At 62.3% G+C, this 230,686-nt stretch carries 181 protein-coding genes and 9 pseudogenes (2 of these 190 cut by a window edge); 117 read left to right on the top strand and 73 right to left on the bottom strand.

The annotated features are described in order from the left end of the window. The 6 genes in view from DMB86_RS18605 to DMB86_RS18585 are tightly spaced (at most 21 nt apart) and all read left to right on the top strand, a layout consistent with a single transcriptional unit that may run on beyond the window. Nucleotides 1-797 carry the 3' portion of a type IV secretion system protein gene (locus DMB86_RS18605; RefSeq protein ID WP_113719088.1) on the top strand. Its footprint begins 724 nt before the window's first position, so 797 of the gene's 1,521 nt are visible here — the last part of the coding sequence; its start codon lies off the left edge, out of view; it ends in the stop codon at nucleotides 795-797. Continuing rightward, a complete protein-coding gene (locus tag DMB86_RS18600; protein ID WP_129545595.1) occupies nucleotides 790-2,250 on the top strand; it encodes an SCO6880 family protein in 1,461 nt (486 codons plus the stop codon). The genes DMB86_RS18605 and DMB86_RS18600 overlap by 8 nt, the downstream gene beginning before the upstream one ends. Further along, nucleotides 2,247-3,707 carry an ATP-binding protein gene (locus DMB86_RS20675; protein ID WP_171814562.1) on the top strand — a complete coding sequence of 487 codons (1,461 nt, stop codon included), beginning with the start codon at nucleotides 2,247-2,249 and terminating at the stop codon, nucleotides 3,705-3,707. The genes DMB86_RS18600 and DMB86_RS20675 overlap by 4 nt, the downstream gene beginning before the upstream one ends. Beyond that, a complete protein-coding gene (locus DMB86_RS18595; RefSeq protein ID WP_171814561.1) occupies nucleotides 3,707-5,527 on the top strand; it encodes a type IV secretory system conjugative DNA transfer family protein in 1,821 nt (606 codons plus the stop codon). Before DMB86_RS20675 ends, DMB86_RS18595 begins: the two co-directional genes overlap by 1 nt. Then, the gene (locus DMB86_RS18590; protein WP_113719085.1) at nucleotides 5,524-6,084 is read left to right on the top strand and encodes a hypothetical protein; all 561 of its coding nucleotides are present in this window, start codon (nucleotides 5,524-5,526) and stop codon (nucleotides 6,082-6,084) included. Before DMB86_RS18595 ends, DMB86_RS18590 begins: the two co-directional genes overlap by 4 nt. A 21-nt stretch (nucleotides 6,085-6,105) precedes the next feature. Further along, nucleotides 6,106-7,287: an ArdC-like ssDNA-binding domain-containing protein gene (locus tag DMB86_RS18585; RefSeq protein ID WP_113719084.1), complete on the top strand. Its 1,182-nt coding sequence runs from the start codon at nucleotides 6,106-6,108 to the stop codon at nucleotides 7,285-7,287. A gap of 161 nt (nucleotides 7,288-7,448) precedes the next feature. On the opposite strand, the gene DMB86_RS18580 is transcribed toward DMB86_RS18585, so the two are convergent. The 3 genes from DMB86_RS18580 to DMB86_RS18570 form a co-directional block, all read right to left on the bottom strand. Beyond that, nucleotides 7,449-7,799: a hypothetical protein gene (locus DMB86_RS18580; RefSeq protein ID WP_113719083.1), complete on the bottom strand. Its 351-nt coding sequence runs from the start codon at nucleotides 7,797-7,799 to the stop codon at nucleotides 7,449-7,451. A 3-nt stretch (nucleotides 7,800-7,802) separates the two neighbouring features. Beyond that, on the bottom strand, nucleotides 7,803-8,009 hold the full coding sequence (locus DMB86_RS20670) for a ribbon-helix-helix protein, CopG family (protein WP_171814560.1): 207 nt from the start codon (nucleotides 8,007-8,009) through the stop codon (nucleotides 7,803-7,805). Between the two features lie 716 nt (nucleotides 8,010-8,725). Beyond that, the gene (locus DMB86_RS18570) at nucleotides 8,726-9,973 is read right to left on the bottom strand and encodes an AAA family ATPase (protein WP_113719081.1); all 1,248 of its coding nucleotides are present in this window, start codon (nucleotides 9,971-9,973) and stop codon (nucleotides 8,726-8,728) included. A gap of 84 nt (nucleotides 9,974-10,057) precedes the next feature. Between DMB86_RS18570 and DMB86_RS18565 the strand changes: the two genes are divergently transcribed. The 7 genes from DMB86_RS18565 to DMB86_RS18540 all read left to right on the top strand — a co-directional run bounded on the left by DMB86_RS18565 (nucleotide 10,058) and on the right by DMB86_RS18540 (nucleotide 20,575). Beyond that, the gene (locus tag DMB86_RS18565; protein ID WP_335645018.1) at nucleotides 10,058-11,380 is read left to right on the top strand and encodes an ISL3 family transposase; all 1,323 of its coding nucleotides are present in this window, start codon (nucleotides 10,058-10,060) and stop codon (nucleotides 11,378-11,380) included. Between the two features lie 597 nt (nucleotides 11,381-11,977). After that, on the top strand, nucleotides 11,978-13,243 hold the full coding sequence (locus DMB86_RS18560) for an IS256 family transposase (protein ID WP_113719080.1): 1,266 nt from the start codon (nucleotides 11,978-11,980) through the stop codon (nucleotides 13,241-13,243). Between the two features lie 14 nt (nucleotides 13,244-13,257). Next, nucleotides 13,258-13,470 carry a hypothetical protein gene (locus tag DMB86_RS18555; RefSeq protein ID WP_113719079.1) on the top strand — a complete coding sequence of 71 codons (213 nt, stop codon included), beginning with the start codon at nucleotides 13,258-13,260 and terminating at the stop codon, nucleotides 13,468-13,470. 516 nt (nucleotides 13,471-13,986) lie between these two features. Then, the gene (locus DMB86_RS21230) at nucleotides 13,987-16,842 is read left to right on the top strand and encodes a restriction endonuclease (protein WP_227878498.1); all 2,856 of its coding nucleotides are present in this window, start codon (nucleotides 13,987-13,989) and stop codon (nucleotides 16,840-16,842) included. Nucleotides 16,843-16,869: 27 nt separating this feature from the next. Beyond that, on the top strand, nucleotides 16,870-18,837 hold the full coding sequence (locus tag DMB86_RS21225; protein WP_227878497.1) for a type ISP restriction/modification enzyme: 1,968 nt from the start codon (nucleotides 16,870-16,872) through the stop codon (nucleotides 18,835-18,837). A 245-nt stretch (nucleotides 18,838-19,082) separates the two neighbouring features. Then, a complete protein-coding gene (locus DMB86_RS18545; RefSeq protein WP_113719078.1) occupies nucleotides 19,083-20,234 on the top strand; it encodes a TRAFAC clade GTPase domain-containing protein in 1,152 nt (383 codons plus the stop codon). Next, complete coding sequence (locus DMB86_RS18540; protein WP_113719077.1) at nucleotides 20,231-20,575, top strand: hypothetical protein; 345 nt, start codon at nucleotides 20,231-20,233, stop codon at nucleotides 20,573-20,575. Before DMB86_RS18545 ends, DMB86_RS18540 begins: the two co-directional genes overlap by 4 nt. A gap of 46 nt (nucleotides 20,576-20,621) precedes the next feature. On the opposite strand, the gene DMB86_RS18535 is transcribed toward DMB86_RS18540, so the two are convergent. The 4 genes from DMB86_RS18535 to DMB86_RS18520 form a co-directional block, all read right to left on the bottom strand. After that, a complete protein-coding gene (locus DMB86_RS18535; RefSeq protein WP_129545594.1) occupies nucleotides 20,622-21,446 on the bottom strand; it encodes a GIY-YIG nuclease family protein in 825 nt (274 codons plus the stop codon). 116 nt (nucleotides 21,447-21,562) lie between these two features. Then, on the bottom strand, nucleotides 21,563-22,090 hold the full coding sequence (locus tag DMB86_RS18530) for a hypothetical protein (protein WP_129545593.1): 528 nt from the start codon (nucleotides 22,088-22,090) through the stop codon (nucleotides 21,563-21,565). Nucleotides 22,091-22,113: 23 nt separating this feature from the next. Beyond that, on the bottom strand, nucleotides 22,114-25,665 hold the full coding sequence (gene mobF, locus DMB86_RS18525) for a MobF family relaxase (RefSeq protein ID WP_113719074.1): 3,552 nt from the start codon (nucleotides 25,663-25,665) through the stop codon (nucleotides 22,114-22,116). Next, the gene (locus DMB86_RS18520) at nucleotides 25,662-26,219 is read right to left on the bottom strand and encodes a hypothetical protein (RefSeq protein ID WP_129545592.1); all 558 of its coding nucleotides are present in this window, start codon (nucleotides 26,217-26,219) and stop codon (nucleotides 25,662-25,664) included. Before DMB86_RS18520 ends, mobF begins: the two co-directional genes overlap by 4 nt. A gap of 569 nt (nucleotides 26,220-26,788) precedes the next feature. On the opposite strand from DMB86_RS18520, the gene DMB86_RS18515 reads away from it, so the two are divergent. The 15 genes from DMB86_RS18515 to DMB86_RS18445 all read left to right on the top strand — a co-directional run bounded on the left by DMB86_RS18515 (nucleotide 26,789) and on the right by DMB86_RS18445 (nucleotide 42,152). Then, nucleotides 26,789-27,451 carry a GntR family transcriptional regulator gene (locus DMB86_RS18515; protein WP_236783388.1) on the top strand — a complete coding sequence of 221 codons (663 nt, stop codon included), beginning with the start codon at nucleotides 26,789-26,791 and terminating at the stop codon, nucleotides 27,449-27,451. A 133-nt stretch (nucleotides 27,452-27,584) separates the two neighbouring features. Then, on the top strand, nucleotides 27,585-28,931 hold the full coding sequence (locus DMB86_RS18510; RefSeq protein WP_113719071.1) for an enolase C-terminal domain-like protein: 1,347 nt from the start codon (nucleotides 27,585-27,587) through the stop codon (nucleotides 28,929-28,931). Next, the gene (locus DMB86_RS18505; protein WP_113719070.1) at nucleotides 28,928-30,412 is read left to right on the top strand and encodes an aldehyde dehydrogenase (NADP(+)); all 1,485 of its coding nucleotides are present in this window, start codon (nucleotides 28,928-28,930) and stop codon (nucleotides 30,410-30,412) included. The genes DMB86_RS18510 and DMB86_RS18505 overlap by 4 nt, the downstream gene beginning before the upstream one ends. Before the next feature lie 11 nt (nucleotides 30,413-30,423). Further along, entirely contained in the window at nucleotides 30,424-31,611 is a 1,188-nt protein-coding gene (locus DMB86_RS18500; RefSeq protein ID WP_113719696.1) for a fumarylacetoacetate hydrolase family protein, read from the top strand. Between the two features lie 154 nt (nucleotides 31,612-31,765). Then, a complete protein-coding gene (locus DMB86_RS18495) occupies nucleotides 31,766-32,992 on the top strand; it encodes an IS4 family transposase (RefSeq protein WP_113719069.1) in 1,227 nt (408 codons plus the stop codon). Between the two features lie 296 nt (nucleotides 32,993-33,288). Beyond that, complete coding sequence (locus tag DMB86_RS18490; RefSeq protein WP_171814559.1) at nucleotides 33,289-34,128, top strand: transporter substrate-binding domain-containing protein; 840 nt, start codon at nucleotides 33,289-33,291, stop codon at nucleotides 34,126-34,128. A gap of 174 nt (nucleotides 34,129-34,302) precedes the next feature. Next, the gene (locus DMB86_RS18485; RefSeq protein WP_236783347.1) at nucleotides 34,303-34,887 is read left to right on the top strand and encodes an amino acid ABC transporter permease; all 585 of its coding nucleotides are present in this window, start codon (nucleotides 34,303-34,305) and stop codon (nucleotides 34,885-34,887) included. Next, entirely contained in the window at nucleotides 34,880-35,569 is a 690-nt protein-coding gene (locus DMB86_RS18480) for an amino acid ABC transporter permease (RefSeq protein ID WP_113719066.1), read from the top strand. The genes DMB86_RS18485 and DMB86_RS18480 overlap by 8 nt, the downstream gene beginning before the upstream one ends. 14 nt (nucleotides 35,570-35,583) lie before the next feature. Next, the gene (locus tag DMB86_RS18475) at nucleotides 35,584-36,306 is read left to right on the top strand and encodes an amino acid ABC transporter ATP-binding protein (RefSeq protein WP_113719065.1); all 723 of its coding nucleotides are present in this window, start codon (nucleotides 35,584-35,586) and stop codon (nucleotides 36,304-36,306) included. A 49-nt stretch (nucleotides 36,307-36,355) separates the two neighbouring features. Continuing rightward, nucleotides 36,356-37,390, top strand: a complete 1,035-nt coding sequence (locus tag DMB86_RS18470; protein WP_113719064.1) for a zinc-dependent alcohol dehydrogenase — start codon at nucleotides 36,356-36,358, stop codon at nucleotides 37,388-37,390. Continuing rightward, nucleotides 37,387-38,154 carry an SDR family NAD(P)-dependent oxidoreductase gene (locus DMB86_RS18465; protein ID WP_113719063.1) on the top strand — a complete coding sequence of 256 codons (768 nt, stop codon included), beginning with the start codon at nucleotides 37,387-37,389 and terminating at the stop codon, nucleotides 38,152-38,154. Before DMB86_RS18470 ends, DMB86_RS18465 begins: the two co-directional genes overlap by 4 nt. A gap of 258 nt (nucleotides 38,155-38,412) precedes the next feature. Next, nucleotides 38,413-39,324, top strand: a complete 912-nt coding sequence (locus tag DMB86_RS18460) for a fumarylacetoacetate hydrolase family protein (protein ID WP_113719062.1) — start codon at nucleotides 38,413-38,415, stop codon at nucleotides 39,322-39,324. Beyond that, on the top strand, nucleotides 39,325-40,083 hold the full coding sequence (locus tag DMB86_RS18455; protein ID WP_113719061.1) for an SDR family NAD(P)-dependent oxidoreductase: 759 nt from the start codon (nucleotides 39,325-39,327) through the stop codon (nucleotides 40,081-40,083). 432 nt (nucleotides 40,084-40,515) lie between these two features. Beyond that, entirely contained in the window at nucleotides 40,516-41,190 is a 675-nt protein-coding gene (locus DMB86_RS18450) for a bifunctional 4-hydroxy-2-oxoglutarate aldolase/2-dehydro-3-deoxy-phosphogluconate aldolase (RefSeq protein ID WP_113719060.1), read from the top strand. A gap of 47 nt (nucleotides 41,191-41,237) precedes the next feature. Beyond that, complete coding sequence (locus DMB86_RS18445) at nucleotides 41,238-42,152, top strand: sugar kinase (RefSeq protein WP_236783346.1); 915 nt, start codon at nucleotides 41,238-41,240, stop codon at nucleotides 42,150-42,152. Nucleotides 42,153-42,397: 245 nt separating this feature from the next. Here the strand turns inward: DMB86_RS18445 and DMB86_RS18440 are convergent, their stop codons facing one another. The 9 genes and pseudogenes from DMB86_RS18440 to DMB86_RS18400 all read right to left on the bottom strand — a co-directional run bounded on the left by DMB86_RS18440 (nucleotide 42,398) and on the right by DMB86_RS18400 (nucleotide 51,343). Next, the gene (locus DMB86_RS18440; protein WP_171814558.1) at nucleotides 42,398-43,456 is read right to left on the bottom strand and encodes a DUF4192 domain-containing protein; all 1,059 of its coding nucleotides are present in this window, start codon (nucleotides 43,454-43,456) and stop codon (nucleotides 42,398-42,400) included. Nucleotides 43,457-43,555: 99 nt separating this feature from the next. Beyond that, complete coding sequence (locus DMB86_RS18435; RefSeq protein WP_129545591.1) at nucleotides 43,556-44,524, bottom strand: hypothetical protein; 969 nt, start codon at nucleotides 44,522-44,524, stop codon at nucleotides 43,556-43,558. Further along, nucleotides 44,524-45,000 carry a hypothetical protein gene (locus DMB86_RS18430; RefSeq protein WP_113719056.1) on the bottom strand — a complete coding sequence of 159 codons (477 nt, stop codon included), beginning with the start codon at nucleotides 44,998-45,000 and terminating at the stop codon, nucleotides 44,524-44,526. Before DMB86_RS18430 ends, DMB86_RS18435 begins: the two co-directional genes overlap by 1 nt. Nucleotides 45,001-45,265: 265 nt before the next feature. Then, nucleotides 45,266-45,775 (bottom strand): SRPBCC family protein, encoded by a 510-nt coding sequence (locus tag DMB86_RS18425; RefSeq protein ID WP_113719055.1) that lies wholly within the window; start codon nucleotides 45,773-45,775, stop codon nucleotides 45,266-45,268. A 347-nt stretch (nucleotides 45,776-46,122) separates the two neighbouring features. Then, nucleotides 46,123-46,658 (bottom strand): annotated as a pseudogene (locus DMB86_RS18420) (recombinase family protein). Nucleotides 46,659-47,185: 527 nt separating this feature from the next. After that, nucleotides 47,186-47,341, bottom strand: a pseudogene (locus DMB86_RS21690) (hypothetical protein); the annotation flags it as partial. 471 nt (nucleotides 47,342-47,812) lie between these two features. Continuing rightward, entirely contained in the window at nucleotides 47,813-48,610 is a 798-nt protein-coding gene (locus DMB86_RS18410) for a copper homeostasis protein CutC (protein ID WP_227878495.1), read from the bottom strand. Then, nucleotides 48,607-50,130 (bottom strand): M81 family metallopeptidase, encoded by a 1,524-nt coding sequence (locus DMB86_RS18405; RefSeq protein ID WP_113719054.1) that lies wholly within the window; start codon nucleotides 50,128-50,130, stop codon nucleotides 48,607-48,609. The genes DMB86_RS18410 and DMB86_RS18405 overlap by 4 nt, the downstream gene beginning before the upstream one ends. Then, nucleotides 50,111-51,343: an ROK family transcriptional regulator gene (locus DMB86_RS18400; protein WP_113719053.1), complete on the bottom strand. Its 1,233-nt coding sequence runs from the start codon at nucleotides 51,341-51,343 to the stop codon at nucleotides 50,111-50,113. Before DMB86_RS18400 ends, DMB86_RS18405 begins: the two co-directional genes overlap by 20 nt. Before the next feature lie 286 nt (nucleotides 51,344-51,629). Here DMB86_RS18400 and DMB86_RS18395 point away from each other — a divergent pair, with 286 nt between their 5' ends. From DMB86_RS18395 to DMB86_RS18375, 5 genes are read left to right on the top strand one after another with little or no spacing between them, the layout of a single operon-like run. Beyond that, nucleotides 51,630-53,438 carry a peptide ABC transporter substrate-binding protein gene (locus DMB86_RS18395; protein ID WP_113719052.1) on the top strand — a complete coding sequence of 603 codons (1,809 nt, stop codon included), beginning with the start codon at nucleotides 51,630-51,632 and terminating at the stop codon, nucleotides 53,436-53,438. 43 nt (nucleotides 53,439-53,481) lie between these two features. Further along, nucleotides 53,482-54,438 carry an ABC transporter permease gene (locus DMB86_RS18390; protein ID WP_171814557.1) on the top strand — a complete coding sequence of 319 codons (957 nt, stop codon included), beginning with the start codon at nucleotides 53,482-53,484 and terminating at the stop codon, nucleotides 54,436-54,438. After that, nucleotides 54,435-55,334, top strand: a complete 900-nt coding sequence (locus DMB86_RS18385; protein WP_113719050.1) for an ABC transporter permease — start codon at nucleotides 54,435-54,437, stop codon at nucleotides 55,332-55,334. The genes DMB86_RS18390 and DMB86_RS18385 overlap by 4 nt, the downstream gene beginning before the upstream one ends. Next, on the top strand, nucleotides 55,331-57,049 hold the full coding sequence (locus DMB86_RS18380) for a dipeptide ABC transporter ATP-binding protein (RefSeq protein ID WP_113719049.1): 1,719 nt from the start codon (nucleotides 55,331-55,333) through the stop codon (nucleotides 57,047-57,049). The genes DMB86_RS18385 and DMB86_RS18380 overlap by 4 nt, the downstream gene beginning before the upstream one ends. 11 nt (nucleotides 57,050-57,060) lie before the next feature. After that, nucleotides 57,061-57,984, top strand: coding sequence for an ROK family protein (locus DMB86_RS18375; RefSeq protein ID WP_113719048.1), 924 nt, complete (start codon nucleotides 57,061-57,063; stop codon nucleotides 57,982-57,984). A 1,217-nt stretch (nucleotides 57,985-59,201) separates the two neighbouring features. Here the strand turns inward: DMB86_RS18375 and manA are convergent. The 8 genes from manA to DMB86_RS18330 form a co-directional block, all read right to left on the bottom strand. Then, a complete protein-coding gene (gene manA, locus DMB86_RS18365; protein WP_113719046.1) occupies nucleotides 59,202-60,428 on the bottom strand; it encodes a mannose-6-phosphate isomerase, class I in 1,227 nt (408 codons plus the stop codon). Continuing rightward, nucleotides 60,429-61,403 carry a BadF/BadG/BcrA/BcrD ATPase family protein gene (locus DMB86_RS18360; protein WP_113719045.1) on the bottom strand — a complete coding sequence of 325 codons (975 nt, stop codon included), beginning with the start codon at nucleotides 61,401-61,403 and terminating at the stop codon, nucleotides 60,429-60,431. It lies immediately after the preceding gene. Further along, complete coding sequence (locus tag DMB86_RS18355) at nucleotides 61,400-64,528, bottom strand: GH92 family glycosyl hydrolase (RefSeq protein ID WP_227878494.1); 3,129 nt, start codon at nucleotides 64,526-64,528, stop codon at nucleotides 61,400-61,402. The genes DMB86_RS18360 and DMB86_RS18355 overlap by 4 nt, the downstream gene beginning before the upstream one ends. Before the next feature lie 131 nt (nucleotides 64,529-64,659). Then, nucleotides 64,660-67,686 carry an alpha-mannosidase gene (locus DMB86_RS18350; RefSeq protein WP_113719043.1) on the bottom strand — a complete coding sequence of 1,009 codons (3,027 nt, stop codon included), beginning with the start codon at nucleotides 67,684-67,686 and terminating at the stop codon, nucleotides 64,660-64,662. 60 nt (nucleotides 67,687-67,746) lie between these two features. Next, nucleotides 67,747-69,060: a glycoside hydrolase 5 family protein gene (locus DMB86_RS18345; RefSeq protein ID WP_113719042.1), complete on the bottom strand. Its 1,314-nt coding sequence runs from the start codon at nucleotides 69,058-69,060 to the stop codon at nucleotides 67,747-67,749. Beyond that, nucleotides 69,060-70,010, bottom strand: a complete 951-nt coding sequence (locus DMB86_RS18340) for a carbohydrate ABC transporter permease (RefSeq protein WP_113719041.1) — start codon at nucleotides 70,008-70,010, stop codon at nucleotides 69,060-69,062. The genes DMB86_RS18345 and DMB86_RS18340 overlap by 1 nt, the downstream gene beginning before the upstream one ends. Beyond that, nucleotides 70,007-70,885, bottom strand: coding sequence for a carbohydrate ABC transporter permease (locus DMB86_RS18335; RefSeq protein ID WP_113719040.1), 879 nt, complete (start codon nucleotides 70,883-70,885; stop codon nucleotides 70,007-70,009). The genes DMB86_RS18340 and DMB86_RS18335 overlap by 4 nt, the downstream gene beginning before the upstream one ends. A 63-nt stretch (nucleotides 70,886-70,948) precedes the next feature. After that, complete coding sequence (locus tag DMB86_RS18330; RefSeq protein WP_227878493.1) at nucleotides 70,949-72,199, bottom strand: ABC transporter substrate-binding protein; 1,251 nt, start codon at nucleotides 72,197-72,199, stop codon at nucleotides 70,949-70,951. 208 nt (nucleotides 72,200-72,407) lie between these two features. Here DMB86_RS18330 and DMB86_RS18325 point away from each other — a divergent pair, with 208 nt between their 5' ends. Next, nucleotides 72,408-73,439 carry a LacI family DNA-binding transcriptional regulator gene (locus DMB86_RS18325; protein WP_113719039.1) on the top strand — a complete coding sequence of 344 codons (1,032 nt, stop codon included), beginning with the start codon at nucleotides 72,408-72,410 and terminating at the stop codon, nucleotides 73,437-73,439. A gap of 23 nt (nucleotides 73,440-73,462) precedes the next feature. Here the strand turns inward: DMB86_RS18325 and DMB86_RS18320 are convergent, their stop codons facing one another. Both DMB86_RS18320 and DMB86_RS21460 read right to left on the bottom strand, forming a co-directional pair. Further along, entirely contained in the window at nucleotides 73,463-74,503 is a 1,041-nt protein-coding gene (locus tag DMB86_RS18320) for a glycosyl hydrolase family 18 protein (RefSeq protein ID WP_227878492.1), read from the bottom strand. 121 nt (nucleotides 74,504-74,624) lie between these two features. After that, on the bottom strand, nucleotides 74,625-74,780 hold the full coding sequence (locus DMB86_RS21460; RefSeq protein WP_269467408.1) for a fumarylacetoacetate hydrolase family protein: 156 nt from the start codon (nucleotides 74,778-74,780) through the stop codon (nucleotides 74,625-74,627). Between the two features lie 120 nt (nucleotides 74,781-74,900). Between DMB86_RS21460 and DMB86_RS18310 the strand changes: the two genes are divergently transcribed. The 3 genes from DMB86_RS18310 to DMB86_RS21210 all read left to right on the top strand — a co-directional run bounded on the left by DMB86_RS18310 (nucleotide 74,901) and on the right by DMB86_RS21210 (nucleotide 76,025). Then, on the top strand, nucleotides 74,901-75,272 hold the full coding sequence (locus DMB86_RS18310; RefSeq protein ID WP_113719037.1) for an SPW repeat protein: 372 nt from the start codon (nucleotides 74,901-74,903) through the stop codon (nucleotides 75,270-75,272). A gap of 113 nt (nucleotides 75,273-75,385) precedes the next feature. After that, the gene (locus DMB86_RS21685) at nucleotides 75,386-75,760 is read left to right on the top strand and encodes a helix-turn-helix domain-containing protein (protein WP_227878491.1); all 375 of its coding nucleotides are present in this window, start codon (nucleotides 75,386-75,388) and stop codon (nucleotides 75,758-75,760) included. Beyond that, nucleotides 75,690-76,025 carry a hypothetical protein gene (locus DMB86_RS21210; RefSeq protein WP_227878798.1) on the top strand — a complete coding sequence of 112 codons (336 nt, stop codon included), beginning with the start codon at nucleotides 75,690-75,692 and terminating at the stop codon, nucleotides 76,023-76,025. Before DMB86_RS21685 ends, DMB86_RS21210 begins: the two co-directional genes overlap by 71 nt. 665 nt (nucleotides 76,026-76,690) lie before the next feature. Here the strand turns inward: DMB86_RS21210 and DMB86_RS18300 are convergent. After that, the gene (locus DMB86_RS18300; RefSeq protein WP_113719036.1) at nucleotides 76,691-76,867 is read right to left on the bottom strand and encodes a CsbD family protein; all 177 of its coding nucleotides are present in this window, start codon (nucleotides 76,865-76,867) and stop codon (nucleotides 76,691-76,693) included. A gap of 895 nt (nucleotides 76,868-77,762) precedes the next feature. Between DMB86_RS18300 and DMB86_RS18290 the strand changes: the two genes are divergently transcribed. Together DMB86_RS18290 and DMB86_RS18285 are read left to right on the top strand one after the other, a co-directional pair. After that, a complete protein-coding gene (locus DMB86_RS18290) occupies nucleotides 77,763-78,092 on the top strand; it encodes a LapA family protein (RefSeq protein WP_113719034.1) in 330 nt (109 codons plus the stop codon). Between the two features lie 150 nt (nucleotides 78,093-78,242). Beyond that, entirely contained in the window at nucleotides 78,243-79,166 is a 924-nt protein-coding gene (locus DMB86_RS18285; RefSeq protein WP_113719033.1) for a DMT family transporter, read from the top strand. A 174-nt stretch (nucleotides 79,167-79,340) separates the two neighbouring features. Here DMB86_RS18285 and DMB86_RS18280 read toward each other — a convergent pair whose 3' ends face one another. Both DMB86_RS18280 and DMB86_RS18275 read right to left on the bottom strand, forming a co-directional pair. Then, on the bottom strand, nucleotides 79,341-79,544 hold the full coding sequence (locus tag DMB86_RS18280) for a cold-shock protein (RefSeq protein WP_113719032.1): 204 nt from the start codon (nucleotides 79,542-79,544) through the stop codon (nucleotides 79,341-79,343). 496 nt (nucleotides 79,545-80,040) lie between these two features. Then, complete coding sequence (locus DMB86_RS18275) at nucleotides 80,041-80,877, bottom strand: SDR family NAD(P)-dependent oxidoreductase (RefSeq protein ID WP_113719031.1); 837 nt, start codon at nucleotides 80,875-80,877, stop codon at nucleotides 80,041-80,043. A 90-nt stretch (nucleotides 80,878-80,967) separates the two neighbouring features. Here DMB86_RS18275 and DMB86_RS18270 point away from each other — a divergent pair, with 90 nt between their 5' ends. The 10 genes from DMB86_RS18270 to DMB86_RS18225 all read left to right on the top strand — a co-directional run bounded on the left by DMB86_RS18270 (nucleotide 80,968) and on the right by DMB86_RS18225 (nucleotide 94,183). Next, nucleotides 80,968-82,275, top strand: coding sequence for an ABC transporter substrate-binding protein (locus DMB86_RS18270; RefSeq protein ID WP_113719030.1), 1,308 nt, complete (start codon nucleotides 80,968-80,970; stop codon nucleotides 82,273-82,275). 2 nt (nucleotides 82,276-82,277) lie between these two features. Then, nucleotides 82,278-83,207, top strand: coding sequence for a carbohydrate ABC transporter permease (locus DMB86_RS18265; protein WP_113719029.1), 930 nt, complete (start codon nucleotides 82,278-82,280; stop codon nucleotides 83,205-83,207). Then, nucleotides 83,204-84,025, top strand: a complete 822-nt coding sequence (locus DMB86_RS18260) for a carbohydrate ABC transporter permease (protein WP_113719028.1) — start codon at nucleotides 83,204-83,206, stop codon at nucleotides 84,023-84,025. The genes DMB86_RS18265 and DMB86_RS18260 overlap by 4 nt, the downstream gene beginning before the upstream one ends. Further along, nucleotides 84,022-86,088, top strand: a complete 2,067-nt coding sequence (locus tag DMB86_RS18255; RefSeq protein WP_113719027.1) for a beta-galactosidase — start codon at nucleotides 84,022-84,024, stop codon at nucleotides 86,086-86,088. The genes DMB86_RS18260 and DMB86_RS18255 overlap by 4 nt, the downstream gene beginning before the upstream one ends. Nucleotides 86,089-86,276: 188 nt before the next feature. After that, on the top strand, nucleotides 86,277-87,647 hold the full coding sequence (gcvPA, locus tag DMB86_RS18250) for an aminomethyl-transferring glycine dehydrogenase subunit GcvPA (protein ID WP_113719026.1): 1,371 nt from the start codon (nucleotides 86,277-86,279) through the stop codon (nucleotides 87,645-87,647). Nucleotides 87,648-87,649: 2 nt separating this feature from the next. Beyond that, nucleotides 87,650-89,212 (top strand): aminomethyl-transferring glycine dehydrogenase subunit GcvPB, encoded by a 1,563-nt coding sequence (gene gcvPB / locus DMB86_RS18245; protein ID WP_113719025.1) that lies wholly within the window; start codon nucleotides 87,650-87,652, stop codon nucleotides 89,210-89,212. Nucleotides 89,213-89,298: 86 nt separating this feature from the next. Further along, nucleotides 89,299-90,588: an extracellular solute-binding protein gene (locus DMB86_RS18240; RefSeq protein ID WP_171814556.1), complete on the top strand. Its 1,290-nt coding sequence runs from the start codon at nucleotides 89,299-89,301 to the stop codon at nucleotides 90,586-90,588. A gap of 4 nt (nucleotides 90,589-90,592) precedes the next feature. Continuing rightward, complete coding sequence (locus DMB86_RS18235) at nucleotides 90,593-91,531, top strand: carbohydrate ABC transporter permease (protein WP_227878490.1); 939 nt, start codon at nucleotides 90,593-90,595, stop codon at nucleotides 91,529-91,531. Between the two features lie 4 nt (nucleotides 91,532-91,535). After that, nucleotides 91,536-92,435 (top strand): carbohydrate ABC transporter permease, encoded by a 900-nt coding sequence (locus tag DMB86_RS18230; protein ID WP_227878489.1) that lies wholly within the window; start codon nucleotides 91,536-91,538, stop codon nucleotides 92,433-92,435. Next, nucleotides 92,432-94,183 (top strand): amylo-alpha-1,6-glucosidase, encoded by a 1,752-nt coding sequence (locus tag DMB86_RS18225; RefSeq protein ID WP_113719023.1) that lies wholly within the window; start codon nucleotides 92,432-92,434, stop codon nucleotides 94,181-94,183. Before DMB86_RS18230 ends, DMB86_RS18225 begins: the two co-directional genes overlap by 4 nt. Before the next feature lie 79 nt (nucleotides 94,184-94,262). Here DMB86_RS18225 and DMB86_RS18220 read toward each other — a convergent pair whose 3' ends face one another. Both DMB86_RS18220 and DMB86_RS18215 read right to left on the bottom strand, forming a co-directional pair. Beyond that, on the bottom strand, nucleotides 94,263-95,021 hold the full coding sequence (locus tag DMB86_RS18220) for an SDR family NAD(P)-dependent oxidoreductase (RefSeq protein ID WP_113719022.1): 759 nt from the start codon (nucleotides 95,019-95,021) through the stop codon (nucleotides 94,263-94,265). Then, complete coding sequence (locus DMB86_RS18215) at nucleotides 95,022-96,212, bottom strand: ATP-NAD kinase family protein (RefSeq protein WP_113719021.1); 1,191 nt, start codon at nucleotides 96,210-96,212, stop codon at nucleotides 95,022-95,024. Between the two features lie 108 nt (nucleotides 96,213-96,320). Here DMB86_RS18215 and DMB86_RS18210 point away from each other — a divergent pair, with 108 nt between their 5' ends. After that, nucleotides 96,321-96,977, top strand: a complete 657-nt coding sequence (locus tag DMB86_RS18210; RefSeq protein ID WP_171814555.1) for a GntR family transcriptional regulator — start codon at nucleotides 96,321-96,323, stop codon at nucleotides 96,975-96,977. Between the two features lie 590 nt (nucleotides 96,978-97,567). Here DMB86_RS18210 and DMB86_RS18205 read toward each other — a convergent pair. Both DMB86_RS18205 and DMB86_RS18200 read right to left on the bottom strand, forming a co-directional pair. Further along, a complete protein-coding gene (locus DMB86_RS18205; protein WP_227878784.1) occupies nucleotides 97,568-98,557 on the bottom strand; it encodes a tyrosine-type recombinase/integrase in 990 nt (329 codons plus the stop codon). Between the two features lie 173 nt (nucleotides 98,558-98,730). Then, entirely contained in the window at nucleotides 98,731-99,702 is a 972-nt protein-coding gene (locus DMB86_RS18200) for an AAA family ATPase (protein WP_113719018.1), read from the bottom strand. A gap of 626 nt (nucleotides 99,703-100,328) precedes the next feature. Here DMB86_RS18200 and DMB86_RS18190 point away from each other — a divergent pair. Next, nucleotides 100,329-100,946: a hypothetical protein gene (locus DMB86_RS18190; RefSeq protein WP_113719016.1), complete on the top strand. Its 618-nt coding sequence runs from the start codon at nucleotides 100,329-100,331 to the stop codon at nucleotides 100,944-100,946. Nucleotides 100,947-101,107: 161 nt separating this feature from the next. Next, the gene (locus tag DMB86_RS18185; RefSeq protein ID WP_113719015.1) at nucleotides 101,108-101,818 is read left to right on the top strand and encodes a YcnI family copper-binding membrane protein; all 711 of its coding nucleotides are present in this window, start codon (nucleotides 101,108-101,110) and stop codon (nucleotides 101,816-101,818) included. Between the two features lie 562 nt (nucleotides 101,819-102,380). On the opposite strand, the gene DMB86_RS18180 is transcribed toward DMB86_RS18185, so the two are convergent. Beyond that, nucleotides 102,381-103,829 carry a GntR family transcriptional regulator gene (locus DMB86_RS18180; RefSeq protein ID WP_171814553.1) on the bottom strand — a complete coding sequence of 483 codons (1,449 nt, stop codon included), beginning with the start codon at nucleotides 103,827-103,829 and terminating at the stop codon, nucleotides 102,381-102,383. Nucleotides 103,830-104,498: 669 nt separating this feature from the next. On the opposite strand from DMB86_RS18180, the gene DMB86_RS18175 reads away from it, so the two are divergent. Continuing rightward, complete coding sequence (locus tag DMB86_RS18175) at nucleotides 104,499-104,714, top strand: hypothetical protein (RefSeq protein WP_227878488.1); 216 nt, start codon at nucleotides 104,499-104,501, stop codon at nucleotides 104,712-104,714. 1,064 nt (nucleotides 104,715-105,778) lie between these two features. Here DMB86_RS18175 and DMB86_RS18170 read toward each other — a convergent pair. The 8 genes from DMB86_RS18170 to DMB86_RS18135 form a co-directional block, all read right to left on the bottom strand. Continuing rightward, nucleotides 105,779-106,105, bottom strand: a complete 327-nt coding sequence (locus DMB86_RS18170; RefSeq protein WP_227878487.1) for a CBU_0592 family membrane protein — start codon at nucleotides 106,103-106,105, stop codon at nucleotides 105,779-105,781. A 65-nt stretch (nucleotides 106,106-106,170) separates the two neighbouring features. After that, nucleotides 106,171-106,929, bottom strand: coding sequence for an HAD family hydrolase (locus tag DMB86_RS18165; protein ID WP_113719013.1), 759 nt, complete (start codon nucleotides 106,927-106,929; stop codon nucleotides 106,171-106,173). 195 nt (nucleotides 106,930-107,124) lie between these two features. After that, complete coding sequence (locus DMB86_RS18160) at nucleotides 107,125-107,811, bottom strand: DUF5134 domain-containing protein (RefSeq protein ID WP_113719012.1); 687 nt, start codon at nucleotides 107,809-107,811, stop codon at nucleotides 107,125-107,127. A 219-nt stretch (nucleotides 107,812-108,030) separates the two neighbouring features. After that, nucleotides 108,031-109,962, bottom strand: a complete 1,932-nt coding sequence (locus DMB86_RS18155) for a primary-amine oxidase (protein ID WP_113719011.1) — start codon at nucleotides 109,960-109,962, stop codon at nucleotides 108,031-108,033. 104 nt (nucleotides 109,963-110,066) lie between these two features. Then, a complete protein-coding gene (locus DMB86_RS18150; protein ID WP_113719010.1) occupies nucleotides 110,067-111,068 on the bottom strand; it encodes a heme-dependent oxidative N-demethylase family protein in 1,002 nt (333 codons plus the stop codon). Beyond that, nucleotides 111,065-112,042 (bottom strand): PDR/VanB family oxidoreductase, encoded by a 978-nt coding sequence (locus DMB86_RS18145; protein WP_113719009.1) that lies wholly within the window; start codon nucleotides 112,040-112,042, stop codon nucleotides 111,065-111,067. Before DMB86_RS18145 ends, DMB86_RS18150 begins: the two co-directional genes overlap by 4 nt. Beyond that, nucleotides 112,039-112,512, bottom strand: a complete 474-nt coding sequence (locus DMB86_RS18140) for a dimethylamine monooxygenase subunit DmmA family protein (RefSeq protein WP_227878486.1) — start codon at nucleotides 112,510-112,512, stop codon at nucleotides 112,039-112,041. Before DMB86_RS18140 ends, DMB86_RS18145 begins: the two co-directional genes overlap by 4 nt. A gap of 23 nt (nucleotides 112,513-112,535) precedes the next feature. Next, the gene (locus DMB86_RS18135) at nucleotides 112,536-112,916 is read right to left on the bottom strand and encodes a cupin domain-containing protein (protein ID WP_113719007.1); all 381 of its coding nucleotides are present in this window, start codon (nucleotides 112,914-112,916) and stop codon (nucleotides 112,536-112,538) included. A 1,462-nt stretch (nucleotides 112,917-114,378) separates the two neighbouring features. Here DMB86_RS18135 and DMB86_RS18130 point away from each other — a divergent pair. The 7 genes and pseudogenes from DMB86_RS18130 to DMB86_RS18100 form a co-directional block, all read left to right on the top strand. Further along, nucleotides 114,379-116,316, top strand: a complete 1,938-nt coding sequence (locus tag DMB86_RS18130) for a primary-amine oxidase (RefSeq protein WP_113719006.1) — start codon at nucleotides 114,379-114,381, stop codon at nucleotides 116,314-116,316. A gap of 44 nt (nucleotides 116,317-116,360) precedes the next feature. Next, the gene (locus tag DMB86_RS18125) at nucleotides 116,361-117,938 is read left to right on the top strand and encodes an APC family permease (protein WP_113719005.1); all 1,578 of its coding nucleotides are present in this window, start codon (nucleotides 116,361-116,363) and stop codon (nucleotides 117,936-117,938) included. A 332-nt stretch (nucleotides 117,939-118,270) separates the two neighbouring features. Then, nucleotides 118,271-119,662, top strand: coding sequence for an NAD(P)-binding domain-containing protein (locus DMB86_RS18120; protein WP_113719004.1), 1,392 nt, complete (start codon nucleotides 118,271-118,273; stop codon nucleotides 119,660-119,662). A 246-nt stretch (nucleotides 119,663-119,908) separates the two neighbouring features. Then, entirely contained in the window at nucleotides 119,909-120,328 is a 420-nt protein-coding gene (locus DMB86_RS18115) for a cupin domain-containing protein (RefSeq protein WP_227878485.1), read from the top strand. Between the two features lie 417 nt (nucleotides 120,329-120,745). Further along, nucleotides 120,746-121,250 (top strand): annotated as a pseudogene (locus DMB86_RS18110) (integrase core domain-containing protein); the annotation flags it as partial. Between the two features lie 245 nt (nucleotides 121,251-121,495). Further along, a complete protein-coding gene (locus DMB86_RS18105; protein WP_171814552.1) occupies nucleotides 121,496-123,751 on the top strand; it encodes a putative transposase in 2,256 nt (751 codons plus the stop codon). 22 nt (nucleotides 123,752-123,773) lie between these two features. Then, nucleotides 123,774-124,134: pseudogene (locus DMB86_RS18100) on the top strand (hypothetical protein); the annotation flags it as partial. A gap of 1,279 nt (nucleotides 124,135-125,413) precedes the next feature. Here the strand turns inward: DMB86_RS18100 and DMB86_RS18095 are convergent. The 4 genes from DMB86_RS18095 to istA (DMB86_RS18075) all read right to left on the bottom strand — a co-directional run bounded on the left by DMB86_RS18095 (nucleotide 125,414) and on the right by istA (DMB86_RS18075) (nucleotide 130,565). After that, nucleotides 125,414-126,151, bottom strand: a complete 738-nt coding sequence (locus DMB86_RS18095) for a cache domain-containing protein (RefSeq protein WP_227878484.1) — start codon at nucleotides 126,149-126,151, stop codon at nucleotides 125,414-125,416. An 805-nt stretch (nucleotides 126,152-126,956) separates the two neighbouring features. After that, nucleotides 126,957-127,676, bottom strand: a complete 720-nt coding sequence (locus DMB86_RS18085) for a FadR/GntR family transcriptional regulator (protein ID WP_227878483.1) — start codon at nucleotides 127,674-127,676, stop codon at nucleotides 126,957-126,959. 520 nt (nucleotides 127,677-128,196) lie between these two features. Beyond that, complete coding sequence (locus tag DMB86_RS18080) at nucleotides 128,197-128,988, bottom strand: ATP-binding protein (protein ID WP_113716823.1); 792 nt, start codon at nucleotides 128,986-128,988, stop codon at nucleotides 128,197-128,199. Beyond that, nucleotides 128,985-130,565 carry an IS21 family transposase gene (istA, locus tag DMB86_RS18075; protein ID WP_335645009.1) on the bottom strand — a complete coding sequence of 527 codons (1,581 nt, stop codon included), beginning with the start codon at nucleotides 130,563-130,565 and terminating at the stop codon, nucleotides 128,985-128,987. Before istA (DMB86_RS18075) ends, DMB86_RS18080 begins: the two co-directional genes overlap by 4 nt. A 502-nt stretch (nucleotides 130,566-131,067) precedes the next feature. Here istA (DMB86_RS18075) and hxlB point away from each other — a divergent pair. The 7 genes and pseudogenes from hxlB to DMB86_RS18040 all read left to right on the top strand — a co-directional run bounded on the left by hxlB (nucleotide 131,068) and on the right by DMB86_RS18040 (nucleotide 137,217). Then, nucleotides 131,068-131,667 carry a 6-phospho-3-hexuloisomerase gene (gene hxlB / locus DMB86_RS18070; protein ID WP_113718998.1) on the top strand — a complete coding sequence of 200 codons (600 nt, stop codon included), beginning with the start codon at nucleotides 131,068-131,070 and terminating at the stop codon, nucleotides 131,665-131,667. 55 nt (nucleotides 131,668-131,722) lie between these two features. Further along, nucleotides 131,723-132,346 carry a 3-hexulose-6-phosphate synthase gene (gene hxlA / locus DMB86_RS18065; protein WP_113718997.1) on the top strand — a complete coding sequence of 208 codons (624 nt, stop codon included), beginning with the start codon at nucleotides 131,723-131,725 and terminating at the stop codon, nucleotides 132,344-132,346. A gap of 163 nt (nucleotides 132,347-132,509) precedes the next feature. Continuing rightward, a complete protein-coding gene (locus DMB86_RS18060; RefSeq protein WP_129545589.1) occupies nucleotides 132,510-132,755 on the top strand; it encodes a hypothetical protein in 246 nt (81 codons plus the stop codon). 71 nt (nucleotides 132,756-132,826) lie between these two features. Further along, entirely contained in the window at nucleotides 132,827-133,042 is a 216-nt protein-coding gene (locus DMB86_RS20665; RefSeq protein ID WP_171814551.1) for a hypothetical protein, read from the top strand. Nucleotides 133,043-133,099: 57 nt separating this feature from the next. Continuing rightward, complete coding sequence (gene zwf / locus DMB86_RS18050) at nucleotides 133,100-134,656, top strand: glucose-6-phosphate dehydrogenase (protein WP_113718994.1); 1,557 nt, start codon at nucleotides 133,100-133,102, stop codon at nucleotides 134,654-134,656. Beyond that, nucleotides 134,653-135,648: a glucose-6-phosphate dehydrogenase assembly protein OpcA gene (locus tag DMB86_RS18045; protein ID WP_113719688.1), complete on the top strand. Its 996-nt coding sequence runs from the start codon at nucleotides 134,653-134,655 to the stop codon at nucleotides 135,646-135,648. Before zwf ends, DMB86_RS18045 begins: the two co-directional genes overlap by 4 nt. 140 nt (nucleotides 135,649-135,788) lie before the next feature. Next, nucleotides 135,789-137,217: pseudogene (locus tag DMB86_RS18040) on the top strand (integrase core domain-containing protein). Between the two features lie 519 nt (nucleotides 137,218-137,736). On the opposite strand, the gene DMB86_RS18035 reads toward DMB86_RS18040, so the two are convergent. Next, complete coding sequence (locus tag DMB86_RS18035; RefSeq protein ID WP_113718993.1) at nucleotides 137,737-139,044, bottom strand: helix-turn-helix transcriptional regulator; 1,308 nt, start codon at nucleotides 139,042-139,044, stop codon at nucleotides 137,737-137,739. A gap of 196 nt (nucleotides 139,045-139,240) precedes the next feature. Here DMB86_RS18035 and tkt point away from each other — a divergent pair, with 196 nt between their 5' ends. From tkt to fbaA, 6 genes are all read left to right on the top strand, one after another. Next, complete coding sequence (gene tkt / locus DMB86_RS18030; RefSeq protein WP_227878482.1) at nucleotides 139,241-141,388, top strand: transketolase; 2,148 nt, start codon at nucleotides 139,241-139,243, stop codon at nucleotides 141,386-141,388. Between the two features lie 111 nt (nucleotides 141,389-141,499). After that, nucleotides 141,500-142,630: a transaldolase gene (gene tal, locus DMB86_RS18025; RefSeq protein ID WP_113718992.1), complete on the top strand. Its 1,131-nt coding sequence runs from the start codon at nucleotides 141,500-141,502 to the stop codon at nucleotides 142,628-142,630. Nucleotides 142,631-142,946: 316 nt separating this feature from the next. Beyond that, nucleotides 142,947-143,624 carry a ribulose-phosphate 3-epimerase gene (gene rpe, locus DMB86_RS18020; protein WP_113718991.1) on the top strand — a complete coding sequence of 226 codons (678 nt, stop codon included), beginning with the start codon at nucleotides 142,947-142,949 and terminating at the stop codon, nucleotides 143,622-143,624. A 51-nt stretch (nucleotides 143,625-143,675) separates the two neighbouring features. After that, complete coding sequence (locus tag DMB86_RS18015; RefSeq protein WP_113718990.1) at nucleotides 143,676-144,149, top strand: ribose-5-phosphate isomerase; 474 nt, start codon at nucleotides 143,676-143,678, stop codon at nucleotides 144,147-144,149. A 116-nt stretch (nucleotides 144,150-144,265) separates the two neighbouring features. Continuing rightward, nucleotides 144,266-145,294, top strand: coding sequence for a 6-phosphofructokinase (locus DMB86_RS18010; RefSeq protein ID WP_113718989.1), 1,029 nt, complete (start codon nucleotides 144,266-144,268; stop codon nucleotides 145,292-145,294). Nucleotides 145,295-145,370: 76 nt separating this feature from the next. Beyond that, nucleotides 145,371-146,393 carry a class II fructose-bisphosphate aldolase gene (fbaA, locus tag DMB86_RS18005; protein WP_113718988.1) on the top strand — a complete coding sequence of 341 codons (1,023 nt, stop codon included), beginning with the start codon at nucleotides 145,371-145,373 and terminating at the stop codon, nucleotides 146,391-146,393. Nucleotides 146,394-146,481: 88 nt separating this feature from the next. Here fbaA and DMB86_RS18000 read toward each other — a convergent pair whose 3' ends face one another. The 5 genes from DMB86_RS18000 to DMB86_RS17980 all read right to left on the bottom strand — a co-directional run bounded on the left by DMB86_RS18000 (nucleotide 146,482) and on the right by DMB86_RS17980 (nucleotide 151,279). After that, the gene (locus tag DMB86_RS18000) at nucleotides 146,482-147,069 is read right to left on the bottom strand and encodes a TetR/AcrR family transcriptional regulator (RefSeq protein WP_113719686.1); all 588 of its coding nucleotides are present in this window, start codon (nucleotides 147,067-147,069) and stop codon (nucleotides 146,482-146,484) included. A 435-nt stretch (nucleotides 147,070-147,504) separates the two neighbouring features. Continuing rightward, on the bottom strand, nucleotides 147,505-149,550 hold the full coding sequence (gene betT, locus DMB86_RS17995; protein WP_113718987.1) for a choline BCCT transporter BetT: 2,046 nt from the start codon (nucleotides 149,548-149,550) through the stop codon (nucleotides 147,505-147,507). A gap of 391 nt (nucleotides 149,551-149,941) precedes the next feature. Next, entirely contained in the window at nucleotides 149,942-150,322 is a 381-nt protein-coding gene (locus DMB86_RS17990; RefSeq protein WP_113718986.1) for a cupin domain-containing protein, read from the bottom strand. Between the two features lie 109 nt (nucleotides 150,323-150,431). Continuing rightward, entirely contained in the window at nucleotides 150,432-150,794 is a 363-nt protein-coding gene (locus DMB86_RS17985; RefSeq protein ID WP_113718985.1) for a cupin domain-containing protein, read from the bottom strand. Nucleotides 150,795-150,868: 74 nt separating this feature from the next. Beyond that, the gene (locus tag DMB86_RS17980; RefSeq protein WP_227878481.1) at nucleotides 150,869-151,279 is read right to left on the bottom strand and encodes a cupin domain-containing protein; all 411 of its coding nucleotides are present in this window, start codon (nucleotides 151,277-151,279) and stop codon (nucleotides 150,869-150,871) included. 739 nt (nucleotides 151,280-152,018) lie between these two features. Between DMB86_RS17980 and DMB86_RS17975 the strand changes: the two genes are divergently transcribed. Both DMB86_RS17975 and DMB86_RS17970 read left to right on the top strand, forming a co-directional pair. Then, nucleotides 152,019-153,473 (top strand): glyceraldehyde-3-phosphate dehydrogenase, encoded by a 1,455-nt coding sequence (locus DMB86_RS17975; RefSeq protein WP_236783387.1) that lies wholly within the window; start codon nucleotides 152,019-152,021, stop codon nucleotides 153,471-153,473. A gap of 219 nt (nucleotides 153,474-153,692) precedes the next feature. Further along, nucleotides 153,693-154,688 carry a Gfo/Idh/MocA family protein gene (locus tag DMB86_RS17970; RefSeq protein ID WP_113718983.1) on the top strand — a complete coding sequence of 332 codons (996 nt, stop codon included), beginning with the start codon at nucleotides 153,693-153,695 and terminating at the stop codon, nucleotides 154,686-154,688. A 426-nt stretch (nucleotides 154,689-155,114) separates the two neighbouring features. Here the strand turns inward: DMB86_RS17970 and DMB86_RS17965 are convergent, their stop codons facing one another. The 8 genes from DMB86_RS17965 to DMB86_RS17925 form a co-directional block, all read right to left on the bottom strand. Continuing rightward, nucleotides 155,115-156,290 carry an HAD-IIA family hydrolase gene (locus tag DMB86_RS17965; protein WP_227878480.1) on the bottom strand — a complete coding sequence of 392 codons (1,176 nt, stop codon included), beginning with the start codon at nucleotides 156,288-156,290 and terminating at the stop codon, nucleotides 155,115-155,117. A 587-nt stretch (nucleotides 156,291-156,877) separates the two neighbouring features. After that, the gene (locus tag DMB86_RS17955; protein ID WP_113718981.1) at nucleotides 156,878-157,240 is read right to left on the bottom strand and encodes a cupin domain-containing protein; all 363 of its coding nucleotides are present in this window, start codon (nucleotides 157,238-157,240) and stop codon (nucleotides 156,878-156,880) included. 1,311 nt (nucleotides 157,241-158,551) lie between these two features. Then, entirely contained in the window at nucleotides 158,552-159,229 is a 678-nt protein-coding gene (locus tag DMB86_RS17950; protein ID WP_171814550.1) for a DUF5134 domain-containing protein, read from the bottom strand. A 102-nt stretch (nucleotides 159,230-159,331) separates the two neighbouring features. Continuing rightward, nucleotides 159,332-160,819 carry an APC family permease gene (locus tag DMB86_RS17945; RefSeq protein WP_236783345.1) on the bottom strand — a complete coding sequence of 496 codons (1,488 nt, stop codon included), beginning with the start codon at nucleotides 160,817-160,819 and terminating at the stop codon, nucleotides 159,332-159,334. A gap of 134 nt (nucleotides 160,820-160,953) precedes the next feature. Further along, complete coding sequence (locus tag DMB86_RS17940) at nucleotides 160,954-162,510, bottom strand: primary-amine oxidase (RefSeq protein WP_236783386.1); 1,557 nt, start codon at nucleotides 162,508-162,510, stop codon at nucleotides 160,954-160,956. Between the two features lie 46 nt (nucleotides 162,511-162,556). Beyond that, nucleotides 162,557-164,812 (bottom strand): putative transposase, encoded by a 2,256-nt coding sequence (locus tag DMB86_RS17935; protein WP_171814549.1) that lies wholly within the window; start codon nucleotides 164,810-164,812, stop codon nucleotides 162,557-162,559. Nucleotides 164,813-164,916: 104 nt separating this feature from the next. Beyond that, nucleotides 164,917-165,309 (bottom strand): hypothetical protein, encoded by a 393-nt coding sequence (locus DMB86_RS17930; RefSeq protein ID WP_113718977.1) that lies wholly within the window; start codon nucleotides 165,307-165,309, stop codon nucleotides 164,917-164,919. 597 nt (nucleotides 165,310-165,906) lie between these two features. Then, nucleotides 165,907-167,337: an integrase core domain-containing protein gene (locus tag DMB86_RS17925; protein ID WP_113716836.1), complete on the bottom strand. Its 1,431-nt coding sequence runs from the start codon at nucleotides 167,335-167,337 to the stop codon at nucleotides 165,907-165,909. Nucleotides 167,338-167,563: 226 nt separating this feature from the next. Here DMB86_RS17925 and DMB86_RS17920 point away from each other — a divergent pair, with 226 nt between their 5' ends. Both DMB86_RS17920 and DMB86_RS17915 read left to right on the top strand, forming a co-directional pair. Then, nucleotides 167,564-167,968: a hypothetical protein gene (locus tag DMB86_RS17920; RefSeq protein WP_113718191.1), complete on the top strand. Its 405-nt coding sequence runs from the start codon at nucleotides 167,564-167,566 to the stop codon at nucleotides 167,966-167,968. A 203-nt stretch (nucleotides 167,969-168,171) separates the two neighbouring features. Continuing rightward, nucleotides 168,172-168,999, top strand: a complete 828-nt coding sequence (locus tag DMB86_RS17915; RefSeq protein WP_113718976.1) for a DDE-type integrase/transposase/recombinase — start codon at nucleotides 168,172-168,174, stop codon at nucleotides 168,997-168,999. Nucleotides 169,000-169,060: 61 nt separating this feature from the next. Here DMB86_RS17915 and DMB86_RS21680 read toward each other — a convergent pair whose 3' ends face one another. Then, nucleotides 169,061-169,477, bottom strand: a complete 417-nt coding sequence (locus tag DMB86_RS21680) for a tyrosine-type recombinase/integrase (protein WP_113718975.1) — start codon at nucleotides 169,475-169,477, stop codon at nucleotides 169,061-169,063. A 312-nt stretch (nucleotides 169,478-169,789) separates the two neighbouring features. Between DMB86_RS21680 and DMB86_RS17905 the strand changes: the two genes are divergently transcribed. Further along, nucleotides 169,790-171,043 carry an IS110 family RNA-guided transposase gene (locus DMB86_RS17905; protein WP_113718974.1) on the top strand — a complete coding sequence of 418 codons (1,254 nt, stop codon included), beginning with the start codon at nucleotides 169,790-169,792 and terminating at the stop codon, nucleotides 171,041-171,043. A 253-nt stretch (nucleotides 171,044-171,296) separates the two neighbouring features. Here the strand turns inward: DMB86_RS17905 and DMB86_RS17900 are convergent, their stop codons facing one another. After that, a complete protein-coding gene (locus tag DMB86_RS17900; protein WP_129545588.1) occupies nucleotides 171,297-173,120 on the bottom strand; it encodes a fibronectin type III domain-containing protein in 1,824 nt (607 codons plus the stop codon). Between the two features lie 535 nt (nucleotides 173,121-173,655). On the opposite strand from DMB86_RS17900, the gene DMB86_RS17895 reads away from it, so the two are divergent. The 4 genes from DMB86_RS17895 (at nucleotide 173,656) to DMB86_RS17880 (ending at nucleotide 177,844) form a co-directional block, all read left to right on the top strand. After that, nucleotides 173,656-174,477, top strand: coding sequence for a substrate-binding domain-containing protein (locus DMB86_RS17895; protein WP_227878479.1), 822 nt, complete (start codon nucleotides 173,656-173,658; stop codon nucleotides 174,475-174,477). Between the two features lie 669 nt (nucleotides 174,478-175,146). Continuing rightward, nucleotides 175,147-176,703 carry an IS21 family transposase gene (gene istA / locus DMB86_RS17890; RefSeq protein WP_113718971.1) on the top strand — a complete coding sequence of 519 codons (1,557 nt, stop codon included), beginning with the start codon at nucleotides 175,147-175,149 and terminating at the stop codon, nucleotides 176,701-176,703. Beyond that, a complete protein-coding gene (locus DMB86_RS17885; protein WP_113718970.1) occupies nucleotides 176,700-177,491 on the top strand; it encodes an ATP-binding protein in 792 nt (263 codons plus the stop codon). The genes istA (DMB86_RS17890) and DMB86_RS17885 overlap by 4 nt, the downstream gene beginning before the upstream one ends. Nucleotides 177,492-177,649: 158 nt before the next feature. Further along, nucleotides 177,650-177,844: a helix-turn-helix domain-containing protein gene (locus DMB86_RS17880; RefSeq protein ID WP_113718969.1), complete on the top strand. Its 195-nt coding sequence runs from the start codon at nucleotides 177,650-177,652 to the stop codon at nucleotides 177,842-177,844. 594 nt (nucleotides 177,845-178,438) lie between these two features. On the opposite strand, the gene DMB86_RS17875 is transcribed toward DMB86_RS17880, so the two are convergent. Genes DMB86_RS17875 through DMB86_RS17865 form a run of 3 tightly spaced genes read right to left on the bottom strand, consistent with a single transcriptional unit; the run spans nucleotide 178,439 to nucleotide 180,356 of the window. Further along, complete coding sequence (locus tag DMB86_RS17875) at nucleotides 178,439-178,915, bottom strand: gluconokinase (protein WP_236783344.1); 477 nt, start codon at nucleotides 178,913-178,915, stop codon at nucleotides 178,439-178,441. A 53-nt stretch (nucleotides 178,916-178,968) separates the two neighbouring features. Beyond that, nucleotides 178,969-179,280 carry a putative quinol monooxygenase gene (locus tag DMB86_RS17870; RefSeq protein ID WP_113718968.1) on the bottom strand — a complete coding sequence of 104 codons (312 nt, stop codon included), beginning with the start codon at nucleotides 179,278-179,280 and terminating at the stop codon, nucleotides 178,969-178,971. A 38-nt stretch (nucleotides 179,281-179,318) separates the two neighbouring features. Next, entirely contained in the window at nucleotides 179,319-180,356 is a 1,038-nt protein-coding gene (locus DMB86_RS17865) for a LacI family DNA-binding transcriptional regulator (protein WP_113718967.1), read from the bottom strand. A 208-nt stretch (nucleotides 180,357-180,564) separates the two neighbouring features. Here DMB86_RS17865 and DMB86_RS17860 point away from each other — a divergent pair, with 208 nt between their 5' ends. The 7 genes from DMB86_RS17860 to DMB86_RS17830 all read left to right on the top strand — a co-directional run bounded on the left by DMB86_RS17860 (nucleotide 180,565) and on the right by DMB86_RS17830 (nucleotide 188,338). Beyond that, nucleotides 180,565-181,905 (top strand): NAD(P)H-dependent oxidoreductase, encoded by a 1,341-nt coding sequence (locus tag DMB86_RS17860; protein WP_113718966.1) that lies wholly within the window; start codon nucleotides 180,565-180,567, stop codon nucleotides 181,903-181,905. A 119-nt stretch (nucleotides 181,906-182,024) separates the two neighbouring features. Further along, nucleotides 182,025-183,086, top strand: coding sequence for a substrate-binding domain-containing protein (locus DMB86_RS17855; RefSeq protein WP_113718965.1), 1,062 nt, complete (start codon nucleotides 182,025-182,027; stop codon nucleotides 183,084-183,086). Nucleotides 183,087-183,120: 34 nt separating this feature from the next. Further along, on the top strand, nucleotides 183,121-184,623 hold the full coding sequence (locus DMB86_RS17850; RefSeq protein ID WP_171814548.1) for a sugar ABC transporter ATP-binding protein: 1,503 nt from the start codon (nucleotides 183,121-183,123) through the stop codon (nucleotides 184,621-184,623). Continuing rightward, the gene (locus DMB86_RS17845; RefSeq protein ID WP_171814547.1) at nucleotides 184,620-185,669 is read left to right on the top strand and encodes an ABC transporter permease; all 1,050 of its coding nucleotides are present in this window, start codon (nucleotides 184,620-184,622) and stop codon (nucleotides 185,667-185,669) included. The genes DMB86_RS17850 and DMB86_RS17845 overlap by 4 nt, the downstream gene beginning before the upstream one ends. Beyond that, entirely contained in the window at nucleotides 185,662-186,549 is an 888-nt protein-coding gene (locus DMB86_RS17840) for an NAD-dependent epimerase/dehydratase family protein (RefSeq protein WP_113718962.1), read from the top strand. The genes DMB86_RS17845 and DMB86_RS17840 overlap by 8 nt, the downstream gene beginning before the upstream one ends. After that, nucleotides 186,546-187,433 (top strand): NAD(P)-dependent oxidoreductase, encoded by an 888-nt coding sequence (locus DMB86_RS17835; RefSeq protein ID WP_113718961.1) that lies wholly within the window; start codon nucleotides 186,546-186,548, stop codon nucleotides 187,431-187,433. Before DMB86_RS17840 ends, DMB86_RS17835 begins: the two co-directional genes overlap by 4 nt. Further along, a complete protein-coding gene (locus tag DMB86_RS17830; RefSeq protein ID WP_113718960.1) occupies nucleotides 187,430-188,338 on the top strand; it encodes an amidohydrolase family protein in 909 nt (302 codons plus the stop codon). Before DMB86_RS17835 ends, DMB86_RS17830 begins: the two co-directional genes overlap by 4 nt. Before the next feature lie 552 nt (nucleotides 188,339-188,890). Here DMB86_RS17830 and DMB86_RS17825 read toward each other — a convergent pair. Both DMB86_RS17825 and DMB86_RS17820 read right to left on the bottom strand, forming a co-directional pair. Next, nucleotides 188,891-189,115: pseudogene (locus DMB86_RS17825) on the bottom strand (sugar phosphate isomerase/epimerase); the annotation flags it as partial. Nucleotides 189,116-189,273: 158 nt separating this feature from the next. Next, the gene (locus DMB86_RS17820; protein WP_113718959.1) at nucleotides 189,274-189,708 is read right to left on the bottom strand and encodes a hypothetical protein; all 435 of its coding nucleotides are present in this window, start codon (nucleotides 189,706-189,708) and stop codon (nucleotides 189,274-189,276) included. A gap of 153 nt (nucleotides 189,709-189,861) precedes the next feature. Here DMB86_RS17820 and DMB86_RS17815 point away from each other — a divergent pair, with 153 nt between their 5' ends. The 10 genes and pseudogenes from DMB86_RS17815 (at nucleotide 189,862) to DMB86_RS17770 (ending at nucleotide 201,500) form a co-directional block, all read left to right on the top strand. Next, the gene (locus tag DMB86_RS17815; RefSeq protein ID WP_113718958.1) at nucleotides 189,862-190,254 is read left to right on the top strand and encodes a hypothetical protein; all 393 of its coding nucleotides are present in this window, start codon (nucleotides 189,862-189,864) and stop codon (nucleotides 190,252-190,254) included. 5 nt (nucleotides 190,255-190,259) lie between these two features. After that, nucleotides 190,260-190,964, top strand: a complete 705-nt coding sequence (locus DMB86_RS17810; RefSeq protein WP_171814546.1) for an RES domain-containing protein — start codon at nucleotides 190,260-190,262, stop codon at nucleotides 190,962-190,964. Between the two features lie 467 nt (nucleotides 190,965-191,431). Continuing rightward, a complete protein-coding gene (locus DMB86_RS21555; protein ID WP_113718956.1) occupies nucleotides 191,432-191,734 on the top strand; it encodes a cysteine hydrolase family protein in 303 nt (100 codons plus the stop codon). A 676-nt stretch (nucleotides 191,735-192,410) separates the two neighbouring features. After that, on the top strand, nucleotides 192,411-193,355 hold the full coding sequence (locus DMB86_RS17800) for a LysR family transcriptional regulator (protein WP_113718955.1): 945 nt from the start codon (nucleotides 192,411-192,413) through the stop codon (nucleotides 193,353-193,355). A gap of 154 nt (nucleotides 193,356-193,509) precedes the next feature. Further along, the gene (locus tag DMB86_RS17795; RefSeq protein ID WP_113718954.1) at nucleotides 193,510-194,964 is read left to right on the top strand and encodes an MFS transporter; all 1,455 of its coding nucleotides are present in this window, start codon (nucleotides 193,510-193,512) and stop codon (nucleotides 194,962-194,964) included. Nucleotides 194,965-195,123: 159 nt separating this feature from the next. Further along, on the top strand, nucleotides 195,124-196,038 hold the full coding sequence (gene kdgD, locus DMB86_RS17790; RefSeq protein ID WP_113718953.1) for a 5-dehydro-4-deoxyglucarate dehydratase: 915 nt from the start codon (nucleotides 195,124-195,126) through the stop codon (nucleotides 196,036-196,038). 8 nt (nucleotides 196,039-196,046) lie between these two features. Further along, nucleotides 196,047-197,645 carry an aldehyde dehydrogenase (NADP(+)) gene (locus DMB86_RS17785; RefSeq protein WP_113718952.1) on the top strand — a complete coding sequence of 533 codons (1,599 nt, stop codon included), beginning with the start codon at nucleotides 196,047-196,049 and terminating at the stop codon, nucleotides 197,643-197,645. Beyond that, nucleotides 197,642-198,970 carry an enolase C-terminal domain-like protein gene (locus DMB86_RS17780; protein ID WP_113718951.1) on the top strand — a complete coding sequence of 443 codons (1,329 nt, stop codon included), beginning with the start codon at nucleotides 197,642-197,644 and terminating at the stop codon, nucleotides 198,968-198,970. The genes DMB86_RS17785 and DMB86_RS17780 overlap by 4 nt, the downstream gene beginning before the upstream one ends. Nucleotides 198,971-199,021: 51 nt before the next feature. Further along, entirely contained in the window at nucleotides 199,022-200,149 is a 1,128-nt protein-coding gene (locus DMB86_RS17775) for an L-talarate/galactarate dehydratase (RefSeq protein WP_113718950.1), read from the top strand. A gap of 507 nt (nucleotides 200,150-200,656) precedes the next feature. Next, a pseudogene (locus tag DMB86_RS17770) lies at nucleotides 200,657-201,500 on the top strand (IS5 family transposase). A gap of 1,316 nt (nucleotides 201,501-202,816) precedes the next feature. Here the strand turns inward: DMB86_RS17770 and DMB86_RS17765 are convergent. Next, nucleotides 202,817-203,185, bottom strand: a complete 369-nt coding sequence (locus tag DMB86_RS17765; RefSeq protein WP_129545586.1) for a hypothetical protein — start codon at nucleotides 203,183-203,185, stop codon at nucleotides 202,817-202,819. A gap of 553 nt (nucleotides 203,186-203,738) precedes the next feature. Here DMB86_RS17765 and DMB86_RS17760 point away from each other — a divergent pair. The 8 genes from DMB86_RS17760 to DMB86_RS17725 all read left to right on the top strand — a co-directional run bounded on the left by DMB86_RS17760 (nucleotide 203,739) and on the right by DMB86_RS17725 (nucleotide 214,459). Then, nucleotides 203,739-204,434: a helix-turn-helix domain-containing protein gene (locus DMB86_RS17760; protein WP_113718948.1), complete on the top strand. Its 696-nt coding sequence runs from the start codon at nucleotides 203,739-203,741 to the stop codon at nucleotides 204,432-204,434. Next, a complete protein-coding gene (locus tag DMB86_RS17755; protein WP_129545585.1) occupies nucleotides 204,431-205,216 on the top strand; it encodes a hypothetical protein in 786 nt (261 codons plus the stop codon). The genes DMB86_RS17760 and DMB86_RS17755 overlap by 4 nt, the downstream gene beginning before the upstream one ends. 1,080 nt (nucleotides 205,217-206,296) lie before the next feature. Continuing rightward, nucleotides 206,297-207,463, top strand: coding sequence for an ROK family transcriptional regulator (locus DMB86_RS17750; protein WP_171814545.1), 1,167 nt, complete (start codon nucleotides 206,297-206,299; stop codon nucleotides 207,461-207,463). 262 nt (nucleotides 207,464-207,725) lie between these two features. Further along, nucleotides 207,726-208,460, top strand: coding sequence for an ABC transporter permease (locus tag DMB86_RS17745; protein ID WP_113718945.1), 735 nt, complete (start codon nucleotides 207,726-207,728; stop codon nucleotides 208,458-208,460). Between the two features lie 10 nt (nucleotides 208,461-208,470). Then, nucleotides 208,471-209,268, top strand: a complete 798-nt coding sequence (locus DMB86_RS17740; RefSeq protein ID WP_113718944.1) for an ABC transporter ATP-binding protein — start codon at nucleotides 208,471-208,473, stop codon at nucleotides 209,266-209,268. A gap of 83 nt (nucleotides 209,269-209,351) precedes the next feature. Continuing rightward, nucleotides 209,352-210,371 (top strand): aliphatic sulfonate ABC transporter substrate-binding protein, encoded by a 1,020-nt coding sequence (locus DMB86_RS17735; protein WP_113718943.1) that lies wholly within the window; start codon nucleotides 209,352-209,354, stop codon nucleotides 210,369-210,371. A 3-nt stretch (nucleotides 210,372-210,374) separates the two neighbouring features. Next, nucleotides 210,375-211,895 (top strand): sulfatase family protein, encoded by a 1,521-nt coding sequence (locus tag DMB86_RS17730; RefSeq protein WP_227878475.1) that lies wholly within the window; start codon nucleotides 210,375-210,377, stop codon nucleotides 211,893-211,895. A 62-nt stretch (nucleotides 211,896-211,957) separates the two neighbouring features. Beyond that, nucleotides 211,958-214,459 (top strand): family 20 glycosylhydrolase, encoded by a 2,502-nt coding sequence (locus DMB86_RS17725; protein ID WP_171814544.1) that lies wholly within the window; start codon nucleotides 211,958-211,960, stop codon nucleotides 214,457-214,459. 809 nt (nucleotides 214,460-215,268) lie between these two features. Here the strand turns inward: DMB86_RS17725 and DMB86_RS20410 are convergent. Next, the gene (locus DMB86_RS20410) at nucleotides 215,269-215,667 is read right to left on the bottom strand and encodes a hypothetical protein (protein WP_129545584.1); all 399 of its coding nucleotides are present in this window, start codon (nucleotides 215,665-215,667) and stop codon (nucleotides 215,269-215,271) included. A gap of 988 nt (nucleotides 215,668-216,655) precedes the next feature. Continuing rightward, nucleotides 216,656-217,588, bottom strand: coding sequence for a LysR family transcriptional regulator (locus tag DMB86_RS17715; protein WP_113718940.1), 933 nt, complete (start codon nucleotides 217,586-217,588; stop codon nucleotides 216,656-216,658). A 312-nt stretch (nucleotides 217,589-217,900) separates the two neighbouring features. On the opposite strand from DMB86_RS17715, the gene DMB86_RS17710 reads away from it, so the two are divergent. Further along, nucleotides 217,901-218,989: a YeiH family protein gene (locus DMB86_RS17710; protein ID WP_113718939.1), complete on the top strand. Its 1,089-nt coding sequence runs from the start codon at nucleotides 217,901-217,903 to the stop codon at nucleotides 218,987-218,989. Nucleotides 218,990-219,336: 347 nt separating this feature from the next. Here the strand turns inward: DMB86_RS17710 and DMB86_RS17705 are convergent, their stop codons facing one another. Then, the gene (locus DMB86_RS17705) at nucleotides 219,337-220,095 is read right to left on the bottom strand and encodes a hypothetical protein (protein WP_113718938.1); all 759 of its coding nucleotides are present in this window, start codon (nucleotides 220,093-220,095) and stop codon (nucleotides 219,337-219,339) included. Nucleotides 220,096-220,192: 97 nt separating this feature from the next. Here DMB86_RS17705 and DMB86_RS17700 point away from each other — a divergent pair. From DMB86_RS17700 to DMB86_RS17675, 6 genes and pseudogenes are all read left to right on the top strand, one after another. Further along, nucleotides 220,193-220,547, top strand: a pseudogene (locus DMB86_RS17700) (AarF/ABC1/UbiB kinase family protein); the annotation flags it as partial. Nucleotides 220,548-220,608: 61 nt separating this feature from the next. Further along, nucleotides 220,609-220,914, top strand: coding sequence for a phosphatase PAP2 family protein (locus DMB86_RS17695; protein WP_171814543.1), 306 nt, complete (start codon nucleotides 220,609-220,611; stop codon nucleotides 220,912-220,914). 223 nt (nucleotides 220,915-221,137) lie between these two features. Then, nucleotides 221,138-221,500, top strand: coding sequence for a DUF1206 domain-containing protein (locus DMB86_RS21200; protein WP_227878474.1), 363 nt, complete (start codon nucleotides 221,138-221,140; stop codon nucleotides 221,498-221,500). Nucleotides 221,501-221,597: 97 nt separating this feature from the next. After that, the gene (locus tag DMB86_RS17685) at nucleotides 221,598-221,783 is read left to right on the top strand and encodes a CsbD family protein (RefSeq protein WP_113718936.1); all 186 of its coding nucleotides are present in this window, start codon (nucleotides 221,598-221,600) and stop codon (nucleotides 221,781-221,783) included. Nucleotides 221,784-221,906: 123 nt separating this feature from the next. Continuing rightward, nucleotides 221,907-222,284 carry a VOC family protein gene (locus tag DMB86_RS17680; RefSeq protein WP_113718935.1) on the top strand — a complete coding sequence of 126 codons (378 nt, stop codon included), beginning with the start codon at nucleotides 221,907-221,909 and terminating at the stop codon, nucleotides 222,282-222,284. Between the two features lie 192 nt (nucleotides 222,285-222,476). Continuing rightward, nucleotides 222,477-224,063 carry an ABC-F family ATP-binding cassette domain-containing protein gene (locus tag DMB86_RS17675; protein ID WP_113718934.1) on the top strand — a complete coding sequence of 529 codons (1,587 nt, stop codon included), beginning with the start codon at nucleotides 222,477-222,479 and terminating at the stop codon, nucleotides 224,061-224,063. Nucleotides 224,064-224,129: 66 nt separating this feature from the next. On the opposite strand, the gene DMB86_RS17670 is transcribed toward DMB86_RS17675, so the two are convergent. Further along, a complete protein-coding gene (locus DMB86_RS17670; RefSeq protein ID WP_113718933.1) occupies nucleotides 224,130-224,990 on the bottom strand; it encodes an Fpg/Nei family DNA glycosylase in 861 nt (286 codons plus the stop codon). 154 nt (nucleotides 224,991-225,144) lie between these two features. Here DMB86_RS17670 and DMB86_RS21195 point away from each other — a divergent pair, with 154 nt between their 5' ends. After that, a complete protein-coding gene (locus DMB86_RS21195; protein ID WP_227878473.1) occupies nucleotides 225,145-227,280 on the top strand; it encodes a hypothetical protein in 2,136 nt (711 codons plus the stop codon). A 36-nt stretch (nucleotides 227,281-227,316) separates the two neighbouring features. On the opposite strand, the pseudogene DMB86_RS21190 reads toward DMB86_RS21195, so the two are convergent. Beyond that, nucleotides 227,317-228,195 (bottom strand): annotated as a pseudogene (locus DMB86_RS21190) (IS1380 family transposase); the annotation flags it as partial. Nucleotides 228,196-228,513: 318 nt separating this feature from the next. Between DMB86_RS21190 and DMB86_RS21350 the strand changes: the two are divergent. Continuing rightward, nucleotides 228,514-228,804: a DM13 domain-containing protein gene (locus tag DMB86_RS21350; RefSeq protein WP_171814542.1), complete on the top strand. Its 291-nt coding sequence runs from the start codon at nucleotides 228,514-228,516 to the stop codon at nucleotides 228,802-228,804. Between the two features lie 842 nt (nucleotides 228,805-229,646). After that, nucleotides 229,647-230,686: the 5' portion of an IS701 family transposase gene (locus tag DMB86_RS17650; protein ID WP_418202286.1), read on the top strand. It continues 103 nt past the right edge of the window; 1,040 of the gene's 1,143 nt are visible here — the first part of the coding sequence; it begins with the start codon at nucleotides 229,647-229,649; the stop codon falls past the right edge of the window.

Raw genomic sequence — 230,686 nt, 5'->3', positions numbered from 1 at the left:
TCGCCCTCCTGATCGCCAAACCACTGGCCGCGACTGTCTTGGCCGTGGCCGTGAAGCTGTTTGCCAATTCGACGTCGTTCAGTGGGCTGGCGTCAGGCGCGGTCGGAATGGTCCTCGCCTGCGGCGCCCCCCTGATGGCCTTGAAGCTGGTCAGCTTTGCTGGCGGAGAGATCGCCGGGGCGGCACAGATGGCAGGCGGTGGCCACATCGCGAGCCGAGCGGGCTCATTCACCGGCCGCCAGCTCGGCCGGCAGTTCGGCGGGAAGTTCCACATGTCCGGGGTGGGCACCCATGGGCCAACGCCGGTTGCATCCACACACCAGACCAGTCATCTAGAGCCCAAGGAGGGGTGGACGCGAATACCCAACCCGCCCGGGACAACTAACCCAACGGCACGGGGCGGGGCTTCCGCAGGGACTTCGCAGCCGCACCCGGCCAAGTCGACGGCATGGCCCATGCCAGGGGCGGCACCTAAGGGTGAAGCGGCTTCTGGGCAGGGAAACAAGGCAGCGGAAACCCCGACTCAGCGCGAAACAGGTCGTCCGGCGACGCAGACCGCGGGGACGTCGCATGGTCCGACGACGTCGCGCTACCCAAGCAGGCCAAGCACGACGGCTGCCAGCCCGCCACCGCAGTCACCGGCTCCAACACCGATCAAACCGCCAGACCTTCTTGGCGGGCAAGACCGGACACCGCACGCCGCAAGTATGCCTCCGGCCACCAACCCGCCGGCTGTAGTCCCGCCGAAACTCCCACCGAACAAGGAACCCAGAAGCGGAGATGGCAACCATGTCTGAAGACACCCGCACACTGCAACCGGTCCGCTTCCCGCGCTATGAACGGCACGGCCTGTTCATGGGCCTGCAGTGGTACCAGCTCACACTCATCGCGGCCGGGACGCTGGTCGCCGTCGTTACTTCCGCAACGGGCGGGCCGGAGGCGTTCATCCTCACGGCGCCACTCTGGCTGGGCATCATCTTCTTCGGCGTGCTGCACTACGCCCGCATTCCCTACCCGGTCTGGGCCTACACGGCCTCCCTCTTCTTCCTCCGCAGTGTCCTGAACGAAACCCGCTATCTCGCGCGGCCCGAGCAGGCACGAAAAACAGGAACCATGGAACTTCCCGGCGGCCTGGGAAGCCTCGAACTCCGCCGCACAAGCAAGGGAGAGGCCTTCATGGTTGACCACACGGGCCACGAGGCCATCGTCGCCCTTCGCTGCACCACCAACTCATTCGCCCTGATGGATGGTGATGACAAGGCCTACGTCGTTCAGGCGTGGTCGCGGGTGCAGGCGGCCATGGCACGCCGCCCAGCCGTTGCCCGGATCGCCATCCAGGACTACACGGTGCCTTACCCATCGAGCGCCCTGCGTGCCTACTACGAGCGGGCAGTCCCGCCGGAGCGGATTGCTGACGCGGAGTGGGGCGACCAGTCCTACCTCGACCTGATCGAGGCTGCGGGTGCCTCCATGAGCCATGAGATCATCATGGCGATCGTGCTGGATACCGCGAAGGGACGCCGTCGGATCAAGGACGCCGGGGGTGGGATGGCCGGCCTTGAGTCTGTGCTCCGTTCCGAGGTTGAATCGTTCACCACTGGGCTAAAGACTCATGGTGTGGTTGTGACGGAGTGGCTTTCCGATGCGGCCGTTACCGCCGTCGTTCGGGGGTCCTTTGACCCGGCAGCCGTGGCTAAGTGGGCCTCCGCCACCCGTAAGGTGCTGCCGAAAGTGTCGGCCGGACCCATGGCCGCGGAGGAGCACTGGTCGTACCTGCGCACGGATTCCGGCTTCCACCAAACCTTTTGGGTGGCGGAGTGGCCCCGCCAGCTGGTCTACCCGGGGTTCTTGCATCCGCTGATTTACGTGGGCGATTTCCGGCACACCATTTCCCAAGTCATCCGGGCCGTCCCTACCGACCAGGCGCTGCGCGACATCCGCTCCTCGCAGGAGGCCCATGACACCCGGCGGCGCATCAACGCCCGCCTGGACCGGCCCCTGACGCGCGAGCAGCGGGCCGAGGAGGAGGAAGTCGCCCGGCGCGAAGAGGAAATTGTCGCCGGTCATGGGGATGTGCGCCCCGCCGCCTATGTAACTATTACCGCGGACACCCTGGACGGGCTGGCCCGGTGCCGGCAGGAACTCGAGTCCGCGGCTGCCGGCGCGTTCGTCGAGCTGCGGCTGATGGTCGGCCAGCAGTGGCCGGCTTTCATCGCCGGGGCATTGCCGCTGGGAAGGGGATTGAAATGAGCAAGCACGTGGGAACCGTGAGCATCGCCCCTGCCGGGGAGACCCATGACCAGCGGCAGGCACGACGGCGGAACGAGCGTTCCCTGGCGGCCTCACCCAAGCTGTCCTTGCGTGAGCTGCGGGCCCAACGCGCAGCCGAAAAAGGGGAAGCAGGGACGGAAGGGGATTGGGGCATCCGGGCCGGCGCCACCATGTGGGGTCCGCACCGGGCACAGCCGGCACCGCACCGGGCCTCGACGCTGACGATGGCCGCAGCCTATCCGTTCCTCACCGAATCCGGGCTCGGCCCAGAAGGAACGTATATTGGCACCGACCTGTTTGGTTCCGGCGCGTTCTGTTACGACCCCTGGGTCATGTATGACAAGGGCTTCATCAGCGGCCCGTCCATCGTCGTCATCGGCACAGTGGGCACGGGCAAGTCCATGTGCGGCAAGTCCCTCGTCACCCGATCCATCACCCTCGGACGCAAGGCCGCCGTGGCATCCGACCCGAAGGGGGAGTGGGTGCCAGTCGCCAACGCCATCCGCGGCGGCAAAGTCATCTCCGTGGGACCAGGCCGTACAGCGAGGGTCAACCCGCTAGACGCCGGCCCCCGATCCAGCGCGCTGTCCGACGCCCAATGGCACGCAGTGGTCAGGCAGCGCAGACGCCACCTGCTTGTCGCACTCGTCTCCCTCATGCGCCCCGGCGTCCCGCTGACACCGGTCGAACATACTGCCCTAGACATGGCCCTCTCCGACGCCGTTGCCGTCAACACCACACCCACCCTGCCCATGGTGCTCGAATACCTCCTCAACCCAACCCCGGCCACAGCCGCGCTCGTCGGACCCAATGGGGGGACCGGCGTCGGGCATTCCCTGCGGCGCACCGTCTCGGGCGACCTGGAGGGCATGTTTGATGCACCGTCCACGGTCGCCTTCGACGCGGACGCCCCGATCATGGTCCTGGACACCTCGGCTCTGATCGGCGCCTCGGAACAGGCGCTGTCCCTGGCCACGGTGTGTGGCGCCACGTGGCTGGAGGCAGCCGTGACCAACCCCGGCGGCGCCAAGCGCCTCGTGGTGTACGACGAGGGCTGGCGCATGCTCGCGGACCCCTACATGCTCGCGAAAATGAGCGAGCAATGGCGCCTGGCCCGCAGCTACGGCATCGCGAACCTGCTCATCATGCACAAGATCGCGGACCTCAACGAGATCGGCGACAGCACCAGCGGCCTGCGGCAAAAAGCCCTTGGCCTGCTCACAGAGGCGGACACCAGGGTCATCTACCGGCAAAAACACGACGCCATGCGCCTGACCAAGGAAGCCCTCGGCCTCACCGAAGCCGAATGCGAACACGTGGAAAACCTGCCCAAGGGCGTGGGCCTGTGGAAGGTTGGCAACCGCTCCTTCATCGTCGCCAACCAGGTCACCACCGACGAACTCGCCATCTTCGGCACCGACGAAAGGATGCTCTGATGCCACGCCGCCTCGACGACGGCAACCCAATGGTCTCCATCGGGCTCGCCGCCACCGCCGGCTACGTGGTCCTCGACCTCCTCGTGGAGGCCGCCGCCCACCTCGCCTACGCTTCCCACTGCGGCACCAATGCCCCTTGGGACTTCAACCCCACTGCACCGCTACTACTCCTATCGGGGCGGATGCAGTGGGCCCAACCAGGCGGGGCCACCTGCAGCATTGGGCCCGGGCAGGTGTGGCTCATCATCGCCCCCGCCCTCGCATTCATGGCCCTGGCAGCGATTGCAGGCACCCTCGCCTGGCACTCCTGGCGCCAATCCGGCGCCTGGCTCCGGCAGGACATTCTCAAGCGCGACGGCGTCGCGCGCCGTGCGGAGATCGCCCGCGAGTTCGGTGCCCGGGCCGCGCTCAAACGGGGCCGCTACACCCGACCAGGCACGAAGGACCCCATGGTCGGGGAGGTGTCCTGGACCATCGGCAAGTCCCGCGGCGTCACGGTGCACGTATCCACGGAGGAATCCCTCGTCATCCAGGGCGCACCCCGCTCCGGCAAGGGCCTCTACGTCATCATCAACGCCATCCTTGACGCCCCCGGCGCCGTCGTCACCACCTCCACCCGCGCCGACAACCTCGTCGTCACCATGAAGGCCCGTGCCACCAACGGCCGCCCCGTCACCGTGTTCGACCCACAAGGCATGTCCGGCCTGCCCTCAACCCTGCGCTGGTCACCTGTCCGTGGTTGCCAGGACCCTGACGTCGCCACCCGCCGGGCCCTGGTCATCTCGGCCGATGCAGCACTCAAGGGAGAGAATGCGGCTTGGCAGAAGCGCTCTCAGATTGTCCTGCAGTGCCTGCTTCACGCTGCGGCCTTGGACGGGGAGGGGGTGGCAGCGTTTCGGCGCTGGGCGTCCAACCCGGTGCTGGCCCGAGAGGCCCTGGACATCCTTGGCCGGCCCGAGGCCGCCCTGGGCTGGCAGGCAGACCTGATGGGTATCCTCCACGACGATCCCCGCAACACCTCCAACTCCTGGATCGGGGTGACCGCCGCCGTCGCGCCTCTGTCGTCGCCCAAAGTCCTGGCCGCCTTGAATCCGTTGGGGTCCGGCGAGCAGTTCGACCCCAAGGCCTTCATAGAGCAACGGGGCACCCTGTACCTGATCGGCACCAAGAGCGGCGCGTCCGCCGCCGGGCCGTATTTGTCCGCGCTGATCGACGACATCGACAACGCCGCCCGTGAAATGGCCTTCGTCGCGCCTGGCGGCCGGCTCGACCCGCCCCTCTCACTGATCCTTGATGAGATCGCGAACCTCTCGCCCTGGCCGGGACTCCCGGTAGTGCTGTCAGATGGCGGCGGCATCGGCATCTCCACCATCGTGGTGCTGCAGTCCCTCTCCCAGGCCCGGTCCGGCTGGTCCATGGATGAGGCCGCCACCATCTGGGATGCCGCCATCATCAAGGTCATATTCGGCGGCGGCTCCGACGAACGCGACCTCCGCGCCCTCGCCGGGCTCATCGGGGAACGGACCCTGACCTTCAACACCCGCTCCTGGTCCGCCCAGGGCAGGCAGGACGGTGAACAAATCCGAGAATCACCCGTCATCCCGCTCCACGAAATCCGCCGGCTCCCTGCCGGGACGGCCATCATGCTCGGACGCCGCAGCCGGCCCATCCTGCTGGACCTCCGCGAATGGCACAAACGCAAGGACGCGGCACAGCTCGGCCGGTCCAAGGAACAAACCGAGCTCGAACTGCTCACCGGACACCTCAAACGGCAGCACGACCAACAAGCGGCCATCACCGCAGACAACCAGGAGGCATGACCATGGACGACGAGGACGAATCCTTTGAATACGACGTAGCAAACGGCGCCGAAGACAACTTTGCGGAGCTGCTCTTCGGCTCCACGAAGGGACTGCGCTCCGAACGGGTGCCCATGACGTACCGCTGGCGGGACATGGACCCCCGCACGGCCAGCCACGTCTGGGACCACCTGGGCAAGTGGGTCCAGTGGCTGGTGGCAACGTACCACCTGACAAGTTCCGTGGTTCCGGACTGCTGGTGGCGGCACTCGGAAATCGTTGCCGAGCTCTACGCGCTCCAGCGGGCCGAGCAGGCGTCCTACACCGAGGACGACGGCGGCTTCGGACCCCTGGGTTTCCACGAACGGCTCGAGCACTGCATCGCCCGGCTGCGGGAGGAAACCAGGACGGCCGGCTGCGTCAGCCTGCAACACCACCGGGAACCGCCACAGCGCAGGCTGCCCAGCGACGGACCCGGAGGAACAACGCCACTCTTTGGTGGATCCGGGAACGGGCTGCCGACCCCGAACGAACCGGAAAAGGAAGGGGGCCAGGAACCGGGTCGTTCCGATTCCTGACCCCAGCGGAGGAACGAAGTCATGGAACCCAACCAAGAGCCTCAACCGCGCCGACTCATCGCCGTTGATACCGCGGCGGCAGCGCCTCCGGCGTCGCACCCAGGACCCGAGCAACGCGTCGCCGAACTCACCGAAGGGCTCTACGCCCTCCTCGCCGAAGCCGTCGACGATCCGCGACAGTGGCACCGCCTTCTCGACGCCTCAGCAACCCTGTGGCGCTACTCCGGAGGCAACGTGGCACTGCTGATGATGCAAATGGCCCAGCGCGGCACAGTACAGCCAACGCTTGTTGCCGGCTACAAGGAATGGGAACGCCACGGCCGCTACGTCCTCAAGGGCGAACACGCCCTGTTTGTCATCGCGCCAAGGACGGCTCGGATAACGGAGTCGGAAGTGGGTGCCAGCGACGTTCGAGACAAACCGCTGACGGAGCCAGGCGACGGCAAGAACAGGTCGCGAATCGTCGGCTGGCGGGGCCAAGCGGTCTTCGATGTCTCCCAAACCGAAGGGGAACCACTGCTCGTTCCCACATCCCGACCTAACGAGCTGCCTCCGGATCCCCAAGCCCGAGAACAACTCTGGGAATCCCTGACTGCGGTGGCTCGGCAGGCACGCTACAACCTAGTCGTTTCCGACTCACAATCAGGGTTCGCGGATGGCTTCACCGACCATGCACGCCGGCTGATCAGTGTCGGGTCCTGGCTGGATTTGGACGACCGGGTCGCCACCTTGGCCCACGAGCTTGCCCACGCTTCCCTGCACGTCCCAGGTGACGGCATCGGTGCACTCTACGGCAGGAGCGCCGAACACCGTGGCCTCGCGGAAATCGAGGCAGAGTCCGTTGCCTACGTGGTCCTGCGGGCCCACGGCATCGACCGCGGCCCCCAGTCGGCAGCCTACCTCGCCAGCTGGGCCGATGCCGTGCTGGAAGCTGAAGCTGACTCGATTCTGCGCTGTTCCAAGGAACGCAAACCCATGTCCCGGATCGACATCGCCAAGTCCACGCTCGGCAGAGTGACGTCTGTCGCCAAGACGATCCTGGAAACCACAAGCCCGCCTGGGTTCGGTGGGAGATTGGGGCTGGTCAGCCCGACGCTGTGTCAAGGTCTAGCTAAGAATGCGCGGCAAGTTCCAAATAACCTCGAGGTTACCACCATGAACCCAAACCATCGGACCACGTTCGTCGAAGGATGGATAACTTGAAAACACAACCCGTCGACTTTCTACTACAGGGTTCGTACGTTCGGGTCTCAGTCAGACTTACTGCAAGACTGACAAGTGGCCGCCGCAAAAGCATGGGCACGTGTCAGTCCTGTGCTTTGTGAATTTGCCCCAACTCTCAGGCGGTCCGGATTGGGCGGCCTCTACTTTCCGGTGTGGTCTCCACCGCTCTTGTTTCCATGGGTGGCGTAGTAGAAACCTGTGACCGCGCCCAGAAGGGTTACGGTTGGCGTGAACAGCAGCTCAACAAGGGTTCGAATGTCGTCCGTCTTGATTCCCAAGAAGTTCTGAGTGCCCAACAAAACAAAGGCTCCAACTACGTCGAATGTCAGGATGACCAGAAGCCAGTACGCAATCTTCTTCCTCACATTATCGCGTTGGGGATCCGGATTGTACCTTTCAAGGCTTGGCTCCGATCGAGCCGAAGTCGGTTCAGGATCCGATGTCAGATCCAACTTCCCGTCTGACGCCAGGTCGGCAGTCTGGTCTTCCACGCGCTATCGGATGACTAAGCGTTGGACGTTGTCGTTCCTGTCTTTAACCAAAATTGCGTTGCCTTCGGCTTGCTGGTCTTCGACGAACTTTTGTAGGCTGATCGACCTCCGGAGTGCTTCAGTCATGCTGACGCCGTCCCGAGCTGCCATGTCACGAAGGGCTTGTACGGCATCCTCCGGTAGATTGACTGAGACCTTGATATTGGCCATTCTCTGTTCTCCATTTCTGACCCAACCACCGGTGCCTCGAGATCCCATGTGGGTATTTTGAGGACAACTGGAGGTTTTTGTATGGCAAGTATATGGCTCTTTGGGTCTATACCACAAGACCTCGCACGTTCCGATGGACCGGCTTCGGGGCTTCGGACAGGAGGGGCGTGCTTCAGGCTTGCGCATTCGCGCGTGAAGGCAACGCGCCGCCGTCACCCATGCCATGCGTGCCGCTGGGTCCCGCATGATCAGGTCTTCCCCCGGTCGTTCCCGTTCAAGAGTCCACATCTCAGCTGCTATCAGCCAATCCGGTCATCGCCAGATCGATGAAAATGGGCAATGTTCTGATATCTGAACTCAAAACTGGTTCCATTTCACGGGAGAAATACAAATGAAGCAATGAATCCGTCTACCCGAACGCGTACGACCAATCTGGGACATCCCCTGGACGCCTGTCATGGTGCGTCCCGGCGAAGGCTTTGCCAGGTGTTGCGGTCCTTTGACCTCAGTTTCCCCGATCCGACCATTATTTGCGAGTTGATTAATGGGATCCTCACACATTTGATGACAGTGTAGAATCTTGGATTTGCGCGGATCCGACTTCTAAAGTGGGAGCCAGGGCGGAGAATATAACATCAATATTATCGCCATGATAGGAAGCCTGATTCGAGAATTATGTCGCGGAAATTCACGCTTCCAAAAATTCTATGAAAAGACTACTCCGCCACCACTTCGACAGGAATGCCGCTAACTAGACCTTTCATCACAACGTAAGGTTGCATTAGTGGATTGGTAAACCGGTAGGCGTGCCGGCGGGCGGGTCCTGTTTCGCATAGGATGTGGCCGCGTGTGGCCGAACTAAGTTGATTTAGATATTTTGTCAAGGAGGGTCCCGGGTTTAGCGAAAGGGCGTCCAATTGGGCCCGTATGTCCGGGGGAGTAACCCAACCCTGTTCATCACTTTCCGCCAAAGCGCAGCCCAACAATACATCGCGGTAGGCGCCACTGCGTGAACTTATGGCTGCAGCATGCGCCGAAACGAGGCTATGTTGAGATTGTTGAACAGAGCTTTCCACTCCCTTTTCTACATCGGCAACTGTAATCTCGGAGCGACCTGCTTTTGCTGCTCTGACGGCGGAATGCTGCGCTACAAGATGGGTAAAGTGGGGCAGTCCCCGGCTGAGGACTGCTATGCGCCTCAATGCGAGGGGCTCAATGGTCATCGACAGTGACGTGAGGCCTTTGTTGACAATTTCTTCCAGCTCTCCAGTCGACATCCGAGGCATTCGAATCTGGTGCAGATTCCGTTCTGTGCTGCGGTGAGCCTCGATCAATTGTTCTACATTTTCAGCGACCCCGATGAAAACAATCGTAACGTTGACAGATTCATCCGACAGTAGTTTCACAAGTTCCGCGAAAGGCCGCCGTGCCCGAACTTTCGCGCGGTCAAATTCGTCGATAAAAATGACAACCGGATCGGTTCCGCTGGCCAGTTTCTCGAGGACGCCGGCGACGCGTTTATGAGATACTTCGCCCTCAGGAAGAAAATCGGACATGAGCGTATCGGCCGGTGACGAGTCGCGCTTACGAGTTTGGAATCCAGTTTTTTGAATTGGGTTAGCGATATGGACTTGCGCTAAGGCTGTCCGCCAGATTGATGAAAAATCGTCCGTAGTCCCGCAACTTGTGTATATGCTAACCATATTTGATTGTCTCAACAGCTGATCAATTTTCTTGTCTAAACTTGTTTTTCCTACTCCTGCTTCGCCGTAGATTACGGCGTGTTGCCCCTGATTTTGGATCGCATACAGAAGTCGCTCGATTTCACTGATCCGGCCAGCGAAGAGCTCATTCTGTTTAACGGGAGTGGATGGAGTGAAGATGCTTCGAATATGTCCAGTTTTTCGGCCCTTCGCATTTGAGCGTGGGTAGGGTGGCCTAAGTTGTTGTGGTTTTGATCGCAAACGGTGTGGCGTTGCGAGGGAAAGACGTCAGGGTCTCTTTGAATTGGTAGCGACCAAGCAACCAACTTCAAACGAAACCCTGACGTGTCTGATTCTACTTCTTGCGGCGGTGGTTCGTGGTGCGCGCGCGCCGACGCCATCCTCGGTGTCCCCGGCATCCACATCACCGCCGTCAACGAGACCGCCACCGGTCTAAGCCTCCATGTTGAAACCGACCAAACCGTTGCAGGCTGCCCCAAGTGTGGGGTGGTCGCGATCGGCCACGGGCGCCGGAAGGTGTGGCTGCATGACACCCCGATTTCCGGCCGGCCTGTCCGGCTGCTGTGGGCGAAGAGGCTTTGGCGGTGTGCGGATGCTCATTGTCCTGCGACCGTGTTCACGGAAGAGCACCCGTTGGCCGGGGTGAGGGCGAAACTCACCGCCAGGGCCGTCATCTGGGCGACCAACGCCCTGGAGCGTTACGACACCTCCGTCTCCGCCCTGGCCCACCAGCTGGGCGTTTCCTGGCGCACCGCATGGGCCGGCATCAAGGTCGAGGCGACCCGGCGGATCGGCAGGCCGGACCGGCTGTCGGGGGTGGATGCGCTCGGCGTGGATGAGCATGTCTGGACCCATACCGGATTCCCCGGTTCCGGCATGGTCACCGGCATCATCGACCAGAGCCGGGACAGGGACGGGAAGGTCCACGCGCGCCTGCTGGACCTGGTGCCGGGGCGCTCCGGGAAGGTTTACGCCGACTGGCTCAAGGAACAAGGGACGGAGTTCACCAACGGCATCAAGGTCGCCACCTTGGACCCTTTTCGCGGCTACGCCAACGCTGTCAGGGACGAACTGCCCGAAGCGATCCAGGTCGTGGACGCGTTCCACATCGTGAAGCTGGGAACGGCCATGGTTGACGACGTCCGCCGGCGCGTGCAGCGGGAGACCCTGGGACGCCGCGGCAGGAAGGCTGACCCGCTTTTCGGGATCAAAAGGACACTGCAGCAGGGCGTGGAATCCATGACCGAGAAACAGGTTGCCCGGTTTGAGAGGAAGCTCAACGAAGGAGATCCCAAGGGCGAGGTAACAGTCGCGTGGCAGTGCTACCAAAAGCTGCGCACCGTCTACCACGCCACACCTGCCAAGGGCCGGGAATTGATCACCGAGATCCTTCAAGCCTTCCCGTCCTGCCCGATCCCGGAGGTCGCCAAGCTCGGTCGCAGCCTGAGGATGTGGAAGGCCGCGATCCTGGCCTATTTCGACACCGGCGGGGCCTCCAACGGGCCCACCGAGGCGGTCAACGGCGTCATCGAAACCACCCGGCGGATCGCACGGGGATTCCGCAATTTCGACAACTACAGAATCAGGAACCTCCTCTCAGCCGGCGGCCACCGCCCGTACCGGAAAAAACCCGTCAACCACGCTTAAAGACGAAGGGCCAGTTTTTCGCAGACGCTTCTCTTCGCTCTTGTCCAATTTTGTCTCCTGATTCGTTTTTCTAGCCGCGCGATGCGGATTTACAACAGCCAATGCGTCCAGGGCTCCCCGAGCGAGAGTGCATCGCGAAATGCAGGCGGCCGGCCAGGGCATGCATGGTGGCCTAGCTGGCGCTTCTCTGCCGATCCACTGATCTTATATCGAATGCCCTGATGCTCACTGACACCGAAGCAGGGGTTGCAATTTGATACGTCCGTGGTTCCATCAACCTTATGCTGTCGACGGGTCGTTGGCGTTGTAAGAGCGCTGTCAACGGACTTGACCGTCGGGCAAATCAGGTTTTGTGTTTGCTCCACTAGGTTCCGACGGAACGGTGCACTTCGGCCTGGCAAGTGCGTCGGACGAAGCTCGATGGACCGAGACTGTCAACATACATCGGTATATCTTGCACGAGACCTGCCGACGTGGATGTGGTCGTCGGCTGCGTCCCTTAGTGTGGTGTCAATTCCTGCGGGGCTCTCGTACGTGAGAGGGCCACCGTGGGTGCCGATTTTGTTTCCGCCAAGAAACCTAGAAAGCGATCCCACGATGACCCATAATCATTCTGCCCTGACTTCCCTGATCTCGGAACTGCTCGCGGAGCCGGACCTCGCCCATGAGGACGTGTTCCGGCGGATGCTGCAGGCGGGCATGCAGGACCTGGTCGATGCGGAGGCGACCGCGAAGATCGGTGCCGGACGTTACGAGCGCACCCCGGAGCGGGCCACCCGGCGCAACGGCACGCGGGCCAAGCGGCTCGCCACCCCGGCCGGGGAGCTCGAGGTGGCGATCCCCAAGCTGCGGGAGGGCTCGTTCTTCCCCTCCCTGCTCTCCCCGCGCCGCCGGGTCGACAAGGCCTTGTACGCCGTGGTCTGCCAGGCCTGGATCGACGGGGTCTCCACCCGCAAGGTCGACCAGCTGGTGCGTGCACTGGGCAACGACACCGGCATCTCCCGGTCCACGGTCTCGCGGATCTGCTCGGAGATTGACGAGGCCGTGCATGAGTTCCTGGGCCGGCGCCTGGACCACACCTGGTTCCCGTACCTGTTCCTGGATGCGACGTACCTGGACGTGCGCGTGCGCGGCCGGGTCGTCTCCCAAGCCCTCGTGGTCGCCACCGGCGTCAGTGGAGAGGGGCGGCGGGAGATCCTCGGGATGGCCCTCGGAGATGCGGAGACGACCGACTTCTGGACCGAGTTCCTTCGATCCCTGCGTGAACGCGGTCTCAAGACCGCCACGGACGCCGACCCGCTGGGCGTGGCCGTGGTGACTTCCGACGCGCACGCCGGGATCAAGGCCGCCGTCAAAGCAATCCTGCCCGGCGCCGGATGGCAGCGCTGCCGCGTCCACTTCGCCCGCAACGTGACCCAGAAGCTCGGCTCCGCGCACTCCAAGCCGGTCAACGCGCTGATCTCCACGATCTTCGCCCAGACCAGCCAGGAAGCCGTCACCGCCCAGTACGGCCAGGTCACCGCGTCCTTGCGCGCGTCCTTCCCCGAGGTCGCCCAGATGCTCGAGAACGCCGAACCGGACCTGACCGCGTTCGCGGCCCTGCCCCGGGAACACTGGCAAAAGGTCTGGTCAAATAATCCCATCGAGCGACTCAACCGGGAGATCAAGCGCCGCGCCGACGTCGTGCAAATCTTCCCCGACCGGGACTCGGCCACCCGCCTGATCGGCGCGGTCCTGCAGGAACAACACGAGGAATGGCAGTACGGCGAACGCCGCTACCTTTCCGAGACCTCCATGCGTAAACTCATCCACATTCTTCACGACACCGAGCCGGCCCACCCCGGCCTGCTCCTGACCGCCTAAGGGACACCGAGACGATGAACACGACACCGAACTGGCACCCCTTTGGCCGCCCCCGCGCCGAAGACCTCGCCCTACTCGCCGCCGGCGAAGAAACCGGCTGGTGGGACGAAACCGGCCGCCCCGCGCCCTTCCCCGAGGACTTCCTCGACCCCAACGCCGGATGGACCACCGACCAGGACACCGGAATCAACCCCGCCACCAACGACCCCGAAAACCCATCCTTCTAACCACCAAAAGGAAACAAAAAATTACACCACGTAATGGGACTTGACCGTCGTCGTCAGGAATTTATGGTTGGGGCGAGGCCGGTCGTTGCCAAGGTTCTGCGTCAAGAGGGGCCGAACCAGAACCGGCGTCGATATATGACAGCGGACTGGGGTGCTTGATGGTGACGCAGACTGCGACTTCACTGGGATCCTCGACCAAATCTAGTGGCGGGATGCAGCAGTGATTTGGGCGCGCGGCGCTGTTCTGTTGGAATTCTGCATGTTTTGTGGGTACAGGGTCGATGGCGGTGGGCCGGGGAGAGGCGTTTAAGCGTTTTCGGGTGGTCGTGCCAGTGCCTGTGGCACTTGTGGGATGGGCTGTGGCCGCTGCTTTATTGGCTGCTTCCTCCTTTCTGTGGTTCTGGTGGGTGCGGTAGCTGGGGCGTTTTCATACGAGCGAACCTTAAAGACGAATTAGCTACTGACTCTGCTTAGATCATGGCCAAAGAACGGTCCAGGATGCGGCAAGATGATTGCATGGGATCTGCAACATTCGAAGACGTGCTTGACCGGCTGTACTTTACTGCCATTGACTCGAAGGACAAGGGCAGCAAGTTTGAACGGCTGATTAAACGCTATTTGGAGCTGGAGCCGAAGTATGCTGACCAGTTCTCGGATGTATGGATGTGGCAGGAATACCCTGGCCGGGACGGCAAAGTGGACACCGGGATCGACCTCGTCGCCAAGGACCGGTACACGGGCGAGCTGACGGCCATCCAGTGCAAGTTCTACGACCCGATGTCAACGCTGCAGAAGGCGCAGATCGATTCGTTCTTCACCGCGGCCGGTAAGACAGACTTTTCCTACGGCATGGTTGTCTCCACCACGGACAAATGGTCCAAGCATGCCGAGGAAGCGCTTGAGGGCCAGTCCAAGGAAATGACGAGGCTCCGCCTGAAGGACTTGGCGGAGTCGACGATTGACTGGTCCGAGTTCGACGTCGATGTTCCCGAGCAGATGCGCCAGCTGGACCGCAAGGAACCCCGCAAGTACCAGCGCCAGGCCATTGACGATGTCAAAGCCGGTTTCCAAACGGGGGACCGCGGCAAGCTGATCATGGCCTGCGGAACCGGCAAGACGTACACGTCCCTCAATATCGTGGAGGAACAGGTCCCCATTGGCGGAACCGTGCTCTTCCTCGTCCCCTCAATTGCGTTGCTCCAGCAGACACTGAACGAATGGACCGCCCAGGCCACGGTCCCGATCAGGGCATTGGCGGTCTGCTCCGACACCAAGGTCGGCCGCAAGGAGAACGAAGACGTCAGCGTCCATGACCTGGCATTTCCCGCCACCACGGACCCGGTGAAGTTGCTGAACCGTGCCCGCATCAGCACCGGGCAGGAGGCTGTGACCGTCGTATTCTCCACATACCAGTCCATCGATGTCATTGCCCAGGCCCAGCAGCAGGGCCTCGCCGATTTTGACATGATCCTCTGCGACGAAGCTCATCGAACCACGGGGATCACGGAAGCAGACCATGACGATTCAACCTTTGTCCGCGTCCACGATGAGACGTACCTGAAGGCGGCAAAGCGCCTGTACATGACAGCTACGCCCCGCATCTACGTCCAGGAGTCCAAGGCGAAGGCGGCCCAGGACAACGTGGCGGTCTATTCCATGGACGACGAGGCAGTGTTCGGCCCCGAGTTCCACCACTTGGGCTTCGGCAGGGCCGTCGAGATGGGCCACCTGGCTGACTACAAAGTCCTTGTCCTGGCAGTGGATGAAGAAGCCGTGTCACGCTCTTTCCAAGGCATGTTTGAGGAGAACGGTGATCTCAAGCTCGACGACGTTGCGCGCATCGTGGGCTGCTGGAATGGGCTCTCCAAACGCGGCGTCAACGGCCAGCGCCTGGACATTGCCGACGTCAGCCCGATGCGCCGGGCCGTGGCCTTCGCCCGCAACATCAAGGAATCGAAAAAGCTTGCCGAGGAATTCGAGCTCATCGGCAAGCAGCTCCTCGTCAATGCAGCCGAAGCGGAGGCAGAGGACGCATTGAAGCTTGAGGCCGGCCACGTGGATGGCACCTTCAACGTTCTGGAACGTTCCGCGAAACTTGACTGGCTCAAGGAACAGGCAGACGGTAACGTCTGTCGCATTCTCTCCAACGTCAAATGCCTTTCCGAAGGCGTGGACGTGCCGTCCCTGGACGCAGTGCTGTTCTTGAACCCGCGGAATTCGCAGGTCGACGTGGTCCAGTCCGTGGGCCGTGTGATGCGCAAGGCTGAGGGCAAAGAATACGGGTACATCATCCAGCCCATCGCCGTGCCCGCCTCGCAGGACCCCGAGACGGCACTGAACGACAACAAGAAGTACAAAGTGGTCTGGGACGTCCTGCAGGCCCTGCGCGCCCACGATGACCGCTTCGAGGCCATGATCAACAAGCTGGACTTGAACCGGAACGCCAACGATGTCATTGACGTCATCGCGGTCTCCGACCCGTTTAACGAGGACGACGGCGGTGCCCCGGCCGGGGAGAAGAACGGCGCCGACTCTGTGGGCACCCAGGAGACGTTGTTTGCGCTGGCCCGGGCTGATGAATGGCGCAATGCGATCTTCGCTCGCATGGTTCGCAAGGTCGGCGACCGACGGTACTGGGAATCGTGGGCCACGGATGTCAAGGAAATCGCGGACCGGCACGTGATCCGCATCCGCACCATCCTGGACGGCCCGGATCCCCGCGCCAGGGAAGAGTTCGCCGTGTTCTTGGAAGGGCTGCGGGGAAACCTCAACGACGGCATCAGCGAATCCGACGCCATTGACATGCTCTCCCAGCACTTGATCACCAAGCCCGTGTTCGAGGCGTTGTTCGTCGGGTACTCCTTTGCCGCCCACAATCCGGTCTCCCAGGTCATGGACTCCATGATCGCCGTGCTCGAGCAGTACAACCTCGACTCAGAGGTGCAGAACCTGGAGGACTTCTACCGCTCTGTGCGGGTCCGTGCCGAAGGCGTGACGAATGCCGAGGGCAAGCAGAAGATCGTCACGGAATTGTACGAACGATTCTTCAAGCTCGCGTTCCCCCGCACGGCCGAGTCACTCGGCATCGTCTACACCCCGGTGGAAGTGGTCGACTTCATCATCCGCGCCGTGGACGACGTTCTGGCCAAGGACTTCCACTCATCCCTTTCCGCACCCGGAGTTCACGTCCTTGACCCGTTCGCCGGCACTGGGACGTTCACCGTCCGGCTGCTGCAGTCTGGCCGGATCAAACCCGAGGACCTGTTGCGGAAGTACACCCAGGAACTCCATGCCAACGAGATCCTCCTCATGGCCTATTACATCGCTGCGATCAACATTGAGGCGACGCTCCACGGCATGCTCGAGGACTAAGCCGCCTCAGCCGTCGAGCCGAACCCGGTGGTTGAGCCTGTCGAAACCGGCTACATCCCATTCGACGGAATGGTGCTTACGGACACCTTCCAAATGTCGGAAGACGGCGACACCCTCGACGAGCGCGTCTTCACCTCCAACAATGACCGGCTGGTCGCCCAAAACAAGCTCGACATCCGCGTCATCATCGGCAACCCGCCCTACTCGGTGGGCCAGTCCAGCGGCAACGACAACAACGCCAACCTGAAATATCCCACGCTGGATGAGTCCATCCGCTCCACTTACGCAGAACGGTCGACGGCGACCAACAAAAACTCGCTGTACGACTCCTACATCCGGGCCATCCGCTGGGCGTCAAACCGGATCATTGCCTCGTCCGACGGCGGCGTGGTCGCCTACGTCTCCAACGGTGGCTACATCGACGGCAACACCGCCGACGGCCTGCGCAAGACCCTCGTGGGCGAGTTCCACGACATTTACGTCTACAACCTCCGTGGCAACCAGCGCACGGCAGGAGAGCAAAGCCGCAAGGAGGGCGGCAAGATTTTCGATTCGGGCAGCCGCAACACGGTGGCCGTCCTGATCCTTGTGAAGAAACCTGGGCCGACCCGCGGTGCCGCGCTGCACTACAAGGACATTGGCGACTATCTTGACCGCAACGAAAAACTCGCGCTCGTAGACGCCGCCAGCATTGGCACCCTCGACTGGACCACCATCACCCCCAACGCCGAAGGTGACTGGATCAACCAACGCAACGACGTGTTTGAATCCTTCACGCCGATCGGCGACAAGGGAAGCGGAACCGGCATTTTCGCCAACTATTGCCGAGGGTTGGCCACAGCCCGAGATGCGTGGATTTACAACTCCTCCGCCGTCAACCTCAGCCACAACGTGGAATCCATGGTCGCCTTCTACAACGGCGAAGTGGATCGCTACGCCGCCCACGGCCACGGTGCCGGTGTAGACGGGTTCATTAACACGGACGCCACCAGATTGAGCTGGAACCGTGCCGACAAGGTCCAACTCAAACGTGCCACGAAATACGCTGTCCAGGACGCCGGCTACCGCACCGCTGCGTACCGTCCCTTCAACAAACAGAAGGTTCACTTCAGCCGCCAACTCAACGACATGGTCTACCAACTGGAAACGATCTTCCCAACGGCCAAAAGCGAAAACTACGGCATCTACATAACGTCGCCTGCGTCCCATTATCCGACTTTTGAAGCGGTCATGGTCAACGCCCTACCTGACCTCCACATGCTGGACACTGGCCAGTTCTTCCCTCGTTACACTTACATGACCCCGACGTCCGGTGACGACTTGTTCTCTGCTGCGGGTGCGCCGGCGACCCCGGAGCGGGTGGACAACGTCACCGATGCGACACTGGCGAACTACCGCGCCGCTTACGGTGCCACGGTCAGCAAGGACGACGTCTTTTTCTACGTCTATGGTCTGCTCCACTCACCCGAGTACCGCAGCGAATTCGCGGCGGACTTAAAGAAGATGCTGCCGCGCATCCCTATGATGCCGGGTGCAGAGAAGTTCATGGCTTTCGCGCAGGCGGGCCTGGAGCTGTCCGCCCTGCACATTGGCTACGAACAGCAAGAACCATACGCGCTCACAGAGGTGGAAACCGCCGTCGTACCCGCGGCTGACGAGTATGCGAAGTACGCGGTGAAGAAGATGAAGTACGGCGGCAAGGCAGGAGCCTGGGACAAATCGAGAATTGTCTACAACGCGCACGTGACCCTGGAGGGTATCCCGGAGGACGCTCAGCGATACATGTTGGGCGCGCGCTCGGCGATTGATTGGATTGTGGAGCGCTATCAAGTCAAGACGGACAAGGCCTCCGGGATCGTCAACGACCCCAACGACTGGTCCCGCGAGCACGGCCAGCCGCGCTACATCATCGACCTGATCGGACGGATCGTCACGGTGAGCCTTGAGACGAACCGGATCGTGGATAGTTTGCCATCGTTAGACTTGAGGGAGTGATAGTCGGTGGCACGTGAAACTCTTCTCAGATCCATAATTGGGAATTATCTGCGCGGCTTCGCTTCTGATTAGTGCTGTCTTGGCTGCCGGCAAATTTTACGAGAGTCTTCATGAGGCCCAAGGCAGCACTCCGATGGGAGAGTCTCGAACATGGCCGAACTTGGGATCGTATTTGACGTACACGAGCAGAAGCCCCCTATGGTGGTTCGGCCTATGGGGAGCATTCCGTTGTGTAGGCTTCCCATATGCAGGTTAACAGGGCACTCGAGCAGCATATTGCAGTTTTTGGCGAGAGCGGCAGCGGCAAAACTGTCATGATCTCTTCGTTCTATGGGGCAACGCAGGAACCTCAGTATCTCCAGAAAAGTCTGTTCCATGTGGTGGCAGATGAGATTGGTCAAGGTAATAGGCTCCACCGAAACTATCTTGGAATGAGGGATTCAGCTCGTCTTCCTTCGCCCACCCGTTTTTCCGCGACTTCCTACTCTTTCTCCGTCAGGCTGAAGGATGGGGTAGAAGGGAAGGCGATTAAGGCTAGGCCCTTCGATGCCTTGCGCCTCGTTTGGCACGATTACCCGGGGGAGTGGTTCGAGGAGGACGTGAGTGGTCTAGGCGAGGCCACGCGAAAGATTGACACGTTTAAGTCATTGTTGGCTTCTGATGTCGCTCTTTTGCTCGTGGATGGTCAGCGGTTGCTGGACAACGCTGGTAAGGAGGAGCGGTATCTGAAGTCGCTGATGGCCAATTTTCGCAATGGATTCCTGTCACTCAAGGATGAACTATTGGATGACGGCAAGCCGCTTATTGAGTTCCCGCGAATATGGATCATGGCTCTTTCAAAGTCCGATCTGCTGCCTAACCTGGACGTATTCAATTTCAGGGACCTCCTCATTGAAAAGTCCGGTGATGACATTAACGAATTGCGCGAAGTGCTCGCCGGGCTGGTAGAAGCGAACGACGCTTTGTCCGTTGGTGAAGACTTTGTTCTCCTTTCGTCAGCGAAGTTCGGGACCGACAAGATCGAGGTGGCCAAGAGGGTTGGTCTGGAATTGATTCTGCCTATCACCGCCATGTTGCCATTCGAACGACACGTACGGTGGGCGCAGGCGAAGCAACTCCCTGGGAAGGTGGCACAAAATCTTCTAGGCGGTGCCGTGGCTCTTGCCGCAATACTTATTGGGCGTAAGGTCAAGCTGCCTGGCCCAATTGCTGCCATCATGGCTGCTGTAGGCCCCAATCTCTTAGACGAAGCAGTCAAGATGGCCGGGGACAAGCTTCGGGAGGTAAACTCCGCGGCCATATCCAAACACGACTACATGACGGCCACGTTGACCAGGTTCCGAATGGACTTGGACAAGGGAGAGGAGGAGCATGTCCTCCTCAGGAGTCGCAGATGACTTTCATCTGGGCCACGCGTGGCCTGATCTGGGGCTTCCGCTTTCTCCGTGATGGAGGGTGCGAGGAGCCGCTCCGGGCTTACGATGACTCCTTCTCGGAACTGTGGGATGAAAGTGAGGTCTGCCGCCGCTTAAGTGGAAAGGTCGCCCTACGATTCCCAGACCCATTGGGTCGGCGCGATAGAGCTGGACGAATCATTCCCCATGATTTCGTTGTCTTTGAACCTTTGGCTCATGAAGTCGAGTCGGTGGAGGATGGCATCCGGCTGGTCTGGCCCCTCGTCGCCGATGAGTTCGTGCGTGTCTGGCAGTTGTCGATGCCACCTTCACCCAGTGAATGACTGCGTAGACCACCAGTACCAAATAGTGCTATCCGCAACTGAGTGTTTAGACGAAGGCCAATACTCGGCTCGAGCACATTAGACGTTTATGTGGTCGGTGATCGACGACCGCGTCGATGCCATGGCGTTGCAGCCAGCGGTCAATGCCGGTTGCGCCCTTGTCAATGTTGAGAAATCCTGCGACTTCGCACCCGGAATCGGTGGTGGTCTCTCCTATGACCGAAACCTCTGCATTTTGGGCGCTGATGGTGATGAGGCGGCGCCAGTTCGGTCTCCGTCCGGACGTCGAGATGGCCGTCGCCGTCCAGAATCGGCCCTCCGTCTGGCTGGGCCACGGGATGGCTAAGCCGATGTAAGTTGCGGCCGCAGTGACCAGGCCTTCAGCGTCCGGTCGGGCCATGAGTTCATGGAACTTCTGGAGGCCCGTCATTCGCCGCGTCGCGCCAAGGTACCTCGGCGCGTCCGTGGGTTCCGGCGTTAAGGAATCCAGCCATTCGGCTTGGGCTTCCTCCTCCATGACAACGTCAAGGAGGCTGTCGCCGCCAGGGTGGCCGGCCAGATCGAGATTGCGCACGTTGTGGCCTTGGCGTTCAATGGCGGCAAGTGCCTCCCGCTCTCGGGCATTGAGCTCGTCCGGCATGAATGCGCGAAATGCGATGTGGGTAATGTCGTCCCATCGCCGGCGATGGGACGCAAATCGATTGACAACGTTCAGGCTTTGGCCGACATAGCGGTACCCGTCGGAGAAGGTCAGCACATAGATGCCCGTGCGGCTTTCTTCTGGCGCGAATCGATACGCAAGGGATTGCACACCTGACGTTGGCCAGTTTCGGAAACCTAAAGGAGGGATTGTCGCATTTTGGTGTTCCATGATCCTCCGCCGGGCCGACTCGACTGGTCTGCTCAGGCTACGTCATTTGTGCGGCGAAGCCACCTGTCTGCCCTGAAACGCCCTCCGGGCTTCGGCTCCCGTAGCTTTGGCCCTGATCATGAGGCGGAGAGCGCAGGGGCGACGGCCAGACAATCAATCGACCGTAGGTGGTACGTCGCAGGCCATGGTGCTCCGACCTGAATTTGATTTGGATCGGGCCGGATGAGCAGGACCGTTTCTGGCCAGATTGAAAACAGGCAGGGCTCGATCCAGGCAGTCTGAACATATCCGAACTTTTCCCATCGGATGGTTGCCCATGAGCCGGTTGGTTGGACTTCTTGAAATCCGAGGACCGTTATGACCGCCGTCGTGCTGTGCTCATTTTGCGTTCGGGTCAGGAACTCCCACTGCCTGTCGGCGAACTGTTGCCATCCAGTTTTCTTGTGGATGAGCGCGGACCATCGCCACGTAAGGAACGCGCCTCCAACAATGACGATTGCCAGGGAGACCCAGGCGCCGACTTTCGGAGGCCATGCCAAAACGATGATGGATACGACGCAAACGAGGATGACGGCAAGGATGGTGGTCGTCACCACCATCGGGGTGGTGGCGATGTGCGGCTTGACCATTGGGTTGTTATCCATGGGCTTTCCCTCCCGCCTTCATTCTAAATTTCCCATCCGACATTGGTAAGGCCGGTTTCAACTGAAACTGCCGGGGCTGTCGGACCGTCCCCATCGCGGTTGCCGTTCTCGATCGCGGTGATTTCGGCTTCGAGGCGCCGGCGGTCCCGGCCACGGTCCCATTCGTAGTCGGCCGGGGGAGGGCCCAATGGATCCTGAGCGTCGCCGACCAGCCAGCGGTCACGGTACACGGCGATGCCTTCCACCAAACGTATGCGATCCGCGACGGGGGTGGATTCCGGGAGTGCCTCCGTCACTTGCCGGACCCAAGACTCTGTGCCGGAAAGCGCCTTCAACCTCAGCTGTTGAATCCTGCCGTTTGCAAGCTCACGTACTTGGTCGACCATGGCCGACAGGTCGGCGCGCTCGATGGGGACAGTCTCATAAAGCCATCCGTCAATACCGTCTGAATTGCGGTCACCGATTGCTCGGAGACGAGCGTGGATGACGGCCATCAGATCCTTCGCGTCACCGCGGCGCCGGATGGCTTGTGCCAGGGTTGTAGCCGCCACGCGCGGCTCGGCGACCGTGGCGCGCCGCCAGGCGGCGACTCCTGCACCCCATGAAGGCGAGTGTTCCAGAATTCCGGCGATGCCCGGCAAAACACGTTCGAGAGAATTCTCCAGGTCCTCGGCTGCGGCGATTTGGGCGAGGTAGTCGTATTCGGCGGCAAGCTGATGGAGGGTATTGGCGCTTTCCCTTTCCTCATCGCCCACTTCGTGCGCTGTCCGCTCGACACCCTGCGCGGCAAGGACTTCGCCGATGATTTCAAGCCATGTCGACTTGTCGGCGTCGTGCAGTTCCTCGTCGGGGGCGGGATTCGTTTCGCAGATGTAGGCGGTGTTGGCTTCCCTGCCACGGGTCATGCCCACATAGAACAGCTCACGCGTCAGGCAGCCTTGCGTGAGGAGGGTGTGGCTGGTGTCCACGGTGACGCCCTGGGAGCGGTGCGCCGTCGTCGCATATCCCAGCTCCACCGACTCGGCCAGGTATTCGCTGGTGAGCTTGATGCCCACGCCGGTATCGAGGCGCCGGCCCACAATCGACCCGTCACGTCCCGGCTTCGCGCTGAGTTTGATAAGCGTGCCGTTGCGGATGAAATCCCCGGATTGGTCTGTGAGTCGCCGGTCGTTCTTGCGGGCGATCACCGTGTCCCCGCAGCCGGCGCTGAGCCCGTCACTCAGACGCACCACCCGCCGCGCGTCAACAAGTCCCTGGTCCACCAGCTCCGCGTGGGCGCGCTCGTTGAGGTCTGTGACGGTGTCGTTGTCCGGTGCGATCAGAATGGAGGCCCGGCCGGCATGAGCGTCCTCGATCCACCGCCCGTACGCCTGGTCGATCATCTCCATGTAGTCGCCGTGATGAAGGCGTCCATGCGCCTCGTACGGCTGCACCCCCTTGAAGTTGCCCGCCCGCAACAGGAGCGACGCCGGCCCCTCCCACTCGTGGCGGAACCGCCGCACGCTGGTCAACTGGATCGCTTGGCCTTGCCGGTCCAGCCACCCCAGAATCCCTCCGGCGTCGATCGCATCTAGCTGGGCAGGATCACCAACCATGACAATCTTGGCCCCGGCATCACGTGCCTGATGCACCAGCCCCGCCAGCTGCACCGTGGAAACCATCGACGCCTCATCCACAATCACCAGCTGGTTGCGCCGAAAACTCCACTGCTCCTGCCGCATCGCCAAGTCCGCCATCCGCTGTGACCTTCGCAGCCGCTGCCACGATGTACCGGAACGGGACGCTTCCAGGTCCCGGAACCGCTCCGCCCGCCCTGCCGCACCCTGCCCGACAGACTCGTACAGCCACTTGGACACATTCTCCGCTGTCAGCCCCAGCATCCGGCCCAGCACATCTGCGCTTGCTGCTGCTGGGGCGAGTCCGACGACGCTTCCCGCACCGTAAGCCTGTTCCCAGCCGTCGCGGATGGCCGCCATGGTGGTGGTCTTGCCTGACCCTGCGGGACCGACGACGGCGTCGAGGAACCTGCCACTGGACAGCACCTCGTGTACCGCGGCAAGTTGGTCCGGCGCCAGTTCTGTCCGGTCCACCGCCAGCCCCGCGTTGGTGAGGAACGTGTCGGCGAGGTGGGGCGCGATGGCGGGGGCGCCGTCGTCGTTCCTGGTGTTCATGACCAGCTGCTCGTTGGCGAGGATGCCGGCGTCCGTGTAGAGGCGGGCGCCGGGGAACTCGAAGACGGCGTGGCCGGCGAAGGCGACGTCGCTGCCGGCGTCCACGGGGACCGTGTAGCGGTAGGGGTTGAGCGCGACGCACTGGGATTCGGCGGCGGTGGCGACGGCGTCGATCATGTGGCGGCGATCGGCGGGTGAGGCGCAGCGGATTTCGGCGCAGACGCGCTCCGCCTCGGCGAGCAGGTTCCACCGGTTCCAGGTGGCGCGGCGCCCGGCCACTTCCTCGCGGGCGGCTGCGGCTGCGGCGGCGACCCATGGCTCGGTGAGGTCGGCCGAGGTGACGGGGCGTTCGTGGGAGCGGTTGATGGTGTGGCGGATGACCGTGGCCGGTTCGAATCCTAACTTTTGGGCGCGGACCCGCCAGTCGGCGGCGAGCTCGCTGAGGGGAGTGGGGTCCTTGTCCTTGGCCTGGCGGGTGGACAGCGTGGCCTGCTGGCGGAACTTGGTCACGGTGGTTCTGGTCGGTGGGCTGTCGTGGGTCTTCTCCCAGGCCTGGACGAGCCTGTTCGTTTCTTCATTGATGAGGTGGGAGCGGCTGGAGAATTCCTGTATCAGCTTGTCGTCGACGCCGACCAGCTCGTGGCGCGGGTTTCGCTCGCGGCTGGCGGGCGGGCGAAAGCCGGGGATCGCGCCGAGGCGTTCCTGGAGGCGGTCGAAGAGGAGGCCGTTGTAGTGAACGCTGGCGGAGATGGTGGCCTTGTAGAGTGTGCGTGAATCCAGGCTGGACCAGGCGCCGTCTGTGGCCCGCTGGACCCGGTTGGCGATGACCACGTGCGTGTGGAGCTGGGGGTCGCGGGCGCGGGATTCCCAATGGTCAAAGGCCGCGGCCACGGCGCCCTTGGCCCCGACGTGGGCGACGCCGCCGCGGCCGGTCCTGGTGTGGATGGCTTGGGCTTCGAGCCATTCGAGGACTTCATTGACGGCGTCGTGATGGGCTTCGAGGATTAGCTTCTGGATGTCCTTGGGGGCGAGCGCCCAGATAACGGACACGGACTTGGGGACGCTGAAAGTCAGGTCAAAGCCGGCAACGGCGGCGCGCTTGATTTCCTCGCCGTTGCGGTGCGCGACGGTGGTTTGGCCATGGGGGCGGCCGAGCGGCTGGTGGGTGTCCGGGTGTTCGGCGTTGCTGAAGATGGAAGTGGCGTCGGCGTTGGTCACCTGGTCCATGGGTTGGCGGTTGATGCCTTCGAGTCCTTTGCCGATCCAGCGGCCCGGGGGAGTGCCTGCCTTCATGTAGTAGCCTGTGGCGTCGCCCGGGGTGAGCGGGACGTCGTCGCGCATGGTGGTTTTCAGCAGGTACTTCACGCCTGCGTGGGCGGTGAGGCGGGCGATGGAGACGGTCATCGCGCGCGGGCTGGCATGGTGGTGGGCCAGCCGCGGCGGCGGTAGATGTCCGCGGTGGGCCGGTCGAGCGGGATGCCGAGGTGGTCCGTGAGCTGCAGGAGGCGTGCCGCCAGCCGCATGAGGTCCTGGGCGTCGGCGTTTTGGGCGTGAAGGATGCGGGCGACTTCCAGGCGCAGCTCGGTGGTTTGTGCCTTCGCCTCGGCGAGTTCGCCGCAGAGGTCCACGTTGACGGCGGCCAGATGGTGCAGCTGGGTGAGCTGCTGGTCGATGGTCTTGTCGCGTTCGAGGACGGCGTGGTGGAACTTGTCCTCCGCCGAGGAGGATTCCCTTTTGAGCTGCCGCTGGTAGTCGGTTTCTGCTTGGAGCAGCCTTTCCTGGGCGTTGGCGCGTTCGACGGCGACCAGGGTTTGCCGTGTTGCCCGACTGGTGGCGCGACGCTTCTCGGCCCGCCTCCGGTCGCGGCTGGCCCGGGAGCACGACGGTGAACAGTACAACTGGGTTGGCCGGCCCGGTTCAAAGGCGCCCAGGCATTCCCGACACTTTTGCGTAGACATGCATCTTCATGGGAATCTCGGCCGGAAACTCCATGACTGCCCGCGACAGTTCCCGCCGCGGGCAGGACCTTGGATGCCAGACGTGTGAAGCTGCGGACATACATGCGGCGTGAAGCTGCGGACATACATGCGGCGTGAAGCTGCGGACATACATGCGGCGTCAACAATTTGAGCCATGACTGGATGGTGGAAACGTGACTGACGCAAAAAGAGAGAGAGCCGGAGTCGACGTTGGTGTACGGGCGTGGCCGCGGCACTGGGCATGGAGTGCTTCTTGGTTATGGATCAGTTCGGCATTGGCATGCACTCTTAATACCGTACGGCGCTCCCTTGCTACTTCCGCTAAGTAGCCTTCGCGTTTTGGACTTTAGGACGGCCCGATGACAAAAATGCCAGCAGGTACACCAAAGAGTTTGTGATCGTATCCCCATCCTGCCACCTCGACGCAGGTAGCCTATGATTCCCACATCAATCTAGACCGCCCGATTCAAAGAGGTAAACGCGTGCCCCTACATCAATCGTCCGATACTTCCAAAGGCAAGGCAGCTGTGAGCGATGTCTACGCTGCCATGCGCGCCACGATCATTAGAGGTGAAATTGAACCCGGCACGCGAATCAACATCGATGCGGTTGCGCGCAACTTGGGCGTCTCCCAGACACCGGTCAGGGAAGTCCTCCAGAGGCTGGAAGGTGACAATCTGGTGGTCTACACTTCTGGACGTGGGTACAGCACTACGCCCCTCCTGGACCTAGCTGGATTGCGCTCCCTCTTTGAATTCCGGCTTCTGGTGGAGCCTTGGGCGGCACGGTCCGCGGCCGTTGAACGCCTTGCGAACCCGGCCGCAGCGCTGAAAGAGGATCTGGCGGCTTTCCAGCGCACCATGGAGGTCAGCGACGACGTTCGGCAGGACCTGGTTGCCCATGACACCCGTTTCCACGATGTCATCCTCGAGGCGGCTGGGAACCTCGTGGTGCGGCAAGCTCTCGCGCAAACTCATTCCCACCTGCATACCTTTCGCCTCTACCCGGCAGACATTGCCGGTTCCACCACCGTGTCCGAGCACCTGAAGGTGGTGGAAGCGATTGGCGCCTGCGAGCCTGACAAGGCCGAGGAGGCAATGGCTGAGCACATCAGGAACTCCTTCATGCGATTTGCCCAGGCCTTCGAAGGCAATAGACCCGCCTTGCCACTGGAAGGCGGCAAGCATCCGGGGAAGCACATCGTCCCTTAGCGCGAGGCGCTGCCGGATGGCGGGGCACCACGATTCTCCTGAATACTTGATCCGAGTCACATCTCCTATATGATTATGAAGATTCATATAGGAATTGCGATTCCGCATCGCAACGCTCAGAGAGAAGACAACCGTGGCAACCATCACCAATATCCACACACAGGACATACGCTTCCCCACATCCCTGGACCTCGATGGCTCAGATGCGGTCAACGTTGACCCCGACTATTCCGCTGCGTACGTCGTCATTCGCACCGATGCAGGCGACGAAGGCCACGGCTTTGTGTTCAGCTGCGGGCGAGGGAATGAAATCCTTCTTAACGCCATTGACAGCTACGCGAAGTTGCTGGTCGGGCGCGACATTGAAGAACTCATTTACGACCTCGGGGGCGCCTCCAGACGGCTGATCCACGATTCGCAGCTGCGATGGCTCGGTCCAGAAAAGGGCGTTACCCAGATGGCCTGCGGAGCGCTGGTCAGTGCTCTTTGGGACATCCGCGCCCGTCGTGAAAACAAGCCGCTGTGGCTACTGCTCAGCGAGATGCCCGCAGAGGAGATTGTCGATGTCGTCGACTTCACCCACATTCGCAACGCACTCACGCCGGAGCAGGCACTGGACATCCTGCGGGCCGGAGACGATGGAAAGGCCGCGCGCATTGCCTCGCTCAAAGCCCACGGGTACCCCGCCTACACCACATCGCCCGGGTGGCTTGGCTACAGCGACGAAAAGCTGGTCCGCTTGAGCAAGCAAGCTGCTGCTGATGGCTTCTCCATGATTAAGTTGAAGGTGGGCGGTGACATCAATGATGACCGCCGCCGGATGGCTCTGGCCCGCCAGGCTGTGGGCGATCTGCCGATCGCCATTGACGCCAATCAGCGGTGGGAAGTTGCGGAGGCCATTGAATGGGTGAACCAGCTCGCCGAGTTTAACCCCTACTGGATTGAGGAGCCCACCAGCACCGACGACATTTTGGGTCACGCAGATATCCGCAGGGGCGTTGCACCCGTGCGGGTGGCCACAGGGGAGGCCGTTGCGAGCCGGATCGTGTTCAAGCAGTTGTTGCAGGCGGGTTCCATCGACGTACTCCAGCTGGATTCCACCCGGGTGGGCGGCGTGAACGAGAACATCGCCAACCTCCTTCTCGCCGCACGCTTCGATGTCCCCGTATGCCCGCATGCCGGTGGCGTGGGCCTGTGTGAACTGGTCCAGCATTATTCGTTCTTCGATTACGCTGCCATCACGGGGACCCAAGACGGCCGAATGATCGAGTATGTGGACCACCTCCACGAGCACTTCGCTGAACCGGCACTAATCGTCAAGGGCCGCTACGCCGCACCGAAGCTGCCAGGCACGGGCGCCGAAATGATCGCTGCTTCACGCTCGAAGTGGGAGTTTCCAGCCGGGGCAGGGTGGCTCGAAGTCGGCAGCCGGGCCGCGGTGACGGGCGCAAACGTGGCCGCCGCCGGAGCGCACCAATGACAACCACAATTGACAAGCTCAACACGGTTGTCGAGGCGGCCCACGCAGCCTTCGAAAAGGGCCGTAATGCACAGCCCGAAACCAGGGCGTCATGGCTGGAAGCTGTGGCTGTTGGGCTAGAAGGCAATGCTGATGCATTGGTGGAAATCGCCGATCAAGAGACCCACCTTGGTGAGCCGCGGCTTCGCGGCGAGTTGAAGCGCACCGTCTTCCAGCTGCGGCTCATGGCTGCGGAGGTCACCGGAGGCGGGCACTTCGACGCCACCATTGACCACGAGGAACCAGACTGGGGCATGGGCGCCCGGCCGGACCTGCGCCGGCTGAACATACCGATTGGCGTCGTCGCGGTCTTTGGGGCCTCCAACTTTCCATTCGCGTTCAGCGTCATGGGTGGTGACAGCGCCTCGGCCCTTGCGGCCGGCTGCGCCGTGGTGCACAAGGCCCATGACGGACACCCGAATCTCGCTGTGCGTGTGGCTGGGATTGTTACTGCCGCACTGGACCACGCCGGGGCGCCGTCGGGCCTGTTCTCACTCGTCACGGGCCGGCCGGCAGCGGAGGCCCTGGTGGACCACTCTCTGGTCAGGGCCATCGGATTTACAGGCTCGACGGCAGGCGGTCGGACACTATTCAACCGAGCCGCCGCTAGGGCCGAGCCCATTCCCTTCTTTGGTGAACTGGGCGGCATCAATGCTGTTTTCGTCACCCCGCAGGCTTGGAATGCCCGGCGGGACGAAATCCTCCTAGGATACGCGTCGTCGTTCACCATGGGCATGGGCCAGTTCTGCACCAAACCCGGACTTCTATTTATTCCGGGGGGCCAGTTGGATACTGTCCGAGAGGTGCTCAGGAATGCGCTCGCAGACTTTGCACCTGCTCCGATGCTAAGCCCGCGGCTCCATGACGGCTACCGGGAGTCTGTGTCGGATTTGGGCAACACGGGAGGGGTGGAGGTCCTGGTCGCAGGCGACTTTGCCGAGGCACCGATGCCGACGGTGCTCCAAACAACTGCCGGGGCCGTGCGCAACGACCCCTCCATCCTGCGCCAGGAAATGTTCGGCCCCGCCAGCATGGTGGTGGAGTACAACGACGAATCGGAGCTGCCGGAAATGGCGCAGCTTCTTGAGGGGCAGCTGACCACCACCCTCCAGGCTGAGCCGGGCGACGACGTCGCCGAGCTGTCCGCCAGGCTGACGGACATCAGCGGCCGGGTGCTTTGGAACGGATGGCCAACGGGAGTCACCGTCAGTTATGCCCAGCACCATGGCGGCCCGTACCCCGCGACGACGTCGGCCACCACGTCCGTGGGAACGGCTGCAATCGGCCGTTTCCTCCGACCAGTGGCATACCAGTCCTTTCCGGCGGAGCGGCTGCCCGAACCGCTACAAGACTCCAATCCATGGAACGTTCCGCAACGGGTGGACGGGGTATGGCGAATGCCAAAGGTTAGTGTTCGAGCCGCAACGGGTGGGGGCCTGTGATGATCGCGCAAATGAATGCCGAAGGAGGGTCAGTGCTGCCCGATGATGCAGCCCAGGCATTACTCATCGGACGTGTCTGGGACGTGGAAACTGCCGGTCCGCGGGTGGTTGCCGTACAGGAAGAAGGAGTCTTTGACCTTCAACACCTGGCTGTCACAGTGTCTGAGCTGCTGGATCATCCGGATCTGACTGCCTACGTGCGTTCCGGCATGGACGCGCCGCGGTGGAAAACGTCTGAGATCGTGGAGGCATCATTGGCCCAGGACATGGCCCGTTCCCATTTTCTGGCGCCGGTAGACCTGCAAGTCATCAAAGCATGTGGTGTTACGTTTGTCGACAGCATGATCGAGCGCGTCATCGAAGAGCGCTGTGGCGGAGACGCAAGCCGGGCCATGGAGATTCGCGAGTTGGTGGGACAGGCTCTCGGCAGCAGTATCTCTGCCATACGGCCAGGCTCTCCCGAGGCTGCAGAGGCCAAGAAAGTGCTGATCGCCGAAGGGCTCTGGTCGCAGTACCTGGAAGTGGGCATCGGTCCAGACCCGGAGGTGTTCACCAAGGCCCCGGTTCTTTCCTCAGTCGGCGTCGGTTCAGGGATCGGCATCCCCTCGTTTTCGGTGTGGAACAATTCGGAACCCGAGCTGGTGCTCGTGGCCACCTCCGGGGGCGCCGTGGTGGGTGCAACGCTGGGAAATGATGTCAACCTGCGAGATGTGGAGGGGCGGAGCGCCCTCCTGCTCGGAAAGGCGAAGGACAACAATGCGTCTAGCGCCCTAGGTCCGTTCATCCGCTTGTTCGATGACTACTTCACCCTGGAAACTTTGCGTCAGGAGGAAATTCTTTTGCGAGTGGAGGGCCCGGACGGCTATCTGCTTGAGGGGCACAGTTCAGTGTCAAGGATCAGCCGGCCGTTTGAAGAACTCGTTGAGGCAACGTACGGTTTGCATCACCAGTACCCGGACGGATTCGCGCTGTTCACCGGAACCCTTTTCGCCCCGACGCAGGACCGGGACGAACCAGGACAGGGGTTCACACACCACATTGGCGACGTTGTAACCATCCGCAGCTGCCACCTTGGTACGCTAGTTAATCGCGTGGGTGCAGCCGAAGAGCTGCCAGCATGGTCGTATGGACTGCGACAACTTTTCCGCTATTTGCAGGACCATGACCGCGTTCACGGAGTCGCACCCAGCCAGCCGTAGCCCCCCGGAGCGGCGCGGTCAGCGCCAACTGGGATCGACAAGGATGACGGTGGACGGCGAACCGCCGTCATCCTTCAGTCTTGCGACAATAACCCGGCAAGTGACATTTAGAGTCAATGCCGTTTACTTAGCACGTGTGTGTTAATCTTTCGGCATGGCGCGTAGTGGATGGGTGACCCCGGAGGGTCCCGAACGGTTGACTGACCACGTTTCTATTGGCGTGCTGACGCGGGTCTTCCCGGCTGACGTCGTGGATGCCGTGATCGAGCACACGGGGGCCTTGGAGCGGCGGACCCGGTTGCTGCCCTCACGGCTGATGGTCTATTACGTCATGTCCCTGGCCCTGTTCGCCGACAGCCCCTATGAGGAGGTCATGCGGTCGCTGCTGGCCGGGATGGAATGGCTGAGCGGCCGGTTCCGTGAATGGACGATGCCAACGAAGGCGGCGATCTACAAGGCCCGCACCCGGCTCGGGTCCGCGGTGATGGTGGAGCTGTTCGCCGAGGTCGCCCAGCCGTTCGCGGCCCCGGGAGGGGCCGGGTTCTACAAGGGCTGGCGGCTGGTGTCCGTGGACGGGACCACCCTGGACCTGGCCGACACCCCCGCGAACGAGAAAGCCTATGGGCGGCCCGGGACGAAGACGGACTTCAAGTCCGCCTTCCCGCAGGCAAGGGTGCTGGGCCTGGTGGAGTGCGGCACCCACGCCTCCTTCTCCGCGGTGGTCGCCAGCTACAACACATCCGAACACGACATGTACCCGGCACTGATCGCGGATGTGGCCAAGGACATGCTGCTGACCTCCGACCGGGGCTTCTTCTCCTATACGGCGTGGAAGGACAGCCTCGACACGGGTGCGGCACTGTTGTGGCGCATGAAGGCCAACTGCGTGTTGCCGGAGTACGAAGACTACCGGGACGGCTCCTATCGTTCGGCCGTGTATCCCTCAGCCAAGGACCGGGGCAAGGACACGAACGGGATCCCGGTCCGGGTCATCGAGTACGAGGTCACCACCGCGAAGGAGGACGGCACGGAGGAGGTCAGCGGATTCCAGCTGATCACCTCCATCCTGGACCCGGCCACCGCCCCCGCTGGGGACCTGGCGGACTTGTACGCCAAACGCTGGGAAATCGAGTCCAGTTTCGGCGAGCTCAAAACCCACCAACGCGGCCCCGGTGTGGTGCTGCGGTCCAAGACACCCGACGGGGTGCTGCAGGAAATCTACGGCCACCTCTGCACGCACTACGCCATCCGGTCCCTCATCGGCGAAGTCGCCGCAGAATTTGACGAAGACCCTCTGAAGTTCTCCTTCACACGCACGATCCGGGCAGCACGGCGATCCCTCGCCGGGCGTCCGGCCTTTTCCCCCTCACAAACTCGCTGAAGCCTTCGTCGTTTTCTGCCGGGAAATTCTCCACGAATTCCTGCCGCCCCGGCGGGACCGCACCGTCCCACGCGCAGTCAAACGCAAAATGTCCAAATGGCCTGTCAAAAAAGTGCCGAAAGCTAAGTAAACGGCATTGCATTTAGAGTGAAACTTGACGCAGATCACAGGTCCTATATGATGCTAGTAGTTCCTATATGATTCTTAGCCCTTGTGACGTGAGCGGATGGGGATCGTTGGGATTGGATCCCAACTCATTTTCTTTATTGCAGCAATTGATAATCAGGAGATTACCCATGTTCAGAGCAACACCGAAGTTGTTACTTGTTCCGGCCGTTGCGTTGGCCCTCGCTTTGTCCGGCTGCACATCCAGCGGTGCGTCGAATGGCACCGGTTCCGCTGCCTCGTCGGTCGCTGACAGCCACCTGACGAAGATTCTCAAGTCCAAGACGATCAAGATTGCCGTCAGCTCCGACTCGCCAGGTTATGGAGTGATGAATGCGTCCGGGGACCATGAAGGCTTCGACATTGACGTCGCCAATGCCCTCGGTGCCTCCCTCGGTGCGAAGGTTGAGTTTGTTGCCGCCACGAATGAGAGCCGCATTCCCTTGCTTCAGACTGACAAGGCGGACGCCGTGATTGCTACATTCACTGCATCGGATGTGCGCGCTCAAGTCGTGGACATGTCTGAGCCCTATGCGGCAAGTTCCACGGTCTTCATGGTGCCGGCCAACAGTCCAATCCACAGCTACGCGGACCTCGACGGCAAGTCGGTGGCAACCTCTAGGGGCAGCGTCGGCGAGCAGATCCTGAAGGCTAGCTTTCCCAAGGCGCAAATAACGGGTTTCAACACCACGGCTGATTCCATCCAGGCGCTCAAGAGCGGCAAGGTTGACGCCCTCATTGAAAACAACGCCATCGTTGGCGGTCTCGTCAAGGATGATCCCACCTTGTTTAAGGTTCTCGAGGGCGCCCCGATCAAGCCTGCACTCTTCTCGATTGGCGTCAAGCAGGGCGACCAGACGTGGCTCAACTACCTCAACAACTTCATCCGGAACTACACAGTGTCCGGACAGAACGAGGCTTCCCTGCAGAAATGGTTTGGGCTGAAGCTTCCCGCCTTCCTGGCCTACTAACAACTTTCGGCAAGTGCATGGCGGCAGGGGTGAACGCCCTGAGGGGCTTCACCCCTGCTGCCATTCACAGGATAGGACCCTTTGCGCATGGCTCTATATTATGGAGACCTTCTCCCGTACAGTTCACTACTTCTCCAAGGGCTCTGGACCGCTCTGTACATCACGCTCATTGCCATGGCTGCCGGGAGTGCACTGGGCGTATTGCTGTACCTTGGGAAATCCGGCCCGGTAAAACTCGTCAGCATACTCTGCACCTGCTACATCGAGGCGATCCGCAACACGCCCCTGCTGGTACAGCTTTACCTGATTTACTTCGCGCTGCCTTCGATGGGCATTAACCTCAACCCCATCTGGGCGGCCCTCATCGGCTTGACGCTAAACAACGCGGCATATACGGCCGAGATTTACCGTGCCGGCTTCGAATCGGTTCCCAAGGGACTGCGTGAAGCTGGAAAGGCTCTTGGCATGAAACCCGTACAGATCGTCCGCTACATCATTTTGACCCCGGCCACGCGGAACGTGTTTCCCGCATTGACCAACCAGTTGATTCTGCTGTTCCTGGCTTCATCGATTGGATCCATCATCTCGCTCCCTGAATTGACGAACGCGATCATGACTGTCAGCAACACAACCTACCGGACCATTGAGGTGCTCACTGTGGGCGGCCTACTTTACCTCGGCGTATCCGCCCTGATGTCCGTCGCCTCCAAGCGCGCTGAAACAACGCTCTTCCGATGGGCGGTGGGCACCCATGTTTAGGGCCTTTGACTGGCAAGACGTCATTCCCCTGCTCAAGGGGGCCTGGCTGACCATTCAGCTGTGCGCCGTCTCCGGAGTGCTGGGAATCATTTTCGGAGTAATCCTTGGCGTGGCCAGGACCTCGCCAAGCAAGATCGCACGCTGGATCAGCACCATTTACGTCACCTGTGTTCGCGGCATTCCCATCCTGGTCATTATATTCTTCATCTTCTTCGGAGTTCCCCTGCTGTTTCCCGGCCTGGAGTTGGACAAGTTTGTCTCCGCCGTTATAGCGCTGACCTGCTTTGCGGCAGCCTACGTGGCTGAAATTGTGCGCGGCAGCATCGAATCCGTCCCCAAAGGGCAGAGTGAGGCAGCAGAAGCGCTGGGCCTCAATTACTGGCTGAAGCTGAGGTACGTGATTCTCCCTCAAGCCACGAAAATCATGGTCCCACCCGGCGTCGGCTTCATCATCGGGCTTGTCAAGGATTCTTCCCTGGTGACCGTTACCGGGCTGATTGAACTCACTCATGCCGGAAATATCGTCACCAACCTGACAGGTGACCCGATCAAGACCTTCCTTGTGGTTGCTGTAATGTACTTCGTTATTTGCTACGGAATCTCCTTGTTGGGGCGCCTTTACGAAAAACGGACCGGTATTCACGTGGAACCACTCAAACTTCCAGAGACCGCAGGCGTTTAGAACGGAATGAATCAGTGATTTTTGTTGAGAACCTAAACAAAAAGTATGGGCCTATCCATGTGCTCAAGGGAATTGATTGCCATATTAGCGAACGGGAGGTGGTCTGCGTCATTGGCCCCTCAGGCTCGGGAAAGAGCACCTTTCTTAGGTGCATGAACGGGCTGGAAACGATTACCTCCGGCAGCATCGTCATCAACAAGCACCGGCTTGATGATTCAAAGTCTGACATTAACCTGATCCGGCAGGAGGCCGGAATGGTCTTTCAGCATTTCAACCTCTTCCCCCACCTCAGCGTCATCGACAACGTCATGTTGGCCCCGCTCAAAGTAGCCAAGACAAGCAAGGCCGAGGCACGCGCCAAAGCGGAGACGCTGTTGGCAAAGGTGGGTCTTGAAAAGAAGATGAACGCCTTCCCCGGGAACCTTTCGGGTGGCCAAATGCAGCGGGTTGCCATTGCCCGGGCTCTGGCCATGAACCCCAAGATCATGCTCTTTGACGAGCCAACATCTGCACTCGACCCGGAAATTGTTGGCGAAGTGCTGGCTGTCATGAAGGACCTGGCCAATGAGGGCATGACCATGGTCGTTGTCACCCACGAAATGGGGTTTGCCAGGGAAGTTGCCGACAGGGTGCTTTTCATGGACGAGGGATTGATCGTCGAGGAAGGAACGCCGGAGCAGATTTTTTCGGCCCCCCAAAACGCCAGAACGCAGGGATTCCTTAGCAAAGTCCTTTAGGGCCGGCACCACACACATCTTCCAGACCAATGCAAGGAGCTTCTTTCCCATGACCGCTGCCACCTACAACGGATCACGAACATTCGGAACAGTTGAGCCCGTGTCGGTGCCGCCACGGGCCGGCGAAGTACAGATTGCCGTGTCCTACACCGGATTGTGCGGAACGGATCTGCACATCTTTCACGGAGATATGGACGCACGCGTCAACATGCCCGCGATCATTGGACACGAGATGTCTGGTGTCATCGCTGCGGTGGGTGAGGGCGTGACCAAGTGGGCGGTTGGCCAGCCGGTTACCGTCATGCCAACGCTGTCATGCGGCGAATGCGCAGCATGCCGGCGAGGGCACTCGCACATTTGCCACAAGCTGGATTTTGTTGGCATCGACTCGGCAGGCTCCCTGCAGAACTACTGGAATGTGCCCGCGAAAATTGTCGTTGCCCTTCCCGGGGACCTCGCCTTAGACGAAGCGGCGCTCATTGAGCCTACCGCCGTGGCCGTCCACGACGTCCGCCGCTCAAGGCTGGCCGCGGGCGAATTTGTTGTGGTCATTGGGGGAGGACCGGTGGGGCAACTTATCGCATCGGTAGCCCTCCAGCGGGGGGCCCGCGTAGTGCTCGTCGAGCTCGATCCTGCGCGGCGGGCCATCGCCCAGGAATGGGGCATCAATGCCATTGACCCGCGTGAGCAGGACCTGGTGGACCTTGTCGTGGAGGAGACTGACGGCGCGGGAGCCGACGTCGCATTCGAGGTCTCCGGATCCGCCGCGGGCGTCAATTCCGCGGTGGAAGTGCTGACCACCAGGGGACGGCTGGTGATGGTTGCGATTCATCCGAAACCTAAGGAGATTGACCTGCACCGGTTCTTTTGGCGTGAACTGGAGATGTTCGGGGCCCGCCTCTACCAGCGGGAGGACTTTGAAGAGGCCGTTCGCCTGGTCGCCGATGGATCCATCCCGGCTCGTCGTCTGATCTCGAGGGTCGTTCAGCTGGACAACGTGCAGGAGGGCTTCCTGGCTTTGGAGTCGGGCGGCAACATGAAGGTCCTCGTCGACTGCCGCGCCCATGCGGAGGTATCCGCATGAGCGCCGGGGGCCTCTTTGACCTCACGGGTCAAACAGCTGTTGTTACCGGTGCACGCCGGGGCATTGGCCTTGCCATGGCCGTCGCCCTGGCCGATGCGGGAGCCGACATTATTGGTGTCTCTGCCAACCTCGAACCCGAAGGCAGTGTTGTCGAGAAGCGAGTTAATGAGCTTGGCCGCCGGTTCACGGGGATCCGGGCCGATTTTGCGGATCGTGCGGCTGTCCGCAAGCTAGCCGGTGAGCTAACCGATTCAGGTCCCATCGACATCCTTGTCAATAATGGTGGCACGATTGCCCGAACACCCGCGGCGGAGCATCCTGACGACATGTGGGACCAGGTCATTGAAGTGAACCTTTCCAGCCAGTTCGTGCTGAGCAGGGAAATCGGCAGGGCCATGATTGAGCGGGGCAGCGGCAAGATCATTTTCACGGCGTCCCTGCTTAGCTTTCAGGGCGGTATCAACGTGCCTGGTTACACTGCGTCGAAATCCGGCATTGCCGGGTTGACCAAGGCTCTCGCCAATGAGTGGGCACCCCTCGGAGTCAACGTAAACGCAATTGCACCCGGTTACATTGCCACTGATAACACGCAGGCACTCCAAGATGACGCGGTCCGTGAGAAGAGCATTCTGGATCGTATTCCGGCTGCGCGGTGGGGGCAGGCCGAAGACCTTGCCGGCTCAGCTGTTTTCCTCGCATCGCGCGCATCGGACTACGTCAACGGCGTCGTCCTTCCAGTTGACGGCGGATGGCTGGGTCGCTGAAATCAATTTTTGGGATCGAACGGGGTACGAGCGCAAAGAACACCTGCTGGTGGGGACGTTTTACCGGAGTTCGCCGGTGTCACAGGGGGATGCCTCTGTCTACTTCAGGTGCAGTTTGAGTACGTATCCGGTCAGCATTCCCTGTCTGACCCCACCGCAGAGCGGCGTTGGTGCTACCACGGCCTCCGCATCCAAAGCCGCAATGGGTTCGCTCGTCGCTTGGCTACCAATTTTTTTACAAGATATGGAGAAGAGATTTTGAAGATTTCACGTCTTGGCGCCCCAGGCCAGGAAATTCCCGTAGTCATCGCCCCTGGGGCCGACGGCGTGGAGCGCTGCTATGACGCCCGTCCCGTAACGAACGACATTGATGGCGAGTTCCTGGCGGGCGGCGGGATAGCGAAACTGCGGGGCGCTGTCGTACGAGGCGAACTCTCTGTCCTGGCCGCTGCCGATTCCCTGCGTATCGGGCCGCCAATTGCACGGCCGAACAACGTCATCTGCATCGGCATGAATTATGCCGCGCACGCTGTCGAATCCGGCGCCGAACCACCTACGATCCCCGTCGTGTTCCTGAAGCCGAACAACACTGTCACTGGGCCTTTTGATGCCGCCCCGATCCCTCCGCTGTCCGCCAAATATGACTGGGAGGTGGAGCTGGGCGTGGTCATTGGGCGCGAAGCAAGCTACCTGGCCAGCGTCGAGGAAGCCGGGGATGCAGTGGCCGGCTACTTGGTGGCCAACGACCTCTCCGAGCGTGAATACCAGATCCCGGGCGCTGCCGGGCAGTGGACCAAGGGCAAGTCCCTGCCGAAGTCCACGCCGTTAGGCCCGTGGCTGGTGCCCGCCTCCGACGTCGATGCCAATAGCCTCCAGCTCAAGAGCTGGGTGAACGGCGAACCCCGCCAGGACTCCAACACAGCCGATCTGATCTTCGATATTCCCACGATCATCCACCACCTGAGCCAATACATGGTGCTCGAACCAGGCGACGTCATCCTCACCGGTACTCCTGAGGGCGTCGCGCTCTCGGGCCGCTTCCCCTACCTCCAGGATGGTGACGTCGTGGAAATGGAAATTGCCGGACTGGGTCTCCAGCGCCAGGAATTCTTTCGGGCCGGACCTGCAAACACAACCGATTCGATTACGGCTGCCACCAAGGGAGAATGAATGGACCAGGAACTGACAGACCTTAGCGCCGTCGTTACCGGCGGGGCCTCCGGCATCGGCGCTGCGATCGCCGCGAAGTTGCAGTCCATGGGCGCACAGATTGCGGTCCTTGACCTCAACCCGGCCGACCTGCCCGAAGGCCAAATCGGCTTCGCCTGCGACGTCTCAGACGACACCTCGGTCAAAACGGCCATTGAGGGAGTCGTTGCAGCGTTTGGCGGCGTCGACATTGTGATCAACAACGCCGGAATCGGTGCACAGGGCACCATCGAGGCCAATAACGACGACGAATGGCACCACGTGTGGGACATCAACGTCGTCGGCATGGTCCGCGTATCTCGCGCTGCCCTGCCGCACCTGCGCAAGTCCGCCGCCGCCGCGATCGTGAACACCTGCTCCATCGGGGCCACCGCCGGGCTGCCGCAGCGCGCACTGTACTCTGCCACGAAGGGTGCAGTGCTGTCCTTAACACGGGCCATGGCCGCGGACCACCTGCGCGAAGGCGTGCGGGTCAACTGCGTGAACCCTGGCACCGCGGACACCCCCTGGATTGGAAGGCTCATGGACGCTGCCTCGGACCCCGTTGCCGAGCGCGCCGCCCTGAACGCCAGACAGCCGCACGGACGCCTGGTTAGAGCAGACGAGGTCGCAGGTGCCGTTGCCTACCTGGCCAGCCCGCTGTCCGGGTCCACCACCGGAACCTCCATCGCCGTCGACGGCGGCATGCAGGCACTCCGCCTGCGGCCAGCAGAGCAGTAGAGGGGGGACAACAACAGACCCACCTTGACAACCGCGCGAGGGCAACAGGAAGTGCGAGTCTGATCAGGGGGAGGGGTTTGCCGGGTCGATCAGGCAGTGATCTCACACTGGGATCGTTTTGTCTGTAGCGCTCTCGCCGGACAACAGTCCTTTTGGAGTGGATCGATCTGCCGGTTGGAGGTGTCGTGGTTTCAAAACAGGTGTGAACAAGCATTCCAGGGCGTTCGATCCAGATTTGGTAAAAATGGTCCCACTTTTGTAGAAGGCGCGGCTTCGGCAGATCGTTCACCACAGCGCTGGCGCTCGACGGCCATCTCCGCCAAACATGTTTCCTTTGCCGGATATCGTCGATGCCCTCGACATACCGGTTAGTGAATTGGAGAATCACGAGGTTCTTTACACCAATCCAATAGTTACTGAAAGGTATTGCTCATGTCCCCCAACTCAGTTGAGACCCACTTTCCCCGGCCCGCGCCGTCGAACATCCTGCTTCAGACCCGCGTCGTTGCCGTTCTTCGTGCCCAACATGCGCGCGAGTACAACCCCGTCATTCAGGCCCTGGTCGACGGCGGAGTGCTGAGCATTGAACTCACCCTCAGCACCGACGGCGTCATCAACGAGCTTCCCCGATTACGTGCGGAGTTTGGACCGGTAGTGGAAATCGGCGTGGGGACGGTGACGACAGTTGATCAAGCCCACGCAGCCATGGAGGCCGGTGCCGATTACCTCGTAACGCCCATTACCGATCCCGAAATCGTCAAGGCAGCCGTCAAGCGCGGCATACCCATCTTTCCGGGCGGGCTGACACCGACCGAATTGCACAAAGGGTGGACCCTGGGCGGCACGGCCGTGAAGCTGTTCCCAGCCTCCACAGTTGGACCGGCATACATTGCGCAGCTCCGCGGGCCCTTCCCGGATATTGCGGTAGTTCCGTCAGGAGGCATTGCCATCGACGACGCCCCGGCGTGGATCCGGGCCGGCGCACTGGCTGTGAGCCTTGGCGGTCCTTTGATTGGCGACGCATTCAAGGGAGGATCCCTCGCCCGGTTGACCGAACGGGCAAGGCTCGTTCGCCGGCTAGTCGATGAGACGGGTTCTGCGAAATGAGGTGCCCCATCTCAGCTGCCCCGTATGTTCTGACGTTTGGGGAGACAATGGCCCTCATCAAGTCCGACCAGCCAGGTCCGTTGGCCCACGCCACCAGTTTCAGCCCGAGTATCGGCGGTTCCGAGTCCAACGTCGCCATCGGCCTGCAGCGCCTGGGGGTCGACGCCCACTGGTGTGGAAGGGTCGGCGACGATGCGCTGGGCCAGTTGGTGGTCCGCGAAATCCGTGCCGAAGGCGTCAATGTTCACGCCACAGTCGACGCTGCGGCTGCCACCGGCTTGATGATCAAGGAACGCCGCACCTCGTCCCTGCAAAACGTGATCTACTACCGAAGTGGAAGCGCCGGATCACGGATCCAGGCCGACGACATTCAGACCGACCTTATTGCCGGTGCTGCGCTCCTGCACATTAGCGGCATCACCCCAGCTCTTTCAGTTCAGGCCGCGGCGACAGTGCAATATGCCATCGACACCGCCCGGGTGACCGGCGTACCAATTTCGCTGGACCTGAACTACCGCCGTGCGTTGTGGTCCATGGACGACGCTGCAGCAGCATATCGACAATTGATCCCCCAGGTGGATATCGTCTTTGCGGGGGACGACGAGGCCATCATTGCGGTGGGTGACTCCGACGGGCCAGTCGATTTAGCTAAGAAGCTGGCTGCGATGGGACCGGCCCAAGCCATCATCAAACTCGGCGCCGACGGAGCCCTCGCCATCATCGACGGGGTCGAATATAACCAACCGGCCATCCGCGTCGATGCCCTGGATACCGTCGGTGCCGGTGACGCTTTTGTGGCTGGATACCTGGCAGAGTTCGTCACGGGCCAGATACCAGAGGTACGGTTGACGACGGCCGCGAAAACCGGAGCCTTTGCCTGTCTGGTCCCCGGCGACTGGGAAAGCGCCCCTCGTCGGAACGAACTGGACCTATTGGGCACGAAAGAGCCGGTCACACGGTAGCTCGTCTCCCGGGCGACCTCAGCTGGTTGCGAACCTAATATTTGAAACATGGGGGCAGGCTGTATCAAGTATCAGTTTCACATCGTTTACAAAACGCATGACCAGGGGACCCGCCGCACACTGCTGTTGGGTAGTGGCCAACAACCTCGGCACCCACTAATCGCAGAAGGGGTGGGTGAGCGTTCGCGCCATCTTGGGATACGGGTCCTAAGTAGTTGACGGATTCTTGTCCAACGGCATCAGTTCTACGCCATCCCCATGCCACCGATTTCTGGTCCGCGGGTGTGTGGCGGCTGGTAGGCGGTTTGTTTGTCGGTGGCCCAGTCTGAGAGGATGCCGTCGCGGACGAGGTGGTCGGTGAGTTGGGCGAGGCGGTATCCGGGGTCGGCTTCGAGGGCGCGTTGGAAGCATTGGTGGGCTTTGCTGCCGTGGCCTTCCCACCATTGGATGACGCCGAGGCTCGTCAGCACGGGTGCAGCATCGGTACCGTCTGTGCGCATGTAGAGCTGGAATAACACTTCGGAGGCGCGCTCGACGCGCTTCCAGTGAGGGCTTTGTTTGGTTTGGCCCAGGAGTAGGTCGCGCATGCTGTCCTCGATGCCGGGGATGTCGGCGAGGAGCCGGTCCCTCACGCTAATGAACTTGAGGTTGGCGATGAGCTCCGCCGCCTCGTCGTCGGTAGGCTCGCCACCGCCGTCGAGCATTTTGTTCCAGAGTGTCCTAGCCCGTTCAGTGGCAGTCCGCGGGGTCATCGCCTCGATTCGGAAGCAGTGCCGCATCACTTCGGTGCTGAGGGCCGGGCGCGCCATGACAGGGATGTGGAATCCGGGGGACGTTTCAATGCTGGATCCTCGGAAGACGAGTTCGGCGTTGAGTTCACTGGACAGGATCCGCTCCAACGGATGGCTGGGCGCGGAGTCGTCGCCCATGCGCAAGTAGTTGGTGAACGTCGTTTCCCCAACCAGCCAACCGTCACGGACGATGACGCCTTGTTGGCTGAGCCTGCCCGTCAGCTCTTCCATGACGTCTTCGTGCGGACGAATTTCCCCAGGCTCCAAGGGTGCGTGGGTAAAGATGCCGAACACGACTGCAGTTGCCTCCCTGTCAGTGGCGACGTAGCGCAGGATCTGCTCGACGAAATGGGCAGTGTCAGCGCCTGGCGACGGGAGGTCGACCCTGAGGGTGGAGCCGATGCGGCGCCGGTCCAAGATGACGCAGACGAGGCTTTCCTGCGGCCAAAAGCCCAGGCTATGGCCCATGAGGGCGATGAAGTCGTCAGGGGTTTTGATGCTGAGCTTTTCCATGATGCCTCCACATGGCGGTGCGGCTGGCTGATACCGGCAACACATGTTCATGGTGGGGAGGCGTGCTAACTACATGACCGTGTCCTGGCGAGTGTCGCTTCAGTGCCCTTGGAGGAGCTGCTCGGCTTGGTTGACGAGGACGCGGTCTCGGGGGAGTAGCGTCATGCCGCGCAGCTGGCAGTCGCGGATCTCGATGACGCGGCGGTGCAGGTGCGCCGTTGTGTGCCCTGTGACCGGGTCGAGAAGGGGTGTCCAACGGTTGCGGAGCAGGTATTTTCGCTCCGTGCTGCTGTGGCGCCACACCGGGGTCAGCAGAACCAAGAGCCAGCGCGAGCGGATATTGCGCCGCAGGAGTTCCGGCGATTCGCGGAAACGCGGCAGCATCAGTCCGATGCTGACCAGGAGCACGGCCAGGGTTTCAAAGATGGTGAAGGACCAGTTCAGCACACCGAGTAAGGCGCCACTATGTCCCGGGGATTCCTCGAGCATGCCGAGTGTCAGCCGGTTTCCCAGCGCCAGGGCCATGAAGGCGCAGCCGGCGCCGAAGCAGCCGAATCCCGACTTGAACGTTCCGCTCTTCATCCGGGGGAGGAAGCGCAGGCACGTCAGCGCCGCGTCGGCGCAGACCCAGATGATGAATGCCGAACCCATCCAGAGGAACAATTGCATCCCTGGTTGGTTGCCGTAGGCCAGCGGCAGGTTCTGGTTAGTTACGTCCACGTGGCTGGCGGAGAAGCCGGCGACGACGCACGTGCCGGCCACGGCGATGGCCACGCGTCCGCGCACGAGGTGGCGCCGCCGTCGTACGTTGTCGGTGATGGCGGCCAGCACGGTGGCGGTGTGGAATTGCCAGAAGCTGGTCATGATGGCGATGACCAGGACCAGACCGATGTGGTTGCGGCCGCCGAGGAGCGGATCTGCCGCGTTGTAGACGGCGGGGATGAACAGTGTGCAGGCGAGCGCGGCGAAGAACGTGGCGCGCAGGACGGAGGCGCGTTCCTTGTCCCGGGCGGTGGGGATCCGGACGAGGGTGAGCAGCCACAGCATCGCGGCCGGCACGTACTCCATTAGCCAAAGACCTGGTCGAAGCCGGCGGGGTCGCCGGTGGCATCCGGCGTGTGGTGTGCGATGCGGGCTGTCAGGAGGTCTGCCAGGTATTCCGCGGTGGCTTCGGCGTCGTCGACAAAGCTGCTGCGGCCCAGCGTCATGAGCGGCGGTTCCGGGAAGCCGGGCAGGTGCATAAGTTCAAGCGATGTCGCGGTGAACTGGTGGCCCAGAATCAGGTGGGCGAATTCGTGGAGGACGATTTGCTGCAGGTGCCATGTTGAGCGGACAGGGGCATGGACGACGACGTTGATTCCTTCGTAGAGAACCCACCATCCGCAGAGGTCGTCTCCGCGCAGGGTGGCGAGTTCCATGACAATGATGGGGTGGCCACATTTGGCTTCGATCCAGGACTGGATGGCGTGCAGGCTTGGGTTGGGTCCAAGGTCCAGCTGGCGAATGGCTTTCCGGGCCTCGTGGCGGATCTTCCAGCTACTCACTGCAGGGCCTTGGTTCGACGCTGCGCACGGCCGCCATCTTGCCCATAAGAGCGCTTGGCCCGTGGGGCGCCGGGAATGGGCCATACGCCGATGAGTTGTGCTTGGCGGCCGCCGGAGTGCTTGTTTTGGCGACGGACTTCACTGGGTGGTGCTGGCAGAGATTCATGCGTGAGACCCATCGACTTGCCGTCAGCGGTTATCGAGCATCGCTGTGTAATTCATGCTAAGTCTGCTCGATGCGGCTGGCCAGAGTTTTTGGGCAACTCTACTGGTTGTTGTTTGCGTTCCGCCGGGCCAAATAGGCTTTGAGGCCCGCCTCGCCGCGGCGCATCAGGGCCGCGTGGGCGTAGGTGAATGCGGGCGCAGCGACGGGGCTGAGGATTGTCATCCAGCGGCTGGTGGGACGTACTCGCCATTCGATGTCCATCCGGGTGTGGCCGTTGTCGATGGTTGAGAGGACCACGCGGCCTTCGCCTGTAAGGTCGCCGCCGGCGTCAAAGACGACTTCGCGAGGGCTTTCAACGCGGGTCGGGTGGTAGGAAACAGTCAGCGTGTAGCCCAGCGAGGCCTTGAATTTCAGGGTGGCGGTCGTTGCCAGAAGCAGTTCGGCATTTGACGTCCCGGCATGTGGCGATCGCTCCAGCGGCTTGGCGTAGGTGCACCCCGGCCACCAATCCGGCCAGGCCATGTCCGGATCGGCGATGACATCCCAGACCTCCTGTTGGCTGTTCGGGAACATCCATGAAGATGAGAGGTCATACAGGCGCGCTGTCATGGGGAAATTGTTGCACGGGGTTCCGCAGATTGGGCATCTTTGCTCATCAATCTGCCCTGGTTAGAGTCCGAGCCGCCAATGCCGGCGAACCGGGCCGCGCCAAAACGCGGCAAGTCTAGAATTCCATGGAGATTTCCGATGGCAACTTCGTGGAGGGAAGCTACTGTCCTCGTCTCGCTCCGGAATGGAACAACAAAGGTGTGAATCGCAGCGGTATCGGGCGGGTCCAGCTCAGTGCTTGACTCTTCCATAGGTGCGGCCATGGCCATCGCAGGTCCGGCAAGAGTGCGCCGCAGAAACGTTGCGTGCCACATCCCAGCGCTCCGTGGCGTCGAATACGGTCCTCATCAAACCAGTTCGTCGCTTGCCAGGCTGAGGTACCGGTAGTCGGTGGCGCGGCTGGCCCGATGATCTTTCCAAATATCGGCCGGCGTGAGACTTTGGGCCTTTAGAGCGACGGCGCGCCTGACCTTCGCATGAGCGGCGGTGACTTCGCGCCGCCTGGCCTTCCTCCTGTGTTCAGCGGCCGCGGCCGTGCTGGCACTGGTCCGTTCGGCCACCTGGTCGCGCTCGAGCTGGGCGAACGCAGACATGGTGGTGAGCGTAGCCCGGCCCATCGGCCCCGTTGTGTTGATGCCGTCCGCGACGCTGCGAAAGTGCACGCCTCTGCGTTCCAGGTCAGCAACGAGCGCCAGCAGGTTCCGAGTGCGCCGCAGTCGGTCCAACTTCCAGACCATGACTTCGTCACCGTCCCGCAGGTGCTCGAGCATCCATCCAGTTCAGGTCGGCTGTCCCTCGTTCCGCTCGCGCTGTGGTCGGTGGAGATTCGGTAGCAGCCCGCGGCTTGCAACGCTGAATGCTGCAGATCCGTGTTCTGGTCCACGGTGCTGACCCTGGTCGTAACCGATACTCCCAATGCCGATACTCCGTGCGCTCATCAAAGCCCAGGTTCTCTTTTGTTGAGAATGGCGCATGTGTAACAAATTGACAGGATGGGACGGGTGCTCGGAAGGCTTCGAGAATTCCGGGTATCGACCAGATCGAGAAGGTTCGGCCCTCCCGTCTTGATAATGGTTCCATTAACGCGACAGCTAGGTGGGTGGTGTCGAACGGCTGTTTGTGTGGCGCCGCTGCCGTTGAGGGCAAATTTTTCGGCGCTGTGAGGGAGTTCCGCGCCGCCGCGGTCCTTCCGGATTTTGCTGCCGACGGCCATTTTCGGGCCCGCAGGGGGCTCCCCGCCGCCGGCGGCGCGGTGAACGGGGCCGCCGGGGCCCGGACGGACCCTTCCCGGCCCTCATGCCGGGACCATCGCCGGTGAGGAGGGGTGATCTTGCTGATTTTCAGCACGCCGAGCCGGGCGATGTTCGCCGCGGCGGCCAGCAGGGAGAAATCGGCCTTCACCTTGGCCAAGCCCCGGACCCTGGCCCGCCGTCCGCCGTGCTTGCGGCGCATCAGGTGCCCGAGTCTGCGTTCGACCTTCGGGCGGGTGGCCCGGTACGCGGCCCGCCACGCCGGATCCTGTTGTGCCTGGCGGGCCCTGGCCAGTTCGGCTTCATACGGGCCGATGCTGATCGTGCGCCCGGACTGGGAGGCCCAATACTGGTGGCACCGTGGGCACTGGCAAACTCACCAAACTCGAAGACGAGCAGGACCCGCCTCCAGATACACCGGTCCGAATAAGGGTGCCCGGCCAGCCAAACAACATAGGCCTCGATCTCCGCGCTGATCCAAGAGCGGCGGTACCGATCGACGGTGGACGGCTGAATGAAATACTCCTCCAACATGGCGGCTTCCTTTCTCAGTTAAAGAAAATGAAGTAGCCAACATCGCCCCAGCCAACCGTTGTGTGCCATGGAACACCGGCCCAAAGCCAGAAACTTGCGCAAAATCTGCCTCACCCGCGGCTCGGGCCACATAACCGGACCGGGCACAGAGGTCGGGTCATGTAGCGCCAACCTTCCGGCGGGTTGTGATGCGTCAAACACCCAAAGGCATGGTTGGCGCCGTGGGATTGACAGGGCGGCCCAGAAGCCCTGTTTATCGTCTGGTGCCCAGTGTCCGCTGGGTGCGCACCACGTTGACCGCCTCACGGACGATTCCCTCGTCAGTGACACAGTAGGCATCCGGATCCAATGTGGCCGCCGAGCCAAGCGACACGGACGCCGAAGCAGCCCGCCGTCCCGGCACCTTGGCGGAGAGGTGTGCCGCGGCAACGCCGGTGGTGCACAGCAATGCCTTCAGGCCCGCGATCGTGACGCCGCCGCCGGCCATGACCTCCAGCCTGCCCCGGGCCGTGGCCACCATGGCCGAGAGCATTTCCACGCCGTCTCCGGCCGCCGCCGCCTGCCCCGAGGTCAAGACCCGGTCAATCTCCAGGGCGGCAAGCACCTCAATTGCCCCGAGTGGGTCAAGGGTGTGGTCAAGGGCTCGGTGGAAGGTGATGCCCATCTGCGGGTTGATTGACCTCGCAGCGTTGATCAGTCGTTGTGTGGTGGGAATGTCAATGCCGCGCGCCTCATCCAGGGCGCCCAGGACAATCCCGTGAACCCCTTGGAGGGCCAGCGCCGCCGCCTCCGCCTCCGCTGTGGCGACGTCGTCGGCGTCGTACACAAAGTTTCCGGGACGGGGCCGGACCAGCACATGGATGCCAAACCCGCCGCCAGTGGCCGCCAGGACGCGCTCGACCGTGCCTTGTGACGGGGTGACCCCGCCCAGCTCCAGGGCGCTGCACAATTCGACCCGATCGGCTCCGGCGTTTTGGGCAATCCGCGCCCCCGCGGCTCCCGTGACAGCGATCTCCAGCTGCGGCCAGCCGGCGTTGCCCGGCACAGTCACTGTTCTCTCCCTGGCGCGTCGGCGGCGGCCGGCACCAGGCGTGCGCGCAGGTCCGGGGCGTTGAAATCGGTGTCAAAGGGAAACATGGGACGGCTGATGCGGTGGTGGCCCAGCCGGAGCAGGTCCTGGTCGACACCGCCGGGGGTCAGCGCCAGCATCCAGTCCGCCGACATGTTGAACAGCTCCGGCTCAAGGTAACCGATCTTGACGATGACGATGTCCGTGCCGCGGGCGTCTATGCCATTGCGGGTGAAGTCATGTTCGTGGTGGTAGGGCTTGCGGACCTGGGTCAGGAGTACCGACAGGCCGCCGGCACGGACCACCACCTCAACCAGCGCATCCGCGTCTCCTTCAAGGATGTGCTCGACGACGCCGCGCAGGCGTACCGGTCCCGACGGGCCGGCGTCGACGGTGGCGCCGACCATCACGTCGACTTCCGACCCGACTCCGGCCGCCTGGCAGGCCGTGACCGCGGCAGGGTCGGGAATGGATGCGTAGACGGCGGTGACGGAGCCGTCGGCAAGCTCGGGCCGGGCCAGCAGCTCGCCCAGTGTCCAGGAAACGTCGCCCGCGCCGCCCGCCGTCGGGTTGTCCCCCGAATCGCTGATGAAGTACGGACGGGCCGGGCTGGCCAGCGCCGTGTCCAGGCATTCCGCCAGGGTTCCCGTGGGTGCAACGAACGCGAAGCCGTCGCGGTTCTCCCAAAATGCTGCGGCGATTCTTTCGGCCGCTGCAGCTATGCCGTCTGCGTCGTCGCCGGTGACCATGACGACAGCGCGGTTGCGGGGTTCGTCGGCCCAGGCGTAGCCGATCCAAATCCCGGCGTCGAGAACGCCGTCGAGCTTCTCCACCTCGGGAACCATGGCGTAGAGGCTCTTGGCCGGCTCGATCCGGGTGCTGGTTTTCTCTCCCGGCAGCAGGACCGGGATGGGAATCCAGGCTTTGAAGGGACGCGGGCGTCCCGGCAGGGCCAGGCGGGCCAGCAGATTGCGCACTGCCCGCTCCTTGGTGTCGAGGGCGTCCTCGTGCGGGGCCATCCGGTAACAGGTCAGCAGGTCCAGGGCATGGGCCAGCCGCCAGGACACGTTGCCGTGCAGGTCCATTCCCGTGCTGATCAGGACTTCTGGCCCGACGACGTTGCGCACGGCGGTGGCCAGGTCGCCTTCGGCGTCGTCCATGCCAATGACGCTCATGGCCCCGTGCAGGTCCAGGATCATGCCGTCCAAGGGCCCGGACTGCTCCAATCCTGCCAGGATCTCGGCCTTGAGCATCTGGTAGTCGGCCAGCGGCACCGGGCCTCCGGGGATTCCGCGTCCCTGGAGCAGCGGGATCCATTCGGCGGCCTCGCGCAGCGGCTGCCCGGGTGTCAGGAAGTCATAGCGATCGAGGACGGCCGTGCCGCGCCTCGGGTGCAGGTCCGCGGCCGTGGTGACGGCCGGGGAATAGGTGCTTGCCTCAAGGCTCAAACCGGCCATGGCAATGCGTGGGAGGTCGGGATTGCTAGTTGGCTGCGTTGACATGGGTCCTCCAGGGAGTGGCGGTCGGGGTGGGTTCATGCGGACGTTCAAAGGCTTGTTCCAGGGCCAGCCGGCCGATGCCGACCAGCCCGGCATTCTCACCCAGCACCGAGGCGGCAATGATGAGTTCCTTGGTGACGAGCGGGTGGCACCCCTCGTAAAGCTGGCTGCGGAACGCCGCGACGAAGGGTTCGAGCGTCGACAGCACGCCGTTGAGATAGACGGCGGAGGGGTTGAAGAAATTCACGATCGCGGAGACGACCTCGCCCAGGTGCCTTCCGGCGCCGCGGACCAGGCCCGTGGCCATGGGGTCGGCATCGCCGACGAGCCGGACCATGTCCGCCGTGGAGTGGACCTCCGCGCCCGCCTCCTGCAGGAGCCGGACCACGGCCGCACCCGAGGCGATGGTCTCCAAACAGCCGCGGTTGCCACACGAACACAAGGTGTCTCCAGCGGCCGCAGTCCGCACATGCGTGATGTCGCCGGCCACGCCCGTGGCGCCGTGGTAGACGGATCCGTTGATGATGAATCCCGAGCCAATGGCCGTGCCGGCCTTGATGACTATCATCTGGTCGGGCCGGGGCGTCCGTACGGCGTATTCGCCCAGGGCCATGGCGTTGGCGTCGTTTTCGACGGTGACCGGGACCGCGTAGTGCCCGGACAGCTCCGCCCGTACCGGGTACCTGTGCCAACCTGGCATCCGGGATGGCGAGTCCACGTGCCCGTTCGCCACATCCACGGGGCCGGGGAGGGAAATGCCGATGGACAGCAGCCGGCCGGACTGCGCGGCGATCATTTCATCAAAGGCCGCCTTCAGCCGCGCCAGGCCGTCCACCGGCCCCGTGGTCACGTCAAACTCCACGGCATCGATGTGCCCAAGCGTGCCGTCCGCGGTCATCACGGCCACCGTGGCATGGCTGCCGCCAATGTCCGCGCAGAGGACGTAGCTGGATTTTTGGCCCAGTTGAAGGATCTTCGGCTTGCGTCCGCCGGTGGAGTCGGCGCTGCCCGATTCAGTCAGCCAGCCCGCATCCATCAGGGACTGGACGTAGATGGAAATCGACGACGGCGCCATGCCGAGTGCCTCGGCGAGCTCGCCGCGCGAACGGGCCTTGCCGGAGGCAATCAGGCCCAGGACCTCGGCGCCCATGTTTTTCTTGCGGGCGGCGACGGGCCGCTTGGGCGGTGTCGTCAACTTTTCACTTTTTGCATTCATGAATTAAGTCTACCAACTTCTATTTCAAACAGTTGCAATTAGCTGCCAAAAGCTTAGCCCATCCATCGGACGCACTGCGCATTGCCAGAGGATTGGCGTCAAAAACCCCCTAAACAAAGGGAGGGTTTCGTGAATTTAGGCCGAAGTCCCGTTTCGACAAAAGAGCGTTGACTTATTTCGATTACCTGTATTTACTTGATCAAACGTGCCCCTCTCGAGGGTCACACACCTCCTTTGCCGGGACGTCGCACACTGCGTCGGCCCTCAATAGTTCGAGAGGCAGTTCATGTTTTCAACGTTCAACAACCGTTCCCGGGCCACCGTGGCCTTGGCCGCGGGCGCCTTGGCAGCAGTTACCGTCCTTAGCGGATGTTCCGGATCAACGGGCAATGGTGCCGCCGATTCAGCCAAGGACTCGGTCAGCTACGCGTGGCCGGTCTCGCAGACGCCCAACTGGATCATGCCGTTGGGCACCAGCGGCCACACCTCAACCATCAACACCTCGCTGATCGACAGCATGTGGACGCCCTTGTTCGCCTACAACACCTCGGGCGGTTCCATGGGCCTGGACAAGAAGGCCAGCCTGGCCAAGGACATCTCCTACTCCAAGGACGGGTTGACGGCCACCGTTACGCTCAAGGACGCCAACTGGACGGACGGAAAGCCCGTCACCACCCGCGACGTTGAATTTTGGTACAACCTGGTCAAGAACAACAAGGATCAGTGGGCCAACTACGTCTCCGGCAAGATGCCCGATTCCATCAAGAAGTTCACAGCGGTGGACGACCATACCTTCTCCATGACCTTTGACAAGGCCTACAACCAGGAATGGCTCACCTCCACGCAGCTCGCACTGATCCGTCCCATGCCCCAGCACGCGTGGGACAAGTCCGGCGACGACGGCGCCGTGGGAAACCTGGACCGCAGCGCCGAGGGCGCCAAGCAGGTGTTCAGCTACCTGGCGAAGGCCGCCGGGGACATGGGCGGCTATTCCACCAACAAGCTGTGGAAGACCACCGACGGCCCCTATTCCCTGACGTCCTTTGACTCGTCCGGGAAAGTTGTCCTGACCAAGAACGACAAGTACGTCGGCGACGACGCCGGACACATCAAGACGATCAACCTGCTGCCCTTTACCAGCGCCGGCGCAGAGGAGAACGCCCTGCGCAGCAAGTCGCTGGACTACGGCTACATCTCCGCCGCCTCCATGCCGCAGAAGTCGCAGTTTGAAGGCAAGGGCTACGCCGTCACACCGAAGCCTGGATGGTCCGTGACCTACATGCCGTACAACTTCAACAACCCCGCCATGGGCAAGGTGTTCTCGCAGCTGTACGCACGCCAGGCCATTCAAAAGTCCATTGACCAAACCAACATCTCGAAGGTCATTTGGAATGACACCGCCCAGCCCGACTACGGGCCCGTGCCGCAGGGAAATGCGTCGAACTACCTTTCCGATGTGCAAAAGAACAACCCCTATCCGTTCAGCACCACCGACGCGCAAAAGCTGCTGACAGCCCATGGCTGGACCATCGGTTCGGACGGAATCGCCTCCTGCACCAGCCCCGGAACCTCGGCCACGGACTGCGGCGAAGGCATCGCCAAGGGCACCAGGTTTGAGATGACGGTGCTCTCGCAAAGCGGTTCAACGGAGACCGACAACATGATGAACGCGATCCGTTCATCCCTGTCCAAGACCGGAATCTCCTTCAAGGTCCAGGCTGCGCCCGTGAACTCGGTCCTGGCGCAGGCACAGGCCTGCAAGGGCGCGGACCCGGCCTGTAAGTGGCAGCTGTCCTTCTTCGGCACATCGGGCAGCTGGTACTTCCCGGCGTACCCGACCGGCGAAAAGATCTTCGGCACCGGCGGGAAGTCAAACTTTGGCAGCTACTCCAACGCCAAGGCCGACCAGTTGACCGAGGCCGCCATCATGTCCAATGACACGACCGCCATGAAGCAGTACAGCCAGCTGCTCGCGGAAGACCTGCCCGTGGTCTGGATGCCCAACCCCGTCTACCAGGTTGCCGTGACCTCCAGCGCCCTCAAGGGCACGCAGCAAGACGTTGACCAAATCTACCCGCAACGGTGGACCTGGTAGATTCCCATTTGCCCCCGCCGGGGCACTGATTGATTGGCACATAGTGGATATATTTCGGTTCATGCTCAAGCGGGTGGGGCAGGCACTGGTCGTCGTTTTCTTCGTGACGGTGGTGGTGTTCCTCCTGCTGCACGCCCTGCCCGGAGGCCCGGCCCGCGGGGTCCTGGGAATCCAGGCCACCCCGGAGCAGATTGCCCGGTTCAATGCGGAACAGGGACTCAACAGGTCCCTCCCTTGGCAGTACCTGAACTATTTGGGGCAGCTGCTGCACGGCGATCTGGGGCAATCCTATGTGCTGAATTCCTCGGTTTCTGATCTGTTGAGCCAGCGGCTGCCCAAGACCTTGGCGCTGTCGGTGCTCTCAGCCGTGGTGGCGCTGCTTGTCGCAATTCCCCTGGGATTGTGGCAGGCAGCGCGTCGGAACAGGCCCGCGGACTATGTGCTGACGGCACTGTCGTTCGTCGCCTATGCCACGCCGGTGTTTTTTCTCGGCCTGATTCTCATTGTTGTCTTCAGCCAGCAGATTCCCCTTTTCCCGTCCCAGGCGCCGCAGGCGGATTCGTGGTGGGGCGTCTTTGCGGACCCCATGGGATTGGTCCTTCCCGTGGTTACGGGCGCGCTGGGCATGATCGCGGTCTTTAGCCGGTACATGCGCTCCTCCACCCTGGACAACCTGTCGGAGGACTATGTCCGCACTGCCCTGGCCAAGGGAACGTCACGCAAAGTGGTGCTGCGCCGGCACGTCTTCCGCAACTCACTGACGGCCGTCATCGCCATGCTGGGCTACTACATCCCCGTCCTGTTCGGTGGGGCGCTGGTCGTCGAACAGCTCTTCAACTATCCGGGGATGGGCCTGCTGTTTTGGAATGCAGCGCAAACACCTGATTTCCCGGTCCTGTTGGGCTGCGTGTTGGTGATCTCCATCGCCACCGTGATCGGTTCGCTGCTGGCCGACCTCGCCCAAGTCCTGCTTGACCCACGTGTAAGGGAGTCCCGATGAGCAACCCGGTCCTTGAATCCGCGGCGCCAGGAACTGTCCGCGCCGCCCCCGCGCCCAGCAACCGCATCTTGATGCTGCGCCGCTTCCTGCGCAACAAACTGGCGGTGGCCGGCGTCGTGGTGGTGGCCCTGGCCTTTCTCCTTGCCTTCCTCGGACCGCTTTTTTACGGCACCGACCAAATGCACGTGGACCTCAGTGCCGCGAATCTCGCCCCGGGCGGCTCCCACCCGATGGGGACCGACGCGGTTGGCTTCGACCAGCTGGGCCGGATGATGGTTGGCGGCCAGGTGTCCTTGGTCATCGGGCTGGCTGCCGGCATACTGGCCACGCTGATCGGCTCCATCTGGGGTTCGATTGCCGGCTACGCCGGCGGCTGGGTCGACGCCGTCATGATGCGCATCGTGGACAGCGGCATCGCCATTCCAGCACTGTTCATCCTCCTGGTCATTTCGGCCATTACGGCGCCGAACAGCGTCACCATGATCGTCGTCATTGCCTGCCTGTCCTGGCTGGTGCCGTCGCGCCTGGTAAGGGCTGAGACGCTCTCACTGAAGAGCCGCGACTACGTGCTCACGCTCAGGGGCATCGGCGGATCGCATTGGCGCGTCATCAGCCGCCACATCGTGCCAAACACCGTGAGCACGCTGGTGGTCAACGCAACATTCCAAGTTGCCGACGCGATCTTGCTGGTCGCCTACGTCAGCTACCTCGGCATGGGCGTGCAGGCGCCTGCCACGGATTGGGGCGGCATGCTCAGTGCCGGTCTGGCGGCCGCCTACAGCGGCTACTGGTGGCTGATTCTGCCGCCCGGCATTGCGATTATTTTGGTGGTCTGCGCCTTCAACGCCATCGGCGACGGGCTGCGCGACATGTTTGATGTGAAAGGCCAGCGATGAACCCCAACACAGTGGCTGCCGTCGACGGCGGCCCCGCATCCGCCGCGGCCCTGCGTGTGCAGGACCTGAAAGTGCAGTTTTCCACCGAGTCCGGCCGCGTGGACGCCGTCCGCGGGGTCTCCTTGTCCATTCAGCCCGGCGAGGTCCTCGCGCTGGTGGGTGAGTCCGGGTCCGGAAAGAGCACGGTGGCCCTGGGCGTGATGGGCCTGTTGCCCGGAAACGCCGCGGTCACCGGTGACGTGCGGATAGCGGGCAATGCCATCGACACGACCGACGAGGCCGCGTTGTGCGACGCCCGCGGCCGGATCCTCAGCATGGTGTTCCAGGAACCGTCCACGGCCCTGAACCCGCTGTTGACCATTGGCGGCCAAATTGCCGAGGTCATCACCAACCACCAAAAAATCTCCCTCAAGCAGGCCGCACTGCGGGCGATTGAACTGCTGGGCACGGTGGGCATCCCTGATCCGGCAATACGGGCAGGGTACTATCCGAATCAGCTTTCCGGCGGCCAGCGCCAACGCGTGGTGATCGCCATTGCCATTGCCAACAAGCCACAGCTCCTCATCGCCGATGAACCCACCACAGCCCTCGATGTAACGGTGCAGGCAAATATTTTGGAGCTGCTGCGCACACTGGCTGCGGAGATGAACATGGCGATTTTGCTGGTCACCCACAACATGGGTGTCGTGGCCGACTTTGCCGAGCAGGTGGCCGTCATGTACCACGGTGAACTGGTGGAGGTCGGCGCCGTCGAGGACGTGCTGTTGCGTCCCCGCCACGAATACACCAAGCGGCTCCTGGCAGCAGTCCCCCGGCTGGCGGTCGAGGCCAGGGACCGTCCGCTGGCGGACGCCCCCGAAGGGAAGGCTGCCGAGCCCGCCGTCCTGGAACTGGACCAGGTGGGCGTTCGGTATGGCCGCGGAAGCCGCGCGTTCAACGCACTCGACGGCGTCAGTTTCAGCCTGGTGAAAGGACAGACCCTCGGCCTGGTCGGCGAATCAGGTTCCGGCAAGTCCACTGCCGGCCGGGCCGCGCTGGGCTTGATCAAGCCCTCCACCGGCAGCGTGCGGCTTTTCGGCGAGGACCTGCGCACCCTGCGACACAAGACACGCAAGGCCCTGCAGTCCCGGATTGGCATCGTGCTGCAGGATCCCGTGGCATCCCTGGATCCACGGATGAGCGTGGCCGAGTGCATTGCCGAGCCCCTGCTGGTCCATCGCCGCACCTCCGCGGCCACGCGCCGGACGATGGTCCGGGACGCCCTGGAAGCCGTACAACTGCCGGGCGCGGTCCATGGCCGCTATCCGCACGAGCTTTCCGGCGGCCAGCGCCAGCGCGTCAGCATCGCCCGGGCACTAATCCTCCAGCCGCAGCTGCTGATCGCCGATGAGGCCACCAGCGCCCTTGATGTCTCGGTCCAGGCAAGCGTCCTGGACGTCCTCAAGAACCTGCAGGAACAGTTCGGCTTTGCCTGCCTGTTCATCAGCCATGACCTGGCGGTGGTGCAGGACATGGCCCAACAGGTGGTTGTGCTCCGTGCCGGCCAGATCATGGAGGCCGGACCCACGGCCACCACCCTCATTGCGCCCCGGAATGACTACACCCGCGATCTGCTGGCGGCCGTCCCGGTTCCCGATCCGGTGCTCCAGCGCCAGCGGCGCCTGGCCCGATTAAGCAGCTCCAGCCAAGTCAGGAGCCAGGTCGCCACGCCGTGAAGGAACAAGTCATGGGTCTCGATATTGGCGGCACAACCATGTTGGCGGTGCTCTGTGACAGGGAACTGAACATCGTGGACCAGATCTCCGCGGCCACCCCGGCAAGGGAAGGAAACGGCGCGATGGCGGCGTGCGCCCTAGCTTTGGCACGCGCACTGCTTGAGCGTAACGACTGTGTGCTCTCCGCGCTGGGGGTCGGCGCAGCGGGCGTGATCGACCGTGAAAGCGGAACTGTCGTCACGGCCAGTGACTCTTTTGTGGGTTGGGCCGGAACGCCGCTGGGGCCCCTGCTTGCCAGCGGGCTGGGCATTCCCGTCGTCCTTGAAAATGACGTCAATGCGTTCCTGGCCGGCGAGATGGCCGCCGGCGCAGCCCGGAACCGGCAGCACGTCCTGGGAATTACCTTGGGCACGGGGGTGGGCGGCGCCGTCGCTTTCGACGGCCACATTATTCATGGCGCGCATGGCGCGGCCGGCGAGATTGGCCATATCCCGGGCTTCGGCAATGACCCCTGCACGTGCGGACAGCGTGGACATCTGGAGACGCTCGCCTCGGGCCGGTCGATTTCCCGGCGCTACTTCCAACGCTCCGGCCGTTCTAGGACTGCACGCGACATTGCTGGAGCCGCCCGTTTGGGGGACGCGGACGCCGGGCAGGTTTTCAGCGATGCCGGCCAGGGCGTGGCCCGCGGCATCCTGATGGCGGCCGGCCTGGCCGACATCTCAGCAGCAGTGATTGGCGGGGGTGTCGCCCACGCCTGGGACCTGCTGTCGCCTGCAATGGAGGAGGTTTTGGCCAATGAGCCTCCCGTGAACGGGCACGTCATTGCCGTTCGAAGGTCCGCGTTGGGCCACCAGGCCGTGGCCGTGGGCGCATGCGCATCAGCACTATCCAGCCTGGGGGAGCTGCCGGTGCCCTCGGCAACCAGGCACTAGCGGGAGTTTTCGGACTACTTATCCATCCTTGGGTTAAATCCAGTCTGGGAGGAGACCTTCCATCATCGTCAGCAGATGCCGGGTTCGACATACGGCTGACGGATTCCTTTGTCTCCCTACGTGTCTTGAGGCATTTGATGGAACCTGGCTCGACGAGAGCCGACGAGTGTAGGGTGTCGATCAATGTCCCATTTGCGCGGATCTCGAGGAGTCGATGACTGTGAAAGAACTTCGGAACATGCCTCGGTGGGCGACCATACTTTCTCTTTGCGTGGCCGCTACGGCAGCTGCTTTTGTTGTCATCGGACTATTCCAAGCGCTATCTGGTGCCGACGCAACGCAAGTCCTTTTTGGCGCTTTGATTGCCGGCGCGCTGGCGTTCGGCGCGCGGTCCGTTGCAGTCAAGGGAAACCCTGGGCTGTCGGGGCGTCGGGACACCCCAACCGTCGGAGCCCTCTCGACTGGTGATGTCGGGCACCGTAGTTTCCTGATGTGACCGGACGCCCGGTCGAACGGTCGTAAGTATGGCCGATGACCAACGCCTTGCGACCCGGAATGCAGGGAAAGACGGGCTGGCCCGGACCTGCCGCAGCCCTCTATTGGTCCGCAGGCTCAAGGGAATATTGCCCGATTACATGAGCTGGAAGATCGAAGCTGCAGCGCGGCATCTGATTGTTGTCTTACGGGTGATGTCCTGGTACGCATGGCGCCGCCAGTACGGATATCGGAGGCCCAATTTTGTCAGCCACAGCCTCAAATCGAGCAGGACCGGGAAAACCGCTGATTCCCGCGGACTTCCGGCCCGCCAGTTGACAAGCTTCGAAAGCAGGTTCATCGGTGATCCTCCTCGGGGCAGTGCAGACTACCGCCCGTGCCTATCATTTTTGCTCTCGTAGCCTCGGCGCGGTGATACGTGGGGGAGACTGTGAAGTCGATACGCGGTCAATACTGACCTGTCAATGCTGACCAAGGGCATCGAGGTATTTACATCTGCTCAAATAAATAGCCACGCTACTACCGATCACCCGGACTAGGTACACCATAGGTGCGCACGATGCGTTGTTGCCACGGCCGACTCCGAATAGCTCGTCTTCAAATCGTAGTCGTCACGTACTTCCTATTTTACGTCGCGTCCCTTGGCTGAGCCGGACGGCCTGGAATCCATCCGCCAGCGCCGCCACCGCAGCCGTCCGCGCTTTCGGTTTGGGTGTGCGGGGTCAGTTGGCGGGCGGGGACCCGGTGGTGGCCAGAAAGACCTGGCCCGAGCCGGCGAGCGTGAGAAATCCTTCATCAGGCGTGATGTAAAGCGCCTCACCCTTGGCCGCCGTTCGGGACGATCGGCTCCCCTCCAGATGGGCCTGTCCTTCTGAAACGAAAATTATCGTCGGCCCCTCCAGGTCGAGGGACACCATAGAGTCTTCCAGATCGGCTTGAATCAGCTGGAAATCTGCCACCTCGGGACGAAAGACCTTGACACCCCGTGCCAGCTGATCTGGAAGCAGAAGAGGAACGGGGCTGGGGCTGAAGTCGAGGACTTGAAGAAGTTCCTTCACGTCGACATGTTTCGTGGTCAAGCCGCCGCGAAGGACATTGTCGGATGCCGCCATGAGTTCGATGCCGACGCCGTGCAAATAGGCATGGATGTTACCCGCCGGTAGGTAGAGTGCATCTCCGCGGGAGAGCGTCACGTGGTTCACGAGCAGTGACACAACGATGCCAGGGTCTCCTGGATAGCTATTGGCAAGTTGCCGGATGGTGCTCAGAGGGGTTGGCTTCTCCTCGACGCCGGCGGGATGGGTTGCCAAGTGGACGAGAGCGTCCACCAGCCTGGAAACTTCGGGCGACCCCTCAAGGAGCCATTCCACGACCGGGCTGAGCCCCGTTGCGGCACCGATTCTCGCGGAGAACTGCTCCAGGTCGGACCGGGCGGCTGGATCCCCGAGAGCACGTCGACACAGCTTCCGGACTACGGATTGCACCTCGTCGAGAGATCTGAACCCGCAGAGTGCTTCGAACGTTTCGCTCAGGACGACGAGAAGTTCGGGCTTGTGGTGCGGATCCCGATAGTTCCGAAAGGGTGCATCCAAGGGGATGCCGGCTGCGTTCTCACGTTCGAATCCGGCGGCTGCCTGGACTTCTGTAGGGTGCGCCTGAAGCGAGAGTGGCAAGGATGCCGCGAGCACCTTCAGCAGGAACGGTAGGCGCGTTCCCGGTGCCAGCTGGGGACCGAGTGCCTGGAGTGGGTCGGCCGCGATCCACTCCGCCAGCGTCGTGTGACCGTCCATTCTTGCAGGGTCGACGATGCGTGCCGGGGAAGCCGGGTGTGCTCCCAACCACAGCTCTGCTTCGGGTTTTCCCGACTCCTCCCGCCCGAGGATGGACGCGACGGCCGAGTGGGATCCCCAAGCATACTGCTTGGGATCGTTGGCGATGGAGACGAACATTCAGATCCCTTCTGACATTGATCGCGTCGCTGCCCCGGCATGGTTTCCCTCTCTGGGCCGGCTGTGGAGGACATTGGGTGTCAAAGCGCTCTCGGGGGCGAGCGTCGTCAGCTTTTCCGCCCCGTCGAGGGGGTTGGAAAGGCCGACGGCGATATCCGCTTCCGGAATTTGCGTCCTCACCGCGCCATCGAATGCTGCTGCCAGGTGCGGTGACGTGAATGCTCCCCCTATGGCGCAGACCTTCGGACAGGGTGCAGTGGCCTCTCCGACGCGCCGCAGTCCGCATGCCGCAGCCAGCGCGAGTTCACTGCCTGCCGCAGCAATGATTGTCGCGGCGACGGGATCTTCACCGGCAAGCTCCCCGACCGTTCTCGAATAGGCGGCGACGCGCCGTACCCTCTCGACATCGCCCTGCAGTTCAATATAGGCAGATTCAAGGTCCGGGAAGTCTTTCCGCACTGCCGCGGTCAGCGCGGTTTGGGGGCCCCTGCCGTCGTGGGCGCGCATCACGGCATCGAGGGCCGCTCGACCGATCCAGTATCCGCTGCCTGCGTCGCCGATGATGTTGCCCCAGCCGTCGACACGAGCGACGTCATAGATTCCCACGGCGAGGGTGACGACGCCGGTTCCCGCAGCTACAACAACGCCCCGTTCGTCTCCCAGGGCTCCGAGGTACGCCGTGATCGAGTCATGTGCGAGCACCAACGACGTGGCGTCCAGCGGTCCGGCGGCTTCCAGGAGGATGTCAGGGTCCGCTTCGCCCTCGATCAGCCCGGAGGCGCCGATGCCGATCGAGTCAGCCCTCAGCCCCCGGCCGGCAACCGAGGTGAGGACGGTCCGCAGTTGCGCGGGGAGGGGTCGATCCGTGCGGATGCCAGGCAGCGACCATTCCTCCACTCTGGGCCCTTCTCGGTGGCGGAGCTTGATTCCGGTCTGTCCCGCATCAATGGCAAGGAGGCGAGGAAGGGCTTTCATGCGCCCCCCCTGGCAACCTGGGAGCCGTCGTCGGCACCGGACCCGCCCGCTGCCTGAGCCGGCCCGCTGACAGGGATGAGCTCCGCTTGCGTGAACAGGCACGAGGTCGAGGCCGTGAGGCGCATGAACCCGTCGCGCACTCCGCCGTGGATACGGAAGACCCGGGTTTGCCCGGACCATTCGAAAATCTCAGCGTCTCTCTCATCTGCGGCTGTGGCCACACCATCAGCCGTGACCCACGAGACGGACCAGGCGTAGGCGCCCGGTTCTGCCGCGGTGAGCGTGTAAAGCGAAGCCGCTCCGAGCGACACCGGAAAATCGACGGACTCGCCCACTGTGAGACGTACTGCCGTGCGGCCCTCGTCGTCCGTGAGGGGATGGGCGCCCCGAGGCAGCACATCAATCGGGCCGTCCGAAAAGCCGTGGAGGGAGGAGGCGCTGGGTGGTCGTGAATCGGCCGCCCAGCCGCACGGCTCGGAGGCGAGCTCAAACTCGACGTGGGCACCGGACGCGATCACATCGTGATCAATGGAAATGGACGACCACGGCTCACCGTTTACCTTGACGGAGCGGATGAACCGGCCTCCCTCCGTGCCGGGAACGACTTCCAGCACGGTGGTTGCGCCGCCGTCCAATCGAAGCTCGGTGCGGTGGACGGACGGTGGAATCAACACGTATGTCCCGGTTGCCGGAACCAAGGGATAGATCCCGATGGTGACGAACACATACCAGGCACTCATCTCCCCGTTATCCTCGTCCCCAGGGTATCCCTGGCCGTTATCGGAGCCGACGAACAGCCGATCCACGCATTCGAGCAATACTCGATGCGCATCGTCGTGCCTGCCGGCGAACATTGGAAAGAACGGGATATGGTGTGCCGGCTGATTCGACAGGCCGAGCATCCCCATCCGGATGTCGCGCGCCTCGGTCATCTCGTGGATGGCGAAGCCATAGGATCCGCAGTGCTCCGATGATCCGGTCTCGCGGCGACGATAGAAACGATCCAGCGCGCTCATCAGTCCGTTTTCACCGCCGTGCAACGCCGCGACCCCTGCACCGTCGTGCGGAGCCGTGAACATGGTTCCCCACGCATTGGTCTCGGTGTAGTCATGGCCCCACTCATCCGGGTCGAAGTCTCGCCCCGCTACCCGCCAAGCGCCGTTCATCGTGCGGCCGAGGAAGAATCCCAGGTCCGGATGGAACACGTTCCGATACTGCAAGGACCTCCGAGTGAACCACTCGGCCTCGGCAGCCAGCCTTTCCGCCGTACTGGAACCAGGCTCGGCTCGGTCGGCCAGCAGGCGCGCCAACACAGAGATCGACCAGTCGTTGATGGCCGCGTCCAGCGTCCAGGACATGCCCTCGTCCGTGGCGGTGTCCACGTAGCCGCGAAAGGCGCCGGGCAGAATCCCCTTGCGCCCCACCCGGGCGTCTGGAGCCGGCACGGTGGCATTCTTCACGGCCGCGCGATAAGCGAGTTCCGGATCAATGCCGGGAACATGCTTGGCCAACAAGTCGGCCAACACCGTATCGCTGGTGGTTCCTGTCATGACGTCCTCGGCGCCCGGTGCGCTCCACCTCGGCATCCAGCCGGAGTCCACGAAATGTTGCAGGAAGCCCTGCGCCAGGGTGCCGGCGCTGCGCGGGGTCAGCAGGCCAAGCAGCGGCCAGGCGGTACGGTACGTGTCCCAGAATCCGTTCGTCGTCGTGAAGGGGGCCTCCACCACCTCCCGTCCGGGTACAGCGCGGATCGAACGTTCCAGGGTCTCTCCGTACGGCGAGCGGTAGTGGGGGGCGCCGGTGAGGGCGGTTTCGCCAGCCCGGTTCGGGTACAGGAACAACCGGTACAGTCCGGAGTAAAGGGACACAAGCCGATCGTCGCCAGCGCCCTCCACCTCGAGTGTGCCGAGCTTTTCCGCCCATTGCTGCTCGGCTGCGCCGAGCATGGCATCGAATCCGCCCGCAGCAGCCAGGTTCGCCGCTGCGTCCGGAAACGAAACCGTCGAAATGCCCAACAGGACGTCCACCGGGCCGTCCACCGCCACCAGCAGTGAACCGCGCAGGAGTCCCGACACCACACTGGTCCGGTCCGCCAGGACGTTGGGCACGCGCAGGTGCACGTAGTGTTGCGGCGATTCCGCGCGGTCGTCCAGGAGCACCTCAATGACGGTGTCGGCGCCCTCGGTGTGCACGTGCACATCCCGCACGGCCCCATGGTGGTCCACGATGATCGACGCCTGATCGGTTGCGCCTGGGAAGATGAACCGTAGGCCGAGGGCGAAGTCACCGGCGGTCATCGTTGCCTCGACGATGCCGGCCTCACCTGCATCCAAGCGCACGGAATACCGATGCGGGCCATCTTGTTCACTGTCGTGGTCGAACGCGAGGGCCCGCTCCGTCCGCCCCGTTGGGGGCTGGGCGAGTGGGCTCGGCATGAGCTGGAACACTCCCCGGTCCCCCATCCACGGCGAGGGCAGATGAGACGTCGCGAACGCTTCAATCGTCGGACGGTTGTCGCTGACGCGATTGTGTTCATGGTACGAGTATGGCCACCGCGATTCGTCTGCCCGGGTCATCGGCAGCCCGAACACGCCCCCGTGCGGAACGGCTACCAGGGGGGCGGTGTTGCCCCGTGAAAACCGTCCCGACGAGTGCGTGCCGCGGGTCGTCCGTACCAGGTCCAGGGGTCTGGATGGGCGGGGCGGGTTGGGCCCGATCAGCACCTCGTCAATCCAGCCGCGGATCGCCAGGGGCGACGCGCCCGCTCCGTTGGTCGCCACGCCGAGCACCGCTTCGGCGCGTGCGACGGTTCGACCGAGCACGGCGTCAAGTTGCACCGTTCGGCGATTCCACTGATCCACCCAGGCGGTACGGGCCGTGAACTGCGCGTCGGCGGAAGGCAGGGTGCCGTACTGATCCATCACGGCGTGTTCGGAGAGCCGGGTGCCGTCGTCGAACACGAGGTCGACGGCGAACGCCGTGGCGTCCCAGAAGTGGTCCAGGTCCGAGTCGTCGGGCTCGATTCGGCCGGCGGGAAGCGAGCGTTCGGGGAACCAGGCCCACATGAGCCGTTCATCGGCCTTGATCGTACGTCCAGCCAGACCGGGCACTTCCAGCACGGTCACCGTTCCCACCCTGCCCTCAAGGAGCGTTGCGTTCACCGAGGTCAGTCCGACTCCGTTCCGCGCGGCAACCGCCGTCGTCGGGCCGCTGCCTCCGGGCGTTCCCGCGGCGGCGTCTTGCTCCACTGCCGCCGTCATGCGAGCCGGAAGCGCATCGTGCGCACTTCGAACGGTGCCAGGGCGAGCGTTACCACGCCGTCGTCCATTGGCGATTCCGGATTCTCCTGGGCCCCGAGCGGTCCTTCGAGAAGGGACACGGTCGTCGCTTGGGCGACCGGCGCGTGCACGCTCAGCGCTCCCGTCGTGCGGCGCCCGATCGGCTCGTAAACGCGCACGACCAGGTCACCCGAGCGATCGTCCGCCAACTTGACGCTTGACACGACGATGCCACCGTCGATGGAGACCAGGGGGGAGAATCCGTGATCGCCGCGCAGGGAACGGCCGTCCAGGTTCAGCAACACACCCTCCTCCGTGGCCCCGGCCACTGACGTTCCAATGACGAGGCCGAACCGATGGGTCTGCCTGCCCTGGTCGGTCTCCGGGTCCGGAAAGCGCGGGGCCCGCAGCAGCGAGAGGCGCAGGGTCGTGGTGACGTGGCCATCGACCGAATCCCGGGTCATGTCGTAACCGTAGGTGGAGTCGTTCACCAAGGCGACGCCGAAGCCCGGTTCTTCCACGAGAACGTACCGGTGCATTGATGTCTCGAACTTGGCGGCCTCCCAGGACGTGTTGGTATGGGTGACCCGTTTGTTCGCACCGAACTGTGTCTCGGCGATGGTGTGCTCGGCGTGCACGTCGAGGGGGAACGCCAGCTTGAGGAATTTCTCGGTCTCATGCCAGTCCACAGTTTGGGTGATTTCCAGTGTGCGGGAGCCCGGTGCCAGCGAGAGCGTCTGATCGATGGCAGAGTCGGAGAAGGTGCGCTGCACCCTGACCCGGGCGACGCCACCGCTGCCAACCTCCGCATCGAGCGCTTCGACGCAACGAATATCCTCGACTCTGTTGCGGTAGTAGCGGTCGACGTCCCATGCATCCCACATGTTGGGAAAGTCCTGGTGCAGCTGCAATAGGTTGCCTGCTTGACCCGCAGGGATCGCATCGCGACCGGTGGAGAGATCCAGGGCAGACGTGACGAGTCCGGCCCGGCTGATGCTGACACGAACCAGTTCATTGGTGAGCACGTACCCGTCGGATACCTCTTCGAGCCGAACAGGTTCGGTCGGGTTGAGCTCCGTTGCCGGCGTCGCGCTGAGGGCGCGCACGCCGGAACGGGCGAAGGGTGCCGGGTTGACGACAATCGCCGATTCCCCCGATCCAGTGAGTGCAGCCAGCGCGTCCGCGATGATGGCCTCCAACCGCTTGGTGACACGGGCGTATTCCTGAACCGTTTCACGGTGCACCCATGCGATCGAAGTCCCGGGCAGAATGTCGTGGAACTGCTGTAGCAGGACCTGACGCCAGCATTCGTCCAGTTCGTCATATGGATACGCAAACCCGACGCTCACCGCGGCCGTGGCACTCCAGAGTTCCGCCTCGATCAGCAGGTGCTCGGTGCGGCGGTTGCCTTGTTTGGTGCGGTGCTGCGAGGTCAGGGTGGCTCGGTGCAGTTCGAGGTACAGTTCGCCGACCCATACTGGCGGATTGGCCAGCTCGGTGCGGGCTCGCGTGAAGAATTCGTCCGGATGTTCCCAGTGCACGCGTGCACTGCCCTCCAAGTCCCTCAGTCGCGAAGCCTTGCCTGTCATTTCGCGGGTCGTTCCGCCTCCGCCGTCGCCCCAACCGACGGGAGCGATGGAACCGGAAGCCAGACGGTTTTCGCGGAACTGTTTGGCGGCTTTGGCCACCTCAGCGCCGGAGAGCTGCGAGTTGTAGGTGTCCATCGAGGGAAAATGCGAGAACACCCGGGAGCCGTCGATCCCCTCCCAGAGGAAGGTGTGGTGGGGAAACTTGTTGACTTGATTCCAGGAGATCTTCTGCGTGAAGAACCATTGGAATCCGGCACGTTTCATCAGCTGCGGTAGCGCGGGCGAATACCCGAAGCTGTCCGGGAGCCAGACCCCCTTCGGTTCGATGCCGAACTCCTCGCGGAAGAATCGCTGGCCATACGCGAACTGCCGTACGATCGATTCGCCGGTGGGCATGACCGTGTCCGACTCCACCCACATGCCACCGAGGGGCAGGAACCGTCCGGCGGCGACAGCGGCGACGATGCGCTCCCAGACCTCGGGACGATGCTCCTTGACCCATGCGTACTGCTGGGCGCTGGACATTCCGAAAAGGAAGTCATCGTCCTGCTCGATCAGCTCCGTCATGGAGGATGCCGTGCGCGCCACCTTGCGGATGGTCTCCCGGACCGGCCATAGCCAGGCGGAGTCGATGTGTGCGTGTCCGACGGCGGAGATCCGGTGCGCCGACGACTCCGCCGGGGAAGCGAGGATCGGGGCCAGCACGGCGCGCGCAGCCGTCGCCGTCGCCGGGATCTGCTGCAGGTCCAGCTCGTCCAGCGCGTCATCGAGGGCTTGCAGGATCCGCATCCGGCGCGGGCCCTGCGGGAGTTCCTCCTGCAGTTCGAGCAGCACCTCAATGTCGAGGGCGAGTTCGTGCACCTCTCGCTCAAATACCGCCAACTCCATCCTTCGGGTGGCGTAGAGCGGACGCTTGGAGGAGGTGAGGATGTCGCCCTCCTGCGTGGGCAGGAAGGGATGGTAGTCCAGCAGCACCGGATTCGCGGCAGCCTCGAGGAATAGTTCGATACTTTCGCCTCCTGCCGCCTCTTCCTGGACCAGGATCCATTGGTTCCGGGGATTGATCGACTTCACTGGGGAACCGTCCGGCCGGTAAACGAGCCCTTCGCACTGGAACCCCGGCATGTTCTTGTCAAAGCCGAGATCCACGAGGGCATCGATCCTGCGGCCCGCCCACTCGGGCGGGACCGTGGCGCGTAGCCGGAACCACGTCGTCCCCCACGCGGCACCCCATGGTGTGCCCACCTCGTACGGCTCGAAATGCAGGGCCAGACCCTCTGTCGGGGAAATGGGTTCCCCGGGCAGTTCGTGCCAGGACACCTCCAATGGGATGGTGGTGCCGTATACGGCGGGCACAATCCGTTCGTCAAGGACGCGGCGCGCCCGGCCGATGGTCAGGGGGATATCGTCGTGCATCAGGGCCTTTCAAAGTGGTCTGCCGCCATTGTGTCTGGCAGACGGATAGGGTGTTCGAGATCAGTGATGGGTGGCCGGATGGGCAATGGACAGTTCGATTCTGTCGATGCCGGCCGGAACGACGTGGACTTCGGTGATGCCGCGCGCGGCAAGGAGGAGCGCATCGGCAACTTTGGACCGCAGCACCACCTGGGGACCACGTCCAGTCGACGCCGCGTGATGGAGCCAAGCCTGCGAAAACCGGCCCCCTGGTGCGCATGATTTCCGCACGTCTGCGACCGGTACGCCGGCGGCGTCGACGTCCTCGAGGATGAGCGCATCGCGAGGCGGCGTGCCGGCCCCCGCCTTCGCGTTCCTGAACTCGTGCACGAGCTCGGCGAACCGCTCGCCGGTCGGCTTCAGCACCCCGTCGTTGGTGAAGAGCCCGAGGTCGTACTCCAGCTCCGGGAAGTCCGCTAGTTTCCGCGATACGTCGTGCGAGCACCACCAGGTGACACCGAAGTTGTTCTGCACGTCTGCGGCGTGCCGGATCGTTTTCTCGAGAAACTCGGGGGCGTCCTTGACCGGGACGACGTTGGTCGGCGCCCCCACCTCCTGTAGCCAGTTCAGGCGATTCGCGTCGCGATTCCAGGCGGCAGCGAGCTGCATCAGGTACTCGGCATGTCGGGCGGAGCCCTCGCCGAGCGGGCCATGGAGTTGCGCGGCACCGTTGAATACCCAGGAGTGGGTGACTGTCAGGTCCCCGTAGTCGGCGGCGTGCTCGGGGCCGAAGGGCTGGGCGTCGTCGTACCAGGCGGCATCGTATTGGGCGACCGTCACGAGGGGAGCCCTGGCCGCCGGTGTCGAGCCGAGTTCCGCACGGACGGCACCGACCATGGAGGCCAGCCACGCGGAGGCCTGCTTTTCCGTTGCCCGGTGCGGCGTCGGATGGGGATCGTGGGCAAATTGGTTGAGTTCGTTCCCCAGCGTCACTCCGAGCAGGTTGGGGCGGCTGGCCACGGCGCTGGTGAGCTCCCGGACATACGTCGCGGTGGAGGTGATGACTTCAGGCGCGACGAAAATGTTGCGCCGGTGCCACGATTCCAGCCAGGACGGGATGAAGTCGAAGCTTGACAGGTGGCCTTGCAGTGCGTCCACGTTGACGTCGAGCCCGAAGGACGCCGCGATATCGACGACCTGGACGATGTCCGCAATCGCGGACGGCCGGATAAGGGTGCGGTTGGGCTGAACGAGCGGCCAGAGCGGAAAGATCCGCACATGATCGACGCCCAGGGAGGCAATTCGTTCCATGTCTGCTGCGACAGCAGACGGCGAGAAGTCCAGCCAGGAGTGGAACCAGCCTGCGGATGGGGTGTAATTGACGCCGAACCGCATCAGCCCTTGACCCCGCCCTCTTCAACGCCTTTGAAGAAGTACCGCTGCAGGATGGAGAAGATCACGGCGATGGGAATGAAGGCGATCATCGTACCCGCCGCGATCAAGCGTTGATCATTCGAGAACGTCCCCTGGAGGTACTGGAGGCCCACGGTCAGGGTGAGTTTGTCGGGTGACTGGAGCACGATGAGCGGCCAAAGGAAATCGTCCCAGGCTCCGATGAAAGAAAAGATCGCGATGACGGCAATAGTGCCCTGCACGGCGGGAAGGGCGATGTACCGTAGCCTCTGCCAGGAGTTCGCTCCGTCGACGACGGCCGCCTGGTCGATTTCTTCGGGAATCTGGCGGAAGGCGTTGTACATCAGTAGAACGTTGATTGCGGCGATCATCCCCGGCAGGGCGACACCCACCAGCGAATCGGAGAGACCGAGGTCCTTGATCGTCACGAACTGCGCGATGATCGTCGCCTCGCCTGGCAGTATGAGCGTGGCAAGGAACAGGCCGAGGACGATCCGCTGCCCCTTCCAGCGGAGACGGGCGAGCGCGAACCCGGCGCACGTGGCGAAGACGAGGTTCCCGACCACGTCGATTGCTGCGACTGTCAGCGAATTGACGATGTACAACCAGACGGGGATCGCTTCGGCGACCTTCCCATAATTCTCCAGTGTCGGCTGGCTGGGGATGAACGACGGCGTCGAAGTGTAGATGTCCTCTCCGGAGCCCTTCAGCGATGTGGAGAGTTGCCAGAGGAACGGGCCGACGACGATGAAGAGCACGATCACGAGCAGCACGTAGCGCAGGATCAGCTCGCGCCGGGACATGACGCCCCAGCCCCGGCGTCGACGCCTTGCCCCCGTAGGTGGTGGTGGAGTCCTGCCGCCCGTGACGTCGGGCGCGGGCGATACCGCCCGGCCGATGACGGCGAAGTCCGGATCGGTGATGTCGCTCATTGCTGCGCCTTGCTGTTGAGTCGGGCGAGTACGAGCATCGGAACGAGCGTGACCGCGAAGAGCAGGAGGCTCAGTGCCGAGGCGTAGCCGAGGTTGCCGGTGAACCCGCGCGCGTACTGTTGGATGAGCATGACGACCGACTGGTCCTGGCCGCCGGGGCCTCCGGAACCGTTGGTCAGGATGTAGAGCTCGCTAAAGACCCGGAGGGCGGAAACGCACACCAGGATGCCAACAAGCGTCATCGTGCCGCGGACGCCTGGCATGGTCACCGACCAGAACCGGCGGATGGCTCCAGCGCCGTCGAGCGCTGCGGCTTCGTGCAGGTCCTTGCCGACATTCCCCAGCGCTGCGAGGAAGATGATCATGTAGTAGCCCAGGCCCTTCCAGACCGTGAGGCTGATCGCGCTGAACAGCAGCAACCAACGGTCCGTGAGGAAAGGTAGGGGCCCTTGGACGATGCCGAGCGCCTTCACCATTTCGTTGATGACCCCGCGATCGTCGAGGATCCAGGTCCAGATGAGCCCGACGACCACGGCAGAGGCGATAACCGGCGAATAGAAGGCGGTGCGGAAGAACGCAATTCCAGGTAGCCGTTTCTCAACGAGCAACGCGATGAGGAGTGGCAGGATCGTCAGCAGTGGCAGGCAGACCGCCATGTACACGACACTGTTGAGCAGTGCCTCCCAGACCTGCGGGTCAGCGAACATCGTCTGGAAGTTTTGCAGTCCGACGAAGCGGCTGACGCCACCGAGCGGGCTCGCATTGGTGAACGCAAGCCGTACCGTGTTGATCGACGGCCACACACTGAATGCGAGTAACCAGACGAGGGCGGGTATGACAAAAATCCACGGGGTGAACCATCGGTTCGCGCGCACGCGGGTCTCCCTTCAGGGTTGGTGCCCGGCAGAGTCAGCGACCCTGCCGGGCGTGTGGAGCGGTCAGCCGTTGGCCAGTAGAGTGTTCATCTTTGTTTGCGCGGTCTGCAGCGCTTCCTTCGGTGTGGTCTCGCCCTTCATTGCCAGTGAGATCTGCTGGTCGAGGAAGGTCGACATTGCAGAGTTGGCTTCGACGGGTGTGAGGTTCTTCGCCGTTTTCAGTGCCTCGTTGGCGAGAACCCGCGCCTTTCCGTTGGGCGTCCCGTCATCTTTGGAGAAGAAGGGGTCTGACTGCGAGGACTTCGTGGAGGGGAAGATGTTGACCAGATGGGCGAAGGCCTCCTGGTTCTTCGCGTCCGTCATGTACTTCGCGAAGGCCTCGGCGGTGGCGAGGTTCTTCGATTTGGCCGAGACGCTCAGCCCTTGTACATAGAGCGGCGCAGTGTCAAGCGCGGGGGAAACGATCACGTTGCCCTTCAGCGAGGGGTTGTTCTTCTCGAAGTCGGAGATGCTGGTGGCACCGCCGGTGGTCCAGGCGACCTTGCCCTGGGTGAACAGCGTCGAGTTGCCCAGGTAGTCGCTGTTGAGCACGGACGGCGGCATGTACTTCTGCTGGTACGCCTTCGCGTACCGGGCGATGAGGTCCACCGCCTCCGGCGAATCGGCGAACGTGAACTTCGTGCCGTCATCGTTGAGAACCTTGACACCGGCGAGCGTGAAGTCCCCCAGACCCGGCTTGCGGCTCATCAGGTACTTGTCCGGGCAGTGCTGGTGCATCGTCGCGGCCTGGTCGAAGAGTTGGTCGGTCGTGGTGGGCACCTTAGACGGGTCCAGTCCGCAGTCGGAGAGCATGGTCTTGTTCCAGTAATCGACATCGGTGTTCAGATACCAGGGGTAACCGTAGGTTCCGTCGAGCCCCTTGTACTTGTAGGCGTCCAGTGCCCCGGCAACATACGTCGATGCCAGCGATGAGTCGCTCTTGCCGACATTCTGCAGGTAGCCGTGCTTGGCCAGTGGCAGGGCAATGTCAGGGGGAAGGTTGATGACATCAGGCAGGGAGTTGGACGAGGCCTGGCTGAGAACCTTGTCGGAGTAGCCGTCGCCTGGCTGATCGACCATTTTGACCGTAACCCCCGGGTGCTCCTTCTCGAAGCCGTTTTTCACTCCGTCGAGGTAGTCGCTGAACTTCGGCGTGAGCGCCCAGGTTTGCACGGTGATGGTGCCGTTGATCGACCCGTCACCGGAGGAACCGGAACCGCCGGATCCGCCGGAGCATCCGCTAAGCATGAGGGCCGCAACGCCCGTTCCGAGCATTATTCGACCCGCCCGCTTCATTGCGCGGCTTCGACGGTCTAGGGTGCGTTGCTTCATCGCTTGGAACTCCTTTGTGCAGGACGGTGACTGGAGGCCGAGGACAGTGATCTGCATCACCGTTATCCTCATTGCAATGACAATACTTATTCACTAAAGCGGTATAGTCAAGTGTGCCGGAATAAGTCCGTACCGTCTGCAAGGGGGAGTCATGAAACCGATAAAACGCGCCACCATCGCAGATATCGCCGCGCGGGCAGGAGTTTCGGCCGGCGCGGTTTCCTTCGCGCTGAACAACCGGCCAGGTGTCTCGGCCTCGACTCGGGCACGCATCCTTGAGATCGCCCGAGAGATGCACTGGCGCCCACACTCCGCAGCTCGCGCCCTCGGGGGCGCCCGAGCCGGCACGATCGGCTTCGTCCTCAACCGCCCGGCGCGAACGCTGGGCACCGAGTCCTTCTTCGGCGACCTCATTTCAGGCATCCAGCTGGGCTTGAGCGGTTCTCACGTCGGAATGAACCTCCTCGTCGCCCGCGACCTGCAGGAAGAACTGGACACCTACCAAGAGTGGTGGAACGGACACCAAGTCGACGGCGTCATCGTCATCGACCCGCGCACGGACGACCCTCGCGTGCAGCTCCTCGACGAACTCGGCATGCCGACGATCGTGGTCGGATCCCGCCCATCGTCCGAAGGCAGCGCTCCCTCCGTCTGGATCGACGATTCCGAGGCGGCGCTCACGGTTTTCAAATATTTGCATGCGCTCGGGCACACCAGAATTGCGCACGTCGCCGGCCCCGCGGAGTTCGAGCACACCGGACTGCGAATCGCGGCGTTACGATCATTCGCGGACTCAACAGGATTGAGCTCGGTGGAATCCCTGGTCACGGACTATTCGGCGGCGCAGGGTGCCGATGTCACTCGCACCCTGCTGTCGCGACAGGAGCGTCCGACGGCAATCGTTTTCGACAATGACGTCCTGGCTGTCGCCGGCCTCGGAGTTGCAGCCGAGATGGGGGTCGCTGTGCCAGCCCAACTTTCGATCGCTTCGTTCGACGACTCCGCCATGGCCCGACTGGTGCGTCCCTCGCTCACGACGCTCACCCGCGATACCGTCGAACTGGGGGAACGGGCGGCGCGGCTCCTGTTGGACCAGATCGGCGCCGACACGCCGCTGCCCTCCCGGAAGGGTCCGGCACTGACCTTGAGTCCGCGTGGCTCCACGTGCCCGCCACTTCGCTAGGGCAGTGCCGGGGCCGCTTCCGGTCAGTCCCGCATGGCCGCGCTGACGTCGCGGACCCACCGCCAGGGGGCGCCGGGCCCACCGGGAATGGAATTGAAGTATTCCCAGCCGGCAATGCCGCCAAACGTTTCATACGTATCGCTCAGGGATGCGATAGTGGAAGTCAGCTCAGACATGGGCACGTAGCCACTGCCACAGTTGGCAGGATTGGTCAGCGTCCCCGCAACGACCTTGCTGGCGGGAATAACGCCACGATCAATAATGGCCTTGTACCCTGTTGTGGAGGCTAACGTACCCCACCCACAATAGAACTGGGTGTTGAACCAGGCGATGGACTGGCCCCGTTCCTTGTACAGCTGTTCATAATCGAAGCCGGAGAGATTGCCACCACCCTTGAGCGCCGGTGCCACGGGTGCCAATGTGATCAGGAATTTCTTGCCAAAATCGGCTTTGAGACGGTCAATCAGGTGCTCCACGCCCGCGAGGGACATCGATTCCTCAACGTCAAGATCCAGGCCGTCCAACTTGTACCTGGAAATCACGGCCTTGAGTTCGGGATAGTAGGTGTCGAAGGTCTCTGGTTCGAGACGGTGGAAGCTTCCCGCAGCAGCACCGCCAACAAACCCGAGTACTTTAACGCCTTTGCGCTGCATGGTTGTCAGGTCTTTCCACATCACATCAAATTTCGGACTCGACGGCGAATCGTCATTGAGTCGAATATCCCCAGGGGTCTCATTGACGTGAAAAGCGCCCACAATCAGATCAGTCAGTCCCGTATGGTGATCGACCATGGCTTTCGGAGACACATAGTGGTTGTCGCTGTATTGCGTTTGGTAGTACATCACGGTGCGGTGGCTCTGTTTGGGTGACTGGCCGTGACCATGGCCGGGACCGCCTATCGCCGCGGGAGGTCCAGCAAGTGCCAATACCGCGACGATGGCCGTTACTGCCACTAGGCCAACGGTACGGGGCCAGTTGGCTCGGGCAGCCGGCGAAGAGACCGGTCTTGCTGCTGAGTTCATCATTTCCTCCATTGCTTGATTGACTTCGTCTGCGTCGGGCACCCTTTGCGAACTTCTGACCTCATCAAGACCGACAAGGTGACGCCGATGGTGAAGAACGACAAGGCGGCCGCAGCGACGCTCCCGCTACCAGGGCACTTCTGGCATTGGCAATCGTGCATGGCTAAACCGCTATAGTCAATGGTTCAAAGGGAAGGAACAGTTGGGGGTTTCGGCGGTATCCAACTCCGGATGGTGAGCCGGTGAGGATGACGTCACCTGCCTCCAGCGTGGCGAATTCGGAGATGGTGGCGATGAGTGTGGGGACGGTGAAGACCAAGGGATAGGTCTGATTTTTGTACACCTTCCCCGGCGAGGTTTGGAAACACCTCTTGACCGGTTGGTCAATCAGGCGTAGACCGGAATTTGTAAGTGACGTATTTGAAGGAGGGTGAGGTTGATGAAGACGTGGACCAAATGGCAGAACTGGGTGGCTGTGGCCGCTGGTTTGTATGCTGCCTTGGCGACGATCTGGACGACGACTGATGGAAAGACAACAACAACGCTGATCGTCTTGGGAGTTCTGACAATCATTGCCGGGCTGGTCAACTTGTCGATGCCGCGGATGGAATCAGTGGAGTGGGCGCAAGGGATTCTGGGCATTCTGCTCTTTATCTCCCCGTGGGTGCTTGCCTTCACCGGCATGACGGGAATCGCCATGACAGCCTGGATTTGCGGTGCCGTCACGATCGTTGTCACCGCATGGGCGATGCCCTCGGTGATGAAGGCACACGAAGGCCAGCAGCATCATCATCGGCCGTCGGCTGCATAACACCAACGTTGGCAGGGCCTCCGGCGCCCTTCCGGGTCCGGTGCCCTGCCAACTAGGATGCTGGTAAGTGGAGGGGGCTGGATTAGTCCGGCCCCTCAACGGATCCCTCATCAATGGAGGTCACAGTGAACGCGGGACAGGCGCAGGATCGCACCGAGATCCGCGGGGATGCCCGGAGGCTGATCTTGGATTCCGCCCAGGAACTCATCGCCGAACACGGGTTCAATGGCACCTCCACGGCCGCGATCGCCCAGTCCGCCGGTGTTGCCAAGGGTTTGCTCTTTTACTATTTTCCCACCAAAGCCGACCTGCTGGCGGCCTTGATGGCCGAGCGGCTCCCTCTCACGCCGTTGGACACTGACCGGCTGGCGATGCGGGGGGGACCCCGCCGCGGGGCTGATCGGCACGCTGGATGCGTTGAATCTCGGCGACCACAAATCCACCGTGCTTCGCGTGATCCTCTGGCGCGAGGCCGAAACCCATCCTAACGTCCGGGCCCAACTGCGCAAGTTCCAAACGAACCTGGAACGCGATACTGCGGCGGTGTTGCGCAAATGCCTTCCCGATATCGTGGATGCTGAACGGATCAAGACCTGTGCCACGGCCTGGGTCAGCGCCATATTTTCCTCTGCCACCGACGATCGGCTTTCCGATCTCGACGGTCTGCCTCGGCGCGGCAAGGAGCAGTTGAAGGCCATCGCCCTCATCCTGGCCGCCAGCCTGCGCGGACCCGCGGCCGTGCCGGCTTCATAAGTCCAGGACTCCCCGGCCCCTCAACGGCCCCCAGCCATGCGCGCCGCAGCCGGGATCACATCCAGGACATGCTCATCTTCACCCAGGAGCTGCGCAGCCTGGGACGGGTGCGGGACTGCCCGCGTTGAACGTGGACGAGGGCGAGTCTACGGAGAAGGCCACGCGGTGCATGCCGATGTCGTTGGGACGCGCCGTATTTTGTGTAGGGCACCTTCCCTGACATCTCTGGAAAGGGTCCCTTATGCTTTCAGTGGGGTTTCTTGGAACCGCTGGCGGGCTGGGGGTGGCATGAAAGGATCGGGGAACCGGGGGTTGGACAGGCGCAGTCGGGGGCCTGTCCTTCATGGTCGTGATGGTTTGCTCCACGACTCATTCGGCCCGGCTCATGGACCGCAAGGGAGCGCCGAAGGTGATGGGGTGGCGGTTCCTGCTGTATCGGCGTCAATGAGGACGGATTCAGGCCCCTCGGAACTCTTATCTGGCCGATGGCCACGCCCGTTACGGCACCGTTCATGGCGATGTACTTTACCCGGCCTCCCAAGATGTACTTTACCCGGCCTCCCAAGCAGTCAGGGGACTGTTATTGTCGGCGCCAGGCTCCCCTTAGAGGACCGGGCCGTGCCGCGGGGGAAGGCGGGGGCCCGGGAGTGGGCACTGACGGCGGGTCAGTGCTTCTCGAAGGCATCCTTGACTTTATCCCCGGCCTTCTTCATTTCGGCCTTGACCTGGTCTGCTTTGCCTTCAGCTTTCAACCGGTCATTGTCGGTCGCTTCGCCGGCGGTTTCCTTGCCCTTGCCGCCGGCCTTCTCGGCCGCGTGCTTGATCTTGTCACCCAAACCCATGATGCTTCCCCTTCCCCTGTGCTAGGCCTGCCGATCCTTGACGGCAGGATTCCTTCAGCATAACCCCGGAAACCCGGGTCGACGGGGGCCTGAATGAAGAACTGGGAAATTGCCGAAAGGTCATTCCACGGCGACCGTCGCCAGGGGCCGGACCGCCCTCTGTGAGGGCACAAACCAGCCGACGCCTGCAGTCTGGACGCCTGCCCGCGCTACTGTTCCCGCTCTGAAGTCCGGGCGTAGGCTGGGGGCGAAGACGAACAATCGGGAGGTTTCCCATGTCCGGCATGAATATGAAGAAGATGATTCATCAGGCACGGAGCCTTGTTGGGGCCGGGGTGGAGCAGATCCTGAAGAGCCCCACCGCCGTGGTTGACGCGGCCATTATGTGGAGGCGTGCCGACATGGCAGGGTGCGGGTCGCCCCAGGCGGTGGCAGGGATCATGGACACGGCGACGGATAAAAAGGTCCAACGCCGGGCACGGAAACGGGCCATAAAGGCCCTGAAACATGCAGCCCGCGAGCTTCACCGCCCCCCACCTCTCCGCACGAGGACGACAACGGCCTGGGTGGCCGCCGGGCTTCTGGGGGCCGCGACAGTGGCCGGAACCATCATCATGGTCCGCACCTTGCGCCGCAGGCAGCGGTGCACCGACCAGTTCGAAGTCGAAGAGGGCCATCGTGTCCCGGGTGGAGGCCTGGCGGAAGCGCCTGGCAAACGCCATCAGTCCGGCCAACCCACAAACGACCAGTCCCTATCGGTGACCCATGCAAACGTCACCGAAACGGACAGTGACATGCCGTTGCCCATACCGCCGGCCCAAAAATTCGACGGGCCCGACGGTGCGTATCTTCCGACCAAATCACCCGCGAGTTCATCGGAGAGGACAGTGTCCCCATGACTGAGGAAACGAACCCAGAGGAAAGTACCCCGCCGCACCCCACGGGCGGGCCGGCACGATCCAAGTCCAACAGCGTCGTGACGCGTGCGAGCATGATGTGGGTGGCGACGGCCGCCGGCCTGCTGGTTTTGGTGCTCCTGATCATCTTTATCCTGCAGAACCAGGAATCCGTCACGCTGCACTACTTCGGACTCAACGGCACCGTGTCGATTGGCGTGGGCCTGTTCATTGGAGCGGTAGGCGGCGGCATCATCGTCGCCATTGCCGGCACGGTTCGAATCATCCAGCTGCGCGCCCGGGTCCGCCGCAACAAACCCAGGCTGTGAGGGGGCATCCTGCGTGAAAGCCGTCCAGCTTTCCAGCAATTGGTGAGGCCAGCTGCTGCGGTGTTCGACTTGCCCACCATCAAATCATCGCCCGACTCTTGCCCGGGCCACCGCTACCGCCGCGCCCCTCACGACCGGTAATGTGGCGCCATGGCCATCGAACTGATCTCGCTGACGCCAATGCAGGCCCTTGGTGTCCCGGTGGCCCTTGTCGGTTCCGTCTTCCTGGCTCTGGGCGCACAGTTCCAGCACCGCGGAGTGTCAGAGGGCGAAACCGAGGCGGAAGCAACCAAAACAGGGCTGAACGTCAGGGATCTGCTGACCCTGGTGCGCCGGCCCGCATGGTTGGCCGGGACGCTGATGCTCGGTGTGGCCATCCTCTTGCAACTTTTCAGCCTGTATCTGGCACCGCTGACGGTTGTTCAGCCCCTGGGCGCCCTCGCTCTCGTTATTACTGCTGTCCTGAACGCACGAGCCGCCAAGGCAAAGCTGGGTTGGCCGACCATCCGGGCTGTGGCTTTCTGTGTGGGCGGCATTGGCTTGTTCGTCAGCGTTGCGGCCGTGACCACGACGACGGTTCCCATCCATGATGCCCAGCTGATCATCGTGCTGATCATTCTCGCGGTCGTGCTGGCCATCCTTGCATTGGCCTTCGGGTTTTTCCGCAGGAAGTTCACCACACTGTTTTACATCGTCGCGGCCGTGGTCCTGTTCGGGTTTGTGGCAACCGTGGCGAAAGTCGTCATTGACCGGGTCCACACGTTGGCCAGGTTCGGATTCCACTACGAACCAGGAGACGGGCTCACTTTCGCATGTGTCGGCGGATTAGCCGCCGCCGCCCTGTCGGGATCCTATATCGTCCAGAGCGCATATTCTTCCGGTCCGCCAGACCTCGTCGTCGCCGGACTGACAGTCATCGATCCCCTCATCGGCGTGAGCATCGGAATCGCCGTGCTGGGCGAAGCCTCCTCCGCCCCACTTTGGGCAGGCATCGTCTTCGTCCTCGCGGGCGCCCTGGCCGTCTACGGGGTCTTCCAACTCTCGACCCGCCACCCCCGAACCCGTCCAAGCTGATTCCCAACCTGTCCAATTCAGTTCCCGTGGAACTGGGAGACCGGCCCGGATACACTCCCCAGTCAAGGCGGGCACTGCTCGCGCCCTTCGCCGGTGCAGGCGGCTTAACCGGCCTTGGGACCATCAGTACACTGGGTGGCGCAAAGCCTGCGATCGCGGGTGACCAAACCCGGGTTAGAGTGGGCGGATGTTTTCTGCTTGCGGTCCTTTGGGTCCCTGGACAATCTCGAACTGGACCTTCTGGTTCTCATCCAGGGACCGGTAGCCGCCGCTGGCGATGGCAGTGTAGTGGGCGAAAACGTCGGGGGATCCGTCATCGGGGGCGATGAAACCGAAGCCCTTCTCTGCGTTGAACCATTTGACGGTGCCTGTGGCCATGGCTGTGTTCCTCCGTGAGACTTGTGGCCCGCCACCTACGTGGCGGCCGCGGACATCCTCGTCCGTGAACCCCAATGTACGGCGCGGGTGTCGTGCGGACAAGAACTGAAGCTGAACCGGAACGCTAACACTCGGGCGACTCTTTCCATGGTGGAGTCCGCGGTCGCGGTCCAGGCAAGGGGTTATGGTCCAGGACTGCCGCCGGCGCCTGGCACTCCCCGCTGTGGACCGGTTGACGGGGCAGGGAAGGTGAATGAGTCCGCAGGCCCATTGGGTATCCTTCTAGGTGGAAGAAATGCGGCGCCCATCTGCGCGTTCGGCGCCGGGGGCCGCTGGGTGCCAGCGTTATTCAGGATGGTGAGCAGCGTCTGGACCCCGTTTTCAGCACCAATCCCGCGCGCGGCGACTGGGGTGGTGAAGCCGAGCGTCGTCCACTGCGCAAGGGCCCTGTTCAGGACCCAGCTCAGTGCCGCGTTCCGTTGCGCTGATTCCAGGTTTAGGCCTCGGTTCCGCCGTCTACTCGCAGCACGACGCCGGTAATGAAGGCGGCCTGGCCTGAAAGCAGGAAAGCGGTTGCGTTGGCAATGTCTTCGGGTTGTCCCAGGTGCTTCATCGGGATTTCAACGGCGTAGGCGGCCTTGGCGTCGGTAGGCAGGGAGGCCAGCGCGGCGGTTTCAATGGCGCCGGGGGCCACGGCGTTGATGCGGATGCCTTGTTCGGCGGTTTCCTTGGCGACACTGCGGGTCAGGGAAACCACGCCGTGCTTTGCCGCGCCGTAGGGGGTCAGCTGCGGGGTGGCGCTGATGCCTGCCAGCGAGGCGATGTTCACGATGGAGCCACGCCCCTGCCCCAGGAAGTGTGCCACCTGAGCCTGCATGGCGAGGAAGGTGCCGCGCAGGGTGACGTTGATGGTGCGGTCCCAGTCCGCGGAGGTGATCTCCTGCACCGGCTTGGGCATCGCTCCTACGCCGGCATTGTTCACTCCCATGTTGGATCGGCCAAAAGACGCGACGGCGAAGGGAGCCAATGCGGTGACCTCATCGGCGTTGGCGACATTGGCGTGCTTGTAGGCCGCGCGTCCGCCGGCGGCCCTGATAAGCGACACGGTTTCGGCGCCGGCCGCGTCGTTGACGTCCGAAACGACGATCAAGGCGCCGTCGGCGGCCAGTCGCAGGGCAATGGCGCGGCCGATGCCGGCTCCGGCAGCGGTGACAAGGGCGACTTGGTTTTCAACATGGGAATTCTCTTCTCCTCCGGGGGTAAATGGCTGTCGTACAGGGGGTTTCGTAGTTTTAGCCGGAGAGGGCCTCGCGCCGGGAGCGAAGGACTTCATTTTTTTATTCGTCAGGGTGTTGATAATCACATCCCCGCCCACGTACAGTGTGTACTGTATACAAAATTATGGGCCGATCAAGGAAGTCACATGCCTAAATCACTGAAGTTTGTAGCCCCGCTGGTAGCGCTCACACTGCTCACCGGCTGTGCGAGTGGCGGGGTGCCGGGCGCCACGGGCCCTAAACTCGACGCCGGCGCAGCAGTGTCCGGACAAATCACCGTCTGGAGTTGGGACGTGGCGGCAACCGCCTTGAAGCGGTTGGCTTCGTCGTACACCAAGGAGCACCCCGGCGCCACCATCAACGTGGTGGACATCGGCTATGACAACGCTTACGACAAGATGTCCGTTGCGTTGCAGGCCAATAGTGGACTCCCGGATGTCGTCACCGTCGAAACGGACCACATGCCGGCGTACATACACCAGTTCCCCAAGGCTTTCACAGACCTCACCCCGTTGGTGGGTGGTGCGAAGGATGAATTCGACCCTTCCAAGGTCTCGGCTTCCTCCAATAAGGACGGACAGCTGCTCTCGATGCCCTGGGATTCCGGCACCGTCGCACTCTACGTGCGGACCGACTACTTCAAGGCTGCGGGCGTCGATCCCAAGGGAATGGGCACCTGGGATGAATTACTGGCCGCTGGGGAGAAAGTGAAGGCGGCGACCGGCCACGCCTTGATCTCCACTGATCTCTCCACCGGCAGCCTGTTCCAGATGCTGCTTCAACAGCAGGGCCAAGGCATCTTTACCCCTGCCGGCGAGATCAACCTGACTTCCCCGGCGGCCGTCAAGGCCCTGACGCTGATCAAGACCATGAACGACAAGGGGCTTCTGGACAACGTCAAGGGCTGGGACGGGCGCGTGACGGCCACCAAGAACGGCAAGTCCGCCGTTATGCCCTCGGCAGTCTGGTGGATAGGCACGCTCACCGGCGAAATGCCCGAGCTGGCCAACAAGTTCACCGTGGTACCGCTGCCAGCCTTCACCCAAGGCGGCACGCAGACCTCCAACGACGGCGGCTCCACCCTGGCGGTCCCCACGCAGGCCAAGAACCCGCAGTTGGCCGGCTCCTTCGTGAAGTTCATGCTGGCCAACAAGGACAACCAGGTCTCCATGATGAAGGATGAGGGCCTGTTTCCCTCATACCTTCCGGCCCTTGATGCACCGTTGTTCCACGAACCGCAGCCATACTTCGGAGGCGAAAAGGTCTATGAGCTCTTCGCCGCACAAACCCGCAAGATCCCGTCGATCACGTACACAAGTGACAACGCTAAGGCCGGGGACACGGTGTCCAACGCCGTCGTTGCCTCGGTGCTCAACCATCAGGATCCGGCTGCGGCATTGAAATCCGCTGCGGATCAGATCGCAACTGCCACTGGGCGAAAGATTGCCCAGTAGCCATGACCGGCACACTTCTTCGGCCCACCCGCCGGCTGTCCGGAAAAGCGGATGGCCGGGCGGGGACGCGCACCTCGGCCCGACGCCGTCGGCCCGGCTATTGGTTCGTCCTGCCTGCGGTCGCCCTCTTCGCCATCTTCTTTCTCTACCCGCTGCTGTCCTCGCTGTGGCAGAGCTTCTTCTCGACCACCGGCGGGGTATCCACCTGGGTGGGAGGGGCGCAATACATGCGCCTGTTCCACGACCCGCTGGTCGGCAAAAGCCTGTTCAACGTTGGACTGATCCTGGTTATCCAGGTTCCGCTCATGGTTTGCACAGCGCTGGGACTTGCGTACCTGCTCAACCAATCATGGTTGCGGTTCCGCACCGGTTTCCGTGCCATCCACTTCCTGCCAGCCGTGACCACGTTGGTGGCCTATTCCCTTGTGTTCCGGGTCATGCTCGCGACCGACGGCGGCGCGGTCAACCAGATGCTGGGTATGTTCGGCATGTCCCCGGTGGACTGGCTCAACAGCGAAGCTTGGTCCCGCGTTGCGCTCATCGCCTCGATCACCTGGCGATGGACCGGGTACAACATGGTCATCATCCTGGCCGGACTTCAAGGAATCCCAGCGGAGCTCTACGAGGCTGCCCGAATCGACGGCGCCGGCCGTTGGGCGATCTTTGCCAAGATCGTCATCCCGCAGCTTCGTCCAGTGATCCTCTTCAGCTCCATCACCTCCACAATTGGTGCCCTGCAGCTGTTTGACGAAAACTTCATACTTACAGGCGGCGGGCCCAACAACGCCACGCTGACTCCCGTGCTGTACCTGTACAAGGTGGGTTTCCAGCAATTCGACTTCGGCTACGCCTCCGCCATTGCCTGGCTGCTCGTGGCGATCATCGCCGTGGTATCCGTGGTGCAGTTCGTGATCATGAAAGAGAAGAAATGACGCAGACGCTCAAAAAGTTCCCGGTCTATCTGGTGCTGCTGGTCGGTGCGGTCCTGAGCATCATCCCGTTCCTGTGGATGGTCATCGCTTCAACGCATACGACGGCGGACGTGTTCGCGACACCGCTGCCGTTGCTGCCGGGTAGGGAACTGTGGAACAACCTGGCCCGACTCCAAAAGGAGACCAATTTTTCCCAGGTCATGCTGAACTCACTGGTGGTGGCCATCATCTACACTGCCTTTTCCTCCGTGGTCAGCGCCATGTGCGGCTACGGCCTGGCCAAATTCCGCTTCCGCGGTCGCGGCCTTGTACTCGGCGCGGTGCTGTTGACCATGATGATCCCGATGCAGGTGCTGCTGGTACCACTGTTCCAGATGATGGCGAGCCTGGGCTGGGTCAATACCTTCCAGGCGCTGATTCTGCCATTTCTGGCCAACGCCTTCGGCATCTTCCTCATGCGCCAGGCATTTCTGGACTTTCCCGACAGCCTGATCGAGTCGGCCCGAATCGACGGCGCGGGGGAACTCAAGACGTTCTATCGCATTGTGATGCCGGTTGCCCGGCCGCAGCTGGCTGCGCTCATGATCTACACGTTCATTAGTCAGTGGAACTCCTTCATCTGGCCGCTGCTGATGCTCAACACCGAGGACAAATACACCCTGCCCGTGGCTTTGAACACGATGATCGGGCTGTCACGGGTGGACTATTCCGGTCTGATGCTCGGTTCTCTGCTGGCCACCCTACCGCTGCTGCTGGTCTTCATAATTTTCCAAAAACAATTCGTATCAGGACTTATGGGAGGGGCGGTCAAGGGATGACCCGGACGCTGGAACTCGATGGCATCGCTTTTGGCGGCGACTACAACCCCGAGCAGTGGCCGAGGGAGGTATGGGAGGAGGACGTCCGGCTAATGCGTCAGGCGGGGGTCAACTTCATCACTGTCTCCGTTTTTTCCTGGCCCCTGCTGGAGCCGGAGGAAGGATGCTTCGACTTCGGCTGGCTTGACGACGTCGTAGAACTGTTGCACGGCGCCGGCATCGCGATCGACCTCGCAACCGCGACGGCGACCCCGCCAGCGTGGCTCGTCCGCAAATACCCGCAGATCCTGCCCGTCACGGCCGACGGAACGCAACTGGAATTCGGCTCCCGGCAGGCCTACTGCTTCAGCTCGCCCATCTTCCGTCAATACGCGCTTCGACTCACCCGCGCCATGGCCGAACGCTATGGGAAGCATCCTGCCGTGCGCCTCTGGCACGTTTCCAACGAATACGGCGACCACGTCTCCCGCTGCTGGTGCGACACCTCCGCGGTCCATTTCCGCACGTGGCTGCGCGCGAAGTACACGAGCATCGAAGCCCTGAACGACGCTTGGGGAACCAGCTGCTGGGGCCAGCACTACCTCGACTTCGAGGCGATCGAACCGCCGCGTGAATCCACAGGCCCCATCAACTCCACCCAGAGGCTCGACTTTGAGCGCTTTTCCTCCGACGCCATGCTGGAACTGTTCACGGCCGAGGTTGACGTGCTCCGTGACGTGACACCTGATCTGCCGGTAACCACCAACTTCATGTCCATCCTGCACGAGCTGGACTACTTCGCCTTCGCTGATGCCGAAGACATTGTCACCGACGACGCTTACCCGGATCCCGCCGATCCGGGAGCCCACATTGACGCATCGCTGAACTACGCCCTCATGCGCGGAGCCAAGGGAGGAGCCCCATGGCTGCTTCTGGAACAGTCGGCCAGCGCCGTCAGCTGGCGTGACATCAATGTGCCCAAGGCGCCCGGCGTCATGCGGCTGGACAGCTACCAAGCCCTGGCCCACGGCGCCGAGGGCGTCATGTATTTTCAGTGGAGGGCGGCAAGGTTCGGCCCCGAGAAATTCCACGCTGCCATCCTGGGCCACCGCGGCGAGGCGAGTCGGACGTTCCAGGAATGCAGCATGCTGGGTGCCGAACTCCAGCAGCTTGGAGCCCTCAAAGGCAGCAGGGTGGTGGCTGACGTCGCCATGCTCTGCAACTGGGATTCCAAGTGGGCTTTGGCCGCGCCGGATTCCCTTCCGACGAACCGGCTCAGCTGGATCGGCCAGGCCAGGGACTGGCACCGGGCGTCTTTCACCTTGGGCGTCACTGTGGATCTGGTCCGTGCCGGGGCCGACTGGTCGGCCTACAAGGTGCTGCTGGTGCCCAATCTGTATCTGGCCACCCCGGCCCTGGCCGCTCAGCTGGACGCCTACGCGGCAGCAGGCGGGACGGTCGTCGTGGGTGCGTTCTCCGGTGTCGTGGACGAAAATGATCACGTCCATCACGGCGGTGCGCCCGGCCCGCTGCGCCCGTTGCTCGGCGTCGAGGTTGACGAAGTCTGGCCGCTTCCCGCCGGCGAGAGCGGCCAAGTGCGTATGGACGGTGACTTGCATGGCGTGCACACCGCCGGGGAATGGCTTGACGCTGTCGACGCGCGCTCCGTGGCCAGCTACTCCGGCGGCGAGCTGGATGGGCGCCCGGCCGTGACCGTGCGGCAGCACGGCGCCGGTTCCGCCTGGTATTTGAGCACCTGCCTTGAGGACGCCGGGCTGAGGGAGCTGGTGCACCGGATCTTCCTTGCGGCCGACGTGACCACGCGCGACGGGGCAGGGCGCGACGTCGAGGTGGTGGTGCGCCGCAACGGTGACACTTCCTTTACCTTCGTGCTCAATCGCTCCGCGACGTCGCTGGACGTTTCACTGCCTACCGGGGCGGCGGTCCTGGTCGGTGGGAGCGACGCCGGGCAGGGCGCTGAGGGACGATGCCAGCTGCAGGCCCGCGGCGTCCTGGTGGTGCAGCATGGCTATGACGACAGCGTGCACGTGGTCGCCCGAAGCGCACAACTTCAGACCGTCTAGCCGTCAAATATCGCCCGTCACCGGGCCTTCAGCCCGCCCCGCGATGTGTCGACGGGGTGGGCTGAAATTTTTCCTCGATATTTCTTGACTGCATCCTACGCACAACATAATGTGTACTGTATACAGAATGCAGAACTTGCTCTCGCGCCATGCGGCGGCACGCCCGCCACAACACCTGAGGTGAATCCATGAACAACCCTGTAGCCCATCCCTACATCCCAAACTCGGTCCCGGCCGTCCGGGACGCGATGCTGACCGCTGTCGGCGCCGCCGACATCGACGAATTCTATGCCGACATTCCGGCCAGCCTGCGCGTGCAGGGCAGCCTGAACCTGCCGGCCCCCTTTCTGGCTGAGGCCGACCTGGAACGTCATGTCAGCGCGCTGCTGAACAAGAACAAGAGCACCCGGGAGACCCTGAGCTTCCTAGGCGCGGGGACGTACAATCACTACGTGCCGTCGGTGGTGGGCGAGGTCATCAACCGCAGCGAATTCTTGACTGCCTACGCTGGCGAGCCATACGAGGACCACGGCCGGTTTCAGGCCCTCTTCGAGTACCAGTCGATGATGGCCGAGCTGCTGAACATGGACGTTGTCAACGTCCCGACGTATGACGGCATGCAGGCGACCGCCACCGCGTTGGCGATGGCGGGGCGCATCACGGGCCGCCGCGGCATCGTCCTGGTTAGCGATGCCAACCCGGACATGCTGTCAAAGGTGTCCGACTACGTGCGCTCTTTCATGGACCTCCACGTCGTCCCGTCCTATAACGGTACGGCCGACCTTGAGGCCGCGGCCCTGGCCATCGACTCTGGCACCGCGGCCGTCTGGATCCAGACCCCCAGCTTCCACGGTGCCCTCGAGGCGCAGGGCGCGCAGCTGGCCCGCCTGGCCCACGATGCCGGGGCCATCGCCGTCGTCGGGACCGACCCGATTGCCTACGGTGTCCTGTCACCTCCCGCGGACTGGGGAGCAGACATCGTCTGTGGTGACATCCAGTCCTTGGGCGTCCACCAGTGGTTTGGTGGCGGCCGCGGCGGTTTCATTGCCGTTCACGACGACCCCACCTTTGTACTGGAGATGCCTTCGCGGCTCTTCGGCCTGGAGTCCACGGACGTCGAGGGCGAGTACGGCTTCGGCGACGTCGCATGGGACCGCACCTCCTTCGCGCTGCGTGAAGAAGGAAAGGAGTGGGTGGGCACCGCTGCCGCCCTTTGGGGGATTGCAGCCGGTGTATATCTGGCCTCCATGGGCCCGACGGGAATGGCTGAGCTGGGGGAGACCTTGCTGGCCCGCACCGCCTATGCCGCCCAGCAGCTCGCTTCCGTGGACGGGCTGGAGCTGTCTGACACGGCACTGCACCTGCGGGAAATCGTCGTCGACTTTTCCAACGCCGCACTTACCAGCACCGAGGTCGTCACTGCTCTGCGAGCCCGCGGGATCGAGCCAGGCGTCGTGCTGACCGGCAACCGCCTGCTCGTCTGCGTGACCGAGCAGCTTACCGCCGCTGATATTGACACACTCGCCGCCACTCTCACGGCCGTTTTGAAGGAGAACTAAGAATGGCACTTCCCGTCGCACCCAAGCCCGTCCTGCGCCGTTTCCACCAGGCCCGCTGGGACGAGCCGATCATATTCGAACTGAGCACCCCCGGCGAACGCGGCATCCTGGTCCAGCAAGCCGAATCGGCCGCCGTTGAGGCACTCGACCTGCTCGAGGACCGACTGACTCCGCTGCGCCGCGCCTCCGCCCCCGCACTGCCCGAACTCGCCCAGATGCGCGTGGTGCGCCATTACCTGCGCGTGAGCCAGGAAAACCTTGGCGCTGACTTCAACATCGACATCGGACAGGGCACCTGCACGATGAAGTACAGCCCCAAAGTAAACGAGACCATCATCCGCACGCCGAAGCTGATGGACATCCACCCGCTGCAGGACGAGGCCAGCATCCAGGGCCTGCTGGAAATCTATTGGCGCATGGAGCAGATGCTGGCCGAGATCTCCGGCATGTCCCGGGTCAGCATGCAGACCCAAGGCGGCTCGGCCGCGATCTGGGCGAACATTGCCATGATCCGCGCCTACCACGAGTCGCACGGGGAAGGCGAGGTGCGCGACGAGGTCATCACGACCATCTTCTCCCACCCTTCCAATGCCGCCTGTGCCAAGGCCGCAGGCTACAAGGTCATCACATTGATGCCCGACGCCGACGGCTACCCGGACATCGATGCGCTGCGGGCCGCCGTTTCGCCGCGCACCGCCGCCTTGATGATCACCAACCCCGAGGACACCGGCATCTACAACGCCAAGATCCGCGAATTCGTGGACATCGTCCACGACGTAGGCGCCTTGGCTGCCTACGACCAGGCCAACGCCAACGGAATTCTGGGCATCACCCGGGCTTCCGACGCGGGCTTCGACCTGTGCCACTTCAACCTGCACAAAACGTTCGGCACGCCGCATGGCAGCGGCGGCCCCGGCGCCGGCGCCAGCTGCGTGTCGGAGAAATTGGTCCCCTTCCTGCCCGGGCCAACGATCGACAAGGTGGGGGAGACATTTACAGTCAACCGTGACCACCCCCAGTCGGTCGGGACCGTCGCCCCCTTCTTCGGCGTGGCACCCAACGTGGTGCGTGCGTATGCCTGGATCATGGCTCTCGGCGCCGACGGATTACGACAGGTTGCCGAGATCGCCGTGCTCAACAACAACTACCTGCTGGCCAAGGTACTTGAAATCCCCGGCGCCTCCGCGCCGTACGCGGAGGGCAAGCGGCGCATTGAGCAGGTTCGCTACTCCTGGCAGGAGCTATTCGAAGAAACGGGGGTAAGCAGCGAGGAGATCGGAATCCGGATGTCCGATTTTGGCATGCACTACTGGACCAGCCACCACCCGTATCTTGTGCCGCAGCCGTTCACGCTCGAGCCCACGGAGTCCTACTCCAAGACCGAGATCGACGAGTACGTGGCTGTGCTGGCGCACGTCGCTGGGGAGGCCCGCACAAACCCGGAGATCGTGCGCACAGCGCCCCACAACCAAACCGTGCACCACATCCACCACGATGACCTGGACGACCCGGCGCGCTGGGCCATTACTTGGCGCGCGTACCAGAAAAAGCACCTGAGTAACTAACGCATTAAACGTCCGGCGGCATGCACAACAGGTGTGGCCGCCGGACGGTCCCACCCCATCGCGCACCAACGAACCAGGAGTACCTCGTGAACAGTTTCACCCTAAGCCGTCGGAATTTCTTCACAGGCGCCTTGGGCGTCGGCGCGCTGCTGACCACCACCGCCTGCGGATCAACCGGCGGCAATGCCACATCCAAAATCACCTGGTCCACCTGGGGCACCCCGGAAGAGGGGCAGCGCTTCAAGAAGTTCAACTCCCATTTCAAGGCGGACAATCCCACTATCGCGGCGACCTTGCAGATGGTCCCGTCCTACTCGGACTACCACTCCAAGCTGCTGACCCAGCTCACCTCCGGCACCGCGCCCGACGTTTTCTATGTTGGTGACGACTACATCGGCAAGTTCGTCTCTGCCGGCGTGCTCATGGACCTGACTCCCGTGGTGGAAGGCGCGGACGCCAAGGTCAAGCTTGACGACTTCAACCCGGCCCTCTTTGGTGCGGGCAGGACAGACACGGGCATCTTCGCACTGCCCAACGACTGCAACCCGGACGTTTTCTGGTTCGACAAGAAAGCACTTGCCGCGGCCGGCATCACCGAGAACCCCGCAGAGCTGGCCGCGGCCGGCAACTGGACCATCGAAACATTCCTTGCCATGTGCGCCAAGCTCGCCGCCAAGGGCCTGACGGGGGCCATGTTCTGGAACTACTGGTCCACGCACTGGAGCTGGGTCGCGGCCAACGGCGGCCAGGTGTTCAACGCCGCTGGAAAGTTTGTGCTCCCGGAGGACCCCAAGAGTGTCGCCGCGCTCCATTCGCTGGCCGACGCCTTCACCAACAAGTCCTTCACCGTGGCCGACACCCTGCCGGACGGTTCCGGCGCGGACAGTCTCTTCGTCTCCCATAAGGCGGGCTTCTACGTCCAGGGGCGTTACGGCATCGCCACGGCCGAGCAGTCAGGCACCAAGGATGACTACGACATCGCCCCCTGGCCCACCGTTTCCGGCAAGCCAGGCAGCAGTGGCGTCGCCGCGTCCTACCTTGTGATCAACGCCAAGACGAAGGCGCCCGCAGCGGCAAAGACCTTTGTTGGCGAGTTCCTCTGCGCCAAGGGCCAGACCCTCCGCTTGGCCGATGGCGGCAACGCCGTCCCGTCCGTCAAGGGGGCCGACTCAGTGGTCCTGGAAGGCAACTACCCGGCACACGCCAAGTCCTTCCTGGAGATGACCAACACAGGTTTTGAAGACTTTGCGACGGAAGCCAAAATGCCTGGCCTGTCCTCCGATGTCAGTACTGCCATGCTCACCATGTACCAGGGGAAAACCAGCGCGAGCGACACTATCGCCGCCGTGGCCAAGCTAATGGAAAAGGCGGTTTGACGGGGTGACCGCCGTCCTAGCGAAAACCGGTCTGCCAGGTGCCCCCGTTGTGGAGCGCGCGGAGGCCGCATGGCGCAAACGCGACCGCTGGTGGGGCCTGGTCTTCGTCAGCCCGCAGCTGGCCGGCATGTGCGCCTTCGTGCTCCTGCCGTTCGCCGTCGGGCTGGTCCTGGCCTTTGCCCAATGGGACGGGCTGACCGAAATCACCTGGGTGGGGCTGGCCAACTTCCAGGCCCAACTTGCCGACCCGGTCTTCCTGCGCTCCATCCTGAACACGCTTGGCCTGGCCCTGATCACGGTCCCGGTGGGCCTGGCCCTTTCGCTGCTGATCGCGGTCGCACTGGACCGGCTTCGCGGGCGCACCGGCTACCTGCTGCTTTACTTTGCCCCGGTCATGACCAGCTCCATCGCCATCTCACTCGTGTGGCAGCAGATCCTCCGCGCCGACGGACCTCTGAACCAGGCATTTTTCAGGGTGTTCGGCATCCCCGGCCCAGACTGGCTGGGGGACCCGCACTTTGTCCTGCTGGCCGTATCCATAGTGACCATTTGGTCTTCGCTGGGCCTGAACGTCATCATTTTCCTGGCCGGCCTGCAGGGAATTAATTCGAATGTCCTTGAAGCGGCCCGCGTGGACGGTGCAGGCTCCCTTCGTACCATGATGGCGATCCGGCTGCCCCTGCTCTCACCCGTCGTGTTCTTCTCCACCGTGGTGGCCGTGATCAGCTCCTTCCAGACCTTTGACGTGGTCTTTGTCCTCACGAAGAACGGTGGTCCGGAGAATTCGGCCCGGACAATCGTCTATCAGATCTACGACGAAGGCTTCAGGCATTTCCAGTTCGGAATGGCCAGTGCGGCCTCCATCATCCTTCTCGTCCTGACCTTGGTCGTCACCGCCGTGCAGCTTGGCTTGCAGCGCCGGTTCGTGCATTACGAAAGCTGAGACCGTGACAACCACACTTCAAAAATCACCCGAGCGCGCCCTTCCTGCCCTGGGCGGCCGCAAGCGCCCGAAGAGCAGCGTCAGGCTCTCCACGATCATGCTGCATCTTCTCCTCGCGGTGGGCGGCTTCCTGATGGTGGCGCCATTTCTGTGGATGATGCTGACGTCCTTCAAGTCACTGCCACAGATCCTGAGCAACCCTCTGGGCCTGTTCCCCAATCCCTGGAATTTCAACAACTACGCGGACGCATGGAACGCGGCCCCGTTCGGGCTAGCCTACTGGAACAGCATTTACATCTGCGTGCTGACAGTCGCGGGAACCATCGTGACAGCGTCCATGGCGGCCTACGCGTTCGCACGCATCGAGTTCAAGGGCAGCAAATTCCTGTTTGTCCTGTTCCTGGCAACCCAGATGGTCCCGCAGCAGGTCACGATCGTCCCCCTCTACATGATCTTCTCGAAGCTCGGCTGGGTTGACACCCACTTGGCGCTCATCATCCCGGCCGTGCTGTGCAACCCTTTCGCGGTGTTCCTGGTCCGCCAGTTCATTCGATCGTTGCCCGTGGAGCTTGAAGAAGCCGCCCGGCTGGACGGCGCCGGCCGCTGGCGGATCCTGTTCAGCATTGTCATGCCGAACATCAAGCCCGGCCTCGCTGCCCTGTCCATCGTGGTGGCACTGGGCGCCTGGAACAACTTCTTCCTGCCCCTGATCGTGCTGAACAGCGAAAACCAGTTCACGGTTCCTCTGCTGCTCTCACAATTCACCGGCCAATACGGTGGCGTCAATTACTCAGTGATCATGGCGGCGTCGGCCATCTCAATCGTTCCGATGCTGATTGCGTTCCTGATCGGCAACCGCCGGATCCTGAACTCGATGGCCATGTCAGGAATGGGCGGCTCATGATGCGGTCCTGGCCCGGCGCCGGCGCCTTCATCGACCTCGACGCCGTGCCGTTGACAGACAGGGGATCGCGGCTGCTCATCTTCGCGCGCCCCGACGGCGGCCTGCGGGTGGCCGGGGCGGTCTACGAACGCGACGCGGACCGTTGCACGCACCTGCGCCGGCTCGCCGTTCTGGGTGCCGACGGCGAGCAACTGCCGGTCACCGACGTCGGGCCTGAAGGAATCACCTTTGCCCGCGGGGCTGCGTCCCTGACGTTCGTTGACGCGGAAACCTTGAGCGTTGGCGTCGCGGCCGACGGGCCGCCCGCCACCGTGCTGCTTGAAGCGTTTGGGACCGGCGACGACGGCCGGCCCGCCTCCGAGGTGGACCGCACGCCGATCCGCTGGAGCAGTACGGAAGAGACCGACGCCTTGGATGATCTCAGCATTGTGATTCCCGCCAGCGGCAGCGTGAGCGTGCGGATGGGCGGCACCGTCCGGCAGACGCCGGAACCGGGCAGCCATGCGAAGTACCTCGCGGACGCCTCCTACCGCTGGCAGGAGTGGTTCGGCAGGCTTCCGGCCGTCCGGGACGCGGATCTCGAAATGGTCCGCTACGCCTGGTGGCTGCTGGCCAGCAACATTGTCCGGTTGGCGACGCATCCCGACATTGAGGCCGTGGTCCCGTCCAAGCAAGGCTATGTTGCCGTGTGGCAGTGGGACTCCTACTTCATCAGTTTCGGTCTACGCCACGGCGATCCGGAGCTTGCGGCGGACCAGCTGCGGCTGTTCTTCTCCGAGCAGGCGCCCGATGGAGGCTTGCCGGATGTGGTCCATGACGGCGGCACGCTGGCCTGCGTGGCAGACATGCCGCCTGGCGACCTGGCCGCTTTGGCCCGGATCCACGGGCCCGACTCGCCCATGGTCACCGAGGCCGACATGCCGATTACGAAACCGCCGCTGGCGGCGTGGGCGGCCCGCGCCCTCGACCAAGTGGCCGGCACGTCCGTTCAGGCGGAGCTCAAGGACGGGCTGGACCGGCTCCACCGCTGGTGGTTTGACCGCCCCTCCCCGGACGGCCTGCCCGGCTATGAGCATGTCTATTCCTCGGGTCTGGACGACTCGCCGTTGTTTGACGACGGCGGCCCTGTATTCGCACCCGATCTGCCCAGCTACCTGGTCATGTCCCTTGACGCCATGGCAGACCTGGCCGACGACGGCGAGGATGCCGCGGAGGCGGCGGCGCAGCGGTCCTTGGCCGAGGACACTGCGGAACGGCTGCTTGGCAAGCGCTACGACGTGGACCTAGGCCAATTTGTGGCGCTGACCCCGGCCGGCACGCGCAAGACGATCACCCCGTTTGCCTTGATGCCACTGCTAACCGGCCGGCTGACCGGTCCCGTGCTGGAGTCCTTGCGGGAAGCCCTCAGTGCGCCCGATTCCTTGGGCGCGGCCCATCCGCTGCCCACTGTGGCGCTGGGCGCGCCAGAGTTCAACGCCGACAGGATGTGGCGCGGCCCCGTATGGCTGAACGTGAACTGGCTGGTAATTCAGGGCCTGCTGCGCAGCGGCCTCGATTCCGAAGCCGCGGATCTGGCCGAGCGGACCGTCAGCATGGTGCGTGAGAGCGGTGGAATCCACGAGTACTGGAACCCGCTGACGGGTGCCCGTGCGGCCGGAGCCACGACCGGTTTTGGCTGGTCCGCGGCGTTGTTCCTGGACCTGGCCGTCTGGCTGGCGGCGAACGACAACCAGGTAGCCGACAACTAAGCGTTTCCAAGATTCACCTGTAGCAAAGAGGCCCGCCCCGGATCACTCCGGGGCGGGCCTCTTTGCTGTGTTTGGCGATTTAGGCGATGCCGCCGCCGTCGACCACCAGGGCAGACCCGGTGACGTAGGAGCTGGCATCGCTGGCCAGCCAGACGACGGCCTCCGCGATTTCCTCCGGCGTGCCCATCCGCTTGAGCGGACGGTCGTTCGACTCGGACAGGAAGCTCTGCTCTTCCTGGGAGAGCTGGCGGGCCTCCTCACGGAGCATCGGGGTGTTGGTGTCGCCCGGGTTGACCGAGTTAACGCGGATGTTGTCTGGCCCATGGTCGATAGCCAGGGCGCGGGTCATGTTGACGACGGCAGCTTTGGATGTGCAGTAGGAGATGGCGTTGCCGCCGCCCTTCAGGCCCCAGCCGGAGCCTGTGTTGACGATGGAGCCGCCGCCGGCTGCCTGCATCAGGGGCACAACGTGCTTGCTCATAAGGAATGGTCCACGGACGTTGACAGCCATGACGCGATCCCAGTCCTCGACGGAGGTTTCCAGTACGTTGGCGCGGCGGATGATGCCGGCGTTGTTGAACAGCACGTTCACGCCACCGAAGGAGTCCACTACCTGGGCCACGCCGGCCTGGACCTGCTCGTCGTCGGCCACGTTCACGGCTACGCCGATGGCGTTCACGCCCAGTGCCGCGGCTTCGTCGGCAACTGCTTTGGCGGCTGCCTCATTGATGTCGAAGATGGCCACATTGGCGCCTTCGGCGGCCATCGCCAGCGCCGTGGCGCGGCCGATGCCGGAACCGCCGCCAGTGATGATGGCATTTTTGTCCTGCAATCGCATTTAGTACTCCTTGGTTGTGGTGGTGCCTTTGGTTTCTTCAATCACCCGGCGTACCGGGTAGACCGTGTGGGTGCCTGCACCCGTAAAAACTTTCGCGTAGCCGCTTAACCTGGCGTCGACGTCGTCGTCACCGGAGTCCACCCATAGCGGCCTTCCGGCCAGCGACGCGAGTTTGCCATCCGTGGCGACGATCTGCAGGGGCACGCGGGAGAGTATTCGAGCGGTGACTTGCTGGTTGCCTCGGCCCACTACGAATCCCTGACCGCCCAAAGGAGTTAACACCACGGTTGCCGAGCTGCTGTTGAAACCGGCGTTCAGCATGGAATCCAGTGCGTGAGCGTCGGCGTCTGCAACTACCAGCGCTCCGTCACGAACAACATCGACGCCCAGCCGGGTCGTGTCCAAGCCAAGCTCGGCGCCGATGGCGTTGGTGGTTCCGCCGGGCCCCAAAATATAGGTGCGGTCCGGGTCCATGCCGCGGACGAAGGCACGCGCGAGGGCTCGCACCGCATTGGCGTCCGACGCCGGGGTGGCCGCCTTTCGTGCCTGCAACCGGCTTGGGTCGACGGGCACGCTGAGCGTTCCGTAAAGGGCGGGGGAGGCCAGCCCGGCGCGCAGCAGGTCCTCGTCGATATCCACAACCTCGCGGTCGGCAACGGCTCTGTCGTCTCCCGCCAGCCACGCAGCGGCCAGCGACCCGGCGGCTGTCGGGGTGAGGGCAAATACTGCGGAGTAAATCTTGACACCGGTCGGAATTCCGAGGACGGGGATCGTCCCGCCAACTGCGTCGAGAACGTCTCGGGCCGTTCCGTCCCCGCCGGCAAAGAGAATCACGTCCACGCCGACGTCCACCAAAAGACGAGCCAGCAGTCGGGTGTCGCTGGCATTGCCGGTGTCACCGACAGCGGTGCCGCCCGTTCCGAGGCCCAGCACCGTTTTGGTGCAAAGTCCTTGGGTCGAGTCGTCGCCCAGCATTCCAGGGCCCGTGTACAGGTGGAGGCGGCGGCCCGTGTGTTCCAGGAGGGTGGTGAGCTGAGCGATGGCGCGCCTTGCGCGAGTAGGGGAGGTCAACGCATAGCCGGAACTGCGCGCAATCTCGCGGATATCCGCTGCATCACTGCCTTTGTGCCCGGACGGGCCGCCGAGGCCGGCGATCGGATTGACGATGAGCCCTACACTGACAATATCCATACAAGTACACCTCCATTTCTGTATACAGTATACTGAATCATGGATGAAGTGCTAGATCTACCGCTCGATCACTTCACGTCGTTAGACTGCAGTGCAAGGAGGAACAAAGTGTCCATTCAGCGCCAAACCCTGCGTGAGCAGATTGAAACTGAAATCATGAATCGCGTGGGTGCCGGTGAATTCCGCATGGGCGAGAACATCAACGAGGTGTCCCTGTCCGAAGAACTTGGCGTCAGCCGAACGCCGCTGCGGGAGGCGCTCATCTCCCTCTCCCAACAGGGCGTCATCACCAGGGTCTCGGGCAAGGGATTCCGATGGGCCCCCATTGGGGACAGTGACTTTACGGAAGCTGTGCAGATAATTGCGGCCTTGGAAGGATTGGCCCTTCGGCTCACGCCGGCGCCCCGGTTGACTAGCATCGGGCGGCAATTGGCTGAACAAGCTCACGCTTTCACCGACTCCGTCGGCTCTGCCGGGGACATTCACGAACACGATGATGCATTCCATGCGCTGCTCACGTCAGGCAGCCCGAACAAACGCCTGGCCGAGACCATTGCGTCTTACAAATTAGCCCTGCGGCGCTACGAGCGCCTGTATGTTGGAAACGCCGATCTGATGGAACGTGCAGCGGCCGAACACGAAGCTATTGCCGAGGCGCTCTTGGCCAAAGATCTCCCTGGTGCGATTGCGGCGCTGGAGGACAATTGGCACAACAGTGTTCCACGAATCATCAACGCCCTCAAGGCCAAAGTCTCTGTTCAGTAATTCCTTGGTTTGGGGAATTGATACGTTCCCCGCCTGGGGCGTAAGACCTCCGCCCAGCCGGCACGACCACCGGACCACGTTCATGCCCTCCGGCCGGAAATCCCCGGCACCCACGCCCACGCCAAAAATTCAGCCTCAAAAAGCGACAACTCACGGATCAGGGTCAGAAGCCAACCACCCCACGTTTACCCCACGGAAACGATCGAAAATGACCACATATCGCAGTCTGCGGTTGGCCTCGATATGCCCAAAAATCCGCGGAATCTCAAGGAATTGGCAGCCAACCGCAACTGCCCAAAAGTGTTCTCCCCTGAGAGGAGGTCAGGAGTTCGAATCTCCTTAGCTCCACCCCGAAAGCCCTCTGACCTGCGGAAACGTTAGGTCGGAGGGCTCTTTGTTTGCCTGAAATGGGGCTTACCACACGGAAACCACACGCTTTGAAGAACATTCAACCAAATGCGTCGAGTATCTTGGGCTTCGTTCGGCGCGCGTGTGACTGCCTGAAGAAGTGGCCAACGGGGCGTGGGAGGCGAAACAATAGTCAGGCCGCCCCGTGTGCGCGGCCTGACAATTTCGGAATGGGAAGCTGGCTACTCGCCAAATTGCTCCAGCGCGTCGGTAACGTCTGGGGAATCGGCAGCTTTGGCGATGTAGTGCTTTTCGGTAATGGCTGTGCCCGAGTGGCCAAGTTGGGCAGCGGCCTGCTTGGAACTGTACTCGTGGTCGATCAGAGTTGCGACGGATTTCCGGAAGACGTGAGGCGTGACCCATTCAAAGCCTGAACCTGAGCGAGCATCCCGCCACTGCCTGCGAAAATTATGGGGGCTGCGCACCGTCCCGGTTGACGAAGGAAACAACATATCCTCCGGTCCGGAATGCTCCGAGGCTTGTTTTCGGAGGAGAGTTTTCAGTGCAAATGGTGGGAGCTTGACTGTCCGGAAGCCGGCCTTGGTCTTCGGGTGGTCTTGGCGGTAGGTGCCGCGTCCCTTTTCCATGATCACAGTCCCTGAAACGGTGATTGTAGGAGGCGACACTTCCAAGTCAACATCTTGCCAGCGAATGGCGAGAACTTCGCCAATCCTTGCCCCGGTCGCCAGGAAGATGTCAAGCACGTCGATGAGGTCCGATGCCCGAGGCCGGCCTTGATGATCAGGGGCATCCTGCCATTTTCGAATAGCCACCCTGAGTTTCTTGACGTCCTTGGTAGACAACGCCCGAACATCTTTTGAGGCGATCTTGATCGCCCCGACATCACGAATGGGATTGCTGTGCAATGCATCGTGGCGCACGGCCAGGCCCAAGATTCCAGTGAGTACTATCTTTGAATGGCGCGCCGTTGCTGGATGGTCCGCGGCCACATCTTTCAGGAACCGGTCTAACCGACCGGTGCTGATTTCATTGAGCCGAAGCCCGGCGAGTGCAGGTGCGATGACACGGTCGTAGGTGTCCCTATATCCGTCGATGGTGCGCCGTCCTGCACGGCCGTTGTTTTCGATTTCGTCGAACCACAGGGAACCCAACTCGGAGAGCCGCATTCGCGGCGTCACTTCTGACTGTGATGGGGCTTGGCTGTCCTTCATCTGCGTCAATAAAGCGCGTTCGGCAGCGGCTCCCGTGTTACCCCATGCTTCGGTAGTCCGAGTTATGCCGTCGGTGTGCCGAAACCGTGCAGTCGCACGCCATCGCCCATTCGCATACTTCTTGCGATTGACTTTCCCCCATGTACCCAGGGGCAGCGGTGGCCGGGGCGGCATCATGCCTCCAAATGCTCGGACACCCAGGTCTCGAAGTCGCTGCGAATGATGCGCACGTGCCTGCCGACTTTGTGGGCCCGGGGGCCTTGGTGGTTGACCCGCCATTGGTAGAAGGTCTGTTCCGGGATGTGCAGGATGTTGCAAAAGTCCCGTGGGGACAACCACCCCAGGATCCCTCCGGCGTCGATCGCATCCAACTGGGCAGGGTCACCCACCATCACAATCTTGGCCCCGGCATCACGTGCCTGATGCACCAGCGCCGCCAGCTGCACCGTGGACACCATCGACGCCTCATCCACAATCACCAGCTGGTTGCGCCGAAAACTCCACTGCTCCTGCCGCATCGCCAAGTCGGCCATCCGCTGCGACCGTCGCAGCCGCTGCCAGAATGTACCCGGACGGGATGCTTCAAGGTCCCGAAACCGCTCTGCCCGCCCCGCCGCTCCCCGCCCGACGGACTCGAACAGCCACTTGGACACATTCTCCGCCACCAGCCCCAGCTTCCGGCCCAGCACGTCAGCGCTCGCCGCCGCCGGGGCCAGCCCGACGACGCTTCCCGCACCGTAAGCCTGTTCCCACCCGTCGCGGACGGCCGCCATCGTGGTCGTCTTCCCCGAACCGGCCGGACCGACGACGGCGTCGAGGAACCTGCCGCTGGACAGCACTTCATCCACCGCGGCGAGTTGATCTGGCGCCAGCGCCGGGCGCTCCGGAGCCTGCCCCGCGTTGGCGAGGAAAATGTCGGCGAGGTGGGGCGCGACGGCGGGGCCGCCGTCGTCGTTCCTGGTGTTCATGACCAACTGCTCGTTCGCGAGGATGCCGGCGTCCGTGTAGAGGCGGGCGCCGGGGAACTCGAACACGGCGCGACCTGCGAAGGCGACGTCGCTGCCGGCGTCCACGGGGACCGTGTAGCGGTAGGGATTGAGCGCGAGGCACTGGGACTCGGCCGCCGTGGCGACGGCGTCGATCATGTGGCGGCGGTCAGCGGGGGAGGCGCAGCGGATTTCGGCGCAGACGCGCTCCGCCCCTGCGAGGAGGTTCCGCCGGTTCCAGGTGGCGCGGCGCCCTGCTACCTCCTCGCGTGCGGCGGCAGCTGCTGCGGCGACCCATGGCTCGGTGAGGTCGGCGGCGGTGACGGGGCATTCGTGGGAGCGGTTGATGGTCTGGCGGATGACCGTGGCCGGTTCGAAGCCAAGCTGTTGGGCGCGGAGCCTCCACCTGGCGGCAAGGTCGCTCGACGTAGCCGATGCGGTGCACGGTCATGGAGGTATTCTCATCTCTAAACTCGATTCGGGGGCGTCGATTCGACTGCACCGTTTCGTGAACTATTTGTGCGAGCCGTGGGCCGGTCGCCAGTGACGTGGTCGCAGTCCTGGTTTTCCGTGGCAGAATTCCGCGCTTGCGCGGAGGCACCGGCCGGGCGCTGCTTGATAACCCAAGACTCTGAAATCTGCGACTACGTCCAGAACTGCCACGCCGAAGGCAAAGCCGACTATCAGGGCGATCCGATGTTGCGTCACATGCCATCGGGCCCGTCGTGGAACGCTTATGATCGGATCTGACTATGGATGCGCCCACGAAGGGGCAGGGAGAATCAATGACTGATCGTGGCGCACGCCTGGCCCGCGGCTGGACCGCTGCGGCCTTTGCCACCTCGGCTGCCGCATTCTCCCACGTTCTGGGTGGCGGCGACGTCCCGCACCCGCTGCTGGTGCTCCTTTCCCTGGCCATCTCCGCCCTCGTGTGCGTTGCGCTGGCCGGGCGTGTGCTTTCCTTCAAACACCTGGTGGCCGCGGTCGTGGTCAGTGAAGGGCTGTTCCATCTGCTCTTCAGCACCACCTCCGCTTCTAGCTCGGTGCGTGCATCGGCCCTGGGCGTGGGGCAGCATGCCGGGATGGACATGGCGGGCGCCTCCCCCGCCCTCGCTACCATGGGTCGCATGGCCGGCCATGACGCCGGCATGTGGTTCAGCCACGCCGCCGCAGCAGGCCTGACCATTGGGTTCCTGCGCTACGGCGAATCCAGTGCGGTGCGCCTGCTCCATGTGCTGCGCCTGGAAATCGCCGCCGTCATGGGACTGGCCATTGTCCCGATTGCCGCCCCGTCGCGCATCGACGCCGCGCCGGAACCTTGGCTGCCGGCCCTGACCGCGCTGGACGTCCCCCTGCCGGTCCGCCACCACCGGGGCCCGCCGCTTCCGGGTGCTGCAGCGTAAGCCCGTCCCACACAGTGTGGTCCTGGTGCACGCACGTGCAGCGTCCAACCGGCCGTCATCTCGGCCAATACGGCAATACACCAGTGGTTCCGGGCCATCCTCGCGCCCGGGCCCTTTGCCGTGCCCACTCTCAATGACCCAGAGCCACTGAAAGGCCCAGCATGAAAAGCACAGCACGCCGCACCCTCAAGACCGTCACCGCCGGTGCCCTCGCAGCCGCGTTCCTGGCCGCCGGTGCCGCCGCAGCCTCCGCCCACGTGCACGCCGTCGCCGATGACACCGGCGCCAACGGCTACACGCACGTGAAGTTCACCGTGCCGAATGAATCGGCCACCGCCAAGACCAGCAAGCTCGTGGTCAAGCTGCCCACCGATGCGCCCTTCACCTCGGTGTCCGTGCAGCCGCTGGACGGCTGGACGGCGAAGATCATCACCACTGACCTGCCCAAGCCCGTCACCGTCGGCGGAAGCGAGGTGACCAAGGCGGCCACATCGGTGGAGTGGACGGCCGACGCCGCCCACGAACTGGGCCCGAACCAGTACCAGTCGTTCTCGCTGTCCCTGGGCAAGCTGCCTGCCGCGGGCACCACCGTGATGCTGCCTGCAGCCCAGACCTACACGGACGGCAGCGTGGTGAACTGGGATCAAAAGACAGTTGACGGCCAGCCCGAGCCCGAGCACCCGGCACCGTCGTTTGTCACGACAGCCGAAGACGGCGCCGCCCCGGCGGCCGCCCCGATGAACATGGACCCGACCAGCAACAACGCCGTCGGCGTCTGGGGGATCGTGCTCGGCGCCGTCGGCTTGGTCCTGGGCGGCACGGCGCTGGGATTGGTCCTCACCGGCCGTCGCAGGGCCTCCGCAGTCAAATAGCCTGAGTGGGGACTGTGGCGGGGTGGCCCTGATTCGGGTCCCGCCCCGCCACAGTCCGCAAGCGGCATATTGCCAAGATCGGACACACCTCAGCCGCGGGCGCTCGGAGGGTTCTTCGACGCCGTCGATGAGCAGGTACTTTTCGGTGCCGCACCGGCTGGACCACCAGCCGTGTTCGACGGCGGCCGCTGCGCAGGGCCTTGAGGACGCCGTAGTCGTCGGGAATGGCAAGGTATCCGGAATCGGTCATGGTTTCGCCGCGTGTTGGGGACGCCGCCGAGGCCGCGAAGGCCGTCTGCGGCTTCGTCGTGGGCAAGGCAGAGGCCGAGTTCTTCGAGAACCTGCTGCTGTGCTCTTCATCCGGGTGCAGCCGATGTCGATCGTTTAGAGCAGCACATGGCCGTCGCAAACCAAGTCGCTGCCGCGCGTCCAGAGTGACTTCGCGCGGGCCCTTGACTGGGGTCGGGTGGGACAGGTATATGCCGGCCGAGCCATGGCCGGATCAAGCGCGAAGTTAGGACCGGCGAATTTCGAAGCTTTAAGCCACCACGGTCGCGTGGGATCATCCCTTTTTGGCGACGGTTTCTTTACTTACTCCGATGCAGAGCATCCAGGGGACTGAGGGGAGCGTGATTCTCCGATCCATCTGAGGGGTTGGGGGGAGGGTCCCGCCAAGCAGGTTGGCCGTGTTGGTAGCGAGAACGACTTCGTTTTGATCCACAATGCAGGTGCTTGCCGGTAGGTGCCGGAGGAACGGCTGGAGTGCAATTTGGAGGCCTGTGACGAGGACGTCAACGGCAGCAACGCCAGCCATCCTGCCCTCTCGTAGGACTCGTTTGGTGAAGGTGACGAGGTATTCGTTCGCTCCGAAAGCGTCCACGTACGCGTGGCTGGCGTGGACCGTGTCATCACTGTCTTTCTTGGGCCACCATGCAGCTGTCGTGTAGTCATAGAATTCCAGGTCCAGCTCCATCCTTTGTGGTGCTTTTGGATCCGAGGGGATGTAGCACCAGATGAAGCCCATTTCGCCGAAGTAGGAGGGATCGGCTGCGAAGCCCGTTCCATAGAGCGCTGGCACTGTCCCGTCCAGTGTCCTGCGCGCTGCGTCGTAGACGTTGGGCAACTCGGCCAGCTTTCCGTTTTTTGTGCGGTCAAGGTCGCCTTGAACGGCCCGTTCGACAGCCATGATTGACGCGGCCACGCTCCCTTGGAGACTCGACGTGAACAATTCAATTGCCGAAACGGTGCGATCAATGTCTTCGTTTCGGGGCCGCGTGCCTTGTGGCGGAGGTTCCATGGACATCCGCAGGTCGATGAGGCGGTTCATGTCCCGGCGCACATGGTCTTCGGCGAGGGCTCGTGCCAAGTGTGTGTCCCCGGATTGAATGGCGCTGACTATCAGGGCGTGTTCTACCCCCGCCGCGCGCCGACGGTCAGAGTCGCCGGCCCACACCAGCGCCCCGACTTCAGCCTGCATGGCCATCTCCTGGCGGGTTAACAGCGTGGAGCCCGATGCGGCAGCAAGCTCGATGTGGAACCGGCTGTCCGCTCTCGTCATTTCGGAGGGTGTGCGTACCGACTCGATCTGGGCCGCCATCGAAGCGAGGCGTGCAACGGAGACCTGCTGGGACCGGTCTGCCGTTGCCGTGGCCGCTGACCCCGCGAGAAAGGCGCGGTATTCGCGGATGTCGAGCAATTCCTCAAGGGAATAGGCGGCGAGGGCGTCCAGCTGAGCCTTGGCAATGCCTCCAATGTTCGCCTTCACGAAGCTGCCGCCGCCTTTGCCTCGTCGTGTTTCCAGAAGTCCGAGATGACGGAGCTCGGCGAGGGCTGAACGCAGCGTCAGGGTGGAGACTCGCATTCTTGCGGCGAGATCGCTCTCGCTGGGGAGCTGGTCTCCCTCTTCGAGCACCCCCAGCTCAATGGCATGGCGAAGCCGGCGCCCGATCTCTTCGCCACGCTCCAAGGTCTCCAAGGGGGCGAACGCGAGTTGCTCTTTCCAGCTGGCCATGAATGACGCTCCTGAAGCTATGGGGTGGTGTGACAGGAAAGATGACATTTAACCCTAAATGTCTCTTGACATGTGACATTAAAGGTCTAGAGTCAAGAGTATCAAAAAATGAGTGGGGGCAGAAGCCCTGGACCGTTTGGATCGTTAGGCAAGGAGTTGATCGTCATGATGGAAAGCACGGCTGTGGTCCCCTTCGGGCACCTATCCCCGCCCACTGCTCATGCCGCTTATCCAATGCCGACACGTGTGCTTCCTCACGGCGGTCCACGGCAATCGGTGAACCGCGGCGGGCTTGGAACTCGAGACGTCCTAAACGTGCCCCCCATGTCCCTTCGCAAGACCAATGGCCGAGGCCCGGGGGCCGCCCTGGACATCGCCGGTCCCTCAACCGGGGCCTCCTTGCCGTCCATGACCTTCTTCCCGCCTGTTACGGGCGCTTGTTACCACGCGAGGCACGAGCTCTGCAGCGTATGTGGCTGTGGCTGCCATCTATCCACCGACGGGTCCTGACCCCCATCGCCAACTGCCCTGGGAACCAATCTTGACGAGTGCTCTGCGGCGGTCATGAAAAAGGATCAAATTATTTCATCATGAACGATTGACTTGAACGCTTGTTCATGTCAGACTATTTTACAATATTGTGTTACACATCACAGAAAGCCGAACGCCATGCGAAGCCAAACCCTCGAGCCATTGGAAGTCATCGTCGCCACCCCCGGCCAACGTCACGAACTGCTCGAGGACGCAGAGGCCAAGCTCCGGCAGATAGCAATGGCCCACAGGTGTGGCGGCATCCTGGTCACCCGCCATAATCCAGTTCGGTTCTCGCTCACTCTCAGCGAAACGGTTCCTTTTGGGGAAACCTGGGAGCAGACGCTCGCTTAACAGCCGGTAGGGATCGCAAAGCCGCGATAGTTCCGTGGACTTACTTCAGCGATGTCCCTTCACGACATTGTCGACACACACGAGATTGTCGACACAACAGGTCCTCCGGGGCTAGGCGCATCGTGTTTTGATCCCGGCTATCCTGGCCACGAGGGCCACCGGCCCTGAACACCAGCCCGGTTCCCCGCCGCTGCCGCGTGAATGACCGTGGAGTCTCCGAAGCAGTGCGTCAACCGGCTTGGTCTCCGTGGTCCCGCCAAACCGGCCTGAGGTTTCCCCGCCCGGAGTCAGGCAAGGGTAATGGGGCCGGTGGGAGTTGGGCGGCTGCTGGTGGGTTGTCTTTCCCGTCGGGCAGGGGCCGAAGCGTTCGGGGATCATGGGGGGCGAGCCTCAGTGACTTGAACCTGGCCACGCCGTTATTCCGAATTCGAATAACGGCGATCATGCCGAGCTCGTGACTGTGCCGGGTCCTGGCCTACGTGGGCACTTTTGTGGTGGTCATGTGCAGGCAGTGGCCTGAACTCGTCGGCATAATCTCGCAGGCAGCATTCACCGCCCTGTAGAAGCCCCCGCGGCGCCGCTTCCCGCGGCAGGGAGGCCGATTGTGTCGATCGTTGCCGCGCTGGCAAATATGGCGAGGGGTTCGAGACGGGCTGGTTGGACTCGGCGATGTTCTCGCCATTCCTTCCGGATTTGGCAGGTCCCGTGTCGGCATGGTTTCAGGGCCCGAACGCGACCACGCGCTACCGCTACTCACCGTCCAAACTGGACTGCCCGTCGTCGAACTCAAAGGGCTGCGCCGTTCAGACGAGGTGCCGGCGGCAGGGACCTCTCACGTCCCCGTTACCCGCGAAGCCGGCGTAGATATCTCGGTGATGGCACGCTGACTGGTACTTGGCACAATCACCGGCACGGACGTCGCGGTGGTACGCGTCGCCAGCGTGTAGGCATCCGGGCGGGCGGCCGCCGGTCTCCGCAACGACCTCCCTCGCAGGTAGGCGCCGAGCGGACGCCCGCGATACGTTCGACGCGCCATCCGACCACGTAGCGGTAGAAGATATCGGTCACCGCGTAGGTGTGATGCCAGCTTCCCATTCGCCGGATGGCGCGTTCTCGTCATGTCCCGGTGTCATGCCGCTATCGGCGTCTGAGCCCGGACGTCCTCGAAGCAGCACGCCCACCAGGCTGATCGCAGAAATAATGGACCAGACGCCCTCCAGCAAGAGAAAGCCCCATTGCGCCCCGAATAGGGCGTCAACGGCCAGGACACCGGATCCGACCGTGTTCAAAAGGAGGTAACGGCGGGACTTGTGATCCAGCATTCCCAGCTGGGCCAGGCCAAAAGCGATAAGGACCAGCACAGATCCGCCGATTTGTATGATCTGGTCCATATTTGTCTCCTTGAAGCGCTTTTGGGGTTCTATCGGAACGTGTCGGCTCCGCGGTCAACCGTGATTTAACCATAAGAATGGTCTTGAGGGTTGGAACGCCGCATGGACTCCCGCGGTGCGATGAGGATGCCGCTTGCAGTTGAGAGGAATTGGACCTCTAACAGGCTGGTAATCACGAGGTCAGCCCTCAGGTCCGCCGCTGCGTGAGTGCCCGCCACGGCCAGAGTTGTGCACCCGGCAGCATGTGCGGAACGCAGTCCGGACGGCGCATCCTCAACTACGAGGCAGCGCCCAGGTTCGAAGCCCAGCCATCGGGCGCCGAGCGCGAATGGTTCGGGATCCGGTTTTCCGTGCAAGACGTCATCGACAGTCACCACCACTCTAGGTGGGAACAGCCCAGTAGCCATGATTCGTGCCGCTGCAAGGGGCCGCGTACAGGAGGTGACAATGGCTTTGCGGTATTCACCGATGGCAGTGAGCGCTTCACTGGCGCCTGGAAGGATGATGATATCGTCGGTGTCGGCGATCTCAATCTGTTGAATGCGCTCAAAGGCTGCGTCGAACTCCTCGAGCGGTACCAATGAAGCCACAATATCCCGGGCGGGGTGTCCGTGGCGGGCGTCAAGGAATGAGGCATCGAGTCCACGTTCAGCCGCCCACGCGAGCCAAGACCGACGCACCGCAGGGGTTGAGTCAATGAGCGTGCCGTCCATGTCGAATAGGACAGCGTCAAACGTCTGACCAACCACGGCTCTCAGGGACCTGCTCGTCTCGGCGGTTTTAGAATCGGAGGTAAGAATGGTGTGGACATCGGTGGGCGTCATGGATGCGGCTACTTTCCTTTTCGATATTCGGACATTGAGCTGTTCTCTGGAAAATGAGATGAACAGGAAGCGTTCAAGCTCCTGATTGGGAGCAGCTGTTTGATTTTCGGAGTGGGGAGACCAATTTCGTTGATTGAAGAATTGATACGGTGAACGCCGGCCAAGGGATGCACCATAGCGAAGCCGCGTATCCGTTCATGTTGTCATGGTGGCGAACATGAGGGCCATGGCGGCGGCGCCGAGTGCTTCGAGCCCGTGTTCTGCCTGGGGGGGTAGTCTGTGGGCTGATCTGGGGTAGTGGGTGTTTTTCGTGGCCCGGGCACGCAGGAGAAGGATGATGAATGTGATGGCTGCTGCTGTGAAGATGGCTGTGAGCAGGATGGCCAGGGCGGGGGAGTGGTCCATTGATACTCCAGCCGTGGTGTTGAGAGGGGCTGCCATTGCGTGGTGGTTGTGCGACATGGTCATCCTGCCCATGCCGGCCATTGCGTCCATTGCGTTTGGGGGAGCGGTTTGGTGGCTGGTGGTGGTCTGGGGGGCCATCATTGCGATCATGAGGGCGGCGCCGGCCATGGTGAGGCTGTGGTAAACGCATTTGAGCCGACCGTGGCCGTCCGCGCAGAGTGTTTTGAATTCCGGCCGGGCGACTGCCTGAATAATAAACCACAGAGCCGCGCCGGTAAGGACTGCGATCTGGGCCAGCATGGTCGACGGTGCGAGGTTCCACAACATGGCCGCCATCAGCACGTGCATGAGGGCGTGGAGGGTGTTGTTGACCTGCTCCGTGCGCTGGCGCGACCTTGCCGCCTGCAGGAGGTGGTTGCATCCGCTCAGCAGCAGGACGGCCGTGAGGGGCCAGGTAATTGCAGGGATATTGAACACGCGGATTACACTCCCACTACTGGGTTGGGGTTAGGTACGGGTGCTGTCCCCGAAGCTGCTGTTGACAGCAGCATCGGGGACCGCCTGTTTGGGGCTGGTTCTTCTCAAGCCCCAGTTCAGTTCGTTAAAGGCGTCCTCCGGTTCGCGTCCGCCGGGCGCTTCGAGTAGCGCCCGGGGGAGTGGAATTGTCGGCGTCTTTCGTTAGTCCTGCGACGTGTGTTAGTTCTCGTTGCAGCAGTGCGTGGTGGTGGTGGTTTGCTGTGTGGGGAGGTTGAGGGTGGGGTTTTGGTTGAAGAAGCCGTGGGGTTCGAGCGTGAAGCCGATGTTTTGGCGGGGCATGACGGGCCAGTCTTCGAGGCGGACGACGTGGTGCATGCCGAAGGTGTACCAGACCACGAGGTCTTTATCGACGATGTTCCGGTCGGCTTGGGTCCAGGCGGGCAGGCCGTCGTCGGCGCCGGTGCTTTGGTTGGGGAATTCCCCGGCGGCGAAGCGTTCGGTGCGGTCGTAGGCGGTGACCCAGAGGTTGTTGCGGGCGAACTGGGCGCGCTGGCTGACGTAGGACTGGTCGCCGGCGGCCAGGGTGATGGCGTTGGTGGGGATGAGGCGGTACGCTACGGGTTCGTCCACGATGTTCGTGCTGTCGTGGTTGACGATCTTCCAGAAGCGGTGCTTGGATGCGTCGGCCTTGCGGATAGCTGCTTGTTCGGTTTCCAGGAGCCGGTCCACGGCCTTGAAGGCGGTGTGGGTGGGGTTGTTCTCGGGGATTTCCATGTCGACTTCGTAGACGGCGTTGCGTGGCCCGTCGATTTCAAAGTCCATGCGGACGTTGAACATGTGCTGGTGGATGGGTCCGTAGAGTCCGTCGTTGTTTAGGGCCTGCCCGTACGGGGTCTTCTCGCCGGGGTGCTGGGCGGCGGTGGAGAGGATGCCGGTGGCCTTGACGAGGAACTCGATGCTCCCGTCGAGGTAGAGGTGCCAGTAGAAGGCGTATTCGTAGTTGGCGACGGTGGCGATGAAGGAGATCACGAGCTTGCGGGAGCGTCGGACTTCGGCGGTGCCTTCGCGGAAGTCGAAGTGCTTCCACATGATGCTGTCGTCTTCTTCATGCATGCAGATGGCGTTTTCGATGGTCATCGGGTTGCCGTGGCTGTCGGTGGTGATGCCGTCGAAGTACTTGATCTCGCCCAGGCAGTCGCAGCCGAGCTTGAGGGAGTTGGCCATGTTGCCGATGTTGTATTCACCGGAGTCGAAGGCGTTCTTCTTTGCCTGCACCGGTGCGGGGTCGCCGTAGGGGACGACCATTTCCGAGAGGGAGGCCCTGTTGATCACGGGCCGTTCCACGCCCTGGTCGCGGAACCGCAGCTGGTGAAGGACGAGGCCTTCGCGGGGGGTGAAGCCGACACGGAAGGACCAGTCGGCCCACTGGACGTGGTTGCCGGTGACCTTGAAGGAAGCGCCTTCGGGCTGGGTGATGGAAATGGGTTTGAGGTCCGTGCGGGCCGGGCCGACGTACTCGGGCAGGTAGTTCCCGCTGGCACGCGGCACGGGGATGGACTCGTTGTCCTCGACCTTGACAACCTCCCCGGAGCTGAGGTCGTAGAAGACAACGAAGTTCTCGATCGGGTGCGCATAGGGGCTGTCGGTGGGATTCTCGCGGACGAAGACCAGGGCGCGCATCAGGCGCCGGCCCTGGGCGTCTTCGCCGAAGTAGCCCACGGACCACGGCTCAAAGCAGACCAGACCCAGATTGGTCAGGCCCCGGGCGGCCAGGGCCGCGATGACGTCCCGGTCCTTCCGACAGGCTTCCTCGCACTCGGCAAACTCATCCAGCATAAAGGGCGGCTGAACGCCTGAAGCCAGCTGCGTCCACCCCGACACGATGCCGGAGTCAAGGTCGACCACGGCCGCGTATGCATTTCCCGTGCCACGGTCAACCAGGACGGCGTCGGCCTCACGGACCGTTGCACTGCCGGCCCGCAACAATTCCTTCGCCGGCTCACGCAACTCAACGCTGATGAAACGGAACGACTCCGCCGCGGCCTGGCCATCCTTCAAGATCGACACCGCCCGGGAAATCTCAGCCCGCGACAACGGATCCAAAGGGTGCGAAACGCCTACAACGGTGTGGGCTTCAGTACTGACAGACATGCTATTCTCCTTGATTCTTAATACAGGACGAGGGACCATGTGGTTTTGAAAATGAGGTGTTACGTGTGACGAGTGGAACGGGAGACGGGTGACTTCGCCGACTATTAGACGTTTAGCAGCCAGTTTGATGCGGCGTTGCGGTAGCGGGTGATGCCTTTGTAGTCGGCCATGTCTTCGGGGAGTTCGGCGAGGACGTGGCCGAGGCGTTCGCGCCAGGGGGGTACTTGGGCGATGTCGGTTAGGGGGAGCAGGTAGGACCGGATGAGGAAAAGGACGGCTCCGGAGTGTGGGAGGCAGAGCATGTGTTGTACTTCCACTCGCAGGTGGAGCTTGCTTGGCAGGTCTGGGTCGTCGGCGATGGTGCCGCGGTCTGGTCCCCATTGCGGGTAGGTTTCGGTGGAGGTGTCCAGGCGCTGGCCTATGGTCATTGTCCAGTTGGTCCGGCGGAATTCTTCCCCGGGTTGTAGCCGGAGGAGGAATTGATGGGCCCGGTTGATGACGGGTTCTGTTTGGACACGGGGAACGGGGGTGTGCACTTCCATGAACTTCATGCCCACGTCGAATCCGAAGGACCAGTCGGCGGCGAAGGTGACAAGGCCTGCGTCCAGCCACAGGGTGTCTTCACGGGGGTCGAGGAAAACGAGGTCGTCCTGGATTTGACTGCCGAGGAAGCGTAGGGGCCCCATGGGGAGGGAATCGTCGTCGCCGATGGTGAATTCCAGTTCCAGGTTCTGAAGGGTGTTTGTCCAGCGGCAGGCGTTGCCCTCTCGGTGGTAGGACATCGCGTGCGGGTATTCTTCGGCCATGATGGGCAGCAGGGTGGTGATGGCGTCCCAGACGGCGGATCGCATGTGGGGCAGGACTGCTGTGCGTGAGGGGTCCTTGTTCAGGATTTCCTCTCGTTCCTGGAGCTCGGAGAGGTAGTGTTCGTCGATGTCGATCAGGAAGGATCCCCAGGAGCCGACCTCGGTCGGGACTGTTTTATGGGCGGGTTCCACATTGGCGCTGTAGCGGTAGCTGTCAGCGGAAAAGGGGAAGGGGAAGCGTCGGATCCGTTCCGGCAGGACGGCGGTGTCCAGGTCTTTGTCGGTGATGATGGTGCTCAAAGGTCCAACTCCAATTCTTCATCCTGGCTGCGTGAAACGCAGCACATCATGGTGGTGTTCTCGGCCTTTTCCTGATCGTTCAGGTAGAGGTCCCGGTGCTGGGGTGTCCCGCGAAGGACCGGGATGGCGCATTCCCCGCAGATGCCCTTGCGGCACATGTTGGGAATGCTTTTGCCCGCGCTTTCTAGGGTTTCCAGCAGGGAAACGCCGGCCGGCACGTCCAAGCGGGTGCCGCTGCGGGCCAGGGTCACGGTGAAGGGTTCGCCCGCGTCCAGCTCGGCGGCGCCAAACGCTTCTGAATGCAGCCGGGCCGTCGACCATCCCTGCTCCCGGGCCTGGTCCAGGACTGCATCCATGAAGGCCAGCGGCCCGCAGACGTAGAGATGGGTGCCCAGTGGCTGGGTCGTGAGCTTTTCGGCCAAGACCTTCTGGAAACTGGCCCGGTCGCCGCATTCGGTCAAGGCGGGTCCGAGCAATTCCCGTGCTTCGGCAACGTGGGCCCCCGCCCCCGGCCGGTGCACGTAGATCAGGTCCGCTGCCGTGCCCCATTCGGCAGCGGACCGGGCGTGTGAAAGCACCGGGGTGATGCCGATCCCTGCCGCAACCAGGAGAAAATGGGTGGCATTGGAGGTGGGTGCAAAGGCGCTGCGAGGACGGGCCGCATGCACGCGGTCTCCGACGCTGAGCCGGTGCATGGCCCTTGAGCCGCCAGCACCGTCTTCGACCTGAAGAACCGAGATGGTGTATTCGGACGGGGCGGTGCCCGATCCGGTGAGTGAGTACGCGTTGGCGCCAGTCCCGCATTGGACCACAAGGTGGCTCCCCGGCACGTAGGAAGGCAGTGCGGCCCCCGATGGATCAACAAAAGTAATGCTGGTAATCGCGTCCGTCTGGGGACTGACGCCCGTGACCTCAAGCTCAAGTCCGCCCTTGACCGCAGGGTGGACCTTGGCCTGGACTGCTGTCGCTGTCATGCTGCCTCCTCGGCATGTGCGGAGAATCCCAGGTATGCAGCGATGCGCCGGGAAAAATGGTTAGAGATCGACAGGACAGTGGTGCATCCTTGACACTCGAATTCAGAACCGATCGGCTCAACGGTCCTTGTCACGGCGCGACAATGTGCGCAGAAGACCCTAAGATGGTCGGATCGGTCCCCCACGAGCGTCACTTCCTCTTCGACCAGGCCGCATTCCGCAGCCACGGCGGCAGCCGCCTGAATGTCGACCAGTGGCCCTATGAGGACGAGACGGACGCCCACGCAGGCCAGCTCGATTGTGGACCTCAGATGCGAAAGGGTTTCCGTGTTTGCATCGTCGAAGTGAATGACATGCCGACGCTGGCCACCGTTGTAGTAGTCCGCAGTGAGGGAGTCAGCTTTACCAAACGACACGCAGATGAGTCCACGGAAACCTGGATCACAGTATGCGCGTTCCATCGCAGTCATGGATACGGAATGCATGGTGCGTCTTAGGGTGCGAAGGAGCGGTGGCCGGTGAAGAACCCGAGTGCGTAGTCGGGGGTTTCGAACTTCACTGTTGTTCCCTTGGGGAAGAACAGCACATCGCGTTCCTTGGCGTGCGTGGTTTCCCCTGTGTCTTGGTCGGTGAGGATGAATTCGCCTTGGACAACGACCTTCATTTCGTCGTACGTGTATGTGTAGACCAGGGGCTCGGAGGCCTTCAGTTCGAAGAAACCGGCGCTCATGACCGAGCCCTCCGGGTTGTGCAGGGAGTCGCCGATGGCGGCTTCAACTCCCGTCTCGTTCATCGAGGGCAGCCCAAGATATCCGCCTTCAACCTTGTGAATGGACCCGGCCTTGATCAGAGTTCCGATTGTGGTGGTTTCCATGGTTTTCTCCTATGGATAGTGTTGGTAGTACCCCGGTCGGGGCTCAGAAAGGGACCGCTTGCAAACCAGACGTCCTCCATTGGATGGAGGGTCAGCGAAGATCTGCTCCGAACTCCACGGGCGTGATGCCGATCACGTTAGTTCCTTCCTGAATGTAAAGCTACGCCTCTTAATTCATCTAGTCCAGTCCTTTTTAGCATTGAATATTTTCGTCTCTTCGGTTGTTTCCGGTGCCGCCCTGGCGATGGGTTCGTTACGGTAAGCTCGCAGGCGGGGCGCCTGCCCGTCGGAAACTTGGCCACAATCGCGTGTGTTGACACCGGGTGGTGCCTTCCCGGTCTCTTCATGTTGTGAGCCATCGTTTTTGTCAGGTGCGCTGCCTAGCCAGCGCGCCCCGGTCCTTCTTCTGGTGTCGGGGACAGCGCCGAAAGGGCTTGACGACGACGTGTAAATGTCCTGCGATCGGGCCCTGAGGTCCGCACTCGGCGCCATCACCTCGGGAATCGATCATGATCGTTGCGAGCATCTTCGCCGAGGAAATCAGGTGTCAGCCGTGCCCGGACTAGGGCCCAGTACCCGATGCAAAGCCGAAGACTCTCGGCACGAGTGACCTCGGCTGTCGACGACCAAGTATTGCCAGTCGGACCCTGCTTCTCGCCGCCAAGCCCCGCGGAACTTGGGATGAATACAAAAGAAGGGAATCTCCGAAGTCTGAGGTTCATTCAGGATCCGGGAAGACACGCCGCCTCTGTAGTGCCTGGCCAAAAGACTTTGAAGAAGGGCTGCGTGGGGCCGGGACTTGGCCGAGGCTCTCGGTCAAAGCATTCGCGCGCGGACCGCAGAGGCCGCGTGTCCCTACCCCAGAGGCAGCGTGTCCCGGACCGGTAATGGCGCTTGAATTTCAGGGATCATTGGGGCGTCCCGGTCGCCTATGTGCAGAACCAGCGGATCCCTGGGAAGCAAGGAACGTAGTGGGCGGCGCACGCACTACTGGGTAGTAGGAAGTCGTGAACCGACGCCCGGGACCGTAGTGGCTGCCTACCCCTGTTGCGGGAGGTTCAAGCTGCCTGGGGAAGTTTAACCGCCTTCTGGAAAGATTTATTCCTTAAACATATCGACTAACTAGATTTTGAAGCGTACTTTTGCTGTGGGGATAGAACGTAGGTGACCGGCATCACGTCAGCAGTACCGGCGCGGAGCCCGGTTGGCCTTTCACAAATAGAGGACGTCGGGTTTGTCGGCGCGGCCATACATCCACCCAAAAATGAACAGTTCTGACAAAGACGAACAGTTCTGACAATCCAAGGATCTTTGACGTGGGAACCACGTCGAGATGCTGGTTCACTGCCGGTAGACCAGGGCCCTGTCGGTTGGCTACTGGGAGGCCGACCCCGGATGCAGGGTCAGGTAGCTCCCGGTTTGATCCCAGAATCGTCCTGTATTAAGAATCAAGGAGAATAGCATGTCTGTCAGTACTGAAGCCCACACCGTAGTAGGCGTTTCGCACCCCCTGGATCCGTTGTCGCGGGCTGAGATTTCCCGGGCGGTTTCGATCTTGAAGGAGGGCCAGGCCGCGGCGGAGTCGTTCCGTTTCATCAGCGTTGAGTTGCGTGAGCCGGCCAAGGAATTGTTGCGGGCCGGCAGTGCAACGGTCCGTGAGGCCGACGCCGTCCTGGTGGACCGGGGCACGGGAAATGCATACGCGGCCGTGGTCGACCTTGACTCCGGCATCGTGTCGGGGTGGACGCAGCTGGCTTCAGGCGTTCAGCCGCCCTTTATGCTGGATGAGTTTGCCGAGTGCGAGGAAGCCTGTCGGAAGGACCGGGACGTCATCGCGGCCCTGGCCGCCCGGGGCCTGACCAATCTGGGTCTGGTCTGCTTTGAGCCGTGGTCCGTGGGCTACTTCGGCGAAGACGCCCAGGGCCGGCGCCTGATGCGCGCCCTGGTCTTCGTCCGCGAGAATCCCACCGACAGCCCCTACGCACACCCGATCGAGAACTTCGTTGTCTTCTACGACCTCAGCTCCGGGGAGGTTGTCAAGGTCGAGGACAACGAGTCCATCCCCGTGCCGCGTGCCAGCGGGAACTACCTGCCCGAGTACGTCGGCCCGGCCCGCACGGACCTCAAACCCATTTCCATCACCCAGCCCGAAGGCGCTTCCTTCAAGGTCACCGGCAACCACGTCCAGTGGGCCGACTGGTCCTTCCGTGTCGGCTTCACCCCCCGCGAAGGCCTCGTCCTTCACCAGCTGCGGTTCCGCGACCAGGGCGTGGAACGGCCCGTGATCAACAGGGCCTCCCTCTCGGAAATGGTCGTCCCCTACGGCGACCCCGCACCGGTGCAGGCAAAGAAGAACGCCTTCGACTCCGGTGAATACAACATCGGCAACATGGCCAACTCCCTCAAGCTCGGCTGCGACTGCCTGGGCGAGATCAAGTACTTCGACGGCATCACCACCGACAGCCACGGCAACCCGATGACCATCGAAAACGCCATCTGCATGCATGAAGAAGACGACAGCATCATGTGGAAGCACTTCGACTTCCGCGAAGGCACCGCCGAAGTCCGACGCTCCCGCAAGCTCGTGATCTCCTTCATCGCCACCGTCGCCAACTACGAATACGCCTTCTACTGGCACCTCTACCTCGACGGGAGCATCGAGTTCCTCGTCAAGGCCACCGGCATCCTCTCCACCGCCGCCCAGCACCCCGGCGAGAAGACCCCGTACGGGCAGGCCCTAAACAACGACGGACTCTACGGACCCATCCACCAGCACATGTTCAACGTCCGCATGGACTTTGAAATCGACGGGCCACGCAACGCCGTCTACGAAGTCGACATGGAAATCCCCGAGAACAACCCCACCCACACCGCCTTCAAGGCCGTGGACCGGCTCCTGGAAACCGAACAAGCAGCCATCCGCAAGGCCGACGCATCCAAGCACCGCTTCTGGAAGATCGTCAACCACGACAGCACGAACATCGTGGACGAACCCGTAGCGTACCGCCTCATCCCCACCAACGCCATCACCCTGGCCGCCGGCGACCAGTCCTACGTCAGCCAGCGCGCCCAGTTCGCCCGCAACAACCTCTGGGTCACCGCCTACGACCGCACCGAACGCTTCGCCGCCGGGGAATTCCCCAACCAAAGCACCGGCGCCGACGACGGCCTGCCCGCCTGGACCCAAGCCGACCGGAACATCGTCGATAAAGACCTCGTGGTCTGGTACACCTTCGGCATGCACCACGTCGTCCGCCTCGAAGACTGGCCCGTCATGCCCCGCCAAAACATCGGCTTCACGCTCGAACCCCACGGCTTCTTCAACCAAAACCCCACCCTCAACCTCCCCACACAGCAAACCACCACCACCACACACTGCTGCAACGGGCACGAACAATGAACCGGCCCAGCACCCCAGGGAAAACAAAAGAGAAGGACTCTCACATGTCACACCCACCAAAACACGACACAAGCGGGCTTGACCACTTTGGCTACACGCAGTCGCTTGACCGGAGTATCGGTAAATTCGCGAGCTTCGCGGCCGGCGTCAGCTATATTTCCATCCTCACGAGTGTTTTTCAGCTTTTCTACTTTGGCTTCGGTACCGGAGGGCCAGCCTATTGGTGGACCTGGGTCCTGGTATTCGTCGGTCAATTGATGGTCGCGCTCTGTTTTGCCGAGCTCGCGGGCCGGTATCCGGTCGCTGGCGCTGTATACAACTGGGCCAAGCAGCTTGCCTCGAAAACGTCGTCATGGATGGCAGGTTGGCTGCTGTTGGTCGCCTCGATCGTGACAGTCGGTGCTGTCGCATTGTCTCTTCAGATTACGCTGCCGCAGATCTGGACCGGCTTCCAGATGGTAGGTGACGGAACCGGCACCTACGATTTCGCGCTCAACGGTGTCGTGCTTGCAACACTCCTGATCATATTTACCACTCTCGTGAATGCGTTTGGTGTCAAGCTATTGACGAAGATCAACAGCATCGGCGTGTTTGTGGAACTCTTCGCGGCTGTGTTCCTGGTACTTGCTCTGGCATTCCACGCGCACCGTGGGCCCGGGGTTGTTTTCAACACCCTTGGAACGGGTCATGGCCAAGCCCTTGGATACTTCGGCGCGTTCCTTGTCGCATCCATGGCTTCTGGTTATGCCATGTACGGTTTCGACACCGCCAGTTCCCTCGGTGAAGAAACCATGAACCCGAAGAAAACCGCGCCGAGGGCAATCATTAGGGCCGTAACGGCATCCTTCATCCTGGGTGGGGCAGTGCTCCTCACTGCTCTCATGGCTGCCCCGAACCTGTCCGACCCCAAGCTCGGGCAAGCAGACGGAGGCATGCAGTACCTCGTCCTGTCGATTCTTGGCGGACCCTTTGGCAAGGCCTTCCTGGTCTGCGTCGTGATTGCAATCACTGTCTGCGCACTCGCCATCCATGCTGCGGCCATCCGCATGATGTTCGCCATGGCGCGGGACAACAACTTGCCGTTTAGCCGCCAGCTTGCGAGAGTGCACCCGGTTCGCAAGACCCCCACGGTGGCTGCCATCACCATTGGCGTTCTCGCCCTCATTCCGCTGCTGGTCAATATCGGCCAGCCCGCCATCTTTACGATTGTTTCCACCATTGGAATCGTCCTGATCTACATGGCCTATTTGCTGGTTACCTTTCCGATGCTCCTTAGTAGGTTCCGGAAGAGGTGGCCACTGGTTGACGATGAGACGGAGACAGGGTTCAGCCTGGGTAAGTGGGGCTTCATCGTCAATCTCATTGCTGTCGTGTGGGGAGCGGCAATGACCGTCAACCTGATCTGGCCTCGTCAGGCGATCTACAACTCAGTGGCCCCGTTCGAGTGGTACCTGCAGTGGGGCGGGGTTATCTTCGTCGTCTTCGTCGTAGTCGTCGGTATCTTGCTCTACCGGCTGCGTATCAGGCACCACACGGGTGTGCTGAAGGAACATTCCACAGTTGATTTGGACATCTTGGCGGATGCTGAAGAAGACGAGCAAGGCGTCCCTGCAATGAGCTAATCTCGCAATCACAGGAGGGCAGACCGAGCGAGAAACTGTCTGCCCTCCTGACATTGAGTCCACGCACCCGCCCTGCCCGTTCCAGTTCCACCGTGAGCATTGTGGGGCCCGAGCAAATGTGAATGTGTGTGCGGGTTTTTGGTGCGGAAGTTCAGCACAACGCTTTTTCCCACGCAGCGGGCCATTTTGTTCCTGGCAGACAGGGGCGAATACCAAGGCATCAGCCGCAATTGCAAAAGGCATCAACGGAGGCTGCCGGCGTGGCCAATGATGCTCACCCAGAACGTTGCACAATAACAACCTCAAAAGATTCAATGCAAAAGGAGAGAACCATGGTCCTACGAGTCGGAATCATTGGTGCAGGCCCTAGCGGCATGGCACAACTGCGGGCGTTTGAATCGGCACGCCAAAAAGGCGCCGCGATCCCCAAAATCCTCTGTTTTGAAAAACAGGACGACTGGGGCGGCCAATGGAACAACACCTGGCGCATCGGCCTCGATAACCACGGCGAACCCGTCCACTCCAGCATGTACCGGCATCTGTGGTCCAATGGGCCCAAGGAATGCCTGGAGTTCTCGGATTACTCCTTTGACGAGCACTTTGGCCGGCCCATCTCCTCTTTCCCGCCTCGCGAAGTCCTCTTTGACTACATCAAGGGCCGCGTGGAAAAGTCGGACGTCCGAAAATACGTCCGTTTCAACACCGTGGCACGCCACACCAGCTACAACGAGGAAACGCAGGAATTCACAGTGACGGTTGAGAACCTCAAAACCAACTTCACTGAGACGCACGTGTTCGACAAGCTCGTTGTCGCCACAGGCCATTTCTCCGTCCCTGCAGTCCCCGAGTTCAAAGGCATTAAAACCTTCCCGGGCGAGGTGCTGCATGCCCACGATTTCCGGGGTGCTGAGCGCTTTGCCGGCAAGCGGCTGCTTATGATCGGCAGCAGCTATTCGGCCGAGGACATTGGCATGCAGGCCCACAAGATGGGTGCCGCGTCCATCACCCTTAGCTACCGCACGGCACCTATGGGCTATCACTGGCCTTGGAACACGGTGGAGCGCCCGCTCGTCACACATTTTGACGGCGGCATTGCGCACTTTAGCGACGGCACCCAAGGTGAGTTTGACGTCGTCGTGCTGTGCACCGGATATCAGCACAAGTACCCGTTCCTGCCCAGCGAGCTCTCGCTTAGGTCGCCGAACGTGCTGTACCCTGCGAACCTCTACAAGGGCGTGGTGTGGCAGCAGAACACGAATCTGTTCTACCTAGGGGCGCAGGACCAGTACTACACCTTCAACATGTTTGACGCGCAGGCCTGGTTTGCGCGCGACGTCATGACCGGCAAAATTGCCCTGCCATCCCTGGCCGAGCGCGATGCGGACGTCCAGCTCTGGCTCGAACGCCTGGCCGCCCTGTTGGACCACGACTCCGAGGCCGACTACCAGTCCGACTACTTACGCGAGCTCATCAACGCCACCGACTACCCGGCTTTTGATCTGGATGCCGTTTCCCAGTTATTCAAGGACTGGATGCACAACAAGCACACGGACATCCTCGGCTACCGCGACGCCGTCCACCGCTCGGTCGTCACCGGCACCGTGTCCACCAAGCACCACACGCGTTGGCTCAACGCCATGGATGACTCCCTGGAACGCTACCTGCACGGCTCTTCGCAGGACGTAGATACCGGCACGCCCGCCGCTGTCGCCGTAGATGTCTAAGTGTGTGTGAGATCGGCCACGGTTGGTCGGCCATGCAGCCGACAATCTTGGAGTTAATGAGGATCCGCACAACGCAAGAACCTTGTTGATTTTCACTCCAAAATAATCGCAGAAATCGTGCATTGATTCTTGCACGTAGTTACGCGCATCACTACAACAGTCGCCCAAGGCGTCTGGTTTCGGTTCTCCCCAGAGAATCTCCCGGCCCGACATTATTCCGCAGTCTTTCAAGAAACGGTTGGAACCATGAACACGAGTACCACTCAGAAGCAGTCCCGCCCGACACCGACGACCTGCAAGGCAATCGATTTCTGGCCAGGAGAGCGTATGGCTCCGATGGAGATCGCGGGACCACGTTTACGCTGCCGGTTCGTAAATTCCCGCCCCATCGGCCCATGGGATGACTTCATACTCTCGGAGTGGGAGTTGGAGGCCTGTGCCTGGGAAGACTTTCACCCGCATAGCGAGACCAATTTCGTGGTGGAAGGCGAACTCCATATCGAGAGCCAAGGCCAGACTGTGATCCTGAAGCCGGGCGATGCTGCGCGCGTCAATCCTGGCGGAGTAGGTCGATACTGGGCCCCCGTCTACTCCCGGATGGTCACCATCTACGGCCCCAATCCGGAAGGGTTGGAGTCGCATTCATTTCGATACGAGGAAATATGATCCGATTCCACGAGTAGTGACTTTTGAGATGGAATTCCCGGTCGGATAAAAGTTTCGGCGGATAGGGGTGTCCCTGACTCGTTCGAACCCTTGACAAACCTCAGATCGACGTTTGCGTTAACCAGCACCGGGTCATTCGTTCTTTATGTCCTCACTCCGAAACCTAAAAACAGGGGCTGACGTCAGCCTGACGCCGCCCATGGAGAACGTCCAGGACCAACCTAGGAACCGCGGAAGGAAGGCATAACGCGACTACTCCTGGTGATTGGCGAATACGGGATGGTGGTATGTGATCTCTCGGGACTTCGTTTACAGCATCACTCAGGACATCGCATACAAGATCTCTCATGACATCGCTTACAGGTATCAGATGCGTGGCAGACCCGGGTTTGACTACAGGCTTTCCGATAATGAGGAGTGTCAAATACATTATCGGCTTCGATTCGCCGTCAAATCATTGAGTTCGACCCGGGCCTGCCAGACTCTGCCAGTATCTCGTAGCTCTGCATGCAATTGGGCGTCAGCCGCCCCTCCTATTACAAAGTCTAGAGCTACATCGCCGAAGGCAACAAGGCGCTGAACCCGCACTCCAGGGCCCCGAAGACGGCGGTGAGAATCTACGGGGACCAGACCAAGGAACTCGTGCTGCGGATCCGCCAGCGTATGGCCAAGGCAACGCAGTCACCAAACCCTGACCCGGTTTCTTGATGCTCATGCCCCGAAGAACCTTGAGCAACTCGCCATGCTCCTGGTCCGCTTCAGGGAGCACTACAACCACCGGCGACGCCATCAGTCCCTGAAGGTCGGAAGCACCCACCTCACCCCCGCCCAGGCGTGGGAAGCCGGGGAACACCGCGGTTCCGATGGCACCCCGATCGATATTGCCCAGCTGCATGCCACCCACGCCGCGTATCGCGATAAGCAGCTTGCCCACAGGGCGGCTGAGCCATCTGGCGACCGCGGCGGCGCGCTCCTGGCCAGGCAGCAGCAGTCCCAGGAAGCCCTCCCCGCCCAGACCCAGGGCTCTGGACACGGTAGCGGTGGGGTGACGGTAGTTCGTTGAATTTGCGGCGAATCTTCTTCTGGAAAGGCTATTAATCGCACCCGGCTTGTGAGATAATAAGGGCGTGATGATTTTCTGTGTGGGTGGGTGAAACAATGGTTTCAATGACCACCCAAACCGCCTTTCCCGTGCTGCCAGGCCTCGGCGCCGTGCTCATGGGCGAGCGTGCGGCCCTGCTGGAGAACTCCACGGGCGGGAAGGTCTTCATCAACGGGCAGCTGGCCTACGTGTGGGGTCCCGGTCAGGACGGGTTGCGCCGCTTGGCGGCCTCACAGCTGGTCGATACTGGCGCCGCCCAGGTCAACGAGGTCGCCGCAGCATTCGGTATCAACACGGAATCGTTGCGGCGCTGGCGCAAGTCCCTTCAGGGCGCGGGCCTGGTGGGGTTGGCGCCGGTAAAGAAGGGCCCCAAACGCCCGTCCCTGCTGACCGGGGAGAAAGCAGCAGAAATCCAGCGTGTTCGTGCCGGCGGGGCGAGCCTGCGGGCCACCGCCGAAGCGACCGGGGTTTCCACGGACACGGTCCGGCGCGCCATGGCCATGACCGTCTCGACAGAGGCAGCGCCGGCAGCCACTGACTTGGAGGGCATGGCAGCGGGCCCGCAGCCACAGCTGCCGATACTGCCGGAACCGGTGCCCCGCACGGCCGAGCGGGCCGCGGCACGGTCCGGGCTCCTTGAGTGCGCGGAACCGGTGTTTGCCCCCGCCGCCCGCATTCGCCATGCCGGGCTGTTCCTGGCGTTGCCGGCGCTGGAAACCACCGGGCTGCTGGCCTGCGCGAAGGAAGTGTACGGTTCTTTGCCGGACGGGTTTTACGGGCTGGAAACGATCCTGATTGATGCCGTGCTGCGGGCGTTGGCCGGGGAAGCCAGGGCCGAGGGCGCCACCCGCTTCGACCCGGTGGAACTCGGGAGGGTGTTGGGGCTGGACCGGGCCCCGGAAGTCAAAACGATCCGCCGCCGCATCAGCCAACTCGTGCAGGACGGCAAGGCGCAGGAGCTGATCGCCGCCCTGGCCAAACACCACCTCACAGCAACGGGCCCCGAGGGCGAGGACCTGGCCGCGGTGCTTTATGTTGACGGGCATGTGCGCGCCTACCAGGGCACCAAGAAGATTGGAAAGATCTACTCCACCCGGCTCAAGTTCCCCGTCCCGGCCACGGAGGAAACCTGGGTCACCGACGCCCACGGTTCCCCCATCTTCGTTGTCATGGCAGAACCGGGCGCGTCCCTGGCCACCGAGCTGCGCGACCTCCTGCCAGAGCTGCGCACAGCCGTCGGGGACGACCGGCGCGTACTGGTCGGCTTTGACCGGGGCGGCTGGTCCCCGGATTTGTTCAAACACATGGCAGAACGCGGCTTTGATGTGCTGACCTGGCGCAAGGGCGCCAGCAAAAACGTGGAAGAGAAGTTGTTTGCGGAGGTCACCCATATTGACGAGCACGGGCAGACACGGAAGTGGTCGGTCGCTGACACGGTGGTTGACCTGCCCCTCGCTGCCACGAAGAAAACCGGGGAAGTCCTGAACATCCGCCAGCTCAGCCGCATCGTTGCAGCGACCGGTGGCGGCACCCGGCAAATCCACATCCTCACCACCGACCTCACCATGGGTGCCGGGGAGGTCGTGTATCGGATGGGATCACGCTGGCGCCAGGAAAACCAGTTCCGGTACGCCCGCCTGCGCTTCGAGCTGGACTCCCACGACTCCTACGCCAGCACCGATGACAATGAGGACCGGATGGTGCCGGAACCGGCCAAGAAGAAGGCCTACCAAAAAGTTGTTGCCGCCAGGAATGCCCACGCCGAGGCCGCCGCGATCGCGGATGCGAACCTGCTGGCACTGAAAACCCCGGCAGAAGGTGCCGGTGAGGTCACGGTGACCAGTGCCATGCACAACCAGGTCATGGCACCGGTCTGGGAAGCCGAAAACGCCCTGGCAACTGCCGAGAAGGTGCATAAGAGCATTCCGGCGAAGGTCCGGCTCGGGGACCTGAACCCCGGCCAGCAAGTCCTGGACACCGAGACGAAACTGATCCATCACGGCATCCGGATGGCCGCCTACAACACCGCGGTAACGATCGCGAGAGAGATCCGCACCAACACCGGATACAAACGCGCCGACCAGGAAGCCCACGCCCTCATGCGCCAGGCCCTCAACCAAACCGGCGACATCGACACCACAGACCCCGGCTACCTCACCATCACCCTGAACCCGCTGCCAACGAAGGCAAAAACCGCAGCCATCAAAGAACTCTGCGCCCACCTCACCAGCACCGAAACCCGCTACCCCGGCACCCAGCTCATACTGCGCTACAAAATCAACAATCACAGCCAACAACCCACAGCAATTACCTCACCATGACCAGAGCCCTGAGACCGGGAAGCTGCGGGACCAACCGGAGGACCTGGTAAGTGAACCGGACCAGCCCGCAGATCTATTACCGCGGCCGGATCTTCAAGGTGCCCACCCACCTGGTGGGCGAGCACCAGCTGGTCACCAACGCGACAGTATTCACCATGTTCAGCACGCTCGACGGGGAAGAAAGCCTCTACTTCCCACTGCTGTCCGTGCGCGTTGCCTCAAGCATGCGGTTGATGCCGCTGTGGCAGGTCCAAGGGGCCCGTATCCGCGAACCGAGACCGGCGTGGGTCCTTAAGCGGATCGAGTACGAAAAGCAGCATTACCATCAGGAGCCGGCGGCCGGTCGGCCTGATTGTATGCACGCGGTGTCGGCGATGTCCTGACACCGTGTGTAAAGGAAGTCGTGAGTGCGGTGTAAGCAATGTCATGAGCGCGGGTGGAAACAAAGAAGCGAGTGTTCACATACGGGATGATGGTACGCCTTGTCCGGGTACTTGGCACCGCTCGTTTAGAGGTGCCCGAACTGCCCGTACCACGAAGCCGAATTTGCCGGTGATTAACTGAGACGCGCAACAAGAGGCAGTTGGGTACTTTCTTTCGGCTAGGTTCTGCTTATGGACCAACAACGAGTGTCCTCGGCGATCGCCGTGGGCTCGGATGGCGGCGTAGCGCAACTCATCGTCCCAGCTCAACGAGAAATAATCTGTCCTTCACGCCACGCGTATTGAGTAAGCGAGCACGCGCACTTCGCGGTGAGAGAGGTCTGACCGAACCCGCATTACGGGAGCGATTCGTCAAAAATTGGCGATCGGGCTATCAAACGGGACGTTTTGGTGTGATGGATTCAATGAACTTGTCGAAAGCCTTCGTACTGCGCATTGCGGGATACGGTATGCCGGTCAACGTCGGGTGCCGCGTACCTCTAAGGTAACTTAAAGCATCCAGGCATGCCTGCTTTTTCAATTTGATGCGAAGTTGGCCCGGTATGGCCATGCCGACGACAATGAGGATCAACATCAAGACGGCAATGGCACCCCGGAATCCGGGCTGAAAATTGGGCCATGTCGGGGTCAAAACAACCAGAACGCTAGCTACCAGAAGAATCACGACGGCTGCGAGTTGTGTAAGGCTTGCATGCATGCAGCGTATGAGCGTCGCAGCGGCAGGGTCTCCAACCCGTGGCCTCCAGCGGTCCCTCATCCGATCATCAGCTTTCAAAGTTCTTGCCCCTTCAACTCACTATTCATGATCACGGGTTCACGAATCAGACCTCTAATGGGATTTGATGGCCGCTCAAGTAGCTTCATCTCATGATTCGTATGTCTCCAGTATAGCTTTGGGACCCCTGAGCCTGATCGCAGAGACTGGACGTAGGCCTATGTCGGGAGAACCTCCCGTGCACTGCCGGCGTGAGCACCTTTAACAACAGACCTCCCTGATCCGCCTGGTCGGCGTCGAACTGTCCGAGCAAGACGACGAATCGATCGAAGCAAGCCGCTGCCTCAGTTTCGAGATGATCCAACTAGCCCCGACCATCGGAACGGCGTCCAGAAACGCGAAGGAAATGTCCATCGACATTGAGTGCGGCGCTGGACGCATGCCTTGATGGTGGGGTCCATACGCATGCGAATCTTGGCCCTGCTTACTTCGGCCGCGCTGAAGCTAGCTGGCGTAGATCAATGAGAGCCCAAGGTGTGGAACATCCAGAGCGATGCGCTGCAGTTCCGGAGTCCTTGATTTGACCCGCTCACCAACCAAGTACATCCCGGAGTTACCGAGAATGACGCGGTTGCTGGCGTTGACGAGGGCGGCATCGCCTGGGATGCCTCGTAGACTTGGCATGAGGAGAGGTTCCAAATCCTTGATCCGAATGTCGCACCCTGCCACCCCCGCAAAGTTTCCATGGACGGAAAGCGGCGCCGCGAACGTAAGAATATATTCTTCGAAGCCGAGGTAGTCCACATACGGTCCCCATAGCGTCCGCACACCTGTGGCCGCCGCAGTCGAGAAGAACGGCAGCTTTTCGTAGTCGTAGTACCGATGGCTGCCTGGAGTCAGGTCAAAATCGAGCCGGCCCAAGACACCGGATTCCTTGCGCGTCCACCATTCCACGGCTCGGCTGCCGTCCTTTACGGATTCCGCGGCGAAGAACGCCCCAGCGCCGACAGCATAAGTGTTCTTCGTCAGAAACTCCTGCGAGAATTCGCCCAAACCGACCCGGGCCGTCTTAGTGATCTTGGACGTGCCGACGAGACTTTCCTCAAGCCGGGTGGCAACGCGGGTGGAGAGTGTTTCGATCTCTGTCGAAACGTTGCCAATCCAAGACGTGAGAGCGTTGGCAGCATGTGCGACTTCGGTGCTGAGAATCATTGGATGCACGACTTCAGTGATGGTGTTCATTGACGGAACTTCCCGGTTGGGTGGTAGATCGGGGGTCATGCCGTAGCCGGAAAGTTGCTCGTGGCCACGTTGAGATGGAGAATTCCACAGAATTCTTCTCTGATTAGCGGCCGCGAGCTCTGATCCAGCTTACGGACTCGTGCCCGTTTGGAGATACGATACTCTTCAATTCGCCCGATCGGTGTGTCAAATCTGCTTTTTATGACCTCAGCGCCGGTATGTGTCGTCACCGCTGCCATCTTGGCCTTACCCAGTGCTTGCCACAGCTGTGGTGTGGTGTATTCGCCTCCTTGGGCATCTGTGCTGATTCCAGGTGGTCGTGAGGTTCTTGCCTTCGGGTATGTAAGGCCTTCTTGGTCCGAGCGCGGGCTCTTCTGTGGCGGTGGCGAGACCCGTGCCCGGGAATCCTTGTAAAAATTGCCAGTACGGGCGTCACCGTGCGTGCGGTCCGTGGCCAAGGTTTTAGTGATACTCAGGGGCGCCGTAAGTTCCGCCAGCGGTGCTGCGACGAAAGGCAGGGGTGCGCCCAATGACTCCTGCCGGCAAGCTAAATCGGTGGTGTTCGCCATCATGCCGGAAACGGACAAGTTGAACGCGGGTTAGAACGAACAGTGGACGGAGAGCCTACGACTGCTGACCGCACGGCTCACCACCCCGATCGTCAAGGCGGCAATCATCATGAACAACAACCTCAAAAAGTTTCCGCATGCCCCATGCCTGCCAGCAACCGTCACCGAGAAGGGTGGCTCGGACGGCGGCCTGAATTCATCCCAGGGTGGGGTAATCACTATAAATGCGAAGCGCCTCATGAGTCTTCTTGAACTGATTGGGTGTAACCGAAGCTGAGTTTCGAGTCAATGAGGTGGAAGATGTTTCTCCTGATGTGCTCAAGCACCAGCTTCTGTGCTTTATCGGGTTGGTCTTGGGCCACTGCCCGGACCAATTCGAGGTGTTCCGCAGTCGCCAATTCGGGATCAAACGCCACCGCCAAGGGCGTCCACAGCTGCTGAACTGTTTCGTTTTGAAGCCGGATTTCGGCATCGGTAAGTCTGGGCGACTGCGCCGATACTGCCAACTCGATGTGGAAGCGGCTGTCAGCTGGTGCACGCTCTGCGGGGGTCGTGGTCAGAACCAATGCTCGGGCAAGTTCCTGCAGCCGGTCGAAGTCGTGTGCTTCCGCGCGCTCACAGGCCAGGCGGACGGTCGTGGCCGATATTGCCGAATGTTCGTCGCCGATGTCGCGAATTTCCGAGATTGACGTTGAGAGGAACCACTCACGGATGGTGGCGGCTTGAGGTTGAGGCTGATTGACGACAAAGGTTCCCCCGCTCCGGCCTCTCCGGGTCTCAACGACTCCCCGCTCGCGCAGTTCTCCCAAAGCTTCGCGAAGGGTCGCACCGCCCACGCCAAACATGTCTGATAGGGCCGCTTCGGGGGGCAGACGTTCGCCTACCTTGAGCAGCCCGACTGCGATGGCCTTGGTGATTCTGCCGACAATCGCATCGGCCCTCTCGATTTCGGGCAAGGGGCGATAAATCTGCGGCTCGAATGACGTCGGCGAGGCCAAAATTCTGTGCTCCGAAAATGGGTTGTGAGTCCGGTCAATTCTTAGAAGTCCGAACTGTGCTTGTGGGTCTTTGAACGCACTTATAAGTCTATACAGATAAATCCTTCATTTCCTTCGTTTTCAGCCGAGCCAGCCGCAGTCTCCCTGTGAATGACACACCAGGGTCGCCCCGCCTTGACGCAGGCTGGGTCCCTGATCATGAGCGGTTCCTGACGGCCGGCAATCTGACCCGCCGGGTGATTAGTCCCATCATCGCTCGCCGTTTTGATGGCGCGACGGATAAAGACACTCCGCTCTTGCGAAACAGTCTTTCGTGCCGCGCGATCGCACGTGTCAACTGCAACTTAGAACTGACCACTGGCGGCAGTTTGTTTTGACCAGTGGCGGCAGTCGGTTGACCATGGGCGGCAAGTACTTTTGACCAGTGGCCAGGCGCCGGGGGTGTGCTGGGGTTGCGGCGCCTGACCATGGTGCGCGGTTAGTTCATCGGGTGGGTTCCTTTCCCGTTTTGGGCTTGCATGAGGCGCACGGACTCACCGCTGGTTTGGCAGAGGTGCGCGTGGTGCATGAGCCGGTCCACGGTCGCGGTGGCGATGGTTTTTGGCATGAGCTCATCGAACCCGGAGGGGTGGATGTTGGAGCTGATCGCGAGGGAGCGTTTCTCGTAGGAGGCGTCCACGACGCGGTAGAAGCCTTCGGCGGCGTCGCCGGAGACAGGCAAAAGGCCAATATCGTCAATGCAAATCAGATCGACATTGGTGACGCGGGTGATGGCTTTGTTGACGCTGTCATCGATGCGGTGCCGGCGTACGAGCGCGCCGAGGTCCTCCAGGCTCAGCCAAGACACGGAGAGGCCTTCATCGATGGCCTGCTGGCCCAACGATTCCAGCAGCAGGGTCTTACCGGTGCCGGAGGGGCCGCAAGCGATCAGGTTCTCCCGCCGCCGCACCCATTCCAGAGTTCGCAGGAACGAGGTCGTCGCCACGGGCAGGGTGGAGAGGGATTCCTCCCACACATCGAAGGTTTTCCCGGTCGGGAACCCCGCACGTTTGCGCCGGGTGGTGAGCATGGACCGGTTCCGCCCGGTCGCTTCGGCCTCGAGCAGGACCCTGACGACCTCGGTGGGGTCCCAACGCTGGGCTTTCGCGGTGGCCAGGACGTCGGCGACAACGGCGCGGGCGTGGGGCATCCGGGTGGTGCGCATCAGCGCAATCACCTGTTCTACTGCCACGTCTGCCAGCGGCGCCGGAGCCAGGGTTGCGGCGCTCATTCTGCTGCTCCTTCAAGATCGGTGATATCGGCGGGAATGGTCTCCTCGCCGGGCGTGGTGGTCGGGTTGGTGGTGCCGAAGTTCGCCCAACCGCTGGTGCCTTGGGACAGCCATTGGCTTTGATCGGTCACGGCATGCCGGGTGTTGTTGATGGTGCTGGATGGTTCGCCGGTAGCGGTGTTGGTGATGATGGAAACCAGGTCCTCATGGGTGAAACGGTGGTGCACCGCGGCAGCTCCCAGGCCCTGGTCGACGACATCGTTGCCCATGACCTTGGCGAGCGTGGCAGCCCGTTCCATTTTGTGGCGGATCTTGTTCGTGCCGGCTGCCGCGGCCTCCTTGAGCCAGAGTGCTGCCCCGGCGCCCAGGGCCAGGAATTCCTCTTCGGCCCTGTTGCTGGGGCGGATGACCCGTTCCAGGGCGCCAGCAGAGGCTGGTGGGAAATGCGCGTCAATGACCGCTGGTACGCCGGGGCGGGTGAGCTTATGGCGAGCGACTTCCACCGGCCCGGCCTTGTCAACGTGCACGATGATGACGTGGGTGTCGGTACCACGCACCCACACCCGTTGCCCCATCAGGGTGTGCGGGACGGAATAGCGCGAATGCTCATACGTAACCATGGGCGTGTTCGGCGGGACCTGGCGGACCTGACCGAAACTCGCCGTGACCGGCACCGCCGGAACCGGGTGAAGCTTAGGCTGTTCCACCAACCGGAGCATGTCCTTGGGGATCTCCAGCGTGGCGCGGTGCACGGAGGAATTCACATCCTCCATAAACGCCTCACAGGCCTGCTCCAGCTCGGCGAAGGAGCCGTACTCCGGACGCAGGTTGGTGTCTTTGGGCACGAGGTCGGCTTTAGCGATCTTCACCGCGTTTTCCACCCCGCCCTTGGAGGCAGGGTCTGCCGGCATGCACGTGTGCACGGCGGTGGAGTAGTGCCGGGCGAACGCAACGATCTGCGGGTTGCGGACCGGAACGCCGGCGACATGCTCGACCGTGACTGTTTTCTCATTGTCGGTCAATACATACGTTGGTACACCATTAATCAGCCTGAATGACCTGTCAAGGGCCGCGAATACGCTCGGCATCGTCTTATCCCGCAAGGGAATGACGATACGGAAGCGTGAGTACGCCATCCACGCGACGAACAACACGGTCTTGGCGCCGTCAACGACAGGACCGTCTCCGTAGTCCCACTGGAGCCACAGCCCTGGGGCCACAGTCCAGGGCCGGTGAACCCTGGCGTTCTGGGCCCGGTACTTCGATTTCAACCCGGCCAGCACATAGCGGGTCGTGCGGATCGAACCGGCGTATCCCAGATCAACGAGCTTGTCGTGAACAACGTCGCCGCGGATCTTTCCGCGGGACTGCTCCACCAGCTGTGTCATCGCCGGCAGGTACGGGTCAGTGATCCTGCCACGCTTGCGGGCGATCGGCGCTTGCGCACCGGCAGCCCGTGCTTTCACATACGAACGGACAGTGTTGTGTGAGACACCGCAAACCACCGCGGCACCTCGATACGACTGGGTCATGTCATAAGCAGCTAAAATTTCCATGAACTCTCCTGGAGACTTCAAAATAAGCCCCTTCCTTCCCGCAAAGGGTGAAATTGAAACGATTGGCATCGTCATTTCACCCCGAAGGAAGGGGCTCTCCCCGTAAAGACACGGGGATGGACAAGGGAATCCCAGCACACCCAGCCACCGGACGGCGGCGAACTACTGGTCAAAACACTTGCAGCCACTGGTCAAAACCACTGCCGCGAACGGTCAATCAAAAATGCCGTCTATGGTCAGTTTAAAGTTGCAGCTAACACGCATGCAGGCACTGCCCTGGACCTGGCTTGGGACGGGCGTAGATCGCCATTACTGAGAGAGGTGCGCCAGAGGCGCCTTGGGGTTATGCACTATGGGGGTGTCAGCGGCTGAATCGAGTATGCGTGCGACCAGTCCTAAAGTGTAGGTAGAACCGTCAAAAAACAGTGTTACCCCTGCCCGTTTGCTTCGAGAAGATGGATACCAACCACAAAGCAATCCACTCGGCCCCTACAGGCCGACGACCGAATCGAAGGGACAAATCGTGAATCCAACAACAACAGCGACGCGTACCGTGCGTACAACTGCAGGTGACATCGACCGTAATCTGTCCCTTGTCAGGGACGAGATCACGGTAACGGCGAGCAAAATCGACGAACGGGAGATGGCCGGCTTGGCAGGCCACCTTAGCCAGACAGGCCGGGTGTTCGTCGCCGGGGCCGGCCGGAGCGGACTGGTTCTGCGCATGGCCGCCATGCGGCTGATGCACCTAGGCATGACGGTTCACGTCGCCGGTGACACAACCACTCCTGCAATCAGCTCCGGAGACCTGCTTTTGGTCGCCTCCGGATCGGGAACGACCTCCGGTGTGGTCAAGTCGGCGGAAACCGCGGCGAAGGCTGGGGCGCGCATTGCCGCGTTCACCACCAACCCTGACTCACCGCTCGCCCGGCTCGCCGACGCGCTGGTGATCATTCCTGCGGCGCAAAAGACCGACCACGGCTCCAGCGTTTCGCGCCAGTACTCCGGGTCCCTCTTCGAACAGGTCCTGTTCCTCGCCACTGAGGCAATTTTCCAGTCCCTGTGGGACGGCACCGATGTACCGGCTGAAGAGCTCTGGCTCAGGCACGCCAACCTCGAATAACCGAGGCCCGATTTTCCACACCCACTGTAGTTCCCTATCAGAAAGTACAAATATCATGAAACTCCAAGTAGCCATGGACCTGCTCACGACTGAAGCTGCCCTCGAGCTGGCCGGCCAGGTCGCCGAATACGTCGACATCATCGAGCTCGGCACCCCCCTGATCAAGGCAGCCGGCCTCTCCGCTGTCACAGCCGTGAAGAAGGCGCACCCGGACAAGATCGTCTTCGCTGACATGAAGACCATGGACGCCGGAGAACTTGAGGCCGACATCGCCTTCAAGGCCGGCGCCGACCTGGTCACCGTGCTCGGCAGCGCGGACGACTCCACCATCGCTGGCGCTGTCAAGGCGGCGAAGGCACACAACAAGGGCATCGTCGTGGACCTCATCGGCGTGGAAGACAAGGTCTCCCGTGCCAAGGAAGTTCGCGCGCTGGGTGCGAAATTTGTCGAGATGCACGCTGGCCTGGACGAGCAGGCCAAGCCCGGGTTCGACCTGACCGGTTTGCTCAAGGCCGGCGCAGAAGCCCGCGTTCCGTTCTCCGTGGCCGGTGGCGTGAGCATCAGCACCATCGAAGCCGTCCAGAGTGCCGGCGCCGATGTCGCCGTCGCCGGCGGTGCCATCTACGGCGCAGCAGACCCCGCTCTGGCAGCCAAGCAGCTCCGCGCCGCCATCAGCTAGTCCTCCGTTTGACGGTGGCGTCCCGCACACTTAAGCTGCGGGGCGCCACTTCCGGGCTCAAGGCCCCTAAAAGTCGTGGGCTTGCAATCACGGAATTACTTGCATGGCCGCGGTGGAGCGTTGCCACCGCAGAAAGTGCAGGTTCGTTGGAAGGACGCAAAACATGAGCCAACAAGCACCGGAAAAACCGAGGGGAAGGTGCGTATTCCCCGAACGTGAGCCGGTAAGGGTTTGGACTACGCTTCAGCACGGGGACTATGTTGAAGTTTGGTCCACGGATTCGTTCCGCTACCTGGCTTATGTTGATGACCTCGCCGACGACGGCACACTCATATGGGTCGTCGAGGACGGCATGGGTAGTCGCCATCTGCTGGTCCGAGGGGATCCTGTCACACTCTATTCCATCTAGAAACACCGCACGCCAGCGATAAGGGGGTTGGCGCGTTTGGGGGCAATTCCCCGTGAAAGAAGCTGTTCATCATGCGTAGTCAGACCATCGATCGTTTGGAAGTCCTCAATACCAAGCCGGGTCAACTTAATGAGTTGCTCGACCATGCAGAGGCCAAGCTCCGGCAGATCGCCATGGTTGAACGGTGCGAAGGCATCCTGGCCACGCGCCATGATCCATCCCGGTACTCGCTCGTACTCAGCGAAACGGTTCCCTTTGGGGAGACCTGGGAGCGGACTCTCTCGTGACCGTCGCTCTAGGGCCGCACTGCCTGACAGACAGCAGTCGAACAACAGAAGGCAAAAATGTCTGTTACATACGTTGATTCGCGCGTGAAGGCCAGACAGAATCCGCTTCGGGACAGCCGCGACCGCAGGCTGTCCCGGGTGGCGGGCCCGTCGTCGCTGGTGCTCTTCGGGGTGACCGGGGACCTGGCGCGCAAGAAGCTCATGCCGGCCGTGTACGACCTGGCCAACCGGGGGCTGCTGCCGCCGAGCTTCGCGCTGGTGGGCTTTGCCCGGCGCGACTGGGACCGTGAGGACTTCGCCGCGGAGGTCCGGGCCTCCGTCCAGGCGCACAGCCGCACCCCGTTTGACGAGGCCGTCTGGAGCCAGCTGAGCGAGGGCATCCGCTTCGTGCAGGGCACCTTCGACGACGATGCCGCGTTTGAACGGCTCAAGGCCACGCTCGCCGAGCTCGATGAGCAGCGCGGCACGCAGGGCAACCACGCGTTCTACCTCTCGATCCCGCCGAAGGCCTTTGAACAGGTGTGCCGCCAGCTCTCCGGGCACGGCCTGGCGCAGGGCGGGGCGGACGAGTGGCGCCGGGTGGTGATTGAGAAGCCGTTTGGCCACGACCTCGCCTCGGCCAGGGCGCTCAATGACATTGTTGAATCGGTGTTCCCGCCGGACGCGGTGTTCCGGATCGATCATTACCTGGGCAAGGAAACCGTCCAGAACATCCTGGCCCTGCGCTTCGCCAACCAGTTCTTTGAGCCGTTGTGGAACGCGAACTATGTGGACCATGTGCAGATCACCATGGCCGAGGACATTGGCACCGGGGGCCGTGCCGGTTACTATGACGGCGTGGGCGCGGCCCGCGACGTCATCCAAAACCATCTCCTGCAGCTGCTGGCGCTCACGGCCATGGAGGAGCCCATCTCCTTCAACGCCGAGGACCTGCGCGCGGAGAAGGAAAAGGTCCTCGCGGCCGTGAAGCTGCCGGCGGATCTGTCCGGCCATTCCGCGCGCGGCCAGTTCGCCGGCGGGTGGCAGGGCGGGGAGCAGGTGCTCGGCTACCTTCAGGAGGACGGGATCCCGGCGGACTCCACGACGGAGACGTACGCGGCGGTGCGGCTGGACATCAACACCCGGCGCTGGTCGGGGGTGCCGTTCTACCTGCGGGCCGGCAAGCGGCTGGGCCGGCGCGTGACGGAGATCGCGGTGGTCTTCAAGCGGGCCCCCAACCTGCTGTTCACCGACCACGCCGAGGACGACTTTGGCCAGAACGCCGTGGTGATCCGTGTCCAGCCCGACGAGGGCGTCACGATCCGCTTTGGCTCCAAGGTCCCCGGGACGCAGATGGAGGTGCGCGACGTGACGATGGACTTTGGCTACGGGCACGCGTTCACCGAATCCAGCCCCGAGGCCTATGAGCGGCTGATCCTGGACGTCCTGCTGGGCGAGCCGCCGCTGTTCCCGAGGCACCAGGAGGTGGAGCTGTCCTGGAAGATCCTGGACCCGTTCGAGGAATTCTGGGCGGCTGAAAACATCCAGCCCGAGGCCTACGAGCCCGGCAGCTGGGGGCCGGGCTCGGCCGATGACCTGTTGAAGCGAGACGGAAGGACGTGGCGGCGACCGTGATCGTTGACCTACCCAACACCACCACCTCGAAGATCACCAAAAGGATCGTCAAGATGCGCGAACAGGGCGGCGTTGTCACCCTGGGCCGGGTCCTGACCCTGGTGGTCATCACCCAAAACGGGCAGGAGGAGGAAGCCATTGCGGCGGCCAACCTGGCCAGCCGCGAGCATCCCTGCCGCATCATCGTGCTGGCCGCCGGCTCGCCGGAGGAACCCACCCGCCTGGACGGGGAAATCCGCGTGGGCGGGGACGCGGGGGCCTCCGAGGTGATCGTGCTGCGCGGTTTTGGCGAACTCGCCGCCGAAAGCGAGTCCGTGGTCTCCGCGCTGCTGCTGCCGGACGCCCCCATCGTGGCCTGGTGGCCCAACAACGCCCCCGATTCCGCGAGCAAGAGCCCGGTGGGGCGCATCGCGCACCGCCGCATCACCGACTCGGCCTCGCAGGCGGAGCCGCGCGCGGCGCTGGAGCACATTGGCGCCACCTACGCCGCGGGCGACACCGACCTCGCCTGGACGCGGCTGACGAACTGGCGCATCCAGCTCGCGGCGGTCCTGGACCAGCTGGATTCGACCGGCCCGATCACGGGGCTGCAGGTGGAAGGTGCCAGCGACTCCCCCAGCACGCTCCTGCTCGCGGCATGGCTGCACCGTGCCCTCCAAGTGCCCATCACCGTGACGGAAGACCCCCGCGGCACCGGCATCCGCCGCGTGGTGCTGGAACGCGCCGGCGGCAACGTCGAACTCCACCGTCCCGGCTCCATCGACGCCGTGCTGACCCAACCCGGCCAGCCCGACCAGCAGCTCTCCCTGCCGCGGCGCACCCTCCAGGACTGCCTGGCCGAGGAACTGCGCCGGCTCGACCCCGACGAAGTCTTCGGCGAAACGGTTCGTGGACTTTGTACTTTTGAGGAACACCAGAAAGGCCACGTGACAGTTGCTCGTGGTGTGGAGCCACGACGGGATTGGGATAATTTGGCACTGATCGCCGTTTAATGTGAGTTGTTATGTCGCAGGACATCGGTGACAGTTCTGCCTCAACACATCGGTGACAGTTCGGCGGGTTTTGCTGGTGACACTTCCCGGTGGCGTTAGCAGGGTTTTGGCCATTCCCAGGCGGTGGCAAAGAATGACGGGTGAAGAAGAATGAGCCTGTCAATGCCCGTGTCCGCCTCGCCATCGCCCAGTGGCCCGATGATGCACCGCGCGGTGCTGTCACCACGTTTTGCAGTGAGCATGAAATCACCCGTAAGACGTTCTACGCGATCCGGGCCAGGGCACGGGAGGAGGGCCAGGCTGCGGCCCTGGAACCGCGTTCACGCCGGCCGAAGACCTCTCCTACGAGACTCACCGAGGGCCGTAAGCAGGAGGCGCTGCAGGTTCGTGCGGCACTGGAATCCTCCGGGTTGGACCATGGGCCGATCAGCGTTCACGACAAGATGGTGTCCTTGGGGATGCGGGCCCCGTCCGTGGCCTCGTTGGCGCGGATCTTTCGGGAGAAGAACGTGGCCCGGTCGGAGCCGGCGAAGAAGCCCCGGGCCTCGTACCGCAGGTTCGTCTATCCGGCACCGAATGCCTGCTGGCAGCTGGACGCGACCGAGTACGTGCTCGCCGGGGGACGCAAGTGCGTGATCTTCCAGCTGCAGGATGACCATTCGCGCCTCGCTGTCGCCTCCCACGTGGCCACCGGCGAAACCAGTGAGGCAGCCATAGCGGTCGTCAAGAAGGGCATCGAGGCCCACGGGGTGCCACAGAGACTTCTCACCGACAACGGTGCGGCGCTAAATCCCTCGCGGCGGAGTCGAAGGGCAACTGGTCGCCTACGTGAGCTCGCTCGGGGTCAAGGCGATCACCGGCAAGCCGTACAAACCGACCACCCAGGGAAAGAACGAGCGGTTTCATCAGACCTTGTTTCGCTGGCTGGACAAGCAGCCCATGGCCCAATCCCACGCGGAGCTGCAGGCCCTGGTGGACCGGTTCGACCTGATCTACAACACCGAACGCCCGCACCAGGGACTACCCGGACGCATCACTCCCCAGCAGTCGTGGGATGCGACAGCTGTTGCCGAGGAACCCAGGCCAAGCCCGATCCCGGTCCTCCCGGACGTCAACGACAATGCATCAGTGAAGGTGAGTGTTCCCGACTCCGTGAAGGACCCCGCCACGGAAGCACCGGGCCACGGCACCGCCACCGGCCCTGAATCAGAAATCACACTCGAGACCAGCGTATTCGGCAGGCTCAGCGGCACCATCGCCCACCCGGCAGATACCGGAAGCCAGAAGCTGCAGGTCTATTCCAACGGCGTCGTCAAGATCGGCAAGACCCTGTTCTCCCTGACAAAGCGAATGGCCGCACGCGTCGTTATCGCTGCCTGGGACACCCACGGCATCGTATTTGCCAACACCGACGGGGAAATTATCGCAGTATACGCCTGGCCACCGGAGGACACCGGAGGACACCGGATACGTCGGGATCAGCAGGTCCCTCACCCGCTTCCGCAAAAAGACCCACCCCAGCGAAGTGTCACCGATGTGATGAGACATCGAGTGTCACCACTGTCCTGAGGCAGAACTGTCACCGATGTGCCGAGACATCACACGTTTAATGTGAGTTTACGCAAGTTGGGGCAGGAACATCTCCGGGTTTCCGGGAACCATCCTGAGCTTGTCTGGCGGGTTTCTGACTGTTTTCTCGCGTTTGCGTCCAGGGTGTTCGCGATGATTCTTGCCCAGGGCGACCATCATGCGGTGCTTGACCTTTCTCCATGCCACCCTGAAGGCGCTGCGCAGAACTTGCTGCCAAAAGTGCCATGACCTGGTATCGTTCACGGCATCCGGGCACCAACTTTGACCTAAAACTGGGCCGACCTAACTTCAGTTGGATGCGCCGGTAACCCAACACCGGTTTCGTTCCGTGCATAGCGGCCGGGGCCGGCGTCAAAGGCATGGACTCCGGCTACACCCCGTGCCGACATTAGGCGCAGCCCAGGAAGTTGACAAGCGGACGGCAGCCACCCTCAGGGGCCGACTATCTTCGGTTGCGGGCTCATGGCCTTCGCTTGGGGTCGCCAGGCCGTTACGCCGTCAGCGGAGCCCGTGGCTGTTTGCCAGTGCGATGGCCTCGGTGCGGGAGCCGACGTCGAGCTTTTTGAACAGGTTCCGTACATGAAACTTCACAGTATTCTCGCTGATTCCCAGAGTTGAGGCGATGGTGCGGTTGCGTTGCCCGGCGACAAGATATTGCAGCACTTCGAGTTCTCGGGGGGCAAGTTTCCATCCGGCGACGTCCCCGGCCGGGCGTGCCGGCGGGTCCAGGGGGAGCGTGACGAAAACGTCCGCCCCCCAGCCTGGCATTACATCGATCTGCAGGTTTCCGGCGAGGGCCTGTACACGGCGATCCAGGCGACCGATGCTCGGCGCGTCGGGGGCGAGTGCGCCGCCGCCGTCGTCGCGCACGTTGATCAGCAGGTTTTCGCCGTCGCAGTCCCACTGCGTCCGCACCCTGCTGACTTTGGGTTGTTCCATCATGGCCAGCAGCAGTCCGCGGACGATGGCCCGTGCCGCGTGGGCCACTTCGCCGGGCAGGTCCCTTCCATTGAGCGGTGGTTCGATGAACTCGACCTCAATGCCGCTGAAGCGAGTCAGCGGCCGCAGGTCCTCCCGCAGACGTTCGAAGGCTGTGGCGACGGGTTCTTTCACCAGGTCACTCGTGCGGTCGCTGAGCGTGCGCAGCCCCACCAATGCCTTGGCAGCGAGGTCCGTGACGGTAGTGCGGGCTGCTGCATCCTCCAAGGAGGATGAACGCAGGGCTGCCAGAAGTGTCTCCAAGGTCGTGGAGTGCAGGTCGGTCAGTTCCGCCGTCACCCGGATCCGTTCAGCAGAGGCCGCCCGCGATTCCAGCAGGTACGACGGCGGCGCATCGGCCACCTTCTCTTGGATCCGCCGGGCAGCAATGCGCCACAGATACTTCACCAAGTCCAGCCCGGCGTCGTGCCCTGAAACAGTCGGGCGAGGATCCGTGAGGACGAGAATGGCTTGGCTGGAGGCGTGTTTAAGGGCGAGCACGGGGCGTAGCTGGCCAGCGAGCTCGGCGTCCCCGAACCAGGGCGCCTCATCCGAAAGGGAAGTGCGAAGCGTGTCAAGCTCGGCGATGGAAACCCGGGAAATGATCGTTTCCTCACCCGACTTCTTCTGGGGCCGCCCCGTGCAGTCTTCGGTGAAGATGACCAGCGCGCTGCTTGCCAGATAGGGGAGCGTGGCATCACGCAGCAGCTCCGCGATCTGTGTCAAGGGGGAATCGGCCAATGCTGCCACGGTCAGCAAAAGCGGCCACGGCAGGTCCGGAAGAGGCTCTGTGGATTCTGTCGGGGACTGGTCGGTGACTGCACTCATAGGCACAGTCTACCGGGCCATGAACCGTCACCCAACCCTAAAGTGTAGGCGGAACCGTCAGAAAACAGTGTTACTCCTACCCGTTGGATTCGCGATGATGAATATCAACCAGAAAACATCCGTTCGGCCACCACCGGCCGAAGACCGTATCGAAGGGGATCATTCCGTGAATCCGACAGCAAATGCAGTTGACATCTTGTCCAACACAACAGATTCAGTGTTCAGTGCTGAGTCAGCAACATTTTCCTGGACGTCCGAGGACCAGCGTGCAGTGGACACCGCGCGCGTTTTGGCTGCGGACGCCGTTGAGAAGGTGGGCAACGGGCACCCGGGTACGGCCATGTCCCTGGCCCCGGCAGCGTACCTCCTGTTCCAGAAGGTCATGCGCCACGACCCGAAGAACCCCGACTGGACCGGCCGCGACCGGTTCATCCTCTCACCGGGCCACAGCTCGCTGACCCTCTACATCCAGCTCTTCCTCTCCGGCTACGGCCTGGATCTCACCGACCTGGAAGCCCTGCGCACCTGGGGCTCGCTGACACCGGGCCACCCGGAATACAAGCACACCAAGGGCGTGGAAATCACCACGGGCCCGCTGGGCCAGGGTCTGGCCTCCGCGGTCGGCTTCGCCTACTCCCAACGCCGCATGCGCGGGCTCATGGACCCCGACGCCGCCTCCGGCACCAGCCCCTTTGACCACACCGTCTGGGTCATTGCCTCCGACGGCGACATCCAGGAAGGCGTGACCGGCGAGGCCTCCTCGCTGGCCGGCCACCAGGAACTGGGCAACCTCGTGGTGGTCTATGACGAGAACCACATCTCCATTGAGGACGACACCGACATCGCCTTCACTGAAGATGTGCTCAAGCGCTACGAGGCCTACGGCTGGCACGTCCAGCGCGTGGACTGGACCGAGACCGGCGAATATGTCGAAGACGTACAGGAACTCCACACCGCCCTGGCTGTTGCGAAGGCCGAGACGTCCAAGCCCTCGATCATCTCACTGCGCACCGTCATCGGCTACCCGTCGCCGAAGAAGCAGAACACCGGCGCCATCCACGGCTCGGCCCTCGGTGTCGCCGAGGTGGCCGCCCTGAAGACAGTGCTCGGCTTTGACCCCGAGAAGAGTTTCGACGTCGACCCCTCCGTCCTGGCCCATGCCCGCAAGGTCGCCGAGCGCGGCGCCGCGGCCCGCAAGGAGTGGACTGCCGGCTTCGACGCCTGGAAGTCCGCCAACCCGGAGAACGCCGCCCTGCTCGAGCGCATCGAAAGCAAGAAGCTCCCGGCCGGCTGGGAAAGCAACCTCCCGGTGTTTGAGGCCGGCAAGGACGTCTCCACCCGTGCGGCCTCCGGCAAGGTCCTCAACGGGATCGGCGGGGTGCTGCCCGAGCTCTGGGGCGGCTCCTGCGACCTCGCCGGGTCCAACAACACCACCATCGACGGGTATGGCTCGTTCGTCCCGGCCTCCAAGCAGACCGGCACCTGGTCCGGGGGCCCGTACGGGCGGGTGCTGCACTTCGGCATCCGCGAGCACGCCGCGGCCTCGATCGTGAACGGCATCCACCTGGGCGGGCCCACCCGGGCGTTCTCGGGCACCTTCCTGATCTTCAGCGACTACCAGCGCCCTGCCATCCGCCTCTCCGCGTTGATGGGCGTCCCGTCCATCTACGTGTGGTCCCACGACTCCATCGGCCTGGGCGAGGACGGCCCCACCCACCAGCCCGTGGAGCAGCTCGCCACCCTGCGCGCCATCCCGGGCCTGGACGTGGTCCGCCCGGGCGACGCCAACGAGGTCTCCGCCGCCTGGAAGAAGATCCTGGAAACCACAGACCACCCGGCGGGAATCGTGCTAACCCGCCAAAACGTCCCCACGTTTGCCCGCGGCACCGGTGCGGCGACGGCCACCGAGTTCGGTTCGGCCGCCGGCGTTGCCAAGGGCGGCTACGTGCTGGCCGAGGCAGTGCGCGATGGCGCCGTGGTCACCGCCGACGTCATCCTGGTCGCCACCGGCTCTGAGGTCCAGCTGGCCGTGGAGGCCCGCGAGGTGCTCGCCGGCGACGGTATTGCCGCCCGCGTGGTCTCCATGCCGTCGGTGGAGTGGTTCCACGCCCAGCCCGCCGAATACCGCGAATCCGTGCTCCCCGAAGCCGTCAAGGCCCGCGTCTCCGTCGAGGCCGGTCTGGCGCTGGGCTGGAAGGAATTTGTCGGCGACGCCGGCCGGTCCGTCTCGCTGGAGCACTTCGGCGCGTCCGCGGATTACCAGCGCCTGTTCCAGGAATTCGGCATCACCACCGAGGCCGTCGCGGCCGCAGCCAAAGAATCCCTCGCGGCAGCCGTGAACTAACCTCACAAATACTGCTCTGCAGCCGGCGCCGCCGGAGGCCCCCACGGACGTCACGCGGCACCGGCTGCAAGCTGCCAACCATCCACTTTTTTGAAGGAAGAAGAAGAATCCATGACCAACGCAACTCCCACCGCAGACCTTTCGGCCGCCGGTGTGTCCATCTGGTTGGACGATCTTTCCCGCGAACGGCTCTCCAGCGGCAGCCTGCAGAGGCTCATCGAGGAAAAAAACGTCGTCGGCGTGACCACCAACCCGTCCATTTTCCAGGCCGCGATCACCTCCGGCACGGACTACGACGGAAAGATCGCTGAACTGGCCGCACAAGGCGCCGGCCTCGATGAGACGATCTTCCAGATCACCACCACCGACGTCGCCGACGCGTGTGACCTTTTCGCTCCCGTTGCCGCCGCCACCAAAGGCGTAGATGGCCGTGTCTCCATCGAGGTGGACCCCCGCCTTGCATGGGACACCGACGGCACGATCGCCGAAGCCAAGCAGCTCTATAAGGCGGTTAATAAGGACAACGTCCTTATTAAGATCCCCGCAACGCTTGAAGGGCTCGCGGCGATCACGGCAACCTTGGCTGAAGGCATCAGCGTCAACGTGACCTTGATCTTCTCCTTGGAACGCTACCGTGCGGTCATCAACGCCTTCCAAGCTGGTATGAAAATTGCCAAGCAAAACGGCCACGACCTCTCCAAGATCCACTCGGTGGCGTCATTCTTCGTCTCACGCGTTGACTCAGAGATCGACAAGCGCCTGGACGCCATCGGCACTCAGGAAGCCAAGGCGCTTAAAGGCAAGGCAGGCGTTGCCAATGCCCGGCTCGCTTACCAAGTCTATGAAGAGCTCTTCTCCACCGAACGCTGGGCAGTCCTGAAGGAGGCCGGCGCGCTCCCGCAGCGGCCCCTGTGGGCCTCCACGGGCGTCAAGGACACCGCCTATCCTGACACCCTTTACGTCACAGGGCTTGTCGCCGCCGACGTCGTCAACACGATGCCGGAGAAGACCCTGGACGCCACCTTTGACCACGGTGTCGTCATCGGTGACACCATCACCGGCACCTACGATCAGTCAAGTACAGTGCTCAGGGCCCTCGAAGGCCTCGGCGTCTCCTACAACGAGGTCGTTGCCCTTCTGGAATCCGAAGGCCTGGAGAAATTCGTCGCAAGCTGGAAGGAACTCCTGGCCGACGTCGAGGCCGCTCTCCACACCGTACGGAAGGCCAGCCTGACGCACTGAGCACTCTCAGCGACATTGGCTACCCATGCTTTGAACCGGCATTCGAAAAGCTGGAGGGCAAATGCCTCAGGGGATGGCGCCGGGATTTTCGCGGAGGACCAAGCCCTGTGTAATCCCGCCACCACGTCCGCCACCAGCCCGGGCTGAGGAAGAGCCCAATGATCTTCCTCAGCCCGGCGGCATTGAGCCCCGGAAGCGGCCCCGGCCAAGGAAATGGCCGCATCAACCCGTGCGGCACGGACGGTCCCCGCCTTCTCCAGGACCAGGCCACTGGCACTGGTCCAGAAACCCCGATCACTACCGAAAGACAGATACCATGCCCACGTCACCCCTGCAGTGCTGCATCAATCCCAGCATCCTCTCGGCCGACTTCGCCAACCTTGAGGTGGAACTGGCCCGCATCGCCAACGCCGACGCCGTGCACGTGGACGTCATGGACAACCACTTCGTGCCCAACCTGACGATAGGCCTGCCCGTCGTCGAGCGGCTTCAAAAGGTCAGTCCCGTGCCGTTGGACGCGCACCTGATGATTGCCGACGCCGACCGCTGGGCGCCGTTGTACGCCGACGCCGGCCTGGCCTCCGTCACGTTCCACGTCGAGGCCGCCAATGCCCCCATCAAGCTGGCCAGGGAGCTGCGCGCCCGGGGTGCGAGGGCAGGCATGGCGCTTCGTCCCGCCACCCCCGTGGAGCCGTACCTGGACATGCTCACCGAGCTGGACATGCTGCTGATCATGACGGTGGAGCCGGGCTTCGGCGGCCAGTCCTTTCTGGATGTGACGCTGCCCAAGATCCGCCGGGCGCGCGCCGCCGTGGAGGGCTCCGGGGCGAACGTGGCCATCCAGGTCGACGGCGGCATCACGGAGGAAACCATCACCCGCGCCGCTGAGGCCGGCGCGAACGTCTTCGTTGCCGGCTCGGCCGTCTACGGCCGGCCCTCGCCCGAGGCCGCCATCGAGTCGCTGCGCGCCAAAGGCCAACTCGCCTTCCGCTGAGCCATAACCCACCCCGCAACTCCGCACCCCAACAAGTTTGAAGGACCCCACATGCGCGTTCACATCGCAACCGACCACGCCGGCATGGAGCTCAGCTCCCACCTCATCACCGCACTGACCGCCAAGGGCTACGAGATGGTGGACTACGGACCCAGCGCCTACGACGCCGAGGACGACTACCCCTCCTTCTGCATCAACGCCGCCCTCGCGGTCGTGGCCGACCAGGCCGCCGGCGTGGACGCGCTGGGCATTGTGCTGGGCGGCTCGGGCAACGGCGAGCAGATCTCCGCGAACAAGGTCAAAGGCGCCCGGGCGGCACTCGCCTGGAACCTGGACACCGCCAAGCTGGCCCGCGAGCACAACGACGCCAACCTGGTGGCCGTAGGCGGGCGCCAGCACTCGGTCGAGGAGGCCACGGCGTTGATCGAGGCGTTCCTGGCCGAACCGTTCAGCAACGCCGAGCGCCACGTGCGCCGGATCGGCAAGATCGCCGCGTATGAGGCCACCGGCAAGGTAGCCGACTAGCCTCGCGGCTCACTCAATGGTTTGGCAAGGATTCGTCAAAATGGAAACGGGTTGAGGCCCGGCGGATCAGGGCGCCACCCCCGCCATTCTCTTCACCCAGAGACGCAAGGAATCAGATGAAGATTGGAATTCTCACTTCTGGCGGCGATTGCCCGGGGCTCAACGCTGTTATCCGGGGTGCTGTACTCAAGAGCAGCCGCGTCCCAGGCAACGAGTGCGTGGGATTTAAGTACGGTTGGCGAGGACTCGTCAACGACGATCTCATGCAGCTTGACCGTGCAAGTGTTCGGGGCCTCTCCAAGCAGGGCGGCACCATCCTTGGTTCATCCCGAACCAACCCATTCGAGGGACCTGGCGGGGGCCCGGAGAATATCTCACGCGTGATCAAAGAGCACCGTATCGACGCGATCCTCGCCGTCGGGGGAGAGGGGACCCTCACGGCTGCCGGGAGACTCGCGGAGGCTGGATTGCCCGTGGTGGGTGTGCCCAAAACAATTGACAATGACCTCGCGGCGACTGACTATTCATTTGGTTTCAATACCGCCGTAGAAATCGCGACCGAAGCCGTGGACCGTATCCGCACAACCGCGGAATCCCACCAGCGCTGCATGGTCGTTGAAGTCATGGGCCGCAACGCAGGCTGGATCGCGCTTCATTCCGGCATGGCTGCCGGTGCGCACGCAATCCTGATTCCCGAGCAGTCGCGCTCTATCGCCCAGATATGCGAATGGGTCAATTCGGTCCGGCACCGGGGACGAGCTCCCGTCATTGTTGTCGCGGAAGGATTTGTGCTCGAAGGCATGGCCGAAGCCCACTCCCATAAAGGGCTCGACGCATTCGAGCGACCCCGACTTGGCGGAATAGCAGACATTCTCGCACCGATGATCGAGGCCCACACTGGCATTGAATCCCGCGCCACAACGCTTGGATTCGCACAGCGCGGAGGCGTTCCCAGCGCCTACGACCGCGTCTTGGCCACCCGCCTGGGCATGGCAGCGGTCGACCTGGCAATGCAAGAGCGCTGGGGTGCCATGGTCGCCCTGCGGGGGACAGACATCATCTCGGTGAGTATCAAGGAAGCCACCCACAGGCCAAAGCTGGTCCCCAGCCAACGCTACGACGAAGCAGCGTTCCTGTTCGGCTAAAACCGAACGGAGGGCGAAAATTGCCCTGACCAGCAGGGAACGAACCAAAAACGAAACCGAAGCTAAGGAGCTTTTCATGCCCATTGCAACGCCGGAGAAGTATGCCGAAATGATCGACCGCGCCAAGGGTGGCGGATTTGCCTACCCCGCGGTCAACGTGACGTCCTCGCAGACGCTCAACGCAACGCTCCAGGGCTTCGCCGATGCCGGCACCGACGGCATCATCCAGGTATCCACCGGCGGCGCGGCGTACTGGTCCGGCGCCGGCGTGAAGGACATGGTGGCCGGGTCCCTGGGCTTCGCCGCGTTCGCCCGGGAAGTGGCCAAGAAGTACCCCGTCAACGTGGCCCTGCACACCGACCACTGCCCCCAGGACAAGCTGGACGGCTTCGTGCTGCCGCTGCTGGCGGCTTCCGAGGCCGAGGTCAAGGCCGGCCGCGATCCGATCTTCAACTCCCACATGTGGGACGGCTCCGCCGAGACCCTTCAGGAGAACCTGCGGATCGGCCGCGAGCTGCTGGCCCGCACCTCCGCGGCCCACATCATCCTCGAAGTGGAGATCGGCGCCGTCGGCGGCGAGGAGGACGGTGTGGAGAACGCCATCAACGACAAGCTCTACTCCACGGTGGCGGATGGCTTGGCCACGGTCGAGGCGCTGGGCTCCGGCGAGCACGGCCGCTACATCACGGCCCTGACGTTCGGCAACGTGCACGGCGTGTACAAGCCCGGCAATGTCAAGCTGCGCCCGAAGATCCTCAAGGAGATCCAGGCCGCCGTCGGTGCCAAGATCGGCAAGGAAAACCCGTTCGACCTCGTGTTCCACGGCGGCTCGGGCTCCTCCGCGCAGGAAATCGCTGACGCCGTTTCCTACGGTGTCATCAAGATGAACATCGACACGGACACCCAGTACGCGTACACCCGCCCCGTGGCCGGGCACATGTTCGCCAACTACGACGGCGTCCTGAAGGTGGATGGCGACGTCGGCAACAAGAAGACCTACGATCCCCGCGTCTGGGGGGCCGCGGCCGAAAAGGGCCTGGCCGCCCGCGTGGTGGAAGCCGCGCAGCAGCTCGGCTCCGCCGGGAAGACCATCAAGTAAATTAGGTGAGAAATTCCGCCCGCCTGCCAGGGGGGTTCCGAATCAGCGTTCTGGACTGGCGGTGAGGCAGCACGGCTGATGGGGGAGCCTAAACGCCGGCCTTGATGAGAAGTGCGTCTACCATCAGGAAGAACTGGGTCCGGTGGTCAATTGCCTCCGGGGCGGTCATGAATTGAATGGCCGCCCCGTCGAAGACCATAAGAAAGCACCTCACCAAGGTATCGAACCCGATGAGGCAGTCCTCATCGCTGTTTTCGGCCGCAGTGGAGAATAATTTTCCCAGCTCGACTTCATATGCCGGATAAATCTTCGCGGCCAGGGGGCTGCCAGCGGTATTTCGTGTGGCCCACAAAATGAGTTCGATCTCAGCAAGTATGCTTGCAGGTTCTTCCTCCAGGGCGCGCCAATAGCCTTCGGCGACCTGTTCCACAGCCTTACGCAAGCCCAAATGCTCCGGGGCGTCGCTGGAAAAGCGGCGCAGGTTCTTAAACCAGGCCTCGGCTGCCGCCTCCATGAGCTCTTCCTTATTATCAAAGCAATAATGGGCTGTGGCCAAGGGGGCGTTGGCCTCTTTGGCTATGGCCCGTATGGTCACCGACTGGACACCTTCACGGCGCATGATTTCAACTGTCGCTGAAATCAGCTGTTCTTTTCTTTCTTCTGCGGATACCCGCATGAAACACACTCCAGTCTTTCCATTGGCTTGGGCCCCGGCCGGGCCACCTCCATACAATAAGACTATTGGTTGGGCCGTGGTGCCCGGCGCAGGACGCCGCTCAGGGCACTGCCGCGGGGCTGTCTTCTCTGTGCTTGCAGATTAAGCAGTCCGCCTACGTGTACTTAATGGCCTGTTGCCCGGCCTCGCGGCCGGGCAACAGGCCATTACTGCCGGGGATGGCCGCTTAGCGGAGAGCTGGATGCGTTCGCCTTTGGATTGCGGATTCCGGGTATCCATGAGTGCGTTGACGTTTGGATCCGGCGGAGGGTTGCTGCCTCAGCCCTGGCAGGTTTCGCCCGTGGCACCCGGTCCGCACCGTCGCAATCAACCGCCTGGCCCGTCTAATCGATGGAGCCTGTTGTGGAGGCAGCGGCGGTGTCGGCGCGGTCGCAGTCAGGCAGGTTCCCTGCCGACGTAGCTCAGGAAGCTCAGGTGTCCCTCGTATCGAACCAGGACGTCGTCGATCACTTGCTGACGGGCAAGGCCCATGAGGTCGTAGCCCTCGGAGCCGGTCTGGTCAAAGACTTCCGCGCGGTAGTAAACCTCCATTTCGTGGAAGGTACGGCCACCGAAACTCGGCACCGGAGCTTCGACGGCTTCGACCCGGTAGAGAAAATCCCGATGGTCCGGAATGGCAACCACAAGTGCGTAACTGGAGATGCCGGTGATTTCGTTCGGCGCAACGTCCAAGGTGGCCTGGTGTCCCTGTTTAGTGAATTCCTCCGCCAGTTCAGCCAAGGCCGGCTTCACGGTGTGATCCAAGAACTGGGCAAGATCCTCTTTCGAGGGATAGGACCGGATCCCCGTCAGCCGTTGCCGCCAGGTGCGTTCCGGCCCGCTGCCGCCGTGCATGCCCTTCGCCTGCCGGCGCAGTTCCCGGCCCATGCGTTGAGCCCGTTCCGTCCGCAGCGCCTTCGCGAAGGAAGCCATCACCAGCCAGGCGATGATGGTCACCGGCAGGGCGAAGACCAGCGTGGCATGCTCCATGGTGGTCACCCCGCCTGCCACCAGCATCGCGATGGTCAGCATCGCGGTGAGCACGGCCCAGAAGATTCGCAGCCATTTGGCCCCGTCCTGCGAGGGATCCTTGATGGTGGAGGAGAAATTGGACATCATCATTGCGCCGGAGTTGGCGCTGGTGAGATAAAACAGCATGCCGGACAGCGTACCCAAGCCGATCAGGAAGGAGGCTCCGGGGAACATCCCGAGCAGCGCGTACCAGCCGCGTTCCGGGCTGTCGATGGCCAGTTCGGCGAACTTCATGTTGCCGCTCAAAACCTGGTGCATGGCACTGTTGCCGAAGATGCTCACGACCAGGAAGTCGCACAGCACGGGGGCAGTGATGGCCGCGATGACGAACTCGCGGAGCGTCCGCCCACGGGAGATACGTGCCAGGAACAGGCCCACGAACGGCCCCCAGGCAAGCCAGAAGGCCCAGAAGAACAAGGTCCAGCCGGCCATCCAGGTTGAACCGCCCGGAACGTAGGCGAAGGTTTCCAGCGTGCGGCCGGGCAGTGTGACTGCAAAGCGGCCGATGTTCTCCACCAGGGCATTGAGCAGGAACGACGTCTGGCCGGTCACGAGGATGTACAGCAGCAGGGCTGCAGCGACCCAGATGTTCAGCTCCGCGATCCAGCGGATTCCCTTGTCGACGCCGGAGGTACACGAGGCGATGGTCAGTACGACGGCGACCACCACGAGCGCGATCTGCAGGGCCAGGCCTGATGGCAGACCAAAAATAATCGAGAAGCCGACGTCCAGCAGCACCACGCCGATCCCCATGGCCGTGGCCACGCCGAAAACAGTGCCCACCAGGGTGACCACATCAATCGCGTCGCCGACGCCGCCGCGGACGCGTTTGCCCAGCAAGGGATACAGCGCGGAACGAATCGACAGCGGCATGCCATATCGGTAGGCAAAATACCCCATTGCCATGCCGAGGAGTGCATACATGGACCAGCCGGCCACCCCATAGTGGAACATGGTCCACACGACGGCATCCTGGGCTGCGGCCGCGGTTTGTCCTGACCCCTCAGGGGGATGAATGTACTGGGTGATCGGTCCGGTCACAGAGTAGAACAGCATGTCGATTCCCACACCGGCGGCGAACAGCTGGGCCACCCAAGTGAAGAGCTTGTATTGTGGACGGGAGTGATCCGGGCCCATCCGGACAGAGCCGACCTTCGACAAGGCCACCCACAGGACAAAACCAATCACGACAGTGACGGTGAGGACGTAAAACCAGCCGAGGTTCTGGGCGACCCAGCCCGTCACCGTAGTCATGGTGTTCTCCGCATTGGTGGGCATCAGCATCGCCCAGAGTGAGAAGGCTATGATGATGACTGAAGCGCTGATGAAGACGCGCCAGTTCACGCTGGGCCCGCGGTCCTTACTCAGTGCGGCGGGCGCCGAAACAGGGTCTTTGTCGATGATAGTCATGGGTCCAACTCCGATTTTTGGTCCAGGCTGCGTAAGACGACAGCACATCGTTGTGGTGTTCGCGGCCTTTTCCTGGTCGCTCATATATAGATGACGGGGCCGGTTGACCTGATATACGGGCAAGAGACCATTTCCCCGAAATGCTTGGCCTTGGCGCAACAAGCAGTAAAAGTATCGGCGGTGCCGCTGGGGCAAAGTCGCCAGGAGGAAACGAAAGCTGCAGACGGCCACCGATGGTGAATTGAAAGCAGATGACGTCTTTGATGCGGGCCTGAACCGGCGGGCAGGAATGTACTGGCTTTCCGGGGCGGAGGAAGGCTGCAGTACCTGTGATCCGGTTTGTAGCCGCCACCCATTGGCGGCGGCTACAAACCGGCTCGGATGGTATTCCTTAGGACGACATGGAGCCGTGGGCGGTGAAGAACCCCAGACCATAGTCAGGGGTTTCAAAGGTGATTTCTGAACCCTTAGGGAAAAACAGGACATCGCGTTCCTTTGCGCGTGTCACTTCCCCTGTCACCCGGTCGGTGAGGATGAACTCACCCTTGATGACGACCTTCATCTCGTCGCAGATGTAGGTGTACACGAGGGGCTCGGACGCCTTCAGCTCAAAGAATCCTGAACTCATGACCGAACCTTGCGGGTTGGTGAGCGAGTCAGCGATGGCGGCGTCCACTCCCGGGACGTTCATTGACGGAAGTCCGTTGTATCCGCCTTCCACTTTGTGGATCGATCCGGCCTTGGTGAGCGTTCCTACTGTGAGGGTTTCCATGGTTTCTCCTTTGATTGGTGTTGTGAAGGCCTGACCAGTTTTTGTCAGAATTGTTCATTTTGATGGTCTTTAGTGGTGTGCCGCGCCGGAAGCGCCGCATTCGTCGCTGCTAGAAGATCACGAAAACCTTGCGCAGTGTCTCGTGAATCTCCCAGTTGCCGCTCCATCCCCGGGGGACAAATACCGCGTCGCCGGGCCCAACAAATTCGGGCTCACCGCCGTCGGGGGTGATGGTCATCGAACCGGAAAGAACGTGCAGAAATTCGTGGGTTTCAAGGATCCAGCGGGAGGGGCCGGCGGTGCATTCCCAGATACCCGACTCGGCGCCGTTCCCGTCCTTCCACAAGTAGATCCCGCGGGTGTCCATCTGCGGTCCAGTCGCTTCAGGGCAAGGCCCCCAATCCTCCAACTCGGTTACGTTGTCAGCATCGCGGATGACCTGGGCCGAAATGGAAGCTGTCTTGTCAGTCATTGATCTTTCCTTTCATGGGAGCTATCAGCCGCTGTTGCCGATAGGGTGTTCGTTTTTGACGTTTTGGGAATGGTTCAGAGTTCGGAGTAGCGAAAGGAGTGCGACTCCAGGCCCTGCGGGTTGGGCCCGTAAACGGTGACCATCCGGGCATAGACGGGTGCCCAGTAACGGCCAACCCCGCCGGGATTGACACGAGCCGAATCGCCGGGTTTCAGGACGACGGTCTGACCCTGGCTCTCGATATGGAGTTCGCCCTCCAGCACAAAGGCCGTCTCGCTGTGCGGGTGAAAGTCCTCCCACGCGCAGGCCTCAAGCTCCCACTCTGAAAGTATGAAGTCATCCCACGCGCCGGTCGGGTGGGAATTTATGAACCGGCAGCGCAAACGCCCCCAATCACCCTCCAGGGCCGCCATAGGCTTGCCTTGCCAGAAATCGATCGCTTCCCCCGTCGTCGCCGTCGAGGTCTGATGAGTGGTTGTGGACATGATCTTTAACCGTTCCGCTAGTGGGGAGCATCTGTTGTGCCGCATGCCTTGGAGAATCTCAGCGACATTGCATCTGCGTGATGCGCGTCACCGTGTAAAGAAGACTTTGACATGAACAACTGTTCAAGTCAATGGTTCATGTTGACTTTCTTTAAACTTCTCACTAGACGAATGTATAGTTGGCCTTGATTTCGCGGTTTTGGCGCGGTTTTGGGTGGCGTATATGACGTCCCCTGTCTGCTTCCGTGCCGCGAAGATGTCCCGAAGGCAGGCCTGTTTGGGCGCTGCGCCGTAACCTGTGCAACGGCACCGCGGGCTCCAGGCTTGTGACTTGGGCGGGCCGCTCAGGATGCCAGCCCGGAAGGGGATGGTTATGGGGGACACTAACCGCCTGCAGAGCAGGCTGGCCTACCGCTCCACTTGTTGCACCCGCCTACACAATTAGGTAGGTGCAACCATTCCGAATTGGAGGTTACATGGCCCGAAAATTGCAGGACGATGGACTGCAAGCCCGGTTTTTGGAGGATGAAGCGTCAGTTTGCCGGCCAGGCAAAGCTGCCGTCTTCCTCCTGTCAGGCCTGCGGCACCCGAGCCGGCAACACGCGGTTCGGCGCCGCAGGCTGGGCAAGTGGCTGGTGGATTCCCGCAGCCCCTGATCATTCAAGGATCAAGTAAATCCGACCAATATTGGAAAGGCAGCCCGATGCTACAACCCTTAGATCGTAGTCTCGAGGCGTGGATGGAACGCCAGTCCCTGGCCGAGGCCATGATTCCGGTGATCGGCCGGCTGTACCGCGAAAACAACGTGGTGGCGAGCATTCACGGCCGAAGTTTGACCAACATGTCCACCATGAACATCCTCAAGGCGCACCGCTTCGCGCGCCGGATCAGCAAGGAAGAATTGCTCCTGGAGGAGACCGCCCCCTTGCTGAACGCCCTGGCACAATTGAACCTCGGCCCGGCCGCGATCGACATTGCGCGCCTGAACGAGAAGTTCAAGGACGTGGGAGGCAATGTGACGCTAGAGGAGTTCCTCCGAGCCGAACTCACCGACGTCGTGGGCAGGCACGGTGCCGGCGGAACCGGAACCGACGTCGTCCTCTACGGTTTCGGGCGGATCGGCCGGCTCTTGGCCCGCCTTCTCATCGAAAAGGCCGGAAGCGGGCATGGCCTGCGCTTGCGCGCCATCGTAGTCCGCCGCGGGGCCGCCAATGACCTTTCGAAACGTGCCAGCCTGCTGCGCCGCGACTCGGTGCACGGTTCCTTTGAAGGCACCATCCGGATAAACCAGGAGGCCAACACCATTACGGCCAACGGGGTCCAAATCCAGGTCATCTACTCGGACAATCCAGCAACGATCGACTACACGGCCTACGGCATCACCAACGCCCTCTTAGTCGACAACACCGGCCGCTGGCGTGACACTGAAGGACTGTCCCAGCATCTCCAAAGCAAGGGCGTTGCGCGTGTACTGCTCACCGCTCCGGGGAAGGATGAGCTGAAGAACATCGTCTACGGCATCAACCACGGCACCATCCAGGACACGGACCAGATCGTGTCCGCGGCATCCTGCACCACCAACGCCATCACCCCGGTCCTCAAGGCCGTCAATGACAGGTTCGGCGTGGTCCACGGTCATGTGGAAACCGTCCACTCGTTCACCAATGACCAGAACCTGATCGACAACTTTCACAAGGGTGACCGGCGCGGCCGCTCCGCCGCACTGAACATGGTGATTACCGAAACCGGGGCCGCCAAGGCAGTGGCCAAGGCACTTCCTGAGCTGCGCGGCAAGCTCACTGGCAGCTCCATCCGTGTCCCCACTCCGGACGTATCCCTGGCCATCTTGAACCTCAGACTCGAAAACAGAACCACCAAGGACGAGGTGAACAACCACCTTCGTGAGATGGCACTGCACTCTGAGCTGCGCAAGCAGATCGATTACATTGACTCGCCCGAGGTGGTATCCACCGATTTCGTCGGTTCGCGCCGAACCGGCATCGTGGACGGCCTAGCCACCGTTTCCACGGACAAGAACCTGATCCTCTATCTCTGGTACGACAATGAGTTCGGTTACAGCTGCCAGGTGGTCCGCGTCATGGAGGAGATGTCTGGCATAAAGCGGCCGTCCTACCCAGTGCCTGATGTCATTCAGGAAGCCATGTCGGTACTCGCCGCCGTAGGATCGCCCTAGCTGGGTATACTTCAACGGATTGCCCTGGGCGGAAGTCCGGCGAATCTACCTTCCAGCAACGGCCAATAATCAGCAGCGCCACGCGCCCCATAAGTGCGAGAACACTGCAACCGGCTGCCTTCCATGGCCAGGTTCTGAGCACCGAGATACTTTCGATTGCAGAATCGGGGCCTCGACACTGCCTTTCCCTCGGGGGATAGGTTCAAAAAGGAGAGTTCAATGAGCAAGAAACTACGGTGGGGCATATTGGGCAGCGCCCGGATTGTCCGCAAGACAATCCCGGCTTTTCAGGAAACGACCAACGGGGAGGTCGTAGGCATCGCTTCCCGAACCGAGGAAAAGGCTAAGGAGTGCGCCGACAAACACGGCATCCCACAAGCATTTGGCTCGTATGAGGCGTTGCTCGCGTCCCCGGATATCGATGCTGTCTATATTCCGCTGCCAAACGCCCTGCACCAGGAATGGATTCTAAAATCCTTGGACGCAGGCAAGCACGTCCTCTGCGAAAAGCCTTTGGCCATGACCGCCGCGGAGTGCGAAGAGATCGCAGTCAAGGCCGACGAAACCGGGCTTAAAGTCTTGGAAGGCTTCATGTACCGTTTTCACCCGCGTTTTGAGAAGCTGCAAGACCTGCTCGCCGCCCATGCGGTGGGCAAATTGACGTTCGTCCACGTCGGTCACTCCTTCGAGGCGGGGGGAGACGACAACATCCGCTGGTACACCGGACTTGGCGGCGGCGCGCTTTTCGACGCGGGCTGCTACTGCGTCAATGTCAGCCGGATGGTCACGGCGCAGGAACCAACTCGAGTAGCCGCCTTTGGCAACTATCGCGATGCCAACGACGGAGGTCAAATTGACACCAGCATTGCAGGCATGCTGCGCTTCCCCGGCGGCACAACCGCGCTTCTTGATACCGGGGTAAACCTTGAGCGCCGCAACTTTTTAGAACTCACGGGCACCGAAGGCCGGCTCTACCTCGACAATCCTTTTGGGCTCTTGGAGGAGGATTCGGTCCTGGAGGAGCATCACTTCGGGCAGGAAACTACGTATCACGAGATCAAGGGCGAAAACCACTTCGTAAGGATGGGTGAACACTTCGCTGACTGCGTCCTAAATGGCACACCCCTGCGTTACGATCTCAAGGACGCGGCTAACAACACAAGCGTTTTGGAAGCGCTTGACAGTTCAGCCCGGAAGCAAGAGGGTGATGTCTGAACCGAGACCGCATTCTGGTGCTGGCGCAGGCGTTAGTTGAAGAATGTACCGCTCGAGCCGGAGGCGCAGACCGCCAAGCTGGTCTTCGGCCTTCCGGAAGGTCGCCACGATTGCGTGAATCCCGTCGCTGGGTAGAGGCAAAGACTTTGTCCACTCCCCATTGCCGCAACCGATCCAGCCGATGATCCCCCAACTGTTGATGATGCCACGGCGAATCTTCTCTTTCGGACATCCTCGGGCAGTCTGCCAGGGAGAACTTCCCGTTGAGGCGAGAAGCGTGAACTGTACAGGGGGAGCGCCAAGTTTTTTCGGCGTCGTTCCAGCTGAGGAGCCCTCCGGCATCATGGACACCAACGCGCAATTGCTGTACGAGCTGACCGTCATCCCGGGAGGTCCCTCTTGGCGACCGGGTGACCTATGCGCCACCTATCCCGCCGTCGTGAACACGATCTCCGGCGCAGGGTCCGGTGTTTTGTCCGGGTGAGCTGCCCACCAGGCGGCACAGGCAGCACGCCAGCTGTTAAGGTCGTCTTCTCTGCCGTTAATGCTCACCTTGGATCCCGACGCCCGGGACACTGCGGCGCCACAGGAGAACGCACCGTCGTCGACCGTGATCGCCGGGTACTCCTCGTAGAGTTCGCCCAGGGAACGGATCAAATAGTTCGGCCGTTCTTCCAGGCGCGCACTCAGGGCCGTTTGGACCGAGTCCACGCCCGTGAGGACGAGGACTGTTGCCATGCCGGCGCGATTTCCGCCCAGGATGTCGGTGTCCAGTCGGTCGCCGACGACGAGTGCGCGATCGACGCCGGAGTGGCGCGCCGCTGTCTCGAAGAGAGCTGCTTCCGGTTTTCCTGCTATCAGGGGAAGCTTGCCGGTGGCAGCGGCAACCGCGGCGACAAGCGCCCCATTGCCGGGAGCGAACCCCCGCTCCTGCGGAAGGGTCATGTCCACGTTCGTCGCTACCCAGGTCGCGCCCGCTGCGATCGCGTAGGAAGCCTCTGCCAGGTCCTTCCAGCCGAGGGCAGGGGAAAAGCCCTGGATGACAGCATCGGGGAGCTCATCCGGGGTGGACACAACGACAAGTCCTTGCGCCCTGACGCAGTCTGCGAGGAACTGACTGCCGACGACGAGCACCGACGCGCCTACGGCGACCTCGCCAGCCAGCAGTTCTGCACCGGCCAGCGCGGATCCGAAGACCTGCTCAGCGATGGCAGGTGCTCCCAATTTCCGGAGATGGGTGGCAACGTCCTCGGGTGAGCGCGACGCGTTGTTTGTCACGTATGCGAGGCTCTTACCTTCTCGTGCGAGCTGATCGAGTGCGTCGATGGCGCCGTCGATCACCCGCGGTCCGGTATATACGACGCCGTCGAGGTCCGCGAGCACTCCGTCAAAGCCGTCAATTAACCGATTGGTCGTCGATACCTCACCATCGCTAATCTTGTTGGCCGGCTTGCTCTCGTGCGCGGTCATGGCCTCGTCGGAGCCAGCAGTCGGCTCCAGCCCTGACGCCATTCTTTGATGCTTCTGCATGTCTGGCTCGGCCTCCTCGCGTAAGTGGGCGGGCTCGTGGTCCAACGGGGTCTTCCAGATGTGGCGGGACATAGGTTTAGAGCTTCCTTCCGGCTCAGCTGAGTGACACGGCAGAATCGACGACTCGAGCAGCGAGGCGTGCTTCGGCTGAGCGCCCCAGGCGCGGGGGTAGTAGGTCTACTTGTTAACAGTCACCCCGTCGACCTTCAAGACGCCACCGTAGTTCCTGAACATGCGGTCAACGATCGGACGAGTACGTGGCGTCCTTGGCGCACGGTTTCCGCATGCTCCAAGTTGGCGTGGACCACTCTGGGCCCTCTGGCGGCTTAATTCGGCGAGGTCGTGTGATGAGGATGCCTCCATGGACCATCTGGATTGTCTGAGATGGCCTGACGGAAACTTCACCTGACCATTCAGCCAAGGCCACACCCGGTGGAAAATTGGCGAACGTCAGAGAGGCGCCGCGTGCCGGAGCTGAGCCACAGCATTCAGCGAAACCTTATTACATTCGTTATGGGTGCTTGAAGTGGACTCCCTACCACTGCCGGGGAATACCGAATTTCCGATATCCACCTGTGTACTGGGAGAACCCGCATACGACCGCAACGTGTCGGACCGCGGGGTTTACCGCCGGGTCGAATTATAGAGCTTCCTCTTGGTCAGCGTGTGAAGATCACAAAGAACTTCCTGATCCGTTCTTGGATCTCCCAAGTCCCTTGCCAGCCAATGGGGAAGATCGCGGAGGTTCCGGCATCCACTTTTACAGGCTCACCGCCGTCTTCAGTGACCACCATGCGGCCTTCAAGGACGTGAATCGCCTCTCCGCGCTCCAAAAACTCCCATCGTGAGAGCCCTGGTTCCGCTTCCCAAACTCCAGAGAGGATACGTGAGTCGTCGCTGGTGAAGGGAATGGCTATCCTGGTAGGAATCTCTTTGCCTATCACATCGGCCAATGGGGGACCGAGTAGGGACTTGTCTAGCTCCCCCTCGAAGAGATCGCTGGGCTGGAAGGTTATGCTCATTTGGATTACCTTTCTGTCGCTACTCGCCGGTAGAGCCTCGGCTGATCGTCGCAGGTCGATTAAGCAGCGAGTCGGTCATGTCGGTCAGATTCACCCTTCCTCTTCCGAGGATGGGCTTAGCACCCATCGTCCTATCATTTTCGGGTAGCGGGACCGCTCATTCGGTATGGTTTAATCTATCCCTTCGAATAGGTCATCGGGGCCGGTGGAGCCCTCGGACAAGCAACCAAGCCCGGGGGAGGAAAAGTTGAGATTCCATAATTCCCTGGCCAAGTTGGGATAGTTGGGTCAGAGTCAGGTGCTCTGGCGTCGTTTTCGACCTCCCTGCTGAACTGGCCAGCTCGCAAAAATGCGACCTCTCATGGCGCCATCGGGGACTGACCATGGACCAGCACCAGCCGGCGAATTTCCACGCGATCACGGTGTTGGCCGTGACGAACCTTTTCTTGCAGTCCACGGTTCACGATGTCTGGAAGGCGCTACCAATCCGTTCAGGATTTCCACGCAGAACAGGAGAGGTGCTAATCGTGAGGATAGTTCAGTTTGCCAGTGGCCAAGGTGCCACCAGTATTGGGGAGCTGCCTGCCCACGTGGACGCGTTCGTGGAGGATCAGGTAGCGCGTCACCATGAGAGGACATCGGGTAGCGCGTCACCATGAGAGGACATCGGGTAGCGCGTCACCATGAGAGGACGGGGTCGCCTCTTGCCGTGGGTATCGCAGTTGGGGTCTGTTTTGGGAACTATCGTGCGTCTGAGAGAGGTGGTGCCGCGGCCTGGGTAGGCAAGGTGGTTGCGCCCGCCGCCTCTGGGATGACGCCCTTGACAGCGGGACTGGTCCGGCGGTCACCGAGGCGGGTCCTGACCGGGGTCCGGCCGCAGCGAGGACATTTCGTTTCGCCTAGGCCGGTGGGATCGGGGCAGTGCAGACCGTCGCGAAAGAAGTAATCGCGACCGTGACCGTGACCGTCCTCAACATGTTGGACGTCATAGTCGGACCCCCAGTCATGGTCACAAGCAGTGCAAGTGAAAATAAACCGTTCGAACGAAATTTCTCTAAGAATCATGAGCTTTTCCTTTCAGTCTGTTCAGTCAAATGGGCTGGGAGGGAGTGGTGTTCATCCATAGGTGGATATATGAAGCTGCCGAAGGCCAAGTCAGAACATCGGTGACGGCCCTCTAAAGGACGCTTGCGAACAGGGGATCCTCTAATTTAGAGAGGACCGGGCCCGTTCCGCTCCGAGCCCTTCTGAAGAGGTGCCAGTCACGGCTGCTCGTCTCGGTACTGGATGTGAGTCCGGTCTCGTGGGGGGTCATGGTGTCATGGTGGTGAACATGAGGGCCATGACGGCGGCGCCGAGTGCTTCGAGTGCGTGTTCTGCCCGGAGGGAGAGTCTGTGGTCTGATCTGGGGTGGTGGGTGTTTTTCGTGGGCCGGGCGCGCAGGAGAAGGATGATGAAGATTATGGATGCTGCTGTGAAGGCTGCTGTGAGCAGGATTGCCAGGGCGGGGGAGTGGTCCATTGATACTCCAGCCGTGGTTTCGATTGGGGCTGCCATCGGATGGTGGTTGTGCGACATGGTCATTCCGCCCATTCCGGCCATTCCGTCAGACGGAGCTGTTATATAGCCGGCGGTGCTCATATGACCCATCATTGCGATCATGAGGGCGGCGCCGGCCATGGTGAGGCTGTGGTAAACGCATTTGAGTCGGCCATGGCCGTCCGCGCAGAGTGTTTTGAATTCCGGGCGGGCGACTGCCTGAATAATAAACCACAGCGCCGCGCCGGTGAGGACTGCAATCTGGGCCAGCATGGTCGAGGGTGCGAGGTTCCACAACATGGCCGCCATCAGGAGGTGCATGAGGGCGTGGAGGCTTTTGTTAACCTGGTCCGTGAGCTGACGGGACTTCATTGCTTGGAGGAGGTGGTAGCTACCGCTCAGCAGCAGGACGGCCGTGAGGGTCCAGGTAATTGCGGGGATATTGAACACGCCGATCACGCTCCCACTACTGGGTTGGGGTTGGGTAGGGGGGGCGGTCCCCGATGCTGCTGTCGACAGCAACATCGGGGACCGCCCATTGAGGGCTGGTTGTTACTTCTCGAGCTCTCTTTGGTCCTCCATATCGTGCTTCAGTTCGTGTTCGAGTTCGAGTTCGAGTTCGGCCTCGAGTTCGGCTTCGAGTTCGGCTTCAAGGTCGATGTCCATTCGGTCATCGAGAGGGACAACGACGTGGCCGATCGCTGCATACTTGGGCGGGTTGGTTTTGCGCAGGTAGAGCGCCTGGCCTGCCCCCGTGATGAAGAGCGCGGCGGCGATGTAGGGAATGAGTTTGAAAAGCAGGGACGACGCTGCAGGCCCGGCAGCCGTGTCCAGGTTCGTAGCCATCATGATGACCACACCCAACATCCCCACTCCACCGAGTATGGGAGCGACTTTAGTGCGCCATACCTTTTCTTCCGGGTGGTGCGTGCGGAAGTAGTTGAACACAGCGGCCATGGTGATGGTCTGCACAATCAGCAGTGAGAATGTCCCGAGCACCGCCAAAAGAACAAAGACATCCAGGTAAGGGTCCTTGTGCATGAACCAGAACCCGAGAATCCACAGGATCGCAGCACCGGTCTGGACATACGACGCGATGTAGGGGGATCCGTGCTTCTTATGGGTTTTGCCAAATACCCCGGGCAAGACTCCTTCCCTTCCGAGTGAATACAAGTACCGGGATGCGGCGTTGTGGAAGGCCATGGCGCACGCGAAGGATCCGCTCATCATCAGCCACTGCATGACCAGAACCCAGCCGTGGCCGACAAACATGTCCGTGGGATGAAAGAACATGTCCAGGGGGTTGGCGCTTTGCGCCAAAGCAATGGCCCCTTTGGCGCCATTCCCCGCGACGGACATCCAGGAGACGAACGTATAGAAGACGCCGACACCGGTAACCGCGATCATCGTGGCAATGGGGATGATCTTCCTCGGGTTCTTCGATTCCTCCCCATACATCACCGTCGATTCGAATCCGGTCCAGGACCAGAACGCGATGAACATGGCCAGTCCCGCCGAGGCGACTACCAGACCGTTTGGTTTGAACGCGTTTACCGGATTCAGGGTCTGGAGCATCAGCCCGTCGGGCCCCCCGCCATGAAAGAGCACGCCGAAGGCCATGACTGCCAGAATTGCGATCTCCGTGGCCAGCAGTACTGCCAGGATTTTCGCTGCAAGACTGATCTCAAAGTAGGTCAGTAGCCCGATGAGTAGGAGCCCGGCGACAGCAAAGACAACCCATGAGATGTCCAGCCCCAGTTGGTCCAAGAACGCCAGATGGCCGAAGTAGGAGAAAATGCCGATGATGCTGGCTTCAAAGACCATGTAGCCGAAGGTGACCATGTAGCCGGTCCCGAGACCGATCACGCGTCCCAATCCGCGGGAAATGAATCCGTAGAAGGCGGCGGTTGATGTCACGTAGCGGGCCATCGTGACGTAGGCGACCGCGAAGATCGAGAGGATAGCTGTGGCCCAGATATATGTTGCCGGGGTTCCGGTTCCGACACCGTAGCCAACCGAAAAGGGTACATTTCCGCTCATCACTGTGATTGGAGCGGACGTCGCGACAGCCATAAAGACCACATCCCACAGGCCCAGGGAGTTGGCTTTGAGCTTGTCCGGTTGGGCCCCAGAAACTGCCGTGCCTGTTGTTTTCCCTGGGGTGCTGGGCCGGTTCATTGTTCGTGCCCGTTGCAGCAGTGTGTGGTGGTGGTTTGCTGTGTGGGGAGGTTGAGGGTGGGGTTTTGGTTGAAGAAGCCGTGGGGTTCGAGCGTGAAGCCGATGTTTTGGCGGGGCATGACGGGCCAGTCTTCGAGGCGGACGACGTGGTGCATGCCGAAGGTGTACCAGACCACGAGGTCTTTATCGACGATGTTCCGGTCGGCTTGGGTCCAGGCGGGCAGGCCGTCGTCGGCGCCGGTGCTTTGGTTGGGGAATTCCCCGGCGGCGAAGCGTTCGGTGCGGTCGTAGGCGGTGACCCAGAGGTTGTTGCGGGCGAACTGGGCGCGCTGGCTGACGTAGGACTGGTCGCCGGCGGCCAGGGTGATGGCGTTGGTGGGGATGAGGCGGTACGCTACGGGTTCGTCCACGATGTTCGTGCTGTCGTGGTTGACGATCTTCCAGAAGCGGTGCTTGGATGCGTCGGCCTTGCGGATAGCTGCTTGTTCGGTTTCCAGGAGCCGGTCCACGGCCTTGAAGGCGGTGTGGGTGGGGTTGTTCTCGGGGATTTCCATGTCGACTTCGTAGACGGCGTTGCGTGGCCCGTCGATTTCAAAGTCCATGCGGACGTTGAACATGTGCTGGTGGATGGGTCCGTAGAGTCCGTCGTTGTTTAGGGCCTGCCCGTACGGGGTCTTCTCGCCGGGGTGCTGGGCGGCGGTGGAGAGGATGCCGGTGGCCTTGACGAGGAACTCGATGCTCCCGTCGAGGTAGAGGTGCCAGTAGAAGGCGTATTCGTAGTTGGCGACGGTGGCGATGAAGGAGATCACGAGCTTGCGGGAGCGTCGGACTTCGGCGGTGCCTTCGCGGAAGTCGAAGTGCTTCCACATGATGCTGTCGTCTTCTTCATGCATGCAGATGGCGTTTTCGATGGTCATCGGGTTGCCGTGGCTGTCGGTGGTGATGCCGTCGAAGTACTTGATCTCGCCCAGGCAGTCGCAGCCGAGCTTGAGGGAGTTGGCCATGTTGCCGATGTTGTATTCACCGGAGTCGAAGGCGTTCTTCTTTGCCTGCACCGGTGCGGGGTCGCCGTAGGGGACGACCATTTCCGAGAGGGAGGCCCTGTTGATCACGGGCCGTTCCACGCCCTGGTCGCGGAACCGCAGCTGGTGAAGGACGAGGCCTTCGCGGGGGGTGAAGCCGACACGGAAGGACCAGTCGGCCCACTGGACGTGGTTGCCGGTGACCTTGAAGGAAGCGCCTTCGGGCTGGGTGATGGAAATGGGTTTGAGGTCCGTGCGGGCCGGGCCGACGTACTCGGGCAGGTAGTTCCCGCTGGCACGCGGCACGGGGATGGACTCGTTGTCCTCGACCTTGACAACCTCCCCGGAGCTGAGGTCGTAGAAGACAACGAAGTTCTCGATCGGGTGCGCATAGGGGCTGTCGGTGGGATTCTCGCGGACGAAGACCAGGGCGCGCATCAGGCGCCGGCCCTGGGCGTCTTCGCCGAAGTAGCCCACGGACCACGGCTCAAAGCAGACCAGACCCAGATTGGTCAGGCCCCGGGCGGCCAGGGCCGCGATGACGTCCCGGTCCTTCCGACAGGCTTCAGGGCTCTGGTCATGGTGAGGTAATTGCTGTGGGTTGTTGGCTGTGATTGTTGATTTTGTAGCGCAGTATGAGCTGGGTGCCGGGGTAGCGGGTTTCGGTGCTGGTGAGGTGGGCGCAGAGTTCTTTGATGGCTGCGGTTTTTGCCTTCGTTGGCAGCGGGTTCAGGGTGATGGTGAGGTAGCCGGGGTCTGTGGTGTCGATGTCGCCGGTTTGGTTGAGGGCCTGGCGCATGAGGGCGTGGGCTTCCTGGTCGGCGCGTTTGTATCCGGTGTTGGTGCGGATCTCTCTCGCGATCGTTACCGCGGTGTTGTAGGCGGCCATCCGGATGCCGTGATGGATCAGTTTCGTCTCGGTGTCCAGGACTTGCTGGCCGGGGTTCAGGTCCCCGAGCCGGACCTTCGCCGGATTGCTCTTATGCACCTTCTCGGCAGTTGCCAGGGCGTTTTCGGCTTCCCAGACCGGTGCCATGACCTGGTTGTGCATGGCACTGGTCACCGTGACCTCACCGGCACCTTCTGCCGGGGTTTTCAGTGCCAGCAGGTTCGCATCCGCGATCGCGGCGGCCTCGGCGTGGGCATTCCTGGCGGCAACAACTTTTTGGTAGGCCTTCTTCTTGGCCGGTTCCGGCACCATCCGGTCCTCATTGTCATCGGTGCTGGCGTAGGAGTCGTGGGAGTCCAGCTCGAAGCGCAGGCGGGCGTACCGGAACTGGTTTTCCTGGCGCCAGCGTGATCCCATCCGATACACGACCTCCCCGGCACCCATGGTGAGGTCGGTGGTGAGGATGTGGATTTGCCGGGTGCCGCCACCGGTCGCTGCAACGATGCGGCTGAGCTGGCGGATGTTCAGGACTTCCCCGGTTTTCTTCGTGGCAGCGAGGGGCAGGTCAACCACCGTGTCAGCGACCGACCACTTCCGTGTCTGCCCGTGCTCGTCAATATGGGTGACCTCCGCAAACAACTTCTCTTCCACGTTTTTGCTGGCGCCCTTGCGCCAGGTCAGCACATCAAAGCCGCGTTCTGCCATGTGTTTGAACAAATCCGGGGACCAGCCGCCCCGGTCAAAGCCGACCAGTACGCGCCGGTCGTCCCCGACGGCTGTGCGCAGCTCTGGCAGGAGGTCGCGCAGCTCGGTGGCCAGGGACGCGCCCGGTTCTGCCATGACAACGAAGATGGGGGAACCGTGGGCGTCGGTGACCCAGGTTTCCTCCGTGGCCGGGACGGGGAACTTGAGCCGGGTGGAGTAGATCTTTCCAATCTTCTTGGTGCCCTGGTAGGCGCGCACATGCCCGTCAACATAAAGCACCGCGGCCAGGTCCTCGCCCTCGGGGCCCGTTGCTGTGAGGTGGTGTTTGGCCAGGGCGGCGATCAGCTCCTGCGCCTTGCCGTCCTGCACGAGTTGGCTGATGCGGCGGCGGATCGTTTTGACTTCCGGGGCCCGGTCCAGCCCCAACACCCTCCCGAGTTCCACCGGGTCGAAGCGGGTGGCGCCCTCGGCCCTGGCTTCCCCGGCCAACGCCCGCAGCACGGCATCAATCAGGATCGTTTCCAGCCCGTAAAACCCGTCCGGCAAAGAACCGTACACTTCCTTCGCGCAGGCCAGCAGCCCGGTGGTTTCCAGCGCCGGCAACGCCAGGAACAGCCCGGCATGGCGAATGCGGGCGGCGGGGGCAAACACCGGTTCCGCGCACTCAAGGAGCCCGGACCGTGCCGCGGCCCGCTCGGCCGTGCGGGGCACCGGTTCCGGCAGTATCGGCAGCTGTGGCTGCGGGCCCGCTGCCATGCCCTCCAAGTCAGTGGCTGCCGGCGCTGCCTCTGTCGAGACGGTCATGGCCATGGCGCGCCGGACCGTGTCCGTGGAAACCCCGGTCGCTTCGGCGGTGGCCCGCAGGCTCGCCCCGCCGGCACGAACACGCTGGATTTCTGCTGCTTTCTCCCCGGTCAGCAGGGACGGGCGTTTGGGGCCCTTCTTTACCGGCGCCAACCCCACCAGGCCCGCGCCCTGAAGGGACTTGCGCCAGCGCCGCAACGATTCCGTGTTGATACCGAATGCTGCGGCGACCTCGTTGACCTGGGCGGCGCCAGTATCGACCAGCTGTGAGGCCGCCAAGCGGCGCAACCCGTCCTGACCGGGACCCCACACGTAGGCCAGCTGCCCGTTGATGAAGACCTTCCCGCCCGTGGAGTTCTCCAGCAGGGCCGCACGCTCGCCCATGAGCACGGCGCCGAGGCCTGGCAGCACGGGAAAGGCGGTTTGGGTGGTCATTGAAACCATTGTTTCACCCACCCACACAGAAAATCATCACGCCCTTATTATCTCACAAGCCGGGTGCGATTAATAGCCTTTCCAGAAGAAGATTCGCCGCAAATTCAACGAACTACCGTCACCCCACCGCTACCGTGTCCAGAGCCCTGGGCTTCCTCGCACTCGGCAAACTCATCCAGCATAAAGGGCGGCTGAACGCCTGAAGCCAGCTGCGTCCACCCCGACACGATGCCGGAGTCAAGGTCGACCACGGCCGCGTATGCATTTCCCGTGCCACGGTCAACCAGGACGGCGTCGGCCTCACGGACCGTTGCACTGCCGGCCCGCAACAATTCCTTCGCCGGCTCACGCAACTCAACGCTGATGAAACGGAACGACTCCGCCGCGGCCTGGCCATCCTTCAAGATCGACACCGCCCGGGAAATCTCAGCCCGCGACAACGGATCCAAAGGGTGCGAAACGCCTACTACGGTGTGGGTTTCAGTGTTGATAGACATACTTTTCTCCTTGATTCTTCGTTCAGAGCGATTCTTGGATCAAAACGAGGACCCCTATGGACCGGCAACCGAAGTTGGCCTCGCTGTAGCTAACCGACAGGGCCTTGGCCCGCCGGTGTCAGTCCAGGATGACGACGTGGTTCCCACATCAAAAATCAATGAACTGTCAGAGCTGTTTAGTCTTTTTAGAACTGTTCATCTTTATCGAAACTGTTCATTCTTGGGTGATTATGAGACTGCGACGAAGATCATCTCGGGCTCCGGGAAGGGTGGCCAACGAGCCCGGCATCCTCTAATTTATAGGGGTTCAGCCGGTGCTACTACGAGTCCAGCTGGCGTGATGCCGGTCACGTGCGCTCCTTCTAAGTAGCAAAACTACGTCAGGCCCTCTACGTCAAGCTGGTTGTGAGCCATCCGGTTCTTTCTTATTGATTGAAGGAGACAGCTGGCGCATAGCCCCAGATGGTAGCGAGGGTCTGCGTTGTTGGTGTGTAATCTCGCTACATCGTGGACAGTGAATCTCACCTCTTCGTGGACACCGGGTCTCAATACTTTGTACACAGCTACCGGCACTGGCGGGCCGGTAGCTGTGAGTGGCTATCGCGTGGCCATCACGTCGGGCTGTTCTTCTTGGCGGTGAGCGAATTGCTCCGCGTAGTGCTCTCGCTTCCGGTCCCACTGTTTTGTCGAGTACGCCGCCTGAACGCCTAGAACGGAATACGAAGCAACATAGCGGCCCCGAACGTTCAGGGCAACCATCGGCAGCGGGAAAGAGAACACGATCTCACCGGTGACTGGATCGGTGAGCAGGAACGAGTCGTCGGTGATGGTCCGGTAAAACAGGCGGCCCGCGTAGGTCATGGGCAAAGAGACGTGGAAGCCTTGGTAATAGACCTGCCGGTTCGCGCGGGTGATCTCCACCAGCGACTGGTCCGCGGCCTTATCCTGGGCGTTGTCGTCGGGCAGAATGGCCCCGGTCTTGGAGATCGTCAGGGTCGCCCGATCGAGGTCTCCCTGACGGCGGGCGCGGACCTGTGAGTAGTGCGACGCTTTCGCTTCCAGGACCGATAAAGGAATCGGCTCCGTTGCCGGTGTATGTTCCAGCAGATCCCACGCCGTGCGCGGTGTCGCATGGTCCAGGGATTGGTGCGGACGGCGGTTGTTGTAGTGGTCCCGAAACCGGTGAATCCTGCCCTGGAGCTGCTCGAGCGTAGCTGGCTGATGCGCATCGAGGAACCGCAGCAGGGTTTGGTGGGAGCGCTCGTTCTTCCCCTGCGTGGTGGGTTTGCCCGGCAGCCCGCTGATGGGCATGGTGCCTTTGGAGGCGAGGAAGATCTCCACGGAACCAATCCGTCCGGCCCGCAGCTGATTGAATGCCAAAGAGTTATCGGAAAGCACTTCCCTGGGCGGACCGTAGGCAGTGATGGCTCGTTCGAGGACGTCCTTGGCATCGGCACTGTTCTCGGAACGGGAATACGCTGCTGTGCCCACATCAAAGCGGGAAGCGTCATCGAGCAGCTGGTACACGGTGACGATCTGTCCGCCGGCGAGTCGGTACTCGAAAGCATCGAGTTGCCACAACGACATCACGGTGGCGCGCACGAACGGGATGTACGAGGATTTCGGGCGCTTTCTGGGGGCTGCGTCAACGTGGCCGACGCTGGATAGCAGGCGGGCTATCGTCGCGACCGAGGGAACCTTCCCGCCGGGGAACTTCTCTTGCTGGCTAGCTTCGTAATAAATTGAGCGTGGGCCGTAATCCCAACCATCGGCCTTGAGTTGCTTGCGGATCTTCACTAACTCGTTGACAACCGCGGGGCCATATTTGCGAGCCGGAGTCTTTGGTGCACGGGAGCGGGGGTGAAGGGCCGCCGTGGATTCATGGACAGCCCGGCCGCGGATCTTATAGAAAACGCTACGCGAAATCTTGACCGAACGGCAAAACTCCATGACTGACAGTGCATGAGGCTGGGTCGGATCGTAGTTGATGATCGCGGCGCGAGTTTGGGGTGAAAGAGAGTTAGTCATCCAATGACTATCACCGCCAACCCGTCGGTAAAAGTGTCTCCGATGTGGTGAGACAGCGTGTCTCCGATGTCATGAGATCGTGTGTTCACGATGTGGTGAGACAGGACATACAAAGTATTGAGACCCGGTGTCCACGAAGAGGTGAGATTCACTGTCCACGATGTAGCGAGATTACACACCAACTAGCCAGACGATCACTACCATCTGGGGCTATGCGCCAACAGCCATGAGCGTTGCTACGCAGGGGTATACCCGTGAGGAGATCCGTCAGTTCGTCCATGAGTATTATCTTCAGCCCCATGGGTCGAAGTCGGTATGGCTTGCGTCGCGGTCAGTGGCGGATTGGACGTTTCGGCAGTGGCGGAAGATGGTGTTTGAAGGTGACCTCGACCGAACCCTGATTCCAAGGGATCATGGGGATATGGCCCGCACACATGGCGAACGGTCCGCGCTGGAAAGAGCGCGCGCCAAGGAAATCGCTGACCACCAGTCCGAAGTTGAACAGCTCAAGGGCCGCATCCGGGAACTTGAGGGCACGAACGATGCCCTGGGAAAAGCTATCGGGCTCTTGCACGGGTTGAACGTGCCAGAGCCCGATGCGAAACCGACGAACGATACAAAGAGTTCATAGAGACGGAAAACCGCCTCATCCGCACCCTGACGGAGCTCACGGGCTCCCAGCGGCAGGCCCTCGAGCTGGCGGGCATATCGCGCTCGACGTGGCATTACCGCCAAAATCCCCGCGCCCGGGTAAAGGACCCGCTCCACCAGGCGGAGCGGGCGTACGAGTGCCGCATCAGCGACGAGGACCGTGAACGGATCGCCGAGTACATTATGGAAGGCTGGGCCGGGCAGGTCTCCGTGGACCACTCCTTCGCGGTGGCCTGGGACGCTGGCGTCATGCTCGCCTCCCAGCGCACCTGGTGGCGCATCGCCGCGGAGATCGAGGAGCAGATGCTCCGCCCCACGATCCCCACCAAGCGCGGGAACAAGAACGGCAGATCCGCCCAGAAGCCAGTGCTGAAGGCCACCGGCCCGTGCCAGATCTGGTCGTGGGATATTACTGACGTTTACTCGCCCTGGCGGGGAAAAGCCTTCAAGGTCTATTCCATCATGGACATCTTCTCCCGCCAGATCGTCGGGTGGCGGGTGGAGGACCGCGAGGCGGACCACCTGGCCGTGGACATGTTCGAGACCGCCATCGCCCTCCACGGTGCGCCCCGGGTCGTCCATGCCGATTCCGGGCCGGCGATGAAGTCCAACCTGCTCCGCGATGCCCTCACCGGCCACGGCGTGGAACTGTCCCATAACCGGCCCTACGTCTCCAATGACAATCCCTTTTCCGAGTCGGGCTTTCGCACCATGAAGTACCGGCCCGGCTACCCGCGCGTCTTCATGGACGTCGAGACCGCCAGGACCTACATCGGCGACTACGTGCCCTGGTACAACACCAAGCACAAACACTCAGGAATTGCCCTCTTCTCGCCCGCACAAGTCCACGACGGGTCCTGGAAGGACGCGTGGAAGACACGCGACCACGCACTCCAGGACTACTACGACAAGAACCCCGGAAGATTCCGCCAGCGACCCACCACACCAACCCCGGCCGGCCACGTCGGCATCAACCTCCCCGAAACAAAACCAGCCAAACTAACCGCCTAGTGACTCCACACAGCTTGACATTTTTCGCAACCCGACGTTTACCCTACGTTTTGAACGCAAACTACTGTGAATCTTTGACTACTGTCATCTTCGTCGAGCACGGTCTTTTGCGCATGAGAGGGCCCGGCTGGTAAGCCAACCTTCGGTTCCAAATCGTCGCCGAAGAGTCGCTTGCCTCATATGGTCGGCCAGATTGACCGGTGCCTATTTCTCGCGGAATTGTTCCAAGGGCATCTGTGACGTCGGGTGTTTCGGACGCCTTGGCGATGTAGTCCTTTTCCGTGATGCCCGGCCCGGCATGTCCAAGTTGGGCGGCCGCTTGTTTGGAGCTGTATTCACGGTCAATCAGCGTGGCGACGGAGTTCCGGAACGCGTGTGGGGTGACCCATTCAAAGCCGGACCCCGAGCGAGCATCCCGCCAGTGCCTTCGAAAATTATGGGGGCTGCGGACGGTGCCGGTGGAAGAAGGGAACAGCATATCTTCGGACTAGCAAATGGGCGGTTTCGCCGCGCCAGTGGGTGCCGAAAATGTGTGCGCTTCCGTGGCGCCGTGTGCCCTTGCCCGGCGGTGTTGCCGGGGTGATGATGGTGGTGTCTGTGATCGTCGACGCCGGTGCGACTATGATGCCTTGAGCTTGTGGACTAGCTTGGCGCGGAGGGCTTCCATGGGCACCGTGGATTGTTGCTTCGAGCACGCGTATCAGTTTCCTTAGTTTTATCCCGCCCTCCCCTTCACGGGCACGCACCCCGTGCCGGGGCGCAGCATGTCTGTACCGTTGGAGGGATTGTGATGGGAACCAAGGATCCGAATGATGTGGTGTACCGCCGTGTGGCGGGCATGGATGTGTCCAAGAGTGATGTGAAGGTTTGCGTGAGGGTGCCCTCGACCCAGCGCAACCGGTACCATTCCGAGGTCACGACCTGGGGTGCGACGGTGCCGGAGATCATGAAGCTGAAGGCGTTCCTGGAAGAAGCGCAGCTGGAGTTGGTCGTGATGGAGTCCACCAGCGATTATTGGAAGCCGTACTTCTACCTGCTCGAGGACACCGTCCCGGTGCAGCTGGTCAACGCCCGCCAGGCACGGAACCTGCCAGGGCGCAAGACGGACGTTTCCGATGCCCAATGGCTGGCGAAGACCGCCTCGTGGGGGATGCTCGCACCTTCGTTCGTGCCACCCCCGCCAATCCGGGTGTTGCGGGATTTGACCCGGGCCCGCAGCACGATCACCTTCGGGCGCGCCAGTGAACTGCAGCGGCTGGAGAAGTACCTGGAAAGCACCGGAAGCAAGCTCTCCTCCGTGGTCTCGGACCTGGACGGGGTGACCTCCACGCTGATCCTGCGCGCCCTGGCCGGCGGTGAACGCGACCCGAAGGCGCTGGCCGCCCTGGCCAAGGGCCGGCTGAAGAACAAGACCGACGAGCTGGAGCAGGCCCTCACCGGGATCCGCTTCACCGCACACGACGCGTTCATGGTCGCCTTCCACCTGGACGAGCTGAACGCCCAGCAGGCACGCCTGGCCGCCCTCGATGCGCAGATCACCGAGGCGTTTGCGCCCTTTCGCACCGACATCGAACTGCTCTCCACGATCCCGGGCGTGAAGACCACCATCGCCCAAGTCATCATCGCCGAAACAGGCGGGAACATGGCCGCGTTTCCCACCTCGGCCCAACTCGCTTCCTGGGCCGGCGTCGCGCCCGGCAACAACGAATCCGCCGGCCGCCACAAGCCCGCCGCGACCAGCAAGGGCGAGAAGTACCTCAAGGCCGCCCTCGGGCAGGCCGCGCTGAACATCGCCAAGCAAAAGGGCGGCTTCCTGCCCACACGCTACAAAAGAATCGCCAACCGCCGCGGCAAGCCCCGCGCCATCGTCGCCACCGGACACACACTCATCACGGACATCTGGAACATGCTCGCCAACGGCGTCGCCTACGAAGAACCACACCCGCGCCGATACGACCAGGCCAACAACGACAGGACCCGCCAACACGCCCTCAGGGCACTCAAGCAGCTTGGATACGAGGTGACACTCACCCAGGCGGCCTAACCCACCCTATTTTCGTATCAGATTCTGGGTTGATGAGTCAGGGTCGCTCGGGTGGATCCTGTCTGTGTCATTGCCGAACCGGAAGAATGACCTGGACGGCGGGATCGGTGGGGTTAGAACGGTCTGTCGCCCAATTCGACGGGCGCGTGGTGTGGCCGGATGACGAGGACCTGGGTACTGCCGTCGCCGTCGGTGTGCCCACCTGTGCACTTCCACGGCCGGGCATTCGGCTACAACGACTGGGTGAAGTAGGTCAGCTGCCCGTTACGCGCCGCCGGGCCAGCAGCAGTAGAGTCGCTCCAGCGAGGAACAGCAGAGCTGCTGCCGGAAGGATCCAGGTGACCCCGGACAGGCCGGTGAGGGCGAGGGCTTCCTTGGGTGCGGAGGTCTCGGCTGTGATGGTCGGTGCGACCACGGGCGTTATTGCGCCCGACGACGGGGCGGTGGATTCGTCGTCGGTTCCCGGAACGGTGGGGCCGGCGGCGGCCTGGACCGTGAAGTAGGCGCTGTAAGGCAGCGCAGCGGCTCCGGCGTCGGTCAGCTCTGAGGTGAGGACGTAGTCACCGTATTGGAGCCCTGCCGGGATGGTGACTAATAGGCTTATTTTGCCGTCGCTCCCGGCGACTGCAGTCCCAAGGGTTGCGGAGAACGGTCCGGCGGAACTGCCGCCCCTGAGTGTGACGGTTAGTTTCGCACCGGCCGGGAGGCCTGATTGGGATAGGAGGACTGCAGTGTTGGGCCTGATGGTGCCGCCTGGAAGTGCCGAACCGTCGGGCTGGGTGATTGAAGGGGAGAAGGTGAACTTTGGAGCTTGAGGGTAGGCCTGTGTGTACTGCCAGTCGCGGGAGGGGCCCTGTGCGTTGACTGCGCGGACGCGGAGACCATATTCAGTGTCGTTACTTAGCCCCGTGAGCTTGAATGGCGTAACTGCCGCGGTAGAGTCGCTCACCCAGCGGCCATCAGGCACTGCAGCTGGGCTGATGTCGTTGTTGGTGAGGGAGGCGTATTGGACTTCGTAGCGGGTGACGGGAGTTCCAGCATTGTCCGCAGGGGCGCCCCACGTGAGGGTGGCGCTGCGATCACCGGAGGAGGCCGTAAGCCCGACGATGGCGCCCGGGTACGTCTGTGAGACCATTCTGGTTGGCGCGGAGTAGGGGCCGACGCCGACGGCGTTCTCCGCGGCCAGCCGGTAATAGTAGGTGACGCCGGGCTGGAGGCCGTAGTCGTGATAGGCGCCGTTGGCTATCCCGACGGCAAGGCTGCCGTCGGGAGACCAGGTGGTTCCGTCGGTGCTCCGTTGCAGCGGGTAGTCAAGGATCGCGGAGCCGCCGGTATCGGCGGGGTCGATCCAGGAGATAATTGCTGCACCGGAGTCAGGGTCCGGAGTGGCAGCGAGACCGGTCGGTGCGCCCGGAACCGCCGGTGCGGCGATTGAGTAGGTGAAGGTGATGTATCCATCGCCTTGGTTTGGTCCGGTGGCGAGGGCCGAAAGGCCGGCAGCGAGGAAACCGGAACCGCCTCCGCCCGGACCGAACGTTCGGGTTTGAGATCTGTCGGGGTTATCTTGGATCACGAAGGCACCGGATCCGCCGCCCGAGTACCCTCCGCCGCCGTCCGAAGCGGCCTGCCCGACGCCGGTGTAAGCGCCGCCGGCGCCGGGCGTTATGGTGCCGTCAGTCGCTACCGATGCGGCAGCGCCGTCGGCGCCGGCAAGGCCCATCGCAGGGTGCGGCCCCACCCCCGGTGTCGCGCCGCGAGCACCAGTGCCGAATGCTTGAGAGCCGTTGCTGTCCTGGCCCGATCCGCCGTCGGGCGTTGCGGAGGAAAAGCCGCCTTCTCCTCCCGCGAGCTTCACGTCCGGGACGTAAGGTCCCGGGTTGAACATGTTGTCGGTGGACTGCAGTCCGCTGCCGCCACCACCACCGGCGACGGCAATGAAGGCACCGGGAACGGAAACGTAGCTGCCTCCACCACCTTGCGCGTACGGGGGATTTGAATAACTGCCACCGACTCCGACAGCTCCGGCGAGCACATGAAGGGTCTGGTTATAGACGCTGGGTCCGAGCGCGACTGTCACGGTACCGCCGCTCCCGCCTGGGCCGCCGTATCCTCCAAGAATATTGACACCCGATGCGGCCGCAACCGTCATCTTCACGTCAACGGCACCGGCAGGCGCGGTCCAGGTCGCCTGGCCATCAGAGGAGGTGAAGGTGATGCTGCAGCCGGTTACGCACGCTGCTGGAGAGGACGTTGCTGCCGATGCAGCCGCGGGAAATGCGCCGGCGGCGACTACGATGAGCGCAAGCGCTCCGCTGAACGAGAGAAGACGACGCATAGAAAACCACTTCTGACCGGACCGAAGCCCGATCAGCCGGTCCCGCCGGTAGCGCGCACTAGGGTTACGAATGAACCCATGCACGTGAGAATACCAGAAGATCTCGCTGCGTCCGTTAATGGTGAAACACGTGTTCCCAGCTACTGGGATAAGCTCCCTTGCGATCGGAACAAGTATCGATCTGGGCGCCCCTTTTCGCAGTGGCCGAAGTTTAAATCATCTTCGGTTGTGTCTTTGTTGGGAACAACTAGCTCTCGTGACTGGAGGCTACCTCGCCATGGTCGCCACCAGCGGGGACGATCCAGATGACGAACAACGTGCCGCCGAAACCCTCCTGGACCGCAACGTCGACGGGCTGATCCTGGCCACCGCCCGACTAGATGACGAACTGCCACGCCGGCTGCGTGAACGCGGCGTCGCGCACGCACTCGTGCCGCGCACCGACGGCGTGAGCCCCTCCTCGATCGGCGACGACGAAGTGGGCGGCTACCTCGCCGTCCGCCACCTTATCGATCTGGGCCACCGGGACATCGCCGTCGTGACCGGCCCCTCCTTCACCTCCAGCGCAGTCGGCCGTCTGGCGGGCGCGTGCCGGGCCTTTGCCGAAGCCGGTATCACTCCACGCGACGAATGGCTGCTCGCCGCCGGATACGGCATAGAAAACGGGTACTCGGCCGGGGAGGCCATACTTCGCGGTCGGGACGCAGGCCGCCCGACGGCGGTGTTCGCGGACAATGACAACATCGCCTTGGGCGTCATCGCCGCATCCCATCACTTTGGCATTTCCGTCGGAGAGGATCTGGCCTTCGTCGGATACAACGACACACCGCTTTCACCCCGGCTCTCCACGCCTTTGTCATCGGTCCGCGTCCCCCTGGCCCAAATCGCAGGAACCGCCATCGACCTCGTGATCAACCCGGGCAAGGACGTCTGTATACGCAAAGCCATGCCCACCCTCATCCCCAGGGGGACTCGAGCGGCCCCCCCGACACTTGGCAGCAACCGCCCGCGCGTAAGCGCCCCTTGCCGGCATCGTGGACTCCACGACCATCGGCCGGCCACTCGTCCCGCCCTCAACCGGGCCAAGAGGCTCTCTTAGCCTTGGACGGGTCTCAGCAACTTCCTTCCTGAGCCGTGCAGAGGACTTTGGACGCTCCCTGCAGACGACTCCGGAAATTGACAGATCCAGCCATGCGCGTTCCGAATAACCAGGGTGGGGGAGTTGCGGGCGCCCGTCTTGTTAGTGGTTCCTTTGTTGAGAGTGGCGCGTAGGTACAACATCGCAAGCCCGTAGGCAAAGAGACCCCTTGAATGGCGTAAGTCGTCAAACTCCGCCTGTGCCAAAGAGAGAGCGACGCAGCCCCGCCCACAAAATGGCGGCATGATTTGCGGGATGGTTCGGTCCTCTTTGATTACTCATTGTGGGAGCCATGAAAACAGGTAGTGACCACTCGTGCGCTGCATCGATGGAACCGTCACTGTTAACAGGGACATCAAAGTGACGAATGAGGTTCAGGGAGCAAATTGTTAGCGGCAACTCTAAACTGACCGGAGACGGAAAATTTGATTGACCGTTCGCGGCAAGGCGTTGACCGCTGGCGGCAGGTATTTTTGACCATTTCTACGCCGCCGGCCGGCGGCGGGGTTTGCCGGGATTCCCTTGTCCATTCCCTCGTGTCGTTACGGGGAGAGCCCCTTCCTTCCGGGTGAAGATGGCGATGCCAATCGTTGATCATTCACCTGCATTGCGGGAAGGAAGGGGCTCGTTGTGAAGTCTCCAGGAGAGTTCATGGAAATTTTAGCTGCTTATGATTTAACCCGGTCGTACCGAGACGCCGCGAAGATCTGCGGCGTCTCGCACAACACGGTCCGGTCGTATGTGAAGGCCCGCGACGGGGGCGCCGCGGCGCCGGTGGCCCGCCAGCGCGGGCGGCTCACCGACCCGTACCTGGGACAGATGATTTCCTGGGTCGACCAGTCCCGCGGGAAGATCCGCGCCGACGTGGTCCACGAAAAGCTCCTCGCCCTGGGGTTCACCGGCTGTGAGCGCACGACCCGGACCACCGTGGCGGAGTTGAAGGCGAAATACCGGGCGCAGAACGTGCGCGTGCACCGTCCCTGGTCCCCGGAGCCGGGCCTATGGGTCGAATATGATTACGGGGACGGCCCCGTCGTGGACGGTGTCAAGACCGTCTTGTTCGTGGCCTGGCTGGCGTTCTCACGCTTCCGGATCGTCATCGCCTTGCGCGATAAGACCATGCCCAGCGTGTTCGCCGCCCTGGATCGGACGTTCCGGCTCATCGGGGGCGTCACGACCCACGTGCTCACCGACAACGAAAAGACCGTCACCATCGAGCACATCGCCGGGATCCCGGTCCGCAACCCGCAAATCGTCGCGTTCGCCCGCCACTACTCCACGTCCATCCAGACCTGCATGCCGGCGGACCCTGCCTCGAAGGGCGGGGTGGAAAACGCGGTCAAGATCGCCAAGGCCGACCTCGTCCCGAAGGACACCAACCTGCTGCCCGAGTACGCTTCCTTCGCCGAGCTGGAAGCGGCGTGTGAGGCGTTCATGGAGGACGTGAATTCCTCGGTGCACCGGGCGACCCTGGAAATTCCCAAGGACATGCTCCGCCTCCATGAACAGCCCCGCCTGCACCCCGTCCCGGCGGTGCCGGTGACGGCCAGTTTCGGCCATGCCCGCCAGGTCCCGCCGAACACGCCCATGGTCACCTACGAACACTCCCGCTACTCCGTCCCGCACACCCTCATGGGCGACCGGGTCTGGGTCCGCGGCACCGAGGACGAGGTCGTCATCGTCCACGTCGGGCCCGCCGGCCCGGTCGAGGTCGCCCGGCACGCCCGCACCCGCCCCGGCACCCCGGCGATCAACGACGACCACTTCCCGCCAGCCCCGGCCGGGGCCCTGGAAAGGGTCATCCGGCCCACGAACAGGGCAGAGGCAGAGTTCCTGGCCCTCGGCGCGGGTGCGGCGCTCTGGCTCAAGGAGGCCGCCGCGGCCGGGACCAACAAGATCCGCCACAAAATGGAACGCGCCGCCACCCTGGCCAAGGTGATGGGCAACGATGTCGTCGACCAGGGCCTGGGGGCCGCCGCCGTGCACCAGCGCTTCACCCACGAGGACCTGGTCTCCATCATCACCAACACCGCCACCGGCGAACCCCCCAGCACCATCGGCGCGACCCACACCGTCACCGAACCGGGCCGGTGGCTGAGCCAGGGCACCAGCGCCTGGTCCGGCTTTGGCACCACCGCGGAGCCGGGCACCAGCGATGACACCGACCTTGAAGGAGCCACCGAATGACCGCCACCACCCTCACCCCCGCCCCGCGGGCCGACCAAGGGGTGGAACATGTCATCGCACTGATGCGCACCACCCGCATGCCGCACGCCCGCGCCGTCGTCGCCGACGTCCTCGCCACCGCCAAGGCCCAGCGCTGGGATCCCACCGAAGTCGTCCGCGTGCTCCTCGAAGCCGAAGCAACAGGCCGGAACCGGTCCATGCTCGCCACCCGGCGCAAACGCGCCGGATTCCCCACCGGGAAAACCTTCGACATCTGGGACGAGGCGCTCTCGACCCTGCCGGCGGCGACCACCTCGTTCCTGCGGACCCTGGAATGGGTGCGGCGTCGGGAGAACCTCATCGCGTGCGGGCCCTCCGGCACCGGCAAAACCCTGCTGCTGGAGGCCCTGGGCCAGCAGGCCATCAACGAGGGCATGTCCGTGTCCTGGCTGAGCATGGAGGACCTCGGCGCGCTCGTGCGCCGCCACCGCATCGACGACAGCGTCAACAAGGCCATCACCCGCGCCACCAGCGTGGATTTGATCTGCATCGACGACATCGGCCTTTTGCCCGTCTCCGCCGACGCCGCCGAGGGCTTCTACCGGGTTGTGGAGGCCTCCTACGAGAAACGCTCCCTGGCCATCAGCTCCAACATCCACCCCTCCGGTTTCGACGAGCTCATGCCCAAATCCATAGCCACCGCCACCGTGGACCGGCTCCTCCACCACGCACACCTGTGCCAAACCAGCGGCGAGTCAGTCCGGCTCATGCAAGCCCAAAACGGGAAAGGAACCCACCCCATGAACTAACCCGCATCGCGGTCAGGCGCCCACCAACCCGGCACACCCCGGGCGCCTGACCCTGTCCAAAAATACCTGCCGCCAGCGGTCAACGCCTTGCCGCCACCGGGCAAACCAACATGCCGCCACCGGTCAGTTTAAAGTTGCTGTTGACAGCAAATGTTGCAATGGCACAAAATCGACCGATCACGACGAACCTTCTGACCGTTGCGGAGATAGCCGCTCAGATGCGCGTTTCAAAGATGACAGTCTACCGCCTGGTACGGTCCGGTGCGCTGAACGGTATCCGGTTCGGCCGTTCCTACCGAGTACGCGAAACGGACGTGCAGGAATATCTAAAATCCGTCAGTCCCGGACACTGATCAGCCGCTTGCCACCCTGCCCGAAGGACGCAGGTCTACCAGCGGCAAAAGAAGCGGACGCATACCGGGAACAGTGCAAGACGGGGCACTGGACTTGCTGCCGCTGATCATGTCTTCGTAGGCCTTGTTGCATCCGGTCTTCTTCAGGCGTCGAGCTGCAGGTCTAGTTTAGGGTCCCGGGTGGAGACTCTGGCGTTAGCCGATGCGGTGGGCTGGTGGGGTGTTCTCTTCTCAAAACTCGATTCGGGGCCTTGGTTCGACTGTACCGTTTCGAGAACTATTTGTGAGAACCGGGGGCCGGTCGCCACTTTTTCGCCGTGAAGCCGATTTTTTGCGGCCAGGCGACGCATCGCCTTGAAGAGCGGCCGGCACCGGGATTCTCGATTCGATGCATTCTTGAAATCCTTCGTTTCCGAGAATTGGGAGGCCGGCCGCACTGCCCCGCGCGGTGACATCCTCCGGGCATCGGGAATCTTCCCCAACAGACCGCGCTTCAGCCAGGCAGACGGCTTTTGATATTCCGGGCAGTCGCCTCCATTAGAGAAAATGACAGTAGTATTTTGCCGTTTTCTGGTCGTGGCCGCACCCGGGCGGTCAGAGGCCGGGAGTTCCCTTCCCTGGGACGCAACCGTCCTGGGCGAGTGCTTCGGCGATATGGTGCACGAGTTGCTGGGGCTGGAGGTTGGCCGGAACGCGAATGCCATGCTCTGTCGACGTCAGATCTTCAAGGGTGCTCAGCTGCGTTTCGAGTAGGGAGGCGGGCATGAATTCGTGGCTTCGGGCGTTGAGCCGGTACTCGAGTTCCTCCCGGGCGACGTCAAGCTGTATGAATGCGGCTCCTGGAAGTTGGTCCCGGAGACGGTCGCGATAATTCAGCTGCAATGCTGAGCACGCCACGACGGCGTCTCCGGCTGCGTTGGATGCCAGCGCAACATCGTCCAGCCAGGGCCAGCGGTCTTCATCTTGAAGGGGGATCCCGGCGGCCATTTTGGCTTTGTTTGTTGCTGGGTGGAGGTCATCGGCATCGATGAACGGTCTGCCCAGGCTTTCCGCGAGTGCTTGGCCGATCACCGATTTTCCTGAACCACAGACGCCCATGACCACAATCGTGCGGGGGAGGGGACTCATAGGGTACCCAGCTCTGGCGTGCCGGCAGGTATCGGCGTCATGGTTGTGACCGTGGTTGGGGATGCGATGTGGTTCGCGACCGCTTCATCGAGCGCTGCGACGGCGGACCCTTTGGCATGCGCGCCAAGTTGTTCGGGAGAGTCCCATTTCTCGATCATGGTGATGGTGCCGTTGTTCGCTTCGTGGATGGCGTAGAGGCGGCAGCCTGCCTCTTCATGGACGGCAGGGATGGTGTTCTGGAGCGCTTTGATCAGCTCGGCGGTGTGGCCGTCGAGCGGGTGGAACACTGCGGTGACGATGACGGTCATGGATGTTCTTTCCGTGGGGCTGTGGGTTGGGGATTCAATTAGATTGTGGTGACGCTGGCGCTGCATTGTGCGCTGCTTGAGCGGCGGACGAAGTCAGCGTCCACCTGAATGCGGCGACGGGCTTCCGGTAGTTGGCGCTTGGAGCGGCCAATGGCGATCTCCACGGAATGGTGCGCCAGCATGTCAATGGGTTGGCGGATGGCCGTCAGGGGCGGTGAGACGAGCTCCGTCCAGGGATTGTCATCAAAGACAACCACACTGAGGTCTTCTGGAACGAAGATCCCGGATTGTTTGATGCGCCTCAGTGCCGGACGTACTTGGGCGGTATTGCCCACGATCAAGGCCGTCGGGGGCACGGGGAGACCAAGAAGCGTGCTGACTGTGTCACTTCCGGCTTCGCCCCGAAACGGAATCAGGTGGATGAGATCGTTTTCGACCTCAAGGCCTGCCTTGTTCATGGCGTTCCGGAACCCTGTAACGCGGTCACGGCCGGTCGAGGTGTTGAGGGGGCCGGAGATAAACGCGATCCGATGATGGCCGAGATCGATGAGATGCTGGGTGGCCACCTCGGCGGAGGTGGTGTTGCTGATCGTCACGACGTCAACGTCAGGCAATGCGTCGATTTCACGGTCGACGAAAACGACGTTGACGCCGCGGGTGGCCAATCGTTTCCACTTCTCGACGTTTCCACCCGTGGGGGTGGCGATCACCGAGGCAACGGAGCGGCCGATGAGGGTCTCTATGGACTCTGCTTCCAGGTGCGGGTCCTCCTGTGTCGTGAGCAGGATGACCTGGACGCCCCGCGCCCGCGCTTCCCACACCACACGGTCGGCCAGCCGGGCGAAGAACGGGTTGGCCAGATCTGTCAGCATCAGGCCGATCGTTGCGGTTCCGCCATGTTGCAGCTCACGTGCCGCGGCGCGTGGCTGGTAGCCGAGCCGATCGATGGCTTCGACGACTTTCGCCTTGGTCAACTTGGCGACGGGACCGGAGCCTTCATTGAGCACGCGAGACACGACGGCGACGGAAACCCCTGCCTCGGCGGCAACGTCACGAATGGTGGGTGCTTTCTTCATGGGGTCCGTTTCCTGTCGGTGTAGTGGGGGGTTCCATTGGCGGTTGAAAGATGTGTCGTTGACAACTATACAGCACGGTGGTACAAATGTGGAATCGATACCATACAAGTTGGTGTTGACCGCGGGGCGTCGTTGACCGGTTCGCAGGCTGGGGCCTGCGACGGGGGCTGGGGTTTCGCCAATTCAATGAAACGGCAATGAGGTTAAAGTGAATCTGCATCAACTTTTGAAGGATCGCGAACGCGATGGATCGCCCATTCGGGTCGGGGTGATTGGCGCGGGTCGTTTTGGGACCATGTACCTCGCCCAGGCAAGGAATATTCCTGGCGTTCATGTCGTCGCCATCGCCGACATCAACGTTGAGCGTGCGCGCGGCGCGTTTGACCTCGTCGGTTGGCCGGCTGGTGAACGGGCGCAGACCATGGCCGATGCCCTGCGGGATCGCACGACGGCCATCGTGGGAGACTCGGCGGCTCTCTTTGAGGCCCCTCTTGACGTGATCGTCGAGGCCACCGGTAACCCGATCGTAGGTATTGACCATGCTTTGCGGGCCATCGAGACCGGAAAGCACATCATCATGGTGACGGTCGAAGCCGACGCCCTGGCAGGTCCGGCACTGGCGAAGCGGGCGGCAGATGCCGGGGTGGTCTATTCCCTGGCCTACGGCGACCAGCCTGCCCTGATTATGGAACTGGTGGACTGGGCGCGCACCTCGGGGTTCGACGTGGTGTGTGCGGGCAAGGGTGCGAAGTTCCTCGAGCATTATCACGATATGACACCCGACAATGTGTGGGAGAACTGGGAGTTCTCGAAGGAGCTGACAGACTCCGGCCAGCTCAACCCGTACATGCATACCTCCTTCCGTGATGGGACCAAGGCCGCGATCGAGATGGCTGCCGTCGCGAACGCCGCTGGGCTCACCCCGTCGGATGGGGGGCTTACCTTCACTCCGGGAGACGTCGAAGAGATAGCGACGATCTGCAGCCCTTCAGCGACGGGTGGCGTGCTTGCCGTGGAGGGGAGCGTTGAGGTGATGTCCAGCGTCAAGCGCGACGGGTCCTGGATCCCGCACAACACGCAGGAGGGCGTCTTTGTCGTGGTCAAGGCCACAAATGACTACGTCTCGGGCTGTTTTGATGAATACCCTTGGCATCCGGACCCCACCAAGCAGTATGCCGCGTTGTATCGCCCCTACCACTATGTTGGGCTGGAATTGAACATCTCGATTGCCAATGCGGTTCTTCGCGGTATCCCCACTGGTGCGCCCATCGGCTTTTATGGCGACGTCGTGGCCACTGCCAAGCGCGACCTCGTCGCTGGAGAGTTTCTTGACGGAGAAGGCGGCTACACGGTTTGGGGCAAACTCGTCTCAGCCCGTAAGTCCGTCGCTGATCGAGCGCTCCCTGTCGCAATGGCACATCACGTCGAGCTGAAGCGGGACATTTCCAAGGGAGAGATTCTCAGTTGGGACGACATTGTTGTCAACGACTCTCTGGAGACAGCTCTTGTTCTGCGACGTGAGACGGAGGCGCTCCTCGCGCTGAAGTGAGATTCGTTCTCGGCACTCTCCGGGTGCCCGTGGACAATCCGCCAGGAACCATCGCCCGGCAATATCGGGCGTACAGAGTCCTACCTGTACAAACCCTCCCAAGATGAAAAGAAACCCTAATGCAAAAACATATCCGCCCCATGGCCGCAGTAGCCATCGCCGCTGTGCTGGCCGGAGGAACTCTGAGCGCCTGTTCAGCGACGCCTGGGGGAACTTCGACCAGCTCTGGCTCGAAAAACATCGCCTCACTGGTGACCGCCAATGCCAAGACGCCCCTTGATACCCTTCTGACTTCCCTCGGCCCTCCTAAAGCGGGCAAGGATGTCACTCTCTGCTATGTCACCAGGACCTTGTCCAACGAATTCTGGTCCTATGAGGTTCAAGGATTCAAAGCGCGTGCGGCACAGCTCGGTGTGAAAGCCAAGGTTTTCGCCGTAACGGACGAATCGTCCATCACGGAGCAACTGGACGCGGCCCAGAGCGCGGCCAAACAAGGTTGCAGTGCCATCCTTGCCTCACCGATTGCCGCGGATTCCTTGGATTCCGTCTTTGGCCCGGAAATCGCCAAGGGAGTGCCGGCCGTTGTGCTCAACGATGCCAAGGGCACCCTGCCCGGTGTCGTCTATGTCGGTCCGGACGCCTCAGACCTTGGCAAACTGGCTGCCGACTATATTGCACAGAAACTGCCCAGCGGGGGCAATGTTGCGATGATCGGCGGAGACCCCGGTTCATCCAATGCTGTTCAGCGCGGTAAAGGCTTCACAGCCGCATTGAAATCCCACCCGGACTTGAAACTCGTTGCGTCGCAGTCGATCACGAACTGGGACGTGACGCAGGCACAACAGGCGGCGGCCACCATGCTGACCGCGCACCCCGACATCAAGGCCTTCTACTCGCAGAACGATGATATGGGGCTGGGTGTTCAAACCGCGATCGCCAACGCCGGGCTGACGGGCAAGGTGGTACTCATTGGCAGTGACGGGATCCCGGAGGCGAAGAAACAGATCGCGGCGGGCAAATACACGGCAACTTGTAGCGAGCGGCCGGTTACCGAGGGTGGGGCCGGCGTAGATGCTGCGCTGTGGCTCCTTGCCGGCAAGACGGTGCCTGCCTGGGTCAACGTCCCGGGGTTCATTATCGATTCGAGCAACGTCGCCAAGTACCCGACCGGCATGCCGTGATAAAAGTTCCTCCATCCAGCCAAGGACACAAGCCATGAATTCAACATTGCTCTCGATCGAGAACATTGCGAAGTCTTTCCCGGGTGTGCGGGCGTTGAACGATGTCACCTTCGAGCTTGCGCGAGGGGAGATCTGCACGCTTGCGGGGGAAAACGGCGCCGGCAAAAGCACGCTCCTTGGCATACTGGGCGGAGCGACCGCCCCCGATCATGGGACGGTAACGATCGACGGAGTCCGGCGCAGGCATTTCACCCCGCGCCGGGCTCTGGCCGAGGGCGTGATCATTGCCCAGCAGGAGCCTGCTGTCGTCCCGCAGCTCACTGTTGAACATAATCTCCTGTTGGGTCGCCCGCGCTCGGTGCGGCGCAACGCGAAGAAGTCGATTGCCTCAGCCCTTGAAGACCTTGAAGCAATGGGATTTCCGTTGGATCCCGGCTCACCCGTATCCAGGCTGAGCCCGGCGCAACGCCATGCACTGACGATTGCCCGGGCCTTTGCCTTCGATTCAAAGATTGTCGCCCTCGATGAACCCACGACAAGCATGCTCGAGCACAATGTCGAGCAGGTGCTTGCTCGTATCCGTGAGGTCGCAAGGGAGCGGCAACTGGGCATCATCTACGTTTCACACAAGATGCCTGAGGTGATGAGTGTCTCCGATTCCGTGGTGGTGCTCCGCGACGGACGAGTGGCATTCCGCTCGGCGATCGCGGAAACCACCGAACAGGAAATCGTGCGCAAGATGGTGGGACGGGAACTCCTGGCTTTCCAGCCGGAATCGTCGTTGACCGAAAACGCTGAGACCCTGTTCACCGCGACGGCAATCACGAACCCTTGGGGAGTCGGTCCGGTTGACATCTCCGTCAAGGCAGGCGAAGTGCTCGGGATCGCCGGGCTGGTCGGTTCAGGACGCACCGAACTCCTGCGCGCGATCGTGCGCGCAGACCATGGTTCAACCGGAACGGTCTCGATCGGGGGTAAACGCAGAACGATCCGCAACCCGCGCGACAGCCGCAAGGCGGGGATCGCTTTCATTCCGGAGGAGCGCAAGCGTCAAGGGCTTGTCCTGCAAATCCCCGCATATCTCAATATTGCGATGACTGCAGGACGACAGCTCAACACTCTCGGGCTGTTCTCCAGCAAACGCAAACAAATCGAGATTGCAAAAAAGGTCACCGAAGAAATGTCGCTGCGACCTGCCAACGTGCTTTTGAATGCACGCCAGTTCTCTGGTGGAAATCAGCAAAAGATCGTCATCGCCAAATGGACATGGCTGAACGCCGCGGTCTACCTGTTCGACGAGCCGACCAAGGGCGTCGATGTCGGGGGAAAAGTGGAAATCTACGAGCTGATTGATCGACTGGCCGCACAGGGCAAAGCTGTCATCGTCGTCTCCTCCGACCTGCCCGAAATCATCTCACTATGCAATCGAGTTCTTGTCATGCGATCAGGAAACGTCGTCTCCAGCCACACGGGTGTGGAAATCAACGAAGAATCTCTCGTGGCAAGCGCCATGGGAATCACGGAAGGAAAGTCATGACAGGCACCCGCACTTCGGCGTCATGGAGGCAGAAGCTCAATCCGCAGGCCTTGGGAATCTATGTAGCTGCGGTCGTCATCTTCATTGTGTTCGGGCTGCTGAACCACACCTTCTTCGGGATCGGCAACCTGAGGGACATCGCGATATCGGCAAGCATCAACGCAATTATTGGGCTGGGCCTGACCTTCGTTATCATCACTGGCGGTATTGACCTTTCCGTCGGTTCCACGGCGAGCCTGGTTGGAATTGTCTCGGCCAACCTCATGGTCTCGGGCGAGACATCCCCCGTTGTCGCGATCGTGGTTGGAATCGTGCTGGGCATCGCCTGTGGAGTCGTCAACGGGGTCCTCATCACGGCGTTCCGGTTGCCACCGTTCATCGCGACCCTGGGCACCATGAGCGTCTATCAGGGCCTGGCATATTTGGTGACCAACGGTCTGGCCGTCTACGGCATCCCCCAACCGTTCATTGTCATGATCAACGGTTACGTCGGCTACATTCCGATCATGGTGATCATCGTCGTGGTGGTCGGTATCCTTAGCTGGCTGTTGCTGCGGAAGACCGTTGTTGGTGAAAACGTGATTGCCACAGGCGGCAGCGAGGAGACAGCTTGGCTTTCCGGAATCAGGATCTCCCGTGTGAAGATCACCGTGTACGCTCTCGCCGGCGGCCTCGCCGGACTTGCCGGTCTGATGCTCGTCGCACGGATCAATGCCGCGCAGAACGAAGGCGGCAGCCCCTATCTTCTCACCGCAATCGCTGCTGCCGTCATCGGCGGGGCAAATCTGATGGGCGGCGAGGGCCGCATCGCTGGAACGCTCGTCGGCGCCCTGATCCTCGGCGCGCTCACCAACGGGCTCGTCCTGCTCAACGTTCCAAGCTTCTACGAACAGATTGTCATTGGCTTGGTCGTGATCATCGCGGTTGGACTTGGCCAGGGAACCAAGGGGTGGCCGATGTTCAAACGCGGGGGACCACCTGCCGAAAAATCTCCTGCAGAACAACCCTCGACCGCCGACGAACCTCAGGCGGCAACGAATGAGTGAAAAGCCACGAGTCCTCGTCACCGGAGGAACAGGCCTCATCGGGACCGCAGTCGTGCGGCTCCTGCAAGACCAAGGGAACGAGGCCGTCATCTTCGACCTCGCCGGGGAGGACAAGGTGAGGGTCGGGGACGTGCGCGACCTGGCCGCGGTCACAGACGCAGCTGACGGCTGTGAAGTCGTCGTGCACCTCGCCGGCATTGCCGGACCCGAGCTGGCTGAACCAAGCCACGGCTACGACATCAACGCGCATGGAACGTTCACGGTCTTTCAAGCCGCGGTGAACGCCGGAGCACGCAAGATCGTCTACGCCTCCAGCATCAACGCCAACGGACTGCCCCTGGGCTCGGAAGCCGTGCTGCCCAGCCACTACCCCTATGACGAGTATGAGACCACGCGCATCGCAGACTGGTACTCACTTTCCAAGGTAGCCAATGAAGATGCGGCCCATATGATCTCAACCCGCCACGGCATCCAGATGACAGGCATCCGGTTTCCGCTCGTACGGGACATCACGGAAAAGCAGGGCAAGACCTTCGCGGCACACATCCGCAGCGTCATGGACACCGCGCCCGCACGTGCCGCCGCTGAGGGATGGAGCTATCTCCACGTCGAGGATGCCGCCCGTGCAGTGATCAATGCAATCGAGGCCAGAACCCCCCCGGCACCAGGCATACTCGTCGCGGCCCCAACAACATTCCTGGAGGTCGACACGGCAGAAGCCATCGCAAGGGACGCGCCAGGTGTACCATCCACGGTTGCCGGCCGCGATGTCGGACTGGACCTGGGTAGATCGGCTGACTGGTTGGGCTTTGAAGCAACGACAACCCTCGAACGGGTGGCACCCCACGCAATTATTTCACGGCGGGAGTGGGAAGCATGAACCTCCCCGCCACCGATATTTCCGTAATCGGCCTTGGCCCGATGGGGCACCCCATCGCACGAAGGCTCGTCGAGAGTTACGGCGCCATCACGGTGTGGAACCGTACCGCGGCAGTCGCCGCCGATTTCCTCACATGGGGAGCAAACGTAGCACCAACCGTGGCAGAGGCCGCCCGGCCCGTGGTGGTCACCGTTCTGCCGGACCTGCCACAAGTGCAAGCACTGACCGGGGCACTAAGGGAAGGATGGGCAGCACGCGGGATCACCGAGCCCATTCTTATCGTCCACGGCACCGTATCACCAGTAGCCGTCGCGGACTTCGCCGAGCAACTCAGGGACGAAGGAATCCGAGTCATCGATGCACCCGTCAGTGGTGGGACCATTGGCGCGGCAGAGGGACGGCTGAGCATCATGGTAGGTGGCGACGCCCGAGCGGCCGCCACCCTTGAACCCATATTCGCCCGGTACGGGACCACCGTGCGCTATCTTGGGCCAAGCGGCAGCGGCGCGCTTGCCAAAATGTGCAACCAGATAGTCGTCGCCGCGACCGTCTCCGCGCTGGCCGAAGCGAGCATCCTGGCCCGGCACGGTGGGCTGGATCTTCCCGTGGTCTTTGACCTACTCGGCGGTGGGCTCGCGAATTCCGAGGTGCTCCAACAGAAACGCACCCGCCTTCTGGAGAACGATTTCGCCGGCGGGGGAAGCGCTGACAACCAGCTAAAGGACCTGCGCTACATCGCAGAGTCTGCCGAGAACCTGGGCCTCCACCTGCCCGTGTCCGAAGCCGTCGCGGCGCTATACCAGCGCATGATTGATGAGGGCCAAGGCGCAGACGACCATTCGGGAGTGATACGCACGCTGGAAAACCTGGCAGAAACCCCATGACATTCAAACTTATCGACGCACACCACCACCTCGCCGACCTCTCCAGATCCTACCCGTGGCTCGAACAGACCGGACCCTACCCCTACCACGGCGATGACAGCCCGATCCGGCACAGCTACCTCCTCGAGGACTATCTCTCCGACGTAAACGGGCTGACACTTTTAGGATCCGTACATATAGAGAACGGCGCCGCCGACCCACGCGCGGAAACGGCTTGGATCGACACGCTCGCGACTGAGGCCGGGATCCCATCCGTGCAGGTCAGCAAAGTCGATCTCCTCAGTCCTGACGCAAGTGCTCAACTCGAATACCATGCCTCCTTCCCCTCGGTGCGGGGAATAAGACACATCCTGAACTGGCACGAGAACCCCCGGTACACGCACACCAGCAGCAACACGATCATGTCCGACCCCCGCTGGGTCAGGAACTTTGCCCGCCTGGCACCGCTCGGACTTTCCTTTGACCTCCAGGTGTTCCCCTCACAGCTCGCCGAAGCTGCAGCCCTTGCCGCCTCACACCCAGAGACCACAATCATCCTGGATCATGCCGGCATGCCCATCGGCCGCGATGCCGCCTCAATCCATGCCTGGCGTGAAGGCATGCGAACGATGGCAGCCCAGCCCAATGTCGTCGTCAAAATATCCGCCCTGGGGACTAACGACCACCACTGGACCGTCAACTCGCTGCGCCCCTTCATTCTCGACACCCTGGAAATCTTCGGCCCAGAACGCAGCATGTTCGGAAGCAACTTTCCCGTCGACAGCCTCTATTCAACCTATGCCCAACTCATCGAAGCCTACGATCAAATCACCTCTGTTCTCTCCGAGGACGAACGTCAAGCCTTCTTCGCCAGAACTGCCGCGCGCACATACCGGATCCCCGGCGAGTGGGATCTTTCCGATTAGCAGCGCGCCAATCCTCAGCGTCCGTCAGCTAGGCCCGACATTCAATCAGCTAGTCCCCGTAGGGGTGAGCCGCAGCAATAAATGCGCCAGCGTTTTTGCAACGCTGCATGGCAGCGGTCATGGCACTTCCGGAGGAGCTCGCGCCGCGGATCTGCGACGAGACACCGAACGGTCGCAGCACCACCATAAAGTGCCGGAATCCACAGCCGATTTTTTGCGGCAAGACACCATTCCGCGGCGGTCTGTCAGCGGCTGCCTCACCGGATGCTCGATTTAAGCCGTTCTCGAAATCCTTCGTTATTGGGAGGGCCTATCCGCCGGAAAATGGTGTGCCGTGAACTGCCAGCGTTGTCTCTTCGCTCAGGCAGCCGCCCCCACAGTGTCAGGCTGGGATGTTGCCGTGGGGAGAGCAGGTCCGTTTGATCGCATGGGGTGCACGCACCTTGCTCGTGCCCGTCGGTGCCCTGCAGGCTGGGGCCGGGCCACTCATACAGGAACCCATGCCCAGCCTGCAGCTCACGGGAGTCAGTCTGGTGACTCGGCCGTTGGTTGATCGTCGAAGACGTCCATGATGGGGGTCCAGCGGTCGGCGAAGTCCTGGTAGCCGGCGTCAATCACCGATTCCGGGACGGGCGGGAACACGGCCACGTACTGCCAGATTAAGGAAGCGGTGAACCCGACAACGGTCTTCATGTCCAGGGCCCGGGCGAGGCTCGCGGTCAGCTTCATCTCCTCCGCTGCGCGCTGGCACACGCCCTCGGGGTCGCCGTTGCCCCAAGGGCACTGTTGAGCTGGCGGACAATCTCGCGGATGCCCAGCCGCGCCGTGCCGCCACAGGCCGTTCCGACGTCAACGAAAACACCATGATTGGTGGCGCTCCTCACCTTTATCTTCGATCCTAAAAGGCCCGGACAGCTACCAAAAACCACTAAAAATCACACCTGGTTCCGGCGGCGCGGTGCAGGGGTTGGGTGGTGCAAGGGTTGGCCGGGGGTGTCCGGAGGCCCGTGAATGAGTTCACGGGTGGCGTTCCATTGGTCCCGTTCGGCCGCGGTGGCGGGCCGGGACCTGGCCGTGAGATGGTCCTGGGGGTGCTCCAGCGCCGTGGACCACGGGCCGCGGGCCTCTTCAAGGGTGCCCAGTGGTTCGGTGTTCGTGGCCGCTACGACCTGGGAGATCCTGCCCGGGCTGCGCCCGGTCACCGCGGCCAGCAGGGTCTGGCGCACCCCGTACCGGGCGGCCAGTGCAACGGCCTGGCGTTCATATTCCTCCACGTCGGCCAGCTGTTTGGCCAGTGCCGCCCGGTGCCGGGCCAGCGCCCACGCATAGTGGGCGAGCGACTCCTGGTCTTCCGTCAACTTCCTCACCATGATATAAATGTATCATGATTAAAAGACTTTAGATAGGTATAGTTTCTTTACTTGACATAATCATTATTATCGACGGTAACTTGTGATATCAAGTGTGATTTGAACTGTCATTTGCCCCTTGATTACACGTACGGCGTGTGAAACCATGGACGTATGGCAGCAGTAACAGCACCCCGCGGCGGTTTGAAGGCACATCAGGACTCGGTCCGGCTTCCAGGACCCGAGCTGATCCGTGACTTGCGGGATCTGCTGGGCGCCAAATTGGTGGCATACCTCGGCTCTGTGAAGGAAACCCGTGCCGTACGGCAATGGGCCGATGGCGAGCGTGAGCCTTCCGGTGACGTCATGACCAGGCTGCGCACCGCCTACCATGTAGCTGCACTGCTGGCCGAGCGGGATTCCCGGGCCGTAGTGCAGGCCTGGTTCCAGGGCATGAACCCCCAACTTGAGGACATTCCCCCGGCTAGGCTGCTGCGTGAGGGAATGATCGATGACGCCGGACCCGCAGTTTTGGCCGCCGCCCGGGCCTTCACATCGGCGGGCTAACGGCCGTGAATTCACCTGAACTGACCGCGGCCAACATCCGCGGCACGGTCTGGCGCGTCGGCTTCAGCCCGGAACCATGGGCCTGGAGTGGCTGGGAATGGGCCACCGACGGCCGGTTCCCCGGCCGCTGGGACGACCTCAACGGAAACTTTCGCACCGTGTACGCCGGGTCAAGCCTGCTGGGCTGCCTTCTGGAAGTCCTTGCCGGTTTCCGCAAGGACACCAGGCTGGGTCTCGAACTGGCCGCCATTGAAGTAGACGACGAAGACAAGGTCCTTCACCCCAGCCTTGCGCCGGGCCTGGTCCCGCGGGAATGGCTGGATGAACGCACGGCGGCCTCGGCAGACCTGGTCGGCACCTTTTGCGCCGTCACGTCCTCCGGTACCGTCGCGGCCCTGTATCCTCGATTCATTGGCATGGCGCTGAGCCTGAACCTGGCGGATTTTGACGCTGCCGCCCTCAAGGATGCCAGGCCCAGACTGCTGACCCAGGCCATTGCCGCCTTCATTTACGACACCGGGGAGTTCGACGGCATCCAGTTCGCCTCCCGCCACGGCGATGACCTACTGCTATGGGCGGTCTTTGAACAACCCGGAGACGCGGCCATCAGCCCCAGGATCACCAACATCACCGCCCATGACCTTGGTGTCAATAGCCGGGACATCCTCGAAGCATTCAGAATCCTAGGCCTGGAATGGGAAGAAGAGTAGCCGAGGTTCCAAATCGGTTCGCGTCTGATCGGGGATCCTCATGCAACTTCACGGATGATCAGACGCGGGCTTGATTGTCGGCGGGGTTAAGCCACGGGAATTGCACTTGATGCGAGTCCCGCTGGTCGAGTCCGTGCGCGAGACCCATCAATTCACGAGTCTCTGCCTAGTATCCGGATTTCCCTAGATTGCAGAACGGGGGTGTTCGGCTCCTGAAGGATTGAACCGGCAGGCAGCGTTTGCCAAGACGGAGCCCGGTGTCCTTCCTTGAATGTCTGTGTCAGCTCTACGTGAATAGCGCTAGTCACATCATCAGAACGCTCTGTCAAGGGCCATAAGCTTCTCCCACCAGCTTCTGGCCTGGAGCCCATCTTCACACGCTTTATCCCCGACCCAGCCGAAAGAGGGTCGTGGTCCTCGTACTACGACCGCTGGCAAAGCATGCGTTTGGATCCCGCCGATCCCATATGGAACATCGAGCTTTCAGAGGTCGAGGCCCAGAACCCTATAGACCTTCCGACGTTCTCCAAATGGGGACAGCACTGGCGGACCGGATTCCCGTCGGAGACGAGATGGTGCTCACTGGCGTGGCAACCGACTGCTGCATACTCGCTACGGCCATGGGCGCCGCAGACGCAGGTCGATACGTCACCGTCCTAGAGGACGCCTGCGCCGGTCAGAACGACGCTGCGCATGACCAGCCCCTGAACCTTTTGGGGCTACTTTCGCCGATGATCAAGATAGTCAAAAGCGAAAGCCTCGTTAATTGAATGCCTGCAGCTTGAGTCCACCGAACGAATCTCCGGCCCGGAGAATGTGGTCCAGAATATTTTTCGTATGTTGCCGAAAGCTTCGCAGAGGGATCAATGATGACCACCGTCGAACGCACACGGTTTCGGCCGCTGTCGAAAACGGCCGCGCCACGCACCAGGGAGCTCTTGGGCCAGCCAAGCATCCGTAGTCGCTGAAGGGGCGCCGGAATCACCCCACGGTTACCCCACGGAAACGATCGAAAATGACCACATATGAGCACCTGCGGTTGGCGTGGAAATGCCCCAAAATCCGCGGAAACTCAAGGAATCAACAGCCAACCGAAACCGCCCAAAAGTGTCCTCCCCGGAGAGGAGGTCAGGAGTTCGAATCTCCTTAGCTCCACCCCGAAAGCCCTCTGACCTGCGGAAACGCTGGGTTGGGGGGCTTTTTGTTTGCCTGAAATGGGGCTTACCCCCCCGTTTACTCCGAGGATTGAACAGTGGATATTGGGAACTGGAGATAGTCCTTCGCTCCTTGGAACGTAGCCCGCCGCTAACGATGCGGAGGTTAACTATCCCGCATCGAGTTTGGGACAATTAACGAGACCGCTCAACCGGTCCTTGAAAGATCTGTCAACCCAAACTGCCAACCACGGGCAGGCCTGGCATCAAACTTCAATACTCGGAGTGCATCATGTTCACCTTTGACCAGTTGGCGGCCTTCATTGCCGTTGCTGAGGAGCTCCACTTTGGACGCGCGGCGGAGCGGCTCAACATGACCCAACCGCCGCTAAGCCGCCAGATCCAAAAATTGGAGAAAACAGTGGGCACTGCCTTGCTGGAGCGAAACAATCGCAAGGTTTCGCTCACTCATGCGGGCCTTGTGTTCTTGGATGAGGCCCGGCGACTGATGACATTGGCCAACCGAGCACCAGTGACGGCTCGGCGCATTGCTTCTGGCAGCTCCGGGATTTTGCGCGTTGGCTTTACGGCAACCAGCGGATTCAGCATTCTTGGCCCATTACTGGACGCCATTTCAACGCAAATACCAGATCTAGCCGTTGAGCTCTTTGAACAAGTCACGGGGGAGCAGATTCAAGGTTTGCAATCTGGCCAGTTGGACGTTGGCCTGGCGAGACCGCCATTCAACACGGACGAGTTCGATTCACGGCTGCTCTACCGGGAGCGCATGCTCCTTGCCGTTCCGTACGGCCACCCGCTGGCGAACTTGGGCCGGCCTCTGCAAGATGCTGATCTGAGAGCAGAGGCTTTGATTATGTATTCTCCCACGCAGGCGCGTTACTTCTACGACTTAGTGGTGCGAACGCTGCCTGTGCAGCATGGCAATGTGGTGTACTCGGTCAGCCAGATTCTCACCATGGTGTCACTGGTAGCAGCGAAGCGCGGGATAGCGTTCGTCCCCGAAGCGGCCAAAAAGCTTGGCGTGGAGGGTGTTGTGTTCCTGCCGTTGGCTAGGTCTTACGGCCAGCCCGTGGAATTGCACGCAATCTGGATCAAGAACGTCACTAACCCCGCACTGAAGCGGCTGCTGCAGGATTTTGAATTCAGCACTTCTGGTGATCAGTGGCAGAAAGACAACGACCTTAGCTCTGACACGAGCGAGAAAACAATACCTTAAGTGCATCGAACCATACATTAATCGACTTGGACGTGCATCACTTTCGCGACTTAGTGTTTAGGCAGCCAGTATGTGTTCTGGCTCACGAAGTCTGAAACCAGGACCAGCAGAACGCTGACAAGTCTGGAGAGATTTCCCTAGAGAAGGAACGTCGATGCCCGAGCCAAAATTTGATTCAATTGTAGAAGCCGGAGCCGCAGCGTCGCGGCCCGACCAGCCAGCCAACACGGAAGCACGCCCGTTTTCCGGCCACCCGGCCCGACGACCTAAGGCCAAGTCTCATACGCGCTTCTTGGTACTCGGGCTGATCTTCTTCATCACTGTGGTCAACTATGCTGACCGCAGCAGCATGTCCATTGCCGGTCATGACATGTCCAAGGCATTGGGAATGACAAGCGTCCAATTGGGCTTTGTTTTCTCTGCATTCAGCTGGGCTTATGTTGTTAGCCAGCTTCCTGGCGGCTACTTGCTGGACAAGTTTGGGGCCAAGAAGGTATACGGCTGGAGCCTGACTCTGTGGTCGCTGGTGACATTGGCGGTAGGTTTTGTCGGGTTGATTTCCACACCTGTCCTGATCTCTGTGACCGTTCTCTTCACCCTCAGGTTGCTGCTTGGAGTTGTGGAGGCGCCGGCATTTCCCGCCAACGCTCGAATTGCTACGATGTGGTTTCCAACCAAGGAGCGGGGGCGGGCGGCCGCGATTTTCAATTCGGCGCAATATTTGGCTACGGCCATGTTCGCGCCGTTGCTGGGTTGGATGACTTTTACTTTTGGCTGGCGTTTTGGCTTCTTCGCTCTGAGTCTGCTGGGCATCATCATGGCTGTTGTCTGGTTCGGGTGGATGAACGTCCCGTCGAAGCACAAGCGTGTCACTGCCGCCGAAATTGCGATCATCCGCGATGGAGGTGGTCTTGTCGATTTGGATGAGTCCGAGACGCTCAAATCCAAGCGCGTGCCCGTCACCAGGGCGCAGTTTGCCCAACTTTTTACCAGCCGCATGTTCTGGGGCCTGTATGTTGCCCAGTATGCGATTAACGCTCTGACCTACTTCTTCATTACCTGGTTCCCCATTTATCTGGTAAGCAGCCGCCATCTGAACATTCTGCAAGCAGGCTTCGTGGCAGCGATTCCGGCCCTGATGGGCTTCGCCGGCGGCATGCTGGGTGGCTTCGTTTCGGACTGGATGCTCCGAAGGGGTGTCTCTCTCACTGCAGCCCGCAAGATTCCCTCGGTGATTGGAATGGTCTTAGCCATGCTGATCATGTTGTGCCCGTTCACTAACAGCACGCCGCTCATCGTCCTGTTGATGACCGCGGCGTTCTTCGGAAAGGGTTTCGCGGCTTTGGGTTGGGCCTTTGCCACAGATATGGCACCAAAAGAGGCCAACAGTGTCTCGGCAGCCATTATGAACGCCATTGGCAATATTGCCGGAATTGTTACTCCAATTGTGATCGGCTTTATTATCGCTGCCACTGGCAAGTTTGACATCGCGCTATGGTTCGTAGGCGCACATGGGGCCCTTGCTTTGGTCGGCTACGTGATCATGGGGCGAGTCAAGCGCCTGGAATTCAAGCCTGGTACGGCCACTTCGACTTCAGTTCCCGTTTAGCACCTGGCGAACCGTCAGCAATTACTTTGTGATGCCTTGTGGGTATCGCTGGATATAAATATGCACTTGGACAGGCATCAATCACTCCGCCTAGTCTGAAACTAATTCCCCCCAAAAATGCGGTTTCCACCAGCGGCACTAAATGTAAGGAACACCCCCGTGGCAACGTACGCTCCACAAGAACTGGCAACCATCCTCAAGGACGGCCTGCTCTCATTCCCTGTTACTTCCTTCAATAACGAATTGGCGTTCGACGAAGAAAATTACCGCAAGCACCTCTCTTGGCAGGCGAGTTTTCCTGTTGGTGGACTGTTTGCCGCTGGTGGAACCGGCGAGGGATTCTCGCTCACTCCAGCGGAGTCCACACGAGTGGTGCGGACAGCCGTTGAGGAAGTGGGCAAGACGGTTCCCGTTCTTGCCTCAGCTGGCGGCTCAACAGCTCAGGCTGTAGAAAACGCGAAGGCTGCCGAGGCTGCCGGTGCCGAGGGGATCCTGCTGTTGCCGCCGTACCTGACGGAGGCTGATCAGCAAGGGCTCACAGCTCACGTCAGCGCCGTGTGCCAGGCAACCAGCTTGGGCGTGATTATCTACAACCGGGCCAACGCCATCTACAAGGACACCACTGTGGAGACACTGGCGGACAAGCATGCCAACCTCATAGGGTTCAAGGACGGCGTGGGCGACATTGAGCACGATGCCAGGGTCTACGCGAAGTTGGGCGACAGGCTGTTTTACCTGGGCGGGCTTCCCACTGCTGAGACGTTTGCCTTGCCGCTTATGCAGTTGGGTATGAGCACATACTCCAGCGCCATGTACAACTTTGTTCCCGAATTTGCATTGGATTTTTACCAAGATGTGCGCAATCTTGACCGAGTGGCCGTGAACAAAAAGCTCAACGATTTTGTGATCCCTTATCTCGATATTCGGGACAGGGTGAAGGGGTACGGCGTTTCCATTATCAAGGCTGGACTGGAAGTAATCGGCCGGCCCGCGGGCGGCGTACGTCCGCCACTTCAAGATTTGGCGCCACAGGATCTTGAAGACCTCAAAGCGCTCATCTCCACCATCGCTTAGGAGCTTCCATGACACTCACAGGTCATTCGATTATTGCCGGGCACGCCGTGCACGGGCTAGGGGGCACCACCTCTGGCATTGATCCATCAACAAATGAGCCGTTGATACCCGAGTTCACGTTGATCGCTGCGGAACAGCTACCTGAAGCAACTCAAGCTGCCGCAGATGCATTTCCGTCCTTCAGCAAATTGGAGCCGGAATTACGTGCCCGGTTTCTGGAGTCGATCGCGGACAACATTGAGGCCATTGGTGACGACCTCATTGACCGGGCATGTCAGGAAAGCGGACTGCCCGAGGCACGCATTCGTGGCGAGCGTGCGCGTACGACCGGCCAGCTTCGACTTTTTGCGCAGGTCGTTCGGCAAGGTGACTTCCTTGGGGTGCGGATAGATCCGGCACTTGCCGAACGCACGCCGGTGCCACGGGTAGACATCCGTCAGCAGCAAATCCCTTTGGGGCCAGTCGCCGTCTTTGGTGCCAGCAACTTCCCGCTCGCTTTCTCCACGGCTGGAGGCGACACGGCCTCCGCCTTTGCGGCCGGCTGTCCCGTTGTGTTCAAGGCGCACAACGCGCATCCTGGAACTGGTGAATTGGTGGGCCACGCCATTACCAAAGCCGTTGCAGACAACAGCCTGCACCCGGGCGTGTTTTCCTTGGTCTACGGCCCTGGGAGCAGCATCGGCCAGAAGTTGGTAAAGGATTCGCGCATCAAGGCCGTTGGTTTCACCGGCTCCCGCTCTGGCGGAACAGCACTGATGCGCACAGCTGCCGAACGATCGGAGCCGATCCCGGTCTATGCGGAGATGAGCTCGTTGAATCCCGTGTATGTGTTCCCCGGTGCCTTAACGGTCGACGTCGATGCCTTGGCGAGTGCCTACGTCACCGCCGTGACGGGTAGCTCTGGCCAACTTTGCACCGCACCCGGTTTGCTCTTCGTCCCTGAGGGTGAGGCTGGAGATCAGCTTGCGACCGCCGTCGCCCGTGCAATTTCTGCTTGCAGTGGCCAAACCATGCTTACCCCGGGCATCGCCGGTGCCTGGACCTCTGGCGCCACTACCTTGGAAGGCACGGCGGCTGTTGATGTTTTGGGCAGAGGCTCGGACGGGCTTTCCGCCAACTCACCTGCACCGATAATCTTTGGCACTCGGATGGCTGACTTCTTAAGCGAGCCGGTTATGCATGAGGAGATTTTTGGTGCAGCAAGCCTGATGATTCGATACACCACCATTGATCAGTTGATCGACGCCACTACCAAGCTTGAAGGCCAATTAACTGCATCCCTGCAACTCACTGGGGCGGACTACGCAGGCGCGGCGCCATTGATCCCCGTGCTGGAACAAAAAGTTGGTCGGATCATTGTGAACGGCTGGCCCACCGGAGTGGAAGTTGGGCACGCAATGGTCCATGGCGGACCGTTCCCTGCCACGTCAGATGCCCGCACCACATCCGTGGGTACGCTGGCCATCAACCGTTTCCTGCGGCCAGTGGCGTACCAAAACCTACCTGCGGAACTGCTCCCAGCGTCCCTGCAGACCGACAACCCGTGGCAGCTGAACCGGCGGATTGACGGTGTCCTGGCCCGGGCTGGGGAAGAGGCTGACGCATGAGCGGCCAACCAACCATCGCTCACATAGAGGTGGTCCCAGTAGCTGGCAGGGACAGCATGCTACTGAACCTCTCCGGCGCGCACGGCCCATTTTTCACACGCAACATTGCCGTGATTACTGACTCGGACGGCAGAACCGGCCTAGGAGAAGTGCCCGGCGGCGAGAAGATCCGCAACACCATTGACGCCGCCTCTGACCTGCTCCTTGGGCAGCCTGTAGCGAGGTATCGATCACTGCTGCGCACGGTCGCCGCCGCATTTGCGGATCGGGATGCCGACGGCCGTGGAATGCAGACCTTTGATCAACGCACCGCCATTCATGCCGTCACCGCCGTGGAATCCGCACTCCTGGATCTGCACGGCCAGTTCCTGGGTGTCCCCGTCGCTGAGCTCTTGGGAGAGGGACAACAGCGGGATTCAGTACCCATGCTGGGCTACCTCTTCTACGTAGGCGACTGCACCAAGACGGATCTCCCGTACCTCGTGGAGGACAATCCAGCCGACAGCTGGGAGTCCTTGCGGCGGCAGGAAGCGCTCACCCCCGAAGGCATCGTTGCATTGGCGGAGGCTGCCCAGGAACGCTACGGCTTCAGCGATTTCAAGCTCAAAGGGGGAGTTTTGTCCGGCGACGCCGAGGTTGATGCTGTGACCGCTTTGGCCCTGCGATTCCCTGATGCGCGAATCACCTTGGATCCCAATGGTGGATGGCTTCTGGATGAAGCGATTCGTTTGGGTAAGCGCATGGCCGGAGTGGTCGCCTACGCTGAGGATCCGTGCGGGGCCGAGGGTGAGTTCTCGGGCCGCGAGGTGATGGCGGCGTTCCGCCGGGCTACGGGGTTGAAGACCGCTACCAATATGATCGCCACCGATTGGCGCGAGATGGCCGCCGCCATCCGGAGCAATGCCGTGGATATTCCCTTGGCTGATCCGCACTTTTGGACCATGCATGGCTCAGTCCGCGTGGCTCAGGTGTGCAACGATTTTGGCTTGACTTGGGGATCGCACTCCAACAACCACTTCGATATCTCACTGGCCATGTTCACCCACACCGGGGCTGCTGCACCAGGAGAAATTACGGCGCTCGATACCCACTGGATCTGGCAGGACGGCCAAGGGCTGACGAAGGACCCATTGAAAATTCACGACGGCGCCATCAAGGTCCCCAAGCTACCAGGCCTGGGCATCACCTTGGACCGCGAAGCCGTAGAAGCCGCTCACCAACTGTATTTAGAACACGGTTTGAATGATCGAAATGACGCGATTTCCATGGCCTATCTGGTGGACGACTGGAAATTCGACCCCAAACGGCCAGCACTAGTGCGCTGACTTATTGACCAATTTCTCGGGCACAGTTGCCCCCAACAAAGGAGAACCCCCATGGCTAATCCAGACACGATCCGCCACGTAAAACTTTCCACAGCACGGCTCCCGCTCAGCGTGCCCATCAGCGACGCAAAGGTGTTCACCGGCAGGCAGAAACCGATGACGGAAGTAGTATTCCTTTTCGCCGAAATCACCACGCAGCAGGGCCACACCGGGATCGGGTTCAGTTACTCCAAACGAGCCGGTGGACCCGCACAGTACGCGCACGCCATAGAAGTTGCCGAGGGCATCATCGGAGAAGATCCCAACGATATTGCCAAGTTGTATACCAAGCTCCTCTGGGCGGGCGCGTCAGTGGGGCGTTCCGGTGTTGCGACACAGGCGTTGGCCGCGATTGACATTGCCCTCTACGACCTCAAGTCCAAGCGGGCAGGGCTGTCCCTAGCGAAATTTCTCGGTTCCTACAGGGATTCCGTGCAGACGTACAACACGTCCGGCGGCTTCCTCAATGCCTCCCTGGACGAGGTCAAAGAACGTGCCACGCAATCCCTGGCAGAAGGCATTGGAGGCATCAAGATCAAAGTTGGTCTGCCTGAATCCTCCGAAGATCTGCGCCGCGTTGCGGCCATTCGCGAACATATCGGCCCCAACGTGCCCCTGATGGTGGATGCCAACCAGCAGTGGGACCGTGCAACAGCCCTCCGCATGGGCCGGGCGCTAGAGCAATTCAATCTGGTGTGGATTGAAGAGCCACTGGACGCCTACGACTACGAGGGACACGCGCATCTTGCACACGTACTGGACACGCCGATTGCCACAGGTGAGATGTTAGCGTCGGTTGCCGAGCACAAAGGCCTCATTAATGCCAACAGCTGTGACATCATTCAGCCCGATGCCCCCAGGGTAGGCGGTATTACGCAGTTCCTTCGGCTCGCCGCTCTGGCTGACGAGCGCGGCCTTGGCTTGGCACCGCACTTCGCCATGGAAATCCACCTTCACCTCGCGGCGGCATACCCTCGCGAGCCTTGGGTGGAACACTTCGACTGGCTGGATCCACTCTTCAACGAACGCCTTGAGACTAAGGACGGCCGGATGATCGTTCCGGACCGCCCGGGCTTGGGTATCACCTTGAGTGAACAGGCCCGCGCGTGGACCACGGAATCCGTGGAGTTCGGCGAGTAAGTCGTTCTCAGGGCGTAGATCATCAAACATTGCTCCCTTGATCTAACTGGGGTCCCACTGTGCACATGCCAGAGCGGGACTCCACCGTCTCCCATCCACCTCCCCAGGGGAGTGGATCCTCACCTGCCACAACCTTGCGACGAAAGGCGGGACACGAGGCGCTCGAAATAGACAGCAAGACCAACAATTCGCCTAAAACCCCAAATAGCCACCCCCGGTGCGTGGGAATTGGGCGACTACGCGTACTTCGCGGGGCTGCTGTTGGGCATCGGGAGCCTGACTTCCCTCCTATATGTTCGTCATCACGATGGCCACTTCTGGGATGAGGAAGCTGCCGAGCAGGATGATTGGGAACGACGCGGACGAGCACAGTGACACCTACGACATGCCCCGCAATGCACTAGGGCGTGTCTCCTAACCAGTAGTTTCCGGGTTTGGCATAATTTTCGGGTGTCTTCTCGTTACTCTGTTTTGTCTGATGCCCAGTGGGAGTTCATTGCCCCGTTGATGCCGAGCTCGTCGGGGAAGGCTGGGCGGCCGTTCAATGACCACCGGCTCACGACGGAAGGCATCATTTACCGGTACCGGGCCGGGATTCCCTGGCGGGATCTGCCACCACATTTTGGTGCGTGGCAGTCGGTGTGGAAGCGTCACCGCCGCTACAGCCTGGACGGCACGTGGGACCAGGTCCTGGCCGCCTTGCTGACCCGTGCCGATGCGGTCGGGCTGATCAGCTGGGAAGTCTCGGTGGATTCCACGGTCAACCGCGCCCACCAGCACGGCACGAACCTGCCCCGCCACACAGGGGGACCTGTCGAATTACAAGAACCTGCTGGATGAGCCCGCCGACCATGCCATCGGCAAGTCCCGCGGCGGACTGACCACCAAGATCCACGCCCTGGTCGACGGCAACAAACGCCCGCTGGTGTTGCTGCTTGGCCCCGGCCAGAGCGGGGACGCGCCCATGTTTGAAAACCTCATGGAAGCGTTGAGAGTAGAGCGGGCAGGTCCCGGGCGGGCGCGAACCCGCCCGGACCGTGCCATGGCCGACAAGGCCTACTCCTCCAAAGGGATCCGCAGCTACCTGCGCACCCACGGCATCCAATGCGTGATCCCCGAGAAGGAAGACCAGAAAGCCAACCGCAAGCGCAAGGGATCCGTCGGCGGCCGGCCCGTCACCTACGACAAGGAAGCCTACAAACGCCGCAACGTCGTCGAGCGCAGCTTCAACACCCTGAAGCAATGGCGCGGACTGGCCACACGCTACGACAAACTCGCCCAAACCTACCGATCAGCCGCCGTCCTCCAAGCCGTCGTCATCTGGACCGCAGCATTAGGAGACACGCCCTAGCGGGATGAGTCCCCGGATGCTGAGATTTGCTGCCCAAAGAACCTCTATCGAGCAGCTTCTTTTTGACGTTCAGCCCGTCGTTCTTCCAATGCAGTCATTAGAGTTGGCCCATGGAAGAACGCAACGTCGGGCCCGCGGCCAAGCGTTACAACCGAATCGTCTGGATTGGCGCCTTGGCGTCCATCTTCATGGGTGGGCTAATAGCGATACCTCTTCGCCTCAGTCCATTCATCACATTGGGGGTTCCGGTACTCCTTCTATTGCTGGTGACCATACCCCTAGGCCAGGCGGCCGCTCGTGAACGCAAACGACGGCCAGACGGAGACTAGATAACCGTCATTCAAGCGCTTGAGACGTGGACCGTCTCTCAACAGGAACGCTTTGCGGGACACCTGTGTGCACTTGTCGGCTGGTCAGTCGTTGTGGGCGACAATTTCGAGGGCCCGGTTGTAGTTCTGCACGAGGGCTGGCGCTCCGAGGGACACGCGTCTTTGGGCCACAAGGATGACATCGATCGACGTTGTCGGAGTTATTCGGACTTCAGGACTGTCTTCGGTTGTCACGTGCCTGTCGCGGCATGAATGCTGTGGGTGAGTACGTCCCCGTAGAACATTCCAACCGCCCGGGACATCTGGTTAAGGGATGTCTTGTCGGCAGAGCTATCGATAAGGCTGTCGATGGCAGCAAGGCCATCCACTGACCGGTGAAGCTCTTGCCCTTGGGAATGGAGGTAGGCCCTCAGTTCGTCGTATCCTCCGACGTTCGTTGGTGCCGGCCCCGGAGGCACGGAGGATGCAGGCTTGTACTGGGCATATTGCCGGGGCATCCCGGCCGGAAGTGACTGCAGAGGTTCGTTGATGTCGCCAGCATGCGTCGTGCCCCGAGCTTACGTCGGGAGCCTGTAGGTTCTAGCGGATATCCCGTTGAAGGATCCTTTACCGGGCACTCGACGCTCCATCGACATCGCGGTCAAACTGTCGGTAGTGAATTTCCGGATAGTCAGCTTCCTTAGCTGTTCTTCCCCGTGAGGTTGTGTACGCGGGCTGAGGGGCTTGGCCGTCGAGCGGTCACTTCCTTCGGCGGACGACGTACAGCGCGACAAAGACCACGAACAGGGTGACAAAGACTGCGACTAAGGCGCCTGGGGTGATTCCCACTGCTGTCATCTCTCCTCAAACAAGTCGCTGAATCTCCCCTGGGTGCGGCGAAGACTCTGGTACGTGATGTCCAGCGCCGCGGGGACTTGTTCCTGACGGTACACCGACCCTATCGATTGCGGCTGCTGCCGCAGCCGCGCGCGGAGTGGGAGAGCGTGTCTAGATGACATGGTTGAGGTACAACGCGATCAGGAGGAATGAGGCGATGAGCACCCATACCGGTGTCAGGCCCCTGCGCGGGGCGACTTTCCTGATGGCGGTTGTCCGGCCGATGACATAGACCGTGGGCAGGAAGGCCCAGATCCAACGGAAAGGCCGTACGACCCCGACGCCGCGCAGCTTCCGCCAGTCCAGGTAGCCCAGAAGACCAGTGGCACCAAAGGAGATCACGGCAGAGAAAAGAACCACAGTGGCCGGTGTGACCGAGCCGGCGTGGAGGATCGCCGCTACCTTGCGCACGACGTCGCCGCGGGCAGCCAGGACAGGCACGGCAAGGAGCATCCAGATGTAAGGGGTGTACACGGACACGTGGGCTCCGAGCATAGGCCGGGGAAGCCGTAGTCCGGGGAACCGTGCGGCCAGCGGACTCTGGGTGCCGGTATCCCCTTCGGCTTCCCCGGCGCTGTCTCCCCATTTGGAGATTCCGGACCCGTAGGGATCCGCAGACCAGTCTCCCGGTGGGAGTCCTGGTTTCTGAGCCGTTGGATCCATCAGTCATCCTTTCCATTCCGGACGCTCGTTCAAGCGCTACGCCGTGATCAATTCTCCGATGCCTTCCCTTCACTGGGTGCCCCCGGCACGCCATGCCACGGGCTTTTTCGTGGCGTGGGGTGCAGACGAGGCAACCGCGGGGTGCAGGGCGAGGAAACAATGACACCGAACCCGTGTTGGCGACGGCCCAGGACCAGTGGACAAGTACCCTGAGACGCGGATTCTTGGGGTCATACCCGGAACTGCAAGGATGCGAGGAGAGCCAACTAAAGTGCTCGCGAAATAAGGCGACTACCTATTAGGCGAACGCTCTAGGTAGGTTCGATCGCCGCCCTTGCATATATGCAAGGCAGCTCGTAGGCTTGGTTGAATGGTTACTCCCACGGCGGCGTCGATCGTTAGCCGAATGCGCCTCAAGCGGCAGCTCAGTAAGACGGCATTTGCTGAGCTTATTGGCCTGCCTGCTTCTACGATCACCAGGATAGAGTCGGGATTGGTTGAGCCGACGTATGCGATGTTGCAGCGGATCGCTTCAGGAGCTGGTTTTCAGCTGACGGAAACTCTGTCTGATTCGGGCAGCGACCTGCCCTATGCGGTGGCCTTGGAGCGTATACACAATGCCACTGGTGCAGAGAGGCGACGGCTCCTTGGGAAACTGGCTCAGACCGCGAATCTGGCTCCTGTTGCCAAGAGGCCAGGTGTGCGCATCTTCGCCCTTGATTCTTCCCTCGCAGAGTTCCTCCGGCGGCTTGAAGCACAGGGTGCGAATCCTGTTGTTTCGTCATTGGAAGCTGTCTCGGGGGACGTTTCCCAGACTAGTTCCTTCACTCCCGTCGTGTATGTAGACAATCCTGAAAAGCTGACGGATTTTCCGGCGATGTCGCCTTCTGCCAAGGCAAGTGTTGTGGTGTTGCCGTCGACGGAGAGCGCACGCCGGTTCATGCGGAAGGTGAACGGCGTGGCTATGTTGAGTGCGGAGTGGGGGATGCTTGACGCTCTGGCTTCTCCGGGGCGCCAGGCCGATGTTGCGCTCAGCTTCCTGCCAGCGTTTGCCCAGGCAGCATGACCAATAATTCAGGGAATCCTCGCCGGCCGCGCATGGAAGATGCCCGGTTTGGGGCCGAACGCTCGAGACGGCTGCTGATCACGACCATTATTGCATTGGGTCCGTACGCAGAGGCACTGACCATTGTCGGTGCCCATGCGGTTCATGTTTGGGTCCAAAAGAAGTGGGGACCCATTGACATGGAATCGACACGGGACGGCGATCTTGTCATCGATCCGGTCTTTGTCGCGGAGGACCCCAAAATACTAGATCTCATGGCTTCAATTGGCTTGGAGCCTGCACGCGAGGAACGTCCAGGGATCTACGGGTATTCCAGCGAACGGGGACTGCCGTGGGAACGACGCACCACGGTGGATCTTCTGGTACCCGAAGGATATGCCGGCAAGCAGGGCCGAACGGCAAGGATTGTCGGGCAGGGCAAGGCAACGACCCGGGCTTACGGGTTGGAACTGGCGGTCCATGACCGTGTCCTCACGGAAATATCCACGATTGACGCTGAGCCCACAATTTCCGCCAAAGCCTATGTGGCAGGTCCCGCGGCGCTCCTGATTGCCAAGGCCCATAAAGTCCACGAACGGCTGGCTGAGGCGGATCGGCGTCCGGACAGACTACGACCGAAGGACTCCGGGGATATCGCCCTGCTGATGATGGTCACCGACGGCGCTGAAGTTGCCGAGGCTATGATGTTCCATGCACGAGCACACGCCGAGATCCGCAAGGTTGTCAACGAGGGAGCGAACCACCTCACTGCAATGTACGCAGAACGCAACGCTTGTCCGTGAGCATATGGTGGACAGGTTGGCCACACGATTCCAAGAACAGGATTTGCTCGCTGACGTGGACACTTGGCTGGACGCATTCTCCGCCAGATTCCAAACGATCGAAAGTAGCTAGCCAAGCCAGACTTGGGCATCTCCGGCTCTGCCAGTAGGCGAGCCATGCGGTACATGGCCACGCGCGTCCAAAACACTGGTGGGACACATGTGATGCTGAAGCCGTTGGCTGGCCTGCATGGGATTTTTTTGCTCAGAAGTCCCCGATGCGGCATCGAATATTTGGGGAGGATAACTCATCGGTCTAATACGGCAGTTGGCTGGAACCGACTCATTGGAAACTCCTTAAATTGGGCGACAATTGACGACTCTTCCGTACCATGTACGGTCCTGCTCCTGCAGCGGCAACGAGGGTCAGGAATGGCTTTCCATATCTCAAAACGGTGGATAGCGACGACCGCGGGGATAGTCGGTATGAACGATCTGAGGCCCTCGGCTGGTCATGGAGCGCGCTGAAACCCTTCGGCAGTTGGATCCATTGAGATCCAATGGCATCGGCCTGTCAAAACGCCGTTCGCAGCACTTATGTCCGGCTCGACAAGGCACGGGACCGCCCCACGGTTACCCCACGGAAACGATCGAAAATGACCACATAGGGGGACCTGCGGTTGGCGTGGAAATGCCCCAAAATCCGCGGAAACTCAAGGAATCAACAGCCAACCGAAACCGCCCAAAAGTGTCCTCCCCGGAGAGGAGGTCAGGAGTTCGAATCTCCTTAGCTCCACCCCGAAAGCCCTCTGACCTGCGGAAACGGCAGGTCGGGCGGCTTTGTGTTTGCCGAAAATGAGTCCCGTCCTGGCGGCCCATGCGGTCCAAGGCACGGTGAAAGTCGGAACTTCTGCATCGAGCGGTCACAAAAGAGCCGCCACCCGCGCGCCGAAGCCTACCGCTTCCAGAGAGCGCACCGCCCGAGGTCCACACGGCCACTCTTGCGGGACAAGGGACATTAAAGGCAATAGGCTTTACATAAGTTGCGTTGCGGGGCACCCTGAGCCGTGCCGCGCCAGCGTCGGAGAGATTGGAGCAACAATGGTGACACGTGACGACAACGCCCTTCAGGACGTGCGCCGCAGGCATGAGCTTCGCGTTTTGGAGTCGCTGGCGGCCCATGGCACCCGGACTCGCAGGGAACTGGAGGGCGACACGAAGCTCTCGCGCACCACGCTGTCTGCCATTGTGGGCGAACTGCGCCAGAGAGGCATCGTCACTGAGGGCGACCAGGAAAACCAGGGCACGGGTCGTAACGGCCGGCCCACCAAAGTCCTGCGGCTAGACCCTGGCGCGGGAGCAGCTGTCGGTGTTGAACTTGGACGGCGGCGGGTCAGCATCTCCGTGATCGGCTTTGACGGTTCGCATGTGGCAGGCACCCACCGGGAACTGCGGGAATCGATGGAGCTGGAGGAAAAAGTGCTCCTTGCTGCCGACATGCTCCGCACAATGGTCCGGCAGGGCCGCGTAGTTCCGGACGCCGTCGTGGGCATGGGGGTCGGCATAGCCGCCAGGCATGCGAATCCTCAGTCGCTATACGACGGCGACGCCCCCCAGCAGGATCCCCGCGGCGCAAGCCTTGCCCCGCTGCGGGAGGTGGTGGACGCACCCCTGCTGTGGGACAACAACATACGGCTGGCAGCCATGGCATACGGCAAGGCCGACGGGGACCTGCTGTACGTTGTGCTAGCCGCCGGCATCGGTTCGGCGGCAGTGGTCAACGGCACGCTCCTTCGAGGGGGTAACGGAATGGCCGGGGAGCTCGGGCACATTAGCGTTGACTTCGCCGGACCCGCCTGCTGGTGCGGACGCCGCGGCTGCCTTGAACAGTTCCTTAATGAGGCCAATGTCCTGGGCGAGGCGGCCAGGCGGGGTCAGGCTTTTGAGTCTGTTGCAGCCATAGCGGAAGCTGCGCGGGCTGGAAACCAGATCGCCGCAGGCCTAGCCGCTTGGGCCGGGGAACTGCTGGCGCGGGCCGTGGTCAGCGCCTGTGTCCTCCTGGACCCAAACCGGGTGGTGATTGCCGGGGAACTCTCGCAATTGGGGGAGGGGCTTCTCGCCCCTGTCCGGGCTGCGTTGGCCGAGCAGTCCCTGCATATGGGCCCGCGCATCATCGACGTCGCGGCCACGGTTTACGCCCCGACGGCGGGCAGCGACGGCGCGGCACACATGGCCCTCAAGCACTGGGCGATGGACGCAGCCCGTTAGGTGCCGAAGTGGAGGGTGCATTTCGCTCCGCGGCACGAATCGAAAAAAAGCGATTACGAAAGGTCTATTTACGTAAATAGTCTTGACGTTGAAGTGACGCACGACATATCTTTGATCCATGGCATCACCAGACTCCGTAGCAACGACCGGCACTCCGCTCGTCCCGAGGGGCCAATCGCTCCCTGCAGGATCCCCCGAAAATTCCCCCCTGCCGGCAAAGAAGCCGCGTAACAGCGGCAGTCGCAAGCTCAGCCGCAAGGTCATGCTTTCCATTAACCTTGCCTCTGTCGCGGCAGGCATCATCGGTTGGTGGCTGGTTTCGGCCATTGGCATTCAAGGCCTCCCCGGCCCTGTGGACGTAATCGAACGCGGTACGGAACTTATTGCTAACGGCACCCTTGCCGAGGACACCGGCGCCTCGCTCGCCCGTGTCCTGACGGGCTTCGCTCTCGGAAGTCTCCTGGCCATCCCCGTTGGCTTCCTCATGGGCTGGTACACCGTTGCCCGCGGCATCATTGAACCCTACGTCCAGTTCTTTCGCACGATCCCGCCCCTGGCCATCATTCCCCTGGCCATCGTCACCATGGGTATCGGAGAGGTGCCCAAGGTGTTCGTCATTTTCCTGGCGGCGTTCCTCTCCTGCGTCATTTCCACCTTCCAGGGCGTGGTCGGAGTTGAAAACACGCTGATAAACGCCGCCCGCGTCCTGGGCGCCAACAGTTTCACCGTCTTCATCCGCGTGGTGGTGCCGGCATCCTCGCCGTTCATCCTCGTCGGCATGCGGATCGGCCTCGGCGCCGCCTGGGCCACGGTGGTCGCCGCCGAACTGATCGCCGCACCCAACGGGTTGGGATTCCGCATGCAACAGGCCCAGCTCTACTACGACCTGCCCACCATCTTTGTCAGCCTCATCGCGATCGGCATTCTCGGCCTGGTCATGGACCGGCTTCTGCTATTGGTCGAAGCCCGACTGACCCGCTGGCAAGAACGCCGCTAAGGACCCCACTATGACTCTCTCAACCCAAAACGCCATGATCCGATTTGAGGGTCTGCGCCAGGAATTCAGCCTGAGCGGCTCCACTTTCACCGCGCTCGACGGCGTCAACCTGGACATCGCCGACGGCGAATTCGTCACCGTGGTCGGCCCGTCCGGCTGCGGCAAATCCACCATGCTCAATGCCGCCGCCGGACTGCTGGATCCCACGGGTGGACGTGTGCTCGTCGACGACCGCGAGGTGCACGGCCCGAGCCCGCGCACCGGTGTCATCTTCCAGCAATACGCGCTCTTCCCTTGGCTGACCGTGCGCAAGAACGTGGAGTTCGGACTGGAGCTGAAGAAGATTCCCGCCAGGGAACGTCGCGCCATTGTGGACCACTACCTGGACCTCGTCGGACTGACCCGTTTTGCCGAGGCGCTGCCCAAGGAGCTTTCCGGTGGCATGAAGCAGCGCTGTGCCATTGCCCGTGCTTATGCCGTCAACCCTGAGATCCTGCTCATGGACGAACCCTTCGGTGCCCTTGACGCCCTGACTCGGGTCCACATGCAGGAACAGTTGCTGGAGACGTGGACCAAGGAACGCCGCACGGTCATGTTTGTCACGCATGACGTGGATGAATCGGTCTTCCTGGCCTCTCGGGTCATCGTCATGGCTGCCCGTCCGGGCCGCATCTACCAGGAAATCAAAATTGATCTGCCGTACCCGCGCACCGAGGCCATTCGGCTGTCGGACGAGTTCGCCAAGCTCCGCGCCCAAGTCTGGGAAGCGGTGTACCACCAGCCGGATGCCAGGGGCGCCGACGAATAACGGCCCACACCCCTCCCAGTCCCACTTTTCATCACCGGCCTGCGCCAATAACGGCGTGGGTACGCACCCCACCAGGAGAAACCATGCCTACATCCATTTCACGCCGCAACGTGCTCCAGCTGTCCATGGGGACCGCAGCAATCTCACTGCTCGCCGCCTGCGGCACCAAGGACCAGAATGCCGCCGGCGCCGCAGGCAAGAAGACCACCGAGATCAAGGTCGGATACATTGCCGACTACAACGGTGCCGGGCTGATGGCTGTTGCGGATCAGGAGGGGTACTGGTCCAAGGCCGGCCTGGCGCCGAAGTACATCCCGTTCACCAACGGTCCGCTGGCCATCCAAGCCCTGGGAACCAACAATGTCGACGTGGCGTACATCGGGTCCGGCGCCCTGTGGCTGCCGGCCTCCGGCAAGGCAGAGATATGGTCCATCAATTCCGTCTCCAATGCCGACCGCATCATCGCCCAGTCCGGCTTCACCTCCTTGGCATCTCTCAAGGGTAAGAAGCTCGGCGTGCCCGCCGGCACGTCCGGCGACCAGCTGCTGGGACTGGCCTTGGAAAAGGAGGGGCTGAAGCGCGGCGACTTCAACATCGTCTCCATGGACCCCTCCACGGCCGTGTCGGCGTTTGCAGCCGGACAGATCGACGGCGCGGCGCTTTGGTACCCGCTGATCGACAACGTCAAGAAGGCCAAGCCGGACCTGGTGGAATTGTTCAGCAATGAGGACTTCATAGACACGCTCACATTCCCGTCGACTTTCGTCGCCGGCCCCGGCCGGGCCGCCAAGGACAAGGACCTGGCCACCAGCTTCATCTCGGTCATCAAGGCCGCCAACGACTATCGCCATGACAACCAGGACAAGACGATCGCCGCAACCGCCTCCTTCCTGAAGGCAAAGGAAGAGGACATGAAGGCCCAGGCCAGCGTGGCCAAGCTGTTCACGTCCAAGGAACTCGAAGACCTGTCCGCCAAGGGCACCATCGACACCTGGCTCAACGGGCTGGAAGAGCAGTTCAAGGCAGGCGGCAAAATCACCGCAATAGTGGATCCCAAAAAGTTCTACAACGCCGAGCTCTACGTTGGCGCGGCAAAGGCATAATCAGTGACGACATCTGCCTCACCCTCAGCGGCGGTGAACAAGCCCCGGAACATTCTGTTCCTCATGACGGACCAGCAGCGGATCGACACCCTGGGCTGCTACGGCAACACGTCGAACCACACGCCCAACCTTGACCGGCTGGCCGCGCGCGGGACCACCTTTGACCGGGCCTACACGCCCACGGCCATTTGCACGCCCGCGCGCGCCAGCCTGCTCACGGGCCTGCAACCGTTTGAACATGGCCTGCTGGCGAACTATGAGTGGAACTCCGGGCACCGCGAGGAACTCCCGGACGGGCTGCCCACGTTTTCCGCAGCGCTCATGGAGCAGGGCTATCGGCTGGGCCACGTGGGCAAGTGGCACGTGGGAAAGGACCGCGGCCCGGAGCACTACGGTTTTGAAGGAATCCACTTGCCCGGCGCGCTGAACGTCTTTGACGACCCCGGCTATGAAGGCTGGCTGAAAGCCAATGACTTCCCGGACTTCCACATCTCCGGCCCGGTCTACACCACGCGGGCGGACGGCAGCCGGGGCCACCTCATTGCCGGGGTCACGGACCAGCCCACTGAAGCCACCTTTGAGGCCTTCCTGGCTGACCAGACCATCGACAAGCTGCGCGAATTCGCCGACGGCGCACTCTCAGACGACGGCACGCCGTTCTTCCTCTCCTGCCACATCTTCGGTCCACACCTGCCCTACCTGATCCCGCAGAAGTGGTACGACATGGTGGATCCGGACACGGTGGAACTGCCTGGCTCCTTTGCAGAAACGTTCAACGGCAAGCCCATGATCCAACAGACGTACGCCGAATACTGGTCCACGGACTGCTTCTCGGTGGAGGAATGGAAGAAACTCACCGCCGTATATTGGGGCTACGTCGCCATGATCGACCACGAGATTGGCCGCATCCTGGCCGTCCTGGACGAACTGGGCCTGACGGAGAACACGGCTGTCATGTTCACCGCTGATCACGGCGAGTTCACGGGCGCGCACCGGCTCAATGACAAGGGCCCGGCCATGTACGAGGACATCTACCGGATCCCTGCCATCCTGGCCCTACCCGGGGAACAGGAACGCCGCGAAGACCGCTTCGTCAGCCTCCTGGACTTCACCGCCACGTTCCATGACATCGCCGGCGCCGACCCGTCCGGAGTTCACGGGCGGAGCCTGCTGCCACTGGCCGCCGCGGAAGAAGTAGCGGGCTGGCGCGAAGACATCCTCTGTGAGTTCCATGGCCACCACTTCCCGTATGCCCAGCGAATGCTCCGCAACAGGGAAGTGAAATACATTGCCAACCCGGAAGGCATCGACGAGTTCTACGACATGGTCGCCGACCCCGACGAATTGAACAATGTCATCAACGTCCCGTCCTACCGGGACCGTGTGGCAGCCATGCGCCGTTCCATGTACCGCCAGTTGGTGGACCGGGGAGACAAGTTTGCCCAGTGGCTGGCCTTCGCCGGCGACATTCCGGAAGACGAACGCGTACGCCCGGTCACCGCCGTCGAACGTTTCATTAGCTGATGTCCCCCGTCCCAGCCATGGATGCCCCCTGCTGTCCGCCCCGACCAGTAAAGGTGAAGTACATGAAATTCCCCCGACCCCCGGTCCTGGCCCACGTGGGAACCGGCGTCTTGGTGGCCCTGTGCGCAATGTTGGTGCCGGCGGCCATGGTGGCTCCGCCGGCCCAGGCGGCGCCCATCACGGTCCCGGCGCCCCCGGCCCCTCCGGAAAACCTGGCATTGACCGGAACCGCCACAGCCTCCAGCGTGGAACCCGCACTGCCCGGCAACACGGCAGGGAAGGCAATCGACGGGGACACCGGCACACGGTGGTCGTCCACCTACGTTGATGCCAACTGGCTGCAGGTGGAGCTGGCCCAGCCGTCGCCCATCGACCATGTCAAGCTGACGTGGCCCAACGCGGCCGCCCGTGCATACACGCTGGAAACGTCCATGGACGGCGCCAACTGGACCGTGGCGAAGACCGTGAATTCCTCCGACGGGCCGGGCCGGGTCGACGAGGAACAGCTGGGGATCGCCAGCGCCAGGTTCGTCCGCATGGCCGGCCAAAAGCGCTGGTCCAGCTATGGTTATTCCATCTCCGAATTAGAAATCTATGCCACTCCCGCGCCCGTGCGCCCGGAAAGCCTGAACCTGGTGCCGGCCCCCGCGGCCGTGGCGACCACCGATGCCGGCACGTTCAGGCTGACACCGGACAGCCGGATCGTGGCCCGGGGCGCCGCCGTTGCCGCCGCCAAGTACTTCGCCGCCAAGGCACGCCAGAGCACCGGGTTCGCCCTGCCGGTGCACCCGGGCAAGGCCAGGGCCAATGACATCCAGATCACAGTGGCACCCGGCAGCTCGGAGGACAAGCCGGAAAGCTACACGTTACAGGCCGGCGCGGCGGGCCTGGCCATCGCGGCGAACACCGCATCCGGGGCGTTGGACGGTGTGCAGACGCTGCGCCAGCTGTTCCCGCAATGGATCGAATCCACCACCCCCGTCGCCACGTTGTGGACGGTGCCCGGCGTGGTCATCAGCGACTACCCGCGGTACGGGTACCGCGGCATCCAGGTCGACGTGGCGCGCTCCTTCTTCACCGTCGCTGAAATTAAGGAGCAGATCGACCACGCTGCCGCCGTCAAACTGAACCAGCTGCACCTGCATCTCACCGACGACCAGGGGTGGCGGATAGCCATGGACCAGCCCGCAGTGAACCCCTCGGGCATCAAGTACACAGACCTGGCAAACATTTCCGGCGAGACGGCGATGACGTACAACGACGCCGGTGCCCTCATGGGCACCGAACTGGGCCACACCGGGTTCTACACCAAGGCCGACTACCAGGAGATCGTCCGGTACGCGGGAGAGAACGGCATGACAGTGGTCCCCGAGATCGACATGCCGGGGCACACCAACGCCGCCCTGCACGCCATACCCCAGCTCAACTCGGCCGGCTCGGCGCCGACGCCGGCCAGCGGTTCCCTCACACCGCCGTCGAACGGGGCACCCAATGTGGGGTATTCAACCCTCGATGCTGACAATCCCGCCACTTACGAATTCTCCCGGCAAGTCCTGGCACAGTTAGCGGCCATGACCCCGGGGCCGTTCCTCCACATGGGCGGAGATGAGTCGCACGTCACCCCGCATGCCCAGTACGTGAAGCTCGTGGACACGATTGCCGGCCAGGTGGCAGGACTGGGCAAGCGGGCCATCGGCTGGAACGAATACGCCGCCGGGGATCTTCCGCCCAATTCCGTGGTCCAATACTGGAACGGGGACAGGCAGCAGGTTGCCAACCGGGTCCTGGCCAACAACGCCCAAGTGATCCTCTCCCCCGCGGAACGGACGTACATTCCGCAGAAGCAGGACGCCTCCGAAACCGCCGGGGGCACCTGGGCATGCGGCGGGCCGTGCACACTCCGCAGCCACTACGAGTGGAACCCGGGCACCTACCTCCCCGGAATTGGCGACGAACGTGTACTGGGCGTGGAAACCGTGCAGTGGAGCGAATGGATGCGCGGCCTGGACCAGGTGGAAAGCTACCAGTACCCGCGAACCCTCGCCACAGCCGAAGTGGGATGGTCACTGCAGCAAAACCGCGACTACGATGATTTTGCCAAGCGGGCGGGACAGCTGGGCGGCCGGATGGAACTGCAGGGAATCAGTTACTTCCACAGCAGTGGGGTGGCGTGGGCGTCGGCAGCTGCTGCACCCGTGGTCGTGCCGCCGGCGCCCACCGGGCTGCCGGGCGAATCGCCCGTCGACCTGGGCCTGGGGAACGGGGCGGGTGTATCCGACGGCTTGGCCGTCCTGCACAAACTGCCAGCCGATAGCTGGATTTATGTCACCACACACGGCCCCGGGGGACCCAAGCCCTTTGCCTGGACTGAGGGAGGCTGGGTCCGCACCGACGGCAACGGGGACGCGCCACTGGCCCGTCTTGCAGGCAATGGGGCCCGCGGCTTCACGGTGACAGTGCAGGATCCGTCCGGGAGGTTGGCTGGCTTTGCCACCTTTGGCGGCAATTGTGGCCGCGGCACAGTGCCGGCGCAGTCTGCCGGACCCCGCAAGCAGTTGGATTAGCTGCACCGCGTAGCCGCGCCCGGACCGGCCGGCAAGCACCATCGATGGCTCCAGCCTTTCCCCTGGGAAGGTTGGAGCAAGCGGAATGCCGACAAGACCTTGGGACCTCCTCATTGACGGGAATACCTACTCCGCCGGGGCCGCCTTCCACGGGGGATGCTCATGGTGGGGTTGGGACACGAGACGGTGCAGGTCCTGGATGCGCATTCCACTCCGGTCCGCACCTTGCCACGGGGCATCGGCAAGCAGCGGCGGCCAATGTGGAATTGAGCGTTTATGACACCTTCACCACCCTGAACACCGTCACGGGAGAAGTCGCATGAACCCTGTCACCGTCCAGGACCTCCTCGAAACGGGCGAGGCCGCCGCCCTGACCGGCAGCGTGCTGACCGAATGGGCCGAGAAGGGGCACCCCGAAGCAACGCGAATGCCTGCGCAGGGTGCTGCTTGCCGAGCACGAATCCCGGTAGGAGTCCCGGCGCCAGCGGCTGCTGAAGGCCGCGCTCCTGCCAGGACATGGTCTTCTACGGCGACGTCGGCGGGGTCAAAACCCACATGGCATCCCCCTGCTGGCCGCCGCCTGCCGGCAAGGCAACCCCCGCCAGGTTCCTCACCACCTCCGCCCTGGTCATGATGCTGTGCCGCGCCAAGGACGAAGACCGCCTCGAGAAATTTGACAAAACACAGGAGAGGTCGAGCGGTGCCAGTTTCCGTTATCCGGGTTCGCCACCGGGCGCAGCTACTTGCCAGCCACCGCCTTTTCAATGATTCCCTGCCGGTTAACGAGCCAGTCCATGGCACGGTACGGGTCATCGGTGTTCACCGGTCCCTGGTCGCGGTCCAGGGTGGTGTCGGCGAGGAAGGACAGGGTTGCCAGTTTTGAGGAGGGCGCAGATCCGGGCCGCCAGCAGGGCCATGGCCGCATCCCGTTCCGGGCCGGCCGATCCCAGCAAAGACTCAAACCCCAAGCCCCTGGCCATCGCGTAGACAGTCTCGATATGGCCGCGCGGCAGGAACCCCATATTTTGCAGCACGGTGCCGGCTTCCACCATGGTTTTGCCCGCCAGGGATGCCTTCAACGTCTCCACGGCAGTGTGCGGCATTGCAGAGAGGTTCGCCAGGGTCTCGTGCTTGACCTTCCCGGCCTCCCGGAAGGACGTGCGCAGCGAGGATGCGGCAGCTGCGATGTCTACGAAGCCAGCTCGCAAATTCCACTAATGGTTGCAGCTATCGCTCCATGATAGGCAAGCAGAACCACCAAAGGGCGTGCGCGGCGTGGAGTTATTCGTTTGGAAAGCGCCCGCAACCAGTCCAGCAATAATTGTGGCTGCAAGCCCACGGGTCCACAGTGCAAAGAACTACGGAAGCCGTCAGTAACGGCATGGCATGGATCGACGGGTGGATCAGCCACGCCGAAGAGGCCGGGAAACGGGCGTGGCCCAGCGTCGTGAGACGGTGTTCAAAGGGGTGACAGGATCCACAAATAACATGCGGTGATTCCAGTCACTTTATTGTCTGTTGTCCTAAACCTACGCACCGACCCAAGAAGTGCACAGAACCAGATCTGGCCCAAGCAGGGGAACCAAGGCCGGACTTCCCGGCGCTCGGGAGCCTGCAGCTCAAACGTGACTCCCCGGAAGACGTGTGAGTGCACCCATATCCTATTTGCCAGATGGATAAAGTCGGAGAATTCCTGGCCAAGCCGTGTGGGAGCGGAATCCGAAATCGGCAAAGGCCGGGATGCCCGGGGTGAGGTCCGCCTGCAGCGCCGGATACAGGTCATGCTCGGCGGTGTAATGACTGGAAACCACAGCGGATAAGCCCGCACGGGTGCCGCATTCCACAAAGCCCAGTAACCGGACCCGGGAAGTGGCCAAAAGCCAAGTAAGAGTTCCGAGGAGCGCAAGTCCGCCCACATTGACGCCGATACAGCAGGAGCCGCCGCACCTATCACCACAGATAGCGCTATGGAGATGCCCTGCCAAGCGAGCCGGGGATTTAATGGAAGTGGGATATGTCGTCTTGTGCGAAAGTAAAGGGGTCAGGCTGCCTCGCGTGTGGTGAAGGCTACTTTGTGGCCGAGTGTCTGGAGCTTGCGGACAGCATGGTTCCTGGTCTTGGGGTTTTCGAAATGGACAAAGCGGCGATGCCCAGCCCTTGAGATAGCGCTTCCCGGGCCGGGTCACTGCGTCAAGGTCATTGTTTGCCGGGGCCCGCGGCGACGGCCGCCAGATCGCGGGCGGCACCGGCTGGGGGTGCGTTGCCGGTGCGCCAGATCGCGGTGAGCGGCCGGCGCAGGGGTGGCCCCGCGACGGCAACGGCAGTGAGTCGGTGAAGGGCCAGATCGTCGCGGACGGCCAGTTCGCCGAGCACTCCTGGTGCGGTTCCGGCGGCAATTGCGGAGCGGACCGCTGCAGTGGTGGAGAGCTCGACGGCGGGCCGTGCCATCGGTTTTTGGGTGTTCTGAGTGAGAAGGTGCTCGAGCGTATCCCGGGTGCCGCTGCCCTGTTCGCGTGTTACCAGCGGTGTCGCTGCGAGTTCCTCCAGGGTGACGGGGGAACGCCTCCTGGCCCATCGATGCTCCGGGGAAACGACGAGGACCAGGTCGTCGTGCCGGACGGTTCGGCTGGCCAGGTCGGCGGGAATATTGGGGCTTTCGATGAATCCCAGGGGTGCTGCGCCGGAGCGCACAAGATCCCCCACTGCCGCGCTGTTGGACACGCTGAGCTGGACTTCCGTCGGGACCAGTCCCAGGGATTCCTGCTGGCGCCGCAGTGCCACCAGCCACTGTGGCAGCAGGTATTCGGCAATGGTCTGGCTGGCTGCCACATGCAACCGGCTGACGCTGTCCGCGCGGACCGACGCTATTCCGGCGTCCAGGCGTTCGGCCGCCGCGAGGACCTCAGCGGCCCAGTCGGCAATCAACGCTCCCGTCTTCGTCAGCGTGGAACCACGCGGCGTGCGGGCCAGCAGCGGGGCGCCCACTTGCGCTTCCAGGGACCTCATCCGCGAGGAAACGCCCTGCTGCGACAGACCCAGCCGGTGTGCCGCCGAGGACAGGCTACCCAGCTCCCGGACAGCGGCGAGCATCTGCAGCGCCGACAGATCCGGCATCCGCGCACTTAGCATGGGGGGCTCCTTCGTTCAGGTTTCCGGCTCGAGCCACAAGTCAGACTTGCAACCACACAACTGTATGCCCCCTACTGCCGCATTCCACCCACGCGAAGCATGGAATGTATGAAAACTCCGGCCCAACGCCGCACCACCAACACCAACACCGCCATTGTGCCGCCGGCTTCTCCGGCAATGTTATAGGCCGGTTTCCAGGCCCGGCTGCCCGGCCCGGCCCACTGGTACGACAGAGCCAGCTACTTCAACAGAAAGGAATTCCGGTCCGAAACCGCCTGCCAGCCACGGGGTTTCACCGGATCGCACACGACCATGACCCAGAACCTGATGTCCTCCCAGCTGCGCCGCGACCGGTGGCGCACTCTGCCGCCGGCCCTCAAGACGAATCCCCTCAAGCACAAGAGGGCGCCCGGCCTCGTGGTTGCGGCGGCCGCCGTCGGGGTAGCCTGGTTGGTGCACCTGGCCGTGCCGGCGATGCCGTTTTTGACCGCCGCGGTCATTTTGGGCATTCTGGCCGCGAATGTGCCGGTCAGCAGCTCCCCTGTCGCCGGTGTCTTGCGGCCCGGCCTGGATTTCTCGGGCAAGAAGTTCATGCGGCTGGGCATTGTGTTGCTGGGTCTGAAACTCAGCCTGTTTGACGTGGCGGCCTTGGGCTGGGGGACCCTGGGGATTATCGTCTCGATAGTGCTCCTGACTTTTTTGGGGACGCTTCTGCTCGGCAAGGCCCTCAAGCTCCCCGGCGACCAGCCGATCCTGCTGGCCACAGGCTTTTCGATCTGCGGAGCGTCCGCCATTGGTGCCATGAGCGGCGTGACGAAGACTGACCACCGGGATACCGTCGTGCCGATCGCTCTCGTCACCTTGTGCGGAACCCTTGCCATCGGCGTGTTGCCGCTCCTGAAAATCCCGCTGGGACTGGATCCGGTGCAGTTTGGCCATTGGGTGGGCGCCAGCGTGCACGACGTGGGTCAGGTGGTTGCCACAGCGCAAACCGCCGGTCCTGCAGCCCTGGCGGGTGCGTTGATCATCAAGCTCACACGCGTGCTGATGCTGGCACCAATGGTCACCGGCGTTGCCCTGGTCAAGCGCCGGACGCACAAGCGTGCCGGCAGCCCGGTAGGGGAGCCCGGTGCCGCGGTCAAACTCCCTCCGCTCGTGCCGCTGTTCGTTGCCGGATTCATGGCCATGATCGTGGTCCGGACGCTGGGCTTCCTGCCTTCGGCTGTCCTGGGCATGGCCGGGACCGCGCAGGATCTGCTCTTGGCTGCCGCCCTGTTTGGTCTTGGCTCATCCGTTCGGGTCGGCTCGCTGATGCGGACCGGCGGCCGGGCGATCGTGGCGGCCATGTTGTCGTGGGCCCTCATCGCGGCCCTGGCGTACGGGGGCGTGCAGCTGATGTGACGCCGTAGACAAACTTCGACAGGAGTTCTCCATAAGAGCCGTATCCGCCAGTAGTCGTGTTGCCGGGCTGGAGTTCAGGCATGACGGGAATTTTGACGGACTGTGGGGCCTGTGGGCGTGACTACGGCCCGATTCCCGTGCCGGGTCAGCGGAGGACAGAACGGCCGGAGATGGACTGTCAAGGCCTCGTTTCTTCCACACGCGGGTGCCCTGTGGCGTGACAATCGTCAAGGATCTGGATCAGCAACTAAGGAGTTTGAGGCAGCGGTACAAGCGCCTGATCTCGAGAGGATCGTGGGCGCGGGCAACATCGTCGCCCACGAACAAGCCCTCCGAGAATCCTGCGGTCAAGCGGGGCCTGCCCGTCGGCGGGCCACCGCCCTGACGGCGAAGAGCATCGCTATCCCCGCCGCAGCCGTGGACGCCGCGACGACCGTTTCGGTTCCCGGGGTCGTGTCGTGCGACGTGCCGCCGGCGAACACGGGTGCGATCATGTAAGTGGCTATGACGTAGCCGACCAGGCTTGAGCCGATAAGGAACAGGCACGCGGCCATGGCCGCCCGCAGCCTCCGCTGCCAGAGTGCGGCAAGGGCAATGAGGCCGGCAAACCCGACCAAGGTCAGCACCCGGAACAGCGACTCTGAGTGTTGCAGCGGAGAAGCAGCACCGGTGACCCCCGAAACGAGGGCATGGGCGCCGACGACCCCGAACGTTGCGGCAACGAGCAGGACAAGCACCGACTCAATGATGGTGAGGGCCAATGCCGTGACGCGCAGTGCTGCCGCACCGGGCCGGACCAGGACGCCGACGGCCATGGCCACGATGCCGAGCGACTGAACGAGGATGCCTGTTCCGAAAAACTGCGCAGTCGTCCCGATGGGCTCCCAGTCTTCCCACGGGAAGTAGTAGTCAAAGACATGGTCTTCGACCGAGAGATCCTCGGGCGCCCGCGAGCCGCTGAACGCGACCCAGCGCTGGAGCGAGGCGACGAGCTGAAGCACAGCCGAGACCAGGAATAGGCTGGCCGCTGCCAGCAGCGAAATGATTGAAGCCCTGTGGATGCGAACGCTCCGCCTGGACGGAACGAATTCGTTGATGGCCGACATCGCCTCACCTTAGCAAGCCCGCCATGTGTCGATCGAAGCTAATTCGGCCTTGCGACGCGACTAGGGCGCAGCAACTATATCGCTAACTATCGTCAGGTCCGGCGTGTGCAGCTCCCTCGACGCACGGTTCAACCTGTGGGATCCGGTGGAGCCCCATCCGGCGCAGCTGCTGCGCGACGAGCGCGGCAGCATTGAAAAAAGACGTGGTTACACAGGCGTTCGACGCCGCCTCCGCCACCCTGCGCCTGCCGCAACGTCTGGACGGGCTCCTCACGCGCGTCGAGGACGGTTGGCTGCCGGTGTCCAACCCGCGTCTCGAACGTCAGGTGGCAAGGCTGAACCGCATGGCGCAGAGATTGGCATCGGCACTTGTGTTCGGTGCCCTGTTCATCGCGGGTTCCGTCGTACGAGCCAACGACATGGTGCTGGGCAGCTTGCTGATGATCGCGTAGGTGCTTCCGCTGCTCCATGTCCTGTCGGCGGGGCGGCGGCGCAGCCGCTGATTCAGTTGACGTGTCGGACGGGCACAGCCTGGGGACCGCCGACTTCCTGCTCCTCCTGGCCTTCCTGTTGGCCAGCCGCCGCCAGAACACAAAGGTCACGGTGGCCGCGTTCGCCGTGGCCATCGCAGGGATCGTCGTCCAGATCGCCAGCAGGCTGTATCTCGGCTGTCACTGGATCCGCGACACCACGGCCTCCGTGGCCCTGAACATGGTGCTCCTTGGGCCCGTCATGGCGATCGACACCCGCAGGACGGTCCTGTCCCCGGGGCAACAGCCGCGAGGCCCCCATTCCCAACTGCAGGAGGACGGATCATGAGCGCTGACGACGTCTGCAGCGCGGCGAGCGCCGTCGGGCGCAGCCGTGCCCTGACCGGGATCGCACGCGTCGGCTTTGCGGCTAACGGGCTCGTCCACCTGATGGGCTACGTCGCGATCAGGGTCGCCACCCATCACGGCGGGGAATCAGACCAGTCCGGGGCGCTGGGGCAGTTGACAAAGCTTCCCGGCGGGCAATCGGCCTCTGGGGCGCCGTCGTCGGCTTGGGTGCACTGGCCCTGTGGCTGCTTCTCCAGGCCGCGCTGGCCCTGGGGCTGCTGCTCCAGGCCGCGCTGGGCATTGGTTCCTCCTCCAAGAAGCGTTGGGTCCGCAGCGTGGCGCTTGGCAAGGCAGTGGCCTACCTGGCGATCGCGGGCTATGTCGTCAAAGGCATCGCCGTGGTGATCGTGGGCATCCTGTTCATCATCGCGGCCGTCACCGTGGATCCGCACGACGCCACGGGCCTGGACGGGGCGCTGAAAGCCCTCGCGCTGCCGCACGGGGTGCTGCTTTTGGGCGTGATCGCGGTTGGGCTCATGGCGTACGGCGTATACGGCTTTATCCGGGCGCGCCTCGCCCGCCTTTGACGCCCCGCCCGGACCTTTTCCGTCCTCCCAGGAAACGTCCAGAAATCCTTCGTAGTGTCGAAGGCGCAACTGTTGGATTGAGATTAAGGAGGGCCCCATGGGTCTCGGAGATAAGATCAGCAACAAGGCCCAGGAAGCTTCCGGCAAGGCAAAGGAAGGCCTGGGAGACGCCACCGACAACGAAAAGCTTCAGGCGGAAGGCGCCGCGGACCAGGCCGCCGCGAAGACGAAGCAGGCTGGCGAACACCTCAAGGACGCCGCCAAGGACGTCTTCGACAAATAGTGCCAGCGCCGCACACCGGGGCCCTGCCTCCCGCCGAAAGGCGGGGGGCGGGGCCCTTGGTTTTCCGCGTCCATGCCCCGCCGGACACTATCCAGCGGGCCGCGCCTCCAGTAGCGTGAACCCATGGACTGGAAATTGGAACTCATATTTGTGCCCGTCTCCGACGTGGACCGGGCCAAGGATTTTTACGTGAACAAGGTGGGCTTCAACGCCGACTTTGACGAGCGGCCCGGCGGCGGGATCCGCTTCGTGCAGCTGACCCCGCCGGGCTCAGCCTGCTCCATCTGCATCGGCGAGGGCCTCACGGACGCCCCTCCCGGCACGGCGCCGAGCATGCAGATCGTGGTCGCCGACATCCAGGCCGCCCACGATCAGCTCAAGGCCAACGGCGTGGACGTCAGCGACGTCGACGTCCAGCCGTGGGGCCACTTTGTGAACTTCGCCGACCCCGACGGCAACAAGTGGACGCTGCAGTACATCCCCGGCAGGCCCAACGGCTGAGGGACGTGCGACGCCGGGAGGCGGCTTGGGCGCCCGGCTCGCCTGCCGGATGGAACCAGAATGAGAATCCACCCGACGAGCGTAGGCCCGGTAGGCGTCGAAGAAGCGCGGTCTGCGGAGGGCGTCCGGGGTAAAGTGGGGGCGGGTGTTCGTTCAGGGCCCGCCACCAACCCGCATGCAAGGACCACACCCATGAGCTTGATCCGCCTCAACGACGTCTCCGTCCGCTTCGACCGGGTGCAGGTGCTGCGGGAGGCCTTTTTCAAGCTCGACGCCGGTGACCGGGTGGGGCTGATCGGCCGCAACGGCTCGGGCAAGTCCACGCTGCTGAAGCTGGTGCTGGACCAGGTGCAGCCGGACGCCGGCACCGTCGCCGTCGAACTGGGCACGCGCATCGGCTACTTTTCCCAGTTCTCCGAACTCAACGGCGCGTCCACCATCCTCGAGGTCCTGGAGGACGTGTTTGCCCACGTCAAGGACGTCGAGGACGAGCTGGCCGGCATTGACGCCGCGCTCGCGGACGGTCCCGGCGAGGCCGAGCTGGACCGGCTGATCCACCGCCAGTCGGCGCTGTTCGCCGACATGGACCGGCTGGACGGCTGGGACTACCAGCGCAGCATCGACAAGGTGCTGACCACCCTCGGGTTCAGCGAGGCCCACCGCACCTGCCCCATCGACGACCTCTCCGGCGGCTGGCGCAACCGGGCGGCCTTGGCCAAGATCCTGCTGGAAGCGCCCGACGTGCTGCTGCTGGACGAGCCCACCAACTACCTGGACGTGGCCGGCGTCGAATGGCTGGAAGGATGGTTCAAGAACTTTCAGGGCGCGGCCGTCATCGTCTCCCACGACAGGAAGTTCCTGGACTCGGTAGTCACCCGCATCATCGAGGTGGAGAACTTCCACCTGCACGAATACCCCGGCAACTTTGCCGACTACGTGGTAGCCAAGCAGTTCCGGCTCAAGACGCTGGAGAGCCAGTTTGTGCACGAGTCGGAACTGCTGGCCTTTGAGGCCGAGGGGATCTCGGACCGTCGTGCGGCCGCGAAGGCCGCCTCCAGGGGGCTGGACTCCAAGCTGTCCAAGATCAAAAAGCAGCGCGCGCCGCGGCCGGTGGATAAGATCATCACCGAAATTTACGCCGGCCTGCATGTCAAGGACGTCCTGTGCCGCGTGGAGTCGCTGGCCAAGTCCTATGGGGAACGGACCCTGTTCAGCGACGTCAGCTTCGAAATCCGCCGCGGGAACCGCCTTGCCGTCGTGGGCGCCAACGGCTCCGGCAAGTCAACGCTGCTGCGCGTGCTGATGGGGGAGGAGCCGGCTGATGCCGGCAGCGTCACCTGGGCGAAGGGTGGCGGCCCCGTCTCGTACAACCAGGTCCTGAACGCGCTGGACCCCGAGGACACGGTCACGCATGCCGTCAACGCCATGCCGGACAGCCTGGCCCTGACCGCCACCAAGAAGTCCGTCAACCGGTTCCTGGCCATGTTCCAATTCTCCGAGGCGGAGCTAAAACAGCGTATCGGCCAGCTCTCCGGCGGCCAGCAGGCCCGTGTGGCCATGGCCCAGTGCCTCCTCTCCGGCGCCTCCGTGCTGGTCCTCGACGAACCCACCAACCACCTGGACCTTTCCAGCACGCAGGTCATGGAACGGGCACTGCTGCACTTTCCCGGCGCCGTCCTGGTGGTCAGCCACGACCGCTTCTTCACCGACAAGATCGCCACCCGCCGCCTGGTCTTCAATGCAGACGTGCCCGGTGAACTCGCCGTCCGCCAGGCGTAATTTTGGGACGCTCGGGTTGCTTCCGGGCGCACTAGATGCCGCCTGCCGCCAGCCCGCTGCACGGGCCTACTTCAGCAGCTTCGACAACCGCCGGTCCGCCAGGCGTTTTCCCTTGGTCTGGCAGGTGGGGCAGTACTGCAGGCTGGAGTCGGCAAAGTTGACCTGGCGAATGACATCGCCGCAGACCGGACAGGGCTCGCCGGCCCGGCCATGCACGCTTAGGTGGGATTTCTTCCCGTCCTTCAGTGCGGTGGCCGGGAGGCCGTCCAATCGGGCGACGGCTTCCGCCAGGGTGGTCTGCAACGCGTCGAACAGTCGCCTGCCCTCCGCTGCATCCATGGCCGCCGGCTTGAACGGCGACATCCGTGCCGCATGGAGGATTTCGTCCGAATAGGCATTGCCACTGCCGGCGATGATCGACTGTTGGCGCAGCACTCCCTTGATCTCGGACCGTCCCGCCGTCCGCAGAATCTCAAGAAACAACAGCTCGGTAAAGTCCTTGCCCAGGGGATCCGGCCCAAGCTGCGCGATTCCCGGCACACTGCCCGGTTCCGGGACCACGTAGACGGCCACGCGCTTCCTGGTGCCAGCCTCCGTAATGTCCAGGCCCGATTTGTCGCTGAACACCAGCCGTGCCGCGAGTGGACCCTTGCCGGGTAGGCCCGCCGCTGCGGGTATGCTCTCACGCCAGCGGATCCACCCCGCCCTTGCCAGATGGACGACGACGTGGACGTCACCCGCGGCGAGGTCGAGGAACTTCCCATGCCGTCCCACGGCGCGCACAATCTGGCCTGCCAGCACGGAGGCCGGTGGATCGTAGGTCTTCAATGCGGATATGGAATGCACGTCCAGGCGCACCACGGTCTTGCCGCGGATTCGGGCATCAAGATCCCCGGCGAGAGCATGGATTTCCGGGAGCTCTGGCACACATCAAGTGTCGGCCAGCAATGCCCGTCCCGTCCAGAGCCGCCGGAGCCCGGCAGGCGCCAGTGCCATGGCTTGACCGGGCGGAGGTTGGCGCACCGACGTAACAGAAGGTGCCGATGCGCGCCGAGCACGCATGATGGGGCAAAGTACGCAGGTGAGCAAAAAATTGCACCATGCCTTCGCGGTCATCACTGCGTTCGTACTCTTTACCGTCTTTTCCGGTGCGGCCGCCGTTGCCGCGCCATCTCCGCCGGCCAGCCCAGGGGCGTCCGTGGCCGTCCACCCGGACAGCCACCGCAACGTGAAGTCAGCGCTGGCCGGGCACAGGCACCAGCACGTGTGCGGGGCCGCAACGCGGGGTCGCGCCAGCTGCAGCTCCATCAGGGACCTCGACGTCAGCGGGCCGCTCGCTACGGCGACCACCGTACCTCTCGGATACGCGCCCACCGACCTTCAGGCGGCCTACAAGCTGCCGGCGGCGACGGCGGGAACAGGCAGGACGGTGGCCGTCGTGGACGCCTTTGACGACCCCACCGCTGAGGCCGACCTCGCCGCCTACCGGGCCAAGTACGGCCTCCCCGCCTGCACAGCGGCCAGCGGGTGCTTTGCCAAGGTGGACCAGCGCGGCGGCACCGGCTACCCTGCCGCGGACCCGGGGTGGACGACGGAAATCAGCCTGGACCTGGACATGGTCTCCGCGGCCTGCCCGCTGTGCAGCATCCTCCTGGTGGAAGCCGACACCGCCGCCGTTGCCGACCTGGGCGCGGCCGTCAACACGGCCGTGTCCAAGGGCGCGGTGGCCGTCTCGAACAGCTACGGCATCCTGTCCAGCAGCTCGGACTCTTCCTTTGACAGCTTCTACAACCACCCCGGGGTTGCCATCACGGCCAGCGCCGGCGACAACGGCTACGGGGCCGATTTCCCGGCCGCTTCCGCCTACGTCACTGCCGTGGGAGGGACGACCTTGAGCCGGGACGGCAGCGCCCGGGGCTGGTCGGAGAGCGCCTGGTCCGGCACCGGCAGCGGCTGCTCCTACGGCGCGGCCAAGCCGGCCTGGCAGTCGGACACCGGCTGCGCCACCCGTACCGTCACCGACGTGGCGGCCGTGGCGGACCCGGCCACCGGCGTGGCCGTTTACGACGCGGCCGACGGGTGGATGGTGCTGGGCGGGACCAGCGCGTCCGCGCCGCTGATCGCCGCCATCTACGCCATGGCCGGGACGCCGGCGGCCGGCTCATACCCGGCACAGTTCCCCTACAGCCACGCCGCCCAGCTCAACGATGTCACCACGGGAAGCAACGGCAGCTGCACCGTGGCCTACCTTTGCTCCAGCGCCGCCGGGTACGACGGACCCACCGGGCTGGGCACGCCCTCCGGCGTGCTTGCGTTCGCCGCCCAGGCACAGCCGTCGCCGTCGCCGTCGCCGTCGCCGACGCCGCCGCCGCCGCCGTCGCCGACGCCGTCGCCGCCGCCGTCGCCGTCGCCGACGCCGCCGCCGCCGCCGTCGCCGTCGCCGACGCCGTCGCCGCCGCCGTCGCCGACGCCGCCCCCCGTGCATGCCATCACCTCAGCGGCGGACACCGTATATGCCGACTCCTCGGGCCGACTTTTTGATGTGCCGGCCGCCGGCGGGCTGAAGTCGGGACCCGCGCGAAAAATAGGAACCGGCTTCTACAGCATTCGCGACATGCACGTCACCGACTGGAACAGCGACGGCATCCTCGACCTGCTGGTCCAGTGGAAGAGCGGCCGGGTGAGCGTGTACCTGGGAAACTCCACGGGATTGGGGTATGGCCCCGTGATCGCAGCCCAGGGCTGGCAGGGCGTCACTCTCACCGTTGGCAAGTGGTCCACCTCCGCGCGCTACCCGTGGCTGGTCGGCACCAACAGCGCGGGGGGCCTGTATTACTGGGCCAACCGCCGCGGGACAACGGTTGACACGGCAGTGCGGATCGGCACGGGCTGGACCGGCCTGAAGATCACTCAGTTCGACTTCGACGCCGATGGCAGGGCGGACCTGATGGTACGGCGTTCCAGCGGGTCCATGTTGCTGTACCGCGGCAATGGATCCGGCGCAATCATCAGTGAAGCCCGCCGCGTGATCGGCTCTGGGTGGCAGGGCTTTGACATCCTCAGCCCGGCCACCGGATTTGCCGGTCCCGGCGGCAGGGGACTGATCGCCCGGAACGCCACCACCGGCACCCGCTACTATTACCCCGTCTACCCGGGGCGGTGGGGCGCCCGGGTCACACTGGCGGGCAACTGGAAGGACCTGGCGATCGCCGATTGACCGCCCGCGCCGGTAAAGCGGCCCGGCCGCGGCAGCCGCCCGGACGCGGTGGGTGTCAAAGAGCGACGGCTGCCCGGTGGCGGCTTTGGGGTTCATCTCGGGGATGCGGCGCACCACCAGCCGCCCGGTGATCCGTTCGGCCTTTTTCCGGGAGGAGAACGCGGTGAACGGGACCTCGGCAACCTCCGCGGCGGATATCCAGGCCTGGGCATCTTCGTCGTACACGGCGTTGGTGTACTTGATCGGTGTCCACGCATCCGCGTCGATGGCGGTGATGGCGCGTTTCACGGCAGCATCCATGCGCACCGTGACCGAGACCTCGGCCCCGCCCGCCAGGGCTGCGCTCACGGCCGGATACCCGTAGTAGGCGGAATCAAAACGACACAGCACCGGTCCGGGTGTTGCGGTGCGTTTGAGGGTGCCCAAGGCTTCGGTGACGAACTTCTTTGCGCCCCGGGCCGAGTTCGCGGCGCCCTTGCGCAGGCGTTGGGCGATGATCACCGGTGCCGTGTCCTCCCGCGAGGCGGTCGCCAGCAGGGCGTTCAGGCCGCGGACCCCGGAGTAGCCGTAGCCGGAGCCCTGCCTCTGGTAGCCGTGAACGTCAACAATCGTGTCGTCGACATCAACGAACACGAAGTCTTCCCCATCGGGCGTGCCGAACAGGGGCGCTGTCCGGGCCAGGCTGGTCAGGGACAGGGAGGCCACAGCATCAAGCTGGCGCCCATGTCCGAACGTGAAGGAGCGCAGGAACGAGCCCAGCGTTGACGGGACATAGCAGCCGGCGAAGACCTTCTTCGTCCCGCCGTGACGCAGCAGGGCCATGTCATCAATGCTGTCGGCGCCAGCGACCATCCCGGCCACCAGGGCGGCCACCTTCAACCCGGCATTCGCTCCCTCGTCCGTCGGGATGCTCAGCGACATACGGTCTGGACAATCACCCTCTCCGTATAGTTTCAGACCTGAAGCATTCCCTTGAGGATAGGATGCAATTGCACTGCTCACACGCGCCCGATCTCAACTGGGTGGGAAATGGGGACCATGAAAATCACATACCTTCTGGCCATGGGGGTCGTCGTTGCCTCAACCGTATCGGGCTGCACAGCGGCAGCCCCCGAACAATCCAGGTCAGCTTCCACTGCCGCTGAATCGGCTGCCGGGCCCGCTGTGAAGCCGGCGGCATCGCGCGCACTTTCCGGGACGTTTGTCTCCCAAGGAGCACCGACGACTGGGACCGTGAGCATCACTGAGAAGCTGGGCAGCCTGGTCCTGACGTTGAAGAATTTTTCCACGGGTCTCGGTGAAGATCTCTACATCGACCTCAACCCGGGATTCATGACGCGCACTGCGTCCGGTAACAACGTCGTTGAGAACCCGAACACGCTTCAGGTGGCAGCGCTGAAATCCCACACCGGAACGCAAAGCTATGACCTGACGTACTTGCTTCCAAATTTGCCCGAGGTCCGCAGTGTCACGATCTACAGCAACAAGCTACGAGAAGCGCTCGGCACGGCCAATCTTGGATAGAAGCAGGCAAGGTGATCGGAGCCTGAAGTGATACCTTCGTTGGATCGCGGTCGCCTTGCGGTCTGTTTTCGCGCTTCACCCTCCATAGTTCGCCTGAGTCGTTCCGCATTGAACCCGCCCAAAGGCGCGCCCGTTAATCGTTCCCCTCATGCAGACGGGCGGGCTGTGGGGCGAGTCCTGAGACGACAACCGTCCGGAATAATGTCAGGGGCACGGGGTTATTCAGTACGTTCAAAACTATGACCGAACTATTTATCGGATGCGCTCTTTTATCCAGCCACGATCCGGAGGTCATCACCCGGAAGAGCGCGCTGCTTGCCGTTGCTCCCATGCCTTCCCGAGTTGGACTAGTAGCGGCCTCATGAGCGGCAATCCCGAGAGCTTCCCGGTGGCTAGGGACTTCTGCCTTATTTCCAATCGCCGTCCCTCTGGCGACGAACCGGCCTGGGCCGAATCAGGGCTGCGCAGACGGTACCTGAGACGACATGGGGTGGCCGGGGTGGTGGCAGTCCTGACGGTTTTGCTCCGGGCCGTAGGGTTCTGGGTTCTGACAAGACCATTTCACGAAAGCTGGCCGGTCACCGAGGCGAGCGTAGTGCGCACCCACCAGTTCTACGCCAAAGGGGAACACTGCGAGGTCTATGTCCAGTTCATGTCTGGGGGACAGCCACGTACTGTCATGTTCTCCGGTTACGCCCCTTGCAGCGAGCTTCCATCCCGTGGCGAAACCGTCAAGGTTGCTCTAGTACTACAGTCGCGTTTATTTTCTGGCCGTGTCGGCGGTTTAATCGGACTTTGGCCCGGAATCCTGTTAATCATGGTGGGTGGGCGATGATATTTGGGTGGCAGAGATACAGGAATGGGCTGATGGCCTGGAGGAAATCCGGGAGCTGATCGGGGGTGAGTTCGCCCGGACGGAGCCGCGGAACAACGCCGTCAGCTACATCCGCGGCCTGCTGTCGGATGAGGAGCGGAAGAACTCCTGGACCCTGTCCGAGCGTGCCGGACAGGGCACTCCGGATGGGATGCAGCGGCTGCTCTCGACCACGGACTGGGACCCGGACAAGGTCCGGGACGCCTTGGTCGGTTACGTGAAAAAGCATCTGGGGGACCCGAAGGGGATCCTGGCGATCGACGAGACCGGTTTCCTGAAGAAGGGGACCGCTTCGGCAGGGGTGGCCCGCCAGTACTCAGGCACCGCGGGTCGGGTGGAGAACTGCCAGATCGGGGTGTTCCTGTCCTATGCGACACCGGCGGGCCGGACGTTCCTGGACGGGGAACTCTACCTGCCCAAGGCATGGATGGATGACGCTGCCCGGTGCAAGCGCGCCGGCATCCCGGAAGGCCGGGTGATGGCGACCAAGCCCGTGCTGGCCGCCGACATGATCGAACGCGCCCTGGATGCCGGAATCGAGGCCGAATGGGCCACCGGCGACGCCGTCTACGGACAGCACGCCGGACTGCGCCGCCGTCTGGAAGACCGGGGCCTGCACTATGTCATGGCCGTGCCCATGAACCAGCGCGCCATCGCCCGGGCCCGTGGCTCGGTGGGCGGGGAGGGCCGGGCCGATGAGCTCTTCGCCGCCCTGGACAGGCGCGCCTGGCGCACCCGCACCGCCGGCGCCGGGACCAAGGGCGACCGGCTGTATTCCTGGGCCAGGATCCGCATCAACGGCCCCGCCGAAACCGGCGAGCACTGGCTGCTGGCCCGCCGCTCCCTCAAGGATCCCACGGGCCTGGCCTACTTCATCTGCTTTACGCCCGAGCGCGTCACCCTGGCCGAGTTGGCCCGGGTCGCCGGGGCCCGCTGGGCCATCGAGGAAACCTTCCAAACCTCCAAGGGTGAAACGGGCCTGGACCACTACCAGGTGCGCCAATACAC

The sequence above is a fragment of the Arthrobacter dokdonellae genome (assembly GCF_003268655.1).
Classification (GTDB): Bacteria; Actinomycetota; Actinomycetes; order Actinomycetales; family Micrococcaceae; genus Specibacter; species Specibacter dokdonellae.
Note: the sequence above shows the minus strand (reverse complement) of the source record. Positions and strands in the feature narration are given on the sequence as shown.

Bases quoted from the DNA above. Each gene is read 5' to 3' on its own strand.
- DMB86_RS18600 (WP_129545595.1), top strand. From the start codon at position 790: ATGTCTGAAGACACCCGCACACTGCAACCGGTCCGCTTCCCGCGCTAT.
- DMB86_RS20675 (WP_171814562.1), top strand. From the start codon at position 2,247: ATGAGCAAGCACGTGGGAACCGTGAGCATCGCCCCTGCCGGGGAGACC.
- DMB86_RS18595 (WP_171814561.1), top strand. From the start codon at position 3,707: ATGCCACGCCGCCTCGACGACGGCAACCCAATGGTCTCCATCGGGCTC.
- DMB86_RS18590 (WP_113719085.1), top strand. From the start codon at position 5,524: ATGACCATGGACGACGAGGACGAATCCTTTGAATACGACGTAGCAAAC.
- DMB86_RS18585 (WP_113719084.1), top strand. From the start codon at position 6,106: ATGGAACCCAACCAAGAGCCTCAACCGCGCCGACTCATCGCCGTTGAT.
- DMB86_RS20670 (WP_171814560.1), bottom strand. From the start codon at position 8,009: ATGGCCAATATCAAGGTCTCAGTCAATCTACCGGAGGATGCCGTACAA.
- DMB86_RS18560 (WP_113719080.1), top strand. From the start codon at position 11,978: ATGACCCATAATCATTCTGCCCTGACTTCCCTGATCTCGGAACTGCTC.
- DMB86_RS18555 (WP_113719079.1), top strand. From the start codon at position 13,258: ATGAACACGACACCGAACTGGCACCCCTTTGGCCGCCCCCGCGCCGAA.
- DMB86_RS21230 (WP_227878498.1), top strand. From the start codon at position 13,987: ATGGGATCTGCAACATTCGAAGACGTGCTTGACCGGCTGTACTTTACT.
- DMB86_RS18545 (WP_113719078.1), top strand. From the start codon at position 19,083: ATGCAGGTTAACAGGGCACTCGAGCAGCATATTGCAGTTTTTGGCGAG.
- DMB86_RS18540 (WP_113719077.1), top strand. From the start codon at position 20,231: ATGACTTTCATCTGGGCCACGCGTGGCCTGATCTGGGGCTTCCGCTTT.
- DMB86_RS18535 (WP_129545594.1), bottom strand. From the start codon at position 21,446: ATGGAACACCAAAATGCGACAATCCCTCCTTTAGGTTTCCGAAACTGG.
- DMB86_RS18530 (WP_129545593.1), bottom strand. From the start codon at position 22,090: ATGGATAACAACCCAATGGTCAAGCCGCACATCGCCACCACCCCGATG.
- mobF (WP_113719074.1), bottom strand. From the start codon at position 25,665: ATGACCGTCTCCATCGCCCGCCTCACCGCCCACGCAGGCGTGAAGTAC.
- DMB86_RS18520 (WP_129545592.1), bottom strand. From the start codon at position 26,219: ATGTCTACGCAAAAGTGTCGGGAATGCCTGGGCGCCTTTGAACCGGGC.
- DMB86_RS18515 (WP_236783388.1), top strand. From the start codon at position 26,789: ATGCGCGCCACGATCATTAGAGGTGAAATTGAACCCGGCACGCGAATC.
- DMB86_RS18505 (WP_113719070.1), top strand. From the start codon at position 28,928: ATGACAACCACAATTGACAAGCTCAACACGGTTGTCGAGGCGGCCCAC.
- DMB86_RS18500 (WP_113719696.1), top strand. From the start codon at position 30,424: ATGAATGCCGAAGGAGGGTCAGTGCTGCCCGATGATGCAGCCCAGGCA.
- DMB86_RS18495 (WP_113719069.1), top strand. From the start codon at position 31,766: ATGGCGCGTAGTGGATGGGTGACCCCGGAGGGTCCCGAACGGTTGACT.
- DMB86_RS18490 (WP_171814559.1), top strand. From the start codon at position 33,289: ATGTTCAGAGCAACACCGAAGTTGTTACTTGTTCCGGCCGTTGCGTTG.
- DMB86_RS18485 (WP_236783347.1), top strand. From the start codon at position 34,303: ATGGCTGCCGGGAGTGCACTGGGCGTATTGCTGTACCTTGGGAAATCC.
- DMB86_RS18480 (WP_113719066.1), top strand. From the start codon at position 34,880: ATGTTTAGGGCCTTTGACTGGCAAGACGTCATTCCCCTGCTCAAGGGG.
- DMB86_RS18470 (WP_113719064.1), top strand. From the start codon at position 36,356: ATGACCGCTGCCACCTACAACGGATCACGAACATTCGGAACAGTTGAG.
- DMB86_RS18465 (WP_113719063.1), top strand. From the start codon at position 37,387: ATGAGCGCCGGGGGCCTCTTTGACCTCACGGGTCAAACAGCTGTTGTT.
- DMB86_RS18455 (WP_113719061.1), top strand. From the start codon at position 39,325: ATGGACCAGGAACTGACAGACCTTAGCGCCGTCGTTACCGGCGGGGCC.
- DMB86_RS18450 (WP_113719060.1), top strand. From the start codon at position 40,516: ATGTCCCCCAACTCAGTTGAGACCCACTTTCCCCGGCCCGCGCCGTCG.
- DMB86_RS18445 (WP_236783346.1), top strand. From the start codon at position 41,238: ATGGCCCTCATCAAGTCCGACCAGCCAGGTCCGTTGGCCCACGCCACC.
- DMB86_RS18440 (WP_171814558.1), bottom strand. From the start codon at position 43,456: ATGGAAAAGCTCAGCATCAAAACCCCTGACGACTTCATCGCCCTCATG.
- DMB86_RS18435 (WP_129545591.1), bottom strand. From the start codon at position 44,524: ATGGAGTACGTGCCGGCCGCGATGCTGTGGCTGCTCACCCTCGTCCGG.
- DMB86_RS18425 (WP_113719055.1), bottom strand. From the start codon at position 45,775: ATGACAGCGCGCCTGTATGACCTCTCATCTTCATGGATGTTCCCGAAC.
- DMB86_RS18405 (WP_113719054.1), bottom strand. From the start codon at position 50,130: ATGTCAACGCAGCCAACTAGCAATCCCGACCTCCCACGCATTGCCATG.
- DMB86_RS18400 (WP_113719053.1), bottom strand. From the start codon at position 51,343: ATGAATGCAAAAAGTGAAAAGTTGACGACACCGCCCAAGCGGCCCGTC.
- DMB86_RS18395 (WP_113719052.1), top strand. From the start codon at position 51,630: ATGTTTTCAACGTTCAACAACCGTTCCCGGGCCACCGTGGCCTTGGCC.
- DMB86_RS18385 (WP_113719050.1), top strand. From the start codon at position 54,435: ATGAGCAACCCGGTCCTTGAATCCGCGGCGCCAGGAACTGTCCGCGCC.
- DMB86_RS18380 (WP_113719049.1), top strand. From the start codon at position 55,331: ATGAACCCCAACACAGTGGCTGCCGTCGACGGCGGCCCCGCATCCGCC.
- DMB86_RS18375 (WP_113719048.1), top strand. From the start codon at position 57,061: ATGGGTCTCGATATTGGCGGCACAACCATGTTGGCGGTGCTCTGTGAC.
- manA (WP_113719046.1), bottom strand. From the start codon at position 60,428: ATGTTCGTCTCCATCGCCAACGATCCCAAGCAGTATGCTTGGGGATCC.
- DMB86_RS18360 (WP_113719045.1), bottom strand. From the start codon at position 61,403: ATGAAAGCCCTTCCTCGCCTCCTTGCCATTGATGCGGGACAGACCGGA.
- DMB86_RS18350 (WP_113719043.1), bottom strand. From the start codon at position 67,686: ATGCACGACGATATCCCCCTGACCATCGGCCGGGCGCGCCGCGTCCTT.
- DMB86_RS18345 (WP_113719042.1), bottom strand. From the start codon at position 69,060: ATGCGGTTCGGCGTCAATTACACCCCATCCGCAGGCTGGTTCCACTCC.
- DMB86_RS18340 (WP_113719041.1), bottom strand. From the start codon at position 70,010: ATGAGCGACATCACCGATCCGGACTTCGCCGTCATCGGCCGGGCGGTA.
- DMB86_RS18330 (WP_227878493.1), bottom strand. From the start codon at position 72,199: ATGCTCGGAACGGGCGTTGCGGCCCTCATGCTTAGCGGATGCTCCGGC.
- DMB86_RS18325 (WP_113719039.1), top strand. From the start codon at position 72,408: ATGAAACCGATAAAACGCGCCACCATCGCAGATATCGCCGCGCGGGCA.
- DMB86_RS18310 (WP_113719037.1), top strand. From the start codon at position 74,901: ATGAAGACGTGGACCAAATGGCAGAACTGGGTGGCTGTGGCCGCTGGT.
- DMB86_RS21685 (WP_227878491.1), top strand. From the start codon at position 75,386: ATGGAGGTCACAGTGAACGCGGGACAGGCGCAGGATCGCACCGAGATC.
- DMB86_RS18300 (WP_113719036.1), bottom strand. From the start codon at position 76,867: ATGGGTTTGGGTGACAAGATCAAGCACGCGGCCGAGAAGGCCGGCGGC.
- DMB86_RS18290 (WP_113719034.1), top strand. From the start codon at position 77,763: ATGACTGAGGAAACGAACCCAGAGGAAAGTACCCCGCCGCACCCCACG.
- DMB86_RS18285 (WP_113719033.1), top strand. From the start codon at position 78,243: ATGGCCATCGAACTGATCTCGCTGACGCCAATGCAGGCCCTTGGTGTC.
- DMB86_RS18280 (WP_113719032.1), bottom strand. From the start codon at position 79,544: ATGGCCACAGGCACCGTCAAATGGTTCAACGCAGAGAAGGGCTTCGGT.
- DMB86_RS18275 (WP_113719031.1), bottom strand. From the start codon at position 80,877: ATGAAGTCCTTCGCTCCCGGCGCGAGGCCCTCTCCGGCTAAAACTACG.
- DMB86_RS18270 (WP_113719030.1), top strand. From the start codon at position 80,968: ATGCCTAAATCACTGAAGTTTGTAGCCCCGCTGGTAGCGCTCACACTG.
- DMB86_RS18265 (WP_113719029.1), top strand. From the start codon at position 82,278: ATGACCGGCACACTTCTTCGGCCCACCCGCCGGCTGTCCGGAAAAGCG.
- DMB86_RS18260 (WP_113719028.1), top strand. From the start codon at position 83,204: ATGACGCAGACGCTCAAAAAGTTCCCGGTCTATCTGGTGCTGCTGGTC.
- DMB86_RS18255 (WP_113719027.1), top strand. From the start codon at position 84,022: ATGACCCGGACGCTGGAACTCGATGGCATCGCTTTTGGCGGCGACTAC.
- gcvPA (WP_113719026.1), top strand. From the start codon at position 86,277: ATGAACAACCCTGTAGCCCATCCCTACATCCCAAACTCGGTCCCGGCC.
- gcvPB (WP_113719025.1), top strand. From the start codon at position 87,650: ATGGCACTTCCCGTCGCACCCAAGCCCGTCCTGCGCCGTTTCCACCAG.
- DMB86_RS18225 (WP_113719023.1), top strand. From the start codon at position 92,432: ATGATGCGGTCCTGGCCCGGCGCCGGCGCCTTCATCGACCTCGACGCC.
- DMB86_RS18220 (WP_113719022.1), bottom strand. From the start codon at position 95,021: ATGCGATTGCAGGACAAAAATGCCATCATCACTGGCGGCGGTTCCGGC.
- DMB86_RS18215 (WP_113719021.1), bottom strand. From the start codon at position 96,212: ATGGATATTGTCAGTGTAGGGCTCATCGTCAATCCGATCGCCGGCCTC.
- DMB86_RS18205 (WP_227878784.1), bottom strand. From the start codon at position 98,557: ATGAAGGACAGCCAAGCCCCATCACAGTCAGAAGTGACGCCGCGAATG.
- DMB86_RS18200 (WP_113719018.1), bottom strand. From the start codon at position 99,702: ATGATCGACGCCGTCGCCACGGCGGCCGAGTCCCAGTGCCTCGCGCTC.
- DMB86_RS18190 (WP_113719016.1), top strand. From the start codon at position 100,329: ATGACTGATCGTGGCGCACGCCTGGCCCGCGGCTGGACCGCTGCGGCC.
- DMB86_RS18185 (WP_113719015.1), top strand. From the start codon at position 101,108: ATGAAAAGCACAGCACGCCGCACCCTCAAGACCGTCACCGCCGGTGCC.
- DMB86_RS18180 (WP_171814553.1), bottom strand. From the start codon at position 103,829: ATGGCCAGCTGGAAAGAGCAACTCGCGTTCGCCCCCTTGGAGACCTTG.
- DMB86_RS18175 (WP_227878488.1), top strand. From the start codon at position 104,499: ATGCGAAGCCAAACCCTCGAGCCATTGGAAGTCATCGTCGCCACCCCC.
- DMB86_RS18170 (WP_227878487.1), bottom strand. From the start codon at position 106,105: ATGGACCAGATCATACAAATCGGCGGATCTGTGCTGGTCCTTATCGCT.
- DMB86_RS18165 (WP_113719013.1), bottom strand. From the start codon at position 106,929: ATGACGCCCACCGATGTCCACACCATTCTTACCTCCGATTCTAAAACC.
- DMB86_RS18155 (WP_113719011.1), bottom strand. From the start codon at position 109,962: ATGTCTGTCAGTACTGAAGCCCACACCGTTGTAGGCGTTTCGCACCCT.
- DMB86_RS18145 (WP_113719009.1), bottom strand. From the start codon at position 112,042: ATGACAGCGACAGCAGTCCAGGCCAAGGTCCACCCTGCGGTCAAGGGC.
- DMB86_RS18140 (WP_227878486.1), bottom strand. From the start codon at position 112,512: ATGACTGCGATGGAACGCGCATACTGTGATCCAGGTTTCCGTGGACTC.
- DMB86_RS18135 (WP_113719007.1), bottom strand. From the start codon at position 112,916: ATGGAAACCACCACAATCGGAACTCTGATCAAGGCCGGGTCCATTCAC.
- DMB86_RS18130 (WP_113719006.1), top strand. From the start codon at position 114,379: ATGTCTGTCAGTACTGAAGCCCACACCGTAGTAGGCGTTTCGCACCCC.
- DMB86_RS18125 (WP_113719005.1), top strand. From the start codon at position 116,361: ATGTCACACCCACCAAAACACGACACAAGCGGGCTTGACCACTTTGGC.
- DMB86_RS18120 (WP_113719004.1), top strand. From the start codon at position 118,271: ATGGTCCTACGAGTCGGAATCATTGGTGCAGGCCCTAGCGGCATGGCA.
- DMB86_RS18115 (WP_227878485.1), top strand. From the start codon at position 119,909: ATGAACACGAGTACCACTCAGAAGCAGTCCCGCCCGACACCGACGACC.
- DMB86_RS18105 (WP_171814552.1), top strand. From the start codon at position 121,496: ATGACCACCCAAACCGCCTTTCCCGTGCTGCCAGGCCTCGGCGCCGTG.
- DMB86_RS18095 (WP_227878484.1), bottom strand. From the start codon at position 126,151: ATGAACACCATCACTGAAGTCGTGCATCCAATGATTCTCAGCACCGAA.
- DMB86_RS18080 (WP_113716823.1), bottom strand. From the start codon at position 128,988: ATGAGCGCCGCAACCCTGGCTCCGGCGCCGCTGGCAGACGTGGCAGTA.
- hxlA (WP_113718997.1), top strand. From the start codon at position 131,723: ATGAAACTCCAAGTAGCCATGGACCTGCTCACGACTGAAGCTGCCCTC.
- DMB86_RS18060 (WP_129545589.1), top strand. From the start codon at position 132,510: ATGAGCCAACAAGCACCGGAAAAACCGAGGGGAAGGTGCGTATTCCCC.
- DMB86_RS20665 (WP_171814551.1), top strand. From the start codon at position 132,827: ATGCGTAGTCAGACCATCGATCGTTTGGAAGTCCTCAATACCAAGCCG.
- zwf (WP_113718994.1), top strand. From the start codon at position 133,100: ATGTCTGTTACATACGTTGATTCGCGCGTGAAGGCCAGACAGAATCCG.
- DMB86_RS18035 (WP_113718993.1), bottom strand. From the start codon at position 139,044: ATGAGTGCAGTCACCGACCAGTCCCCGACAGAATCCACAGAGCCTCTT.
- tal (WP_113718992.1), top strand. From the start codon at position 141,500: ATGACCAACGCAACTCCCACCGCAGACCTTTCGGCCGCCGGTGTGTCC.
- rpe (WP_113718991.1), top strand. From the start codon at position 142,947: ATGCCCACGTCACCCCTGCAGTGCTGCATCAATCCCAGCATCCTCTCG.
- DMB86_RS18015 (WP_113718990.1), top strand. From the start codon at position 143,676: ATGCGCGTTCACATCGCAACCGACCACGCCGGCATGGAGCTCAGCTCC.
- DMB86_RS18010 (WP_113718989.1), top strand. From the start codon at position 144,266: ATGAAGATTGGAATTCTCACTTCTGGCGGCGATTGCCCGGGGCTCAAC.
- fbaA (WP_113718988.1), top strand. From the start codon at position 145,371: ATGCCCATTGCAACGCCGGAGAAGTATGCCGAAATGATCGACCGCGCC.
- DMB86_RS18000 (WP_113719686.1), bottom strand. From the start codon at position 147,069: ATGCGGGTATCCGCAGAAGAAAGAAAAGAACAGCTGATTTCAGCGACA.
- betT (WP_113718987.1), bottom strand. From the start codon at position 149,550: ATGACTATCATCGACAAAGACCCTGTTTCGGCGCCCGCCGCACTGAGT.
- DMB86_RS17990 (WP_113718986.1), bottom strand. From the start codon at position 150,322: ATGGAAACCCTCACAGTAGGAACGCTCACCAAGGCCGGATCGATCCAC.
- DMB86_RS17985 (WP_113718985.1), bottom strand. From the start codon at position 150,794: ATGACTGACAAGACAGCTTCCATTTCGGCCCAGGTCATCCGCGATGCT.
- DMB86_RS17980 (WP_227878481.1), bottom strand. From the start codon at position 151,279: ATGTCCACAACCACTCATCAGACCTCGACGGCGACGACGGGGGAAGCG.
- DMB86_RS17975 (WP_236783387.1), top strand. From the start codon at position 152,019: ATGGAACGCCAGTCCCTGGCCGAGGCCATGATTCCGGTGATCGGCCGG.
- DMB86_RS17970 (WP_113718983.1), top strand. From the start codon at position 153,693: ATGAGCAAGAAACTACGGTGGGGCATATTGGGCAGCGCCCGGATTGTC.
- DMB86_RS17965 (WP_227878480.1), bottom strand. From the start codon at position 156,290: ATGTCCCGCCACATCTGGAAGACCCCGTTGGACCACGAGCCCGCCCAC.
- DMB86_RS17955 (WP_113718981.1), bottom strand. From the start codon at position 157,240: ATGAGCATAACCTTCCAGCCCAGCGATCTCTTCGAGGGGGAGCTAGAC.
- DMB86_RS17945 (WP_236783345.1), bottom strand. From the start codon at position 160,819: ATGAGCGGAAATGTACCCTTTTCGGTTGGCTACGGTGTCGGAACCGGA.
- DMB86_RS17935 (WP_171814549.1), bottom strand. From the start codon at position 164,812: ATGACCACCCAAACCGCCTTTCCCGTGCTGCCAGGCCTCGGCGCCGTG.
- DMB86_RS17930 (WP_113718977.1), bottom strand. From the start codon at position 165,309: ATGTCTATCAACACTGAAACCCACACCGTAGTAGGCGTTTCGCACCCT.
- DMB86_RS17925 (WP_113716836.1), bottom strand. From the start codon at position 167,337: ATGACTAACTCTCTTTCACCCCAAACTCGCGCCGCGATCATCAACTAC.
- DMB86_RS17920 (WP_113718191.1), top strand. From the start codon at position 167,564: ATGAGCGTTGCTACGCAGGGGTATACCCGTGAGGAGATCCGTCAGTTC.
- DMB86_RS17915 (WP_113718976.1), top strand. From the start codon at position 168,172: ATGGAAGGCTGGGCCGGGCAGGTCTCCGTGGACCACTCCTTCGCGGTG.
- DMB86_RS21680 (WP_113718975.1), bottom strand. From the start codon at position 169,477: ATGCTGTTCCCTTCTTCCACCGGCACCGTCCGCAGCCCCCATAATTTT.
- DMB86_RS17905 (WP_113718974.1), top strand. From the start codon at position 169,790: ATGGGAACCAAGGATCCGAATGATGTGGTGTACCGCCGTGTGGCGGGC.
- DMB86_RS17895 (WP_227878479.1), top strand. From the start codon at position 173,656: ATGGTCGCCACCAGCGGGGACGATCCAGATGACGAACAACGTGCCGCC.
- DMB86_RS17885 (WP_113718970.1), top strand. From the start codon at position 176,700: ATGACCGCCACCACCCTCACCCCCGCCCCGCGGGCCGACCAAGGGGTG.
- DMB86_RS17880 (WP_113718969.1), top strand. From the start codon at position 177,650: ATGGCACAAAATCGACCGATCACGACGAACCTTCTGACCGTTGCGGAG.
- DMB86_RS17870 (WP_113718968.1), bottom strand. From the start codon at position 179,280: ATGACCGTCATCGTCACCGCAGTGTTCCACCCGCTCGACGGCCACACC.
- DMB86_RS17865 (WP_113718967.1), bottom strand. From the start codon at position 180,356: ATGAAGAAAGCACCCACCATTCGTGACGTTGCCGCCGAGGCAGGGGTT.
- DMB86_RS17855 (WP_113718965.1), top strand. From the start codon at position 182,025: ATGCAAAAACATATCCGCCCCATGGCCGCAGTAGCCATCGCCGCTGTG.
- DMB86_RS17850 (WP_171814548.1), top strand. From the start codon at position 183,121: ATGAATTCAACATTGCTCTCGATCGAGAACATTGCGAAGTCTTTCCCG.
- DMB86_RS17845 (WP_171814547.1), top strand. From the start codon at position 184,620: ATGACAGGCACCCGCACTTCGGCGTCATGGAGGCAGAAGCTCAATCCG.
- DMB86_RS17840 (WP_113718962.1), top strand. From the start codon at position 185,662: ATGAGTGAAAAGCCACGAGTCCTCGTCACCGGAGGAACAGGCCTCATC.
- DMB86_RS17835 (WP_113718961.1), top strand. From the start codon at position 186,546: ATGAACCTCCCCGCCACCGATATTTCCGTAATCGGCCTTGGCCCGATG.
- DMB86_RS17830 (WP_113718960.1), top strand. From the start codon at position 187,430: ATGACATTCAAACTTATCGACGCACACCACCACCTCGCCGACCTCTCC.
- DMB86_RS17820 (WP_113718959.1), bottom strand. From the start codon at position 189,708: ATGGTGAGGAAGTTGACGGAAGACCAGGAGTCGCTCGCCCACTATGCG.
- DMB86_RS17815 (WP_113718958.1), top strand. From the start codon at position 189,862: ATGGCAGCAGTAACAGCACCCCGCGGCGGTTTGAAGGCACATCAGGAC.
- DMB86_RS21555 (WP_113718956.1), top strand. From the start codon at position 191,432: ATGGAACATCGAGCTTTCAGAGGTCGAGGCCCAGAACCCTATAGACCT.
- DMB86_RS17800 (WP_113718955.1), top strand. From the start codon at position 192,411: ATGTTCACCTTTGACCAGTTGGCGGCCTTCATTGCCGTTGCTGAGGAG.
- DMB86_RS17795 (WP_113718954.1), top strand. From the start codon at position 193,510: ATGCCCGAGCCAAAATTTGATTCAATTGTAGAAGCCGGAGCCGCAGCG.
- DMB86_RS17785 (WP_113718952.1), top strand. From the start codon at position 196,047: ATGACACTCACAGGTCATTCGATTATTGCCGGGCACGCCGTGCACGGG.
- DMB86_RS17780 (WP_113718951.1), top strand. From the start codon at position 197,642: ATGAGCGGCCAACCAACCATCGCTCACATAGAGGTGGTCCCAGTAGCT.
- DMB86_RS17775 (WP_113718950.1), top strand. From the start codon at position 199,022: ATGGCTAATCCAGACACGATCCGCCACGTAAAACTTTCCACAGCACGG.
- DMB86_RS17760 (WP_113718948.1), top strand. From the start codon at position 203,739: ATGGTTACTCCCACGGCGGCGTCGATCGTTAGCCGAATGCGCCTCAAG.
- DMB86_RS17755 (WP_129545585.1), top strand. From the start codon at position 204,431: ATGACCAATAATTCAGGGAATCCTCGCCGGCCGCGCATGGAAGATGCC.
- DMB86_RS17750 (WP_171814545.1), top strand. From the start codon at position 206,297: ATGGTGACACGTGACGACAACGCCCTTCAGGACGTGCGCCGCAGGCAT.
- DMB86_RS17745 (WP_113718945.1), top strand. From the start codon at position 207,726: ATGCTTTCCATTAACCTTGCCTCTGTCGCGGCAGGCATCATCGGTTGG.
- DMB86_RS17740 (WP_113718944.1), top strand. From the start codon at position 208,471: ATGACTCTCTCAACCCAAAACGCCATGATCCGATTTGAGGGTCTGCGC.
- DMB86_RS17735 (WP_113718943.1), top strand. From the start codon at position 209,352: ATGCCTACATCCATTTCACGCCGCAACGTGCTCCAGCTGTCCATGGGG.
- DMB86_RS17725 (WP_171814544.1), top strand. From the start codon at position 211,958: ATGAAATTCCCCCGACCCCCGGTCCTGGCCCACGTGGGAACCGGCGTC.
- DMB86_RS17715 (WP_113718940.1), bottom strand. From the start codon at position 217,588: ATGCTAAGTGCGCGGATGCCGGATCTGTCGGCGCTGCAGATGCTCGCC.
- DMB86_RS17710 (WP_113718939.1), top strand. From the start codon at position 217,901: ATGACCCAGAACCTGATGTCCTCCCAGCTGCGCCGCGACCGGTGGCGC.
- DMB86_RS17705 (WP_113718938.1), bottom strand. From the start codon at position 220,095: ATGTCGGCCATCAACGAATTCGTTCCGTCCAGGCGGAGCGTTCGCATC.
- DMB86_RS17685 (WP_113718936.1), top strand. From the start codon at position 221,598: ATGGGTCTCGGAGATAAGATCAGCAACAAGGCCCAGGAAGCTTCCGGC.
- DMB86_RS17680 (WP_113718935.1), top strand. From the start codon at position 221,907: ATGGACTGGAAATTGGAACTCATATTTGTGCCCGTCTCCGACGTGGAC.
- DMB86_RS17675 (WP_113718934.1), top strand. From the start codon at position 222,477: ATGAGCTTGATCCGCCTCAACGACGTCTCCGTCCGCTTCGACCGGGTG.